Annotated in this window: 204 protein-coding genes and 1 tRNA gene; 107 read left to right on the top strand and 98 right to left on the bottom strand. The window is 35.7% G+C overall.

All coding sequences use genetic code 11. The annotated features are described in order from the left end of the window. The 7 genes from J4050_RS08555 to J4050_RS08525 all read left to right on the top strand — a co-directional run. Positions 1 to 1,221: CLIPPER-2 domain-containing protein (locus tag J4050_RS08555; protein ID WP_208154155.1), on the top strand; the 1,221-nt coding region annotated here is incomplete at its 5' end. A 12-nt stretch (positions 1,222 to 1,233) separates the two neighbouring features. Continuing rightward, complete coding sequence (locus J4050_RS08550; protein WP_243878590.1) at positions 1,234 to 2,175, top strand: PorP/SprF family type IX secretion system membrane protein; 942 nt, start codon at positions 1,234 to 1,236, stop codon at positions 2,173 to 2,175. Positions 2,176 to 2,185: 10 nt separating this feature from the next. Then, positions 2,186 to 4,159 carry an OmpA family protein gene (locus tag J4050_RS08545; protein ID WP_208154154.1) on the top strand — a complete coding sequence of 658 codons (1,974 nt, stop codon included), beginning with the start codon at positions 2,186 to 2,188 and terminating at the stop codon, positions 4,157 to 4,159. Positions 4,160 to 4,246: 87 nt separating this feature from the next. Continuing rightward, positions 4,247 to 4,771 (top strand): isopentenyl-diphosphate Delta-isomerase, encoded by a 525-nt coding sequence (gene idi / locus J4050_RS08540; protein ID WP_208154153.1) that lies wholly within the window; start codon positions 4,247 to 4,249, stop codon positions 4,769 to 4,771. Further along, positions 4,771 to 5,181 carry a 6-pyruvoyl trahydropterin synthase family protein gene (locus J4050_RS08535; RefSeq protein WP_208154152.1) on the top strand — a complete coding sequence of 137 codons (411 nt, stop codon included), beginning with the start codon at positions 4,771 to 4,773 and terminating at the stop codon, positions 5,179 to 5,181. Before idi ends, J4050_RS08535 begins: the two co-directional genes overlap by 1 nt. A gap of 30 nt (positions 5,182 to 5,211) precedes the next feature. Next, a complete protein-coding gene (locus J4050_RS08530) occupies positions 5,212 to 6,180 on the top strand; it encodes a type I phosphomannose isomerase catalytic subunit (protein ID WP_208154151.1) in 969 nt (322 codons plus the stop codon). A gap of 67 nt (positions 6,181 to 6,247) precedes the next feature. Further along, positions 6,248 to 6,514, top strand: a complete 267-nt coding sequence (locus J4050_RS08525; RefSeq protein WP_208154150.1) for a hypothetical protein — start codon at positions 6,248 to 6,250, stop codon at positions 6,512 to 6,514. Between the two features lie 62 nt (positions 6,515 to 6,576). Here the strand turns inward: J4050_RS08525 and J4050_RS08520 are convergent, their stop codons facing one another. From J4050_RS08520 to J4050_RS08480, 9 genes are all read right to left on the bottom strand, one after another. Further along, positions 6,577 to 7,278 (bottom strand): DUF4369 domain-containing protein, encoded by a 702-nt coding sequence (locus J4050_RS08520; protein WP_208154149.1) that lies wholly within the window; start codon positions 7,276 to 7,278, stop codon positions 6,577 to 6,579. 58 nt (positions 7,279 to 7,336) lie between these two features. Beyond that, positions 7,337 to 8,647, bottom strand: coding sequence for a DUF819 family protein (locus J4050_RS08515; protein WP_208154148.1), 1,311 nt, complete (start codon positions 8,645 to 8,647; stop codon positions 7,337 to 7,339). Between the two features lie 67 nt (positions 8,648 to 8,714). Then, positions 8,715 to 8,882, bottom strand: a complete 168-nt coding sequence (locus J4050_RS08510) for a type II toxin-antitoxin system antitoxin (RefSeq protein ID WP_208154147.1) — start codon at positions 8,880 to 8,882, stop codon at positions 8,715 to 8,717. Positions 8,883 to 8,894: 12 nt separating this feature from the next. Further along, positions 8,895 to 9,401 (bottom strand): DUF1648 domain-containing protein, encoded by a 507-nt coding sequence (locus J4050_RS08505; RefSeq protein WP_208154146.1) that lies wholly within the window; start codon positions 9,399 to 9,401, stop codon positions 8,895 to 8,897. A gap of 2 nt (positions 9,402 to 9,403) precedes the next feature. Beyond that, positions 9,404 to 9,562, bottom strand: a complete 159-nt coding sequence (locus tag J4050_RS08500) for a DUF4177 domain-containing protein (protein ID WP_208154145.1) — start codon at positions 9,560 to 9,562, stop codon at positions 9,404 to 9,406. 3 nt (positions 9,563 to 9,565) lie between these two features. Beyond that, positions 9,566 to 9,745 (bottom strand): hypothetical protein, encoded by a 180-nt coding sequence (locus tag J4050_RS08495; protein ID WP_208154144.1) that lies wholly within the window; start codon positions 9,743 to 9,745, stop codon positions 9,566 to 9,568. Between the two features lies 1 nt (position 9,746). Then, complete coding sequence (locus J4050_RS08490) at positions 9,747 to 10,607, bottom strand: SPFH domain-containing protein (protein WP_208154143.1); 861 nt, start codon at positions 10,605 to 10,607, stop codon at positions 9,747 to 9,749. A 298-nt stretch (positions 10,608 to 10,905) separates the two neighbouring features. Further along, positions 10,906 to 11,838, bottom strand: a complete 933-nt coding sequence (locus J4050_RS08485) for an alpha/beta hydrolase (protein WP_208154142.1) — start codon at positions 11,836 to 11,838, stop codon at positions 10,906 to 10,908. Between the two features lie 375 nt (positions 11,839 to 12,213). After that, positions 12,214 to 12,819, bottom strand: coding sequence for an alpha-ketoglutarate-dependent dioxygenase AlkB family protein (locus J4050_RS08480; RefSeq protein WP_208154141.1), 606 nt, complete (start codon positions 12,817 to 12,819; stop codon positions 12,214 to 12,216). A gap of 30 nt (positions 12,820 to 12,849) precedes the next feature. Between J4050_RS08480 and J4050_RS08475 the strand changes: the two genes are divergently transcribed. Beyond that, positions 12,850 to 13,530, top strand: coding sequence for a M15 family metallopeptidase (locus J4050_RS08475; RefSeq protein ID WP_438874714.1), 681 nt, complete (start codon positions 12,850 to 12,852; stop codon positions 13,528 to 13,530). A 10-nt stretch (positions 13,531 to 13,540) separates the two neighbouring features. Here J4050_RS08475 and J4050_RS08470 read toward each other — a convergent pair whose 3' ends face one another. Next, the gene (locus tag J4050_RS08470; RefSeq protein ID WP_208154140.1) at positions 13,541 to 14,536 is read right to left on the bottom strand and encodes a peptidase associated/transthyretin-like domain-containing protein; all 996 of its coding nucleotides are present in this window, start codon (positions 14,534 to 14,536) and stop codon (positions 13,541 to 13,543) included. Positions 14,537 to 14,544: 8 nt separating this feature from the next. Next, positions 14,545 to 15,864: a hypothetical protein gene (locus J4050_RS08465; protein WP_208154139.1), complete on the bottom strand. Its 1,320-nt coding sequence runs from the start codon at positions 15,862 to 15,864 to the stop codon at positions 14,545 to 14,547. A 234-nt stretch (positions 15,865 to 16,098) separates the two neighbouring features. Between J4050_RS08465 and J4050_RS08460 the strand changes: the two genes are divergently transcribed. After that, a complete protein-coding gene (locus J4050_RS08460; protein WP_208154138.1) occupies positions 16,099 to 17,079 on the top strand; it encodes a hypothetical protein in 981 nt (326 codons plus the stop codon). 1 nt (position 17,080) lies between these two features. Here the strand turns inward: J4050_RS08460 and J4050_RS08455 are convergent, their stop codons facing one another. The 5 genes from J4050_RS08455 to J4050_RS08435 form a co-directional block, all read right to left on the bottom strand. Further along, positions 17,081 to 18,142, bottom strand: coding sequence for a hypothetical protein (locus tag J4050_RS08455; RefSeq protein ID WP_208154137.1), 1,062 nt, complete (start codon positions 18,140 to 18,142; stop codon positions 17,081 to 17,083). Positions 18,143 to 18,371: 229 nt separating this feature from the next. Beyond that, complete coding sequence (locus J4050_RS08450; protein WP_208154136.1) at positions 18,372 to 20,486, bottom strand: PKD domain-containing protein; 2,115 nt, start codon at positions 20,484 to 20,486, stop codon at positions 18,372 to 18,374. Between the two features lie 2 nt (positions 20,487 to 20,488). Further along, complete coding sequence (locus tag J4050_RS08445; protein ID WP_208154135.1) at positions 20,489 to 21,526, bottom strand: right-handed parallel beta-helix repeat-containing protein; 1,038 nt, start codon at positions 21,524 to 21,526, stop codon at positions 20,489 to 20,491. Between the two features lie 151 nt (positions 21,527 to 21,677). Then, on the bottom strand, positions 21,678 to 23,588 hold the full coding sequence (gene htpG, locus J4050_RS08440; RefSeq protein WP_208154134.1) for a molecular chaperone HtpG: 1,911 nt from the start codon (positions 23,586 to 23,588) through the stop codon (positions 21,678 to 21,680). A 164-nt stretch (positions 23,589 to 23,752) separates the two neighbouring features. Beyond that, the gene (locus tag J4050_RS08435) at positions 23,753 to 26,203 is read right to left on the bottom strand and encodes an alpha/beta hydrolase family protein (RefSeq protein ID WP_208154133.1); all 2,451 of its coding nucleotides are present in this window, start codon (positions 26,201 to 26,203) and stop codon (positions 23,753 to 23,755) included. Between the two features lie 175 nt (positions 26,204 to 26,378). Between J4050_RS08435 and J4050_RS08430 the strand changes: the two genes are divergently transcribed. Continuing rightward, on the top strand, positions 26,379 to 27,389 hold the full coding sequence (locus J4050_RS08430; RefSeq protein ID WP_208154132.1) for a 3-oxoacyl-ACP synthase III family protein: 1,011 nt from the start codon (positions 26,379 to 26,381) through the stop codon (positions 27,387 to 27,389). A gap of 565 nt (positions 27,390 to 27,954) precedes the next feature. Here the strand turns inward: J4050_RS08430 and J4050_RS08425 are convergent. Beyond that, positions 27,955 to 30,429: a TonB-dependent receptor gene (locus J4050_RS08425; RefSeq protein ID WP_208154131.1), complete on the bottom strand. Its 2,475-nt coding sequence runs from the start codon at positions 30,427 to 30,429 to the stop codon at positions 27,955 to 27,957. A gap of 102 nt (positions 30,430 to 30,531) precedes the next feature. Between J4050_RS08425 and J4050_RS08420 the strand changes: the two genes are divergently transcribed. Beyond that, positions 30,532 to 30,891, top strand: a complete 360-nt coding sequence (locus J4050_RS08420) for a CoA-binding protein (protein WP_208154130.1) — start codon at positions 30,532 to 30,534, stop codon at positions 30,889 to 30,891. Here the strand turns inward: J4050_RS08420 and J4050_RS08415 are convergent. Next, positions 30,888 to 32,348: a sodium:solute symporter gene (locus J4050_RS08415; RefSeq protein WP_208154129.1), complete on the bottom strand. Its 1,461-nt coding sequence runs from the start codon at positions 32,346 to 32,348 to the stop codon at positions 30,888 to 30,890. The genes J4050_RS08420 and J4050_RS08415 overlap by 4 nt on opposite strands. Before the next feature lie 67 nt (positions 32,349 to 32,415). Here J4050_RS08415 and J4050_RS08410 point away from each other — a divergent pair, with 67 nt between their 5' ends. The 4 genes from J4050_RS08410 to J4050_RS08395 all read left to right on the top strand — a co-directional run bounded on the left by J4050_RS08410 (position 32,416) and on the right by J4050_RS08395 (position 38,671). Beyond that, positions 32,416 to 35,421 carry a T9SS type A sorting domain-containing protein gene (locus tag J4050_RS08410; RefSeq protein ID WP_208154128.1) on the top strand — a complete coding sequence of 1,002 codons (3,006 nt, stop codon included), beginning with the start codon at positions 32,416 to 32,418 and terminating at the stop codon, positions 35,419 to 35,421. Between the two features lie 83 nt (positions 35,422 to 35,504). Further along, positions 35,505 to 36,122 (top strand): recombination mediator RecR, encoded by a 618-nt coding sequence (recR, locus tag J4050_RS08405; RefSeq protein WP_208154127.1) that lies wholly within the window; start codon positions 35,505 to 35,507, stop codon positions 36,120 to 36,122. Positions 36,123 to 36,129: 7 nt separating this feature from the next. Next, a complete protein-coding gene (locus J4050_RS08400; RefSeq protein WP_208154126.1) occupies positions 36,130 to 37,230 on the top strand; it encodes a glycosyltransferase family 2 protein in 1,101 nt (366 codons plus the stop codon). Between the two features lie 91 nt (positions 37,231 to 37,321). Next, positions 37,322 to 38,671: a dihydrolipoamide acetyltransferase family protein gene (locus J4050_RS08395; protein WP_208154125.1), complete on the top strand. Its 1,350-nt coding sequence runs from the start codon at positions 37,322 to 37,324 to the stop codon at positions 38,669 to 38,671. 83 nt (positions 38,672 to 38,754) lie between these two features. Here J4050_RS08395 and J4050_RS08390 read toward each other — a convergent pair whose 3' ends face one another. Then, complete coding sequence (locus J4050_RS08390) at positions 38,755 to 39,810, bottom strand: acyltransferase family protein (RefSeq protein ID WP_208154124.1); 1,056 nt, start codon at positions 39,808 to 39,810, stop codon at positions 38,755 to 38,757. A 295-nt stretch (positions 39,811 to 40,105) separates the two neighbouring features. Next, positions 40,106 to 41,185 carry an NADH:flavin oxidoreductase gene (locus J4050_RS08385; protein ID WP_208154123.1) on the bottom strand — a complete coding sequence of 360 codons (1,080 nt, stop codon included), beginning with the start codon at positions 41,183 to 41,185 and terminating at the stop codon, positions 40,106 to 40,108. A 121-nt stretch (positions 41,186 to 41,306) separates the two neighbouring features. Between J4050_RS08385 and J4050_RS08380 the strand changes: the two genes are divergently transcribed. The 3 genes from J4050_RS08380 to J4050_RS08370 are packed head-to-tail and all read left to right on the top strand — an operon-like array spanning position 41,307 to position 43,077. Next, positions 41,307 to 42,083 (top strand): 3'-5' exonuclease, encoded by a 777-nt coding sequence (locus J4050_RS08380; RefSeq protein ID WP_208154122.1) that lies wholly within the window; start codon positions 41,307 to 41,309, stop codon positions 42,081 to 42,083. 40 nt (positions 42,084 to 42,123) lie between these two features. Beyond that, positions 42,124 to 42,735, top strand: a complete 612-nt coding sequence (locus tag J4050_RS08375) for a fumarylacetoacetate hydrolase family protein (RefSeq protein WP_208154121.1) — start codon at positions 42,124 to 42,126, stop codon at positions 42,733 to 42,735. Then, complete coding sequence (locus tag J4050_RS08370) at positions 42,736 to 43,077, top strand: Hpt domain-containing protein (protein ID WP_208154120.1); 342 nt, start codon at positions 42,736 to 42,738, stop codon at positions 43,075 to 43,077. It abuts the gene before it with no gap. Here J4050_RS08370 and J4050_RS08365 read toward each other — a convergent pair whose 3' ends face one another. Further along, on the bottom strand, positions 43,078 to 44,109 hold the full coding sequence (locus J4050_RS08365) for an acetamidase/formamidase family protein (RefSeq protein WP_208154119.1): 1,032 nt from the start codon (positions 44,107 to 44,109) through the stop codon (positions 43,078 to 43,080). Positions 44,110 to 44,202: 93 nt separating this feature from the next. Here J4050_RS08365 and J4050_RS08360 point away from each other — a divergent pair, with 93 nt between their 5' ends. The 6 genes from J4050_RS08360 (at position 44,203) to J4050_RS08335 (ending at position 49,068) form a co-directional block, all read left to right on the top strand. After that, on the top strand, positions 44,203 to 45,450 hold the full coding sequence (locus J4050_RS08360; RefSeq protein WP_208154118.1) for a competence/damage-inducible protein A: 1,248 nt from the start codon (positions 44,203 to 44,205) through the stop codon (positions 45,448 to 45,450). Between the two features lie 79 nt (positions 45,451 to 45,529). Continuing rightward, the gene (gene rpmB, locus J4050_RS08355) at positions 45,530 to 45,766 is read left to right on the top strand and encodes a 50S ribosomal protein L28 (protein ID WP_208154117.1); all 237 of its coding nucleotides are present in this window, start codon (positions 45,530 to 45,532) and stop codon (positions 45,764 to 45,766) included. A gap of 23 nt (positions 45,767 to 45,789) precedes the next feature. Next, on the top strand, positions 45,790 to 45,972 hold the full coding sequence (gene rpmG / locus J4050_RS08350; protein ID WP_076616981.1) for a 50S ribosomal protein L33: 183 nt from the start codon (positions 45,790 to 45,792) through the stop codon (positions 45,970 to 45,972). A gap of 50 nt (positions 45,973 to 46,022) precedes the next feature. Beyond that, a complete protein-coding gene (locus J4050_RS08345; RefSeq protein WP_208154116.1) occupies positions 46,023 to 46,175 on the top strand; it encodes a DUF4295 domain-containing protein in 153 nt (50 codons plus the stop codon). A 139-nt stretch (positions 46,176 to 46,314) separates the two neighbouring features. Next, positions 46,315 to 47,268 (top strand): signal recognition particle-docking protein FtsY, encoded by a 954-nt coding sequence (ftsY, locus tag J4050_RS08340; RefSeq protein WP_208154115.1) that lies wholly within the window; start codon positions 46,315 to 46,317, stop codon positions 47,266 to 47,268. A gap of 93 nt (positions 47,269 to 47,361) precedes the next feature. Continuing rightward, positions 47,362 to 49,068, top strand: coding sequence for an amidase family protein (locus J4050_RS08335; protein ID WP_208154114.1), 1,707 nt, complete (start codon positions 47,362 to 47,364; stop codon positions 49,066 to 49,068). On the opposite strand, the gene J4050_RS08330 is transcribed toward J4050_RS08335, so the two are convergent. Beyond that, positions 49,065 to 50,153: a serine hydrolase domain-containing protein gene (locus tag J4050_RS08330; RefSeq protein ID WP_208154113.1), complete on the bottom strand. Its 1,089-nt coding sequence runs from the start codon at positions 50,151 to 50,153 to the stop codon at positions 49,065 to 49,067. The two genes, J4050_RS08335 and J4050_RS08330, sit on opposite strands and share 4 nt — an antisense overlap. 123 nt (positions 50,154 to 50,276) lie before the next feature. On the opposite strand from J4050_RS08330, the gene rimO reads away from it, so the two are divergent. Then, positions 50,277 to 51,581 (top strand): 30S ribosomal protein S12 methylthiotransferase RimO, encoded by a 1,305-nt coding sequence (gene rimO, locus J4050_RS08325; RefSeq protein ID WP_208154112.1) that lies wholly within the window; start codon positions 50,277 to 50,279, stop codon positions 51,579 to 51,581. A 58-nt stretch (positions 51,582 to 51,639) separates the two neighbouring features. Here the strand turns inward: rimO and J4050_RS08320 are convergent, their stop codons facing one another. Together J4050_RS08320 and J4050_RS08315 are read right to left on the bottom strand one after the other, a co-directional pair. After that, positions 51,640 to 52,575: a cadherin repeat domain-containing protein gene (locus tag J4050_RS08320; protein WP_208154111.1), complete on the bottom strand. Its 936-nt coding sequence runs from the start codon at positions 52,573 to 52,575 to the stop codon at positions 51,640 to 51,642. Between the two features lie 226 nt (positions 52,576 to 52,801). Then, positions 52,802 to 54,610: a tetratricopeptide repeat protein gene (locus J4050_RS08315; protein ID WP_208154110.1), complete on the bottom strand. Its 1,809-nt coding sequence runs from the start codon at positions 54,608 to 54,610 to the stop codon at positions 52,802 to 52,804. A 230-nt stretch (positions 54,611 to 54,840) separates the two neighbouring features. Between J4050_RS08315 and J4050_RS08310 the strand changes: the two genes are divergently transcribed. The 5 genes from J4050_RS08310 to J4050_RS08290 all read left to right on the top strand — a co-directional run bounded on the left by J4050_RS08310 (position 54,841) and on the right by J4050_RS08290 (position 64,691). Beyond that, a complete protein-coding gene (locus J4050_RS08310; RefSeq protein ID WP_208154109.1) occupies positions 54,841 to 55,488 on the top strand; it encodes a hypothetical protein in 648 nt (215 codons plus the stop codon). 104 nt (positions 55,489 to 55,592) lie between these two features. Next, positions 55,593 to 56,117, top strand: coding sequence for a T9SS type A sorting domain-containing protein (locus J4050_RS08305; RefSeq protein WP_208154108.1), 525 nt, complete (start codon positions 55,593 to 55,595; stop codon positions 56,115 to 56,117). A gap of 28 nt (positions 56,118 to 56,145) precedes the next feature. Next, a complete protein-coding gene (locus J4050_RS08300; RefSeq protein ID WP_208154107.1) occupies positions 56,146 to 58,317 on the top strand; it encodes a hypothetical protein in 2,172 nt (723 codons plus the stop codon). 24 nt (positions 58,318 to 58,341) lie between these two features. Then, positions 58,342 to 63,990: a leucine-rich repeat domain-containing protein gene (locus tag J4050_RS08295; RefSeq protein ID WP_208154106.1), complete on the top strand. Its 5,649-nt coding sequence runs from the start codon at positions 58,342 to 58,344 to the stop codon at positions 63,988 to 63,990. Continuing rightward, positions 63,987 to 64,691 (top strand): hypothetical protein, encoded by a 705-nt coding sequence (locus tag J4050_RS08290; protein WP_208154105.1) that lies wholly within the window; start codon positions 63,987 to 63,989, stop codon positions 64,689 to 64,691. The genes J4050_RS08295 and J4050_RS08290 overlap by 4 nt, the downstream gene beginning before the upstream one ends. Before the next feature lie 11 nt (positions 64,692 to 64,702). On the opposite strand, the gene J4050_RS08285 is transcribed toward J4050_RS08290, so the two are convergent. The 4 genes from J4050_RS08285 to J4050_RS08270 all read right to left on the bottom strand — a co-directional run bounded on the left by J4050_RS08285 (position 64,703) and on the right by J4050_RS08270 (position 71,235). Then, a complete protein-coding gene (locus tag J4050_RS08285; protein ID WP_208154104.1) occupies positions 64,703 to 65,392 on the bottom strand; it encodes a hypothetical protein in 690 nt (229 codons plus the stop codon). Positions 65,393 to 65,472: 80 nt separating this feature from the next. Then, complete coding sequence (locus J4050_RS08280) at positions 65,473 to 65,844, bottom strand: VOC family protein (RefSeq protein ID WP_208154103.1); 372 nt, start codon at positions 65,842 to 65,844, stop codon at positions 65,473 to 65,475. Positions 65,845 to 65,915: 71 nt separating this feature from the next. Further along, complete coding sequence (locus tag J4050_RS08275) at positions 65,916 to 68,741, bottom strand: M16 family metallopeptidase (RefSeq protein WP_208154102.1); 2,826 nt, start codon at positions 68,739 to 68,741, stop codon at positions 65,916 to 65,918. A gap of 13 nt (positions 68,742 to 68,754) precedes the next feature. After that, positions 68,755 to 71,235 (bottom strand): M14 family metallopeptidase, encoded by a 2,481-nt coding sequence (locus J4050_RS08270; protein ID WP_208154101.1) that lies wholly within the window; start codon positions 71,233 to 71,235, stop codon positions 68,755 to 68,757. Positions 71,236 to 71,380: 145 nt separating this feature from the next. Between J4050_RS08270 and bshC the strand changes: the two genes are divergently transcribed. The 8 genes from bshC to yidC all read left to right on the top strand — a co-directional run bounded on the left by bshC (position 71,381) and on the right by yidC (position 81,539). After that, positions 71,381 to 72,988, top strand: coding sequence for a bacillithiol biosynthesis cysteine-adding enzyme BshC (gene bshC, locus J4050_RS08265; protein WP_208154100.1), 1,608 nt, complete (start codon positions 71,381 to 71,383; stop codon positions 72,986 to 72,988). A gap of 118 nt (positions 72,989 to 73,106) precedes the next feature. Further along, positions 73,107 to 74,642 (top strand): glutamine-hydrolyzing GMP synthase, encoded by a 1,536-nt coding sequence (gene guaA, locus J4050_RS08260; RefSeq protein WP_208154099.1) that lies wholly within the window; start codon positions 73,107 to 73,109, stop codon positions 74,640 to 74,642. 52 nt (positions 74,643 to 74,694) lie between these two features. Continuing rightward, on the top strand, positions 74,695 to 76,599 hold the full coding sequence (locus tag J4050_RS08255; protein ID WP_208154098.1) for a LysM peptidoglycan-binding domain-containing protein: 1,905 nt from the start codon (positions 74,695 to 74,697) through the stop codon (positions 76,597 to 76,599). 1 nt (position 76,600) lies between these two features. After that, positions 76,601 to 77,002 carry an OsmC family protein gene (locus J4050_RS08250; protein WP_208154097.1) on the top strand — a complete coding sequence of 134 codons (402 nt, stop codon included), beginning with the start codon at positions 76,601 to 76,603 and terminating at the stop codon, positions 77,000 to 77,002. Beyond that, positions 77,003 to 77,554 carry a DUF922 domain-containing protein gene (locus J4050_RS08245; RefSeq protein ID WP_208154096.1) on the top strand — a complete coding sequence of 184 codons (552 nt, stop codon included), beginning with the start codon at positions 77,003 to 77,005 and terminating at the stop codon, positions 77,552 to 77,554. It begins immediately after the preceding gene. Further along, positions 77,551 to 77,778, top strand: a complete 228-nt coding sequence (locus J4050_RS08240; protein ID WP_208154095.1) for a DUF3820 family protein — start codon at positions 77,551 to 77,553, stop codon at positions 77,776 to 77,778. Before J4050_RS08245 ends, J4050_RS08240 begins: the two co-directional genes overlap by 4 nt. A gap of 136 nt (positions 77,779 to 77,914) precedes the next feature. Continuing rightward, complete coding sequence (pyrG, locus tag J4050_RS08235) at positions 77,915 to 79,531, top strand: CTP synthase (RefSeq protein WP_208154094.1); 1,617 nt, start codon at positions 77,915 to 77,917, stop codon at positions 79,529 to 79,531. Between the two features lie 91 nt (positions 79,532 to 79,622). Beyond that, positions 79,623 to 81,539 carry a membrane protein insertase YidC gene (gene yidC / locus J4050_RS08230; protein ID WP_208154093.1) on the top strand — a complete coding sequence of 639 codons (1,917 nt, stop codon included), beginning with the start codon at positions 79,623 to 79,625 and terminating at the stop codon, positions 81,537 to 81,539. Between the two features lie 105 nt (positions 81,540 to 81,644). On the opposite strand, the gene J4050_RS15285 is transcribed toward yidC, so the two are convergent. From J4050_RS15285 to J4050_RS08215, 3 genes are all read right to left on the bottom strand, one after another. After that, complete coding sequence (locus tag J4050_RS15285; RefSeq protein ID WP_243878589.1) at positions 81,645 to 81,872, bottom strand: hypothetical protein; 228 nt, start codon at positions 81,870 to 81,872, stop codon at positions 81,645 to 81,647. Positions 81,873 to 82,297: 425 nt separating this feature from the next. Beyond that, a complete protein-coding gene (locus J4050_RS08220) occupies positions 82,298 to 83,305 on the bottom strand; it encodes a fasciclin domain-containing protein (RefSeq protein WP_208154091.1) in 1,008 nt (335 codons plus the stop codon). Positions 83,306 to 83,541: 236 nt separating this feature from the next. Further along, positions 83,542 to 84,936, bottom strand: coding sequence for a fasciclin domain-containing protein (locus J4050_RS08215; RefSeq protein WP_208154090.1), 1,395 nt, complete (start codon positions 84,934 to 84,936; stop codon positions 83,542 to 83,544). A gap of 68 nt (positions 84,937 to 85,004) precedes the next feature. On the opposite strand from J4050_RS08215, the gene J4050_RS08210 reads away from it, so the two are divergent. From J4050_RS08210 to J4050_RS08180, 7 genes are all read left to right on the top strand, one after another. Beyond that, positions 85,005 to 85,715 (top strand): toxin-antitoxin system YwqK family antitoxin, encoded by a 711-nt coding sequence (locus J4050_RS08210; protein ID WP_208154089.1) that lies wholly within the window; start codon positions 85,005 to 85,007, stop codon positions 85,713 to 85,715. A 107-nt stretch (positions 85,716 to 85,822) separates the two neighbouring features. Then, positions 85,823 to 87,010, top strand: a complete 1,188-nt coding sequence (mnmA, locus tag J4050_RS08205; RefSeq protein WP_208154088.1) for a tRNA 2-thiouridine(34) synthase MnmA — start codon at positions 85,823 to 85,825, stop codon at positions 87,008 to 87,010. Positions 87,011 to 87,030: 20 nt separating this feature from the next. Continuing rightward, the gene (locus tag J4050_RS08200) at positions 87,031 to 88,647 is read left to right on the top strand and encodes a S8 family serine peptidase (protein WP_208154087.1); all 1,617 of its coding nucleotides are present in this window, start codon (positions 87,031 to 87,033) and stop codon (positions 88,645 to 88,647) included. Beyond that, positions 88,648 to 89,592, top strand: a complete 945-nt coding sequence (locus J4050_RS08195) for an NAD(P)H-dependent flavin oxidoreductase (protein ID WP_208154086.1) — start codon at positions 88,648 to 88,650, stop codon at positions 89,590 to 89,592. It abuts the gene before it with no gap. A 65-nt stretch (positions 89,593 to 89,657) separates the two neighbouring features. After that, entirely contained in the window at positions 89,658 to 91,040 is a 1,383-nt protein-coding gene (locus tag J4050_RS08190; RefSeq protein WP_208154161.1) for an MATE family efflux transporter, read from the top strand. Between the two features lie 2 nt (positions 91,041 to 91,042). Beyond that, positions 91,043 to 91,270 carry a DUF8828 family protein gene (locus tag J4050_RS08185; RefSeq protein WP_208154085.1) on the top strand — a complete coding sequence of 76 codons (228 nt, stop codon included), beginning with the start codon at positions 91,043 to 91,045 and terminating at the stop codon, positions 91,268 to 91,270. After that, a complete protein-coding gene (locus tag J4050_RS08180; RefSeq protein WP_208154084.1) occupies positions 91,270 to 91,845 on the top strand; it encodes a phosphatase PAP2 family protein in 576 nt (191 codons plus the stop codon). Before J4050_RS08185 ends, J4050_RS08180 begins: the two co-directional genes overlap by 1 nt. A gap of 2 nt (positions 91,846 to 91,847) precedes the next feature. On the opposite strand, the gene J4050_RS08175 is transcribed toward J4050_RS08180, so the two are convergent. Then, complete coding sequence (locus J4050_RS08175) at positions 91,848 to 92,588, bottom strand: glycosyltransferase family 2 protein (RefSeq protein ID WP_208154083.1); 741 nt, start codon at positions 92,586 to 92,588, stop codon at positions 91,848 to 91,850. A gap of 95 nt (positions 92,589 to 92,683) precedes the next feature. Between J4050_RS08175 and J4050_RS08170 the strand changes: the two genes are divergently transcribed. Then, positions 92,684 to 93,622, top strand: a complete 939-nt coding sequence (locus J4050_RS08170; RefSeq protein WP_208154082.1) for an NAD-dependent epimerase/dehydratase family protein — start codon at positions 92,684 to 92,686, stop codon at positions 93,620 to 93,622. Here J4050_RS08170 and meaB read toward each other — a convergent pair. Both meaB and J4050_RS08160 read right to left on the bottom strand, forming a co-directional pair. After that, positions 93,619 to 94,698: a methylmalonyl Co-A mutase-associated GTPase MeaB gene (gene meaB / locus J4050_RS08165; protein WP_208154081.1), complete on the bottom strand. Its 1,080-nt coding sequence runs from the start codon at positions 94,696 to 94,698 to the stop codon at positions 93,619 to 93,621. The two genes, J4050_RS08170 and meaB, sit on opposite strands and share 4 nt — an antisense overlap. Before the next feature lie 8 nt (positions 94,699 to 94,706). Then, complete coding sequence (locus J4050_RS08160; RefSeq protein ID WP_243878588.1) at positions 94,707 to 95,258, bottom strand: DUF2911 domain-containing protein; 552 nt, start codon at positions 95,256 to 95,258, stop codon at positions 94,707 to 94,709. A gap of 222 nt (positions 95,259 to 95,480) precedes the next feature. On the opposite strand from J4050_RS08160, the gene J4050_RS08155 reads away from it, so the two are divergent. From J4050_RS08155 to J4050_RS08140, 4 genes are all read left to right on the top strand, one after another. After that, positions 95,481 to 96,038: a sigma-70 family RNA polymerase sigma factor gene (locus J4050_RS08155; RefSeq protein ID WP_208154160.1), complete on the top strand. Its 558-nt coding sequence runs from the start codon at positions 95,481 to 95,483 to the stop codon at positions 96,036 to 96,038. Then, complete coding sequence (locus tag J4050_RS08150) at positions 96,022 to 96,585, top strand: hypothetical protein (protein WP_208154079.1); 564 nt, start codon at positions 96,022 to 96,024, stop codon at positions 96,583 to 96,585. Before J4050_RS08155 ends, J4050_RS08150 begins: the two co-directional genes overlap by 17 nt. 49 nt (positions 96,586 to 96,634) lie before the next feature. Beyond that, positions 96,635 to 98,230: a hypothetical protein gene (locus tag J4050_RS08145; protein ID WP_208154078.1), complete on the top strand. Its 1,596-nt coding sequence runs from the start codon at positions 96,635 to 96,637 to the stop codon at positions 98,228 to 98,230. 83 nt (positions 98,231 to 98,313) lie between these two features. Continuing rightward, entirely contained in the window at positions 98,314 to 99,000 is a 687-nt protein-coding gene (locus tag J4050_RS08140) for a peptidoglycan DD-metalloendopeptidase family protein (protein ID WP_208154077.1), read from the top strand. Between the two features lie 374 nt (positions 99,001 to 99,374). On the opposite strand, the gene J4050_RS08135 is transcribed toward J4050_RS08140, so the two are convergent. From J4050_RS08135 to J4050_RS08095, 9 genes are all read right to left on the bottom strand, one after another. Further along, positions 99,375 to 100,331, bottom strand: coding sequence for a glycosyltransferase family 2 protein (locus tag J4050_RS08135; RefSeq protein ID WP_208154076.1), 957 nt, complete (start codon positions 100,329 to 100,331; stop codon positions 99,375 to 99,377). 5 nt (positions 100,332 to 100,336) lie between these two features. Further along, complete coding sequence (locus J4050_RS08130; protein WP_208154075.1) at positions 100,337 to 101,398, bottom strand: hypothetical protein; 1,062 nt, start codon at positions 101,396 to 101,398, stop codon at positions 100,337 to 100,339. Positions 101,399 to 101,855: 457 nt separating this feature from the next. Continuing rightward, a complete protein-coding gene (locus J4050_RS08125; protein WP_208154074.1) occupies positions 101,856 to 102,269 on the bottom strand; it encodes a hypothetical protein in 414 nt (137 codons plus the stop codon). Between the two features lie 291 nt (positions 102,270 to 102,560). After that, complete coding sequence (gene secA, locus J4050_RS08120) at positions 102,561 to 105,920, bottom strand: preprotein translocase subunit SecA (RefSeq protein ID WP_208154073.1); 3,360 nt, start codon at positions 105,918 to 105,920, stop codon at positions 102,561 to 102,563. Between the two features lie 152 nt (positions 105,921 to 106,072). After that, positions 106,073 to 106,294 carry a DUF2795 domain-containing protein gene (locus J4050_RS08115; protein WP_008272287.1) on the bottom strand — a complete coding sequence of 74 codons (222 nt, stop codon included), beginning with the start codon at positions 106,292 to 106,294 and terminating at the stop codon, positions 106,073 to 106,075. Positions 106,295 to 106,448: 154 nt separating this feature from the next. Next, entirely contained in the window at positions 106,449 to 107,024 is a 576-nt protein-coding gene (locus J4050_RS08110; protein ID WP_208154072.1) for a cob(I)yrinic acid a,c-diamide adenosyltransferase, read from the bottom strand. A gap of 125 nt (positions 107,025 to 107,149) precedes the next feature. Further along, complete coding sequence (locus J4050_RS08105) at positions 107,150 to 107,839, bottom strand: ABC transporter ATP-binding protein (protein ID WP_208154071.1); 690 nt, start codon at positions 107,837 to 107,839, stop codon at positions 107,150 to 107,152. Positions 107,840 to 107,918: 79 nt separating this feature from the next. After that, positions 107,919 to 108,692, bottom strand: a complete 774-nt coding sequence (locus J4050_RS08100) for an O-methyltransferase (protein ID WP_208154070.1) — start codon at positions 108,690 to 108,692, stop codon at positions 107,919 to 107,921. Next, positions 108,689 to 110,560, bottom strand: coding sequence for an ABC-F family ATP-binding cassette domain-containing protein (locus J4050_RS08095; RefSeq protein WP_208154069.1), 1,872 nt, complete (start codon positions 110,558 to 110,560; stop codon positions 108,689 to 108,691). The genes J4050_RS08100 and J4050_RS08095 overlap by 4 nt, the downstream gene beginning before the upstream one ends. 102 nt (positions 110,561 to 110,662) lie before the next feature. On the opposite strand from J4050_RS08095, the gene J4050_RS08090 reads away from it, so the two are divergent. From J4050_RS08090 to J4050_RS07965, 26 genes are all read left to right on the top strand, one after another. Then, positions 110,663 to 111,463 (top strand): polysaccharide biosynthesis/export family protein, encoded by an 801-nt coding sequence (locus tag J4050_RS08090; RefSeq protein ID WP_208154068.1) that lies wholly within the window; start codon positions 110,663 to 110,665, stop codon positions 111,461 to 111,463. Position 111,464: 1 nt separating this feature from the next. After that, positions 111,465 to 113,942, top strand: coding sequence for a polysaccharide biosynthesis tyrosine autokinase (locus J4050_RS08085; protein WP_208154067.1), 2,478 nt, complete (start codon positions 111,465 to 111,467; stop codon positions 113,940 to 113,942). Between the two features lie 11 nt (positions 113,943 to 113,953). Further along, complete coding sequence (locus J4050_RS08080) at positions 113,954 to 114,544, top strand: sugar transferase (RefSeq protein ID WP_243878586.1); 591 nt, start codon at positions 113,954 to 113,956, stop codon at positions 114,542 to 114,544. After that, positions 114,541 to 115,836, top strand: coding sequence for a nucleotide sugar dehydrogenase (locus J4050_RS08075; protein WP_208154066.1), 1,296 nt, complete (start codon positions 114,541 to 114,543; stop codon positions 115,834 to 115,836). Before J4050_RS08080 ends, J4050_RS08075 begins: the two co-directional genes overlap by 4 nt. A 26-nt stretch (positions 115,837 to 115,862) precedes the next feature. Then, positions 115,863 to 116,843, top strand: coding sequence for an SDR family oxidoreductase (locus J4050_RS08070; RefSeq protein ID WP_208154065.1), 981 nt, complete (start codon positions 115,863 to 115,865; stop codon positions 116,841 to 116,843). Positions 116,844 to 117,040: 197 nt separating this feature from the next. Beyond that, a complete protein-coding gene (locus tag J4050_RS08065) occupies positions 117,041 to 117,904 on the top strand; it encodes an ABC transporter permease (protein WP_208154064.1) in 864 nt (287 codons plus the stop codon). Positions 117,905 to 117,906: 2 nt separating this feature from the next. Then, positions 117,907 to 119,196 (top strand): ABC transporter ATP-binding protein, encoded by a 1,290-nt coding sequence (locus J4050_RS08060; protein WP_208154063.1) that lies wholly within the window; start codon positions 117,907 to 117,909, stop codon positions 119,194 to 119,196. Next, positions 119,193 to 119,987, top strand: a complete 795-nt coding sequence (locus J4050_RS08055) for a hypothetical protein (protein ID WP_208154062.1) — start codon at positions 119,193 to 119,195, stop codon at positions 119,985 to 119,987. Before J4050_RS08060 ends, J4050_RS08055 begins: the two co-directional genes overlap by 4 nt. An 89-nt stretch (positions 119,988 to 120,076) precedes the next feature. After that, positions 120,077 to 122,230, top strand: a complete 2,154-nt coding sequence (locus J4050_RS08050; RefSeq protein WP_208154061.1) for a polysaccharide pyruvyl transferase family protein — start codon at positions 120,077 to 120,079, stop codon at positions 122,228 to 122,230. 55 nt (positions 122,231 to 122,285) lie between these two features. Next, positions 122,286 to 123,206: a class I SAM-dependent methyltransferase gene (locus J4050_RS08045; RefSeq protein WP_208154060.1), complete on the top strand. Its 921-nt coding sequence runs from the start codon at positions 122,286 to 122,288 to the stop codon at positions 123,204 to 123,206. A 3-nt stretch (positions 123,207 to 123,209) separates the two neighbouring features. Then, positions 123,210 to 124,478 (top strand): glycosyltransferase, encoded by a 1,269-nt coding sequence (locus J4050_RS08040; RefSeq protein ID WP_208154059.1) that lies wholly within the window; start codon positions 123,210 to 123,212, stop codon positions 124,476 to 124,478. Between the two features lie 65 nt (positions 124,479 to 124,543). Continuing rightward, positions 124,544 to 125,380 carry a glycosyltransferase family 2 protein gene (locus J4050_RS08035; RefSeq protein WP_208154058.1) on the top strand — a complete coding sequence of 279 codons (837 nt, stop codon included), beginning with the start codon at positions 124,544 to 124,546 and terminating at the stop codon, positions 125,378 to 125,380. Beyond that, positions 125,377 to 126,543, top strand: a complete 1,167-nt coding sequence (locus J4050_RS08030) for a glycosyltransferase family 4 protein (RefSeq protein ID WP_208154057.1) — start codon at positions 125,377 to 125,379, stop codon at positions 126,541 to 126,543. The genes J4050_RS08035 and J4050_RS08030 overlap by 4 nt, the downstream gene beginning before the upstream one ends. Before the next feature lie 10 nt (positions 126,544 to 126,553). Beyond that, on the top strand, positions 126,554 to 127,549 hold the full coding sequence (locus J4050_RS08025; RefSeq protein WP_208154056.1) for a glycosyltransferase: 996 nt from the start codon (positions 126,554 to 126,556) through the stop codon (positions 127,547 to 127,549). Further along, positions 127,550 to 128,218 carry a cytidylyltransferase domain-containing protein gene (locus J4050_RS08020; RefSeq protein ID WP_208154055.1) on the top strand — a complete coding sequence of 223 codons (669 nt, stop codon included), beginning with the start codon at positions 127,550 to 127,552 and terminating at the stop codon, positions 128,216 to 128,218. It abuts the gene before it with no gap. Then, positions 128,208 to 129,266: an N-acetylneuraminate synthase family protein gene (locus J4050_RS08015; protein ID WP_208154054.1), complete on the top strand. Its 1,059-nt coding sequence runs from the start codon at positions 128,208 to 128,210 to the stop codon at positions 129,264 to 129,266. The genes J4050_RS08020 and J4050_RS08015 overlap by 11 nt, the downstream gene beginning before the upstream one ends. Positions 129,267 to 129,273: 7 nt before the next feature. Then, positions 129,274 to 130,026 (top strand): class I SAM-dependent methyltransferase, encoded by a 753-nt coding sequence (locus tag J4050_RS08010; protein ID WP_208154053.1) that lies wholly within the window; start codon positions 129,274 to 129,276, stop codon positions 130,024 to 130,026. 11 nt (positions 130,027 to 130,037) lie between these two features. Next, complete coding sequence (locus tag J4050_RS08005) at positions 130,038 to 130,826, top strand: glycosyltransferase family 2 protein (RefSeq protein WP_208154052.1); 789 nt, start codon at positions 130,038 to 130,040, stop codon at positions 130,824 to 130,826. Next, positions 130,820 to 131,953: a UDP-N-acetylglucosamine 2-epimerase gene (neuC, locus tag J4050_RS08000; protein ID WP_208154158.1), complete on the top strand. Its 1,134-nt coding sequence runs from the start codon at positions 130,820 to 130,822 to the stop codon at positions 131,951 to 131,953. The genes J4050_RS08005 and neuC overlap by 7 nt, the downstream gene beginning before the upstream one ends. Continuing rightward, positions 131,943 to 133,331, top strand: a complete 1,389-nt coding sequence (locus J4050_RS07995; RefSeq protein WP_208154051.1) for a CDP-glycerol glycerophosphotransferase family protein — start codon at positions 131,943 to 131,945, stop codon at positions 133,329 to 133,331. Before neuC ends, J4050_RS07995 begins: the two co-directional genes overlap by 11 nt. Next, positions 133,331 to 134,479, top strand: coding sequence for a glycosyltransferase family 4 protein (locus J4050_RS07990; protein ID WP_208154050.1), 1,149 nt, complete (start codon positions 133,331 to 133,333; stop codon positions 134,477 to 134,479). The genes J4050_RS07995 and J4050_RS07990 overlap by 1 nt, the downstream gene beginning before the upstream one ends. Positions 134,480 to 134,488: 9 nt before the next feature. Continuing rightward, positions 134,489 to 135,631, top strand: coding sequence for a glycosyltransferase family 4 protein (locus J4050_RS07985; protein WP_243878584.1), 1,143 nt, complete (start codon positions 134,489 to 134,491; stop codon positions 135,629 to 135,631). Continuing rightward, complete coding sequence (locus J4050_RS07980) at positions 135,624 to 136,700, top strand: glycosyltransferase (RefSeq protein ID WP_208154049.1); 1,077 nt, start codon at positions 135,624 to 135,626, stop codon at positions 136,698 to 136,700. Before J4050_RS07985 ends, J4050_RS07980 begins: the two co-directional genes overlap by 8 nt. An 11-nt stretch (positions 136,701 to 136,711) precedes the next feature. Then, positions 136,712 to 138,070, top strand: a complete 1,359-nt coding sequence (locus J4050_RS07975) for an O-antigen ligase family protein (protein WP_208154048.1) — start codon at positions 136,712 to 136,714, stop codon at positions 138,068 to 138,070. Then, positions 138,024 to 139,031: a glycosyltransferase family 4 protein gene (locus tag J4050_RS07970; RefSeq protein ID WP_208154047.1), complete on the top strand. Its 1,008-nt coding sequence runs from the start codon at positions 138,024 to 138,026 to the stop codon at positions 139,029 to 139,031. The genes J4050_RS07975 and J4050_RS07970 overlap by 47 nt, the downstream gene beginning before the upstream one ends. 55 nt (positions 139,032 to 139,086) lie before the next feature. Continuing rightward, a complete protein-coding gene (locus J4050_RS07965) occupies positions 139,087 to 140,481 on the top strand; it encodes a sugar transferase (RefSeq protein ID WP_208154046.1) in 1,395 nt (464 codons plus the stop codon). A 9-nt stretch (positions 140,482 to 140,490) separates the two neighbouring features. Here J4050_RS07965 and J4050_RS07960 read toward each other — a convergent pair whose 3' ends face one another. Together J4050_RS07960 and J4050_RS07955 are read right to left on the bottom strand one after the other, a co-directional pair. Beyond that, positions 140,491 to 141,651 carry a lipoprotein N-acyltransferase Lnb domain-containing protein gene (locus J4050_RS07960; protein ID WP_208154045.1) on the bottom strand — a complete coding sequence of 387 codons (1,161 nt, stop codon included), beginning with the start codon at positions 141,649 to 141,651 and terminating at the stop codon, positions 140,491 to 140,493. Positions 141,652 to 141,661: 10 nt separating this feature from the next. Continuing rightward, positions 141,662 to 142,732, bottom strand: coding sequence for a putative type IX sorting system protein PorV2 (locus J4050_RS07955; protein ID WP_208154044.1), 1,071 nt, complete (start codon positions 142,730 to 142,732; stop codon positions 141,662 to 141,664). Positions 142,733 to 142,845: 113 nt separating this feature from the next. On the opposite strand from J4050_RS07955, the gene J4050_RS07950 reads away from it, so the two are divergent. Beyond that, positions 142,846 to 143,607 carry a CDP-alcohol phosphatidyltransferase family protein gene (locus tag J4050_RS07950; RefSeq protein WP_208154043.1) on the top strand — a complete coding sequence of 254 codons (762 nt, stop codon included), beginning with the start codon at positions 142,846 to 142,848 and terminating at the stop codon, positions 143,605 to 143,607. Positions 143,608 to 143,634: 27 nt separating this feature from the next. Continuing rightward, entirely contained in the window at positions 143,635 to 144,519 is an 885-nt protein-coding gene (locus tag J4050_RS07945) for a DUF808 domain-containing protein (RefSeq protein WP_208154042.1), read from the top strand. A 79-nt stretch (positions 144,520 to 144,598) separates the two neighbouring features. Here J4050_RS07945 and J4050_RS07940 read toward each other — a convergent pair whose 3' ends face one another. The 5 genes from J4050_RS07940 to J4050_RS07920 all read right to left on the bottom strand — a co-directional run bounded on the left by J4050_RS07940 (position 144,599) and on the right by J4050_RS07920 (position 148,575). Next, positions 144,599 to 145,555, bottom strand: a complete 957-nt coding sequence (locus J4050_RS07940) for a carboxypeptidase-like regulatory domain-containing protein (RefSeq protein ID WP_208154041.1) — start codon at positions 145,553 to 145,555, stop codon at positions 144,599 to 144,601. A 60-nt stretch (positions 145,556 to 145,615) separates the two neighbouring features. Then, positions 145,616 to 146,356 (bottom strand): LPS export ABC transporter ATP-binding protein, encoded by a 741-nt coding sequence (lptB, locus tag J4050_RS07935; RefSeq protein WP_208154040.1) that lies wholly within the window; start codon positions 146,354 to 146,356, stop codon positions 145,616 to 145,618. A gap of 71 nt (positions 146,357 to 146,427) precedes the next feature. Continuing rightward, positions 146,428 to 146,775 carry a carboxymuconolactone decarboxylase family protein gene (locus tag J4050_RS07930; protein ID WP_208154039.1) on the bottom strand — a complete coding sequence of 116 codons (348 nt, stop codon included), beginning with the start codon at positions 146,773 to 146,775 and terminating at the stop codon, positions 146,428 to 146,430. Between the two features lie 10 nt (positions 146,776 to 146,785). Further along, the gene (gene tatC / locus J4050_RS07925; protein WP_208154038.1) at positions 146,786 to 147,610 is read right to left on the bottom strand and encodes a twin-arginine translocase subunit TatC; all 825 of its coding nucleotides are present in this window, start codon (positions 147,608 to 147,610) and stop codon (positions 146,786 to 146,788) included. Continuing rightward, the gene (locus tag J4050_RS07920; RefSeq protein WP_208154037.1) at positions 147,610 to 148,575 is read right to left on the bottom strand and encodes a KpsF/GutQ family sugar-phosphate isomerase; all 966 of its coding nucleotides are present in this window, start codon (positions 148,573 to 148,575) and stop codon (positions 147,610 to 147,612) included. The genes tatC and J4050_RS07920 overlap by 1 nt, the downstream gene beginning before the upstream one ends. 89 nt (positions 148,576 to 148,664) lie before the next feature. On the opposite strand from J4050_RS07920, the gene recQ reads away from it, so the two are divergent. The 3 genes from recQ to J4050_RS07905 all read left to right on the top strand — a co-directional run bounded on the left by recQ (position 148,665) and on the right by J4050_RS07905 (position 152,774). After that, on the top strand, positions 148,665 to 150,866 hold the full coding sequence (gene recQ, locus J4050_RS07915) for a DNA helicase RecQ (protein ID WP_208154036.1): 2,202 nt from the start codon (positions 148,665 to 148,667) through the stop codon (positions 150,864 to 150,866). 138 nt (positions 150,867 to 151,004) lie between these two features. Next, positions 151,005 to 151,937 carry a peptidylprolyl isomerase gene (locus J4050_RS07910; protein ID WP_208154035.1) on the top strand — a complete coding sequence of 311 codons (933 nt, stop codon included), beginning with the start codon at positions 151,005 to 151,007 and terminating at the stop codon, positions 151,935 to 151,937. 126 nt (positions 151,938 to 152,063) lie between these two features. Beyond that, a complete protein-coding gene (locus tag J4050_RS07905; RefSeq protein WP_208154034.1) occupies positions 152,064 to 152,774 on the top strand; it encodes a tetratricopeptide repeat protein in 711 nt (236 codons plus the stop codon). Here the strand turns inward: J4050_RS07905 and J4050_RS07900 are convergent. The 6 genes from J4050_RS07900 to recF form a co-directional block, all read right to left on the bottom strand. Next, a complete protein-coding gene (locus J4050_RS07900; protein ID WP_208154033.1) occupies positions 152,761 to 153,123 on the bottom strand; it encodes a hypothetical protein in 363 nt (120 codons plus the stop codon). The genes J4050_RS07905 and J4050_RS07900 overlap by 14 nt on opposite strands. After that, positions 153,120 to 155,537, bottom strand: a complete 2,418-nt coding sequence (locus tag J4050_RS07895; RefSeq protein ID WP_208154032.1) for a penicillin acylase family protein — start codon at positions 155,535 to 155,537, stop codon at positions 153,120 to 153,122. The genes J4050_RS07900 and J4050_RS07895 overlap by 4 nt, the downstream gene beginning before the upstream one ends. 81 nt (positions 155,538 to 155,618) lie before the next feature. After that, on the bottom strand, positions 155,619 to 156,110 hold the full coding sequence (locus J4050_RS07890; protein ID WP_208154031.1) for a CIA30 family protein: 492 nt from the start codon (positions 156,108 to 156,110) through the stop codon (positions 155,619 to 155,621). Positions 156,111 to 156,215: 105 nt separating this feature from the next. Continuing rightward, positions 156,216 to 156,512 carry a DciA family protein gene (locus J4050_RS07885; protein WP_208154030.1) on the bottom strand — a complete coding sequence of 99 codons (297 nt, stop codon included), beginning with the start codon at positions 156,510 to 156,512 and terminating at the stop codon, positions 156,216 to 156,218. Positions 156,513 to 156,553: 41 nt separating this feature from the next. After that, positions 156,554 to 156,973 carry a hypothetical protein gene (locus J4050_RS07880; RefSeq protein WP_208154029.1) on the bottom strand — a complete coding sequence of 140 codons (420 nt, stop codon included), beginning with the start codon at positions 156,971 to 156,973 and terminating at the stop codon, positions 156,554 to 156,556. Further along, positions 156,970 to 158,049 carry a DNA replication/repair protein RecF gene (gene recF, locus J4050_RS07875; protein WP_208154028.1) on the bottom strand — a complete coding sequence of 360 codons (1,080 nt, stop codon included), beginning with the start codon at positions 158,047 to 158,049 and terminating at the stop codon, positions 156,970 to 156,972. Before recF ends, J4050_RS07880 begins: the two co-directional genes overlap by 4 nt. Before the next feature lie 138 nt (positions 158,050 to 158,187). On the opposite strand from recF, the gene J4050_RS07870 reads away from it, so the two are divergent. From J4050_RS07870 to J4050_RS07835, 8 genes are all read left to right on the top strand, one after another. Next, positions 158,188 to 158,952: a tetratricopeptide repeat protein gene (locus tag J4050_RS07870; protein ID WP_208154027.1), complete on the top strand. Its 765-nt coding sequence runs from the start codon at positions 158,188 to 158,190 to the stop codon at positions 158,950 to 158,952. A gap of 1 nt (position 158,953) precedes the next feature. Continuing rightward, positions 158,954 to 159,460, top strand: a complete 507-nt coding sequence (gene ribH, locus J4050_RS07865; protein ID WP_208154026.1) for a 6,7-dimethyl-8-ribityllumazine synthase — start codon at positions 158,954 to 158,956, stop codon at positions 159,458 to 159,460. Positions 159,461 to 159,672: 212 nt separating this feature from the next. Continuing rightward, complete coding sequence (locus J4050_RS07860) at positions 159,673 to 159,900, top strand: hypothetical protein (protein ID WP_208154025.1); 228 nt, start codon at positions 159,673 to 159,675, stop codon at positions 159,898 to 159,900. A 7-nt stretch (positions 159,901 to 159,907) separates the two neighbouring features. Then, positions 159,908 to 160,192: a riboflavin synthase subunit beta gene (locus J4050_RS07855; protein ID WP_208154023.1), complete on the top strand. Its 285-nt coding sequence runs from the start codon at positions 159,908 to 159,910 to the stop codon at positions 160,190 to 160,192. Beyond that, positions 160,192 to 162,051, top strand: a complete 1,860-nt coding sequence (mutL, locus tag J4050_RS07850) for a DNA mismatch repair endonuclease MutL (protein WP_208154021.1) — start codon at positions 160,192 to 160,194, stop codon at positions 162,049 to 162,051. The genes J4050_RS07855 and mutL overlap by 1 nt, the downstream gene beginning before the upstream one ends. A 4-nt stretch (positions 162,052 to 162,055) precedes the next feature. Beyond that, positions 162,056 to 162,808 carry a rhomboid family intramembrane serine protease gene (locus tag J4050_RS07845; protein WP_208154019.1) on the top strand — a complete coding sequence of 251 codons (753 nt, stop codon included), beginning with the start codon at positions 162,056 to 162,058 and terminating at the stop codon, positions 162,806 to 162,808. A gap of 2 nt (positions 162,809 to 162,810) precedes the next feature. Then, a complete protein-coding gene (locus tag J4050_RS07840) occupies positions 162,811 to 163,683 on the top strand; it encodes a rhomboid family intramembrane serine protease (RefSeq protein WP_208154017.1) in 873 nt (290 codons plus the stop codon). A gap of 5 nt (positions 163,684 to 163,688) precedes the next feature. Continuing rightward, on the top strand, positions 163,689 to 164,711 hold the full coding sequence (locus tag J4050_RS07835; protein ID WP_208154016.1) for an endonuclease/exonuclease/phosphatase family protein: 1,023 nt from the start codon (positions 163,689 to 163,691) through the stop codon (positions 164,709 to 164,711). Here the strand turns inward: J4050_RS07835 and J4050_RS07830 are convergent. From J4050_RS07830 to J4050_RS07755, 16 genes are all read right to left on the bottom strand, one after another. Further along, on the bottom strand, positions 164,700 to 165,008 hold the full coding sequence (locus J4050_RS07830) for a DUF6122 family protein (protein WP_208154014.1): 309 nt from the start codon (positions 165,006 to 165,008) through the stop codon (positions 164,700 to 164,702). The genes J4050_RS07835 and J4050_RS07830 overlap by 12 nt on opposite strands. Then, a complete protein-coding gene (locus tag J4050_RS07825) occupies positions 165,005 to 165,622 on the bottom strand; it encodes a WbqC family protein (RefSeq protein ID WP_208154012.1) in 618 nt (205 codons plus the stop codon). The genes J4050_RS07830 and J4050_RS07825 overlap by 4 nt, the downstream gene beginning before the upstream one ends. A 16-nt stretch (positions 165,623 to 165,638) precedes the next feature. Beyond that, a complete protein-coding gene (lepB, locus tag J4050_RS07820) occupies positions 165,639 to 167,246 on the bottom strand; it encodes a signal peptidase I (RefSeq protein ID WP_208154010.1) in 1,608 nt (535 codons plus the stop codon). Positions 167,247 to 167,308: 62 nt separating this feature from the next. After that, positions 167,309 to 168,010, bottom strand: coding sequence for a 4-hydroxy-tetrahydrodipicolinate reductase (gene dapB / locus J4050_RS07815; RefSeq protein ID WP_208154008.1), 702 nt, complete (start codon positions 168,008 to 168,010; stop codon positions 167,309 to 167,311). Further along, the gene (locus J4050_RS07810) at positions 168,011 to 168,613 is read right to left on the bottom strand and encodes a DUF5683 domain-containing protein (protein WP_208154006.1); all 603 of its coding nucleotides are present in this window, start codon (positions 168,611 to 168,613) and stop codon (positions 168,011 to 168,013) included. Next, a complete protein-coding gene (locus J4050_RS07805) occupies positions 168,603 to 169,505 on the bottom strand; it encodes a ParB/RepB/Spo0J family partition protein (protein WP_208154004.1) in 903 nt (300 codons plus the stop codon). Before J4050_RS07805 ends, J4050_RS07810 begins: the two co-directional genes overlap by 11 nt. After that, positions 169,505 to 170,272: a ParA family protein gene (locus J4050_RS07800; RefSeq protein ID WP_208154002.1), complete on the bottom strand. Its 768-nt coding sequence runs from the start codon at positions 170,270 to 170,272 to the stop codon at positions 169,505 to 169,507. The genes J4050_RS07805 and J4050_RS07800 overlap by 1 nt, the downstream gene beginning before the upstream one ends. A 126-nt stretch (positions 170,273 to 170,398) precedes the next feature. Next, positions 170,399 to 173,251 (bottom strand): M16 family metallopeptidase, encoded by a 2,853-nt coding sequence (locus tag J4050_RS07795; RefSeq protein WP_208154000.1) that lies wholly within the window; start codon positions 173,249 to 173,251, stop codon positions 170,399 to 170,401. 124 nt (positions 173,252 to 173,375) lie between these two features. Next, positions 173,376 to 174,257 (bottom strand): SDR family oxidoreductase, encoded by an 882-nt coding sequence (locus tag J4050_RS07790; RefSeq protein ID WP_208153998.1) that lies wholly within the window; start codon positions 174,255 to 174,257, stop codon positions 173,376 to 173,378. A gap of 87 nt (positions 174,258 to 174,344) precedes the next feature. Next, entirely contained in the window at positions 174,345 to 174,656 is a 312-nt protein-coding gene (locus tag J4050_RS07785; RefSeq protein WP_208153996.1) for a hypothetical protein, read from the bottom strand. A gap of 116 nt (positions 174,657 to 174,772) precedes the next feature. Continuing rightward, entirely contained in the window at positions 174,773 to 176,899 is a 2,127-nt protein-coding gene (scpA, locus tag J4050_RS07780; protein ID WP_208153994.1) for a methylmalonyl-CoA mutase, read from the bottom strand. Positions 176,900 to 176,951: 52 nt separating this feature from the next. After that, positions 176,952 to 178,328, bottom strand: coding sequence for a methylmalonyl-CoA mutase subunit beta (locus J4050_RS07775; RefSeq protein ID WP_208153992.1), 1,377 nt, complete (start codon positions 178,326 to 178,328; stop codon positions 176,952 to 176,954). Then, positions 178,321 to 178,647 (bottom strand): FtsB family cell division protein, encoded by a 327-nt coding sequence (locus J4050_RS07770; protein ID WP_208153990.1) that lies wholly within the window; start codon positions 178,645 to 178,647, stop codon positions 178,321 to 178,323. Before J4050_RS07770 ends, J4050_RS07775 begins: the two co-directional genes overlap by 8 nt. Beyond that, entirely contained in the window at positions 178,647 to 179,252 is a 606-nt protein-coding gene (udk, locus tag J4050_RS07765; RefSeq protein WP_208153988.1) for a uridine kinase, read from the bottom strand. The genes J4050_RS07770 and udk overlap by 1 nt, the downstream gene beginning before the upstream one ends. A gap of 3 nt (positions 179,253 to 179,255) precedes the next feature. Further along, positions 179,256 to 179,663 (bottom strand): c-type cytochrome, encoded by a 408-nt coding sequence (locus J4050_RS07760; protein WP_208153986.1) that lies wholly within the window; start codon positions 179,661 to 179,663, stop codon positions 179,256 to 179,258. A gap of 45 nt (positions 179,664 to 179,708) precedes the next feature. Next, complete coding sequence (locus tag J4050_RS07755; RefSeq protein ID WP_208153984.1) at positions 179,709 to 180,809, bottom strand: PQQ-dependent sugar dehydrogenase; 1,101 nt, start codon at positions 180,807 to 180,809, stop codon at positions 179,709 to 179,711. A 103-nt stretch (positions 180,810 to 180,912) separates the two neighbouring features. Here J4050_RS07755 and J4050_RS07750 point away from each other — a divergent pair. Beyond that, a tRNA-Pro gene (locus J4050_RS07750) sits at positions 180,913 to 180,987 on the top strand. A gap of 37 nt (positions 180,988 to 181,024) precedes the next feature. Here the strand turns inward: J4050_RS07750 and J4050_RS07745 are convergent. Beyond that, positions 181,025 to 181,504 carry a hypothetical protein gene (locus tag J4050_RS07745; RefSeq protein WP_208153982.1) on the bottom strand — a complete coding sequence of 160 codons (480 nt, stop codon included), beginning with the start codon at positions 181,502 to 181,504 and terminating at the stop codon, positions 181,025 to 181,027. A gap of 161 nt (positions 181,505 to 181,665) precedes the next feature. Here J4050_RS07745 and trxB point away from each other — a divergent pair, with 161 nt between their 5' ends. Continuing rightward, complete coding sequence (trxB, locus tag J4050_RS07740) at positions 181,666 to 182,649, top strand: thioredoxin-disulfide reductase (protein ID WP_208153980.1); 984 nt, start codon at positions 181,666 to 181,668, stop codon at positions 182,647 to 182,649. Positions 182,650 to 182,714: 65 nt separating this feature from the next. On the opposite strand, the gene J4050_RS07735 is transcribed toward trxB, so the two are convergent. From J4050_RS07735 to J4050_RS07710, 6 genes are all read right to left on the bottom strand, one after another. Beyond that, positions 182,715 to 183,551 carry a GIN domain-containing protein gene (locus J4050_RS07735; RefSeq protein WP_243878583.1) on the bottom strand — a complete coding sequence of 279 codons (837 nt, stop codon included), beginning with the start codon at positions 183,549 to 183,551 and terminating at the stop codon, positions 182,715 to 182,717. A 173-nt stretch (positions 183,552 to 183,724) separates the two neighbouring features. Continuing rightward, complete coding sequence (locus J4050_RS07730; protein WP_208153978.1) at positions 183,725 to 184,447, bottom strand: head GIN domain-containing protein; 723 nt, start codon at positions 184,445 to 184,447, stop codon at positions 183,725 to 183,727. 28 nt (positions 184,448 to 184,475) lie between these two features. Beyond that, positions 184,476 to 185,000, bottom strand: a complete 525-nt coding sequence (locus J4050_RS07725; RefSeq protein ID WP_208153976.1) for a nuclear transport factor 2 family protein — start codon at positions 184,998 to 185,000, stop codon at positions 184,476 to 184,478. A gap of 86 nt (positions 185,001 to 185,086) precedes the next feature. After that, the gene (locus J4050_RS07720) at positions 185,087 to 186,859 is read right to left on the bottom strand and encodes a PspC domain-containing protein (RefSeq protein WP_208153975.1); all 1,773 of its coding nucleotides are present in this window, start codon (positions 186,857 to 186,859) and stop codon (positions 185,087 to 185,089) included. After that, positions 186,856 to 187,197 (bottom strand): PadR family transcriptional regulator, encoded by a 342-nt coding sequence (locus J4050_RS07715; RefSeq protein ID WP_208153973.1) that lies wholly within the window; start codon positions 187,195 to 187,197, stop codon positions 186,856 to 186,858. The genes J4050_RS07720 and J4050_RS07715 overlap by 4 nt, the downstream gene beginning before the upstream one ends. 104 nt (positions 187,198 to 187,301) lie before the next feature. After that, entirely contained in the window at positions 187,302 to 187,748 is a 447-nt protein-coding gene (locus tag J4050_RS07710) for a DUF4870 domain-containing protein (RefSeq protein WP_208153971.1), read from the bottom strand. Between the two features lie 146 nt (positions 187,749 to 187,894). Between J4050_RS07710 and J4050_RS07705 the strand changes: the two genes are divergently transcribed. The 3 genes from J4050_RS07705 to J4050_RS07695 all read left to right on the top strand — a co-directional run bounded on the left by J4050_RS07705 (position 187,895) and on the right by J4050_RS07695 (position 189,691). Beyond that, positions 187,895 to 188,350, top strand: a complete 456-nt coding sequence (locus J4050_RS07705; protein ID WP_208153969.1) for a DUF4442 domain-containing protein — start codon at positions 187,895 to 187,897, stop codon at positions 188,348 to 188,350. 108 nt (positions 188,351 to 188,458) lie between these two features. Then, positions 188,459 to 189,286 carry a TIGR00266 family protein gene (locus J4050_RS07700; RefSeq protein ID WP_208153967.1) on the top strand — a complete coding sequence of 276 codons (828 nt, stop codon included), beginning with the start codon at positions 188,459 to 188,461 and terminating at the stop codon, positions 189,284 to 189,286. 207 nt (positions 189,287 to 189,493) lie between these two features. Continuing rightward, on the top strand, positions 189,494 to 189,691 hold the full coding sequence (locus tag J4050_RS07695) for a hypothetical protein (RefSeq protein ID WP_208153966.1): 198 nt from the start codon (positions 189,494 to 189,496) through the stop codon (positions 189,689 to 189,691). 27 nt (positions 189,692 to 189,718) lie between these two features. Here J4050_RS07695 and J4050_RS07690 read toward each other — a convergent pair whose 3' ends face one another. Beyond that, on the bottom strand, positions 189,719 to 190,657 hold the full coding sequence (locus tag J4050_RS07690) for a LysR substrate-binding domain-containing protein (RefSeq protein WP_208153964.1): 939 nt from the start codon (positions 190,655 to 190,657) through the stop codon (positions 189,719 to 189,721). Positions 190,658 to 190,756: 99 nt separating this feature from the next. Between J4050_RS07690 and J4050_RS07685 the strand changes: the two genes are divergently transcribed. Beyond that, the gene (locus tag J4050_RS07685) at positions 190,757 to 191,236 is read left to right on the top strand and encodes a Dps family protein (protein WP_208153962.1); all 480 of its coding nucleotides are present in this window, start codon (positions 190,757 to 190,759) and stop codon (positions 191,234 to 191,236) included. Between the two features lie 59 nt (positions 191,237 to 191,295). On the opposite strand, the gene J4050_RS07680 is transcribed toward J4050_RS07685, so the two are convergent. The 7 genes from J4050_RS07680 to J4050_RS07650 form a co-directional block, all read right to left on the bottom strand. Further along, on the bottom strand, positions 191,296 to 191,712 hold the full coding sequence (locus J4050_RS07680; RefSeq protein WP_208153960.1) for a DUF2141 domain-containing protein: 417 nt from the start codon (positions 191,710 to 191,712) through the stop codon (positions 191,296 to 191,298). Positions 191,713 to 191,898: 186 nt separating this feature from the next. Beyond that, entirely contained in the window at positions 191,899 to 193,230 is a 1,332-nt protein-coding gene (locus J4050_RS07675; protein ID WP_208153957.1) for a DUF58 domain-containing protein, read from the bottom strand. Beyond that, positions 193,230 to 194,300: an AAA family ATPase gene (locus tag J4050_RS07670; protein ID WP_208153955.1), complete on the bottom strand. Its 1,071-nt coding sequence runs from the start codon at positions 194,298 to 194,300 to the stop codon at positions 193,230 to 193,232. The genes J4050_RS07675 and J4050_RS07670 overlap by 1 nt, the downstream gene beginning before the upstream one ends. Further along, on the bottom strand, positions 194,300 to 195,505 hold the full coding sequence (locus tag J4050_RS07665) for a DUF4350 domain-containing protein (protein WP_208153953.1): 1,206 nt from the start codon (positions 195,503 to 195,505) through the stop codon (positions 194,300 to 194,302). The genes J4050_RS07670 and J4050_RS07665 overlap by 1 nt, the downstream gene beginning before the upstream one ends. Continuing rightward, the gene (locus J4050_RS07660) at positions 195,498 to 196,229 is read right to left on the bottom strand and encodes a hypothetical protein (protein ID WP_208153951.1); all 732 of its coding nucleotides are present in this window, start codon (positions 196,227 to 196,229) and stop codon (positions 195,498 to 195,500) included. Before J4050_RS07660 ends, J4050_RS07665 begins: the two co-directional genes overlap by 8 nt. Further along, complete coding sequence (locus J4050_RS07655; RefSeq protein ID WP_208153949.1) at positions 196,219 to 197,142, bottom strand: choline transporter-like family protein; 924 nt, start codon at positions 197,140 to 197,142, stop codon at positions 196,219 to 196,221. The genes J4050_RS07660 and J4050_RS07655 overlap by 11 nt, the downstream gene beginning before the upstream one ends. Then, positions 197,139 to 198,122 carry a stage II sporulation protein M gene (locus J4050_RS07650; RefSeq protein ID WP_208153947.1) on the bottom strand — a complete coding sequence of 328 codons (984 nt, stop codon included), beginning with the start codon at positions 198,120 to 198,122 and terminating at the stop codon, positions 197,139 to 197,141. The genes J4050_RS07655 and J4050_RS07650 overlap by 4 nt, the downstream gene beginning before the upstream one ends. A gap of 34 nt (positions 198,123 to 198,156) precedes the next feature. Here J4050_RS07650 and J4050_RS07645 point away from each other — a divergent pair, with 34 nt between their 5' ends. Beyond that, positions 198,157 to 198,882, top strand: a complete 726-nt coding sequence (locus tag J4050_RS07645; protein WP_208153946.1) for an RDD family protein — start codon at positions 198,157 to 198,159, stop codon at positions 198,880 to 198,882. After that, the gene (locus J4050_RS07640) at positions 198,882 to 199,490 is read left to right on the top strand and encodes a trimeric intracellular cation channel family protein (protein WP_208153944.1); all 609 of its coding nucleotides are present in this window, start codon (positions 198,882 to 198,884) and stop codon (positions 199,488 to 199,490) included. Before J4050_RS07645 ends, J4050_RS07640 begins: the two co-directional genes overlap by 1 nt. A 4-nt stretch (positions 199,491 to 199,494) precedes the next feature. On the opposite strand, the gene J4050_RS07635 is transcribed toward J4050_RS07640, so the two are convergent. Together J4050_RS07635 and J4050_RS07630 are read right to left on the bottom strand one after the other, a co-directional pair. Beyond that, the gene (locus J4050_RS07635; RefSeq protein WP_208153942.1) at positions 199,495 to 200,640 is read right to left on the bottom strand and encodes an alpha/beta hydrolase-fold protein; all 1,146 of its coding nucleotides are present in this window, start codon (positions 200,638 to 200,640) and stop codon (positions 199,495 to 199,497) included. A gap of 59 nt (positions 200,641 to 200,699) precedes the next feature. Continuing rightward, entirely contained in the window at positions 200,700 to 201,407 is a 708-nt protein-coding gene (locus tag J4050_RS07630; RefSeq protein WP_208153940.1) for a peptidylprolyl isomerase, read from the bottom strand. A gap of 2 nt (positions 201,408 to 201,409) precedes the next feature. Between J4050_RS07630 and J4050_RS07625 the strand changes: the two genes are divergently transcribed. Both J4050_RS07625 and J4050_RS07620 read left to right on the top strand, forming a co-directional pair. Further along, positions 201,410 to 202,051: an NUDIX hydrolase gene (locus J4050_RS07625; RefSeq protein ID WP_208153938.1), complete on the top strand. Its 642-nt coding sequence runs from the start codon at positions 201,410 to 201,412 to the stop codon at positions 202,049 to 202,051. 46 nt (positions 202,052 to 202,097) lie between these two features. Then, positions 202,098 to 202,898, top strand: coding sequence for a lysophospholipid acyltransferase family protein (locus tag J4050_RS07620; protein ID WP_208153935.1), 801 nt, complete (start codon positions 202,098 to 202,100; stop codon positions 202,896 to 202,898). Between the two features lie 2 nt (positions 202,899 to 202,900). Here the strand turns inward: J4050_RS07620 and J4050_RS07615 are convergent, their stop codons facing one another. The 3 genes from J4050_RS07615 to J4050_RS07605 are packed head-to-tail and all read right to left on the bottom strand — an operon-like array spanning position 202,901 to position 204,765. Next, the gene (locus J4050_RS07615; protein ID WP_208153934.1) at positions 202,901 to 203,533 is read right to left on the bottom strand and encodes a DUF8845 family protein; all 633 of its coding nucleotides are present in this window, start codon (positions 203,531 to 203,533) and stop codon (positions 202,901 to 202,903) included. 4 nt (positions 203,534 to 203,537) lie between these two features. Continuing rightward, positions 203,538 to 204,032, bottom strand: coding sequence for an RNA polymerase sigma factor (locus J4050_RS07610; RefSeq protein ID WP_208153932.1), 495 nt, complete (start codon positions 204,030 to 204,032; stop codon positions 203,538 to 203,540). A 49-nt stretch (positions 204,033 to 204,081) separates the two neighbouring features. Beyond that, entirely contained in the window at positions 204,082 to 204,765 is a 684-nt protein-coding gene (locus J4050_RS07605; RefSeq protein WP_208153930.1) for a lysoplasmalogenase, read from the bottom strand. A 137-nt stretch (positions 204,766 to 204,902) separates the two neighbouring features. Here J4050_RS07605 and J4050_RS07600 point away from each other — a divergent pair, with 137 nt between their 5' ends. Together J4050_RS07600 and J4050_RS07595 are read left to right on the top strand one after the other, a co-directional pair. Further along, positions 204,903 to 207,053, top strand: coding sequence for a TonB-dependent receptor (locus J4050_RS07600; protein ID WP_208153928.1), 2,151 nt, complete (start codon positions 204,903 to 204,905; stop codon positions 207,051 to 207,053). Between the two features lie 93 nt (positions 207,054 to 207,146). Continuing rightward, positions 207,147 to 207,872 (top strand): energy transducer TonB, encoded by a 726-nt coding sequence (locus J4050_RS07595; protein WP_208153926.1) that lies wholly within the window; start codon positions 207,147 to 207,149, stop codon positions 207,870 to 207,872. A 71-nt stretch (positions 207,873 to 207,943) separates the two neighbouring features. On the opposite strand, the gene J4050_RS07590 is transcribed toward J4050_RS07595, so the two are convergent. Together J4050_RS07590 and J4050_RS07585 are read right to left on the bottom strand one after the other, a co-directional pair. Continuing rightward, entirely contained in the window at positions 207,944 to 208,468 is a 525-nt protein-coding gene (locus J4050_RS07590) for a GNAT family N-acetyltransferase (RefSeq protein ID WP_208153924.1), read from the bottom strand. A gap of 10 nt (positions 208,469 to 208,478) precedes the next feature. Beyond that, on the bottom strand, positions 208,479 to 209,033 hold the full coding sequence (locus J4050_RS07585) for a thioredoxin family protein (protein WP_208153921.1): 555 nt from the start codon (positions 209,031 to 209,033) through the stop codon (positions 208,479 to 208,481). A 70-nt stretch (positions 209,034 to 209,103) separates the two neighbouring features. Here J4050_RS07585 and J4050_RS07580 point away from each other — a divergent pair, with 70 nt between their 5' ends. Continuing rightward, on the top strand, positions 209,104 to 209,439 hold the full coding sequence (locus tag J4050_RS07580) for a tRNA-binding protein (RefSeq protein WP_208153919.1): 336 nt from the start codon (positions 209,104 to 209,106) through the stop codon (positions 209,437 to 209,439). 29 nt (positions 209,440 to 209,468) lie between these two features. On the opposite strand, the gene J4050_RS07575 is transcribed toward J4050_RS07580, so the two are convergent. The 3 genes from J4050_RS07575 to J4050_RS07565 form a co-directional block, all read right to left on the bottom strand. Next, the gene (locus J4050_RS07575) at positions 209,469 to 211,973 is read right to left on the bottom strand and encodes a M14 family metallopeptidase (RefSeq protein WP_208153917.1); all 2,505 of its coding nucleotides are present in this window, start codon (positions 211,971 to 211,973) and stop codon (positions 209,469 to 209,471) included. Positions 211,974 to 212,059: 86 nt separating this feature from the next. Further along, entirely contained in the window at positions 212,060 to 212,452 is a 393-nt protein-coding gene (locus J4050_RS07570) for a PUR family DNA/RNA-binding protein (RefSeq protein WP_208153915.1), read from the bottom strand. 66 nt (positions 212,453 to 212,518) lie between these two features. Next, positions 212,519 to 214,276, bottom strand: a complete 1,758-nt coding sequence (locus J4050_RS07565) for an ABC transporter ATP-binding protein (protein WP_208153913.1) — start codon at positions 214,274 to 214,276, stop codon at positions 212,519 to 212,521. 134 nt (positions 214,277 to 214,410) lie between these two features. On the opposite strand from J4050_RS07565, the gene J4050_RS07560 reads away from it, so the two are divergent. From J4050_RS07560 to yajC, 4 genes are all read left to right on the top strand, one after another. Then, entirely contained in the window at positions 214,411 to 215,514 is a 1,104-nt protein-coding gene (locus J4050_RS07560; RefSeq protein WP_208153911.1) for a Glu/Leu/Phe/Val dehydrogenase dimerization domain-containing protein, read from the top strand. Between the two features lie 128 nt (positions 215,515 to 215,642). Beyond that, a complete protein-coding gene (gene nusB, locus J4050_RS07555) occupies positions 215,643 to 216,554 on the top strand; it encodes a transcription antitermination factor NusB (RefSeq protein WP_243878582.1) in 912 nt (303 codons plus the stop codon). A gap of 134 nt (positions 216,555 to 216,688) precedes the next feature. Continuing rightward, complete coding sequence (locus tag J4050_RS07550; RefSeq protein WP_208153907.1) at positions 216,689 to 217,246, top strand: DUF1573 domain-containing protein; 558 nt, start codon at positions 216,689 to 216,691, stop codon at positions 217,244 to 217,246. A 5-nt stretch (positions 217,247 to 217,251) separates the two neighbouring features. Further along, a complete protein-coding gene (gene yajC, locus J4050_RS07545) occupies positions 217,252 to 217,542 on the top strand; it encodes a preprotein translocase subunit YajC (RefSeq protein WP_208153905.1) in 291 nt (96 codons plus the stop codon). Positions 217,543 to 217,596: 54 nt separating this feature from the next. Here yajC and J4050_RS07540 read toward each other — a convergent pair whose 3' ends face one another. After that, positions 217,597 to 218,196, bottom strand: coding sequence for a YdeI/OmpD-associated family protein (locus tag J4050_RS07540; protein WP_208153903.1), 600 nt, complete (start codon positions 218,194 to 218,196; stop codon positions 217,597 to 217,599). Positions 218,197 to 218,582: 386 nt separating this feature from the next. Between J4050_RS07540 and J4050_RS07535 the strand changes: the two genes are divergently transcribed. Continuing rightward, positions 218,583 to 222,514: choice-of-anchor tandem repeat GloVer-containing protein (locus tag J4050_RS07535; protein WP_208153901.1), on the top strand; the 3,932-nt coding region annotated here is incomplete at its 3' end.

The raw sequence follows: 222,514 nt of genomic DNA, 5'->3' as shown, positions 1-222,514 counted from the left end.
AATGGCAGTTTTGCCAACACGGCTACGGTAAGCGGCGATGATCCAAGTAGTACTACTGTAACGAGCTTATCGGACGATCCGGACGATGCTACAGACAACGACAGTGATTCTGATGGTAATCCTGATGATGTTACAGTTACAACTATCCCACAAGTGCCTAGTATAAGTTTAATAAAGACAACTCTACAATTGCAAGACACTAATAGTGATGGTGTTGAAGGTAGTCTTGGTGATATTATAACTTACGTATTTGAAGTTGAGAATACGGGTAATGTAACGTTAACGGATGTTGTTGTACAAGATATATTACCTGGTCTGAATTTAATTGGAGGTCCCATCTCTCAGTTATTACCAGGAGATGTTGACAATACCACATATACTGCAACATATCAGATAACACAAATAGACTTAGATATTGGGTTCGTAACTAATCAAGCCAGTGTTGAAGCATTAGATCCAATCGGAGGTTTAGTAGCTGATGATAGTGATGACCCGAATGATTCTAATGATACGGATAATAATGGCAATGGGAATCCAGATGATCCAACAGTTACTCCGGTAAATTCAATATTTGATTTAGAAGTGAGTAAAGTGGTGAATGAATTGGAGCCTGTAGTAGGAGACCAAGTAGTCTTTACGATTGAGGTTGCTAATATTGGTAATGTCACAGCAACGGATGTGGTAATCAGTGAGCAAATTCCAGACGGATATAGTTTTATTTCGTTCATTTCTACTACTGGATCATACTCAGAAGTAAGTGGCGAATGGCTTGTTGGTCAATTAAATCCTGATCAGGTAGAAATTCTAGAAGTAACTGTTGAAGTTCTAGGAATAGGAGATTATCAAAACACGGCATTTGTGGCCGATGCATTAGGAGGGGTTGATGTTAATCCTGGGAATGATGAGTCTACAGCAGCAGTTGATCCTATTTGTTTAACGATATATAATGAGTTTTCTCCTGACGGTGATGGTGTAAATGAAACTTTCATAATTGATTGTTTAGAACGTTTCCCAAATAATACATTAGAAGTTTACAATAGATGGGGTAATCTCGTTTATTCGAAACAAGGTTATCAAAACGATTGGGCTGGTACTTCCAATGGAAGAGTTGTTATAAACCAATCTAATGAGTTACCTGTTGGAACTTATTATTACGTGCTTGATTTAGGAGATGGTTCTGAACCGAGAGTTGGATGGTTATACATAAATAGAAGAAATTAAGAGTACTAATTAATGAAATACAATAAAATGATACATAAATCACAACTTCAAAAAGGATTAGTAGCCATAGTATTTACACTTGTTAGTACTATTGGTTTTTCCCAACAAGATCCTCAATTTACACATTATATGTATAATACTTTAAGTGTAAATCCTGCTTATGCTGGACAACGAGAAACTTTGAGTGTTGTAGGTCTTCATCGCTCTCAGTGGGTTGGTATTGATGGTGCACCTCAAACACAAACTTTAGGAATTCATTCACCTTTACGAAATGAAAGAATAGGATTGGGTTTAAATATTGTAAATGATGCACTTGGTCCAGCGAGGGAAACCTTCGTTGATGCCAATTTTTCATACACAATTCCTTTAAATGAAAATGATTTGAAACTTTCTTTTGGAGTAAAAGGAGGGTTCCATATGCTTGATACAGATTGGAGCAAAGGAATTTTTAGAGATCCAGATGTTGCTTTCAATGATAATTTAAATTTAATTTCACCTATGATTGGTGCAGGATTGTATATGCACACAAGAAAATGGTACTTAGGTTTTGCAATACCTAATTTCTTGGAAACTGATCATTATGATGATTTTCAAGAATCTGTGGCAACTGAACGAATGCATTTCTATTTAATTGGAGGTTATGTCTTTAACTTAAGTGAAACTACTGAATTTAAACCTGCATTTTTGGTTAAAGGAGTTTCTGGTGCTCCTCTAATAGCAGATGTCTCGGCTAATTTCTGGTTTCAAAAGAAATTAACGGCAGGTGTAGCTTGGCGCTGGGATGATTCCGTAAGTGCACTTGTTGGATTTCAAGTCACACCAGGAATGTTTATTGGCTATGGTTACGATTTAACTACAACTGGATTAAATAATTACAACGGCGGTTCGCACGAAATCACATTGAGATTTGAGGTCAAGAAAATAGGCCGAATTTTATCACCACGTTTCTTCTAAAATTATGAACATGAGAACACTTTCAAAATATATCGTTATAATACTTGTCAGTTGCTTTACAGCGAGTTTTTCTCAAACAGGGAAGATTCAAAGTGTAAAAGATGATTACAGGGATTTTGCCTATGTTAAAACGAGCGAGGTTTTGCTCGAAGTTGCTAATAAGGGTTATCGCTCGGTAGAACTATTACAACAGCTTGCAAATTCATTTTATTTTAGGAATGAAATGGACGAAGCTGCCAGATGGTACGGTGAGTTAATTGCTTTAGAGGAAGTAGTTGATCCAGAATATTATTTTAGATATGCCTTGGCCTTAAAAGGAATACAAGACTACGAGAATTCAGATAAATGGATGGCTAAGTTCAATGAGCTAAAGCCTGACGACTTAAGAGGTAAGGCTTTTAAGTCGAAGGAGGATTATAAAGCTACCATCGAAGATTTAAGTAGAGACGACATTGAGTTAGAAAATGTAGATTTTAATACTGAGTATTCCGATTTTGGTATAACAGAATATGAGAATAGTCTTGTTTTTGCCTCTGCTAGAGGAGGTGGACGAAAGTATCGCTGGAATGAACAACCCTATTTAGATTTGTATAGTGTTGAGAAAACATCTCAGGGGTATGGTGAAGTCAAAGCCTTGGAGGGTAAAATAAATACTAAATATCATGAATCTAGCGCTGTTTTCTCACCAAATGGCAAGTATATATTTTTTACAAGAAATAATTACTATAAACTGAAGTATAACGAAGATGATGATGGTATTAATAGGCTTCAATTGTACAGAGCTACATTGAGTGAAGACGGCACATGGGACGAGATTCACAAAGTACATTTTAATAGTGAAGCTTATAGTGTAGCACATCCTGTATTAAACTTAACAGGTAGTAGATTATACTTTGCTTCAGATATGCCAGGTACATTTGGACAATCAGATATCTTCGTGGTAGACGTAAATGATGATGGTACTTTAGGAACTCCCGAAAATTTAGGACCGTCCATAAATACTGAAGGGCAAGAGTCTTTCCCTTTTATTAACACAAATGGAGACCTATATTACTCATCAAATGGCTATCCTGGACTAGGAGGTTTTGACGTTTTTATTTCTGAAGAATTAGACAAGAAAGTAAGTGAAGGTTCCAGTAGAAATTTCCCAATAGAAAACGTTGGAAAACCTGTGAATAGTGAGGCTGATGATTTTGCCTACTATGAGAATTTAGTAACTAAAAGAGTCTATTTTAGTTCTAATAGAGAAGGAGGTAAAGGCAGCGACGATATTTACACATTTGAAATTCCAGAGTGCGAACAGTATGTTTTTGGAACTGTCTCTGATAAAGATTCAGGAGAATTAATCCCTGGAGCTACGGTAAGACTTTATGATGCTGAAGGTACTGAAATTGAGCAATTAATTGTTGGAGACGATGCAGCCTATAAATTTTCTTTAGACTGCGAAAGGGAATATTTGATTCGAGGAGAAAAAGGAGACTATATCGCTTATGAAACAAGGTTTTCTACTCCTAAGAAAAACCAAGAATTACTTCTGAAGTTATTTTTGGCCAAGGATATGCAAGCTATTGGTCCTTGCGATGATTTAGCAAAGATTTTGGACATACCTATAATATATTTTGATTTTGATAAAAGTAATATACGTTATGACGCAGAAATAGAACTGCAGAAAGTAATTGCGGTGCTCAATAAATATCCAACCATGACTATTGACATTAAGAGTCATACAGACTGTCGTGGATTGGCATCTTACAATGAAAGACTATCTGAGCGGAGAGCTCAGTCAACAAAGCAGTATCTCATTGATAACGGCATAGATTCAGGACGATTAGTAGCCGAAGGCTATGGAGAATCTCAATTGGTCAATGATTGCGGTTGCGAGGGAGAATCTTCCTCCGCATGTAGCGAAGAAGAACATCAGTTGAACCGACGATCAGAGTTTATTATTACGAGCATCAAAGGAGAACGGTGCAACGAAAACTAAAAAATAGCTTTAGAGCCGCTTTTTATAAGCGGCTTTTTTTATGAATTCCTTTACTTTATTTAAAAACTAAGGTGTTAATTTTGCTTTATGAAAGAAGAACAAGTAATTCTTGTGGATGAGCACGATAACGCTATAGGGTTAATGCCGAAAATGGAAGCTCACGAAAAAGCGCTTTTGCATCGCGCATTTTCTGTTTTCATTTTCAATTCTAGAAATGAATTGATGCTTCAGCAACGTGCTTTGCACAAATACCATTCTCCAGGTTTGTGGACCAATACCTGTTGTAGCCATCAACGTGATGGTGAAAGTAATGTTGAGGCCGGTAAACGCAGATTAATGGAGGAAATGGGTTTTGTTACGGAGTTGGAAGAAACAACATCGTTTATTTATAAAGCCCCTTTTGACAATGGACTTACCGAGCATGAATTAGACCATATTTTAATTGGGTATTATGAGGATACTCCTAACTTAAATAAAGATGAAGTTGCCGATTGGAAATGGATGACCCTTGAGGATATTAAAGCTGATATGTCTGTTAATTCTAAGATCTACACAGCATGGTTTAAGATTATTTTTGACGAGTTCTATGAATTTATAAATGTAAATCAATAATGAAAGTTACAGTACATAGAAAAGCCCATTTTAATGCTGCCCACAGGTTGTATAGAAAAGATTGGGATTTTAAGAAAAACGATGAGATTTTTGGCAAGTGCAATAATCCTAATTTTCATGGTCATAACTATGAATTAATTGCTAGTGTAACTGGAGAAATTGACCCAGAAACAGGTTATGTGATTGACGTTAAAATCTTGAAGGATATCATTAAAGCTGAAGTAGAAGATGCTTTTGACCATAAGAACTTAAATGTTGAAGTGCCAGAGTTTAAGGATTTAAACCCTACGGCAGAAAATATAGCCGTAGTAATCTATAACAAGGTAAAAGCAAAACTTGACTCAAAGTTTCATCTAGAGATAACGCTTTACGAGACCCCTCGTAATTTTGTAACTTACTCTGGCCAATAGGACAAATATTCCTTTTTAACTCCTTTCTTTATGAAGCGTTTTTATCCCTTAAAGTTTGAGCCAATTCTTAAGGAGAAAATATGGGGAGGTGAAAAACTAAAAACATTTTTAAAGAAAAATTCTCATAAGGACCAAATTGGTGAAAGTTGGGAGATAAGTGGCGTTAAAGGCAATGTCTCTGTTATAGCCAATGGAGAACTAAGAGGCATGTCGCTGAAAGATGTTTTAAATAACTACCCTGAAGAGATACTTGGTACAAAAATCAATAAGATGTTCGGAACTGATTTTCCGTTGCTCATTAAGTTTATTGATGCCAAAAAGGACTTGAGTATTCAGTTGCATCCAGATGATGCTCTTGCTAAAGAACGCCACAATTCATTTGGAAAAACTGAAATGTGGTATGTTATGCAAGCAGACAAAGATTCAAATCTTATAGTTGGCTTCAATGAAGACATGAATAAGGAAACTTATTTAAAACATTTAGAAAATAATACCCTTACCCAAATTTTAAATTTTGATAAGGTTAGTTCTGGTGATACCTATTTTATAGAATCGGGCAGAGTGCATGCTATTGGTGGAGGAGTGTTATTAGCAGAAATACAACAAACAAGTGATATTACCTACAGAGTTTACGATTGGGATAGAGTAGACGAAAATGGAAATGAGCGCGAGCTTCACAATGATATTGCCATAGACGCTTTTAATTTTGATTTGAAAGATGATTTTAGGATTAACTACTCGAAAAATATTAATCTATCAAATGAAATGGTGAGCTGTCCATTTTTTACAACAAATTTCATTAACCTTATTGGCCAAGTAGAGAAGCAGAACAAGCATGGCTCCTTTGTAATTTATATATGTGTGGATGGTAAATGTGTTGTTTCTAACAATGGGTTTAATGAAGTTTTGGAGAAAGGAGAGACTTTACTTATGCCGGCAGCAATAGATAATTATACCATTGAGGGTGAAGGCGCTAAACTTCTTGAGGTATATATTTAACTATTTACAGATGGTTAAAATCAAACTTGGAATGATTACATTTGTACCATAAATAAATTGAAATACTATGGCTAACAAAAGAGATTTAAAAAAAGATATTAATTATGTTCTAGGTGACATTATAGAGGCAGTATATATTTGGGAGTTGACCAATACCGAAAAGCCGACGAAGGCAACTGATGCGATAATAGATGATGCCATCGCAACTTTTGACGAATTAATAGCAAGAGTAAATGCACGTGATGTTGAAGATGCAAAAGCACATTTTAAGTCTATAAGTGAAGATTTAGAAACTAAGGGTAGGGCTCTCATAGATAGAATTAACAAACTATAAATAGCTAATAATCCATAATTAAAAAGCCAATCTTATCGATTGGATTTTTTTTTCAAAAAACTTTACTCTTCTACGTTTTTGTTTTTTAAAAGCTCTTCTAATTTAACACCGTAATACGATTGTTTTATAGGTTCTGTTAAGCCATTATAAATAGAATCTACATAGATAGGATTGGCACTTGGTATTTCATACAGTGCGAGATACGCTGCAACTTCATTGTCATTGTTGTTTAAAGCGTATTGTATGGTATAGGTGTACTTTCGTTTAAACAAAGCCTCAGACACTGTATTCAATGAATCTAGGGCAACCTTGTCTTTATTTTTTTGGGCCAAATAAGTGGCTTCAATTAGTTCTAGATTCTGATTATTGAATTTGTTCATTACTTTTAAATATTCATCAAGTAATTCTTGTTGCTTAGACCCTTTGATTTTGGCATCAAAATTAAAGTTCTTCAGTGTTGTGTTGATAACAGTTTCTCCTTTATCAGCAAAGAAGGGGATAAAATGTTCTTCACCATCATTTTTAAAGAGTTTAAGATATAGAAGTATGGGCTCTTCAATAGTAGTATTAAGAACAAATTCTGACTGACCATTAATGGCCATTGAATCTAGACTTATAATTGTAGAATCACCTTCTTTCTGCAGATAGACCATTCCTTTTTTAAGTCCTTTAATTGAGCCTTTTAATGTGAAGTTTGATTCGGTCTCGCTATTACAAGAGGTTATTAATAGACACAGTAAAAATATGCTTAATAGGTGTTTCATTTTTAAATTTGAATTGAAAATAAGTCGTAACAAATATCTATATATTGTACTAGATATACTAACCGCCTGCCGCTAATTGCATTAAAATTGTACAGCCAATGGCTGCAATTGTACCTACAGCATATCCCAGTACTGCCAAGAGCACACCTACTGTAGCTAAAGATGGATGAAACGCAGATGCTACAATTGGCGCAGAAGCCGCACCACCGACATTTGCTTGGCTTCCGACAGCTAAAAAGAAATATGGTGCTTTTATTAATTTGGCAACACCAATAAGCATAAGTGCATGTATAGTCATCCATATTAATCCTACAACGATGAGGCCTGGAGATTCAAAAACCGAACGAATATCAATTTTCATTCCAATGGTGGCCACTAAAATATAAATGAAGACACTACCGAATTTACTAGCACCAGCACCTTCATAGTTCTTAATTTTGGTATAGGACAATAGTATTGCGATTATGGTTGCTATACTAATCATCCAGAAAAATTTAGAGCTAAGAAAGGTGAGCATATTCCGTGTTTGAATAGATTCAATATCAGTAACAACATCGCTAAATAAAGGTCCTAAAAATGAAGCGCCTATATGAGCAAAGCTAACTGCACCAAATGCAATAGCTCCAATAACCATTATATCCGTTAATGATGGATTACGCTTTACGCTATCAGCAAATGATGACACCTTTTCTTTTAACTCTTCTATAGACGAAGTGTCTGCCTTTAGCCATTTGTTTAAAATCTTTCTGCGTCCAATTCCAATTAAAATAATGGCCATCCAAACGTTAGCAACAAAAATATCTACGAAAACCATTTTACCATATTCAGATTGGTTATATCCATAAATTTCTAACATAGCTGTTTGATTGGCACCACCACCAATCCAACTTCCAGCTAAGGTAGATAGCCCTCGCCAAACAGCATCTGGACCCGCACCTCCTACAACCTCAGGAGCTACCGCTGCAACAAGCAAAATGGCAATGGGTCCTCCAATGACAATGCCAATAGTTCCGGTAAAAAACATTATTAGTGCTTTCCATCCAAGATTAAAAACTGCTTTTAAGTCTATACTAAGTGTCATTAAGACAAGAGCTGCAGGTAAAAGGTATCTGCTGGCAACGTAATATAGATTTGAGCTGTGTTCAATAGTCTCACCGGTTTCTGAAGTTGTAGTCCATTCTGAGGCTATTAAACCAGATGTGGTCAACAATGCTGGTACCATATAGGCCATAAAAAGTCCTGGAACAATTTTATAGAATTTTTCCCATAGTCCTCCTTTAATAGATTCTGTATAGAATACAAAACCTAGGGCCAGCATTAAAATTCCGAAAATTATGGTGTCGTCTGTAAAAACGGGTTGATTGGTCATATGAAAGTTTTATGACGCAAAATACAAAATTTAGAATCTAAAAAAATAGTAAGATAAAGACTGCCTTTTATTTGTCTTCGTTCTTTTTAGGTTGTCTTTTATTCTCTTTTAGACTCTTCATGAGCATCCATTCTATTTGTCCGTTGGTACTTCTAAATTCGTCTGAAGCCCATTTTTCTATAGCTTTAAGCATATTTTCATTAATCCGTAATGCAAAGGCTTTCTTTTTAGACATAATTACTGCTTGTTATTTTTTATTGAGTTGCCTTTGATAGATTACTATAAAAATTGGTAGGATTATGCTTCCTGCTATTACAGTAATTAGAAAGCCCATTCCTAAATCAGAGCTACCATTTTGAGCGCCTTCAATAATTTTAAAATTTATGTAACCGAACATAAGTACTGTTAAAAAATTGACTACTCTCAACACTTTTGTACTGAAACTATATTGTTTTAAGGCATTTTCTTCTGTAATGTTTACCATATAATTATGTAAATGAGGGTGTTTATTAAGAAAAAATAGACCTGCATACATACCAATTGACAAACAAGGAATGAACCACAAGAATACTTTATCGCTGTAACCATCTGCTTCACCCTTAGCATTGAAGTGGGAAGCGATAGTATCTGGTAGATTTGGGTATTCTATTATAGTATGTATCAACATTAAAATTAGGATGGCTACTGAAGCCAATTCAACAACTATATCCGGAGGGGTTAAAGGAATACTAATTCTCGGTCTCTCATTAGGCATAACTAACGGTTTTTGTCACGTTCTAATATTACCATTGCAGAGTTTGGTACAATGTGTTTTACTACCCATCCTTCTCTAGCATACTGATTTAAAACATCTTCATACTTCTGTATTCTGTTTCTCAACCCTAGTTTAGGCATGATAACTTTATATTCTTTCATGATTTATAATTTAGTTTCTTCATTAAAAAATACCAAGGCAATTACAACTCCAATGAAAATTCCTATTATCGAACCTGTAACAACTCCCATAGCTACGTTTCCAATGACGGCACCAACGGTCGTTCCTATGCTTGTGCCAAGAGCACTACCAATAGCTATACTATAAATTTGTTCCTTCTTCATTTTAATGATTTAAAGTTCCTGTATTTACAACTGGTGAGGCATCTTTGTCGCCACAAAGTACTACCATTAAGTTGCTTACCATAGCTGCTTTACGTTCCTCATCCAAATCCACAACTTCCTTCTTATTAAGTTCTTCAATAGCCATTTCTACCATACTAACTGCACCTTCAACAATTTTGTGTCTTGCCGCGACAATGGCTGTTGCTTGCTGTCGTTTGAGCATAGCATTCGCGATTTCTTGTGCGTAAGCTAAGTAGCCAATACGGGCTTCCAATACTTCTATTCCAGCGATAGATAGACGCTCGTCAATTTCTTTTTCTAAAGCGTTGCTCACTTCGTTAACGCTAGAACGTAAGGTGATGTCTTCATCATGGCCTTCGTCAGCAAAATTGTCATAAGGATACATGGAGGCCAACTTTCGCACTGCAGCATCAGTTTGTACTCGCACAAAATTTTCATAGTTATCTACATCAAAAGCTGCTTTATAGGTGTTTTGTACGCGCCACACCAAAATGGTACTAATCATTACCGGGTTACCGAGCTTATCATTTACCTTAAGACGTTCACTATCAAAATTACTGGCTCTTAGCGAAATCTTCTTTTTAGTGTAGAAAGGATTCACCCAATAAAATCCGTTTTTCTTAACAGTACCAATATATTTTCCAAAGAGTAATAATACTCGAGATCCATTAGGTTGAACCATTATAAACCCGAAGGCAAGGACAAGACTTAACACAATACCAATTATAAACCAAGGTGATTTTGTTATTGGAATGCCAGCAATACTGCCAAAAAATAAAACTAAAAAAATAAAAAGCATTAGATAGCCATTAGCAGGGATAATAATTTTCTCTTCTTTCATGATGTGAAATTTAAGTGGTTAATCATTCATTAATTCAATGTGATATTAAAATGATATCATAAAGATATAATTTATACCATTAGTATGCAAATTATTTTTTTTTGTTACACTTTAATAAAACTTAATTTACAATGTGAGTTTGGCATAAGACTTGCTAATTGTTATTTGTAATGCAATCTTGCGACGTTGTACAAACAACATTACTCTAAATCGCAGCATTACAAATTGGTTGGTTAGTTAGTGAAAAAGCATCTCTTATGGAGATGCTTTTTTAATTAGCGTATAGAGTTAACCTAGATTAATTAAGTTTCTGAACGAAGTTAGTAATAGACTCTATGAGTTTTGTAGATATAGGTCTCTGGGATTCATTATAGGATTTAGCGTTCTCCAATTCGTCACCTTTAATTTCAAAAAGAACATGGTTCATGTTCTCAATGATTCTTAATTCGCTAGATGGCTGTGCTTGTTGTAGCATCTCTGCTTCTTCAACTGGAACTTGTAAGTCTTTTGTCCCATTAACAAGTAGAGCAGGGATTTTTAGCTTTTTAATTTCCTCAGTTGGATCATATTGCATCCAATTGATCATGAAGGGCTGTAATTCTAAATTAAAAACTGAGCTTAGTGCCTGTGGATAATCTGTCGTTGTTTCGCCTTTTTTAAGGCTACTAATAATACGGTCAGTATCGCTTTTGAACATTGGTGCTGTTTTAGAAATCTGGTCAGCGATAACATTGCCTATGTTTTGCCCGGCACCTGCCAAGGAAACGAATCCATCAGCCCGGTCTTTTGCGGCTAAAATGCCAACTAAACTCCCTTGACTGTGGCCAATAACTATCAATTTATTAAAGTTTTCATCGGCCTGAAAAAAGGAAATAACGTCTGTAGCATCCGTCACAAAATCATCAAACATTGTGTTTTTATCAATATTACCTTGTCTAATTTGTTTGACCACGCGTTTGTCGTAACGAAAGGAGGCAATACGATTTTGTCCTAGTGCAATAGCCAACTTTTTCAAGGTATTGTTTTTCATAAAATTTTGATTGCCATTTCGATTTGTGGGCCCTGAACCGGCAATAATTATTGCCAAATCGGGCTTTGATATGTCTTTAGGGATAAGTAGTGTACCGTCTATCCATTTAGAAATCGAAATCTCTTTTTCTAGGTATGTTGAATCTTGACTCGAAACAGAAATTGAAAAAACAATCAAGAGACTAATGCAAAATGATTTCATCAGTTTTAATTTTTTGTGCTATAAAATTATCCTTTTTTAAAAGGATTTATTAGAATTGGGAACAAAAAATTCTAAAATTTAGTATAATAAATCAGAGAAAGTTTTCTTTAAATTCCGCGCATTTAATCGTTGAAATACATCTTTTAATCTTTAAATGTTAAAATATTACGTATTTTATCGATTAAATATGTTTTTAAGCGGTATATTTCAAAGTGAATTATATATTTGAAGTGTACTAAAATTTAGTTTTTAGTTCAATGGATTAATTAATTAATATTTGCATTATGTTGTGTTGACTTAGAGACCCTAAATCTACTTACATAATAAAAAAAGCAAATTAGAAAAACCGGGTTTGAGGGAACCCGGTTTTTTGATTTAAGAACGTACCAAAAATCGAAAGGTCAAATTAATTCGCTCCTTAATTGGTTTTTTAGTTTTGGCAATTTGATGTAACCAGAAATGCTGCATTTCTCCTTTCATTACCAATAAACTCCCATGATTTAAGAACAACTTATAACGTTGCTTTTTTAATTGTCTGTGCTTAAAATGAAAAGGGCGTATCTCTCCTAAACTTAAAGACGCTATCACTGGATTTTGCCCTAATTCCTTTTCATTATCTGCATGCCATCCATTACTGTCGTTGCCATCCCGATATAAATTTAAAAGTACCGTATTAAATTGCTGTTTTGTTTCTCTCTCAATTTTTGATTGAATTGATTTAATGAGAGGTATAAAGGGTTTTGGATGCATAGTAATATTTGAATAGGAGTAGGGTTGCCCAAATTCTCCATACAAAGCTGTTAGCCTTGGTTGTTTATAGGTTTTTCCAAATACGGTGATGTCATCTTGTATCCAAGAAGTTTCATTTAAAAGTGACTTAAAAAGTTGATTAGCCTCAGTTGTTTGATAGAAATTTGGATAGTATTCAATTTCTGCATTAGGCAGATTCAACTGCTGTTGCTCAGAAGAAAGTAATATCATAGAATTTTTTATCTAATTTAGTACATAGCTATGACATACAAAACCTATTATTTTTTCACGGTCTTTGTCCTTATGCTCTTTAGAGGGGTAGGCCAAACTGATTTGCCAGATGGATTTGTTAGGGTAAAATCTATTATTCCGGATTTGGATGTTGAACTGCGTTACTATGGAGCCAACAATTTTGTTGGAGATACAATTACCGGTTATACATCAAATACTTTGATTTTAACCAAAGCTGCCGCATATCAACTTAAATTAGTACAAGACGAATTACAAAAACAGAATTTATGCTTAAAGGTATACGATGGTTACAGACCGCAACGTGCAGTGAACCATTTTATAAGCTGGGCAAAAAAACTAAATGATACCATTAATAAAGGTAAATTTTATCCAGATGTTGAAAAGAAAAATCTGTTTAGGGAGGAGTACATTGCCTCAAAATCTGGACACAGTAGAGGTAGTACTTTAGATTTAACTATTATAGATGGTGCCACAGGCGAGCCATTAGATATGGGGAGTCCCTATGATTTTTTTGGTAAACAATCCTGGGTAGATTATAAAGGAATTTCTGAAAAGCAAATGGCTAATAGGCAGTTACTGCAAGGTGTAATGATTAAATACAATTTTAGGAATTATCCTAAGGAATGGTGGCATTTTACACTACGTTGGGAACCGTTTCCAAATACCTATTTTGATTTTCCTGTTGAATAATCCCAAGAAGTTACTTGTTTTTGTAAGTCTTTAAGGTGATTCCGACACCATAGTTGAACAGGTTTCTGTCTAAAAGGCTTGACTTAATACCATTTCCCTTATTAAATTCTACCCAACTATTTTCACCTATAAAAACCCTTTTGATAAAGGTATTTTTTTCCTTGATAGCTTCGGTAAATGGGAGTAGTGGTCTAAAATTTGTTGGTATTTTAACCACCCCTTGTACAGTTTTTATTTCTTTATACTTTTTGTTGGGCAATAATTTACCATTTTTATCAGTGTATCCAAGGACCTGTAAAGACACAAAGAGTCCATTTAAAGGCATACATATACCATAGTCTTCAACATCTAAAGAATACATGTCACCATCTTTTTCAGTGGCTCTAAATACAATTGTTTCATAAGTTAATGGCAGACCAGGTTGCCCGTTATTATTTTTGTAAAAATTGACCTTAAACAGCGTGGAAAATGCTTTTTTATCTGAATTACTTCGCTTTCTTTTTTTCCAATCTTGAGACTCTAGGGCAATAGGGAAATGAATGGTCTTTAACTGTTGGTCTTGTTCGCTTGTTTTTGCAAAATAGATTGCAATTTCAGACTCTATGGTCGGGAGCCAGCAGTTGTAGTAGTCGTCATCTAAATAAGGTTTTAGCTTTTCTTCCTTATACTTTCTTTTTGTATTTAATTTTAATACCACTTCATCTAATACATCCGCTTGAGGAGATAAGAGCAGAGTTCGCGATAGATTTTTGGTAGATAGATTAAGTTGTTTATATCCAAGTGCTGAAATGAATAATGAGTCTATATCTGGATAGATTTTTTTTGAAAACACAAATTGACCTTCATCATCAGCAAAAATGCCATTGCCATTACCAAAGGAAATGGTTGCATAGCTTACAGGGTATTTTGTAATCCTATCTAAAACTTTAAGTTGAGCTTCAGCGCTCAGTCCCAATATTAGTAATAAAGGAACAAGAATTTTGGTTAAGTTGATTTTTGAGGCCATTGCAAGGGTTATTTATTTGGGAAATACCAAAACGGGATTTGTTTTACAAAAAATGTAGAGGTGTCTTTTTTTATAATTTCTCTTCTAGTAAGGCTAAAAAGATGTTTGCCAGGCGCTACTTCTTTTAAGTTTAAATAAGTTTCAAAGCCCTTCTGTTTTTTCTTGGTTTCTGTTAAAATAAATTCACAATCATATTCTGTGCTATCTATACGCACTTTATAAACGTTGTTAAGAGTTTTCATATAGGCATGTCTAATGCTATCTCTATCTTTTCTAGAAAGGTCGTTCAAGAAAACAATGTCGGAACTGAAGCCTCTTATATCTTTCTCAGGTTGAAGTTTAGGATTAAACGCAAAAACATTGTTTTCAATATCCTCGTTAATGAGCATAAACATCTTTAAAAAATCATCTGTAATTACTTTTGAAGGAATAACTACATCTTCAATAAAATCTTTTTCGTCATCTAACATATCTTCATAGTTAGAGGAAATACCAATGATGTCGCTAGAGTATAAATTTCTATTAAAATAATTAGAGGTTTTATTGGTGTAAGATGTTAACACAAATAAAAGGATGTAGATGGGCAGTAACAATAGACTTAATCTTTTACCAAATTTATTATCTAAAAAATTATAGACTAATGGACGGTATAAAAAGGATAGTGTTATATAGCTGAATACCCAATAGAACGGAAAATAAATTTTGCTAATCCATTTTTTCTTTTTCAACCAGCCTTGGGTGGCAAAATCAATAAAGACCATTAACATTCCTACTGAAAAAAATACAATTAAAGGAATTCCTATTAGTCTTCCCCAGCTGCCTAAATCATCATTAGAAAGTAAAAGTTTAATTATTATGCCAATTGAGGCTATAGTGAAAATAAATGCTAAGACATAAAATATGAGCAAAAAAGAAATGGCGAATATAACGCTACAATAGTTCTCTAATCTTGATATGTAACGATCAAATGAGCCAACTTTTTTTCTGAGGTAATTGGAAAATTTGGGACTGTAGTTTAGGTAATCGTAGTCTATGTCCCCAGAAACATAACGCAGTCCCAATGCACCAATCCACAGCCCTCGCAGCACTACATGCAGTAAAAGGTTAAATAGTAAGATTACACATGATATTAAGGTTACAGTAATTGGCAATATGGCAAGGGAATTCTCGTCTGTTTGAGCTTCTTTCAGCAATACTTCCAAAGGAGTAATTGCAGAAAACAAGCCAAAAATGGCAAAACCAGAGATTAAGAGTTCTAATTGCCAACTCTCCTCTTGAAGGCGCTGAAGCCATTTTTTAAATGCTGGGTTATTATAATCGTTAGACATGTTTCAAAAAGATTAAGCTAATCGCCTTAAAATTAACGATATTAACCCAAATGATACTAATTAATTAAAGTTGAAAATGATTATATTTGAGAATAGCTATTAATCCTAACTTCACTTTAAAATTTGAATTTCTATAGGTATCAATATTCTCGCAAGAATTTAACAAGTCCACACAAATTAATTACTTTATTTTGGTTCACTTGGTTCTGTCTAATAGGCTTTGGTCAAGATTCAGTGTCTGAAGCCACAAGCCAAGGACTCTTTGAAAATGAAACCGCCCTCCCAGTGGCACTAGAATATTCAAAAAAAGAGTTGCGACGTAAGACTGATGACACCACTTACATGGCCTCTCAACTGCGGTATAAAACAAACTCTGGTAGTTGGGACACGTTGAATGTTAAGTTACGGTCTAGAGGAAATTTCAGAAAGAAAACCTGTTACTTCACCCCTCTTAAGTTAAAGATTAAAAAGGCGAATTCTAAGTCTACTATGTTTGAAGGGCAAAAGCTATTAAAAGTTGTAATGCCTTGTTTAAACGAATCTGGGATGAATGACAATATTCTAAAGGAGTATCTTATTTACAAGATGTACGAGATTATTTCTCCGTATAATTTCAAGACACGATTAATAGAACTAGACTATAGTGATTTGCGGAATAGAAAAACAAAGACTTATCATTTTACAGGTTTTTTAGTAGAGGACGATTCTAAAATGGCAAAACGATTGGACGCTAAAGTTGCAAAGCGAAAGGTGTATCCTCAAGGTTACGATAACCTTTCAGCAGTGCGAAATGCCATGTTCAATTATATGGTGGGTAATACAGATTTCTCTACGACGAGCAGCCATAACTGTAAACCAATTTATAAAGAGCAGAAATTTATCCCTGTTGCCTATGATTTTGATTTAGCCGGTTTTGTTAATACCAGTTATGCCATCGTATCTGAAACCAGAAATGAACCTTTACCCATTGAAAAAGTGACTCAGCGCTATTATATGGGTTATAAACGCGACTATAATTACTTTAGGCAAATACGACAAGAGTACTTAGAAAAAGAGTCAGAAATTCTTAACATGTTGGAGGCACACAAGACTCTTTTTGAAAGCCAGCGCTGTTATGGAATTGCTAAGGATTACATAGAAGACTTTTTTGAGTTTGTTAAAGACGAAAAAAAGTTTAAACAATATACATACGATAAGGCATTGCCCCTGCAGTAGCCTATTTAATAAGATAAGGATTTTCGTTGACGTAATTGCGGCCGATAAAGTCTAAGGCATTTCTTAAAATCTCCCCCATGTTTTTTGACTTCTTAAAGTTTACATCCTTGGTTAATTGAAAGAGTCCCATTTTCAACTCCTTAACTTTTTCGGGTTTAGACAAGGTGTCTTCAACCATACAACCCAACAATTCTTCTAGTCTTGATTTTTCATTCTTTGCACGCTTTGCCAATAGTGAGCGCTCTTCCTTTTTGTATTGTTCTATGGAAGCATCAGTTAAAACCTTGAGAGTCATATCTACAAGCTGGTTGTTTTCTTTTAAAAACTGAGGTAAATACACTTTTGGATTGCCTTCGTAGTTCTGTTGATCAAAATCAATGGCGCGTATACGATATTGTACCCGATCAAAATCTTGGGTTATTACAACGACGTAATTGTAAGACCTCATATCTGCTAAAAGTCTTACAAAGCAGCGCTCATTGAATTTTACAAATTCTTTAGCTAGTGCTCGTTTATCTTGCATGCTTAAATTTTCAAGATTCTCAGCGATAAAAACATCTCCTGGGATACCCAAAATATGATCTTCGATAAGGGTATCCTTGTGCACCATAAAATTGATGTGATTTGGAGATAAAAGATGTTCTAATTCTAGGCCATAAATCCTAGAGGCATCTGCTTTTTTAATGTAAAGAAAAATGTAATTGTCGTTAATTATGTTACGCACCTTTACTCGAAACGGTTTGGTGTTGCCAAAGGTGCAAAAGTCAATGCTGTCTATTGATAGATAAGGTAAGATATCTTCCGTTCCATCAGCATGAAGAATGGAATACATGCGTTTTAAGCTGCTTTCTATTTCATCACGTTCATGCTCAGCGTAATATGTTCTAACCCATAGCGTATCATTGTCGTTTTCGTCTAAAATTTCAATAGCACCTTGAAACCTTAGTAGGTCATCATAATATATGGGAATCTTTATATTACGTCCGTGAGATGTAAGGTAGTTAGAAAGCCTTTGGCTAACAGGATATGACGGTTTCTTTTTTGATATGAGTCTCTCGTCCATTTTTTTAATCTAAAAAATCAAAATACAATTAATTTTAGGATGTTTAATAATTTAGGGCAAACACACCAATATTTATGGGTATTATTAATAGGGTTAATTAAGCTGTGCCTGATTTTGTTCAAAAGTATTTTAACTATTCTAAGGTACTCCTTTTTCCTTAAAAAAAACCGCTATAGTTTTACTTATAGCGGTTTTTTAACTAACTCAAACGTTTAACTAAATGAGACTATTACCTCTTAACAATCCTAAATAGTTTGCTATTGTTGCTACTGTCACCAGTTCTATAAACCTTAACTAGATATAAGCCGTTTTCATAGTTCGACATATCTAATTGTACCTCACCCGAATGTAAATCTATTCGGTTGAGTTCATTGCCCAGAACATTGAAGATGACAACCGTTATATCTAGGTCCGTTTTTACACTTAGCATATCTCTAACAGGGTTTGGGTAGAGTTTAACAGCAGTTGATAGATTATAATCTTCAACAGATAGATTGCTCATTACAATACAGTCTGAAACCACTGTACAACCATTAACTGTAATTTCAACAGCATATTCTCCGTCTATAGTAGGTGCAAACATTTGATTAATCTCACCTGCTACAGGGGTGTTACCATTTGTACAATCAATCCATTGGTAGCTTGCACCTCCTAAATTTGCGGTTATGGTGGTTGCATCTGCAGTAATGGTATTATCAATTTCAGACTCAAAGGATACTGTAATGTTATCTGATGTTGCTGAGCATAGCATACTATTAGAATTACTGATATCAACAAAGTAAGTTCCTTCTTGTGTGACCGAAATACTTCTCGTAGTTGCACCATTAGACCAAAGGTAATCGCCATTAGTATAATCTGCAGTTAGTACAACGGTTTCGCCAAAACAAGTAGGTAAACTTGTAGAGACCGTAACTGTATTCGAGGGCATTTCGTAAACCTCAATGGTTTGCGTTGTTGTATCGGTTAATCCCGTTGCGGTATCTTCGATGAGCAAACTCACTTCATAGGTTCCAGGCGTGTTGAAGGTGTGCGAGACATCTATCAAATCACTTGTGGTACCATCATCAAAATCCCAAAGCTGGTCATCATAGTCTACACTGGTATTTAAGAAGTTAATGGTTTCACCAGTACAAATCTCAATAGCATCTTGGTTAAACTGTGCCAATGGTAGTATGGCCTTATTAATGGTATCTGTCATGATTACACTATAATTGCCATAGGTATCCTTAAATTGGGTATTTAGTCTGTATTCACCTGCCCATAACTGGCTCACATCAATTTCGGCAAGAAGATAATCTGCCACTGGTGTATCTATGGTAATAGAGACTTTTTCTGCCGCGTCATTCTCAAACCAATAATCATAAGAGACTATGGTGTTGTTTGGGAAATTTACGGGTTCAGGTGGCTTTACAAAAATTTTACTGATAAAACTGCTCCATTGTCCAATATCATCTTGAAATCGAATATGGAAAATATTGACATCGTTAGACAAACTACTTACATCAATATCCGTTACCAAATTAAAATCTGCATTTGGATTAATTGGTGTGTACTGAATATTTTCACCATCGTTAAAGCCATATTCATAACCTATAATAGTACTTGCTGTTGCAAATGTTTCAGGTGGCTTTACAAAAATTTTACTGATAAAACTGCTCCATTGTCCAATATCATCTTGAAATCGAATATGGAAAATATTGACATCGTTAGGCAAACTACTCACATCAATAGCCGTTACCAAATTAAAATCTGCATTTGGATTAATTGGAGTGTACTGAATATTTTCACCATCGTTAAAGCCATATTCGTAACCTACAATAGCGCTTGCGGTTGCAAACGTTTCGGGAGGTTTTACAAATATTTTGCTAATAAAAGAACTCCATTGTCCAATATCATCTTTAAATCTAATATGCAATATGTTCACATCATTCTGTAAACTACTCACATCAATATCCGTTACCAAATTAAAATCTGCTGTTGGTGTAATTGGAACGTACGTTGGCGGATTATCGTCATCAAAACCATATTCATACCCAACTATAGTGCTCGCAGTTATAAACGCTTCAGGAGGTTTTACAAATATTTTACTTGCAATAGAACTCCATTGTCCTAATTCATCTTTAAACCTAATATAAAATACATTCACATCATTGTTTAGGGTGCTCACATCAATATCGGTTACCAAATTAAAAGCTTGAGCTGGCATTACCGCTACATATGTTGGAGGATTGCCATCATCAAAAGCATACTCATAGCCAACAATGTTATTTTGCGCTGTTATGTGGATAGTAAGAAGCAAGCTTATTAATATCCACAATTGTGGAATTAATTTAAGTGCTTTCATATCTAATTCCCTTGAGCATGAACATTTATATCTACTTGTATATTGCCACTACTATCTGAAGCGCCAGAGATTGTTTTGCTGCTGATATGCGGATTTGTTGGAATGGAATAGTCTTTCCAAGGATACACACCACCATAAATACCAGTTTCTGTACCATCTGTACCTAAATTTGTAGCTGCTCCAGCTTGTAAGTGATAGTCATGTGCATAATCAAATGCCCCACCAGTTTGGTCAACTAACACTTCAGCACGAGTCAAGTTATAATTGTTTACTAGTGTAGGGTCTGTTCCTAAACTTGGGGCACTGTGGCAAAAGATGTTGTTTTCAAAAGTGGAATCTGCACCGTAGCTTAGTGCTGGTCCTTGATTTACAAAAATGTTATTTTGTAGAACGCAATTATAAAATGTAAAACCACCATAAATTGTGCCATTTATATCTTCATAAAGAAACACGTTATTTGAAAAATATAAATCTGTTAAGCTAGTATTTCTATTGCCGCTTACAATGATGTTGTTGAAGAACGATGAGCTTCTTAAATTATTTCCATCGTAGATAGAATTAATAATGTTTTCAACAAAAAGATTATTATTACTTGTATTGGTCTCAGTTATACCTGATGAATATATATTCCCAAAACGGCACCGTTTCACTACAATATCATTTACTGAAACATCATTTGTGTTGCCAACAACTAAATTAGAGGTAATATAGAGTCCTTCTAAATGAATTCCGTCTGCATTTTCACCAAGAGTAATTTGACCAGAAATTTTTGTTTCAAATGTTGCTGTAGTCGCATCTGGATGGTGTCCTGCACCAAAAATGGTCAGTTGTTTATCAAATACCGATGGTGGTGTATGTGTACCACCAGGTAAATAAATGGTGTCGCCAGCAATTGAAGCATCGTATGCTTCCTGAAAAGCAGCACTATCGCTAAAATATTGAACACCATTTGTAGGGCTGTGCACTGCTACCACTTTTTGAGCATTAATCGTAAGGGTACTACATAGTACAACCAAAAAAAAAGTATAGATTGTTTTCATTGTAAAATAGATTTAGTTAAACATAGTGCTAAAGCTATTATTAAAGGGTTTTTCCTACAATGACGCCAGTCAGTTTTAAACAGAAAAAACCACTCCAAAAAATGGAGTGGTTTGAATATATGTAGGATGCTGAAACCAATCAGCGTGTCAACTATTTTATCATATCATAGCTGCGTTTGATAAAGTTTGTCAATTCTTCACCTTTTAACAGTCCTTGGGACAAGCGTGCTAGGTCTAAACTCTGATTGATTAAACGCTCTTGTTTTTTTCTAGTCTTTGTATTTAGAATGTCACCAACAAGCTCATGGTTGGTATTTACAATTAAATTGTACATCTCTGGCATATTGCCCATACCAAACATGCCACCACCACCTGTCTGCTGCATCTCCTTCATACGACGCATAAACTCAGGCTGGGTAATAATAAATGGAGAAGCGCCGCTATCCATAGCTTCTAGTTGCACCATAAATTTTTCAGAAGGGACGACCTCCTTTAATAACTCATCGAGTTTGGTCTTTTCATCTTCCGAAAGTTTAGAAATCGTAGTGTCATCTTTTTTGATGAGGTTGTCGATATGGTCTGCATCTACCCTTGCAAAAGCAATCTTCTCTTTAGATGTTTCTAGTTTCTGCATTAAGTGCGAAACAATAGGGGAATCTAATAACAATACTTCATAATCTTTAGCTTTTGCCGCTTCAATATAGGCATGTTGCTCGTCTTTATTTGAAGCGTAAAGGATTACCATTTTGTCATCCTTATCGGTTTGCTTGGCCTTTATGGCATTGGTCAATTCTTCAAAAGTGTAATATTTACCTTCTACTGTAGGGTATAAGGCAAAGGCATCTGCTTTTTCGAAGAATTTCTCTTCAGACAACATACCGTATTCGATAACGATTTTAATATCGTCCCATTTCTTTTCGTACTCCTCACGATTGCTATTAAAAATTGACTTTAATTTATCAGCAACCTTACGTGTGATGTAAGATGAAATTTTCTTCACGGCACCGTCGGCTTGCAGATAACTCCTTGAAACGTTCAACGGAATATCTGGTGAATCAATCACCCCTCTTAACATGGTCAAGAATTCTGGTACAATGCCTTCTACGTTGTCTGTAATAAAAACTTGATTTTGGTACAGTTGAATTTTATCTTTCTGAATGTTTAAATCATTCGTCATCTTAGGGAAATATAAAATTCCCGTTAGATTGAACGGATAATCTACATTGAGATGAATATTAAATAAGGGCTCCTCAAATTGCATAGGATAGAGTTCGCGATAAAAGTCTTTATAGTTTTGCTCATCTAAATCTGCAGGTTGTTTTGTCCATGCTGGACTTGGATTATTGATAATATCATCAACGGTTATTTGTTTATGCGGCTCTGTAGTTTCTTTACCGTCTTTATCTGTAATGGTCTTTGGCTCAAAATCTGGGTCGTTAATTTCTTTAGTCCCAAACTTAATTGGCACCGGCATAAACTTGTTGTATTTGAGCAATAACTCTCGTATTCTTGATTCTTCTAAAAACTCAGTGGAGTCCTCCGCGATATGAAGGATAATTTCTGTACCTCTTTCAGTTTTGTCTGCTTCCTCTAATGTAAATTCTGGTGAGCCATCACAGGTCCAATGTGCAGCAGATTCGTCTTTAAATGATTTAGTAATAATTTCAACTTTTTCTGCGACCATAAATGCAGAATAGAAACCAAGACCAAAATGACCTATAATTCCAGAATCTTTTGCAGAATCTTTGTACTTGTCTAGAAATTCTTCTGCTCCAGAAAAGGCAACTTCGTTGATATATTTCTGTACCTCATCTGCAGTCATACCCAATCCTTGGTCAATGACGTGCAGCTTTTTACCCTCTTTATCAATTTTAACTTCAATTTTTGGGTCGCCATATTCTACCTTAGCTTCTCCAATACTGGTGAGGTGTTTTAGTTTTAGCGTTGCATCTGTGGCATTACTAATCAACTCACGAAGAAAAATCTCGTGGTCGCTATACAAGAACTTCTTAATTAGTGGAAAAATATTTTCTACTGATACATTAATGTTTCCTTTTGTCATGATATTTTAGTTTATGTCATCCTATTACTAGTAGGATTTAAATGTTGTGATTGTTTTATTGTTGTTTTCTACAATTCAAATAAAATACCAATACCGTTATTGTGACAAGATGACATAAAAAAAGCCATTCACTTTGGAATGGCCTTTTATAATTTAGAAGAATCTTAGTTTTTAATGGATTCTTTATTTTCGATTTTCTCTGCTGTCTGCTTTCTGTTTTTTACGTGTGTATCTAACCATTGGTCTTGTTCCCATAGCATATGCATAATGGATTCCTTGGCGCGGTAACCGTGACTTTCTTTTGGGAGCATTACCAACCTCACAGGTGCGCCCAAACCTTTCAAAGCATTAAAGTAGCGTTCTGATTGTAAAGGGTAGGTGCCAGAGTTATTATCAGCTACACCATGGATTAATAATAATGGTGTTTTCATTTTATCGGCATGCATAAATGGTGACATATTATAATAGATGTCTGGAGCTTCCCAATAGCTGCGCTCTTCGCTTTGGAATCCGAAGGGTGTCAATGTTCTGTTGTATGCACCACTTCGAGCGATTCCGGCAGCAAATAAATTAGAATGTGATAAAAGATTGGCTGTCATAAAAGCACCGTAACTGTGACCACCAACAGCAACTTTATTGCGATCGATATAGCCTAGTTCATCTACCGCATCAATAGCTGCTTTTCCGTTAGCAACCAATTGGGTTCTGAACGAATCGTTAGGCTCTTCTGAACCTTCACCAACAATCGGGAAGGCTGCATCGTCTAAAACCACGTATCCTTTAGTTACCCAATAAATGGGTGATCCCCAATAGGGATATACAAATTCATTAGGATTCGTTGTGCTTTGTGACGCACTAGACTTGTCCTTGTATTCTCTAGGGTAGGCCCATAAAATCATGGGGTATTTTTCACCTGCTTTATAATCTAAGGGTAGGTATAAGGTGCCTTCTAAGTCTAATCCGTCGTCTCTTTTGTAACTGATAACGCGCTTACTGACATTTTCTAAACTTTTAAAAGGATTAGCAAATGCAGTTATTGCGGTTAAATCATTTTTCTTTTTAATGTTTCTGATATAGTAATTCGGGTATTCTGTTGGCGATTCAATTCTAACCAGAATTTCACCTTTTTTCATGTCGATAGCAGAATTTAAGTTTTCTAGCTTATCTGTGTAGGGCGATTGGTAGAGTCGTTTGGTTGTATTGGTTTTGATGTTGTACTCATCAACAAATGGAAACTGACCATCCTTAGTGTAACCATCTCCCATGAGGTAGAGTTTGTCGCCATTGATATTTAAGGTATATCTGCCATACTTATTCTTAGAACTTACAAAATTTCCAGGGTCACTATATACATCTTGGTAGCTGCGATCTGAAATTACTTTCGGGTTTTGGTTTGGGTCAGACGGATTGAAGGTATAGGTTTTAGTATTTCTTGTATTCCACCAGTAATCGTAAGCGACGGCAAAAGTTTCATTTCCCCAATCGATACCAGCAAAACGCTGCTTTGTTTTTAAAATAAGGCTTGGCTTACCTTTAAAGGGCGCTTCTAATTGGTATACCGCATCTCTGAGGTCAACCTCCACGGCTGGATCTCCCTTGTCTAAGGCCTCGGCCCATACTAAGGTTGCCGGCTGATCACCGCGCCAAGACATGTTGCGTTTTCCCATTCGGGTGGCCATAAATCCTTTAGGCCTAACCTCGTCTAATGGAACATCATTAACAACACTTATCATTTTTCCGGTTGTGTCATATACAACACTTTCATAAGGAAATCTAGAATAGGTGACCAAATAGGAAAACGGCCTTTTGGTTTTTGTGATCATAACATAGTTGCCATCTGGTGAAAAACTAATGCCGCGATACATGGCAGATTCTAAATAGGGCTCAATCGTACCATTGATGGATACCTTAACAATTTCCGAGTGCGCCAATTGTTCAAAATTAAACTCGTCATTAGGCGTCTTCAATAAATCTTGGTACGTTCTATTCTGAGCTTTGGAACCATCACTGACAGAAACTGTAGGTCCTGTTGGGACAGCTTCGGAAGCATTAATTAATGGTTGTCTATCCTTAGGTAACATTTTAACCAAAAGGTGCTTGTTGTCCTTAAACCAATTTAAGGTACTTCCCATATTGGCATTAACTGTAGCGTCAGTAAGTTTAGTGACCTTAGCTTTTTCAATATCTAAAACCCAAACTTCTACGCCTGTTGTTGTTGTATTTAAACAGGCAATCATAGATTCATCTGGAGACCAGCTAAAACCTGACAATCTTGGGCTCTCAGGTAAACCCATAACTTGTTTAGCCTCTTTATCCGATGTTTTTTTAACCTTTAAGTTAGTAATGTAGTTGGTACGACTTCCAATATTGGTAACCGGATTTATTCGCAGGCCAGCTAGACGCAATTCCGTTTCAGACAGTTCTGAAATAGATTTGTACTGGTCTCTGTAAAGTAATACCATTTGTTCGCCTTTGCTATCGATTTGCACTCCAGGAGCAAGCTCTACGTCGGCAAGGTCTAATATTTCTTTAGAGGGTTTTTGGTAGGTGAGACTTTGTTGGGCATAACTGTTTATGATGAAAAAACAGAATAAAAGTTTTAGAATGGCTTTCATATGACTATTGGTTTTTAAGAGGTTTGAAGATACTGAAAATAGATGTTTTGACACGTTGGAATGTTGTTAAAATTAATGTCAAGACTACCCAATGTTGTTTATTATGCACGCATAACGATTTGAAATTAGAATAGGTCTAAATGGCTTAAATTTGTAATTCTAACGAAATAAACTGATGTATAACTCAAGAATAACAGGAGTAGGTAAATACCTTCCGGAGAATGTTGTTACCAACAACGACTTAAAAGAATGGATGGAAACCAGTGATGAATGGATTCAAGAACGCACTGGCATAAAGGAAAGACGATGGATTGATCCAAAAACAAGCGATGACACAACTTCAATAATGGGCGCCAAAGCTGCTAAAATTGCTATTGAGCGCGCTGGATTGACTAAAGATGATATAGACTTTATTGTTTTTGCAACCTTAAGTCCTGATATGTATTTTCCAGGCGGTGGAGTTAAGATTCAAGAACTTTTAGAAATGGATACCATTGGTGCCTTAGATGTACGCAATCAATGTTCTGGTTTTATTTATGGCCTTTCGGTAGCAGATCAGTTTATTAAAACTGGCATGTATAAGAATATTTTGGTTATAGGAAGTGAAAATCATTCGGGCGGATTAGAGCGTTCTACTCGAGGGAGAAATGTTACTGTAATTTTTGGCGATGGGGCAGGAGCCGTGGTGTTAAGTCGGGAAGAAGATACTACTAAAGGTATTTTATCTACACATTTACACTCCGAAGGAAAATATGCTAAGGAGTTGGCCTTAGAAGGTCCTAGCACAGGACGTTGGGTTGATGCCATTATGGAAGAAAATGACCCAAACGACGTGTCGTATTATCCGTATATGAATGGGCAGTTTGTGTTTAAGCACGCTGTTGTGCGTTTTAGTGAGGCTATAGTTGAAGGTTTGAAAACAAATAATCTCGAAAAAGAAGATATTGATATGCTCATTCCGCACCAAGCAAATCTAAGAATAGCTCAGTTTATTCAGAAGAAATTTAGACTTGGTGATGACAAAGTGTATAATAACATTATGCGTTATGGAAATACCACGGCGGCATCTATCCCAATTGCATTAACTGAAGCTTGGGAAGAAGGTAAAATCAAAGAAGGCGATAACGTGGTCTTGGCAGCATTTGGTAGTGGTTTTACTTGGGGAAGTGCTATTATTAAATGGTAAAGAGACTACATTCCTAAACTTATGTGGTGTTTTTGGAAATTTAATTTGTTGAATTGTTTTTGTTTATAGAAGACAATGTTATTCTACTATTAAAAGTGTTATATACTTAGTAATTAACAATGAGATATCATAAATTAATTCTAAGTATGTCAAAATCAAAGAAACCGAAAAAAAGAGGAATCAACTTTCCTTAAACATCAATAGTAAATATAGCGAAGATGGTTTAAATCTAAATCAACCACAATCATTTGGCTCCAAAAAAAAGCCCAGACTATGACATCTGGGCTTTTTCAGCTATTAACCAACTTTAACTAACACTTAATTATAAAAAAGAAATTTTATAATTACCATTACTTAAAACTTATCTTAATTGTATAGACGTAAAGGATGTCTATTTATTTCATTCTTTAACATTATTTCATAAACTTTAACAAAAACCCAGAACAGTAAGTTCTGGGTTTTCTGGATTAATAGTTAAACATTAACACTAACCATCAACTATTTATGCCAACTATTAATTCCGTTTACTTTAAGGACTTAGTATATGATCTATTGTTACATTAAATTACATAAAACCACTACCCGAAGTTTCGTCGTTGTCTCTTTGCTTGCGTGATTTGGCCCTATATTTTCCACCTCCAAATCTATAAGAGAGGCCCACAAAGATGGTGCTGAATTCTGGGTTAAAACTTACCTCTTGATTAAATGGACGTTCACTAGTTATATTTAATTCTTGGGTATCTAGGACATTGTTAAAGTTTACACTAAACGTTGCTCTATTGTCCTCTAGAAAGTTGTAGCGCAAACCAAGATTGACCAAAAACATAGGTTCAACTTCAAAGTTTAAACCTGTATCTTTTCCTCTGTACATCGTAAAAGCAGAAAGCGATAATTTAGAGTTCACCTTAAAATTATTGAATAATCTAAAGTTGGTGATTAAGTTATTTACCTCAACGCTATTCAATTCAATATCATCTTCTGTAGGGTTGCTTATATTTGGGTCTAGGGTTTCTGCGAAACCGCGTTGCTTTCTTCCGTATACATCAAAACTTGCATTAAAGCTCCACCATTTAGTCGGGCGATAGTTGCCCGAAACCTCTAAGCCATAGGCTGAGGTGTTATCAAAATTGTCAATTCTTAATATAATCCTCCCTGAGCCTAGTGATGAGCGATCCACAAATACCCCTTGGTTGATCTCATTCTCTATGAGCCTATAAAATACACCTGTCGTAATACTTCCTTTTTCTAGATTACGTGTATAATTAACTTCAAGGGAATTGGTGAACTGAGGCTCAAGTTCTGGATTACCAAATTGGGCAATTAAAGGCGTGTTAAACTCGGGTATCGGGTTAACCTGACCAACGCTTGGCCTGTCTACACGCCTAGAAAAGCTAAACTGGTAAGAGTTCTTTTCTGAAGCTTCATAGGTTACAAAAGCAGAAGGATATACCTGAGTATAATCGTTTTTAAAATTAAATTCTGTTGTTGTTCCTGTACTTAAGTCCGTTTCAAACGCGGTATTGTCAACAGTTACAGTTTCAGCTCTAAGACCAAACTGATAAGACCATTTGTCTAGTTTTTTATTAAAACTGACGTAAGCAGAATAAATCTGGCGCTCATAATCGAAATTTGTTGAGGTTGGAATATAGTTTCCATTGCTATCCTCAACACGTCTATCCGAAAAATAGTCTGATGTGTTTTCAAAAAGCCGTGCTTGTAATCCAGTTTCTAATTTTGAGTTTTCTGATAGCGGATTGACGTAATCTAGATTAATTTCGGTTCTGACTCGGTCAATTTCAGTAAATTCTTGAAAATTTGGTCTGCTACCCATACCACTAAAACTGTTAGAGGTATTAATGGAATTGTCAAATATGTTGTGGTCGGTTTCAAGTTCTAAGTTATGACCTTCTTTATCAAAATCTAATTTATAATTAAAATTATATTGTTGGCTATTATTTTCATTGCTATTATCCAATACCTGAAGCTGGTTTTCAATAGTTCCATCACCAAAAACGAGCTCCGTTGTCCCGAGAGCACCGCCTTCAAAGATATTTTGATTGGTAAATACGGAGAGCGTGTGTTTGTCTGCTAAATAATAATCAACTCCAACCTTAAATAAATGAGAATTACTCTCATCAGTAATATCAATGAGTTGTGTTAAATCAGAATCAACTTGATTTAAAAACCCTCGATTGACATTGTCTGCAATATTATTACCATAGCTCCCAAAGAAATTTAGTTTGCCATTTCTATAATTCATATCAATAGAACTATTAAATTTTGGTGCAATCTCATAGGCTAAACCAAAGTTGACGTTACCATTAAAACCAACATTGGCATTTTTATGCAAAATGATATTAATAATACCGCTCATACCATCTGGATTGTATTTGGCTGATGGATTAGTGATAAGTTCAATTTGTTTAATGGAATTAGATGGGATTTGCCTTAGTAATTGAGCAGTTGGGATATTTGATAGTTTTCCATCAATCATCACTTGAACATTTTGATTACCTCTTAGTGCAATATTTCCTGTCTGTTGGTCAACATTCACAGATGGAAGATTGTTCATTATATCCGACGCCGTTGGTCCGGAGGTTGTAAGATCTTTTCCAACGTTAATAACTTTTCGGTCAATTTTCTGTTGAATAGTAGAAGTTTCAGCAACAACGGTCACCTCTTCTAAATTCTCAACATCTTCCTCTATATAAATATCGCCCAAGTTGATATTATAATTGTCCTTTCCTATAGTTTCTTCTCTGGTTACTTTTTTATATCCAATAAATGTAATTTCAATAATAATCGTACCTACTGGGATTTTATTGATTTTAAAATTACCATTGCTGTCGGTGATACCTCCTGTTATAACCTTACCATCCTTATCCTTAATAATTATGTTGACGTAGGGCAGTGGTTCTTGTAAATTGGCGTCCATAACTCTGCCTGAAATAGAACCTGTTTTAATATCGTTAATTGCGTTGGGTTGAGAAGTTATAATGCCGCCATAAAGCATTACAAATATAATGAAGAGGTGCTTCATTGTGTGATTGATTTTTTTTGATTGATGAAATTAGTTTAAAGCATAGACGACTATATTTGAAGGATGTTACTCTTATATTTTTTCTTAACATTACTTTAACAAATGAAAAATACACTTGTTTTTGGGGCCTCTTTAAAACCAAACCGTTATGCTAATATGGCAATGATTAGATTGCAACAGACCGGTCACAACGTAAAAGCTTTTGGTTTGAGGGAAGGTGAAGTTAGTGGTATTAATATTGACACCGAATTAAAGGCCTACAAGGATATTCATACCGTAACCTTGTATTTAAACCCCAAACGCCAAGATTCTTATTACGACTATATAATAAGTTTACGGCCAAAGCGCGTTATTTTTAATCCAGGAACGGAAAATCCGGAGTTCTATACCTTGTTAAAAGCACATGACATTAATTTTGAAGTAGCCTGTACCTTAGTGCTTTTAGGTACTAACCAGTACTAATCGTTTTGAAAGGAGATTAAGAGTAATCCTAAGAACGTAATTGTTCCATTTATTGGTAATATTTCCCAGTGAAATTGATAACCGCCAATAATACTTTCTGGTAAAATGGTTATGCCATAGGTTATTGCAATGGACATAATACCAATAAGCCAGGCGTATTTATCTTTGATTCGTCGCTTAGTTAGAATACCAAAACTAAAAAGACCTAATAGCGGACCGTAGGTAAACGTCGCAAACTTAAATAAGTTACTCACCACATTTCCATCAAGATAGTTAAAGACAATAACCACGATGGCTAAAACCAAAGACATGTAAATATGAACCTTTTTTCGTAGTGGCTTTTGCTCTTCTTCGGGTCTATTTTTTAAATCAAGAAAATCTACAGAAAATGAGGTGGTTAGTGAGGTCAATGCGCTATCAGCGCTTGAGTAGGCCGCAGCAATCAATCCAATAATGAAAATAACAGCCAAAGCATTCCCTAGATTTTGATTCATTGCAATTTCTGGGAAGAGTAAATCTGTCCGTATTTTGCCGTCAACTACAGGTGTAGATATGCCAAATTTTTCTGCATAAATAAATAGTAATGCACCAAGAGATAAGAAGGCAAAATTTACAATTACAAGTAAAATCGACATGCTAATCATATTCTTTTGGGCTTCTCTATTATTTTTACAAGTCAGATTTTTTTGCATCATATCTTGGTCTAAACCAGTCATGGCTATGGTTATAAAAATTCCGCCTATAAAATATTTCCAAAAGTAAACTTGAGAATTAGGATCATCAAAAAAGAAGATTTTTCCCTTATCCTTAAATGTCGGAGAATTTATAAACTCTAGATAAGTCCATTCTAATTGTTGGTTGATAAGAAAAATAGCTAACCCAACCGCAGTTAGCATTGTTAAGGTTTGTAAGGTATCTGTGAAGATTATAGTTTTTATACCGCCTTTAAACGTGTAAACCCAAATCAAAAGAATAGAAAATACAACGGTAATCCAAAATGGGACACCCATGCTTTCAAAAACAATGTATTGCATAGCAAGAGCTACCAAAAATAATCTGAACGAAGCACCAGTAACACGCGACAATAAGAAAAAGAAAGCACCTGTCTTGTAACTGACTTTACCGAATCTAACTTCTAGATATTCGTAAATGGAGGTGACATTCATCCTGTAATAAATAGGTAATAGAATAAAAGCAATGAAAAAATAACCTACAAAAAAACCAAGAACGCCTTGCATATACGCAAACTGTTGTCCTCCAATTAGTCCAGGAACTGAAATAAACGTAACTCCAGATAAAGAAGCACCTATCATTCCAAAAGCCACGAGATACCAAGGCGCAGATTTATTTGCTTTAAAAAATGCGGCATTAGAATCCTCTTTGCCTGTGAAGTAAGATATGGATATTAGAACTATAAAATAGCTAGCAATTAGCATTAAAATCACGGAGGAAGACATGGACAAAAAGGATATTTTTCGGAAAAATAGTACTTTTGAAAAAAATGCCCTAAATAAATTAAGTAATATGAAAAGAATTGCAACTCTAATATTGACATTATTTGTCGTATTAGTTACCTACGCACAGCATTACAAGCAACTCATAAGCGAAGGAACTCACACAGTTGAAGACATAAAACATGAAGCAAAGCAGTATTTTGACTCTGTTGGTAGAGAACGTGGTACTGGCTATACGCCTTATAGAAGATGGTTATACTTCGCGGAACGTTCAATGGATGAAACAGGCAGGTTGAAATCCCCTGAGTTTTATTACAACGAACTTATAGACTATAATTCTAGAATTAACAATGAAGGTTTTGCCAACCGTACAACCGTTGGAGCATGGGAAGATATGGGGCCTACATATTGGAATGCAACATCGGGTTATAATCCTGGTGTTGGAAGAATTACTTCAATTGCGATTGAGGAAGGTAATCTTAATCATATTATAGTAGGTAGTGAAACAGGTGGGGTTTGGAAAAGCTTAGACGGTGGAGTTTCTTGGCAAGTTTTAACGGATAATTTGGCCAATATAGATGTATATGCTTTGGCTATTGACCCAATAAACAACACGCACTATTATTGGGGCTCAACTGGAGGGACTATTTTTAAGTCAACCGACGCAGGAGCAACTTGGTCTTTACACAGTGATGTTGGTAATGGAGTTGTAAATAAGATATTAATCGACCCAACTGACACGTCAAAAATTTACGCAAGTGCGCAGGGAGGCGGTTTATTTAAGTCAATCGATGGTGGGTTAAGTTGGGCTCGTATCCATAGCAGTGCTAGTACAGGATACGATATAGAATTTAAGCCGGGTGATCCTTCCGTGGTCTATGCTTCCGGTACTGTATTTTACAAATCAAGCGATGGTGGAGCAACGTTTTCTTCTGGTGGCGAAATTGCTAGCTGGAGCCAAGAATTTGTTTCTGGTAGTTTGTCTTGGACAATCACCGGAGCAAATCAAAACAGTAGTGTTACACCAAAAACAGGTAGTGGTTTGGGGTTGTTTTATATCAATAATTTCACTTCGCCTTCAACCCGTCTAGTATCGCCTGCATTAGATTTGTCTGGAGCAACTAATCCTATTTTAAAATTCTCTTATTCTCAAGTAGAATGGCTGGGTGATCAGGATGAACTCAAGGTATTGTATAGAACTTCAGCATCGTCAAATTGGGAAGAAATAGCGCATTATACCACCGATGTAACAGCTTGGAATGATATTACATTAAATTTACCAAATCCAACAAGTGATTATTATATTGCATTTGAAGGCCAAGCCAATTATGGCCGTGGAATAACCCTTGATGATATTTCGATTGAGGCGGACAATTTAGGTGTGGTTTTTTCGGAAGGATTTGAAGGTGCAAGTAATGAATTTTCAAATGGCGTAAAAATGATAGGTGTTTCTGCAGACGACCCATCTATTGTATATGTTTTAGAGGCTGATGGAGGAGTGTTTGGCGGGTTTCACAAATCAACTGATGAGGGTTCCTCTTTTGTAAAACTCAATCATGATAATAAAAATTATTTTGGTTACGACACCTTAGGTCAAGATAATCTAGGTCAGGCGCCAAGGGATATGGACATAGTTGTACACCCGGAAGATGCTAATGATGTACATATTGCAGGAATTAATTCTTGGCGTTCTATTGATGGTGGTGCCACTTTCAGTATTACCTCTCAGTGGACACCAGGAAACGCTGCAAGTTTAAACATTGGTTATTGCCATGCAGATGTTGATATAATGCTCTTCGCTCAAGAAGGGAGTTCAACGAATCCTATAACTAAACTATTTCTAGGTACTGACGGTGGAATTTTTAGAGCAGATAATCCAAGATTAGTTAGCTCTAATTATTATACAGATATTACCACTGGTATGGGAATACGCCAATTCTATAAAATAGGGATTAGTCAAACCAATCCAGTTATTGTAACTGGAGGCTCTCAAGATAACGGTTCTTCAACATTGGGTGCTAATGGTCTTTGGACAGATTGGTGGGGCGCAGATGGCATGGAAGGATTTATAGATAAGAACGACACGCAAATAATGTACGGTACATCTCAATTTGGCTCTTTTGTCAAGACCTTTAACGGTGGCTTATCCATTAACGGCGTAGCCCAACCAGATGGGAAGGGAGGAAATTTTAACTGGAATTGGATTGTACCTTATGGACAAGACCCTTTAGTGAATAACCGAATTTATTCCGCTTTTGATGAGGTTTATCAATCCAATAATGGCGGAAACTCTTGGACGTCCATTTCACAAAATTTTGGTAGTAATATAGATCATTTTAAAGTTGCTCCCTCAGATAATACTGTAAAATATTTAGCGATTAACGGCAGTTTCTATATAAGTATAGGGAACAATACAAATTGGACAGCGGCCTCTCTAAATTTAAATGGTGGACGAATAAATGAAATTGCTATTCATCCAACGAATCCTGCAAAAGTAGCCATTGCTACCACAGATAGTGGTAAGGTTTATGTTAGTAATAACAATGGTGTAACGTGGAATTCTATAGCTTGGGACTTGCCTAACTTTGTGCCTCAGGCCTTGGCATGGCAGGATAATGGAGAGGATGGTTTATATGTTGGGATGAACTATGGTGTTTATTATACCGACAACAGCCTAGGTAATACCTGGATACCCTTCAATAATGGCTTGCCCAACGTTAGAATAAACGAATTGGAAATAAATACGGCAGAAAATAAATTGTATGCTGCAACATATGGACGTGGTCTTTGGCGAACGGACCTATATGATGAAGCTTTAAGTATTTCGGATTTTAATATTGATAATTTGTCAGTATATCCAAATCCAGCTAAAGATTTTATCAATTTAAAATGGAATCGTTCGGAAGGCGTGAACGTAAGGCTCTATAATGTCTTAGGTGACTTGGTATACTATGCCAAGAATAAAGACCTTAGTAAAACGCTCCGTATGGACACAAGTGCCTTTGCTGAAGGCCTATACTTTGTAAAACTGAATACCTCAATAGGTGAAATCACAAAAAAAGTAATAATAGAATAGGGCATCCATGAAATCATTTTGAGCCTAACTTAATTTAAACTGAGTTAGGCTTTTTTACTTCTAAAAATAGTACCTTCGCAATTATGCAATTTTCGTCAAAATTATTAGAAGACGCGGTTAATGAAATGGCTCAGTTACCAGGTATTGGTAAAAGGACAGCATTGCGTTTAGTTCTACATTTGTTAAGGCAACCAGAGCAGCAAACAATAGGATTAGCTCAATCTTTGAGCAAGGTTAGGGCCGAAATTAATTTTTGCCAATCGTGCTATAATATTAGTGATAAGAAGGTGTGCGAAATCTGCAGTAACCCAAATAGAATTGGAGAACTTATTTGTGTAGTAGAAGACATAAGAGATGTTATGGCTATTGAAAACACAAGTACTTTTAAAGGATTGTATCATGTTTTAGGTGGCAAAATTTCTCCAATTGACGGTATTGGGCCTCAAGACTTAAAAATCCAGTCGTTGGTCAATAAAGTTAAATCTGGGGAAGTAAAGGAACTCATATTTGCAATGAGTCCAACTATGGAAGGCGACACTACCAATTTTTATATATTCAGGCAAATACAAGATTACGATGTTGCGGTTTCAACAATTGCGCGTGGTGTTGCAGCCGGAAATGAATTGGAATATACAGATGAAATTACATTGGGTAGAAGCATACAAGACCGTATTCCATTTGAGACCTCATTAAAGTCCTAAAAGTCCATTGAAGCTATCGGTTGTCATACTTAATTATAATGTTCGCTATTTTTTAGAACTATGTCTTGAAAGCGTAGTTAGAGCTATTAATAGTATCGACGCAGAGGTTATTGTAGTTGACAACAATTCCAATGACGATAGCTGTGCTATGGTAAAATCTTTGTTTCCTAAGGTTATACTTATAGAAAACCAAAATAATGATGGCTTTAGTAAAGGTAATAATATAGGTGTAAAGATTGCTAAAGGCGAGTATGTCTGTATTCTTAATCCAGATACTATCGTGCCTGAAGATTGTTTTTCAACACTATTGCAATTTGCTGATGAACAAAAGGAGTTAGGATTGGTTGGTTGCCAGCTAATAGACGGTCGAGGTGATTTTTTACCAGAAAGCAAACGGAATATTCCATTTCCGTCAATAGCCCTTAAAAAGCTTTTTGGTTTTGATTCTGATTATTACGCGAAACATCTTAAGCCTAATGAGGTTGGAAAAGTAGATGTTTTGGTGGGGGCTTTTATGGTTCTTAGAAGAGCGGTTTATAATAAGGTTGGCGGTTTTGATGAGGATTACTTTATGTATGGCGAGGATATTGACTTGTCTTATAAGGTGTTTAAAGCAGGCTATAAAAACTACTATTTTGGTAAGGCCAAGGTTGTTCACTTCAAAGGTGAAAGCACTTTAAAAGACTTAAAATATGCCAAACGGTTTTATGGCGCCATGCAGATTTTTTATAAAAAGCATTTTAAGCGAAATATACTTTTTGACATTTTGGTGTCGGTAGGGACTCAATTAGCACTAAGGGTGAGGCATGTATCAAAAACAGAGTTGCCTAGATACAAGAGAGTAATTGTTTACTCTAGGTCTCAAGATTTAGATTTAAAGTCTATTTATGGCAATAATATAATCTACACATCTCAATTAAGCCCTTTGGCAGATAGTGACACCCTCATAGTTTACGACGTCAATAGCCTAAATATTAAAGCTATTATCAGCCACATGAAAAAGAATTCAATTAATTCTAATGTGTATTACAGATTTTTATCTAAAACTAGTACCTTTATTTTAGGTAGCGATAGCGCTACGGACCGTGGTGAAATTAAAATGTTATAACTGTGTTTAAATTGAATTTAAATCAATAAAAAATCGGTTTTTTTATTAATTTTGCAGTCAATTAGCTAAGAAAGACCTTCAAATTATATATATGGCAAAGTTTGAACTTAAATTACCTAAGATGGGAGAGAGTGTTGCCGAGGCAACTATAACATCTTGGTTAAAGGATATTGGTGAAACTATCGAAGCAGATGAGGCAGTTTTAGAAATCGCAACAGACAAAGTTGATAGTGAAGTACCGAGTGAAGTGGATGGTGTTCTTGTAGAGAAGTTGTTTGATGTAGACGATGTTGTGCAAGTTGGTCAAACCATAGCTGTTATAGAAACAGAGTCTGATGTCTCGTCAGAATCAGTGGCTCCAAAGGTTGAAGAAGTGCCTATTAAAGAAGAGCCAAAGGTCGTTTCAGAAGTTGCTCAAACCGTCACTGCGGCAAAAGCGACAGTAGAACCTGTAATTTCCAATAGTGATAGGTTCTATTCTCCGTTAGTAAGAAATATTGCAAAAAAAGAAGGGATAACTCAAGCTGAGTTAGATACTGTTCCTGGAACTGGGGCAGATGGAAGAGTGACCAAGAATGATATTAAGTCTTATTTAGAAAATAGAAGTTCAACTCCAACAAAAGAACCTGAGAATAAACCGCAAGTTGATGAAGCTCCAAAACAAAAACAGTCAGAGGATAAGTCAGTTGCCAAAGACATAAAGAAAGCCCCAGCTCCTGTAATTTCCAATAGTGATGATGACATCATCGAAATGACAAGAATGGGTAAGCTTATTGCGAAGCATATGGTTGATTCCGTGCAAACATCTGCTCATGTGCAATCATTTATAGAAGCTGATGTCACCAACATATGGAATTGGCGCAAGAAACATAAAGATTCTTTTAAAAATAGAGAAGGTGAAAACCTCACCTTCACTCCAATCTTTATGGAGGCTGTGGCAAAAGCATTACGCGATTTTCCAATGATGAATATCTCCGTTCAGGGTGATAATATCATTAAGAAAAAGCACATTAACCTCGGTATGGCTGCTGCTTTACCAGACGGTAATTTAATTGTACCTGTAATTAGAGATGCAGACCAGCTCAATTTACTTGGCATGGCTAAAAAGGTTAATGACTTGGCGGGAAGAGCTCGTATTGGTCAGTTAAAACCAGATGAAATCCAAGACGGAACCTATACAGTAACCAATGTAGGTACCTTTGGAAGTATAATGGGCACGCCAATAATTAGTCAACCTCAAGTAGGAATTTTAGCTTTAGGTGCTATTAGAAAAGTGCCTGCTGTTATAGAAACTCCAGATGGTGATTTTATAGGGATACGCTATAAGATGTTCCTATCGCATTCTTACGACCACAGGGTAGTTAATGGCGCATTAGGCGGCCAATTCGTTAAAGCTGTTAAAGATTACCTCGAAGCCTGGGATATGGATAGAGAGGTATAGCCAATAGAATACCTTTTATTAACGACTTACCTGAAAGGCTTAAAATAGCCTTTCTTTAAATGAGGTAAACTCTTTAAAAGATTTTATAGAGTCTTGTAAGCAACAGTAGTCGCCTCTTTCACTTTTATGGTTTCAATTGTCTTAACTGGTGCATTGTATAGACTTGGCGTTCTAAAAATTTTGGACAAAGCCTTGGGTTTGCCAAGAAAGATTCCTCGCGTAAATTGGGATTTCAGTAATAAAGCGTAAGTAAAGTAAGATAAAACTACCGAAGCCATAAAGATGAACAGTTTGTGGATAGTAGGGAATTGAGTCTCTAATATTACAATTATTGGAAGGTGCAAATACATTATAGTCAAGGACGCTTTTCCCAATTCAGAAAAAATTGTGTTTAAATAACGGTTGGCGGACATTCTTACAGCAATAAACTTTAAGCTAAGTACGAGTATTATGGCAGATGCCATGGTAATTAAAGGGATGCCATAGCTTGCACTTTTCATGTCGTAAGTATTACTAGGAAATACAAATGACAACAACACAACAAAAAGGCCCAGTATAATTACTATGCTCATATTAAATTTTGGTGCCCTTTTTTTATAAATATACCCTAGGTAAAAAATTGGTGCTGCGGCTAAAACAACATTGGCATTCCATGGTAGCCAAAATGAAGGAAAAAATATAGAATTGAGAAAAGCCAATACTAACATTATGCACATGGTAATGGCGATAGCAGAAGATTTTAATTTAAGGAATAAAAAGTTCATCACCTGTTGTGTAAGAAACAAACAAGTTATAAACCAAAATACACCAAAGGGGCCTTGCAGCATTCGCCCTCCAACAATGAGAGGTATAAAATTAGAAGCTAAGTCTTTTAATTCAAAATTGCTGAAATCCGTAAAAACAAAATACAATGGAATTAGAAATGCAATGTAGGGAACAAGAAAACTAACGGCTTTTCTGGTGAAGTACTTTTTAGATTTATGAGTTGGTTTAAATAGAAAACCAGAAATAAAGAAGAACAATGGCATATGGAATATATAGATAGTTCTGCTTGTTTCACCAATAAAAATATGGCCCAAAACAACACATAAAATACCAATTCCTTTCCAACTATTAATCCAAGTGATTTTACCTTTCATGTTTTTAAATTGGAGATACGTAAATACTGAGGAAAATCCTTTTTACAGGCAACAGTATTGTTATTTTATTCAATTAGCTGTTTTTAACCAACGAATTGATTAAGAGCTATTTTTTTTAAACCACAGCGTATCCAAATTCCAGTTGAACAAGATAAAGAAGTAGGAAAGTTCTGTTGAATTTTACCGTTGTAAAGTGTTTTAAATGGGTTGTATCGTTGGGTTTATCGAATTGTATATCAAATAATTATGAAATTTATAAACCTGCTTGTAGAATTTTTAATGGGATGGACTTATATTATTCTTCCACAAACCCAGGCCATCTGCGCATATAGTTAACAAATTTAGGACTGAGACCTTGAGAGAATAAATAAGCTTCTGAGACAGGATTATCGATGGGTCTAAAATTTGGGTCTTTTATTACTTTATTAGGGAAATCATAATGGATTATAGCAGAACGTCCAATGGTTACAAAATCAACACCAAAATCTAGAACTTTACTAACATCTTTTCCTGTTCTAATGTTTCCAGCAATAGTAAGTTTTACGGATTTATAATCGAGTTCTAAAACATGTTCTAAAAGTGTTTTGTCGCTATTGGGATAGTCTTCAGGAGTTTTTTGGTAATCCCATAAAGATAGGTCCAAAAAATCTATTTGTCTAGAATCAATTAATGTTTGACTCACAGTTTTTATCTCAGACAATTTCATACCAAATCGTTCTGGAGATAATCGCACACCTAATAAAAAATCACTACCGCACTTAGACCTAATACCGTAAATGATTTCAATTAACAAACGAACTCTATTTTCAAGTGACCCACCATAATCGTCTTGACGTTTATTTATATCCGAGCTCAGAAATTGAGATAAAATGTAACCATGGGCACCATGTACTTCAACACCATCGTAGCCACTTTTTTTTGCTCTTAAGGCCGCATTTACAAAATCTTCCCGCAATTGGTAGATTTCTGTTAAGGTTAGTGCTCTAGCATTATGTTTTTCACTAGCCGATGGACACACGGCCATTGTACCAATAACCTCCTTAGGGGAACGCATACCAGCATGATGCAATTGCACAACTGCCAAACTGTTATTGGATTTAATGGTTTCTGCAAGTCGTTTATGACCTTCAATGTGGTTGTCTGAAAAAATGCCTAATTGCCCAGAGAATCCTTTACCAATTTTTTGCACGTGGGAAGCACAGGTCATGGTTAAGCCAAAACCACCTTTAGCACGCATGGTTAACCAATTGAACTCGTCTTCGGACAAAACACCGTCTTCATGACTTTGCTGATTGGTCAACGGTGCTAGCATAAATCTATTTTTCATGGTAGAACCGTTTTGAAAGGATAAAGGTGAGTTTAGAATAGTTGACATTAAAACTTAGATTAAGGATTAGTGGCGAATTTCGAATAATTTAATGGAATCGTCAAATGATATGCGGCATCCTCTAATCAATTACTCATTTCTAATTACATTTGCATCAAATTAATAGCGCATGCAACTCAACTTACATAAACCCATTTGCTTTTTTGATTTAGAAACAACCGGAATAAATATTTCTAAGGACAGAATAGTAGAGATTTCTGTTCTAAAAGTATATCCAGATGGTAAGGAAGAAACTTACACAAAGCTAGTGAATCCTACAATACCTATTCCCGCTGAGGTAACAAAAGTCCATGGGATATCTGATACTGATGTTGTGGATGCACCAACTTTTAAGGATATTGCTAAAGAAGTGCACACCTTAATTAAGGATGCCGATTTAGGCGGATTCAATTCCAATAGATTCGATATTCCACTACTTGCTGAAGAAATGCTTCGCGCTGATATAGATTTTGATATGAAAAATAGGGTTGCTGTCGACGTACAGACTATTTACCACAAAATGGAGCAGCGAACACTTAGTGCAGCATATAAATTCTATTGCAATAAAAATTTGGACGATGCTCATAGCGCAGAAGCCGATACAAAGGCAACCTATGAAGTGCTCAAATCACAGTTGGAAAAATATGATGTCTTAGAAAATGACACCAAATTTTTGGCAGAGTTCAGTTCGCGACGAAAATTTGCCGATTTTGCTGGATTTTTAGCTTTTAACAAAGAAGGAGAAGAATGCTTTTCTTTTGGTAAGCATAAAGGCAAACGCGTTATAGATGTATTAGAAAAAGAACCAGGTTATTTTGGTTGGTTGCTCAATGCCGATTTTCCATTATATACTAAAAAAGTGTTGACAGCAGTCAAGCTAAGGCAGTTCAATAACAAACTCGATTAAAGTTTTTTATAAATTTTTCACTAAAAAAATTATTACTTAAATGAAACTTATCTGTATCGGACGTAATTATGTTGATCATATAAAGGAATTAGAAAACGAACGTCCTTCAGACCCAGTAGTTTTTTTAAAACCAGATACTGCCATCTTGCTTAAGAAACAACCGTTTTTTATTCCGGATTTTTCAAATGATGTGCATCATGAGGTAGAACTATTGATAAAAATTAAAAAGGTAGGTAAATACATCGACCGCAAATTTGCCCATAAGTATTATGATGAAATTGGACTAGGTATAGACTTTACAGCCAGGGACCTGCAGGCACAATTAAAGGCTAAAGGTCTACCTTGGGAGAAAGCCAAAGCCTTTGACGGTGCAGCTGTTGTTGGCAATTGGTTGCCAAAAACCCAATTTAAAGACGTCAACAATATTAACTTTAGTTTAAAACGAAATGATAAGTTTGTACAGTCCGGAAACACAGAATTGATGCTTTGGAAAATAGATGAATTAATAGAATATGTCTCTAAATATTTTACATTAAAAATAGGAGACATTATCTTTACCGGCACACCAGCAGGCGTTGGCAAGGTTGTTGCAGACGATCAGCTCAAAGGTTACATTGAAAACGAGGAAGTATTTTCCATTAAAATAAAATAAATGCCACAGTATTATAAACTTGGACGCGTTCGTGAAATGGCGGACGGTGACGAAGACTTTGTTGCAGCTCTCGCAGCAGCTTTTATAGAAGAAGTACCTGAAGACGCTGAGCGTCTAAAAAAGGCAGTGCCTGAAGAAGACTATTACGAAACGTACCAAGCCGCTCATAAAATGAAGCCAACGATTGATTTATTTGAGTTAGGGATTTTAGAAACTTTGATAGAAGTACAGGATTGGGGCAAGTTTGAGCAAGGAGATAAGAATATAGATAAACAACTTCAGACGGTTCTTACTGCTGTTGAAAATGCAACCAACGAAATTAAAGCCGATTTTAATTTGTAACTAATTAATTCCCAGTACCTCTTTTGACATGTGCATTGTTACTAGCATGTGCGGTAAATCTACTGTTTCTGCTATTTTTAAATTACCTGCAAGAGAGCATAATGCATATGCCTCCATTTCACTGAGTTGATGCTCTTTCATTAAGTAATCTACCATGTAAAGTGTCGCTTTTTTTGCTGCAATATCCAGGGTTGTCCCAAAACCTGTTGTAGCATAATAATCTTTAGTTTCATATTGAGGTTCTTTAATGGATTTATCTTTTATGAGTTCAATTTCGTAGACAACTCTTAGCGGTACTTCAATCGCAGTGCCACAGACTTCACCTAAACCTTGCACGGCATGTCCGTCACCAATTGAGAATAAGCCTCCTTCAATAAAAATAGGGAAATAAACTGATGTACCAACAGTCATATTGGGATCATCCATATTTCCGCCATTTGCCCTTGGGGGAATGGTATTCAAAAGGTCAGAGGTTGCAGGAGCAACACCCATAACCCCTGGAAAAGGATTCAATTTCAATTGAATTGAATCATTGAAGTTAACGGTAGATTTATTACTTTTTAAATTGTAAATTCTTAAGTACTCACCTTTAATAGAGTCTGACACAAAACTAAATCCGGGATATATGGCATTCCAACCCCAATCTCCGATTTCTATTTCATGAAGCGTTACCTTGAGTACATCTCCAGGCTTTGCATCTTTTACAAAAACTGGTCCTGTTAACGGATGTATAGGCTCAAAATCTAGTGTCTTAAGATCTTCTATGCCGGAATCCAAATTAAACTGTTCGTCACTAGCATCTTCAGTGTAAGCCTCAATTATGGTTCCAGAATCAACAGTGAGTATTGGTGTAATAGAATTACTAAACTTATTGTGTGTTTGATCTTTTGTAAGGGTATACTGGGGTACAATTTTAGCCGTTACTGCTTGTTTTGATAGGGTTTGCACGTCTTTTTTTTCTTTACATTGGTAGGATAATCCAAGGCACAACGCACCAATTAATAATGACTCTAAAACTCTATTCTGTTTCATAGATGATTTAATTCTTTTAAAGGTTTTTTAAAATTAATCAATTTACCCCCAAATAGCTTTACTTTTGTTCTGAAAACTTAATCAATTTATATTTTGACAGCAGAAATCATAACCATTGGCGATGAGATTCTTATTGGCCAAATTGTAGATACAAATTCGGCGTTTTTAAGTAAGCAATTCAATAAAATTGGGATTTCGGTTTATCAAATCACCTCTGTTCAAGATGATAAAGAACACATCCTTAAAGCCCTTAAAGAGGCTGAGGACAATGCAGATATTATTGTTCTTACAGGTGGTTTAGGGCCGACTAAAGACGATATCACAAAAAATACACTTTGCGAATATTTTGATGATGAATTGGTAGAGGACAAAAATGTTTTGGCCCATGTAGAATTTTTGTTCGATAAATACATAAAAACACCAATTTCAGATATTAACAGGCATCAAGCCTTAGTGCCTTCTAAATCTACTGTTTTAAAGAATAAATATGGTACTGCACCTGGAATGTGGATGGAGAAGAATGGAAAGACATTTATATCCCTTCCTGGTGTCCCATACGAGATGAAGGCCCTAATTAAGGACGAGGTGTTTCCTAGACTTCGAGAAAAGTATCGTTTCCCATATATAAAGCATAAAACACTTTTGACCTATGGTTTGGGAGAAAGTGCAATTGCTGGCCGTATAGAAGAATTTGAAGATAACCTCCCTTCATTTGTTAAGCTTGCATACTTGCCCAGTTTAGGTCGAGTTCGTTTAAGACTATCGGCTAAGCACCAAGATAAAACCTTGGTGGAAAGCACGATAATTGAGAAAGTGAATAGTTTGCTACCATTTGTCGAAGATATTTTTGTTGGTTTTGAAGAGGATAATCCAATTGAGGGTATAATAGGGTTGTTGTTAACAGAAAAGGGGAAGACTTTATCTATTGCAGAGAGTTGTACGGGAGGACGAATAGCACAGGCATTTACGTCTATACCTGGAGCTTCTAAGTATTTTAAAGGTAGTATAGTGTCTTATGCCACGGAGGCCAAAATAAATGTGCTTTCCATTTCAAAATCTTTAATCCAAGAGCATTCTGTAGTCAGTAAAGCTGTCGCTGAGGCTATGGCTTCAAATGCCAGAAGCCTTTTTAAAACAGATTATGCTATAAGTACAACTGGGAATGCTGGTCCGGATAAGGGAGATTCAGATGCAGAAGTAGGAACGGTATGGATAGCAATTGCTTCTGAACAAGGAGTATATTCTGAAGTATTTAATTTTAGTAATCATAGGGAGAAGGTCATTATGAAAGCGACAAACAAGGCCTTTGAAATGCTGCTTAAAGAAATTTCAAAAAAGTAAGACTTTAAGTTTGTTGAAAGATAAAGATTTACTAAATTTGCACCCGGTTTTTGAATAACGTACCTAAAGATTAAGAAGAATGTCTAGAGTTTGTGAACTTACAGGGAAAAAAGCAATGGTAGGGAACAACGTATCTCACGCCATGAATAAAACAAAACGCAAGTTTAATGCGAATTTGATTAAAAAGCGTTTCTACATCCCTGAGGAAGATAAGTGGGTAACATTGAAGGTTTCTGCGGCTGCATTAAAAACAATTAACAAAATTGGTATCGCTGCTGCATTGAAAACGGCAAGGGCTAAAGGATTTTACAAATAAAAATACGCTAAAGTCAAATAACAATGGCAAAGAAAGGAAATAGAATTCAAGTAATCTTAGAGTGTACCGAGCACAAGGCGTCAGGTATGCCAGGAACATCAAGATATATTACAACCAAAAACAAAAAGAACACGCCAGACCGTATGGAGATTAAGAAATTTAATCCCATTCTTAAGCGTATGACGGTTCATAAAGAAATCAAATAATAATAAGAGATTTTCACAGAAGTGAAAATGTCAAATAACTCTAAAGAGGTATGGCAAAGAAATCAGTAGCATCATTACAGACAGGCTCTAAGCGTTTGACTAAAGCCATTAAGATGGTGAAATCTCCTAAGACAGGAGCGTATATGTTCGTTGAATCAGTTATGGCACCTGAATTTGTGAATGATTGGTTAAGTAAGAAATAAACTCGGAACAGAGGTAAAAGTGATATCAACTGCTTTCGTTTGAAAGCAGTTTTTTTATGCTTATTTTTGACTTCAACCTGACAACGTAGCAGGTTCTCTGTTGGGCAAGGTTATTGCTCACTTAAAGAAAAAGAAATACATGAGTTTTTTTAAGAAAATATTCACCTCAGAAAAGAAAGAGACCTTAGATAAAGGCTTAGAGAAATCAAAAACCTCCTTTTTTACAAAACTTAACAAAGCGGTTGCTGGGAAGTCTAAAGTAGATGATGATGTCTTAGATAATCTAGAAGAGGTTTTAGTTACAAGTGATGTTGGCGTCAATACAACTTTAAAAGTAATTGAGCGCATTGAAGAACGGGTGTCAAGAGATAAGTATTTGGGCACATCCGAGTTAAATCAAATTTTAAGGGAAGAGATAGCGGCATTGCTCTCAGAGACTAATTCTGGCGAAGCTACAGAGTTTAATATTCCAGATGGCAATAAACCTTATGTAATGATGGTTGTAGGTGTAAATGGTGTTGGGAAAACAACTACTATTGGGAAACTGGCCTATCAATTTAAAAAACGAGGACTCAAAGTTGTACTTGGTGCAGCTGATACGTTTAGGGCTGCTGCAATAGACCAGTTACAGGTATGGGCAGACCGCGTTGATGTGCCAATTGTAAAGCAAAGTATGGGTAGCGATCCAGCTTCCGTAGCTTATGACACCTTGCAGAGTGCAGTTACCCAAAATGCTGATGTTGTTATCATCGATACTGCAGGGAGGTTACATAATAAGGTCAACTTAATGAATGAGTTAACCAAGGTTAAACGAGTGATGCAAAAAGTAGTTGAAGATGCGCCGCACGACGTACTTTTAGTCTTAGATGGTTCAACTGGTCAAAATGCATTTGAGCAGGCCAAGCAATTTACTGCTGCCACAGAGGTTTCATCTTTAGCGGTAACAAAGCTCGATGGTACTGCCAAAGGAGGTGTTGTCATTGGTATTAGTGATCAGTTTCAAATTCCTGTTAAATATATCGGGGTAGGTGAAGGTATTGAAGATTTACAAGTCTTTAATAAATACGAGTTTGTAGATTCCTTTTTTAAGTAATTACAAGCCTTTCTCTCAGAATTATATTAATTTCTTCAAGGTCTATTTTTAATTAACTAGTCGCATTTTGTATTTTTATGCAAAATACTAACCATGCGCTATACTTTCTTTTTTCTAGTCTTCCTTTTAATCTTTTCATGTAAAAACGACAAACAAACTACAACAGAAACTCCTACTGAAACCCAAAAAATTGAAATTGACAATACAGAAGTTGAAGTTTCTTCGGACGACGATGACCTTGAAGCTATCTCTGCAAAAGATTTTAGAGAATTCTTAGTATTAGATTCAAAGGTTATCACTAAGGCAGAACTTTGGGCCGATGTAAGTCCTCAAATGGAAGATTTCTCAGATGCGGATTATAGTCGAATAGCACCGATGGTTCTTGAACAAGATATTCCAACAATACAGAGTAACATTACAGATGGTAAATTTTCTTATGAAGAATTGACCAAGTTTTATCTCTATCGCATACGTAAGTATGATAGAGAAAACGACCTATCACTTAATTCTGTGATATCAGTTAATCCGAACGTAATTAAAGAAGCTCGGGCAAGGGATAAAGCTTTAGCGTTCAATGAAGGTGCTGATGTGGATAGCTTAGCTTATACGGTTTATGGGATGCCAATTTTATTAAAGGATAATATTAACACGGAAGATTTACCCACAACGGCAGGAGCTTTAGCTTTAAAAGACAATAAAACTGAAGACGCCTTTATTGTTAATCAATTAAGATCAAAGGGAGCCTTAATCTTAGGTAAGGCTAATTTAAGCGAATGGGCTTATTTCTTTTGCGGTGAGTGTCCAAGTGGCTATTCTGCTATTGGAGGGCAAACTTTGAATCCGTATGGTCGCAGAACTATAGATACAGGTGGCTCTAGTTCTGGTAGTGGCGTTTCTGCTGCAGCTAATTTTGCTGCAGCTACCATTGGAAGTGAAACATCTGGTTCTATTCTATCGCCTGCAAGCCAAAATTCGGTAGTGGGACTTAAACCAACCATTGGTTTAGTGAGTCGGAGCGGTATTGTTCCTATTTCATCAACACTCGATACAGCTGGTCCTATTACTCGTACCGTCATAGATAATGCTATAGTGCTAGATGCTATTTTTGGCGAGGATACAACAGATAGTAAGGCCTTTATGGTTATTTGGGAATCTGGCTTTTACACAAAAAAAATAAAAATGGCTAGTTTGGAAGGTAAACGCTTCGGTGCTCCTAAACGTTTCTTGGAGGATAGCTTGTTTGTAAATGCACTCGAAGTCTTAAAACAACAAGGTGCTGAAATTGTAGAAATTGAAGATGAGCGCGTTAGCCTGCCGAATTTTATAAATCTTTTGAATTTAGATATGCGTAAAGATTTGCCATTATATATGGAAAACTATGCTGATAAAACAATTGAACTAAGGACAGTTGCCGATGTAATGGCCTTTAATGAAGCAGACTCTGCTTTAGCAATGCCATATGGGCAGGCCCTTTTTAAAGGTATTGTTGACGATAAAGGAGATGATACTTTTTTAGAGCGTATTAAAGATACACTTAAGACTAATGGAAAGCTCTATTTCGATACACCATTTGATGCTCAAAAAATAGATGGCTTTTTATCTATTAATAATTATCATGCGGGCCAAGCTGCCGTAGCGGAATATCCAGCACTTACTGTTCCAATGGGATACACCAAGGAGGGCATACCGAAAGGTTTAACTTTTATAGGTAGGCGTCTCCAAGAAAAACAACTTTTAGAATGGGCTTATGTTTATGAACAAGCTTCAAAAATGCGAGTTCCTCCGAAGGGCTATAATTAATTGATTAGGGAGTTTATTTTTTCCCAAAGTAAATTATCGTAACCAGACGGTCCTAATTCACCGGATCCACCATCATTTCCCATGCGTATGACCACCAACTTTTTGCTTGGTATAACATATAATTTTTGATCAATCGCACCTAAGCCAGCGATTAAATCATCAGGAGCATTAGGTATTAGTTTTCCTGTAAATACATCTTCTGATGATGGTAATTTGTATGAAGATTTTCCGTTTAACCACCATAAATAGCCATAGGCAAGATTTAAGTTCTGCGAGGTTTTTGTCATGTCTTCAAAATAGTTGGTGTCGCCAAGAACGATGTCTTCATTCCAAATTCCTCTATTAAGACAAAGCAATCCAAAACGAGCCATGCTACGAGCGTTACTGAAATAGAATTTATTATACCCAACAGAAACCCATGACCCTTGCATGCCTATTTTGTCTTTAAGCTTTAAATTGAAATAAGAATTGAAATCAGAATTTAATGCACCAGAAATAATGGATTGTGTTAGTGTATAAGGTGCGTTATGATAGTACCAATATGTGCTAGGTTCGTTTAAGTAGCTAAGGCAGTTAGCATCTGTGCATGTAAAGTCAACATTATAGTCTAATCCTGTAGTCATAGTTATGTGATTTCTCACTGTAATAGCATTTTCTTGCTCAGAGGTTAAATTCGTCCAGCCATTTCCTAAATAATTTGAAGACGAATCATTAATATCTAATAAACCATCTTCTTGAGCCACCCCAACCATAAATGCCGTCAACGTTTTTCCAGCTGAAAACCATGGATTATTAGAAGATGCAGTTGTGCCATTAAAGTAGGATTCATTTATAATTCTACCATTATGTAAAATGATGAAGGATTTAGTATTGCTATCCTCAAGAAAATCTAAAAGAGGTTGTAAAGCAGCTGCATTCCAATTGAGATCAGAAATCGCTTTGGTTTCCCACATATCAGAATTTAAAGGCGGAAAGTATAGCTCTTCATTTTGAGGGTTTTCACCATCTGAAGAATCGTCGGAATTTGAACATGCAATTATAAAACCCACAAATAAAATGATGAATGTATATCTAATAAACTTCATAAACAGTATTTAACTTTAGACACATAAATATATGAAAGGTTTAAAACCTGAATATAGCAATTGTAAAACTACAATCGTAAATCATTATTCATTGTGTATCTTTGCCAACTGACCGAAAGAAGCATGAGAACAAAAACACTTAAGAAGAACAGGATTAACGTCGTAACCCTAGGATGTAGTAAGAACGTTTACGATAGTGAAGTGTTAATGGGTCAACTCAAGGCCAGTGGAAAAGACGTCGTACATGAGCAAGAAGGTAATGTTGTGGTTATCAATACCTGTGGATTTATTAATAATGCCAAAGAAGAAAGTGTGAACACCATTTTGCATTACATGCAAAAAAAGGAAGATGGCGAGGTCGATAAAGTTTTTGTTACAGGGTGTCTTAGTGAAAGGTATAAACCAGATTTACAAAAAGAAATTCCGAACGTTGATCAGTACTTTGGTACTACTGAGCTCCCAAGTTTGTTAAAGGCACTAGGTGCTGATTATAAGCATGAGTTAATTGGAGAACGCTTAACGACAACACCAAAAAACTATGCCTATTTAAAGATAGCTGAAGGTTGTGATAGACCATGCAGTTTTTGTGCTATACCCTTAATGCGTGGCAAACATAAGAGTACACCTATAGAAGACATTGTCACTGAGGCTAAGAACTTAGCAGTTAATGGTGTTAAGGAATTGATTCTTATAGCCCAAGATTTGACCTATTATGGTTTAGATCTGTATAAAAAACGAAACCTTGCTGAACTTCTGGAGCATTTAGTGAAAGTTGATGGCATTGAATGGATTCGTTTGCATTATGCCTTCCCAACAGGTTTTCCAATGGATGTTTTGGATGTGATGAAACGCGAGCCAAAGGTTTGCAATTATTTAGATATACCATTGCAACATATCTCTGACGCTATTTTAAAAAGTATGCGTCGTGGAACCACAAAAGAAAAAACCACAAAATTACTTAAAGATTTTAGAGCAAAAGTCCCGGAAATGACTATCAGGACAACACTTATTGTTGGGTATCCTGGCGAGACGGAAGAAGATTTCCAAATTCTTAAAAATTGGGTAAAGGACATGCGCTTCGAACGTTTGGGTTGCTTTACATATTCACATGAGGAAAACACACATGCCTACAACCTAGAAGACGATGTTCCTGAAGATGTAAAAATGCAGCGCGCGAATGAAATTATGGAAATTCAGTCACAGATTTCGTGGGAATTGAATCAACAAAAAATAGGGCAGACCTTTAAGGTAGTAATAGACCGAAAAGAGGGTAATTATTTTGTAGGGCGTACGGAGTTTGATTCCCCAGATGTGGATAATGAGGTTTTAATCGATGCTAGTCAAACCTATGTAAAAACTGGTGAGTTTACCACAGTTAAAATAATAGAGGCTGAGGATTTTGACCTTTATGGCGAGGTAGTATCTTAAAAAAAAGCAGGCTTTCGCCTGCTCTTAATTAACCAACTGCATAACTTAATAATTAAAATTAGTCCCATTGTTTTACTGTTGTGCTTAAGCCTTGATAAAGAATTACAAAGCCACCATCAGCATTGGTCAAAACATCCGAATTTCCATTGGCGTACCTATATATAGAGCTTGAGAGTGATTTAGCACCTATAGCAACTGATGCAAATACACTTATATACGATTCATTTGGAGTAGCTGAATTGGCACCTTTATACACGAAGTAGCGGTTGCCAGAATTGTATTCGGGTAAGACCGAACCCATAGCCATGTAAGGACCAGTAGATTCACTAGTAGAAATCTTTACTTGCGTACTCGCAGCGTTATTACTCCATGAATTTAGCTTAAACGCAATGAGATAACTGCTTGAGGGTATGGTTCTACCATTGTCGTTAAACCATGTGTAATTACCACTACCGTTAGAAAACGTAGAATTGGTGTTAAATTCGTCATCAGATGTCCCGTTCTTGGTGATTTGCATCAAATTTTCTGATAGTTGGTTGTACTCGTTTTCTGTAACTGTTATCCAGGTATCATTTTCTGCAGTCAAATAAGCATCTCGCGATGAACTAAGGAAATACCATATATCATCTATATCATTCAAAGTAACACTTACCGTTGATGTGGCATTTTGTTCTGAATTGGTAACTGATATAATAGCTTCTAATGTGACGGTCTCCTCGTAGTTAAATTTTGAGGAGTCATTAATAGTGATTTCACCTGTGCTACTATTAATGGCAAATGCATTTGCTGGATTTTGAGATGAAATGCTATAGACTAAGGTGCCGGTTAAATTAGTAGCTACCGTACCAATAGACTGACCATTATTGGGGTTTTCGTCAATGTTAACCATGATATCCGAAGCGCTCGGTGTAAAGCTATCACCGTCATCACTGCATGACATAGCAATGAGTAAGAATACCATAAAAAGGCTGTAAATTTTGAATTGTGTTTTCATAAGACTTGTGTTTTGTGGTTTTACTTTAGTTTTTGTAGCGACTTGCTACTGGTCGTCTGCAGCCTAAACCAGCGCAAGGCACCACAAAACTGTTTGCCATTATTTAATGACACTACAAACCTAGGTTGAGAGAGAGATGAATAAAAAAAATAAGGATAGACAATCGGTGGACAGTAACCTAATACATAGTGGACAAATCGTGGACGTTTTTTTGTAAATAGCTGATTTATAAATCAATAACCAATTCTTGTAAAGAGTCTTCAGTAGATAGTTTCAATTTTTTACGTAGACGATATCGGGCTTTTTTGACACCTTCGACAGAAATATTTAAGATATTGGCAATTTCTTTGCTTGATAAATTCATTTTTAGCAAAGCCATTAATCTTAAATCGTTATTGCTAACCTCAGGGTAAGTGTTCATCACTTTAGAATTAAAGTCTCTGTGAACGTCTTCAAAATAACTTCTAAACTGTTCCCAATTAGTATCATTATTAATGTCTAAATTAATGTTATTGATGATGCTCTGGTACTGACGTGCATTTTTAGAGTCTGCCTTTAATTCCTTGAGCTGTTCTTTTAAATCTAATAAAACTTCATTCTTGTGAGCCAAGTGCAAGGCGTGTGTGGTGAGTTCCTTTTCCTTAAATCTTAAATTATTGTTTAATTTTTCGCGTTCAATTGTATTGCGTTTTGCTCTTTGCCTAAATCCATAAAATATGGCAAATGCTAGAGCTATAGTTCCTAAGAGGGAGATTAATAAAAATAGTTTCTCGTTTTCGGCTTTCTGTTTACGCTCTTCAAGCAGTTTAATTCTGTTATTTTTAATGATCAGTTCTTTTTCTTTTTTTTCAGTTTGATATAGTACTTCTATTTCGTTCATACGATTAACACTTTCCTTGCCTAGAATTTCATCATGAAGTTTATGATAAGAGGTATGATACTCATAAGCTTTTTTGTAACGACCTAGTCCTGCATAAGCTTTGGATATTTCAAGAAGGTCGCCAATCTTCTTTTTATTAGTACTCGTTTCTTCACTAATTTCAAGGGCTTGTTTCATATAACGTAGTGCCTGTCGATATTCACCCTTTATATTATATAATTCACCAAGGTGTCTTAGGTTTAAACCAACCAAGGACTTTTCGCCATAATTTCTGCTTATCTCAAGTGCTTTATAATAATAGTTTTCAGCGATATCTAAACTATCCTGTTGAGCATATATCCAACCAATATTATCGAAGGCGCCAGCCAAATCGTTGTAGTAATTATTGATTTTATAGTAAGGTACAACATCAATGAGTAGGTGTTTAGCTTCTTCATATTGTTTTTGGCCTTTAAGATTTATGGCTATGTTGGTATTAACACTTGCTAAATCATCTTTATTGCCTAGGGTCTCATATATGGTTTTAGCCTTTAAATAGTATTCATTGGAAATGTCATAGTTTTCAATATCACCCTGAATATTCCCAATATTCCAATAACTTGCTGCAATACTTTCTTCTGTATCGTTAATAGCTTCCTTTAATTTTAAGGTTTGCATATGAACTTCGAGACACTCATATAGTCTCCCAAGGGACCGAAGGCTATTTGCCTTATTATTTAAGGCATAGGACATCATAACACTATCACCAAGTTTAGCGTAGAGCTCTATGACCTTATCATATACTGAATCAGATTTTTCATATTGGGAGGTCATATTGTAATATACACCAAGATAATTTTTTGTGCGAGCGATAAAGGATTTGTTGCCCAAGCGGTCTGCCAATACAAGAGTGCTGTCCAAATAGGGTTTTGAAGCTAAGGGATCTTTAAAAATATATTCAGCCCAGATTTCTGCATAGGACATAATTTGAGTAGTATCTGTTTGAGTTTTGGCAATTGACAAAATACTATCGATTTTTTTCTGATTTTGACCTTGTATGCCCTGAACTACTAAAGCACCGAGAATAAAGACGAACCAAATTTTGTCCACCTTTAGGGTGACATAGTTCCTTTTGGCTAAAAATTGGACATCTTTTAGAAACTTATACGTTTTCATACCGAATTTTGTTGTTTGAATTAAACCTCAATACACTTTAAAAATATTTATAAAATATTGAAAATCAACACTATAAATAATAAAGAGTTAGTGTTTGTCCACCTATATTAAAGGTCAAAAAAATTTTAAAACAGACGTATGTTTGGTGGTGGACAAAGTGTGGACATGGCTTTTTTTCCTTTTCTACCTCGGTTTTGACGTCTACATTAGCTGTAACAAAACTGAATGCCATGATGTCTTTTCGTCCATTTTTATGGATTGTTGTATTAGTAACATTAACATGCCAAGGACAACAACTTTATATTGAATTAGGAACCAATGTGTCTTCTTTTGCTTATGAAAATTCTCAAGGTCGACCATTGGATAATTTACTATCAACATCCAAGGCCTATTATGGTATGGGCTATAGGCAAAGTATCAATGACCGGAGAACATTGTTTTTGACCTTGGGTGCTAGTTTCAATAATTATGGTGCTATAGGCAGCGAGGTTAGCGTAGATAATTTCTTTGAATGGGATGTGAGTTATCTCGGTTTGGAAGGCGGAATTGGTATTCAGATGTTTAGACTTCGAGATTTAACATTTATGTTCAATGCTTCAGTGGCCTCTGAATTTTTAATACGTGGTACACAAACCATAAACAACGAAGTGTTTAACCTTGTTGGGGAGCCAGAGTTCAATAACACCATTTTGTTTTTTCGTGGTGGTGTGGAAATGCAGTATCCGATATCAAGAAGTACAGCCTTGTTTGTGGGTTATACCTATGGGCAGTCTGTTTTGGCAAATAGTGGTGATAGTAACGAGAAGCTTAATCTAAATGCACACCAATTTGGTATCGGATTTATCATAAATCTTCCCAAATGTTACTGCGATTTTTAAGCTGGTACAACCATGTGGACAAAAGGTGGACATACTGTAACTCCCTAGGATTTAACATTAATATAGTCTTAACTTAGAATTTAAAAGGGATAAAAAAAATTAAAATGAAACACGAATTTTTAAAAATTGTATTGGGTTTATTGGTTCTCAATGGTTTTATAAGCAACAGCTTCGGACAAGAAGAATCAAATTATCGGATTGTAAGCTCCAATTTGGCCAGCAGCGGTTCTTCTCAAACTATAACTACACCATCTGGTACGTATAAAATTAGTCATAGTATAGGTCAAGCAAGTGTTATAGGGACTTATTTTAATAACGGTTATTATCTAAGGCAAGGCTATCAACAGCCATTATCCAAAATAGAAATTATCAAAGAATTAGATGTTGAACTTGTGGCCAAAATACATCCAAATCCCTTTCGCCATAAAGTTACCATAGCATTTAATACAGTAATACGAGATGAAATTTCTATTCTATTAATAGATATCAATGGAAGGGTCATCCGCAAACAAAAGGCCTTGCCTTCCCAAGAAATTGAACTGCAACTCACAGATCTTGCCATAGGAACTTATGTGCTTAGGGTAATGTCTGGAACAAAACGACTAGACGAAAAACTTATAAAAATTTAAAAAAATAACCTCTCAAAAATCAGCTATTATGAAACGAATTTTAATATTAACACTATTTCTAGGCATGGCCCTGAAATCCTTTGGCCAAACAGACGGTATTACCTACCAAGCGGTTATAATTGGTCCTGATGATTTAGAATTACCAGGTGTAGACAGTGAGGGTAACTATCTGCCCAATGCCACAATTGCCGTGCGCTTTACTATTTTTGATAGCACAAACCAAATAGAATTTCAAGAAGTTCAAGTAACAGATACGGACGAATTTGGGCGCATCAATCTGTTAATTGGAGATGCTGATCACGATTATTTTAAAGAAATAAGCTGGGATGGTACACCAAAAGACCTTAGGGTTGAAATTGACTTTGATGCTGGTAGTAATTTTGAGGTAATGAGTAGGGAACGACTCACTTTTTTGCCTTATGCCTATCATAGAAATATAACGGCGACAGGAACATTGACCGTTGACGACCGTACCTTCTTAAACGGTGAATTACAAGTAGAAGGCCCAACCAATTTAAATAGTTCTTTAGACGTCAATAACGGTAATGCAACCAATCTTACGGGAACATTAACCGTAGATGGCGAAACAAACCTTAATGAAGCATTCACTGTAAATAATGGTAGTCCATCCGAATTAACAGGTGATTTAGGAGTGAATGGTAATACGGCTTTAGATGGCACTTTAGATGTAATTGGTTTAACCACTTTAAACGATTTAACAGTAAATGGTGAGGCTAGCTTTGGAGACTTAACCGCTGATAATTTGGTGGTTAATCAAAGTACGACTTTAAATGGTGTAACTCGTATTGATGGCATGGGAAATCAAATTAGATTGACTTCCAATTTACCGAATACAGGGACCGAAATGTCAAATCATCCAGTGCTTATAGACGGCGGTAATAATGGTCTGGCCATAAAGGTTAATGGAAGTCGTAACAATAGTACCAACTTTATCACTTTTTACGATGATGAAAATGATAGCTCAAATATTTCATGGGGAAGAATAGAAGGAGAAAAAGAAAATGAGTTTGAAAATAATGCAGACCATAATTTCAATGTAAGAGGTTTGGATTGGGCTATTTATGATGCAGGTTTAAGTGGTTTGTTTGCAGGAGCTGACGTATATGCAGCTGTAACCGGTACAGCCATGGCATTTTCCTCATCAACAGGCTGTGCAGGCATAGGCGCTTGCGTTACTGCGCCAATTCCATCGATGATATTTAAATATACTACGGAATCTGTAGTGGTAACTATTCAGGCAATTACAACAGGTGTTGCAATCTTTAATGCCATCGATAATAAAAACCTATTTCTAGACAATAGGGTAAGCTTACAAGGCGTAACCTATGCCTCTGGAGCTGGTGACTATGCGGAATATTTGTTGCGGGAAAATATAAATGAAGAAATGATTTTTGGAGATATTGTTGGAGTAAAAGGCGGAAAAATATCAAAGAATACAGAGAATGCTGAGCGTGCAATGGTAGTGTCTCGTAAACCTATAGTATTAGGTAATATGCCGCAAAAAAACCGAGAGAAGGAGTATGAAAAGGTTGCCTTTATGGGACAAGTGCCAGTTAAAGTGTATGGGAAGGTCAATAAGGGTGATTACATTATACCAAGTGGAAGAAATGATGGCATTGGACTTGCAGTGTCACCAGAAAAAATCACATTAAAAGACATAAATAATATCGTGGGTGTTGCTTGGGAAGAGAATAATGAAGCCTCAGCTTTTAATTTAATCAATGTTGTTGTTGGCACAAATACAAACGACAATAACCACATTGTTGAAAGGCTTGAAGCAAAAATCACTACGCAACAATTGGAGATTGATGCCCTCAAAAATAAAATGAATGAAATATTAGATGCATTGGCTAAAGGAGAAACTCAGAGATTGACACAGTTAGATCAATCCCAAACTACCGTTTCAGGTACTGCGCACAACCAAAGGAAATATGAAATTGTTGAGTTGGAGGAAACAGATGTTATTTATTTTGAAATAACAAAAACAGATATCGAAAAGGCCATAGTTGCGGCAGAGGAGTCTATGAAAGAGTCAGGATTATACGACGCTAATAAAGAGGTTTGGGAAAAATTACAAACTGACGGTGGTTTTAGACAAGATTTTATCACTGAACTACACGGTAAGCTCCAAAAACAGTTGCATTATCACAAAGAAATAGATCAAAGTTCTAAACACTAAAAAAAGAAACAAAACCAATCTATTGTGAAAACTAAAGTTCTTATTTCGTTACTAACAGCTATGTCCTTTGCTATTTTGGCAAAAGCACAAACCACTGCAATACCAGACGCCAATTTTGAGGATTATCTTGAAACCCACTCTGAAGATGGAAGCATTGTTAATGTAGGCGATGCCGAAAGTATGGGTGATGGTATTACCAACAATGGTTTGGTGTTGACCGAAAGGATTAATGCTGTGGTATTATTAGATGTTTCAAACTTGGGTATCGATGACCTCACCGGAATTGAGGATTTTACAGCTTTGGAAATATTGTTTTGTAGCGAGAATAATCTTACTGTGCTCAATATTTCAAACAATACCAACCTAATTTCATTAGTGTGTGGATCTAATAGCCTAACAGTATTAGATATTAGCAACAATTCAAATTTAGAGACCTTGGATTGTTCTAATAATCAAATTCAAAATTTGGATGTAATCAATAATACAGCTTTACGCAGTATATCGGCTTCAGACAATCAATTAGCACAAATTGATTTATCAAATAATACAGAATTAAGGCAATTGAATATTTCCGATAATAGAATTGTTGGAGAATTGGTAGTTGTAAATAATGCAAATTTAAAAGGTTTGTTTTGTTCTTCAAATCAGATTGATACATTAGACCTTAATGCCAATTCCTTAATCAATAATTTGGATGTCTCCAATAATATTTTAACTAATTTAGATTTAACTTCAATTAATTCCATAATATGTCCAGATCCGCAAACTGATCCAGAGACTGACTGTCAGAGTGCTTCTCAAATTAATGTTTCTCGTAATAATTTAGTGTCTTTAAATGTAAACAATGGATTTAATGATTTGGTATCACTATTCGATGCCTCCGATAATCCAGATTTATTTTGTATTCAAATCGATAACGGCTTTACACCCGAAGGTTGGGTCAAGGACGATTGGACATATTTTAGCGATGCCGCTTGCGTAGATATTTTCACCTATGTACCAGATGACAATTTTGAACAAGCGCTAATAGATGCTGGTTTGGATGATACATTGGATAACTTAGTTTTAACAGAGAATATTAATGTTATAACTGATTTAGATATTGCAAATTCCAATATTACAAGCCTTTTAGGAATTCAAGATTTTATACAATTACAGAACCTAAACTGTAGCACCAACAGTATAGAGAATGTCGATCTTTCTAATAATGTTCAATTAGTGCAGTTAGATATTACCAATAACGACCTTGAAAATTTAGACCTATCCTCAAATACACAATTACTCGAACTGTATTGTGGGAATAATTTTATTGAAAGTTTAAACCTTACTAATAATATAGCTTTAACTATTCTTAATTGTTCTAACAACATACTATCTAGTTTAGATGTAAGTGGCAATACACTGTTGGCTGATTTAGATGCATCATTCAATCAAATTGAACAATTAGATGTTTCTGCATTAACTAGCATGGTGAGTTTTTTAGCTAATGATAATAATTTGTTTGCCATAAACATGGCTAATGGAAATAATACAATTATTACCACCTTCGATGCTACAAATAATAATAGTCTGTTTTGTATAGAAGTAGATGATGCGGCTTATGCAAATGGCGCTGCGGGTTGGCAAAAAGATGCCATGGCTGACTATAATCTAAATTGTGGCACCTATATTCCAGATGATAATTTTGAGCAATATTTAATTGATCAAAATATAGATTCTGATGGCACACTCAATAATTTTGTGTCTACTGCAGATATCGTCGGAATAGACATCCTAAATATCCCAAATCTTGCAATAGCTGATTTAACAGGTATAGAAGATTTTACCGCCTTAGAAGATTTAAATGTCTCTAACAATGCGCTTACGAGTTTAAACCTTAGTTCTAACGTCTCGCTTCAAACCTTAAATTGCTCAAGTAATAATATTGAACAACTCGACCTTACTGCTAACGCTGCCTTAATTTCACTAACATGCAACACTAGTAATCTATCGCGTTTAAATATTGCCAGTGGTAACAACAATAATTTGGCCGATTTTAATGCTCAGAATAATCCAACACTGTTTTGTATTACAGTTGATAATGCTGTTTTGGGTAATATACCGGCAACATGGCAAATAGACGGAATTGCTGATTATAATGATGACTGCGAAAATAACAGGTTTACTGCCATACCAGACCCGTTTTTTGAGCAAGCACTCATTGACTTAGGGCATGATGATGTTATTGATGGACTTGTTTTAACTTCAGCTATTGAAACGCTCCAAATCCTTGAGGTTGGTAATAAAAGCATTCAGGATTTAACAGGTATCCAAGATTTTAGGCTTTTAGTAGAATTAGATTGCAGCAGTAATTTTTTAGAAGCTTTGGATATAAGTAATATGTTGTTTTTGGAGCGGCTTAATTGTAGCTCAAATTTTCTTCAAACTAACGATATCAATGGAGTTGATGGCGTTTTTAATTCAGTCGGAACTCCTAGTCTTAGAGAATTATTTTGCGCTGATAACAACTTGAATGACCTCGATACTTCTCAAAATCTTAATTTAGAAATACTAGATTGCGCTAACAATAATTTAGCACAACTCCAAATAGATAACAATGCACTTCTTCGACGTTTAAATTGCTCAAATAATGATTTAGACGCTCTAGATATCAGTAATAATTTGGTTTTAAAAGAACTCAATGCAGACAGCAATCGATTAACAGCCCTTACCACAGCTACTATACCAAATACCAGCTTAACTGAATTGAGTTGTGCCAATAATGAATTGTCTACTATTTTGGTTAATAATTATCAAGGTCTTGAGACACTTAATTGTAGCTCAAATGAATTAACTGCACTTAATGTATCAGCAAATCCTGGGTTAACCTTTTTATCTCTAACGAACAATCAAATTACTAATATTGATTTGTCTGCCAATTTAGATTTAGATACAGCCTTATTGTCACAGAATGAGCTATCCACTTTAGATGTGACTTCTAATACTGTTCTAAATCATCTCAATTGCAGTTTTAATGCTATATCTGCACTAGAACTTAATACAAATACGGTTTTAACGCGTTTATATGCGTCCTCCAATCAACTAAACGAAGCGGATTTAAGTGCCAACGCCAGTCTTATAGATTTGGATGTGAGTTCAAATCAAATAACGCAATTCACCTTATCAAACGATCTCAGTGTATTGAAGGTGTTAAATGTTAGTAATAATCAGATTGAAGGTCCGTTAGACCTTACAACCATGGCATTGTCTGCTTGTACTTTTCAGCCTGGCCAGAACGAATTTTGCCCAGAGACGATATCCATAAACTTGTCGAACAACCTATTTGATTTTGTAAATCTCCAAAATGGTATTAACCCTGATATTGCAAGTTTAAATACTACAGGTAATCCAAATTTAGAATGTATTCAGGTTGATGACGAAAATAGTATTGGAGCTGGTTGGTTAAAGGACGAGGATACATCTTACAGCGTAGATTGTAATTTTGGTGAAACCTTTGTGCCTGATGATAATTTTGAACAAGCCCTTATAGATTTAGGATTAGATACTGCGCCATTAAATGATTTTGTACTTACCTCAAATATTCAAGGCTTAACTAATCTAGATATTAGTGGTAATGGTATTGCTGACTTAGCAGGTATAGAGGATTTTGAGAATTTAGAAACTCTCAATGTTTCTAACAACAATCTTATCGACGTTGATTTAAGTAATAATATAGCTTTGCTCAACTTAAATATTTCAGGGAATCAGTTAACCGAATTACAGCTAGAAAATAATACACAAATTACTGCCTTAAACACCTCAGGAAACGCTCTCAGTGCTTTAGACTTGTCTCAAAACCAAAATCTTTTAGACCTAAATATTGCAGACAATGCATTTACTGCATTTATCCCTGCAGATGTTTTGTCTTTAGAAGTGTTTGCTTGTGAAAACAATGAGATTACAGAGTTAAATTTTCAAGAAAATCAAGCTATTATAAGTATTGATTGTAGCTTTAATATGTTAGAAATTTTGAATATCAGAAATGGGCAGAATGCTATTCTAGCAAATCTAAATGCTCAAAACAACCCCAATTTATTATGCATAGAATCGGATAATGGCACAGTACCAAATGGTTCAAATTGGCTTATCGATTCAACGGCACAATTGTCAACAGAATGTTTCTTTGGCCAAACGTTTGTGCCCGATGATAATTTTGAACAGGCCTTAATTGATTTGGGCTATGACTCTGGCCCTTTAGACGACTACGTATTTACGGGACAAATTGAAGATTTGGTATTTTTAGATGTCAGCGGACGTGAGATTTCAGACTTAACAGGTATTGAGGCGTTTTTGAACCTTACCACACTTAATATTCAAAACAATGCTTTATCAACCTTAGATTTAAGTAACAATTTGTTACTCAATAACCTTAACGCCTCGGAGAATATGCTTACGAATATTGATGTGTCTATTCTCACAGAATTAACAGACTTAGATTTAGGCAGTAATCAAATCTCTCAGATTAATCTTAATAATAATTTCAATCTTATCGATGTAGATATCTCAAATAATGCATTGACGCAATTAAATGTTGATGCTCTTATTAATTTAGAAGAGCTAATATGTGCTTCTAACCAATTATCAGCCTTAGATGTAACACAGAACACTAGTCTTAGATTATTGTTCTGTCAGTCTAATCAACTAATTGCCGATCAATTGAACCTTCAGAACGGAAACAATGAAAATTTACAACTTTTCAATGCCACTAATAATCCAAGCTTAAGTTGCATTTTAGTTGATGATCCTGTTGCTGTAATTAATAATGTTGATGGTTTTTACGATAATTGGTTTAAAGATGAAACATCAAGCTACCAGACCATATGTGCCGATGCAGATAATGATGGCATCCCTAATGAAGACGACCAATGTCCGAATACACCATTTGGTGCAGCAGTAGACTTATTTGGATGTGCAATTCCTGATTTACCTTCAGATAATTTTACGGTTTCGGTAACCAGTGAAACCTGTCTAAATAGCAATAACGGCCAAATTACTATAATTGGACAAGAGCTTTATGCCTACACGGCAACTTTAATAAGTGACGATTTCTATCAGGAATATAATTTCACAAATGACATTGATATATTCAATCTATTGGCTGGTACCTATAGTTTATGTATTACTATAGAGGAATGGCCAGACTATGAAATTTGCTATACCATTGTAATTACTCAACCAGAGCCATTGGAGGTTTTTTCGAATAGGATGGCTTCTGGAGATGAAATTTCCCTAGCCCTATCAGGTAGTTCTAAATATCATATAGAACTAAATGGCGAAACCTTTACCACATACAACCCTGCATTAGTTCTTCAACTACAAAACGGAATTAATGATTTAAAGGTAAAAACAGATTTGGATTGCCAAGGAATCTATGAAGAAAGAATTCTTGTGTCTCAAGACGCATTGTTTTATCCTAATCCGGTTAAGGACATACTTACTATTTATTACCCTGCTGAAGATGAAGATATACAACTCTATATCTATTCTCCATATGGTCAATTACTCCGGTCAAAAACAATAAAAAACATAGGCTCCGAAGTATATTTTGATATGAGCCCTTACGCATCAGGAATTTACGTAATATCCGTTCAATCTAAATCCATGATATCAACCCAAAAAATTATTAAGGAATGAGACGATTAGGTACTTTAATTATAATAATTTCTTTGCTTTTTGCTTGTAGTAAATCTTCTGATGGTGATGAGAATCAGAACGGTAATGGGAATGGACAAGACGCACCCAACGGTGTACAACTAGTGTTTCCATTTGAAAATTCATTGTGTAATGAGGGAATAAATTTAACACCAACAGAAAGTACTGTATTATTTGAATGGGAACCAAATACCAATGCAGATGTTTATACGCTCACGGTAGAAAATCTAGCAACTAACTCCATTTCGCAATTTGATACTGTAGATTTTATTTTTCCTGTCGTTATAAATCGTGCCGCACCATACCGATGGTCTGTAGAATATAACCACCAAGGAGAGACAAAACAAAGCGCCCTATGGAATTTTTATAATGCTGGTCTAGGTATTCAAAATTACACGCCTTTTCCGGCAGAAATTGTATCTCCCGCAATGGCACAAACAATTCCATCTACCAATAGTCTAACCTTAGAATGGAATGGGAGTGATCTTGATGACGATATTGTAAATTACGATGTGTATTTAGGGATAGAGAATCCACCTAGTGTTAATGCAACAGATGTTAATGTTAATCAACTCACGGTTTCTGTAACTCCAGGAACTATTTATTATTGGTACGTGGTAACGAAGGATGCTGCAGGAAATTCTTCAGAATCTGGTGTCTATCAGTTTAGCATATCGAATTAGGCGGAAAGGGATTACTTTAATTTAAAATCAATGAGATGGCCTCTAACTTCAAAAGGATGAAAGCGCGAAAACAACTCTTCGGAGTACCATCCTAGTTCTCGTGTTTTTTTTACCATTTCCGCATGCTTTTGATTTTTATAGGCATATGCCATCATATCCTCCCCAGTTTCCCAAAATGAAAATGTAGCTTGCATAAAAATAGGCCACTCGCCAATACCTTTGGAGAAAATCAACCCTTTGTGGCCATCCATAGATTTTGATACGGACGGCACATGCCACCAAAATTTATGTGCAAGTTTAGGTTTAATTGTAGCTCTTGTAATAACGGCAAGTGGTTTTGACGGGTCGTGGCCCACTGACGACACAAAAGGTTCTTGCTTACTCCATTGACCGTGGGCTTTTATAGAGTGCATTAAAACGTGAGAATGCTTTATGGAAGGCGCTTCATATTCCTTAAGTGATTTGTTTTTAAGAAATTTTTTGGCATTGTCCTCGGAGTCAAATACAGTAAGTAGCCCAAACGTTGAAAAGTCTGGCCAAATAGAAAAACCATTACCACTGCCAGTACCAAAGGGTTTCCAAAAGCTTAATCCTTGGAAGTTTTGATTGCGTAACGGTGGACGTCCCATACGGCCAAGCGCATGCCATTTTGGTTTAAATCCTTTATATTGGAATAATGAAAGAATAGTGGTTTGAGACACGTTTATCCAACAATTTTTAACGAAGATACGCGCAATATTCTGGATATTTCTTGATCTTATGTTAAGACAAATAGAATAGCCTAGACATGCTGATCCACCAAAATGGCATTACCATCGGGATCTAAAATAACAAAGCTGGCCGGACCCGTAGTAGTTTCATCCGCTTTTTGAACAAATGTTATCCCTTTAGAATTTAAATCCTTCTGGATATCTCGGACATCATCAAAATGCTCTAGAGTATGAGTATTTTCGTCCCAGCCTGGATTAAAAGTAAGAATATTGTTTTCAAACATACCCTGAAATAGGCCAATTAAAGTGGACTCATTTTTCATAATAATGTAGTTTTTGTCCATTGCTCCTCCAAAAACTTCGAATCCTAACTTCTCATAGAAGGCTTTAGATGTACTCAAATCCTTAACTGCTAGACTTATTGAAAATGCACCTAGTTTCATTTTGAATTGTTTTTTATTAGTACTCTAAAGATAATCAATTCTTGAGAAGCTGATACCAACGAAATTAGCGATTACTCATTGAGTAAAATTGGCTTGCCAAATCCAAGAGCTTCTAGTTTATCAAACTGGGTCTTAGCATCTCCTACGACTAAATATATCATTTGGTTCGGGGTGATATACTTATTTATAAGTGATTTAATTTCATCCAATGTCATATCATTCACCTTGTTTTGTCTTTTAATCGCATAATCATCAGAAAAACCATAATTACTAATATCACTAAGCATGTTGAGTTTTGCATTTAATGTCTCAAAGGATCTAGCTTGGCTTTTTATTGTAAATCCTTTTGTGACCTCTAGGTCGCTGGCACTAAAATTTTCGCCATAGTTCTCTAGAATGGAAATAATCAATTGCGTAGATTCTAGAGTTACATTTGATCTAACGCCACTACTTATAGAGAATGTCCCTGTATAATTATTACCGCTAAATCTAGAGCCTATGCCATAAGTATAACCTTTGGTTTCTCTCAACTCTTGAGTAAGTTGAGAGGCAAACCCGCCACCACCTAAGCGATAATTCATCACTGTAGAAACGTAGTAATCATCATCGGTTGCCTTAAGGGCTGAACGGCCAATTCTAAGTACGGATTGCTTAGCTCCTGGAACATCATAAAAGTATATTTTAGAAGCATCTATTGAATTGGCAATTGGCAGCTCCGGTATTTCAACAAACTTAGATTGCCAGTTGGTATTAATTTCTTGTAGGGCTTTTGCTACCTCCTCCGAAGAAATGTCACCAACAATATGGAGTTTAGCATTTTGCGGTGTAAGGTTAGAACTGTAGTACTCTTGTAAATCTGCTATAGAAATACTTTTTACGGAGATTTCTGTACCGTTGTTATTGTATGACAACACATTATTATCACCATAAAGAAGCTTTGCAAATTCATTAGAAGCAATACTGTTAGGGTTTGCCTTTTGTCGTTGTATACCATTTAAAGTACTTTGTTTTAAAAGTTCAAATTCTTCCATATCCCAGCGCGGATATAGCAAAATCTCAGTGAGCAGCTCCATTGTAGCATCGTAGTGCTTAGAAAGCGTAGTCCCAGAAATTGTAATATTAGTGTCTGTAGCATAAGCATTTATTGTAGCCCCTATACTTTCTATCGCTATTTCTAATTCTTCAGCGGTTTTATTGGCTGTACCTTTTGTCATTAAAGCGGCCAAAAGATTAGAAACACCGATTTTGTCTTTTTGTTCTAAAAGCAATCCACCTTCTAATTGCAGTTGAAATTGAACTAAGGGCACTTCAGAATATTCAATGCCATAAACCTTTAATCCAGATTCTAATTCTTCTTTCCAAACTTCAGGAATTTTTAATTCAGGTCGCTCTCCATACGGTGGCTCAATACTTCTGTCAAAGCTGCTAGGTGTTTTTTCGTAGTTAGCCATAAGTTTAGGGTCGAAGGATTCTTCAGCACCATCTACAATTTGTTCTTCAACAACATTGGCAAGTTGAGAGTTACGTAACACCAAATCACTTTGGTTTTTAGGCACAAAACTTGTTGCTACGAAAGGACGGTCTTTTAGATATGTATTATATACACGTTTAACATCTGCAGGAGTTATTGCCAAAATACGCTTAATATCTTCATTGATGTAGTTGGCATCGCCCGCAAATATTTGGTATTGGGCTAGTTGAAACCCTTTCCCCAGTACACTTGATAAACCTCTATAGAAATTGGTTTCTTGTTTAGCTTTAATGCGGTCTAAATCTTTTTCTGAAATACCATTATTCTCAAAATCCTTAAACCCATCTTGGATAGCTTTGGCTACAGTATTAAGGTCTATTTGGTTAAATGCTGTAACGGAAAGCATTATTTGTCCGGCTATTTCTGAGTTATTTTGTCTAAATCGCACATTGTCGGTAAGCTTTTCAGAATCGATTAATACTTTATGTAATGGTGCATTTTTTCCATTTGACAAATAATCCAATAATACACTAAGTGCATAGGAATCTTCATGGTATTGTGGCACTCCAGGCCATGCCATTGTAAGTCTAGGCAGTCTTGCGAAATTGTCTTCGTAGTATAAGCGCTTAGAGTCTTTTAGATTGACGGGTTGTTTCTTGATTTCTGGAATATCCTCACCTCGTGGAATTTCATCAAAGTATTTTTTTACCCAATCCTTTGTTTGCTCTACATCTATATCTCCAGCAATTGTAAGAATAACGTTATTAGGAACGTACCAACGCTTGTAGAATTCCTTAACATCGAGGAGCGTAGCATTTTGTAAATCTTCTAAGGAGCCTATAACTTCCCAACTATAGGGATGCCCTTTAGGATATAGATTACTGTTGATTACAGCCGAATTATGGCCATAAGGCTGGTTGTCTACACGCTGGCGTTTTTCATTTTTGACTACTTGTTTTTCTTTAGCTAATACTGGCTCAGTCACTGTATTAATAAAAAAACCTAGTTTATCGGCTTCTGCCCAAATCATTTTTTCTAAAGCATCCTTGGGAACGGTTTGGAAATAATTAGTGCGGTCTCTACTTGTAGAGCCATTTGCACCAGAGCCACCAATTCTCGCACTCATTTTATCTAAACCTCCCTTTCCTAAATTTTCAGATTCTAAAAACAACAAATGTTCAAAGAGATGTGCAAAGCCAGTTCTGCCTTCTTTTTCGCGCGCTGAACCTACGTGAGCTGTTAAAGCTACAGCTGCAACTGGGTCTGATCGGTCAACATGGAGAATAACGGTTAATCCATTATCTAAAGTGAATTTTTCAAAATCTACATTGAGTTCACTTTTGGATGTATTTATTTTCTCGCCTTCACAACCGAAAATAAAAACTAAACAAAATAGAATTAATATGGTACTTGTAATTTGTTTCATTATAAAATTTGTTTTAAAGCTCAAAGGCGTTATTATTTACGAAGAAAATAGAATTGACCAGAAATAACTTTCCATTCTCCCAGAAACTTCTAAAGAGAATATTGTCAACCATATAAATAAAACTTCCACTCCCCATACGTTCTTCACCAAAAATCATTGAATTTTCTAGTTTGCTTAAGGTAGCTTTACCCGCAAATCCAGAATATACGTTTGGTGCTGCGATATACCCAACATTGTATCCACTACTCAATAGGTCATAGCTAGTGGTTCCCAATTTTAAGGTGAAATAGTCCGACGGATAACCGTAAGCCATAGGGTGTGTATTGTCCACTTTGGTTTTAAATATAGCACCAGTTATCATATCGTTAGTTGAGGCACGTTCTCTATCTGCAAACGCCATTAGGTTAGTAGACCCTTCTTTTGTTTCTGATTTTTTTTCGGTTAAGCCAAAACCTTCTTTACCTGCAAAACTTCGTAAGGCATTACCGATTGCAATTATTTTTCCACCTTGCCTTACCCAATCTTTGATTTTACTGAGACCGTTTTTGTTAATTACAGAACCGTAATACCCATTTGGTATAATCAACACGTTGTAGTTATCTAGATTTGTACGGTTTAGGTTATCCGTATTAATCGAAGTCAATGGATACCGTAATTGCTTTTCAAAAAAGTGCCAAAGCTCACCATAACTCAAAGACGAAGTACCATTGCCTGAAAGGATAGCAACTTTCTGTCTATTGATTAACTTAATGTCTGGCGACCCTATATCTGGAGCTTTATCCGAAAAACCAGTCGCTATTGAAAATACTTCTTGCTCATGATTTTGAATAATAGTTTTTAAATCTGATAAGAAGTTGTCTAAATGCGTATTGTCTCCTTTAGTAATTATTAATGACCCACGGTCAAAACTAACACCATTTGAGGTAAATGGTTTTTCCGTGAAACGGACTCTAAAATCGTTTTGGAGTAATTCTGCTAAAAATTTACCATCATTAAGAGTATCCCAATGAAAAGCATAGCCATATGCCTCAGAAATGGTTGGTAGGGTTTTAATAGCTGATAATTCTGAACTTGAAACTTTAGATTTACTGGCTACAGCCTCCAATCCATAAGCATAAGGAATACTCCATGCGGTGATATCGTAGGTTAACGAATCTGAAAGTTTAGCATTAGGCTCAAATAGTGCTTTTACCATTTTACCCTTAGGTTGATTGGTATGTATAACAAGGTCTTTTTCTGTAACCTGTAAACTACCTTGTTTAGCATTGCCGTAGTCGTATCCTGAAACCTTACCTCTATTAGGATTCTCATACCCTATGTCGTGTTTGTCTAATAAGCGCTTTACGGCATTGATTTTATCACTATTTCCACTAAGTACAAAACTCTTATACTCTAAATCAGAATTATCAAAAAACTTAGAGAACTCAAAATTCAGTTTTTTCGCTTCTTTTGAGGCCATTTCAACTGTAGAAATTCCAGTTGTTGTATGGTGCAATAGTCGGTCCTTAAGCGTAAGAAGCGTTCCTTCGTCGTTAATAATTCCAAGACCAGCCCTGCCATGTCCAGCCTGTTCATAGGTCATACCAATAGCTCCCATAAAAGTAGGGTAGGTGTCACCGTAGCTTGGATACAGTAAGTCAAAGCGTTCTCTCGTAAAGAATAACCATCCATTTTCATCAAAATATTTGGCATGGTTTTTACCTAATTGAGTTTGAAAGTCACGTTGAAAATCTGAAATAATCTCGTGGAAAGGTTCTGCTGCAGGAGCAAAATAATACGGTTCATTAATTCCTTGCTCATGAAAATCTACATGGATATGAGGCATCCAAGTGTTATATACTTTTAGTCGTGATTGCGTTTCAATTTGGGTTGCCCAAGCCCAATCCCTATTGAGGTCAAACAAGTAGTGATTAGGTCTTCCACCTGGCCAAGGCTCGTTATGTTCGCTAGCTTGAGGGTCAATATCGTTTGGCTGACTAGAAGTTTCGTTATACCAATTGACATAGCGATCTCTACCATCTGGGTTAATACAAGGGTCTATAATTACAACCGTATTTTTTAAAAGGTCTTGTTGCTCGGTTAAAAGGTTATATAAGGTAAGCATAGAGGCTTCTGTGCTAGAGGCTTCATTTCCATGAACGTTGTAACTTAACCAAACCACGGCAATTTCCGGGTTAGAGGATTCACCTTTTAAAATTCCAGCATTTTTTAGATGATTACGCCTAATGTTATCTAGGTTGGCAATATTTTCTTCGCTAGAAATAAAAGCCAGATAAAGTGGTCGTCTTTCATTCGTTAGGCCGTACTGTTCTAGAACTACCTGTTTAGGTCTAATTTTTGAAACGGTCTTAAAATAGTCTACTACTTGATGATGCCTGCTGAAATGCTCACCTAATTCATAGCCTAAAACATCGGTAGGGGTTGGTATTATTTGAGCACAGATGATGCTTTGTAGTCCGAGACTTAAAACCAATAGAAGAAAAATTTGTCGCATTGAAAAAGAGTTAGTTGATTGTACCAAGACGTATAGTCCATGCGAATTAACTAAAAATTAGCAGTTAAAAAAATGATGTACCTTATATTTATGCCTTTGTTAACATCTATGAAAACCTTGTCAAAGGTTGATTCTGCAACAATTAATGAGTAAAAACCTAACCACCGATTTTATTCCCTATAAGGAAACGGGATATTTTTCTGATTTTATTTGCCGTTATGTTGCTGAAGATTCAGAATTAAAAAGGCTTTATAACAGGTTTCCATGTTTAGAAAATTTCGAGCATCAAATCCTTGAAAAGGAAAAGGCGTATAACCATAGTTCGAGAGCCATACTTTCAGAGATCATTTCTGATCAATATGAAGGACTTCAACTCTCAAAATTGACCTTAAATAATATCAGCGCCTTAAAAAATAGCAAAACCTTTACTATCACTACAGGGCACCAATTGAATCTTTTTACAGGGCCTTTATACTTTTTGTACAAAATAGTATCAACCATTAATCTTGCCAGGCAATTAAAACAAACTTATCCGAGTTATAATTTTGTTCCGATATATTGGATGGCCTCTGAAGATCACGATTTTGAGGAAATCAATTATTTTAACTTTAAAGGCAAAAAGATACAGTGGAATTCTAATCAGTCTGGAGCCGTTGGCCCTTTTAGTACAAGTGGTCTAGAAGATGTTTTAGAAATTGTTTCTGCCGAATTTGGTCCAGGTAAAAACGCAGAACAATTGAAGACTTGGTTTAAAGAAGCCTATCTCAAACATGAAACTCTAGCTGATGCCACACGATATCTTGCTAATGCTTTATTTGGAGAACACGGTTTGGTAGTCATTGATGCAAATGCCAAAGAACTAAAACAATTGTTACTACCGCAACTAGAAAAAGAACTGTTCGATCAAATTGCATTTAATAAAGTCTCAGAAACCAATAGCCATTTAGAGCAGTTGGGTTTAAAAATTCAGGTAAATCCTAGGGAGATTAATTTGTTTTATCTTACCGAAGGTTTACGTGGACGTATTATTTTTAATGATGGTCGGTTTTCTGTCGCAGATTCAGAAATATCTTGGAATAAAGTGGAGCTTAAACAAGAGCTTTACGAGCATCCAGAACGTTTCTCACCTAATGTTATTATAAGGCCATTATATCAAGAAGTACTATTGCCTAACCTTTGTTACATTGGTGGTGGTGGCGAAATGATTTATTGGCTGCAATTAAAGTCTAGCTTTGAAGCCCAAAAGGTGACGTTTCCTATCCTTTTACTCAGAAATTCAGCTTTAATAAAATCTAAAAAACAAGCTGTCAAGCTGGAAAAATTAGATATATCTAATGCCGACTTATTTTTAAAACGAAATACATTTATCAATAAGCACGTTAGAAAAATCTCCAATATTGATATTGATTTTTCTGAGCAAATAAGTCATCTAGAAAAACAATTCCAGAACTTACACCGATTGGCCGAACAAACGGATAAATCATTTCTTGGAGCTGTAAAAGCTCAAGAAGTTAAGCAAATTAAGGGGCTAAAGCATTTGGAGAAACGACTTTTAAAGGCTCAAAAAAGAAAATTAAAAGACCAAATAGAGCGCTCTACTGGCCTACAAGAGCAGTTGTTTCCTAATGAAAGTTTACAAGAGCGTAACTCTAACTTTTCTGAATTGTATTTAGAGTATGGCGAGGATCTCATTCCTAGTCTGTTAGACAATCTAGAGCCTTTAAAACCAGAATTCTCAATTTTACAATTTTAAAAAATAGCTATTTGTAGTTTTTTCAATAGCTAAGTTTAATTGTTGTTTTCTGTTAAAAACTATTTAAAAAATCGCCATTGGTAAATCAACAATCTGAAATCAATTATTATTTTTGCACATGCAACACAATAAGGTACTTATTTTAGATTTTGGTTCGCAATATACCCAGTTAATTGCGCGCCGTGTAAGAGAGTTAAATATCTACTCAGAAATTTATCCTTACAACAAAATTCCAGATCAATTAGAGAGCTATAATGCCGTCATTTTATCAGGTAGTCCGGTTTCTGTCCGGTCAGATGAAGCGCTTCATCCAGATTTGAGCAACATTAGAGGTAAGAAACCAATTTTGGCCGTCTGTTATGGCGCCCAGTATTTGGCACATTTCTCTGGTGGAGAAGTATCGGAATCTAACACGCGAGAATATGGTAGAGCCAATTTGGCTTATATTAAAGAGGAAGAGGATTTCTTTGAGAATATTCACAAGGGCAGCCAAGTTTGGATGAGTCATAGCGATACCATAAAGCAACTTCCAGAAGGTGGTGTGTTATTAGCAAGTACCGAAGATGTTGAAAATGCAGCATTTAAAATAGAAAACGAGCAAACCTATGCTATTCAATTTCATCCAGAGGTATACCACTCAACGGATGGACATCAATTGCTTCATAATTTTTTAATAAAAATTGCACGAGTCAATCAAGATTGGACACCACAGTCTTTTGTAGAGGAAACTGTAGATGACCTTAAAGCAAAATTAGGAAATGATAAAGTTGTCTTAGGCTTATCTGGAGGTGTGGACTCATCTGTAGCGGCAATGCTTTTGCACAAAGCTATAGGTAAAAACCTGTATTGCATTTTTGTCAACAACGGACTCCTTAGAAAAAATGAGTTTGAAGACGTATTGCACCAATACGAAGGAATGGGGCTCAATGTAAAAGGCGTTGATGCTTCGGCACGTTTTTTGGACGCCTTAGCAGGTAAGAGCGAACCAGAAGAAAAACGAAAAATTATTGGTCGAGTTTTTATTGAGGTTTTTGATGATGAAGCCCATAGCATACAAGATGTAAAATGGTTGGCCCAAGGCACTATTTATCCAGATGTAATAGAAAGTGTCTCAGCAACAGGTGGACCGAGTGCAACTATAAAAAGTCATCACAATGTTGGTGGGTTGCCAGACTTTATGAAGTTAAAAGTGGTTGAGCCTTTAAAATCCTTATTTAAAGATGAGGTAAGACGTGTAGGCGCATCTATGAATATGGATAGTCAATTGCTGGGACGACATCCTTTTCCTGGGCCAGGCCTAGCAATTCGTATCCTTGGAGATCTAACTCGTGAGAAAGTACGTATATTACAAGAGGTCGATGCCATTTTTATCAATAATTTGAAATCTTGGAATCTCTATGATAAAGTTTGGCAGGCTGGTGCGATGTTACTACCTGTTAATAGTGTGGGCGTAATGGGTGATGAGCGAACTTACGAAAAATGTGTGGCGCTTAGAGCTGTAGAAAGTACAGACGGTATGACGGCAGATTGGGTAAATCTGCCCTACGAATTTTTACAGAAAACCTCAAATGAAATAATAAATAGGGTAAAAGGCGTTAATAGAGTGGTATATGACATCAGTTCTAAACCACCTGCCACGATTGAATGGGAATAAAAGTGACAATAATGTCTAGTTTGTTTCCAACTAAAAAGAATTAATGACATATATGAGAACGATTTTAGGCATTTTATTCATTGTATTGACCTTTCATCTCAATGCGCAAAACTATAAAACGCATACCGTTAAGGAAGGAGAGACTATCGAAGCAATTGCCAAGCAATATTTAGTAACACCTTTCGATATATTTGCTCTAAATCCAGATGCGAAATCTAAATTGCAACCTGGCTCTACTTTAATCATACCTAACTCTAAAGTAAAAAATGAGCCTATTCCAGATGAATTTAGGGATCTTATTGGCTATAAGAATCATAAAGTTAAGCGTAAGGAAACGCTCTACAGTCTCTCAAAAAAATATGGCGTTACTGAAGATGAAATCAAAAAGGCCAATCGCTTTTTATATTCAGAGAACCTTAAAAAGGGAAATCGCTTAAGAATTCCAAAGTATAGAACCATAATCAATAAGCAAACCTTATCCAATACGGTAAGAAAATATACCGTTTTACCTAAAGAAGGGAAATGGCGTATCGCTTATAAGTTTGGTATTACCGCAGAAGAGCTCGAAAGTTTAAATCCTGGTATGAATGATGTCATTCAGCCAGGTGACCAATTGAACGTTCCTAATATTAAGGTAACGGAAGAAAAGGCAATTGATACTACCTATCAATACTATGAGGTGTTACCTAAGGAAGGCTTTTATAGATTGAAAGTAAAATTAGGGTTGACTCAAGAAGAGTTAGAGACTTTAAATCCTCAGCTAAAAGAAAGTGGTTTAAAAGCAGGTATGGTTTTAAAGTTACCAGCTGATGCCGAATCCGAGGCACTTGGAGAAGCCATTGAAAGTGCATCTTTGGTCGGTAAACTCAATAATTTTAGCACTAAGAAAATTGCGATAATGCTGCCCTTTCAGTTAAATAGAATAGACACGGACTCTGTGCAAGAAACAAAAGAGATGATTAGAGATAAACGCCTGCTCTCTGTAGTTTTGGATTTTCATGCTGGAGCATTGATGGCTATAGATTCGGCTAAGCGTCTTGGAATTTCAACTGATCTAAAGGTTATGGATACACGTTATCAAACCGCAAGAACAAGAGAATTGCTAGAAGAAAATGATTTTTCGGAATATGATGCTGTAATTGGCCCAATGAATAACGATGCTTTTGATAGAGTTGCCAAAGGATTAAAAGAAGATAGAATACCTGTCATAGCAGCATTGACAAAGCCAAAGGAAGTCTATTCTAACGTGTTTCAAACCATACCAGAGAATAAGTTATTAGAAAAGGCCATGTTAGATTTTGTCAAAGCCGATAGTACCAAAAATAAAGTGGTGATTATTTCTGATTTAAAGCACAGGCCAATTAGTAATCAACTAAAAGCTGAATTTCCAGCGGCCAAACAAATATTCTCACGTAAAGCTAAAAAGTCAGACAAAGATGGCTTCTTTATATATCCCGTAGATTTAGAAAATGTCTTTGCTCCAGGCAAAACAATTGTATTTCTAGAAACTGACAGTAACGCTCTAGCGTCTAGTGTTATTAGTATGCTAAATGGTCTTGTAATAGAAGATATAGAGATTGTATTGGTGACCTTGGATAAGAACAAAGCCTTTGAAGGTAAAAATATTGATAACAACCATTTGTCTAACTTAAAATTTCATTACGCATCGGTTAACAGGGATTTTGAAGAATCGACTTCAAAATCATTCGAGAAGGCCTATCGCAAAATGTATAGAGTATCTCCAAGTAAATATGCCTGTAGAGGTTTTGATGTGACGCTAGATGTCCTCATGAGATTGGCAGCAGGCGAAGATTTGTATGAGGCATCAACTTCAGATATTGCTACAGAGCACATAGAGAATAAATTTAGATATAACAAGTCCTTATTTGGTGGTTATACGAATGAAGCACTTTATATTGTAAAGTATGACGACTTAAAAATTGTAAAAGCCAACTAACATGACCTCAAAAGTCACCTATTTAGGTAATCTAAGAACAGAAAGTGTTCATTTAAAGTCTGGCAATTCATTTATTACAGATGCCCCTTTAGACAATAATGGTAAAGGTGAAGCGTTTTCTCCTACAGATACTGTAGCCACAGGTTTAGCAAGTTGTATGCTCACAGTAATGGGTATAAAGGCGAGGGATTTAGATGTGGACTTATCTGGCAGTACCGCAGAAGTGACTAAGATTATGGCAAGTTCGCCAAGACGGATTTCAAAAATAATCGTTGTGCTAAATTTTTCGTGCAGTCCAGATGATAAAGCAAAAAAAATCTTAGAGCGTACTGCAAATACCTGTCCTGTGCATTACAGTTTACATCCAGAAATAGAAAAGGATGTAACCTTTAATTGGAAATAAATGCACTTAAATTTTTTTGGGATTATTCTATTCTTACTGTTAGTATTCAGTCAGCCAAAAGCCAATGATGAGGCTTTAAGTTGGAAGGATAATAGACCATTAACTTGGGCGGATTTTAAAGCAAGACCACAATCTAATTCGTCTGCTTTAGCGCAAACCTCATCTGGCATATCGTTTGGGTATTCTCTTAAAACTAGGGATGGCAGAATTGTAGATTATAATACTAATGTGCAAGCCCATTTTTATCCTAATAAATCCTGGTACCTAAAAGATAAAGCCGATGGTTATATCCTCAAACACGAGCAGTTGCATTTTGACATTACCGAACTCTATGCGCGACATTTTAGGAAGCGATTAAAAAGTATTCGGGTTAACCAAAATTTAAGACAGCAATTGGCCAATCTCCAAAACGATATTAATAAAGCCGTAAATAAAACCCAAAAACGTTATGATGCAGAAACCAATCACTCTATAAACAGGGAGGCTCAAAAGATTTGGCAAAGCACAATTGCAAAGGAATTAGAACGTTTACAAGAATTTAGCTCAAAATGAGTTTTAGTGATAACAAAAAGGCCTTAGTAGAATTGGCCAATTACAAAATGCCTTTTGGAAAATACAAGGGCGAATATCTTATTGATATCCCAGAGTACTACTACACTTGGTTTAACCAAAAAGGATTTCCCGAAGGTAAATTAGGTTTTATGATGCAGCAAATGCACGAAATTAAAATCAATGGTTTGGAATCTATAATCCACACCATTAGAAAAAAATTTTAAATCTAGTTAATCGCATCACTATATTGAAGGGTTTTAATTAAAAAGGTATTGATTTTATTAACATATCAACAAACCTTAAACAATACCCATTTAACTCGTTTTATTTTGTAAATTTGCCTGCGTTTAATAACGCAACATGACCACAACTCCTAAGTATATTTTTGTAACTGGCGGTGTGTCTTCCTCACTAGGGAAAGGTATCATCGCAGCATCTTTGGCTAAATTATTACAGGCCCAAGGTTACAGAACAACCATACAAAAGTTAGACCCTTACATTAATATAGATCCAGGTACGCTAAATCCTTATGAGCATGGCGAATGCTACGTTACCGATGATGGAGCAGAAACCGATTTAGATTTAGGGCATTACGAGCGCTTTTTAAACGTGGCGACCTCGCAGGCCAATAATGTAACTACAGGCCGTATCTACCAGAGTGTTATAGATAAAGAGCGTCGTGGCGAATTCTTAGGGAAAACAGTACAGGTTATTCCGCATATTACAAATGAGATTAAACACAGAATACAAATTCTTGGTAATTCTGGAGATTACGATATCATTATTACAGAAATTGGTGGTACCGTTGGTGATATAGAATCCTTACCTTATATAGAAGCCGTAAGACAATTGCAATGGGATTTGGGTGAGCATAATGCACTAGTGATTCATTTAACCTTAATTCCTTTTTTATCAGCTGCGGGTGAATTAAAGACTAAGCCTACTCAGCACAGTGTTAAAACTTTAATGGAGAGTGGTGTGCATGCCGATATTTTAGTGTGTAGAACCGAACATCAATTAAGTGATAGTATTAAAACAAAGTTGGCACGCTTCTGTAATGTAAAAAAAGAAGCGGTTATCCAGTCTATAGATGCATCAACTATTTACGATGTGCCTAATTTAATGTTAGATGAAGGTCTGGATAAAGTGGTCTTGGAGAAACTCAATTTAAAAAGTGATACGCCAGATTTAAGCCGTTGGAACGAATTTTTAAAGCGCCACAAAAATCCAAAAAGTGAAATAACCATTGGTCTTATTGGCAAGTATGTAGAGCTTCAGGATTCGTACAAGTCAATTTTAGAATCCTTTATTCATGCAGGGGCAGAAAATGAGGTAAAGGTTAATGTAGAGTCAATACATTCGGCCTACCTTAATGAAGAAAACGTAGAATTTAAGTTACAACATTTAGATGGTGTACTGGTTGCTCCAGGTTTTGGTGAGCGCGGTATAGAAGGCAAAATTGAGGCTGTGCGTTATGTGCGTGAAAACAATATCCCATTTTTAGGAATTTGTTTAGGTATGCAAATGGCAGTAATAGAATTTGCTAGAAATGTTTTAGGACTTTCGGATGCTAATTCTAGTGAAATGGATGCAGATACCCAACATCCTGTGATTGATTTAATGGAGTCTCAAAAAAACATAATAAATAAGGGAGGTACCATGCGTCTTGGTGCTTGGGACTGTACCTTAGAAGATGATAGTTTGGTCGGCAGTATATATGGAGAAACAACAATAAAAGAGCGTCACAGGCACCGCTACGAATTTAATGATGACTATAAAGGACAAATTGAAGATGCTGGTATGAAAGCAACAGGGTTTAATCCAGAAACCGGTCTTGTGGAGATTGTTGAAATTCCTTCGCATCCTTGGTTTGTTGGTGTGCAGTATCATCCAGAATATAAGAGTACTGTAGCAAATCCACATCCGCTATTCGTAGCTTTTATAAAGGCGGCTTTAGATTATAAAAACAAAAAATAATATGCCACTTTGGCGTAGTTATAACTTTGGATAGCTTTTTGGGATATCCATTTGCAACAAATACAAGCATCAAAAGTGGTGCATAGAATATATGGAAGAAAAGAAATTAGACATTAATTCAATCATTGGCTTTGTGCTCATTTTTGGTATTCTGTTGTACATTATGTACCAAAATCAGCCAACTCCCGAAGAAATTGAAGCTCAAAAACAAGCAGAGCAAGAGCAAGTCCAGCAAGAGGAGCCATCTAGTGAACAAACTCAAACTTTAGTAACCGACTCAGAGGATTACGGAAATACCAAGGTTTTAGACTCTGCCGGACAAGTAGCCCTTAAAGATAAAGTAGGTTCATTTGCTTATGCCTTAACTTTAAATGCCAATCAAAAAGAGTACACCACAGTAAATACGGATGTATTTGAATTAAAATTTAGTACTAAAGGTGGCCACCTTAAAGAGGTGAAACTTAAAGACTTTGTTGACTATAATGCGGAGCCTATTTATCTAGTTAAGGATGACAACAATGCCTTTAATATCAACTTTGGGACTTCGGATAATAGGATTTTAAATACGAGGGATTTCCCTTTTGAACCTTCCGTATCCAAAAGCGGTGACAATACCGTTGTTTCTATGAAACTTAAGGTCTCACCTTCGGAGTTTTTAGAGTATCGCTACGAGCTTAAGCCTAAGGATTATATGATTGATTTTTCAATCCGCTCACAGGGATTGACAGGTGTATTTAATACATCACAGCCTATTACCATGGATTGGCAAATGAAGGGCTTGAGTCATGCTAAAAGTATCAGTTACGAAAATAGATATACGCGGCTAACCTATATGTACGACGAGGACAAGGTAGATAAGTTGGCACAAATGAGCGACGATGATGATGTTGCGGAAGATGTGGAATGGTTGTCTTACAGGCAGCACTTTTTCAGTTCTATTCTCGTAACCAATGACCAACCCTTTAAGAAGGTAGAGATGACGTCTTTAGATTTGGTAGAAGATGAAGAAGTAGATACCTTATTTACTAAACTTTATACATCTAAAATTCCATTAGCATTTAACGGTGGGGAATTTTCCAAAAAACTTGGACTTTATTATGGTCCCACAGATAGTAAGATATTAAAGACCTACGATAAAAAATTAGAAGAGAGTATCCCATTTGGTTGGGGCATTTTTGGCTGGATTAACAAAGCCATTTTCATTCCCTTATTCGCTTGGTTAAGTGGTATTTTCCCTTATGGTATTGCAATTATTGTAATGACAATTCTAGTTAAGATATTATTGTCTTTTGTGCAGTACAAGCAGTTTTTGTCTCAAGCTAAAATGAAAATTCTTAAACCAGAATTAGATGCTTTAAGAGAGAAGTACAAAGACAACAAATTAAAGGCGCAGCAAGAAACAATGGCCTTGCAAAGTAAGGCAGGAGCAAGCCCTCTCAGTGGTTGTTTGCCAGGATTGATGCAGATTCCCGTATTTTATGCCTTGTTTATGTTCTTCCCAACAGCCTTTGATCTAAGGCAGAAAAGTTTCCTTTGGGCAGATGACTTAAGTTCATTTGATTCCATTTATGATTTTCCTTCTGGGTTCAGCATTCCATTCTATGGTGATCATGTGAGTTTGTTTCCAATTTTGGCGGCAATAGCTATTTTCTTCTACATGAAAATGACTACTGGTCAACAAATGGCGGCACAGCAACCAACACAAGAAGGTATGCCAGACATGAGTAAAATGATGAAGTACATGATTTACTTCTCACCATTATTAATGTTGGTATTCTTTAACAATTATGCTTCTGGATTGAGTCTGTATTATTTTATCTCTAACCTTATTAGTATTGGTATAATGCTAGTTATTAAAAACTATATTATTGACGAAGATAAGGTCTTAGCCAAAATAGAGGTGAGCAAGAGTAAGCCTAAAAAAGAGAATAGGTTTCAGCGAAAAATGAAGGAGATGATGGAGCAAGCAGAACAACAAAAGCAAGCACAGAACAAACGAAAGAAATAATAACAGTAGATAGAATAGAATTAAAAACCCTTGGCATTACCGAGGGTTTTCTGTTTTTGTGGTTTGTTTTTTTAAAGGAAAAGAGAGTTATTTATTCTTAGCAGTTTAGTTGGATAAAGACAGATAATAAAGGCTTGTAATAAGAAGAATCCAAAAGAGGATACCTCCATAATATAATTTAATTATAAGTACTTTATCAGTTTCCGCTTTTCCGTGATAATTGAAAAGAGTATGATATCCAGCAAACAACACTATAAAAACACCACCGAAGAAAATGATTATTTTGTCACCAGGTTTAAGAGTATCATTGTTGGAATTATTGTTTTTTGCCATAACAGTAACATACTCAATAAATAAAAAAAACCCAGACGAGCGTCTGGGTTTCTTACTAACTAAATCAATCAATATAAAAATGAGGTAATCAGCCTCGACTTTCCTAATTTATTCTGCTTGCAGTATACTTTTATCAAAAGTGCAAACCATAATTTTTGATTATACTGTGACGATTGCTGTGTTTCACAATTCATCCACAGTGGTGCTCTCACAACTACTGCAAGCTTTGTAATAACAAGAGCTTAAATCTTAAATTACCAACTTTAATAAAAGTTGTGATGTTATACTCTTAATTATTGTTTAACAAATATATATAAAAGGTTAAACAAAATATACGTAGTATTAACATTTATCGAATTTTTAACATCTAATGAATAAAAAACCCAGACGAAAAGTCTGGGTTTTCACTAACGAAATCAATTTTTTTATTCCACAGGAGCTCTAACGACCTTGTCAATAACGTGTACTACTCCATTTACTGCTTGGATATCTATTAATCCATTTGCAGCTAAAATATTACTATCTCTGTCAAGACCATCTGTAATGACAGTACCATTCAGTGTTAAATTACCTCCAAGAGTAGGAATAACACCGTCTAAAGATTCTAACTGATCCGATTGGACATTCTGATCAACAACGTGCAAGGTTAATACAGTATCTACTAACTGTGGGTCTAAGTCACCTAGCTCCGTGTTTCCTTCTGGATCTAATTCTAATAGCAAACTATCAAAAGCTTCATTGGTAGGTGCAAATACGGTAAATGGACCTGCTTCTGGGTTAAGTACTGTGTTAATCCATTCTGCTGAAGGGTTAGGTGCGGTATCAGCTAAACCTAAAGCAGCAACTAAGTCTTCAAGTGCTGGATTGGTCGTTGCGAATGTTCCTATAGTAGGAAGTTCCACTACAAGATCAATTTTATGTACAATTCCATTAGTAGCAAATATGTCTGCATTTTCTACTAAAACATCTCCATTGAAAAATACGTTAGTATCATCCAATTCAAAGAAAATACTCAAATTCTCATCGTTTGGTCCCGTTGCTAATGTATTTCTGTAGCCTGCCCCTTCAGACGAAATCGTTACTGATGGCAACCGTGTTGTAATAACGTGGTTTAAGAGAATAGGTGTTAGCGCATTGACATCAACGTTATCCACGGTTGTATTTCCTGTAGGATCTAATGCCAAGAAAAAATCATCAAAAGCCTCGTTCGTTGGAGCTAAAACAGTTATATCATTACTGTTTCTAACAGCATCTACTAAATTTGCTCTAGAAAGTGCTGTAACTAAATCAGACAAATCGTCATCGCCCAAAGCTATATCAATAATATTTTCTAATGGAATAACAGTTAAGTCATCATCATCACTACAACCAGTAAGGCCTAAAACCAAAAAGGCTACCGTCAATAATTTAAAAGTTTTTGCAATAATTTTCATTTTTTTTTGAGTTTTTCAATTGTTCAACATTCTATTTTACTTTTTCAAGTGTAACAAACACAAATTTAAACAGATGTTAAGTCATCACATTTTTACTGCTCAGTATTTACCATTTTTTTAACTAAGTGCAACTGGTTTTACCTCCGCATTATAAAAAAACCCAGACGAGCGTCTGGGTTTTTACTAACTAAATCAATCAATATAAAAATGAGGTAATCAGCCTCGACTTTTCACTTTTAGTTGGCTGCACGGATTACAAAGTCAACAGCATGTGCAACACCATTTACAGCCTGGATATCAACTAAATCTGGAGCTAATATGTTGATAACATTTCCATCACCATCAGTAATTTCTAACCCATTTAAGCTTAAGTTTCCACCTATTGTTGGAATAGTTCCTCCAAGTGATCCAAGATTTGTAGATCTTACGTTTTCACCATTTACAACATGTAACTCTAATAAACCATTAACAGCATCAGTCGGTGCCTCTGAAATATCACCTAACATTAAGTCGTCTAATAGAACATCGAAAGCTGGGTCAGCTGGAGCAAATACAGTTAAGGTTAAACTTGTATCGGCTAGAGCAGCTCCCCAATTAATCGTATTATTTCCTTCATCTGCTCTACCTACAGCTGAAACTAATCCGCTAAGCGCATTGTTAGATCCAGCGAAAGTCAATAGAGTAGGTAAGTCTATCACAGTGTCTACACCATGTATTACACCATTTGTGCCAACAACATCTGCCGCGGCAACAGTTGAGATCCCGTTGAAAACAACATTGTCTCCTACTTCAAAATATATATTTAAAACAGTGTCTTCTCCGTCAAAATCGGTTGGTCCTGAAGCTAAGGTCTCACTGTAACCAGCTCCCATATCCGCCAACATCGTTGAAGTTATTGAACCTTCTAACACGTGGTTTAAAAGCACCTGAGTTACTCCAGGGATATCATTTAAATCTGGATTGAATTCAGTGAATGCTGCGTTGTCTGGCGCTAAAATTGTGAAATTTTCTGTGTCAACTGCACCAGCTAATCCAGTTGCAGTTAAAGCAACATTTAACGTATCAAAATCATTATTATTTTCAACATGGTTCAGTAAAGAAGGCAAGTCTAAAACACCATCAATTTTGTGTAAAGTACCGTTAGATGCACCTATGTCAGCACCACCATCGATAACAGCTCCTGCATTGTTAAATCGTACACCGTTGGATGTATTGAAATATACACTAATGTTAAGTCCTTGGTCGTTTGGTGAAGAACCTTCAGCATAACCTGAACCAAGTTGTAGTAAATCAGCAGCTCTGAATTCTCCAACTAGAACGTGATTTAATAAAATAGCAGCTAAATCGTCTACATCTACCGAACCTAAATCAGCACCGTTTAAAAATGTAGCAAAAGCTGCATTTGTAGGTGCAAGTACGGTAATATCATCTAATGTTTCAATAGCTCCAGTTAGACCAGTAGCTTCTAAAGCTGCTGCTAACGAAGTCAATTGAGGATCGCTTTGAATTGTTTCCAACATGTTTGGTTGCGGTACAGCGGTGACACCATCATCATCATCACTACACCCAGTAAAACCAAGTACGAATACGAAAACTGTAAGTACTTTAAGTGTTTTTGAAATAATTTTCATTTTTTTGAGTTTTTTAATTGTTCAACATTGCACAAACTAATCTATGTTTGTTTAAGCAAATTTAACTAATGATCAAACAAAATATCTTTCTTCTATTAATATTTACAATAAGTTTAACACTAGTAGATGCCCAAAACTTGGTTAATAGGTTCGATAAAGACGGTAAACGTCAGGGTTTCTGGACTAAAAACTACTACCAGACCGACCAAAAGCGATATGAAGGTGTTTTTAAACACGGTAAGGAAATAGATACCTTTAAATATTACAGATTAAACAAAGGGCTAAGTGTATTAAGTGCTATTAAGGTATTCAATGAAAAAGATAGTATCTCAGATGTTGTATTCTATGCTTCAAACAAAAAAGTGATAAGTAAGGGGCAAATGAATGGGAAGCGCTTTATTGGTAAATGGTTGTTTTATCACAAAAACTCAAACCAAGTTATGACTATTGAAAATTATAATTCAGAAGGTGAATTAGAGGGTGAAAAAACAGTTTTCTTTAAAAACGGAGATCTTGCGGAAGAGTCCTTTTATGCCAATGGTAAGCTTGAAGGTCTGTATAAATGGTTTGCCGAAGATGGCGTTTTGCTTAAGCAGTCCATGTATAAGAATGGTCAATTAAATGGTCTTACCATAAATTACGATGGTGAGGGCAAAAAACTATCTGAAGGTCCATATACTAATGATACCAAATCTGGTATTTGGAAATACTATGAAAACGGTGAACTCAAAAAGGAAATTGATCACACCAATCAAAAAATCTTAAAACGTTACGACTAAAAGAATAATCTTTTCCCATCTTGAATAAAGAAGGTTGCGCTTTAGCCTTTTTTATTTTGTAAATTTGCACAAATTTTTTCGACCTATTTGATTGATAAAACAAACTCATGAAACGCGTTGTTGTAGGACTTTCTGGAGGTGTGGATTCTAGTGTTGCTGCTTTTTTACTTAAGAAGCAAGGCTATGAAGTTATAGGTCTGTTTATGAAGAATTGGCATGATGACTCAGTGACTATTTCAGATGAGTGTCCTTGGCTAGACGATAGTAATGATGCCATGCTTGTAGCTGAGAAGTTGGGAATTCCTTTTCAAACGGTAGATTTGAGTGCCCAATACAAAGAGCGCATTGTAGATTATATGTTCAATGAATATGAAAAGGGAAGGACGCCTAATCCAGATGTGCTTTGTAATAGAGAAATTAAGTTCGATGTGTTTATGGATATTGCTCTAGAGCTTGGCGCAGATTTTGTTGCAACAGGGCATTATTGCAGAAAAGGAACAATTGAAAAAAACGGAAAGCAGATTCATCAATTGTTAGCTGGTGTTGACGCTAATAAAGATCAATCCTATTTTCTATGCCAACTATCCCAAGCACAGCTAGCCAAAGCCTTATTTCCTATCGGAGAATTGACCAAACCAGAAGTTAGGGAAATCGCAAAATCACAGAACTTAGTTACCGCAGAAAAAAAGGATTCACAAGGTCTTTGTTTTATTGGTAAGGTAAGGTTGCCAGAGTTTTTACAGCAACAATTAAAACCAAAAGAGGGAGTAATTGTTGAGGTTGATAGTGCCTTTTCAAAATACAATACTGAGCATCCTGTATTTCAGGTAAAACAAGCGGAACTCGAGTATTTATCAAATAAAATTCAATATTCCCTCAATGATGGTAAAGTTGTCGGACAACATCAAGGGGCTCATTATTTTACAAAGGGTCAACGCAAAGGACTCGCCGTAGGTGGAACTAAAGAACCTCTTTTTGTTATTGAAACAGATGTAGAGGAGAATGTTATTTATACAGGGCAGGGAAAAAATCATCCAGGGTTATACCGCAAAGCACTTTTTGTTACCAATAGTGAATTGCATTGGTTACGTGAAGATTTGGCCTTGGCCAATGGTCAAACAATGAATGTTGTAGCTCGAATTCGTTACAGGCAGCCGCTTGAAAAAGCAGTACTTCACAAAGTAGATTCTGGTCTTTATGTAGAATTTGAAAACAAACAATCTGCCATTACTGAAGGTCAATTTGTTGCATGGTATACCGGTGATGAATTATTAGGTTCTGGTGTAATTTCTTAACTTGCAAGAAACTGCATTAAATGCTACGATATCTATTCGTCATCATTATTTACTGTTTGTCTTGGCAAGGTCAAACACAAGAAGATGCCTGGGTTTTTCTAACAGATAAAGCCAACGTGGCAGATGCACTTGCCAATCCAACGTCTATTCTTACTCAAAAGGCCATTGATCGTAAAGAAGCTCATGGTATTTCTATTGACTACCGTGATGTTCCAGTAAATGAGATTTACGTTTCAGATTTAAAATTGCAATCTGGAATTACCGTTTTAGCTAAATCAAAGTGGTTTAATGCGGTCCATGTAAGAGGTTTACAAACAGATATCGAGTCTCTTGAAAATCTAGTATATGTAGATTACGTAGATTTTGCCAATACTAATTTGGGTTCTAATTCTAGATTAAGTCAACTCGAAGATAAGATGGCGATAGAAAATCAAGCCGTTAGCTTTAATTATGGTAATACCCAAAATCAGGTGGAGATGATTAATGTTGACCAACTACATGTAAGCGGATTTACAGGTGAAGGCATTACAATTGCCGTGATGGATTCAGGGTTTCCAAATGTAAATACTATGGATGCATTTCAGCGGTTACGTGATAACGGCAACCTTTTAGGAGGATATGACTTTGTGAATAGAACTCAAAACGTTTACGCCAATACTGCCAGCTCACATGGTACACGTGTATTAAGTTGTATGGCAGCGTTTATTCCTGATGATTATGTAGGTACAGCACCAGATGCCTCGTATTATTTATTTCTAACAGAAGATGTCGGAAGTGAGAATCCTGTTGAGGAGTCGTATTGGGTTGAAGCCGCAGAACGCGCGGATAGTTTGGGTGTAGATATGATAAATACCTCTTTGGGCTACAGGTTTTTTGATAACCCTAATTACAATTACACACCGTCAGACATGAATGGGCAGGTCGCATTTATCTCCAAAGGAGCTTCTATTGCGGCTGAAAAAGGTATTCTAGTTGTTGTCAGTGCAGGAAATGCAGGAGCTACAGCTTGGCAAACTGTTGGCGCGCCAGCCGATTCTCCAAATGTCCTTTCTGTTGGTGGTGTAGACGAAAATGGAGATTATGTTGCTTTTAGTTCAAGAGGAGGTGCTGCACAAATCGGATATCAAAAGCCAGATGTAGTGGCTCGTGCAGGATTATCGTTTGTTATAGAATCTGACAATAGTATTGTTCAAAACAATGGTACCTCATTTAGCGCGCCAATTTTATGTGGTGGGATAGCCTCCCTTTGGCAAGACGTTACACATTTAACACCAATAGAAATAAGAGAAGCGGTTGTACAATCTGGATCTCAGTTTAGCACGCCAGATGATTTTCTAGGCCACGGCATACCAAATTTATGGTCGGCAAGAAACGAAGCGTTAAACCTGTCTGAATTTGATAAAGTAGAAGTCAGTATTTATCCGAATCCCGTAGAAGATGAGCTCCAACTAAAAGTTAATAATGTATCCGAACCTTATGATGTAAGTGTAATGAATTATTTAGGTAAAACCCTTTATTCTAAATCTTTAACTGGTGTTTCAAACCAAATAGATGTATCTAGGTACGCTCCAGGATTATACTTGCTTACTCTTAAGAATTCTCAATTTAATTCGACCTTTAAATTTATAATTCAATAAATGGCTAATAGAATCACAGAACTATTTGAAATAAAATATCCCATCATTCAAGCTGGTATGATATGGAATAGCGGCTGGAGACTTGCTTCTGCAGCGAGTAACTCGGGTATTTTAGGATTAATAGGTGCAGGCTCCATGTATCCTGAAGTGCTGCGCGAGCATATCCAAAAGTGCAAAGCTGCAACGGATAAGCCATTTGGTGTTAATGTTCCTATGTTGTATCCTAATATTCAGGAAATCATGGATATTATTGTTCAAGAAGATGTAAAGATTGTTTTCACTTCTGCAGGAAATCCAAAGACCTGGACAAGTTGGCTCCAAGGTAAAGGAGTTACTGTAGTTCATGTTGTAAGTAGTGTAAAGTTTGCTTTAAAAGCTCAAGAAGCTGGAGTTGATGCGGTCGTAGCTGAAGGTTTTGAAGCTGGTGGTCATAACGGACGGGATGAGACTACCACACTAACACTAATTCCCATGGTTAAGCAGCAGCTGCAGATTCCATTAATAGCCGCTGGTGGTATTGCAACAGGTAAAGCCATGCTAGCCTGTATGGTCTTAGGAGCAGATGGTGTGCAAGTTGGGAGTAGGTTTGTAGCGAGTGTAGAATCTTCAGCTCATGCTGACTTTAAACACGCTGTGGTAGATGCTAAGGAAGGCGATACACAACTTACCTTAAAAGAATTGGCACCAGTGAGATTGATAAAAAATAAGTTTTATGAAGACGTTCAAAACTTATATAAAAAAGGCCCAACCTTAGATGAACTTAAATCCTTGCTAGGTAGGGCAAGAGCTAAGCGAGGTATGTTTGAAGGTGACATGGACGAAGGCGAATTAGAAATTGGCCAAATATCAGGACTTATACACGATATCAAACCTGTTTCTGAAATTATTGCTGATATGGTAGCTGAGTACGAAAAGGCCAAAGAACAAGTGAAGGATTACTTCTAGTAAACTGTTATAAGGTATTCTAAAATCTTACTACAACGTTAGTGTATTGTTATTACTTTTACGGCATGTTAATGCAGCAGTACACTAAAGAGTTTAAATACAACCTTAGGTTAGCCTCACCAGTTATTTTAGGGATGCTTGGGCATACCTTCGTTAGTTTTATAGATAACGTAATGGTAGGGCAACTCGGTGCGGCAGAACTCGCAGCCGTGTCTTTGGGTAACAGTTTTATTTTTATTGCCATGTCCTTGGGTATTGGCTTTTCTACAGCCATAACACCATTAGTTGCAGAAGCAGACTCTGAAAAGAATTTCAGTAAGGGCAAGTCCGTTTTTAAACATGGGTTTTTTCTATGTACGGTTATGGGGCTTATTTTATTTCTTTTGCTTTTATTGGCTAAACCTTTAATGACCAGTATGGAACAACCTGAGGAGGTAGTAGCTCTTGCTGTTCCATATTTAGATCTTGTGGCCTTTTCGTTGGTACCTTTAATTGTGTTTCAGGCATTCAAACAGTTTAGTGATGGGTTGTCCCTAACCAAATATCCAATGTATGCCACATTGTTGGCTAATGTTCTTAATGTGGTGATTAACTATGTCCTCATCTTTGGTAAGTTTGGTTTTCCGCAACTCGGTATTGTGGGTGCGGCAGTGGGTACTTTAGTGTCTAGGGTAGTAATGCTCTTCTTTTTATGGTGGTTACTTGCTAAACGCGATAAGTCTAGTGCCTATGTAACCAACATTAAATTCTTTCAACTCAATGCACAGCCGATGAAGAAATTAGTCAATTTGGGATTACCATCTGCCATGCAGATGTTCTTCGAAGTAGCTGTTTTTACTGTGGCAATTTGGCTTTCTGGTATTTTGGGTAAAAACGCACAAGCGGCCAATCAAATTGCGCTCAATTTAGCGTCCATGACCTTTATGGTAGCCATGGGCTTAAGTGTGGCTTCTATGATTCGTGTGGGAAATCAAAAAGGACTTAGGGATTTTGTAAACCTCAGGCGTGTTGCAGAGTCCATCTTTTTTGTTGGGACCATCTTTGCAGTCATTTTTGCTTTGTTCTTTGTGCTTTTTCATAAATATCTACCACATCTTTATGTCAACTTAGATGATATTACAGAACTAGGTGATATTAAAGAAGTAATTGAGATTGCTTCTACCTTGTTGTTAGCCGCAGCCGTATTTCAGATTAGTGATAGTTTACAGGTTATTGTGTTGGGTGCCTTAAGAGGTTTACAAGATGTAAAGATGCCGACCCTTATCACCTTTATTGCCTATTGGCTCATAGGTTTCCCTATAAGTTATTTCTTAGGTAAGGAACAGGCTTATGGTAGTCTTGGGATTTGGATAGGCTTAGTAGCAGGTTTAACCTCCGCAGCAATTTTATTATACATTAGGTTTCATTATCTCACAAAGCGTTTAATTTTGCAGGAACAAAAGATGTAAAGATGGAAATACCAAAGTTTATCCTAGGTGACAATTCAGACTATCCTGAAGCTATTTATATTATACATACCGAGTTTCCAAGGTTTATTATTAATCTTGAAAATGATGAGGTAGAGTGGCTAGAGGAGTTCGACGACCAAGACCAAAAGGAGCTCGAAGGAGAAACTGAGAATTGCATCCGAATGGCAACCGAGTTTTATGATAGGGAAATAGAACGATACGAAGACTGATGTTAGACCAACTGTTAACGTATGACAAAGAACTGTTTCTATTCCTTAATAATCTAGGAACAGAGCAGTGGGACGGGTTTTGGATGTTCTATACCCACAAATTTAATTGGATTCCATTTTATGCCCTGCTTTTGTTTTTACTCTACAAGCATCTTGGTAAGCAACGCATATTAATGCTTATATTGGTTGTTGTGGCCTTGATAACGTTTACAGACCAAATAACTAACCTTTTTAAATACGGATTTGAGCGTTATAGACCTTGCCATCAGGAAGATTTACAAAGCATTATGCGAATTGTCAAAGAAGGCTGTGGCGGACGATTTGGTTTTTTCTCAGGCCATGCTTCCAATTCAATGGCAGTGGCTGTTTTTGTGGGTTTAATTTTACGCAATACATATAAAAATTTAATTTTTCTTCTTTTGGTGTGGGCCGCAGCAATGGCTTATAGTAGAATTTATATTGGTGTGCATTACCCTCTAGATGTCGTCTGTGGTATGGCATTCGGTGCCCTCTCCGGATTTGTATTTTTTAAACTCAATAATTATTTGTCTCAGCGTTTTATAAAGACATCATGATGTTACTCAGGTTTTGTGTTTGAATTTGAGATGTCATATGTAATGAAGCGTTTCTTTATCCAAAGAAAAATGAAACAATCTATAAACGTGCCCAATACTCTATTAGGTAAATTGAAGTGCGATTTGCCAAAGACTCTAGGATAATGCTCTATAGGTACTTGCATAACCCTACCTTTTTGCAGTTGGATTAGCGCAGGTAAAAACCGATGCATTCCTTTAAATAGAGGAAGTTGTTTAGCGAAGTCTGTTTTTATAATTTTTAAAGGGCAGCCTGTATCATTAATACCGTCTCTAGTAAAAATACGCCTAAACTTATTGGCAAGTATTGAAGAAAGATATTTTAAAAAGGCATCCTTTCTTTTTTGCCGAAAACCCATGACTAAATCATTAGAATCAATGTGCTTTAATAAGATATTGAAATCTCTGGGTAAGGTTTGTAAATCGGCATCAATATAACCTGTAAGTTCGGTTTCTATAATGTCAAAACCAGCTTTTAGTGCGGTGCTTAATCCTCCGTTGGTTCTTAAGGAGATATAATTAAAACTGTTATTATTCTTGCATATTGAGGCAATCAAGGCTTCGCTATTATCCGTTGAGCCATCATTTACAAAAAGAACCTGCGTTGGGACAACTGCTATTTTTAAATAATTAAACAGTTCTGTTGCTAGTCGAGGTAAATTTTCTTCCTCATTGTTAACAGGAACTATGATAGTTAAACGATATTTTCTGCCGTTAAAATCCATGTAAGCATAAAAATATCCTTTTTTTGCATTACACCGAAAGCCTTTTGATTTAAAGCTAAAAAAGGGTTTAATTTGTGTCTAACAAATAGGATATTATGAAGATTTTAGTTACTGGAATTGCAGGGTTTATTGGTTCTCACACCGCAGAGCGCTTACTTAGTTTAGGACATGAAGTTGTTGGTGTAGATAACTTTTGCGACTATTACAGCTTAAAATTAAAACAGTTGAACGCTAAGGCTGTTGAAAGTAAAGGGGCTAAAATCATTAAAATGGATTTGAGAGTACCTGAGGCATATAGCGCATTACCGAAAGATTTCGATTATATCTTTCATTTTGCAGCCCAGCCAGGAATATCTCAAACTTCAACTTTTGAAGATTACTTTACCAATAATGTCTTGGCGACCAAATTGCTCATTGATTTTGCTTTGGATTGCTCTAATCTCAAACTATTTGTGAATATAGGTACGTCTTCAATTTATGGTTTAGAAGCAACCTACCCAGAAGACATTGCCCCCAAGCCAGCATCACATTATGGTGTTACGAAGTTAGCGGCTGAGCAATTAGTACTACAAAAAAGCCGCGAGAAACAAATGAATTCTTGTAGTTTGAGATTGTATTCTGTAATAGGTCCAAGGGAAAGACCTGAAAAAATGTATACCAAGCTCATTGATTTAGGATTAAAAGGTGAAGCATTTCCTCTATTTGAAGGTAGCGATAAACACCTAAGGAGTTTTACCTACGTTGGCGATATTGTAGATGGTATTGTTAGTGTCATTGGTAATGAGGGTAAGGTTGATGGTGAAATCTTTAATTTAGGAACTGAGGTTGAGCATACAACCCAAGACGGTATTGATGCCGTTGCAGAAGTTATAGGTGAAGAGATTAAAATAGAAATTAAACCTAAAAGGGCTGGCGACCAGCTGCGAACTAAAGCTAATATAGATAAAGCAAGGCGATTGCTAAATTACAATCCACAAACAACACTTTTGGATAGTGTTCGTGCTCAAGTAGAATGGTTTAAAGCGAATTTTTAAAGGTTTAAAAGATATTCCGCGGCTGCAAATGGAGTAGTTTTACCTTCTTCAATTAATTGCATTTGATTTTTTAATTCGATTTTTATTTTTGGAGAATTGTAAAAATTAGACTTAAGGCGCTCGTCAATAGTTTGAAGTAGCCAAAATAAATTTTGATTACTTCTATTTTTTTCAAGATAGCCATTATTTTTAGTGTGATCAATATAGTCTGTAATCATATCCCAGACCTCTGCGATACCTTCCTTTTCTAGCGCACTACATAAGCTCACTTTTGGTGTCCAGCCAGAATCTTTAATAGGATACAGGTGCAAGGCTCTGTTAAACTCTAATTTAGCCGATTTGGCAGCCTTTAAATTTTCACCGTCTGCTTTATTGATAACTATGGCATCAGCCATTTCTATAATACCTCTTTTTATACCCTGAAGCTCATCGCCAGCACCAGCTAATTTCAACAAAAGAAAGAAATCTACCATACTATGTACAGCGGTCTCGCTTTGGCCAACGCCAACGGTTTCAATGATAATTGTATCGAAACCAGCGGCCTCACATAAGATAATGGTTTCCCTAGTTTTTCTTGCAACACCTCCTAGAGAGTTTCCAGAAGGAGAAGGTCTTATAAAAGCCGCTTTATCCTTAACTAAATCTTCCATTCTTGTTTTATCACCAAGAATACTGCCTTTACTTAATGTACTGCTTGGGTCAACAGCAAGTACGGCTACTTTATGTTCTTTTTTGGTAAGGTAAACTCCTAGGGCTTCAATAAAAGTACTTTTGCCAACTCCTGGAACTCCTGTAATTCCAATACGTTTAGAGGTGTTAGAATGAGGTAGACAAGCTGTTATAATAGCATTAGCTTTTTCAGTGTGTCGCTGGTTTGTACTTTCTACTAGTGTTATGGCTCTGCTTAAAGCTGTTATGTCTCCATTAATAATACCCTTAACTAACTCTTGGACTGAAGGTTGTCTTTTGCGATTAGTTTTAATGCGGTTAGCCGAAGCAGAACTCGTTGTTTCTGGAGATGTAATCCCTTCTTTTTCTTCAAGTGCAGATTTTCGAGATATGTTGTCTTTTGCCATTATTACACTTAAGGCTTTTCGCTGGCAACCTCTTTAAGAGGTATTTCTATGAGCGTATTATCCCAAGCCATTGTTAATTTAAGATCTCCCGTTTTATTATCAAAGGCAATGGTGAATTTTTCAACTACGGTTTCAAGTTTTTCAATAGGAACTTCGGTTTCTATCACATCAAAATTAGGATCCCACATGGGCTCCATTTTCTCGTTTACGCCCCAAGCATATTGCCTCGAGTTAAACATCACCTTCCAAGTATTTTCCATTGGTACGGTCCATATTGTATATTTTCCCTTGTTTAACAATAGGTCGTTTACCAAAAGGTCTTTATTAGTCTCGAAAGTTGTCGCTTCATTAGCTCCAGTACGCCATACCTTATTAAAAGGGACCAAGGCTCCAAATATCTGTCGTTCGCGCTTCGACGGTCTGTTGTATTCTACCTTTAGCTTTAAATCGTTAAGCTCTATTTTGGCACTATCCTTAGGGCTTAATCTAGACGAAAAAATATTTTCAACAAATACAGAATAGAGGAATAAACAAACTGCAACTATAAATAAAAAAATCAATAAGCGTTTTAACATAGGTATAATAAAGACAATTAAATACAAAACACCTTATTGGCAGTCGCCAAAAAAGGAATTTAAAGATAGTTGAATTCCCTAAATTTAGGGAATTCAAATACCTAATTTTATCTTAATTGTAAAAAATGAAATTTTTTTGTGATTTTTTGCAACATCATAAATTATCTGTCGTCTTTATAGTAGAATCAACCAAAAACCGTTAATAACATCAATACGCTTCGAGTTCATATCATAGAGAAATGTAAACGAAATGATAGAAAAGCGCAAATGCAGCTCTATAAACAATATTGCGATGGTATGTATGTGGTCGCTCTTAGATTTGTCAATGACACAATGGAGGCTGAGGATATTGTTCAAGAGGCCTTTATTAAAGCCTTTATGAAGCTCGATCAATATAGGGCTGAAGTGAGTTTTGGAGCATGGTTAAAACGTATTGTTGTTAATAGATGTATAGATGTTTTAAAATCAAAACACCAAAGGATGATTGAGCTAGAGGAGCATCACCTCAATGTTGTAGATGCAGTCTATGAGGATTCTTGGCAAGTTGATGATACAGTAACTATCGAAGATGTAAAAATGGCGATAGAGCAGTTACCGGAGAAATATAAATATGTGGTAATGCTGTATTTAATTGAGGGCTACGATCATAACGAAATTTCTGAAATTTTAAATATTACAGAAATCGCTTCTAGAACTCAGCTTTCTAGAGCAAAACAAAAATTACAAACCCTTTTAAAAGTAAATAGAAATGGCACAAGATCTTAGAGACCTTTTTGATAACAAGGATATGGTTAAACCTATGCCACCTATGTCACAGGGTCATGAAGACCGATTTTTAAAGCGGTTAGAGAGTGAATTACCCAATGATATGCGAAGACCAAGTTTTAATTTATTTAGTATTGCTGCAAGTGTTATAGTATTACTTGGTTTAGCTTACGGTGCGTTTACTATGTTTCCAGGCACCAACCCTGATACTAAGATGGGTAATGGTACCACATTAAAATCTCTTGGTGATGTATCACCAGATTTAAAAAAAGTGGAGGATTATTATTTAGCTAGTATTAACCTAGAACTTTCAAAATTGGAGCTTACGCCTGAAAATAAAGACCTAATAGATGGATACATGGTGAGATTGAAAGAGTTAAATGATGAGTATGACCGACTCACTTTAGAATGGAATGATAACGGACTCAATGAGAAAACCTTAGATGCACTCATTGACAACTTAAAATTTAGACTTAATCTCATTATGAGGTTAAAGAATCAACTGCAAGAATTTAATGAAGATGCCTTCAGAGAAGAATCTATATAAATACATCACAATCATCAATCAAAAAACGAACAGTTAAATGAAAACAACAATGAAAACGATTAGAATTTTAGTATTATGCTTTTGCACCACATTAGGTTATGCACAGCAGAAGTTAAGTAAAACCTCGCAGTCTATAAAGGTGAACAAAGAGGTTAAAATAGATTTAAACACTAGTTATGTAGAAATCGAAATTGGAACATGGAATAGAGATGTCATTGAGGTAGAGGCTTACATAGAAAGTGACGAATTATCCAAGGAAGAATTACAACGTGCACTAGAAGCTTGGCAATTAGATGTGGATGCCTCTAATGATAAAGTAATAATTTCAACTCGAGGAGGAAGTAGCATAGGACGTTTTTCTGATTCCGATTATGATGACCTTTTAAGGGACTTAGAATTTAAATTGGCAGATATTCCTGAGGTACCAAATATGGCAAGCATCCCAAATATTCCAGAAATGCCTGAATTCCCAACACTACCAGAAGTTCCCGAGATGCCAGAATTTCCAAAGCTACCAGAACTACCAAGTGGTATTACTACAATTACTTTTGACTATGATAAATATCAAAAAGAGGGGGAAAAGTATCTGGCTGAATGGAGTAAACGCTATGAGAAGGAAGGTGGAGAAAAACTTCAAAAACAAATGGAGGCTTGGGCGCGACGATTTGGAGAGTCAGATTATCAAAAGAAAATGGAAAAGTGGGGAGATGAATATGCCAAGCGCTTTGAAGGAGAATGGGCTAAAGAGATGGAAGTATGGGGTGAAAAATTTGGAGAAGATTACGCCAAGAAAATGGAAGCTTGGGGTGAGAAGTTTGGAGAAGAATGGGCCGAAAAAATGGAAGTTTGGGGTGAGGATTTAGCTAAACGGATGGAAAAACAATCCGCACAATGGGAGCAGTCAGCAGCCCAGATGGCTCAACAACAAGCAAAGATGGCAGAACGCGAAGCAATGAGGGCTGCACGTGAAGCTGAGCGCGCAGAAGGATATGAAAAACGAAATAAAAACCTCAGAGAACGACGTGATGCGGTTAGGGTAAGGGGATATAGATCTGGGAATTCTGAAAAAGTGAAAAAGGTCATTAAATTAAAGATTCCAAAAAAAGCTAAACTAAATATGAATGTTAGGCATGGTGAGCTAAAGATTTCATCTGTGCTATATAATGCCACAGGAGACATCTCACATTCATTTTTAGTAGCAGAACACATTGATGGAGGCGATACCTCCATCAATGTATCCTACTCACCCCTAGTTATAGATACATGGAGCTTGGGTACTTTAAATTTGAACTTTGTTGAAAAGGCTCAAATAAAGAATGCATCGAATTTAGTTCTAAATTCAAAATCATCTAATATACTCGTAGAAACTCTAAAAAATACTGGGATAATAGATGGTAGTTTTGGAGATTTAACAATATCTAATCTTGCTCAAACCTTCAAAACGCTAAATCTAGTATTAGAAAATAGTGATGCCTTAATTAACTTGCCAAAAAATTCAGATTATAACGTTTATTTTAAGGGGACGCGCTCAAAGTTGAACAATAAGCCAACATCTCAAAAAACAATAAGAAATTACCCTGAAGATAAATACTCAGAACGTACTATTATGGTCAATGCTAAATTCAGCAGTGTTATTATGAATTAATTGTAATTTTAATATATCACTGTCTTAGTGACATTCTATTGTAGTTTCCATTAAATAGATTCCTATTTTTGTGGAAATTTTTTATGTCCAATAATCAGTTTTATAAGGTGCTTTCTGGCTTTGAGGTCTTTCCTATATTAGGTCCTCAATCAAAAACTTTTAAATTTATAGAATTGGACTTGTCCTTAGATAGTCCAAAATTGCAAGATGTTGATATTTCCTCTTCTGAAGACTTAGGACGTCATATCTGGAATCTTTTACAAAAAAATAGGGCCCAAGCGGCTTATGGCGGATATTTAGAACGACGTGGCATTTATCAACGGAGTGATTATTTTAATGAGTTAGACGCATTAAAAGAGCGTAATATACACCTTGGTCTAGATATTTGGATAGAAGCTCATACCCCAATCTATGCACCATTAGAAGGAACTATCCATAGTTTCAAGAACAACACCAACTATGGCGATTATGGTCCAACTCTTATTCTAAGGCATCAAATTGAAGGTTATAAATTTTATACGCTTTATGGTCATCTAAGTTTAGAATCTCTTACAGAAAAAGAAATAGGGCAGAGGATTGAGAGAGGACAACAAATTGCGACCTTGGGTACTGACGAGGTAAATGGAGATTATCCACCGCACTTGCATTTTCAGATTATTCGGGATATTCAAGATTGTAAAGGGGATTACCCAGGAGTAAGCAATCAGCTTAATTTAGAGTTTTATAAAAGCAATTGTCCGGACCCTATGTTACTTCTAGATTTGGTATAAGCGTCTAATTATAAACTAAATATTTGTAGACCAAAAACCTTGCTGGAGCAAGTATCCCAATAGTTATCACAGTGGCGACTAAATAATCAATATTTAAATAAATACAAATATTATAGAAGAGGTTGGCTAAGAAATAAAAGCTGAGTATTGTTAGAATGAATCGTGCTAACTTTTTTTTGCTATGCGTCGTATTGAATAAGTATTTCATTTGAATAAAATAAAGTAATAGATACAGTACTCCATATACTATTAAAAAAGAAAAGGATTCGTTTACATTAAAATAATCAACAAGGATAAAAAGACTTATAAATACATACGTATAGCTTATTAAACTTATTTTCACATACTTAATAAGTTGAATAATTGTATTCTTTTTAATTATTTTCAAAATATTGCTTCTTTTGGAAGTATAGAATTTTTTCTTGATTATTTCTAATTCGCCCTAACATATCGGCCATGAGTGCATATACTGCTAGGATGAGAGACATGCCAACTAGTGCCAATCCAAATATACCTACGCTCTTATAGGGTGTTATGCTACCAGTAGAAATCCAATAGGTAAGAACAAATCCACAAAGTATTATCCCTATTAATGAAATCACTAAGGCAATTGAACCAAAAAAATGCAGTGGTTTATAGTCTTTAAGACATTTAAAAATTATTGAAGACGTTTTAAGTGCATACCGTGTTAAACTACTAGCAACACGCGAAACCCTATCCTCAAAATACAAAACATTTACGGGGATTTGAGCAACTCTATAGCCTTTGTTGGCCAAATCTAAAATTGCCTCGTGGGTATAGGTAAAACTCCCGTCTAGGTTTAAATTGAAAAGACAATCTTTAGAATAAGCTCTGAACCCACAGGAAGCATCTTTAATTTCAATTTTACTCACAAAACTAACAATCTTACTAATTCTATTATTGCCCCAATATTTAAGTTTTGGCATGCCTTGTGGCCTTCCGCTGTTAAATCTGTTTCCAATTGAAAAGTCTGCCTTATTGTTTAATAGAGGTGAAATCATCTTATTAATTTGGTCTACGTCAAATTGTCCATCGGCATCGATACTAACCAATATATCTGCACCTTGTTTTAAAGCATAATTTAATGCAGTATGGAATGCACTACCAACTCCTTTGTTAGAGTTGTGGCTGATAACTGTAGCTCCGGCCTCTTTAGCCTCAGAAACTGTATTGTCCGTGCTTCCATCATCAATGACTAAAAGTTCAATATCAGAAATTATATCTATTCTTTTAGGAACGGATAATAGTATTTTCTTTATGGTAGGGCCTTCATTTAATGCCGGCATATAGATTATAACCTTCGTACTCATAGGCCTTAAAGATATCTGTTTAGTATTAGATAATCTAGTCTCAATTCATTGATAATATAGATAAAACACAAAATAAAAGCAGCATAAGCAATCCATTTATCGGAGTGGTTTAAATTAGATATTAAATAGTAAAAACCTAAAATAAATCCTGGAAGTAAAACTAACCAGTATCTGCTAAATCCAGTTCCAGCAAAAATAAGACCTATCATTACAAGAAGTAAAGCAAGGATGAGCATTTTTGAACCATACGGCAACTTACTTTTTATATAACCCGCAATAAAAGCAACAATGAGTGCGATACTTAAAAAATAACTTCTGTAGCCGTCAATTGGCACAAATAATGACGCAAAGGCAGGAATTCCATTTACTTTATTAACTTCTTCATGCTTTATAAGGCCAAGTCCTGCTTTAAGATTATATATAATCGGATTCTCACTTTTAAACCTTTTAAAGTAACTTACTTCTTCTGAAGTTACAATCTGCTCAATATTATAAATGTATTTAGCCCAGAATAGAATTGGTAAACTAAAAATTATACAATATACTACTATCTTTAATAGAGATCTTCTTGGTAGGCTTTTGTAGTAATTAAAAAAGTTTATTACAATAAGCACTCCTAGCACGGCGTAAACGTATCTAGTCATTACTAAAATCATAAAGAAAAACAGCATTTTTATAAAATGACTTGTTCTAACTGCTGCAGTTGAATAATACATAAAACCCCAAAAGCTGAACATCAAAATCCCTTCGGGATATAATCTACCAAAGAAGGTGATTCCAATGGGGTTAACTGCTGTTAAAGCTACAATAGCTAATATCACATTTTTACTGAGGTTTTGACCAGACAGAAACAGGTACAAATATCTAAAGCCTAAACCTGCAAGGAGAATATGGAAAAGCTTATGAATTGTATATCCAATGATTGGATTAACGGTAGTCTTAAAAAAGGCAATTAAAAAAGGGATGACAGGTGTAACGGTAGATGGGTAGTCTTTAAGAAAGTACTTCCCAATTAAAATATTTGATCCTATTTTAACATAGGTATTCTCATCGGCAATCAATGGCATAAAGATGGACCTCAATGAGGATACAATACATAATAAAATTATTAATGAAAATAGTTTATGCTCTTTTATAATGGAAAAAGTTTTCACTATTGAAATATATTAATAAATCAAGGTATAAATTTTAAAGGTTAGAAAGATAGCAAATAAACAATTGCTTCTTAGGGCTTTGATATGAACTTATTAATATACTCAATAGGAAATGTGTTTAGCTAATTTTCTTACGCATTAGAATTGCTTTCACTCTACCTTTACTGGTTGTGTTGTCATAGTTAATTCTTTCAAAGCACCTCAAGCATATATTATTCGCATTATCAGAAGTTTTGTTTTGCTAAAATCTATTGTTGTAGTTTTATTTGTAAGTTGTATAATCAATAAAACTCATGGCCCAGATACTCTTGTACAATTTTCAGAAAAAGCAACAACCGATAAGAATTCTAAATGAGCAAGTCCTATTATTTTAGTTAGAGTCTTTTTTTATCTTTTTACTACTTAGTTGTTTACCAATAAAAAAACCAATAATTACAAAAAGTCCGTCAGATAGTGTAAACCATAATTCTTTAGGCAACATCACAATATTAAAGAAAGTTGCAGCCAACATTAACCCTCCTACAATATAACTTGGGACAAGCGATTTTTTAGAAATCAGTGCAGCTACCAACATACCAAATACAATTCCTGTGAAATGAGCAATGACAACACATATTTTAGAACCTATAGGTATTTGGTCCATATTGTTTTTTATCCACTCCATATCCATAGGATTGGCGCCCTCTGGTAAAGGAAATAGGTTGTGACCAACTAAAGATTCCAGAATATAAACAGTTATTGAAGCCACAATGAAGCCAACAAGGGTTGCTAATACATTTTTCATAATTATAAAGATTAGTTAGTGCAGTTAAGATAATAAAAATTGACTATTTGAATCTCAATTCCTCTGTAGTTGTGACTTTTATGAAATATATGTGTCTTATTAGTAAAGGAAGTAAATAATTATCCTTGATTAATGAAACATAAAGTAAATCCTTAAATGTGGATCTCTAAAAAGAAACATTAGTCCCATTTACAAGATATTAAAGATGGCGTTGTCTTTACCAAAAAATCCTGATGTTAGTCATCAGGATTTTTTCGCTTTTAAAAAAGATTGTATTGCGTACGAAAAGTACTAATCGTTCACCAGCACCCATTCACCTTTTTCAATAAGTGGAATGGCTTGCTTATATTTTACGGTCTTATTTTCACCACTCATCACATGTTTTATGGTAACGCGTTCATTTCTACCAATTTTAGGTTGTTCCCTAACAATAGTTTCTACTACTTGCTGCTGTCCTCTAGAAGCACCAGCGCCAGCAGCTCTACTTTGAGCTGCACGTTCGTCCATATTTGGAATCTCTTCTTTCTGGGTTTGTAAATTTTCTTCTCTGCGTTTCTTGGCTTCCTGTATTGTATCAGCTGTTTCTTGAGGAATTTCTCCCTTAAATAAGAACGAAATAACATCCTTATTCACCTGGTCGATCATACTTTTGAACAGCTCAAAAGCTTCGAATTTATAAATTAATAGAGGGTCTTTTTGTTCATGAACAGCCAATTGTACCGATTGCTTTAATTCATCCATTTTTCTAAGATGGGTCTTCCAAGCATCATCAACTATGGCAAGGGTAATATTCTTTTCAAAATCATTGATAAGCTGCGTTCCCTTAGATTCATAAGCTTTTTCTAAATCGGTAACAACTTGAAGGTTTTTAACGCCATCCGTAAATGGCACAACGATACGTTTAAATCTGTCACGCTGCGTATTGTAAACGTTTTCAATGACTGGATATGCCAAATCTGCAGCACGTTGCATTTTTTCGCGATAATTCTTGAATGCTTCTTTATATATAACACCCGCAATGTCTTGGTCACTCATTTTAGCAAATTGCTCTTCACTTATTGGCGACGCCATTGAAAAATAACGAATCAACTCAAACTCAAAATTCTTGAAGTCATTGGCATTTTTATTGGTTATTGCGATACCTTCAGAAGTATCATAAATCATGTTGGCCAAATCCACATGCAGACGTTCGCCATGAAGGGCATGTCTGCGACGTTTGTAAACAACTTCACGTTGTGCGTTCATTACATCATCATATTCTAACAAACGTTTTCGAACACCAAAATTGTTTTCTTCAACTTTTTTCTGGGCACGCTCAATAGACTTGGAAATCATGGAATGCTGAATAACCTCTCCTTCTTTTAATCCCATGCGGTCCATCATTTTCGCAATACGATCACTACCAAATAAACGCATTAAATTATCTTCTAAGGACACATAGAATTGAGAACTTCCTGGGTCTCCTTGACGTCCGGCTCTACCACGCAACTGTCTATCTACACGCCTAGAATCGTGACGTTCTGTACCTACAATGGCTAAACCTCCTGCGGCTTTAACGTCGTCATTTAGTTTAATGTCTGTACCACGACCAGCCATGTTTGTGGCAATAGTCACCTGCCCTGAATTACCGGCTTGAGCTACAATTTCCGCTTCTTTTTTATGTTGCTTTGCATTTAAGACATTATGTGGAATCTTACGAATACTCAACATTTTTCCTAAAAGCTCTGAGATTTCAACATTAGTGGTACCTATTAATACTGGTCTACCAGCGTTAGATAAGCTCACAACCTCATCAATTACCGCATTGTATTTTTCGCGTTTGGTTTTATAGACTAAATCGTCTTTATCATCTCTGGCAATTGGTCTATTGGTTGGTATTTCTACAACATCCAATTTGTAGATTTCCCAAAATTCACCTGCTTCCGTTACAGCAGTACCTGTCATACCGGCTAATTTGCGGTACATTCTAAAATAATTCTGTAGGGTTACAGTAGCAAAAGTTTGGGTTGCTGCTTCAATTTTTACATTTTCTTTAGCTTCAATGGCTTGGTGCAATCCGTCAGAATAACGACGACCGTCCATTATACGTCCCGTTTGCTCATCGACAATCATTACCTTATTATCCATGACCACGTACTGTACGTCTTTTTCAAATAGGGCATAGGCTTTTAACAATTGGTTTAAGGTATGAATACGCTCAGATTTTATACCAAAATCCCTAAATAAATCTTCTTTAAGGTTGGCTTCTTCTTCTGGAGGTAGCCCTTGACTTTCAATTTTGGCGATTTCCGTACCCATTTCTGGCATTACAAAGAAATTGGGGTCGTCTTCACCAGATAAAAACTCCACACCTTTGTCAGATAATTCTACCTGATTGTTTTTCTCATCAATCACATAGTAAAGCTCGGCATCAACTTTAGGCATTTCCCTATTGTTGTCTTGCATGTAGAAGTTTTCAGTTTTCTGAAGTAACTGCTTAATACCTTCTTCACTTAAATATTTTATAAGTGCTTTGTTCTTTGGGATTCCACGATAAACGCGTAATAATTGAAACCCGCCTTCTTTGGTATCACCAGCTGCAATTAATTTTTTAGCTTCAGCCAAAACACCGACCAGGTATTTACGCTGCACCTCTTCAATGCTTTGTACCTTAGGTTTTAATTGGTCAAATTCATGTTCATCACCTTTAGGAACAGGACCAGAAATTATCAATGGTGTCCTGGCATCGTCTACCAAAACAGAATCCACCTCATCTACGATAGCATAGTGGTGAGGTCGTTGCACTAAATCTTCAGGCGCATGAGCCATGTTATCACGTAGGTAATCAAAACCAAATTCGTTATTTGTACCGTAAGTAATGTCTGCATTATAGGCTTTACGGCGAGCATCGGAATTTGGTCTGTGATAATCTATACAATCTACGCTTAAACCATGAAACTCAAATAACGGAGCCATCCAAGCACTATCACGCTTTGCTAAATAGTCATTAACAGTTACGAGGTGAACGCCTTTACCTGCAAGAGCATTTAGATATACCGGTAATGTAGCAACTAAAGTTTTACCTTCACCAGTTTGCATTTCAGCAATTTTTCCTTGGTGCATGGCAATACCACCAATAAGCTGAACATCGTAGTGGACCATATCCCAAGTAATGGGCTTACCTGCGGCATCCCAAGAGTTGGCCCAAACCGCCTTATCGTTTTCAAGACTTACATAGTCTTTTGATCCAGACACCTCGCGGTCAAAAGCGTTTGCTGTAACCTCTAAAGAGGTATTGTTCACAAACCTCTTTGCCGTTTCTTTCATTACTGCAAAGGCTTCTGGTAAAATATCATTGAGTACCTTTTCTGTAACTTCGTAAATATCATCTTCAATTTTATCCGCTTCTTGGTAAAGATCTTCGCGTTCATCTATATCTTCGGTAGCTTCAGCTTTAGTCAAAAGTTCTTCCTTACTCGCTTGGAAAGGAGCTCTTGCTTCTGCGATTTTAGCTTTAAAGGCTTCGGTTTTTGCTCTTAACTCATCGTGCGATAAGCGCTCTAAATCTTTTTCAAAAGTCTTAATTTGTTCTACAATTGGCTTTAAGGCGCTGACATCTTGTTTGGATTTATCTCCAACAAATACCTTTATTACCTTATCTAATATTCCCATGGGTCTTGTATTGTGTTATTATTGAACGATTTGGTTCAATACTTATATATTCGTTTTTGTGATTATTGCGATGAACGATTAAAACATCCGAAAATAAAAAAAGTCTCTCAGTTAGATAAACGCAAGAGACTTTATTTTGATATTACAGTATTTTAATATTCGTCCTCATTCCAGAGGTAATCTTCGTCAGTTGGATAGTCCGGCCAAATTTCTTCGATTGAGTCGTAAGAATCACCCTCGTCTTCAATGGCTTGCAGATTTTCTACAACCTCTAAAGGTGCTCCTGTTCTAATCGCATAATCTATAAGTTCGTCCTTGGTTGCTGGCCAAGGGGCATCACTTAAATAAGAGGCTAGTTCTAATGTCCAGTACATTCGCGTATAATTTTAATTTTTGCAAAAATAATTTTTTAGTTGAATAATTCAAGAAAAAATCAAATTAATTATTCATTAATAAAAAGAACGTAGTGTGGTATGATTTTTCTGTCGATTTTATTCTTGAGGCATCAACATTAAGGCTTTAGATATATTAGGACTCCTTTTTCGGTATCCATTTTATTTCTTTAGCCTTTAAATCTTTAGACAACTTCCGTGCCAAGACAAATAAATAATCCGATAGTCGGTTAATATAAGTTAGTGTCTCTGGCTGAAAGGGTTCTAATTCATTAAGATGTACTGCTAATCGCTCAGCTCTGCGGCAAACCGTTCTGGCTATATGACAGAATGACACGGTTTGATGGCCGCCAGGAAGCACAAAATGAGTCATAGGAGGAAGGCTTTCTTCCATAAGGTCCATTTCTTTTTCTAGTTTCTCAATATCCTCACTTGAAATTTTCGGAATATTTAAACGTGCCTTACCACTTTTTAAAGTCGCTTTTTCTGGGTCGGTAGCTAGAATTGCACCGACTGTGAAAAGTCGGTCTTGTATGTCCATTATAACCGATTTGTAGTGGTTATCGATATCTTGATCACGGATAAGCCCAAGATGTGAATTGAGTTCATCTATAGTGCCGTAACTTTCAATTCTGATATGGTATTTAGGAACCCGAGTCCCTCCAAATAAGGCTGTGGTTCCCTTGTCTCCTGTCTTTGTATATACTTTCAAGTCATATGGTTTAATATTGAGATAACAAAGGTAAGGATTAAACCATAGAGCATAAAGCTTGGTTTTAATTGGGTAGTGCCAATTATATGTTAAAGGGCAAGGCTTGGAGAAGGAGTTAGAACTTTTTATTCTTTAACAATGTCACTGGACACCATGCCATCAGTAAGTCTTATAATACGTTTAGCGTGTTCGGCGATATCTTCTTCGTGGGTAACCATTATTACGGTATTGCCATTAGCATGGATAGCATCAAAAAGTTGCATGATTTCTAAAGACGTCTTTGAGTCTAAATTCCCTGTAGGTTCATCTGCAAGTATAATTGAAGGTTTGTTAACTAAAGCTCGACCAACAGCAACGCGTTGACGTTGACCACCAGAGAGCTGATTGGGTTTGTGGTCCATACGGTCGGCCAAGCCTACATCTGTTAAAACCTCAGACGCTCGCTCAATACGCTCACTTTTAGAGGCGCCAGCGTAAATCATAGGAAGTGCCACATTGTCTAATGCTGTAGTTCTCGGCAATAAATTAAACGTTTGGAAAACGAAACCTATCTCGGTGTTTCTAATATCCGCGAGTTCATCATCTGACATTTGGCTCACGTCTTTTCCATTGAGTATATAATTTCCTGCAGTCGCCGTATCTAAACAACCAAGTATATTCATTAAAGTTGATTTTCCAGACCCAGATGAACCCATAATGGCCACATATTCACCCTTTTTAATATCTAAATCGATACCCTTTAAGACATGAACGGTTTCTTGCCCAAGTTTAAAATCTCTGATTATTCCTCTAATTTCAATAACGTTATTACTCATATTTTACAACATTGTATTTAGCTCATGCTCGCAAGATACACGATTTTACAGTTAATAAGACGTTAAAGTTAAAACCTTGTTACACTCTAATTTTAAAATGTTCTTTGGCCTGTTCTCTTCTAAAAAACACAAGGCCTAAATGAAAACAATCAATAGAAACCGTAACGCTTTGATGCGATTTAATTTCTTCCCAAGCTTCGGTCATTTCTTTAGACCAATAGATGTCGTCAAAAATAAAAATAGTGTCATTATCAACATATGAGAGTAAGGTTTCAAAATTTTTTAGAGTCGCTACCTTAGAATGGTGTCCGTCCACGAAAACAAGATTAAAAGTTTGTTGTTTGAGTTGTTGAATACTATGGTCGAATGTACCAGTTTGTAAGGTAATGTTCTTCACTTTGTAGTCCGATATACACTTACTGGCGAAGTTCGATAGATTAGCACAGCCTTCGATGCTCATAATGTGGCTGCCCTCATTTCCTTTTGACAGCGCATAGGTTGCTATGCCTAAAGACGTGCCAAGTTCTAAAATGGATTTTGGTTTAAAATATTTGGTAATCCTGAAAAGTATTTTTGCTTTTTTGAGAGACGATCCTGAGTGTTTGGCAATGTCTGAAACGGTTCTTTTATTCGAGGTAAATACTCGCGAACCTGCTCCAAAATCAGAAATGGCAATAGTGGTTTTATCTGAAATTAGTTCTTTTCTGTAGGATTGAATAGCGCTATATGCCTCATAGTTGCTTTTGTCATAGAGGCATTCAGTAACAAACTTAAAAACAAAAGGCGAGTGCACACCGTGATGATTGGTTGCAGACCAAATAAATCTTAAATATGAAAAAACTTGATAAATCAAGACGATTCAAATTTTTCAGCAAGCTCAAACCAACGAAGTTCTTTCGTCTCAATAGCAGTGATTATTTCTTGTAGCTCTTGGGACAAGGTATTGATAGCATCTTGTGAAAGCTCTGGATTAGTAAATTTTTGTTCTAGATGTTTTTTATCTAATTCTAGAGATCTAATTTTAGACTCTAAATTTTTAAACTCCTTTTGTTCGTTATAAGATAATTTGTTGGCCTTGTTGATATTTTCAGATTTGGTAATAGTGCTAGTAACTGGTGCTAGTTTTTCTGAAATTTCAGATTTGCTACTATCATAAGTCCTAAAATCAGAATAATTACCAGGAAAATCTTCAATAATACCATGACCTCTAAACACAAACAAATGATCTACAATTTTATCCATAAAATAGCGGTCATGTGACACAACGACAAGGACACCCGGATAATCCAGTAAGAAGCTTTCTAGTACATTTAAGGTAACAATATCTAAATCGTTTGTTGGCTCGTCAAGGATTAATACATTTGGGTTTTGAATAAGTACCGTACAGAGGTATAATCGCTTCTGTTCACCTCCACTAAGTTTCTCGACGAAGTCGTACTGCTTCTTACGGTCAAATAGAAAACGCTCTAATAACTGTTGCGCACTAATTTGGCGCCCTTTGGCCAAGGGTAGGTAGTCACCAAATGCTTTAATGACCTCTATGACCTTTTGTCCGGGTTTAACTTTAATGCCTTTTTGGGTATAATACCCTATTTTAACTGTGTCGCCGATAACAATTTTTCCGCCGTCTGGTTGAAGACTATTGGTTAAAAGATTCAAAAAGGTAGATTTTCCTGTACCATTTTTGCCAATGATACCTATGCGTTCCCCTTTTCTAAAAGTGTAATCAAATCCATCAAGTATGTTTGTATTGCCAAAGGCTTTAGATACATTATGGAATTCTATGATTTTACTTCCTAGGCGCTCCATATTGATTTCTAATTGTACCTCATGCTCTTTTCTTCGTTGATGGACTTTGGCTTTAATTTCAGAAAAGTCGTCTATCCTACTCTTGGATTTTGTAGTTCTCGCTTTAGGTTGGCGGCGCATCCAGTCCAGTTCTTTTTTATATAATTGTTTGGATTTACCCAGTTCTGATGCCTCAACCAAAAGACGTGCTTCCTTTTTTTCAAGATAGTAGGAGTAGTTCCCTTTGTAAGCATATAATTTTCCGTGGTCTAGTTCTAAAATTTCATTACAAACACGTTCTAGGAAATAGCGATCGTGAGTCACCATAAATAGGGTAATATCGGTTTTGGAAAAATAGTCCTCAAGCCATTCTATCATTTCTAAGTCGAGATGATTAGTGGGCTCATCTAGAACGAGAATGTCAGGTTGTGTAAGTAAGGTCTGCGCAAGTGCTAATCTTTTTTTTTGTCCGCCAGAAAGGGTAGATACCTTAACACTTAAATTATGGAGTTGTAGTTGTGAAAGTATTTGTTGGTATTGGTTCTCAAACTCCCATGCATTATCCCTTTCCATGGCTTCAAAAGCTTTTTGATAGGCTTCAGTATTATCTGGGTCTTTTAAGGCCTTTTCGTAGTGTTCGATGGTACGAAGTATTGGAATATCCATGGCATTAATTGTTTCTTCTACTGTTAAGCTGCTATTGAGTTTTGGTTCTTGATCTAAGAAAGCAAGCCGAAGTCCTTTTCTAATAACAATTTGTCCATGGTCTGGTTGCTCCTTTCCAGAAAGAATGTTGAGAATAGATGTTTTTCCACTACCATTTTTTGCGATTAGAGCAATTTTTTGGTCCTTATGAATACTGAAAGATAAATCTTCGAAGAGAATGAGGTCACCAAAAGATTTAGAAATATGTTCTGCGTTGAGGTAATTCAAGACACTTTTTTTGCAAAGATGGCAAATAACCAAAAAGAATACCAATTATTTTGTTATTGTTGTTGATACATTATATTTGTCTGTAATCATCTATCGTCCTTAATGAAGCGCTTTTTAATAGCAATAGTTTTAATCTCTGTAGTGGTAGTTTCTTCTTGTATTCCATATAAGGATACGATCTATTTGCAAAATAAGGAAGACGGACTGAATGACACGATTCCTTACAATTTATCCGAAGTGCAAAAACCGTATAGAATTCAAATTGATGATATTTTGAATATTACTCTTAAAGTACTCGATCAAGATAATGTTCAGATTTTCAATCCTATCAGTGACGAGGGTATACTAAATGCCAGTAGTGAAGAGCGTGCCTATTTTGATGGGTTTACTGTAGATATGCGCGGTGAAATACGAATTCCGGAGCTAGGACGTTTTAAGGTTATTGGTTTAACCACTGAAGAAATAGAAGCACTGTTAAAAGAACGGCTCTTAGAAGAACAATTTAAAGAAACGGCTAATATATTTATAACCGTAAAATTGGCTGGTTTACGATTTACCGTGAATGGCGAAGTAGGATCGCCAGGCACAATAACCGTATTTAAAAATAGAGTGAATATTTTTGAGGCCATAGCTAACGTAGGTGAAATTCCATTGACAGGAAATAGAAAAAATGTTGCCGTTATCAGGCAGTATCCGCAAGGGCAGAAAATTCATCGTTTAGATTTAACAGATATTGAAATTATGAAATCACCTTATTATTATATTCAGCCTAATGATATAATTTATGTAGAACCGCTTAGGCAAAAGGTTTTGGGTACAGGTGAGACTTTAGTATCTACTATTTCAACGATAGCCAGTTTATTAGCTATAACAACATCAATAATTCTTCTGTCTTCAAGATAAAATGGATTTCAAGGACTACAATGAATATGACAATATAGAACAGCAACATGTTGGTTTCGACTTTAAAGGCTTTTTATTTAAAGTCTTAAACCTATGGAAGTTGTTATTATTTTGTGTTGGAATCGCTTTAATTGTGGCCTACTTTATTAATGTGAGGAAACAGAATATATACCGTTTAGAATCATTGATAACGGTTAATAACGACCAAAATCCGTTTTTTACAGCTAACACAAGTATTTCCTTTAATTGGGGCGGTGTCTCAGGAAAAGTAGGAAGCATAATTACCGAGGTAAAAACTCGTTCACATAATGAACTGGTTGTGGATTCTTTGGAATATTATAAACAATATCTCAAACAAGGTAAATACCATTTATTAGATATTTATAAGGCGGCACCCTTTAGCATGCATACGGATAAGACTAAACCGCAACTCCTAAATCAACCTATTGGAATACGAATTCTCGATAATCAAAAATTTGAGATATTTTATGATTTAGAGATTAATTCTGGTGTAGGCCAAAACTATGATTCCAAAGATAAAATCCAATTGAGCATATCACCAAAATCTTTAAATAAAACGTTTAATTTTGGGGATTCTATAAACCTGCCTTTTTTTAGTGGTGTTATAGTATTGAAGCCTGGGGTAAGCATTAACCCAAATGAAGAGTATTTTATTCGTTATCTTAATTTCGATTCGGTTGTCAACCAATATAAAAATGCCATTACCATTGCTCCGGCTTCTAGAGATGCGTCTTCAGTCTTAAAACTATCCTTAATTGGATTAAACAAGTCAAAAATCGTTGACTTTTTAAATGCAACCTCAGCCATACTTAGCAGAACGGAATTGGAAAGAAAGAACTTGTATGCTACTAATACCATTAAATTTATTGATAGTAGTTTAGGTGCTGTTAATGCGGACCTAAAAGCCATAACCAGTGAAATGAATGACTTTAGGCAGATCAATAAAGTCGTTGATGTAAAGGAGGAGATAACTCAGTTATCTGAGCGTTTAAAGGGACTCGATAAAGACAAATTAATTGAGCAATCTAAGCTAAATTATTTAAATAATTTAGAAAACTACTTAAGTACTAAAACAGATTACTCCCAGATTGTATCACCTACATCTGTTGGGATTGAAGAAATCAATATTTTATCAAGTGTTAGAAATATTATTGGGTTATCAGTGGAGCGTAAAAATCTGGAGTATTCAACAAAGGAAGGATCAACTTTGTTTAATGAACTCGATAGACGCATTGATACAGAAAAAAAGGTTTTGTTAGAAACCGTTGGAGTCACCAAACAGACAATTGGAACACAACTAGGAATAATTAATCAAAAAATAGCTCAGCTTGAATCAGAATTAATCGAGCTGCCCATAGAACAACAAGAGTATTTAAAGATTCAACGTAAATTAGATATAAGTCGTGAGGCTTATGATATTTATCAAGCTAAACGTGGTGAAGCGGCTATTGTAAAGGCAGCTAATGTATCTGATATTACAGTTATAGATGAAGCTAAAGACATAGGTAATGGGCCTATTGGTCCTAAAAAGTCGTTAAACTATATGTTGGCTTTAATGATTGGCTTCTTTTCGCCTGTTTTGCTCATTTTTGTCATCCATCTGCTAGATAATACGATACATGGCTCGGATGAAGTTGTTAAATTATCCAAAATTCCGATTTTAGGTCTTATTGGAAAATACCGCTACAAGAATAATTTGGTAGCTTATGAAAAACCAAAATCCGCAGTTGCTGAATCTTTTAGGGCGCTTCGTTCTAGTTTACAATTTATTTTTAAGCAAAATCCTTCTCAAGATCGTGCAAAAACGCTAATGATTACGTCATCCGTAAGTGGAGAAGGAAAAACTTTTGCCTCTATAAATATAGCTACAGTGTATGCTTTGTCTGGTAAAAAGACCATACTCTTAGGTCTGGATTTACGTAAACCCAAAATTTTTGATGATTTTGGGATAACCAATGAGAAAGGAATTGTTAATTATTTAATTGAAGACGCATCTTTAGCTGAAATCAAAACTCAGACACATATCGAAAATTTGGATTTGGTGACTTCTGGACCCATACCACCCAATCCTTCAGAATTGTTGATGAGTGAAGAATTAAAGGAACTGATTACTAAGCTCAAAAAAGAATATGATATAATCATTTTAGATACACCACCTTTAGGTTTGGTTACAGATGCCTTAGAAATAGTTCAATATGCTGATGCTACGGTGTTTATGGTTCGATTAGATTATACTAAAAAGGGCATGTTACAGTTAGTAAACGCCAAATACCATAAAGGAGAATTAAAGAACATTCATTTTGTTCTTAACTTTTATAGGCACAAAAACAGTAATAATTACGGCTATGGTTATGGCTACGGTTATGGCTACGGTTATGGTGTCTATGGTAATGCCTATCACGAACGTGACAAGAAATCCATGCTTAAAAGGATTGGTGATTTTTTTCAGAGTTTATAGAATAGTATACTTTGATAACATCTACTCAACTTAAAACTAAGCGTCTTTTCGATTTACTCCTCGCCGTGTTGCTATTACCCGTGCTCTTTTTTCCAATTGTCGTTTTGGTTATACTTGCATCTTTAGATATAAAGGCTTTCGGCATTTTTAGTCAACAACGTATTGGGCAACATGGCAAACCATTTTTCATCTATAAATTAAGGACATTGCGCGAGGAACCACATTTATTAGGGCATCTAGATAAGAGTGCTACAACACTTGGGCGGTTTTTACGGCAGTCTAAATTAGATGAATGGCCCCAGCTTTTTAATGTGTTAAAAGGTGATATGAGTTTTGTTGGGCCTAGACCCGATGTGCGAGGCTTCGCAGATGAATTAGAAGGTGATGATCGGATTATTTTAAATGTGAAGCCAGGAATAACAGGGCCTGCGACGTTAAAATATAAGGATGAGGAGCGTGTATTAGAACGGCAAAAAGACCCAGACCACTACAATAGAACGATTATTTGGGTAGATAAAGTGAAAATCAATAAAAACTACGTCTCAAATTATAGTTTTTATTTAGATTTGATCTACATTCTAAAATCTACTTTAAACAAATGACACATTCACAAGACAGAATCGCTATTATTGGTCTAGGTTATGTTGGTTTGCCCCTTGCTGTTGAATTTGCAAAAAAATTCTATGTTGTTGGTTTCGATATCAATAAGCAGCGAATAGATGAATTAAACTCTGGTACAGATAAGACATTAGAGGTTGAAGATGACGCTTTAAAATCTGTTTTAATAACGGATGAAACCGCAGAAAGAGGTTTATTGGTAACTAATAATACAGAAGCCTTGAAATCCTGTAATATCTATATTGTCACTGTCCCCACACCAACGGATGCCCTTAATAAACCAGTGTTTACACCATTAATTAAGGCGAGTGAAACTGTTGGAAGGGTTATGGATAAAGGCGATATTGTTATTTATGAGTCTACTGTTTACCCTGGAGCTACTGAAGAAATCTGTATTCCGGTTTTAGAAACGCATTCTGGCTTAGAATATAATTCCGATTTTTATGCAGGCTATTCTCCAGAGCGCATTAATCCAGGAGATAAAAAGCATACGGTTACAAAAATTTTAAAAGTAACTTCTGGATCTACCCCAGAAGTGGCTAAGCGCATTGATAATCTATATAAAGCTGTAATAACAGCAGGTACCCATTTAGCACCTTCTATTAAGGTTGCGGAGGCTGCCAAAGTTATTGAGAATTCTCAACGCGATATTAATATTGCATTTGTCAATGAACTATCTAAAATATTTAGACTTTTAGATATAGATACCAAGGCGGTTTTAGAGGCCGCAGGAACCAAATGGAATTTCTTAAAGTTTTCACCAGGTTTAGTGGGAGGTCACTGTATAGGAGTAGATCCTTACTATTTGGCCCAAAAAGCTATAGAGTCTGGATATAATCCTGAAATAATCCTAGCTGGACGGAAAATGAACGATAGTATGGGAAGTTATGTGGCTACAGAAACGGTGAAAATGATGATTAATAATGGAGCTACCATTAAAGGTTCCAATGCGTTGGTTTTAGGCATCACGTTTAAAGAAAATTGTCCGGACATAAGAAATTCTAGAGTTATAGACATTATTAAAGAATTACAATCATATCATGTCAATGTAGATGTACACGATCCTTGGGCTTCTAAAGAAGAAGTAAGACATGAATATCGTTTAGATCTTAAAACCGAATTGTCTGAATTGAAACCTCAGTACGATGCTATTATTTTAGCGGTATCGCATAACGAATTTTTAAATATGTCATTGGATAACTTAAAAGCTCAAAGCTGTGTTGTTTTTGACGTGAAGTCCTTATTGCCTTCAAATAGTGTAGATGCACGCTTATAATTTCTATTTTCAATAATCATAAATTTATGTTCTCAAATCAATACCATAACCAAGACCTGTCTCAACTTAGTTTTTTGGTAACAGGAGGCGGAGGCTTTATAGGCTCTAACATTGTTGAATATCTTTTAAAATACAGTGCTAAAAAAGTACGTGTCCTTGATAATTTTTCAAATGGTTATCGTGAAAATTTGACGGAGTTTATGGATAACCCAGCTTTTGAATTAGTAGAGGGCGATATCCGTAATCTAGAAACCTGCAAACAGGCCATGGAAGGTATTGATTATGTTTCTCATCAAGCGGCCTTAGGTTCTGTACCAAGATCTATAAATGATCCAGCAACAACCAATGCTGTCAATATTTCAGGATTTTTAAATATGATGATTGCATTAAAGGATAGTCCAACTGTTAAGCGTATGGTCTATGCAGCGTCTAGTTCTACCTATGGAGATAGTAAAACCCTGCCAAAAGTAGAAAATAACATTGGTAAACCTTTATCACCTTATGCGGTTACAAAGTATGTTAATGAGTTATATGCGGATGTATTTGGCAAAACTTATGACACTGACGTTATCGGCTTACGTTATTTTAATGTCTTTGGGCCGAAACAAAGTCCTAATGGGGCTTATGCTGCAGTAATCCCTTTGTTTATGCAGGCCTTAAAGGATAATATTCCATCTAAAATTAATGGTGATGGTGAGCAGACTCGAGACTTTACGTTTGTGGACAATGCAGTGCAAGCCAATATTAAAGGGTTTTTTGCCTCCAAGGATGCCAAAAATGAAGTGTTTAACGTAGCCTGTGGTGAGCGTATTTCTGTTAATTATTTATGGGATTCTTTGAGGGTTGCTGCTAATTCTCAATTGCAAGCAGTGTATGGTCCACCAAGACAAGGTGACGTGCGTGATTCACTGGCAGATATTTCCAAAGCTAATAAGCTATTGGGCTATGAACCGCAGTTTACAGTACGTGAGGGGCTCAAAATTACTTGGGATTATTTTACTTCCTAACTAAATCATGAAAATACTAATTTCGTGGTTTAGTATCTAGGTTTTAATACTCAAAAAAATAATATCAATTTTTATTTGATAAAATTTAGTCTTATCAGACTATTCTCTGGTTTGTTACGTTTTATATAAATCTAAAATCCTTGATTTTTATTTAAGACATGACTTCATTTCTTATATTAGCTTAAAATTAGTCTGTATTGAAAACTACTAATGATGACTTGCTCTATTCAATTTCTGCAGAGCAAAAGCTAATAGATTTTAATTTTAAGGAAATATGGCGGTATAAAGATCTCTTATTCCTTTTTGTTAAAAGGGATATTGTTACTCTTTATAAGCAAACTATTCTAGGGCCGCTGTGGTACCTAATTCAACCGTTATTTACTTCGCTTATATTCACTCTTATATTTAATAATCTTGGCCAAATACAGACAGGTTCAATCCCGCCTTTTTTATTTAATTTGGCTGGAATTACCGCTTGGAACTATTTTAAAGAATGTCTAACGGGAACTTCCAATACCTTTACCAAAAATCAGGCTATTTTTGGGAAGGTGTATTTTCCGCGTGTGATTATGCCTATGTCCGTAACGATTTCCAACCTGCTTAAGTTCAGTATACAGTTGGCTATATTTTTTGGTTTTTTTCTGTTTTACTGGTGGCAGGGGAGTACCGTGGCTCTTAGCGGTTTGGTGTTTTTATTTCCCCTTTATGTTTTATTGATGGCCTTATTAGGTCTAGGCTTAGGAATGTTAATTTCTGCTATGACCACTAAATATAGAGATTTAACAATTTTAGTGGGCTTTGGTGTACAGTTGTTAATGTACGTTTCAGCAGTGCCTTATCCCTTATCAGAAGCACGATTAAAATTTCCGCCATTAGTAGCACGATTGGTGGAGCTCAACCCTTTAACCCAGATTACAGAAGGGTTTCGAAAAATGCTTTTAGATACGGGAAGTTTTACATGGACAAATTTTGGGTATACAGCGATGATAAGCGTTATAATTTTTTTACTTGGTCTAGTGGTGTTTAACAGAACCGAGAAACAATTTATTGATACGGTTTAAAAATGGCAGATATTATCTTAAAGTGTGAAAATCTCAGTAAGCAATATCGCTTAGGTACTGTAGGAACGGGTACGCTGAGTCATGATATCAATCGCTGGTGGTACAAAGTGCGTGGAAAGAAAGATCCTTATTTAAAGATTGGCGATACTAATGACCAGCGCAAAGCTTCAGAGAGTAATTATGTTTGGGCATTGAAGGATATCAATTTCGAAGTGCAAAACGGTGAGGTTTTGGGAGTTATAGGGAAGAATGGTGCTGGAAAATCCACCCTACTAAAGATTTTATCTCGGGTAACCAGCCCAACCACAGGGGTAATTAGGACAAAGGGTAGAATCGCCTCTTTATTAGAGGTTGGTACAGGATTTCATCCGGAGATGACAGGCCGTGAGAATATCTTTCTAAACGGTGCTATTTTGGGGATGACAAAAACAGAGATTAAATCGAAACTTGAAGAGATTATAGAATTTTCTGGATGCCAGAAATATATTGATACACCAGTAAAACGCTATAGTTCGGGGATGCGAGTTCGTTTAGCTTTCGCAGTTGCGGCATTTTTGGAGCCAGATATTTTAGTAGTGGATGAGGTCTTAGCCGTAGGCGATGTAGAGTTTCAAAAAAAGGCTATAGGCAAGATGCAGGATATATCAAGCTCAGATGGAAGAACCGTTTTATTTGTAAGTCATAATATGGCAGCAGTTAAGAACTTATGCACAAGAGGTATCGTTTTAGAGAGTGGTGAATCTATTTTTGAAGGTAGTTCTGAAGAAGCTGTTAACTTTTATATCAATCGCCAAAGTAGTCTCAATACCGATAATTTATTAGAACGAACTGACCGTAAAGGCACTGGCGAAATCAGATTCTCTAAAGTAGAATTACTAAATAGGCAAGGAAATGCCGTATCCGAGCTTATTTCTGGGGACTACGCCAAGTTTAGATTGCACATGGTATTTAATGAAAAAGTAAATCATAAGGATTTAGTTTTTGGTTTAGTGATCTACGATAATAATGAAAATAAAATTGCCGATTTTTATTCAGATGAAATGGGAATCACCTTCCATTCGATAGATTCTTATGTTGATTTGGAACTACCCAAGCTCATGTTAAGAGGTGGCAGTTACTATGTTGTGGTAGTGGTTCAAACGGCAATACGGGTTGTAAAGCAAATAGATCTTTTGCACCATGTATTAAATTTTAATGTGTTTTCAGGGGACTATTGGAACGTCAATAGAGCAAACAGAGCGACCAATGTAGCACTAATCGATGCAAAGTACCTAAACCAAAATACACTATGACCAAGGTATTCAAGTTGATAAGAGCTAAGGTGAAAAAGTTGCTGAAAAAGGATGTCTTATTTCCTGAAAATACGGAGCTAAAAAATATATTTAGCTCTCATTCAAAGGGCTTCATCCTTGGGTCCGCTCCTTCTATAAATAAGTTAGATTTGAAAAAGTTAGATAAAGATGCTTTGATGATCTCAATGGGAAATTTCCATGAACACCCAGATATTAAAACCATAAATCCTCAGGTTCACATCTTTGCATCATCGCATCCGCCAATAACAGAAAATGTATTTAAAAATTGGTTTGCAAGGGCTGAGGAAATGCTTCCAAAAGACACTATTGTTTTTGTAGAGCAAAAGGATTTTGAATTGGCAAAATCTGTTTTTAAATCACGCCAACTATATCAATATGCTTATGGAGGTAACTTTCCCATAGATTTTTCAAAAAGGATTGTTTCGCCTACAACGGTTGCTATGGTTGCCATTCAGTTGGGTTATTATATGGGATTGGAGGAATTGAATTTATTGGGTATTGACCACGATTGGCAGAATAAAGAAGGCTATTTTCATTTTTATGACCATAGCAAACCGTCTTTGGAGTTTTACCTTAAACAAGATGGAATAATAACAGAAAAACCAGCATTTACAGGAAGACAACCAAAGGAACGGCTTTATAGCTATTGTAGAACATATAAACTGTACGAGTCCTTCAAGATGAAAGCAAATAGTCGTAATTTCGAAATTTATAATGCAGATCCAAATTCAGATTTTGATGCATTTGAGAAAAAAGAAATTACCATATAGGCAATCAGGATATAAATGAAAGAAATAACGGTTTTGCAAAGGTCGATTCAAGTATAAATGGTATTTAAAAAAATCAATTTAAGAGGCATATGCGTTCAGTTTCACATGGTTTAAAGACGATATACCGACAGGGAAGGCACCTCTATCGTCTAAATAAAGCAAAGTCTTTAGATGTTAACGCAAAACCAAGTATCCTAAATTTAAACATTATAGATAGTTGCAATTCCAAATGTACCATGTGCAACATTTGGAAACAGGAGGAAGAGCTCGAAATCACTCCAGAAGAATTAGAGACTGTCCTTTGCGACCCTTTGTTTTCAGAATTAAAATATGTTGGTGTTACCGGAGGAGAACCCACTTTGCGTGAAGACTTACCAGATATATATAGCTCTATTATAAAGGCAGTTCCAGGCATCAAGGGATTGAGTATTATTACCAATGCCATCGAGAACGAAGAAGTAATCAATAGAATTAAGAAAATAAAAAACATCTGCGACGAAAATGGAGTTCATTTTTCAGCAATGGTATCTATTGACGGAGTAGGCAAGGCACACGACCAGGTAAGAGGTGTAAAGGGTAATTTTGATAAAGCGATAAAGGTCTTCAATTATTTGGAACAGGAATTAAAAATACCAACCTCCTTCGGTTGTACAATTTCTAAAATAAACGCTTGGGATGCTGATGATTTGTTGTATTACGCCAAAAAATACAATATGTATGGGCGTTTTAGAATCGCGGAAACCATAAACAGGTTATATAATCAAGATCGTGGCAAGGTCATTAGAAATTTTAATGCAGATGAAACCTTCAATTTGCTTCTGTTTTTTGAAAAGCTAAAACTCACCTATGAGAAAAACGGAACTTTCCAAAGAACGTACTCAAGTATTCAAAATATATTAAAAGGAGGAGATAGGCTTATAGGCTGTCCTTATCATAATGATGGAATTGTTTTGGGTTCTAAAGGTCAAATCAGTTACTGCGCTCCTAAATCCAAGATCATTGGCAATGCCTTGGAATTATCTAGCCTAGATATTTATAAGAACAATTTTGAAGAGAAAGAACGCATCCTTAAAGAACACTGCAATAGCTGCATACACGATTACCATGCTCCAATAACATACAAAGAACGAAAGATTGAGTTGGAAGCGATATTCAACTCTAAAATTTTGAATATAAAATCGGTTGGCAGAGCATTGAAACTCGCTAAAGTATTAAAAGGAGGTAAGACCGATTCGAGCTTGTTTACGGTTTTTGTCCTTGGATGGTATGGAACCGAAACCGTTGGCGATAAGGCTATTTTGGGCGGAATCGTAAACTACTACAAAGAGGAGTACAACAGTAAAGTCGAATTTGTTATTGGCAGTTTATACCCATTTGTAACCGAAAGAACTTGTGAAGAATTAGAATTGAAAGCAAAAGTAGTATCCACTAAAACATTGGATTTATTACGATATGCAAAAAGTTCGGATGAGATTGTTATGGGAGGTGGTCCGTTGATGGATTTAGAGGTATTGTACGTGCCTTACTTAGGATTTAAAATTGCCAAAGCCTATGGTAAAAAGACAACCGTTTTTGGATGTGGTATCGGACCATTAAAACACGAAAAATACCTAATAACCGTCAAGGAAATTTTTTCTTTAACGGACTATGTTAAGTTAAGAGACAAGGATAGTATTGCGGCTTACAATGCATTTGGATACAAAAACGAAGCAGAATTGTTTGGTGATCCTGCCAAGGGATTTGTCTTAGGCCAAAGTGAACAGATTGATGTAAAAAATGAGAACGTGCTTTCTTGTTTTTTGAGAGATTGGACCTTTGAGTATTTTCCAGGAGAGAAATCGGTTTTTGAACAAAAAAAAACAACCTTGGAGCAAGGCATTGCAAAATTGATAAAGCGAGAGGCAGAGCGGCTTAATGTCGATAGAATAGAATTGCACCATATGCATAATTTTGTTGTGGGTAATGATGACAGGGATTTTTCAAGACGATTTATCGACACCTATTTTCAAGGCGATGTGCGTGTGGTGATGAATAAAAAATTATCTACTGTAGATTCTATTATTGAGGCCATGAAAAAATCGAAGTTAAATATCTGTATGCGATTCCATTCCGTACTTTTTGCACATACATTAAAGACCGATTTCATTGCCATAGATTATACAATGGGAGGTAAAATACATGCGTATTTAAAAGACAACGAGATGCTCGAAAATTTAAAAACAATCGAAAGTTTAACAATCTAATTGTATTGGTGTGATTTGTAAGGTGTGCGAAAATAATATAACTCCAAAGCTTCTTTTGGAACATAAAAAAACGGATAACTCCATATACAGATGCCCAAAATGCAAAGTGGCTTTTGTACACCCACAACCTTCGGTAGATGAACTGAACACCTATTACACAGGCATGTACCAAGAAAAAGCAATTTCATTTAATGAAGTGCAAATGAGTCGTGCATCAAAATCAATAAAGGGTTATTTAAAAAGATTGAAATGGAATGGTGAAAAAAGTAAAGGCAAAACCTTTCTCGATTTAGGTGGAGGATTGGGTTATTACTCCAAAGCAGCTTCAGAATATGGAATGTCACCAATTTTGGTCGAAAAAGATTCCGTATCAGTGGATTTTGCAAAAAACAAACTGAATCTCAAATCTATAATTAAGAAGGATTTAAACGAATTTTTTTCAAGCAATACCGAAAAGTACGATGTCGTATTTTTTAGGCATGTTATTGAGCATGTTACCGAACCAAATGAAGTTATTGAAAGTATTTCCTCAATCTTAAAGGACGACGGTATTTTTATAATCGAAACCGATAACAATGCTGGAATCGAAATATTATTCAAAAAAGGAGTCAAGGATTTTTATTTGAAATTATATACCGAAAACTTTAAAAATGTGTCATTCAGCAAGTTGCTTTCAGTAAGACCATTTGCATTGGATCCACCTAGACATTTGTTTGCTTTTAGGATGGGTAATCTTTCTAATTTATTAGAGAAGAACGGCATTAAACTATTTATAAAAGACCACTATAGATTGGGACATCCTGTGTATTGGCCTAATATACATTCGCCAAAAATAATGTATGCCATAAAGGCGTTTTCAAAATTTAAGTTGAGAACAGGTATAAAGCTAATTTTGGAATATTTCAATCTTCTTTATAGAATTTTATTGCAGTTCTTAGGACTGTCCTCTGGAATATGCATTTATGGAAAAAAATAATGTATGAACATACTAATCGTCAATACGTTCGACAAAGGTGGTGCGGCAAATGCATGTTTGCGCTTGCACCAAGGTCTTTTGCAAGAAGGTGTTGATGCTAAGGTTCTTCTAAAGCATAAAGAGAAATCATTAACGGAAACGTATCAGTTTCAACCAACCAAAAAGAAAAAAAGCATACTTCAACGATTAAAGCAAAAATGCTTTAGCGCATTACGCTTTTTAGGGATTTATAAAACACAAAAATTCAGAGATCAAGAGTTTTTAAATAGTAGGGAAGCAGGTTTAGAGTTGTTTAGTTTTCCGCAATCCGATTTCGATATAACCACATCACCATTGTACAAAGAGGCAGATATTATTAATCTGCATTGGGTAGCAGGATTTTTAGATTATGCTTCGTTTTTTAAGAAGAATACGAAGCCAGTGGTGTGGACATTGCACGATATGAATCCTTTTACAGGCGGAGAACATTATAAAGAAACCATTTTGGGTATGGATGCTTCAGGACACCCAATACAACGATGTATTCCTGAAAATGAAATGTGTATCGCAGAAAAAAACCTTTCCTTAAAAATGGCTGCCTTATCAAACGTTAATAATTTACATTTGGTAAGCCTGTGCCAATGGATGACCAACGAAATAAGTAAAAGTCCTTTGTTTAGGGATTATCCTGTAAGTTTAATTCCGAATGGCATCGATTCAGACATCTTTCAACCTAGGAATAAAGTCCATTTCCGAGAAGTTTTAAACATTCCTCAGGATAAGACCTTTATTCTTTTTGTTGCAGACTCCATCCATAACCACAGAAAAGGCTATGCTTTTTTAGAACATGCTTTATCCAAGTTGCAGAGCGATGATGTGGTTTTGTGTGCGGTAGGTAATAAAGCAGATGATATAGAACCAATGGTCAATACCATAGAATTGGGAGCAATAAAAGATGAGCAAAGAATGAGTATGGTGTATGCTTCGGCAGATGTGTTTGTCATTCCTTCATTAATGGATAATTTACCAAACACGGTTATAGAATCCCTACTTTGCGGAACACCTGTAATTGGGTTTCCTGTTGGAGGTATTACCGATATGGTAATAGATGGTGAAAACGGCTTACTTACTAAAGCTATAAGTAGCGAGTCATTATTAGCAACCATTAAGCAGTTTTTGGAAACTAAGCACACATTTAACAGAGCGCGCATAAGGGAAGAGGCCTACCGAAAATATGGATTGCAAGTTCAGACCAAAGCATATATGAAACTATTTAAAGATATTTTGAAATAGATTTAACTAAATAAGTTTGGGCAAAACCTAGCATATTGAAAATCTAAAAACGCAACCAAAACAGAATGAAGCTTTCAATTATAACCATCAATTACAACAATGCCATTGGCCTCAAAAAGACCATGGAAAGTATAGCTTCTCAATCCTGGAGGGATTTTGAGCATATTGTTATCGATGGGAACTCTTCAGATCATAGTTCGGACATTGTAAAATCTTTCAATTATCCTCAATTATCCTATCTTTCTGAGGCAGATAGCGGCATCTATAATGCCATGAACAAAGGTATTGATAAGGCTTCAGGCAAATACCTATTGTTTTTAAATAGTGGTGATACATTGGAAAACCCTGAAGTTCTTGATAAAGTAAATCCCTATTTTGCAGAAGATTATTCGGTTCTGTCTGGTCATATCATTTTTGATGAACCCAATGGTAAAAGGTTGAGGGAGCATCCGGAAAAAATGACGTTTTCGTATTTGGTAGGTAATGCGGTTTCGCACCCTTCTACGTTTATAAAAAGAGACCTTTTTCAAAAGTATGGTAAATATAATGAGCGCTTTAAGATTGTTTCAGATTGGGCTTTCTTCCTTAAGGTTTTGGGTCTAAATGATGAATCTTATTTAAAACTACCGGAAACCATTACTGTTTTTGATGTTGATGGTGTTTCAACCCAAAAGGACAATTTAGAAAAGATTTACAAAGAAAGAAATGAGGTTCTAAAAGCGTATTTTCCAAGAGTCTATAACAATGAAGATGACCGTTATATATTCAATCACTTTATTAGTACCAATAATCGATTTAGATATCTTAAGGTTATAGAAAAATTTCCTCTATTTAGGAAAATCACAACCGTAATTTTGGGTATTATTGCTTTCATTCTAAAACCCTTCAAATCTTCGAAATGAAGAGTAAAGTTCACATCATTGGTCCAATTGGAGATGTAGGAGGTAGAGAGTTGGAAACTGGATTTATTGCCAAGACCCTGATAAGCGATGGTTATGACGTGCATATCACATCCACAATAAATTACACAGATGATTCGCAATTGTTTGGTTTTGTTGATAAGAAACAGGTCTCCCAGTTAAACCAATTAATCCTTCAGAAGAATTTATGGTTTAGGTTTTGGGCATACCTAAGTTATTTAAGAGGCAACAAAAATAAGTTGTTAAGTGATTATTGTTCTAATGCAGTATCACGAAAAACTGGATACAGATTCAGTGCAGTAAAAATATTAAAAGCAATGGTTGATAGTGCTGATCTTGTGGTGCTCTGTGCTCAGATCAGTAGTACGTTTATAAAAGAGATTGTAGAATATGGCTTTGTTACCGATAAACCTGTAGTTATAAGAACATCCAGTATGATTTTAGAGTCGGATAGGATTCATAAATCATGGTTGGAGAAGGTAACATACTTTATACATCACTCAGAGTCCAATGCTAAGCGATTGTCTTTTTTGCAGCACCATAAATATAAAATCATAGATCAGTGTACCTTCAGAGAAAATGAAATGCTGGCCATAGAACCTGCCTGTAAATTTCAATCACTACTGTTTATAGGAAGACTTGCACCTGAAAAAGGCGTTTTGGAGTTGGTGGAATATTTTAAACGCTATGGATCAGGATTGAGTCTAAGCCTAATAGGCAATGGCCCTTTGCACGAAGAATTAGTGGTGTTATGTAAAGCGGCAAATAATATCAGCTTAAAGGGATTTGTTTCTCAAAATGACATTGTAGAACAGATCAGAGCATCCGATGCCATTATCATAGCATCCATTGGCGAATCTGGTCCTTTGGTTGGGTTGGAAGCCATGGCATCTGCAAGGTTGGTGATTTCGACCTCCGTTGGTGCCATGCCAGAAAGGTTAGCAGGCCTTCAAAATCAGTTTTGGTTTAATATTTATGATGAAGAAAGTTTTAAACAAATGTTGAATATGTTGAGGTCATTGACATTAGACCAAATTGAGACTATAGCCTTAGAAAACAGAAAACGCTATCTGGCCAGATATAAACGAGAAGCTATAGAAAATCTTTATAAAAAGGTTATTTTTAGGCTTCAAAACCCAGATTAGATAATGGATTATGAGAGTAGGTATGAATCCTCAGAAAAAGTCTAAAAAGCTTAAATTAAAATCTAGTCACAGACTCATTATTGTAGTTTTTATTCCATCGCTTGAAGGTTATTATAAAAATGTTTTGGAAGTCTTTAAACTATGTTTGGAATCAGCAATTGTCACAACCAATTCTAATTGTGCAATTACGGTAGTAAATAATGCTTCTTGTGCGGAGGTTACAGATTATTTGAAGCTTAAATTAGATGAAAACAAAATAGATACCGTTGTATATCATAAGAATAATATAGGAAAAATAGACGCTTTAATTGGAGCAGCACGAGCCAGTAGAGAGCCTTTAATAACCATTTCAGATGTTGATATACTCTACAAACTTGGATGGCAGAATGATGTTGAAGACATTTTTGAAAAGGTTAAGGATGTAGCCTCTGTATCCCCTATACCGTGCCGACAGTTTTATAATTACGAGACCTCTTCTACGATGTCAAAAATCCTAATGGGGAAGGTTAAGTTTAAAGCGCAGGTAATTCCTGAAAATCACGAGGACCAGAATAGATATTTAGATAGTTTTAATTGGGAACGTGAAGAGGAGAATGTAAAATGGCCTACTATAAAATCAAATGGTATTAAGGCGATAATGGGTAGTGGACATCAGGTCTTAAGTATGAGAAGGGCACTGTTTTTTGAATCTGTGCCTCTAGAGCCCTCATTCACTCTCGTTGGAAATTATTCTGAAGGAACCTACTGTGATAAACCAATAAATAATTCAGGAGGTATGCGTTTAGCAACTTATTTTAACAGAGCATATCACATGGGCAATCAAATTGAACCTTGGATGGAAAAGGTGCAAAATTATAATTTGGCAAACTCAAATCAGACAAGTAAGGATGATGTGTTCAAAAAATATTTACCATTTCATCCCAAACGGAGAAATAGGTTTTGGTACCCTTATACCTCAAAACTATCCAAAATTTTGTTCAATATTTTTTATAGATATAAACTCTAGGTGAAACAAACAATAGCCATAATACCAGCAAGAGCAGGGTCCAAACGAATACCTAACAAGAACATCATTAATTTTGGCGGTAAGCCTTTAATTGCTCATTCTATCGAGTATGCAAATCAAAGCACAATTTTTGATGATATATATGTCTCAACGGATAGTAAGGTTATTAAGGATGTTGCGGTGAAATTTGGCGCAAAAACTATAGACCGTCCTAAGGCCCTTAGCGATGATTTTGCTTCAACGGTTTCTGTTTTAAAGCATGCTTTAAGTGATTTGGATGATACGGTTGAAACTGTAGTTTTGCTTCAGCCAACCAATCCATTGCGCCCTAAATTTCTACTACAAGAAGCCTTTAAAATATTAAGTAAAAAATCACATAAAAGTCTTTTTACTGTGAGTGAAAATTGTAGAAAGTTAGGTAAAATTAGCAATGATAAATTTATGCCTTTCAATTATGAAATTGGTCAACGCAGTCAAGATTTAGAACCATTATATTATGAGAATGGCCTGTTGTACATAACAACGCCACACTTAATAAAGAAAAATATAATTTTTAATGAAGCATCATATCCCTTAATAGTAAATCATAAATTTGCAGAAGTTGATATTGATACTTACGATGATTTAAAGTTTGCGCAATTTGTACTAAATAATTATAATGAAGAATAATTCTTACATAGAGATAGCGGGACGGAAAATAGGTAGTGACTTTCCACCACTTGTTATAGCTGAAATAGGTATAAATCATGAGGGCTCATTAAACATTGCTAAGGAAATGGTTGATGCGGCGGCACGAGCAGGGGCTGAAGTGGTGAAGCATCAAACACATATCGTAGCCGATGAAATGAGTAAGGCTGCCAAATCAGTGATTCCAGGAAATGCTAAGATGTCTATTTATGAAATAATGGAGCGATGTGCATTAAACGAAGATGAAGAATATCAATTGAAAGCTTATTCAGAAGCCAAAGGCATGACCTTTATTTCTACACCCTTTTCCAGAGCAGCAGCCAACCGTCTAAAAGATTTCAATATTCCAGCCTATAAGATTGGTTCAGGAGAATGCAATAATTATCCTCTATTAGAGCATATTGCCAAATTTGGAAAGCCGGTTATTTTGAGTACAGGTATGAATACAATAGAGAGTGTAAGGAAGGCTGTTGGGATATTTAATTCATATCATGTCCCCTTGGCCTTACTTCATACCACTAACCTTTATCCAACACCTACCCACTTGGTACGATATGGAGCAATGATGGAATTACATAAGGCCTTTCCAGAACATGTCTTTGGATTAAGTGATCATACCCTTAATAATAATGCCTGTTTGGGAGCTGTAGCCTTAGGAGCTTCCATTTTGGAGCGTCATTTTACAGATCATATGAATCGACAAGGTCCTGATATTATCTGTAGCATGGACGAGCAAGCTTGCAGAGAACTTATAATCGGTAGCCAAGAAATTTGGTCAATGCGCGGAGGTACTAAACAACCCGCTAAAGAAGAACAAGTGACTATTGATTTTGCCTTTGCCACCATATGCAGTATTAAAAACATTAAAAAAGGCGAAGCATTTACAAAAGAAAATATTTGGGTTAAGCGTCCTGGTACAGGAGAAATTCTGGCGGAAAGGTTTAACTCAATTATCGGAAAAAGTGCTGCTAGAGATATTGAAAATGACGAACAACTCACTTGGGAAGATATAAATAATAGTGAGCGCTAAAAAGAGCATGATTAATAAGATAAGACAAATTATAGGGACCGGTAGAACCATTTTAAAGGATCCGTATTTTGATGAAGGTAAATTAAAATCCAGTGAGGAGTTGGGCAAAAGTCCTTCAAGAACTACCATCATAAACGCCTTATTGGAGCTTACGGCGTCTAAAAATTATCTTGAGATTGGAGTTAGAAATCCTGATGCCAATTACAAAAAAGTAAATTGTGTTAATAAATTCTCTGTAGATCCTGGATTGGAATTTAAATCCAATCCCGTTGATTTTAAACTAACATCTGATGATTTTTTTGCAAGATTAGATGCAAATAAACTAAGTGGAATAGACAATTCAATTCGTTTCGATGTTGTTTTTATTGATGGACTCCATACCTCTTATCAAGTGGATAGAGATATTGAAAACAGTCTCAAATATATTCATAAAACTGGCTTTATAGTGCTTCATGATTGCAATCCACCAACCGAATACCATCAGCGAGAAAATTATGATTTTAAGAATTCGCCGGCTGGAATCTTTTGGAATGGAACCACTTGGAAAGCCTTTTATAAATATAGACATCGACAAGATTTGTATTCCATATGCTTTGATACTGATTGGGGAGTTGGGGTGATTTCAAAATCAAACTTTCCACTTTTTAATAATATCTCATCAATTATGTCAAACCCTTATTTTGAATATGATGTGTTTAATGAGCATAGATTGCAGCATTTAAATTTGGTGGAATTTAAGGAGTGGGCATCAAAATTGTAGAAAGAGCTGCTATGGAGACTAAAGTATCTGTTGTCATTAGGAATAAAAATCAGGCTGATGCTCTGGAATTTCTGTTAAGAAATCTTAGAGAGCGTTATGACCAATGTATTTCAGAAATTATAGTTATTGATAATTTATCAACTGATAAGAGTAAAGCTATTTCTTTAAAGTATGATGCTAAATTTGTTACAATAAATGATTTTGGATATGGAAGTAGTGCCAATACGGCGGCCGAAAATGCGACTAATAAAATAGTAGTTATTTTTAGTGCACACGCTTATCCTGTTAGCCATGATTTTTTTGATGAAATTGTTAGGCGCTTTAATGCCAACGAGAATCTTGCAGGACTACGCTGCTTGCACACAAGCAACGATTACAAAAATTACATCAATGAAATTTCTGTCCTACAAGATCCCAATAAGTCAGGTCTCATTTTTTGTGGTTCAGCATTTAATAGAGAAATTTGGAAGAAACATAGATTTAAAGATGATATAACAACATTTGAAGACAAAGAATGGACCCTAAGAGTTTTAAAACATGGCTATGATATTGAGTTTTCACCATCTATTTTTAACTATGATATAAAAAGGACAAAAAAACAGCAGTTTTTCAGATTTAAAAAAGAGCTACTTGGGTCTTATCAACTGTGGCACAAAGATTTGGTCTTTGGCCAAGTAATTAAAACAGGTGTCTTGGAGTGTTTAGGTATAATTAGGGCATGTATAATAGACCTATTTTATGCCTTAAATCGACTGTTTTTTAAAATAAAGTTTTTACTAAATAAGCCAGATAAATATTGAATCTAAAACGTAAAATAGTATTTCTGTCTGGGACAAGGGCAGACTTTGGCAAAATTAAGGCCTTAATACAGGGTGTTGAAAATCATACCAATTTTGAACCCTTTATTTTTGTAACGGGAATGCACCTCATGCCTGAATACGGTTATACCCTTATTGAGGTAGAACGCTGTGGTTTTGAACATGTAACTACCTTCGAGAACCATACAGATGAAGCCACTATGGATTTAACTTTAGCTAAAACTATTAATGGTTTTTCAAAGTATATTAAAGACATAAATCCAGATTTAATAGTGGTTCATGGAGATAGAGTAGAGGCCCTTGCAGGTGCAATAGTTGGTAGCTTAAATAATGTACTGGTCGCTCATATAGAAGGCGGAGAAATTTCAGGAACAATAGACGAATTAATACGACATTCCGTATCAAAATTGAGCCATATTCACTACACCTCCAATGATAAGGCCAAAAAGCGATTGATTCAAATGGGTGAATTAGAAAACTCCATATTTACCATTGGTTCACCAGACGTTGATATTATGTTTTCAGATTATTTACCCAAATTGGAGGAGGTCCTAAACTACTATGAAATTCCATTTAAGTCTTATGGTTTGGCTATGTTCCATCCTGTGACAACTGAAATAGATACTTTAGAAGCAGAAGCAAGTCAATTTGTTAAAGGGTTATTAGATAGTGGTTTAAATTATGTTGTGATTTATCCAAATAATGATTTGGGTAGTAAGTTAATTTTAAAGGCGTATCTAAAGCTGAATAAAAATCAGCGATTTCGCATTTTTCCCTCAGTGAGATTTGAATATTTTTTAACCCTTCTTAAGAACTCACAATTTATTATTGGCAATAGTAGTGCGGGAGTTAGAGAGGCTCCTTATTATGGTATCCCTACAATAAATATTGGATCGAGACAGCGCAATCGGGTTAGTGCAGATAGTATTTTGAATTGTAATCCAAGCCATAAGGATATTTTAAAGACTATAAAAAAAGTTAAGGCTTTAGATCCAAAAAAGGTAGAATCCTTTGGCGCAGGAAACTCAAGAGAAATGTTTATAAAAAGTCTTGAAACTGACGCAATCTGGTCCTTAAATCATCAAAAACAGTTTAAGGATGTTTTCTAAAAAACATGTTCTTATAGTTGTACCAGATGGAGTAGGAATTAAGAATTACTTATACTCTAAAATACCAACTTTATTAAAAGAATCTGCTCATGTTACAATCTGGTCTACCTTGCCCATTGAGGCCTTCGATGAGATAAGGCATATCCATAAGCTACAATTTAATTTTAAGCAGATTACACTTAAGGCAGAGCATTGGTTGGTGCGTCTACATCGAGAATCGAGTACCTACGCAAGATTGAAGTTTTATAGTCGTATTAAAAAGAATCCAACCATATTAACCTATTGGAGGCCACAAGACTATAACCTAAAGGTTAGAATTTTATACGCATTGTCTCAGTTTATTGGTACTGTATTATCAAAAAACTATAACAGAATTATTGCCATTGAAAGGCATGGAAATTCGAGAATTTCCAAATCTTATATTGAGTCTTTTGCTAAAGAACTCAGTGCAATGAATCTAGATTCAATATTAATAACGCACCAGCGTGTACCAGGACTATTACCGCTTTGCATTGCAGCTGACCAGCTTAAAATAAAAACCGTCACAGCCATATTTTCATGGGATAATCTACCCAAAGCACGGTTAGCCGTTAGAACAACTAAATATTTGGTTTGGTCGGCATGGATGAAAAATGAAATGAGAGCATATTATCCAGAAATTCCTCAATCTGACATAATTATTTCTGGGACACCACAGTTTGAATTCTATACCGAACATAATAGAATTAAATCACGACAGGAATTTGCAGATGAGTATAGCTTAGATAGCAGTAAGGCATGGATTTGTTATAGTGGTGATGATGTAACCACTTCTCCTTATGACCCGCAATATCTGTTAGATATCGCCAGAGCTCTAGAGCCTGTTGCATCTAAGATTCAAATTATCTTTAGACGCTGTCCCGTTGATTTTTCCGAACGATATGATGGTGTAATTAACGAATTTAAGGACCTTATTCGGGTTATTGATCCCTTATGGAATATAGACTCCCAATTAGGGTGGACCGGCTATTTCCCTAAGTACCAAGATATAAATATACAAGTTAATCTAGCCTATCATTGTGACCTTGTATTAAACCTAGGTTCCACAATGGCCCTAGATTTTGCAACATTCAATAAACCTTGTATTTATTTAAATTATAATCCATCTAATGATAGTGCTTGGAGCACAAAAGTTATTTATGAGTATGAGCATTTTCAAAGTATGAAAGGATTAGACACAGTTGCTTGGATAAATAACAAGAATACGATTTTGAAGACTGTATTAGCTGTGATTGAAGGACCTGATGACGTCGCCTTAGATCGAAAAAAATGGATGGAAAGGATAGTTTTAACCCCTTTAAATCAGAGTTCTGCTAACATTACTAAAGCACTTTTGTAATGCATATCTGCTTTGTTACATCTGAATATCCAAAAGAAGGTTTTCCTCACGGAGGGATAGGGTCTTTTATTCAAACCATTGGACAAAAACTGCATAGTTCTGGCCATAAAGTGACTGTAGTTGGTATCAATAATTATACGAAGACCAATCTCCAAGAGAATGATAATGGAGTTAACATCTTTAGACTAAAACCAAAGGTTTTTAAAGGATTAACTTGGTTTTTAAATAATGCTTCTATTAATAGAAAACTTAAGGAAATTCATAATGAAGATGCTATATCTGTAGTAGAAACTGCTGAATTGGGTTTGGCTTTTATTAAGAAACTGAAATCTGTAAAATATATTATTCGGTTACATGGTGGTCATCACTTTTTTTCTGAGGCAGAACAACGAGGTATTTCAAAATGGAAAGGATATCAAGAAAAGCGATCATTTAAGAAATCTGATGCTTTCATTGCTGTGTCCAACTATGTGAAGATCCACACTAACAAATATCTTAGCTATCATAATAAGCCCATTGTTACGATTAGAAATCCGGTGAATTTAGATGTATTTGCTCCGAGAATTGATGTTGGTATGAAGAAACATGCAATTGTATTTGCCGGTACTGTTTGTGAAAAAAAGGGAGTTCAAAAATTAATTGAAGCCATGCCATTAGTTATGCAAAAGTTCCCGAAAGTTAGGTTGTTCATTTATGGTAGGGATTGGTTTTTTCCTGATGGAAAATCCTATATTAGTTTTCTTAAAGAAGAAGTCTTGTCACAATTAGGTAAATATGCTGATCGGATTCATTTTGAAGGTGCTGTTTCTTTAAGTGATCTATCAGAAAAATTTGCTAAGGCAGAAGTTTGTGTTTTTCCATCGCTCATGGAGACTCAGGGCTTAGTTGTTACAGAAGCAATGGCCATGCAAAAACTTGTGATTAATTCTGAACTTGGACCCGGTAAAGAACTTGTAGAACACAAGGTTACAGGGTTGTTGTGTAACCCTTATGAAAGCAAAGACATTGCTAAAAAACTAATTTGGGCACTCAATAATGCTGAGACTTGCGATACCATTAGGCTTAGTGCCCGGAAATATGTTTTATCCGAGTTTGATACAAATAAATTAATAAATCAGAATTTGAATTTCTATAAATCCGTCACTTAATCAAAAGTTTTGAATCATAAAGAGCATACACTTGCCATTTTTACCCTTGTTGAACACAAAAAAGTGAATGGAAAATTATATGGCTATGCTCCTTATATTTCAGAAATGAATATTTGGACCAGCCATTTTAAAAAAGTTCTTGTAGTTGGGAATTACTCGGATTCTGAACAGTTGGCAAAAATAGATATAAGCTATGACCATCCTGACATAGATTTAGTAATGCTTCCTAAGTTCAATATTAAAACACCACTTTCAATTTTGAGATTGTGTTTTAATTTACCGACCATTATTTATAGAATTTCAAGAGCAATGATGCAATCAGATTATTTGCATTTACGCTGTCCTAGTAATGTATCTGCTATAGCAGCGGTAATTCAAATATTTTTCCCAAAAAAGCCGAAAAGTACTAAATATGCTGGAAATTGGAATCCAACTAGTAAACAGCCTCTGGGTTATAGGTTTCAGAAATGGATTTTATCTAATACAGTGCTCACAAAGCGAATGAAGCTCTTGGTTTATGGCGAGTGGCCCAACCAGTCACCTAATGTTTCTCCTTTCCTTTCTGCAACATATTATGATTGTGAGAAGGTGCCATTTAAAACAAGAGATTTTAATAACAAAATTAAATTTGTATTTATTGGAGCCATGGTGATTGGTAAAAGACCAATGCTTGCAATAGAAATAATTCTAAAATTAAGAGAACGAGGATACCAAGCGGAGCTTCATATGTTCGGAGATGGTGATTTAATGACAAAAGTCTTAAACAAGGTCAAGGATCATAACATGGATTCTTTTGTGTTTATACATGGAAATCAAAATAAAGCCAAAGTAAAGGAGTGCTTGGTTGATGCCCACTTTACAATTTTGCCATCAAAAAGTGAAGGCTGGCCAAAAGCCATTGCTGAAGGAATGTTCTTTGGAGCCATTCCTATTTCTACCAGAATTTCTTGTCTGCCATGGATATTAGATAATGGAAAACGTGGCATTTTAATTGATTCAGATGCCGAGTCTGCAATTACTAAAATAGATAATGAAATAGCTAAAGGAACGGATTATTTAAACAATATGGCAGAAAAGGCACTTTTATGGTCTCAGAACTATACCATTGATCGCTTAGAGAATGAAATTCAAAAAATATTAGAAGATGCTTAGTGTTTTGCAAATAATAGATACATTACAGGCTGGTGGTGCAGAACGTATGGCCATAAACTATGCTAATGGAATAACTCAATTCAATGTGACAAGTCATCTCTGCACAACACGAAAAGAAGGTCCTTTGCTTGGAGATTTAAAAAAGGATGTCGGTTATGTCTTTTTAGGACGAAGGCGACTTATAGATATTAAAGCCTTTTTTAAGCTAAGGCGTTACATTTTAAAGCACAAAATTAAGATTGTTCATGCTCATGCCTCATCGTTCTTTATTGCAACAATTTTAAAAATCTTATTGCCTCAATTAAAGTTGATATGGCATGATCATTACGGAAATAGTGAAATTTTGGATAAGCGCCCTAAGCGCATTCTTCAATTTTGCTCGCTTTTTTTTTCTTATATTTTTTGTGTTAATTACAGGCTTAAATCTTGGTCTAGTAAGCATCTGTATTGTAAGAATGTTCAACAAATCAGGAATTTCTCCGTTCTCAATCCTAAAACAACTTCTGTAACCAAATTAGAAGGGAAAAGTGGAAAACGCATTTTATGCATGGCAAATTTAAGAGAACAAAAAAACCAAATGAGTTTACTTAAGGCTTTTCAGGAAATTATAGATTTAAATCCAGAATGGACATTACATTTAGTGGGTAAAGATTTTGAAGATAAATATTCAAAAAATGTTTTTATAATGATCGAAGAACTTCGACTAGGGAAGTATGTATATTTTTATGGAAGTAGACCCGATGTTCTTAATATTATGAGCCAGTGCCAAATTGGAATTCTGGTATCAAAATCAGAAGGATTGCCATTGGCTCTCTTAGAATATGGTATTGCAGGCTTATCTGTTATCAGTACCAATGTAGGCGAATGTGCTAAATTGATTCCTAATAGTTCTCATGGTATTTTACTTAATAATGATAGTCCAAAGGTCATTGCTAAAGCCATACAAAAACTTATAGAAAACAGATTATTTCGTGAAGAAACTGCAAGGAATTTTCAAAACCATGTAAAAAATCAATATTCAGAACATGCGGTTTTAACCAAAGTGGTTGAAACCTATAATAGAGTTTAATCCTCTACTTGATGACGGAAACAAAATATATATCTCAAATTATATTTCATATCATTCTAGGTTTGATGATGTATTATTTGAGCATTTTTCCAAGTCTATATTTCTATGCTGTTATTGGGTATTTCTTCTTTCAAGTTATCGCAGCACCCAAAAATGAAAAAGTACTTAAGGTTCTTATGGCTTGTTGTTATATAGTTGGTGCTGAGGTGATATTCAGGATGACAGGTGCTGGTTTGTTTTATGAGTCCTCAAAGTATTTTATTATTCTATTCTTACTAATCGGTATGTTTTATAGTGGTTTATCTAACAAAGCCTATCCTTATTTCTTAGTATTGATATTCTTAATACCTTCAATCGTTATAGCATCAATTGATCTTCGGTTTGATGGTAACCTGCGTAAAAATGTAGCGTTTGTTTTAAGTGGACCTGTATGCCTCGGAATTTCAGCCTTGTATTGCTATAATAAAAAGTTAACCCTGAAACAAGTCCAAACTATTTTGCTATATGTTGGATTGCCAATCGTTACTTTAACCACATATTTGTTTTTATATACGCCTAGCATAAAAGATATTGTTACTGGTACGGAGTCAAATTTTGCAACCTCAGGAGGGTTTGGTCCTAATCAGGTTTCAACTGTGCTGGGCCTAGGTATGTTTGTATTTTGTAGTCAGTTTTTCTTAAATTCAAAGAATATCGGCTTAAAGATTCTCAATGTAGCTATATTCAGTTTAATCGCTTTTAGGGGAATTGTTACATTTAGCAGAGGAGGTGTACTCACTGCAATTTTAATGATAGCGGCTTTTCTAATAATGGTCTACATAAAATCTAAGACTAAACAAAAAAGCAATATTATTGTCTATTTTATTTCGTTAATAGTAATTGGGACTGTAATATGGACTATAAGTTCAAGCCAAACTAGTGGGCTCATTGATAAACGTTATTCGGGAAAGGATAAATTAGGACGAGAAAAAGAAGATATAAGTGCTGGGCGATTGGACATTTTTCTTTCTGAATTAGAGGGGTTTATTGATAACCCATTCCTTGGTGTTGGTGCCAATGGCATGAAAGAAATTAGATTAATTACCCAAGGCGATGTTGTTGCCTCTCATAATGAGATGAGTAGATTACTTTCTGAGCACGGAATTTTGGGTATTATAATCTTGCTTATTTTAATTTTTAAGCCTCTAGATATGTATGCGAAAAACTCGTATAATATATTCTTTTATGCCTTTCTTGTATTTTGGTTTGCTACAATTAATCATTCAGCGATGCGTATTGCCGCTCCAGGATTTATATATGGCTTGGCCTTATTAAATGTTACCTATGACAAACGTCCTATACATCGGAAACGCCTTGCAAGCCCAAGGTAGAACGGTTTCCTCAATAGATACTCTAGGGCATTACTTGCAAGAGTTTTGTGAGGTGCATATTGCATCGCGGCAATCAAACAAGGTTCTGCGTCTTCTAGATATGATGGCAACGGTCTGGCGAAGACGCAAGAAAGCTGATGTTGTGCTTATTGATACTTATAGTACTACTAATTTTTACTATGCGCTTTTGGTTAGCCAGTTGTGTAGGGTTTTAAATTTACCTTATATTCCTATTCTTCATGGTGGTCAACTAGAATATAGACTAAAACATCATCCAAAAAAGAGTGCCTTAATTTTTAGATACGCTAAGAAATTGGTGGCTCCATCTCCATTCTTAAAAAATGTATTTCAGTCTTATGATTACAAGGAGGTATTATATATTCCAAATTCAATTGAACTTGAAATCTACCCTTTTAAGGATAGGGAAATAGAGTGTGTCAAGCTCTTTTGGGTGCGCTCATTTTCAAAAATATACAATCCCACTTTGGCGATAAAGGTATTAGAAGTATTGGAGACTAAGGGCTATTCGGCCGAATTGACAATGGTTGGTCCCGAAAACGATGGGTCACTTCAAACCTGTAAGGAGTTGGCCAAAAAAAAGAACCTAGAAGTTAACTTTACTGGGCTAATGACCAAAACACAATGGATAGCCCTTTCAAAGAACCACAACATATTTATAAACACAACTACAATTGATAATACACCTGTAAGTGTTATAGAAGCTATGGCTCTAGGCCTGCCAGTGGTTTCTACCAACGTTGGAGGTTTGCCTTATCTGATTAAGGACAAGTTTGAGGGGCTTTTGGTAACATCCAATGATGTTCAGGCCATGGCCAACGCCATTATTCAACTGACAAAAGATACTGATTTACGAAGACGACTTATAACAAACGCAAGAACTAAAGTGGAACAATTTGACTGGGACGCCGTTAAACCAAAATGGCAAGACTTTTTATTATAAACATATGTTAATTTGAATAGGACTTGTTATATTTACCTGAGCGTTAACCCTTAAAATGACTAATAAAAAAGGAATTCATTTCGAAGTATCGGAACGTAAGGTGCTATTGCGCCTTATGGATATGGCCATGGTGCTCCTCGGGGTTTATATTCTAGGTCTTTTCTTTGATTATGAATACCTTTTTATTAATCAAAATAACCTTACCGAAATTATAGTTTTACTACTGTACATAATTGTATTCGGGACGGTATTTGAATTGTATCACTTAAAACGGGCTAGTCGCTTCGATACCACCTTTAGAAACACTGTAATTACTTGTTCTACAGTGGTACTATTTTATATGTTAACTCCCGTAGTTACGCCTTTTTTACCAGAAGAACGTATTCAAATTCTTTATTTTTATTTAACCTTAATAGCCTCCATTTTAGTTTGGCGCTTGGGCTACATCTATTTAATTGAGTCCCCACGATTTTACAAACGTGTTTTGTTAGTTGCTGAGATTTCTAACTTAGAAGGTTTGGTAAAAGCATTAGATACAAAAGACCCTAACTATAAAATTGTGGGATTTATCAATAGCGAACCAAGTCATGAGGATGCTATAAAATATACAGGGTTGCCAGAGTTTAAGGCTAAAAACTTTTTAGAGGTCATAGAAAAAGAACAAGTATCTGAAGTGCTTGTAGCTAGTTTTAACGCCGAAGCCATTATTGCTGAAGTTTATCACGATTTGATGTTACTGCTGGAACGCGGCTTTAAAATTAGAGAATACACTCAGGTATATGAGCAGATGCTGCAACGTGTTCCGATACAGTTTGTGGGAAAGGATTTCTACAAGTATTTTCCCTTTAGTCGAAGTAATGAAAATAAACTCTATATTTTCTTTCACCGACTATTTGATATTATTATTTCATTGCTCGGATTGGCTTTTGGATTATTTATATTACCCTTTATTTATTTGGGGAATCTTTTAGGTAATAAAGGGCCATTATTTTATAAGCAAGAGCGTATTGGGCGTAACAGTAAACCTTTTCAAATTTTAAAGCTCCGTACTATGATTGCTGATGCTGAAAAAGATGGTGTAAAATGGGCGCAGAAAAACGATAAGCGCATAACACCTTTTGGCAAGTTTTTAAGACGTTCGCGGCTCGATGAAATACCGCAATTTTTTAATGTTCTTAAGGGCGAGATGAGCATCATAGGTCCGCGACCAGAACGACCATTCTTTGTTAATGAGCTCTCTCGGATTATTCCTTTTTATGAAACCAGACATATCATTAAACCTGGTCTGACAGGTTGGGCGCAGGTTAATGAACGTTATGGTGCTTCGGTAGAGGATAGCCTAACCAAACTACAATATGATTTGTATTATATTAAGCATCGCAGTGTTTTTTTAGATATTAATATCTTTCTAAAGACAATGAGTACTATTTTATACTATCGTGGACAGTAGCTCTTAGACTTAAAGAGTTCTTAAAAAATAAATATATCGAATTGCTAGGGCGACAATAAGGGGAATGAGTGTTATGGCAAAAACCTGTACACCGATTAACCAATGCAGTGTTAAAAGGCAAAGCATTACCAGCAGAAATTTAAAATAACCCTTTACCCAAGGTTTGGGTTGAGACTTTTTTAATTGCCTCAACAAAATAAAATTAAAAGGAAAAGCCCAAAGCAAGTTATAGTTATAACCAGTGGTTGTGTGATCTGTAGCAAACCATAATAAGGTTAAAATAATTCCGATAAAACCGGTAAAGCTTGCTATACTCACATCGAGCCATTGACTTCGTAATCTATTTTTGTAATCTTTATAAGTTGTATAGAGAATTAAAAAGGCGAGGAGGCTTAAAATTACTAGCGGGCTAAATAGAAAAACCCTATGGTCCTTTATTTCTTTTGCCTGAAATAATTTAGATTCTGATTTGACTAATGTTTTTTCAGAATCTAAAGTTGCATTTGCAAATGAGCGGTGAATATACTTTGGTAAAAACATGTGCTCTCGTGCTGTTGCTTCTTGATCAATTATAGACCCTAAGGCTAAATCAATACCTAAGCCACCCCAGGAATTTTTATCAACGTGCTCATAAATTAATGTTCTAAAGGTTTTAGGAACAAATGTGTCTGAAACGTTATAAATAATATCCTTTGAAATTGAACCTTCTGCAACATCTCGAATACGCGTGGCACAGTTATCATAAAAGAAATCGTATTTATAGCGTCTATTTTCTGGTTTGTAGTTGTTTTCTAAATAGTTAAAGAGCTTTTGCTGGTCATTAGTGCTTAGATTTAAAATCTGCTCTTTAATCGTTCTATTATTTTGGGAATAATAGCGGTAAATATCATTAAATCGATGGCGGCTGAGCAAATAGTTTAATTTGCCTTGTGCAAACTTTAAATAAAAAAAAGGTGCTTCAAAATCGTATTCGCCATAACCATATACCAAATCTATACCACGAGTTGTATCCGTTATTCGAAAGGCATTATGCCCAAAAGCATCATTTAAGGATTGTCCTGGGCCAAAAGTTAATACAGATATGGTAGCATCTTGTGATAATTGGATAGACTGTGAAAAGCTATATTGAAATAAAACAACAAGAACTGAACTGAGTATCTTTAGTTTCATAAGCGTTACATTATCTAAAAATACTAAAGTCTAACTTTAATGAAAATACATTGGAGTAAAGAGCGGCACTCTGATCGCCAATATCGGTAAAGGCATAATCAATTTGAATACCCTTATATTTAAAACCAACACCAAAATTGGGTTGAAAGGTTAAATCTTGTGTATTATCAATTTGTAATTCGTTCTGAAAATTTCCTAAACCACCTCTTAGAAACACCAAATCCGTATAACCAAATTCGAATCCTAAAGCAGGATTGATGCTAGCAAAGGATGTAGATATAATATCGTTACTTTCGATAAACCTTACGTTCATATTAGTGGCTGCTAGGAGCGAGTAATCATAATTGAAAATCCATTTCTTTGAAATCCCAAATTGCATCTTGGGAATGGTAATTTCTGTAGTTTCTGGCAGTTCTTGATTTTGACCAGCAACAGCACCACTGATTTGTTCAAACTTAGACTCGTCTATGGACCACGCATTGTAAGTCGTTGTGATATCTCTAACCATTAGTCCGAATTTCCAGTCATTTTTAGTTTCAAATTGAATTCCTGCATCTAGCCCAAATCCCCAGGCAGAGGCAAAGTCTCCAATTATACGCCGAATCACCTTTGCGTTAAAGCCAATATTGAGACCGTCTAATGGTAATTTACGAGCATATGAAAAGGTTAGGCCGTAATCTGCTGTTGAGAAGGTGTTAATTCTATCATAATTGATATTGCCTTGTTCATCAATGAGCTGAGTAGTATCTAAAATATCATCAACACCAAACCGAATTAATGAGATACCAACGGCACTGCGATCATCAATTGGCATAGCGTATGCGATATAATTAAAGTTGGCTATGTTGGCAAAATAACTAGAGTGCATCAAAGCTAATTGGTTGTCCTCTATATGTACCAATCCGGCAGGATTCCAGTACCCAGAGTTAACATCGGCAGTTTGACTCACAACAGCATTGCTCATACCCAAAGCAGCTGCATCTACACCGATATTCATGAATTCATTTGAATATTTTCTGGTCGTTTGTGCTTGGGTAGTAAATGCAGTAAGTGCTACGAGAATTACTATGTAATTTTTCAACAGCAAAATTTTTTACAAAGATGCGCAATATTTTTCTATCTATTAAACTTGAAAAGTAGGTTCTTATTGTTTTTTGACCCAAATACTTTTTTATTTTTACATAAACGAAATCTATGGGTATAAAACACCATATTCCTAACGCGGTTACTTTACTTAATTTATTCTCTGGTTGCATTGCCCTATTATTTGCTGTTGAAGGTAATTTTGTCTTAGCTGCATTTTTTGTAGTGTTGGGTATATTTTTTGATTTTTTTGATGGCTTATTAGCCCGGAAATTAAAGGTTCAAAGTCCATTGGGCATTCAGCTTGATTCTTTGGCGGATTTAGTAACAAGTGGTGTCGTGCCTGGTATAATAATGTATAAACTCATCGCCTTATCCGTTGATGATAGCAACCTAATAAAATCTCAATCTTGGAATGACTCATTAGGCTGGGACCAGATTGTATCGAATTTAAATAGTGTTGCTTTAATAGGATTACTTATTCCTCTTGCTTCGGCCTATAGATTAGCACGTTTTAATTTAGATGAAGACCAACAAACCTACTTCAAAGGATTACCAGTACCAGCAAATACGCTATTGATATTATCCCTACCTCTAATTTTAGAATACCAGAATAATGATATTATGAATGGGTTAATAATTAATACATGGTTTTTAATTGTGGTGACGCTACTTAGTTGTTATTTATTAAATTCTAATATCAAACTTTTTGCCTTGAAGTTCAAGGACTGGAGTTTTAAGGCAAATGCCACACGTTATGTGTTCTTAATTTTAAGTATAGTATTACTTATTGTATTACAATTTGCTGCAATCCCTCCAATTATATTGCTCTATGTTTTATTATCATTACTGGATTCTAAAAATATAGTGTAACTTCAACTTTAAATAAAGATATTTTCTATGGCTTCAGGCTTTTTTGCATTATTAGATGACATCGCTGCTATAATGGACGATGTTGCTTCTATGACAAAAGTCGCTACTAAGAAAACAGCAGGCATTCTTGGTGATGATTTGGCGGTTAATGCGGAAAAAGCCTCGGGATTCAAGGCTTCTAGAGAATTACCGGTATTATGGGCTATTTCTAAGGGTTCTATGATCAATAAAATTATCATACTTCCATTGGCATTTTTATTGAGTGCTTTTTTGCCTTGGATGGTCACTGTAATTCTGGTTATAGGTGCATTCTATTTGGCTTATGAAGGCGTTGAGAAGATTTACGAGTTTATTGTGCCGCACCAAAAGCAAAAGGTCATTGCTGTTAAAAAAGCTAAATCGGAAGAGGAACTATTGAACCTTGAGAAAGAGAAAATTAAATCAGCAATTTTTACGGATTTTATACTATCTGTAGAAATTGTTATAATCGCCTTGGGAACTGTTGTTAACGAATCCTTGACTTTTCAGATTATAGTGGTTTCTTTTATAGCTTTAATAGCCACTGTTGGAGTCTATGGTATTGTTGGTTTTATTGTAAGGATGGATGATATTGGTTATAAATTGGTTAGGAGGTCTAATGGAAGCAATGGAATAAGCTATTATTTAGGATTGGGTCTTATAAAAGCTTTGCCTTGGATTATTAAAAGCCTTGCGGTTGTTGGTACTTTAGCTTTACTACTGGTTGCTGGAGGTATTTTTAGTCATTATCTCGATTTTTTGCATGATTTTTTGAGAAGTTTACCAGATATTTTAAGAGATTTTATTTTTGGAATTTTTGGTGGGATACCCTTTTTGCTCCTTGTGAAAGGTGTCAAGACTATTCGGTCTAAAATGAAATCAAAAACTAATTAGAATTCTAATTTTTTCTTACGTATTTCAAAGTTTTTGCCAAGACAAAAGGCGACTTTAAGCTAGCTTTATCATAATAGAATTAATTAAATACTTTTAATTCATAACCCAAGCTAATATTATTAAACTTGTCTTGATTAGAATTATTTAGATTGAAAACTTTCCATGCTAGATCATTATCAAAAGCAATTCGCATGTATGTGAAATTTTCATTTTTATAATAGTTCACAGGAAAGTACGGTTTAATGTGTTTTACAAATTTCAACTTGCCCTTTTTTGTCTCTTGTTCATAATACGGAGAAGTCGGAATTAATTTTCCTTCAGCATTGGCAGGTCCTAGATTTAATAATGATATAAATAATCCATTTTTAGGCAAATAGATTTGATGAGACTCTAAATTTATTTTCAACTTATCCGTTTTCTCGTTAAACTGAATTGTTAAAGTGTCAGATGTTATTCTTTCTCCAGGCTTTCCGTCAAGATTGAAGTAAAAGTTAACTTTGTATAATGTAGAAAATGCGTGACGCTTTAGAACCTGCTTATTCGCTCCATTAAAATCCATGGTTTTGTTGTAAGATGGAATTGTTATTGATTTTAATTGAACATCATTTTTCGAAAAATCATTTTTTATAAGACACGCTATTTCACATCCAATGGGGTTTCTATACGAGTTTAAAAAATCTCTATCATTAATAGATTTAATCTTTTTTGTTTTAAATTTTTGTTTCTTATTAGAAACTAATACTTCGTTCAGTTGAATATCAGTAGGGTTTAAAAAAATAGTATCTCTTTGTATTGTATTTATTGCAATGATTTTTGATTGATATCCTAGACTGGATAATCTTATAGAGTCAGATGTTATTAAGCTTAAATCAAATCTTCCATTTTGGTCAGTATAAATACCATCATTATTTCCGAAAGAAATGGTTACGTAAGGGATGCTTTTTGAAGCTTTTTTATCTACAACTGTGATTAGATTTTTGTTAATTTTGATTAGGAATAAACATAGAATAGCTATAAATAAAAGTCTAATACTCATTTGTTATAATTTGGTAGATTTATTAGGAAGTACTGTGAGAAATTAAAAAATTCTTTGTGATTAGAATTCTAACTTTTTCTTACGTAGTTCAAAGTTTTGGCCTAAATATACTTTACGCACCATTTCATCACTGGCCAATTCTTCTGGCACACCTGCTTTAAGAATGCCACCTTCAAACATAAGATAGGTTCTATCTGTTATAGCCAAGGTTTCTTGAACGTTATGATCCGTAATTAAAATACCGATATTCTTTTTAGTAAGTTTAGCAACAATACGCTGAATATCCTCCACAGCAACAGGGTCTACACCAGCAAAGGGTTCATCGAGTAAAATGAAATTTGGGTCGGTTGCTAAAGCCCGTGCAATTTCGGTTCTACGTCTTTCGCCACCAGAAAGTAAATCACCACGATTTTTTCTAATATGCCCTAGACCAAACTCCTCTATAAGAGATTCCATTTTGTCTTGTTGTTCTTTTTTGCTCAATTTCGTAAGCTGTAGTACACTAAGAATATTATCTTCAATACTAAGTTTTCTAAATACTGAAGCTTCTTGTGCCAAATAACCTATGCCATTTTGGGCTCTTTTGTACATTGGGAATTTTGTAATATCGGTATTGTCAAGATAGATATTTCCACCATTAGGTTTGATAATTCCAACAATCATGTAAAAGGATGTGGTCTTGCCAGCACCATTAGGTCCTAAAAGACCAACAATTTCTCCCTGATTTACTTCAAGGGAAACGTCCTTAACCACCTTACGGCCGCTGTAGGATTTCATTAAATGCTCTGCGCGTAACTTCATGCCTTTTCTTATAACGTTAAAAATAGCAAAATCATATGAAATGCTCTTCTCTAGACGATTGTTCGTTGAATTTAACCCTGGTTTTCTAAAGCCTCCCAATACTCATGAGCACGCCTTAAGTGCGGAATCACAATAGTACCACCAACTAACGTTGAAATGGCTAAAGCCTCACTTATTTCAGCTTTGGCAAGTCCTTCCTTATAACAGGTTTCAAGGTGATATTTAACACAATCATCACAACGTAACACTGTTGAGGCAACTAGACCGAGTAGCTCTTTAGTTTTTTTGTCTAAGACACCTTCTTGGAACGCATTGGTGTCTAAATTAAATATGCGTTTTACAATTTTATTATTGTCGGCTAAAATCTTATCGTTCATCTTGGAACGATAAGCATTAAACTCTTCTACACTATTTGACATATTTTAAGTCTTATTTTTTTGATTGCCTTTTGGCTTCTCGTTTAACAACAATTGCTGAAATATAAATACTCACTTGATATAACAATAAGATTGGTATAGCTACAATAATCTGACTTGTTATATCTGGTGGTGTAATAATGGCAGCTAAAATCAGTACAATGACTAAAGCGTATTTTCGGTACTTTTTCAAAATTAGTGGTGTAACCAAACCAACCTTGGTCAGAAAATAAATTATTATGGGCAACTCAAACACAAAACCAGAAGCAATAGCAGATGACCTTACAATGGCGATGACAGAGCTTACATCAAATTCGTTCAAGATTTTTTCACTAATGGTGTAATTGGCCAAAAAATTTATTGATAATGGCGTTACAACGTAATAGCCAAATAGTACACCTATAAAAAATAATAAGGATGCCACTACAATAAAGCCTCTAGAGTTTTTACGTTCTGATTCTTTTAAGCCAGGACTAATAAAACCCCACAGCTGATACAATACCCAGGGAAAACCTATAATAAAACCTGCATAAATAGAGGTCCAAATGTGAGCAGAAAACTGTCCGGCTACGGTTCTGTTCTGAATAACGAATGGGAACTTGTCGGCACAAAACGTAGTGTCTTCTATACCAAACAACTTAGAAATTTGACAAAGACCATTATAGGTGGCAAAATCCATTTCGGTAGGACCAAAAATTATAGTATCGAAAATAAATTTCTTGAAGATGAAGGCTAGAGTTGCAGCTATGAGAACACCTAGGGTAGCTCTTATCAAGTGCCATCTTAAATCTTCAAGATGGTCCAAGAATGACATCTCATCAATATTCTTTGTAGCCATTATAAGATACCTTCTTTTATTAAATCATGCAGATGAACAACTCCAGCATATGCACCATTGCTTTCTACAAGCAGCTGTGAAATTCCATACTCTTCCATGAGTTCTTTAGCATCCACAGCCATGGCATCTTCGTCAATGCGCCTCGGATTAGAGCTCATAATGTCTTTGGCGGTTAGAGAAGTAATATCATTACTTGTGCTTAGCATACGTCTTAGGTCGCCGTCTGTAATTATTCCAACGATTTTGCTATTGTCAACAACAGCTGTTACGCCTAACATTTTTTCTGTGATTTCTACAATAACCTCCTTAATGCTATTATTCAGTTGCACTTGTGGTTTCATATTTTGGGAGGATAAATCACTAACTCTTAAATAAAGCTTTTTCCCTAATGAGCCACCAGGATGGTACTTTGCAAAATCTTTACTACTAAATCCTCTTAAATCCAACAAACAAACTGCCAAAGCGTCTCCAATGACTAATTGTGCGGTTGTACTTGTTGTGGGTGCTAAATTATTAGGGCAGGCCTCTTGTTCTACATAGGCATCTAAAACATAATCTGCTTGTTGTCCTAAAAATGATTCTTTATTCCCAGTTATGGCTATCATTTTATTTTTAGCGTTCTTTATTAATGGTACCAAAACTTTAATTTCGGGAGTATTTCCGCTTTTAGAGATACAGATTACAACATCGTCATCTAAGATTAATCCCAAATCACCGTGTATGGCATCTGCAGCGTGCATAAATACAGCTGGTGTACCTGTAGAATTTAAAGTTGCGACAATTTTTGTAGCAATAATAGCACTTTTTCCAATGCCAGTGATAATAACGCGACCCTTAGAATTATATATTAATTCAACGGCCTCAGCAAAATCATCTGTCAATAATTCTGCTAAATTCTGTATAGCTTTACTTTCGGATTCTATAGTGTTCTTAGCGATTGCTAAAATGGATTGTTTTGTGTTCAAAACTTGTGGGTTAAGACGTTTTTTTGAATTAAAGAAATTAGTTATCTTTAAACTTGTTGCAAATGTATATAAAATACTAATAGGGATTAATGGGTATTGCAGAAATTGACTTACACTCCGCACTAAAAAAATACTTTGGTTTTACGGGATTTAAAGGACTTCAAGAGGAAGTTATAAAAAATGTAATTGAGGGAAATAACACTTTTGTTATTATGCCAACTGGTGGTGGTAAATCGCTGTGTTACCAGCTACCTGCCTTAATAAAGGATGGTACAGCTATTGTGGTTTCACCATTAATTGCCTTAATGAAAAACCAGGTTGATGCCATAAGAGCAGTTTCGGATCACGAAGGGGTGGCGCACGTTTTAAATTCTTCTCTCAACAAAACTGAAGTGAGACGAGTGAAGGATGATATTGTAAACGGTATTACTAAACTTCTATATGTTGCACCAGAATCGTTAACAAAAGAGGAATATGTAGAATTCCTAAGATCGGTCACTATTTCCTTTATGGCTGTTGATGAGGCGCATTGTATTAGTGAATGGGGACACGATTTTAGGCCTGAGTATCGTAATCTGAGACATATAATCAAGCGTATTGGAGATAATATACCAATCGTAGGTTTAACTGCTACGGCCACACCTAAGGTGCAAGAGGATATCCTTAAAAGTTTAGGGATGACTGATGCTGTAACTTTTAAGGCGTCTTTTAACCGTCCTAATTTATTTTATGAAGTACGTCCAAAAACAAAAAATGTTGATGCAGATATCATTAGATTTATTAAGCAGAATGAAGGTAAATCCGGTATCGTTTATTGCTTGAGTCGCAAGCGAGTGGAAGAGTTGGCACAAGTGCTTCAGGTCAACGGTATTAAAGCTGTTCCGTATCATGCGGGTTTAGATTCAAAAACTCGGGTAAAACATCAAGATATGTTTCTAATGGAAGATGTAGATGTTGTGGTCGCGACCATTGCCTTTGGAATGGGTATTGATAAACCCGATGTTCGTTTTGTAATTCATCATGATATTCCTAAAAGTATAGAAAGTTATTATCAAGAAACAGGTCGTGCTGGGCGAGATGGCGGAGAAGGACATTGTTTGGCATATTACGCTTATAAGGACATTGAAAAATTAGAGAAGTTTATGTCTGGTAAACCTGTTGCTGAACAGGAAATTGGTCATGCGTTGTTACAAGAAGTGGTTGCGTTTGCCGAGACCTCTGTGTCAAGACGAAAGTTTATCCTTCATTATTTCGGTGAAGAATTCGACAATGAAACTGGTGAGGGTGGCGATATGGATGATAACGTGAGAAACCCCAAAAAACAAGTTGAAGCTCAGGCTGATGTAAAAGTGCTCTTAGATACAGTAAAAAGTACAAACGAGAAATATAAATCTAAAGATTTAGTCCAGGTCATCGTTGGAAATTCCAATGCTTTAATTGCTTCTCACAAAACAGACACACAGCCTTTTTTCGGTATTGGAAAAGATAAAGACGCTCGTCATTGGATGGCTTTAATTCGTCAGGTTTTAGTCGCTGGACTACTTAAAAAAGATATTGAAACTTATGGGGTTTTAAGACTCACAGAAGAAGGGCATGAGTTTATTAAACATCCAAGGTCCTTTATGATGGCTGAAGATCACGTCTATGATGAAACTGCTGATGATGGTATCATAACAAACGCAAAAGGGGGCGGCGCGGTTGCTGATGAAAAGTTGATGACCATGCTAAAAGATTTAAGAAAACGAAATGCTAAGAAATTGGGTGTCCCACCATTTGTAATATTTCAAGATCCCTCGCTTGAAGACATGGCCCTTAAATATCCAATAAATTTAGAGGAGTTGTCTAATGTACACGGTGTTGGGGAGAGTAAGGCTAAAAAATACGGTAAAGATTTCGTGAATCTCATTTCAGATTATGTCGAGGAAAACGATATTGTTAGGCCAGATGATATGGTGGTTAAATCGACAGGTTCTAATTCGGCCTTAAAACTTTATATCATTCAAAATGTTGATCGAAAATTACGACTTGATGATATAGCCTCAGCAAAAGGTATGGACATGCCAGATTTTATTAAGGAAATGGAAACCATTGTTTATTCCGGTACAAAACTTAATATAGATTATTGGATTGATGAGATTTTAGATGAAGACCAACAAGAAGAAATTCATGACTATTTTATGGACTCAGAAACGGATAAAATTTCAGATGCTATTGAAGAGTTTGATGGAGATTACGAAGATGAGGAGCTACGCCTATACCGTATCAAATTTATTAGCGAAGTGGCGAATTAGGTTTAAGATAGCCTTGTTTTGATCCAAAATTTTAAATCTTAATTTTAAGATTGATAACGCTAGCATTAACAGCCGTCTTTGCCTTCCTTCTTTCAAGGTACTTTCCTATCTTTGCAGCCTTAAATAAAAAACAAAACAATGCAAGACGGTTTATACGCAAAATTTAAAACCACAAAGGGAGATATTCTAATTAATTTAGAATATGAAAAAACACCAGGGACAGTAGGTAATTTCGTGGCTTTAGCTGAAGGGAATTTAGAAAATTCAGCTAAGCCTCAAGGCACACCTTACTATGATGGTCTTAAATTCCATCGGGTCATACCAGATTTTATGATTCAAGGAGGTTGTCCTCAAGGCACAGGAACAGGAAATCCAGGATATAAATTTGATGACGAATTTCATCCAGATTTAAAACATGATGCTCCTGGAAAGTTATCTATGGCCAATGCTGGTCCCGGAACCAATGGAAGCCAATTCTTTATAACACATGTAGAAACCCCTTGGTTAGATGGAAAACACACGGTTTTTGGTCATGTAGTTGAGGGTCAGGATGTGGTTGATGCTGTTGCACAAGGTGATACTATTGGAGCAGTTGAAATCATTAGGAAAGGTGCTTCAGCAGAGTCATTTAACGCTATAGAAGCTTTTAGAACATTTGAAGGTGCTCGAGAAAAGCGCGTCGCTGCGGAGCGCGAGGCTGTAAAGGCTGAGTTAGATAAATTAGCAGCTGGGTTTGATGAAACCGCATCAGGCTTGAGATACAAAATTATCCAAAAAGGAGATGGACAAAAAGCAGAAAAGGGGAATACGGTCTCAGTACATTATAAGGGCCAATTGGCTGATGGGACTGTTTTCGACTCTTCCTATAAAAGAAATAAACCACTTGATTTTCAAGTAGGTGTTGGTCAGGTTATTCCAGGTTGGGATGAAGGTATTTGTTTGCTCAATGTTGGAGATAAAGCCAGATTGGTTATACCAAGTGATTTGGCATATGGTTCAGCTGGAGCAGGAGGAGTAATCCCACCGAATGCTACTTTGGTTTTTGATGTTGAGCTTATGGGTGTAAAATAAACATCCCTATTGGCCTTTATTGGACAAGTCAAATATGTTACTCAACGTTTACATAAGTAACAAATTTTAAAAAGAATCGTCTCACTGTTAGTGAGACTTTTTTTTAACCCATCAATTCCTTTTATTATGAAGTTGAAATTTTCATTGATTTTCATTCTAATGCTAATTAGTATTAACTGTTCTAAGTCTATAGAGTATTCTGAAGAATTTATGGGAAAAACTTCAGGGAAATATCTTTATAATGATGATAATCTAATGGAGGTCTATTATAAGGATAATGTACTGTTTTTAAATTGGAAAGGTGGAGAGGTGAAGCCCGTAGTATTGAGTGAAAATGAGTTTTTTGTCCCGGACATGTATCAAAAACTACGCTTTGTAGAACACCCCAAAACAGGTAAACGGTATATCTCTATAATTCCAGAAACTGAAGAATCCGAAATTACATACGACTACTTAAAGGTGGCTACTGATTTTAAAACACCTACTATGCATTTAAAAGGTGGTAATTATGAAGATGCTTTAGAAGGCTACTTGGCAATTAAGGAAAAAGATTCAACAAGTCCGTTTATTGATGAATGGGATATAAATAATTTAGGTTATAAATATCTTAGAGATGAAAAGTTCTCCGACGCTATTGCAGTGTTTGAGTTAAATATTAAACTTCATCCCAATAGTTATAACGTATTTGATAGTTTGGCCAATGCTTACTTAAAAAGTGGGGATAGTATTATGGCTTTTGAAAATTATAAAAAGGCCTATAAGTCCAATCAGCGCAATAAAAGGGCTTTACGGTATATTGAGACTTATGAGTCTAAAAACACTCCTACTGCTCAGTAGTATTTGAAAAGCTTTTTAACTGCTTACCAAAAACACCAGCTATTCCAGCAGCTAGACCTCCGATAACTCCTGTAACGAGCAGCAATAAATAATGATTTCCACCAAGAGACAAAAGATTAGCGACTTTTTTTGCTAGTATAAAATCATTGTCCTTACCAAGTAAAAAACTATACCCAATCCAAAATATCGCGATAGTAAAAAATGGTACAAAGAAAACGGCAGATTTTTTAAGTGGAACTACAATTGCCGTTAGTATTGCAGCAACCATTACTGACCACCATGGTAAAAAGAAAGAAAACGAAATAGCTAATAGTAAAGTGGTGAGGAAATTAATTAGATTTCTATTCATTGGTTAGAAGGTTTTATAGTTTTAGTCCCTATGATGCCCTCATTGGCTTCATTCGTTTGCAAAAAGTTTAGTTTGTGGTATTTTCCTACAGCCCAGTCATCAATGAGGTTATCGTAATATATACTTCCTGGATTTCCTGATTGACCTCCTGGATAAATACCGTAAGCTTGAGGAGGTGAGCTTAGTTCTATGACCATTCGCCAGGACGGCCCATGGTTTTTGGACATGGCATTAACAGTATTTCCGTCACCACCGATAGGTAGTTCAAATCTAGAGAAAGCAGGTAATCCTTGGAGCAAATGGCCAACAAAAGTACCTTTATACTTTTGGTAAGTATAGGCGCCATTTTCGACTTTCCATTGTATGAGTTCTTTTGCTGTTTCTTTAAAAGTCATTAAAAATAAATCTTGGGCACTTTCAGTTTCTGGTGTCTCTTTTATGTCCATGAACTCATCATTGGGCATATGGGTTAACATATAAATAGTTTGATACGCAAAGGGTCTATCCAAGGCAACATCTTCAATTTCATATTCGTCCCAGACTTTCATATATAATTTTGGCCACCATGTACTCCAAATACTTGGAGCTCGTTTTTCAATATTGCTGTAAAAATTCCAATCTTTAATCTCATTATAAATCTTAAGTTCATCTTCGGTTAAGGATGAGGTATCCATAGTTTCCAAAATATAGGGAAGCATCTCAGAAGCTTTTAAATTAAACGTGCTATTCTGAAGGCCTTTTAAATCTTCAACAGAGAATTTATCCTTTGACCTAAAGAAATTATTTATTATACGACTGCGATACGTGTCATAGCCATCGTTAAAGACATAGAAGGGATATTGCTCATCTACAGGATGCTGATTAGCTGAACTCACAAATCCACGTTTTGGGTTTTTGGTGTGTGCGTTAAATTCTTGGGGAATAAATTCTGGCCAATCATGGTCTGGATTGCTCCCATCCATTAAGAACTTGCCTTGCCCTTCCCACTTATTAGGAAATTTTCCTTGAACCCATAGAGCGATATCACCTTCTGTAGAAGCAAATACAAAATTTTGTGCTGGAGCGACATAAGGTTTAATAGCATTGAGGTAATCATTGTAATTTTTTGCTTGATTTAAATCTAAAAAGGTGCTTTGATTATTGCCGCCCTCAAGACCAATCCATTTCATGGCGTAACCAGAAAGTGCATTGTCTCCTTTAAAATTATGGTCGTAAACCACAGGGCCATGATGTGTGTATAGGACTGTATCCTTTATGGTCTTTCCATTCTTTATCTGAATATCCTCAATACGCATAGTTGTATTTTTCCAACCATCTCCATATTTATATTGCGTTCTTTTGTTGTCTTTAAATTCAATTTTATACCAGTCTAAAAGGTCTCTCGTTGCATTGGTTACTCCCCAAGCAATATGGGTGTTAAATCCTGAAATAATTCCTAAGGCTCCTGGCAGTGTAGCACCCATAGAAGAATGTTCTGGTGTGCTGAGTTGCATGACATACCAGATAGAAGGGAGGTTAAGAGTTAAATGAGGGTCGTTTGCTAGCATAGGGTTTCCTGTCGCAGATTTATCCCCAGATATCGCCCAATTATTACTACCGTTATTAGGGTTAGGTTTCGGCAGTGTTTCGGGTATTGTATCTAATGGTATTTCGCTTAAGGGTCTTGCAGTTTGCTCAGCTGTTACAAAACTCCAATCGGTATCTTTTGGTATTACTGGGTCAACGATATCGAAAAAATCTGGGTAGAGTTTATTGAATGTGTCTTCACCGAAAATTCGCAAAGCATTGGTGTATTCTAAATCGTGTTCTCTACTAGCAAGTGTTTTGGTCATGTACATGAGCAGTAGCGCTGTTTTTTTGATATTCCAAGGCTCAGGCCTATAGTCTAGTAGTTTATATTCAACCGGAAGATTTTCATCTTCTAAGGAATTAATATGGGCATTGATACCGTCGCTATACGCTTGGAGGTAAGACATAGTTTCTGAATCGCCTTTCATTTTTGCCAACGCTTGTTCTGCACCGTAAACCATACCTAATCTACGCTGTTGGCGATCGTAATTAATTGCCCCTTCACCCACAATTTCTGAGAGTCGACCAGCTGCGGCATAAGTCTGAAATTCTAATTGCCATAACCTGTGTTTTGCTGTAACATATCCTTGAGCTCGGTACAAATCTGTATTATTTTGGGCAAATATGTGTGGAATTAATAAATCATCATAATGAATGGTCACAGGTTCCACAAATCCAGAAATAGTCATTTCGCCCGAAACATTTTCTGGAGTTTCGTTTTGCCATATGCCTGTGTAAGGATTTAAAAATTTAGCAATTGGAGGGACAGAACCTAGTTTAGTATTTAAAACATAGAAAACTACAATCGTCAATACGAGAGAGAGGATAAGTTTAAGGTATTTCATTAAGGAATTATTTATGTTCTAAAAATACCAAATAAATCAAAAAGCAGAAGACGCTTTTCTAATTTTATATGAGACGAATTTTTAATCTAGTAAAATGGTGTCAATTAATAGTTCAAAGGATTCTTCCTTTTTATTTCCGATAAGAAATGCGATTTCCTCCATTTGAGCTCCATCAAAATTTGAAATATTTAAACGATAGCCTCTAAATGAGGCGTACATTTTGTCAAATGGAATTTCAACAGTTTCCCAATCGCCTGAGGTTTGAAATTCGTAGATGTAAGAATGCCTTTGATTACTCTTGTCTTTTACCCTAAATTGATATCGCTTTCCATCTCCTTTTATTTTAAGAATAAACTTTGAAAACGGTTTCGTTTTCTTAGTTTCAAAATAGTAGCGCACTGATGAAAACCCTCCGTTATTATCTAACGAGATGTCGCCATAAAATTTTCCGAATCCTTCTTTTGAGACGGTAAATTCACCGTTGGAACGTCCACCCATCACCACATCATCTAAAATTCGCCAGTTTTGGAGGTTACTGTTTTTATTGAATTTAAAAAGGGTGGCGTCTTGCATATAGAAAAGGCATGTTAAAAAGAAAAAAAGGGTTTTCATAAGTCTTATAAAGATAAGACAACCCTAGTTTGACGCCAATGATTTTACAAAACTTTAGGAAGGCGATTAGCGTAATACTAGTTTTTTAACCAATTCTTTACCAAGGGATTCATTGAGCATAGCAATGATTTTTTCTGTACCGTAACTAAGTTCTTCCCGTAATACACTAGAACTCAATTTAACATATAATGTCTCGTTCTTTAACTCAATGGCTGTAGTATAGTTGTTAACGCCGTTTCCCATAAGATTAATCCATGCATCTCGCACATCGACTTTGTCTAGGCCAGACTGTAAATTGTTGGTTTGGACAAATTCTTTAAGGATATCCTCTATTGATTGATTGTCGTTACTTCGTTTTGCCATTAATCAAGATTTAAGCCGTTTTAAGACTTTTAAGGTTTGTGTTAATCAATACTTAACTCAATGGAATTGTATCTGTTGTATAAATATAGTGCCTTATTTTCATTTAAAATCTCTAATTCTGTTTCATTAGCTCTAATAACAGTTTCTTTCCACGTATTAAAAGGGGTAGAGTAAAGGATTCTAAGACTGTCGTTCTCAACTCTAAGCTCAATAGCCTCTGCATTATCGGAAGTATAATAAGTATTGTTTATACCCGGTTTGAGCTTTTTTCTAAATCCCTTGAGACTATCATTTACACTGATGAAATCTATAGTTTCGTTAATGGTGTATTCTTTTTTAAAACCATTGGGAAATGTTACCATTTTTATTTCCCAATATCCTTCTATATGCGGAATGTAATTCTCTGGACTCTCCGAGCATGAAAAAATGATGAGAACCATTAAAAGGACTATTTTTTTCATAACCTAAAGATTTTATACGACTGGTGGATTTGTTTTATTATGGCCTCAGTGCGATCTGGGTGCGTATCACTTATAAAAATTTGACCAAAATGGTCGTTATCAACAAGACTTACAATCTGAGCGACCCTGTTTTCATCAAGTTTGTCAAAAATATCATCGAGCAACATTATAGGTGACACACCGCTTTGTTGCTTTATAAAATCGAACTGTGCCAATTTTAAGGCAATTAAAAATGATTTTTGCTGGCCTTGACTACCAAACTTTTTAATTGGATAATCCTCTATTAAAAATGATAAATCATCTTTATGGGTACCAACGCTGGTATATTGAAGAGCCTTGTCTTTGTTAATATTAGATTGTAATAAAGTATTCAATTCGCCTTCAAATAAATCGCTTTTATACGTTAGGTCAATGACTTCATTACTCTGACTTATGGCATAGTATCTCATTTTAAAAATGGGAATAAATGTAGTGAGAAAGGCATTCCGTTTTTCAAAAATTACTTTCCCATAAGTATGTAACTGTTCATTGTAAATCGCTAGAGTATCTGCATTAAATGTATTGTTTAAAGCAAAAAACTTTAAAAGTGCATTTCGCTGGCTTAATACTTTATTATAGGCTATAAGGGTATTGAGGTAGGCTTTGTCACTCTGCGAAATAACGCTGTCAATAAATTTTCGTCTTACATCACTGCCTTCAAGAATTAAGTCCCTATCGGCAGGAGAAATAATCACCAAAGGTATAAAGCCTATATGTTCGCTGAATTTCTCATAGGCTTTGCCATTGCGCTTTATAACTTTTTTTTGACCACGCTTCAGGGACACAACAATTTTCTCTTGCTTATCATGTTTTATAAAATGGCCATCAATCACAAAAAATTCCTCTCCATGCTTAATGTTTTGAAGCGCAACAGGGTTAAAATAACTTTTACCGAAGGCGAGATGATAAATAGCATCTAACGCATTTGTTTTTCCGATTCCATTAGCTCCAACAAAACAGTTGATTTTAGAATCGAAATCAAAATCCTGACTTTCAAAATTTTTATAATTGACTAAGGATAGCGTTTTTATTTGCATCTAATTAGTGCTATTTGCCCAATTTTAGTGAATTTCAAGAGGAAATATCGACTTTAAAATTCTTCAAAAATAACAAATAAATAGGCTTTTAAATCCCAATAAATATTTTATTTTTGCGCACGCACAAAAGGAGAACATATGGCAACGTATAAGAAAAGAGGCTATAAACCGAAAACCAAAAAGGAGAAGGAAGAAATAGTTGAGGAAAACTCAACTACGGCTGAGGTATTTAATACTTTAGACGAAAGCGCTTCTAAAACCGAAGAATGGGTTGTTAAAAATCAGAATTATATTTTAGGTGTTATTGGAGCCATTGCCTTGGTAGTTTTATCTTATTTAGGATACAATCGTTTTGTGGTAGAGCCACAGGCCAAAGATGCGATGAATGAGATGTATCAAGCTAAGTCTTATTTTGAAGATGCCGTTAATGGTATTTCTTCTGATTCATTGTTTACAATGGCCTTGAACGGTGGTGAGGGTAAGTACGGTATGCTAGATATTATAAGTGAGTACAGCGGCACTCCAGCGGCTAATTTGGCTAATTATTATGCAGGGATGTCTTATCTTAATTTAAAGGATTATTCTAACGCCATCACTTACTTAAGCGATTTTTCTAGTGATGATAAAATGTTAGGTCCAATTGCACTAGGTGGTATAGGAGATGCCTTTGCGCAATTAGAGCAACCTAATGACGCTCTAGACTATTACGAAAAGGCTTTTAACAAATCCAATAATAACTATACGACACCAATGTACCTTATGAAGGCAGCACAAATCGCAATTGATTTAGGTGAAAATCAAAAAGCATTGGACTATCTTAAACGTATAGAATCCGAATTTTCTAGCTCAACAGAGGCGAGCACTGTGAAAATATTAATAGGTAAAGTGGAGGCAAGTATGTAATATGGCTACTGAAAACAAAAACCTATCTAACTACGATAAAGCAACAATCCCAAATGCGAAATATTTTCGGTTTGGGATTGTTGTTTCTGAGTGGAATTCACAAATTACAGAAGGCTTATGGCAAGGCGCATTTGATGCCCTAATTGACTGTGGAGCATTAAAGGAAAATATAGTGCGCTGGAATGTTCCTGGTACTTTTGAGCTTACCTATGGCGCTGCAAGAATGAGTAAAAGCATTTATGCAGAATCTGGTATGTTAGACGCAATAATAGTTATTGGCTGTGTCATTCAAGGCGAAACCAAGCATTTTGACTTTGTTTGTGAAGGCGTTACTCATGGAGTAAAAGATTTAAACCTCAAAGGTGATATACCAGTTATTTTTTGTGTTCTTACAGATAACAACTTGCAACAATCCATAGACCGCTCTGGTGGTAAACATGGTAATAAGGGTACTGAAGCTGCTATTACTGCGATTAAAATGGCTGACCTTAGAAAGAAGACCAAATAATTTTATTGGGTATTGTGTATTGAATTGTAGTTTTTCAGTACTCGGTAGTTTTAAAGAGTAACTGTAAATAATACCATACAATTTGAAAATGTTATTTAGGCCAAACACCTAAGCTTGGCATCTTTTTTGTTGATAATTTTAAGGTATCCTTAGGTATATTTTGCTTGTATTTTAAGTACTTTTGAGGAGGTTAGAGTAGAAAAATCGATTAATTGTTTAAGCAAAGGAAGCCAAAGCGTTTTAAATATAAACCGCGTTATCAAAATGAAGGCGGCGTGCCACCTGAAGATGATTTGGAGAGCAGATGGGATGCAATTAGGGATGAGGTTAGAGGTAAGACTACCAAAAATGTTGCAAAACCTTTACCGTTAAAAACACTAATCATCTTATTAATTGCAATTATTGTTGCAATGTATATTCTAGAGGGATATATAAATTAATAGACTTATGGGATTGTTAAAACAAAGAAAGAATAAAAAGTATAACTATAAGCCGCGTTATTATAAGGGAGAAGGAAGCCCTTATGAAGTTAAACACAAGTTTGACGATTATAGAACAACTGTCAATCCTGCCAAAGGACTTAAAGGAAAATTTAACGCAGCGTTAGACGATTATAAAAGTAACCGAGATAACAATGTAAATCGTCGTGTAATTATTATTGTTAGTGTGTTAATTTTTCTCTTTCTGCTTATAATAGATTTTGATTTGTCAATTTTCTTCCCTCAAAGCTAATGGCAGATATTATTCAACTATTACCAGACCATGTTGCTAATCAAATCGCTGCAGGAGAAGTGGTGCAACGTCCATCTTCTGTGGTGAAGGAATTGTTAGAAAATGCCATTGATGCTGAAGCTACAGAGATTAAGCTAATTGTTAAGGATGCTGGTAAAACTCTAATCCAAGTCATTGATAACGGCAAAGGTATGAGCGGTACAGATGCGCGCTTGAGTTTTGAGCGCCATGCTACTTCAAAAATAAGGGAAGCTCAAGATTTATTTCAATTACACACAAAAGGATTTAGAGGAGAGGCATTAGCAAGTATTGCTGCTATTGCACATGTAGAACTTAAAACAAAGCTCCCAAGCGATGAGTTGGGTAATCAAATTGAAATTGAAGGCAGCGAAATTAAACGACAAGAAGTAGTGGTTGCTGCCTCGGGTACTTCAATTGCTGTAAAGAATTTATTTTTTAATATACCGGCGCGACGGAATTTCTTAAAATCAGATACTGTAGAATTAAGGCACGTTACTGATGAGTTTCATCGAGTGGCATTAGCACACCCAACTATAGCTTTTAAGTTTTATCACAATGGGAGTGAGTTGTTCAACCTCCCATCTGAAAACTACCGACAGCGTATTGTGCATATTTTTGGTCCCAAAACTAATGAGAAGTTGGTCCCGGTTGAAGAGCTTACAGAGGTACTAGAGATAACAGGCTTTGTAGGTAAACCAGAATTTGCTAAAAAATCTAAATCAGAACAGTTTTTTTTCGTTAATAATAGATTTATAAAAAGTGCGTATTTAAACCATGCCGTTGGTGCCGCATTTGAAGGCTTAATTAAGGAAGGCTATCATCCAAGCTATTACTTGCAACTCCAAGTAGACCCCAAAACCATAGATATTAATATTCATCCCACAAAAACAGAGATTAAATTTGACGATGAGCACACTTTATATGCTATACTACGTTCGGCTATAAAACATAGTTTGGGTCAGTTTAACATTGCGCCAGTTTTAGATTTTGAGCAACAAAATCAATTTAACACGCCATATAGTTATAAAAATAAGCAGGCTTCTGCACCTGCGGTTGAGGTTGATAGAGATTTCAATCCATTTAAAGAAGAGAGGCCTCATCAAAGAACTCATAAATCAACCGGACATAATAAGCCATCAGCTGGCAATTGGGAGAGTTTGTACATTGGACTAGAGTCATCTTCAAAAATCAATCAATCAGAGATTGAGGTCAATACCTTTACTGTTGAAGGAGATATCAAAACAGGTTCTATGTTTTCAACAAATACGATTGAAACAAGGAAAACAACGTTTCAATTGCAACAAAAATATATTATCAGCACTATTAAATCTGGTCTTGTAATGATTGATCAAAATAGAGCGCATCAGCGCATCTTATACGAGGGTTACTTAAGACAACTTACGCTAAAAGAGGCCACGAGTCAGCAATTATTGTTTCCGCTTCAGTTACAGTTTTCTAATGCCGAAATTGAGCTCATTAAACAGGTTCAAATTGATTTAGAACACACTGGCTTTGTATTCTCAGAAGTTAAACAAGATAGTTTTGTTATCACTGGAGTTCCTGTAGGTGTGTCTGAAAGCGAAGTGTCTATAATTTTAGACCAGTTGCTAAATGATATTGAAAACGATGTGCCAGATGCTAATTTTAGTGCTGCAGACCTTTTGGCTAAGTCCATGGCAAAAAGTCTGTCTATAAGAAATGGACAATCTTTATCTACAGAAGAACAAGAACACCTAGTAAATCAGTTGTTCGCCTGTAAGGATCCTAATATTTCACCTACAAACAGACCAACATTTATAACCATGTCTGTTGACGATTTAGAAAAACGATTTATGTAAGTTTATGAGAAGAGGAATAACTGATGCTGTAAAGCACTTACTGATTATTAACGTTATAATGTTTGCCGGGACGTTTCTCATTGGCAATAAGGAACTGTTTTTTCAATGGTTTGCCCTATTCTTTCCCAAGAATGACCTTTTTCAGCCCTGGCAAGTTGTAACACATATGTTTATGCATGGCAATTTTATGCATATTCTATTTAACATGTTTGCTCTTTGGATGTTTGGTACTGCTGTTGAGCAGATATTCGGTACTAAAAAATTCATTGTGTTTTATTTGCTTTCAGGGCTAGGTGCTGCTGTTATTCAGATTGCATTTTTGTATTTTCAGTTCAATACAGGACTTTCTGACTTAATAGCAGCAGGCATTTCAGAGTCCAAAGTATATGCCATACTGGCGGAAGGTCAGTATGATACGCGCTGGTTAACAATTCTTGGAGATAATTTTGAAGCTTTTATAAGTGCTTATAATTCGACCATGGTTGGTGCTTCAGGTGCTATTTTTGGCGTTTTAGTGGCTTTTGGGATGTTGTTCCCAGAATCTAAGCTTATGCTCATTTTTTTACCTATACCCATTAAAGCAAAATATTTTATACCTGCCATTATCGCTTTAGATTTGTTTTCAGCCTTGTCTGGAGAATCTATATTTAGTCCAAGTAATACAGCTTATATGGCGCATGTTGGTGGTGCGTTAACAGGGTTTTTACTTATGTATTTTTGGAAGAAGAATGAAAATGATAAATACCGCTGGAACTAGTTATGAGTACATTTCAAAATTTAAAATATAAATTCAATACCCTAGATATTTTTGGTAAGCTCATTGTTGTAAATGTTATTGTTTTTATTGTAGACTTTATATTGAGTAGGGTTATAGGTCTGTATATCGTCAACTATTTTAAGTTGCCTTCGGACTTTATGGATTTCATAGTGCAGCCCTGGTCTATCCTAACCTATGGATTTCTACATAATGGCTTTTTTCATTTGCTTTTTAATATGCTGTTGCTCTTCTATTTGGCTAGAGCAACAACCAACTTATTTAGGACAAAAATGATGCTCAATGTGTATTTAATGGGCATTTTGTTTGGCGGAATGGCCTATTTACTAGTGTCAAATCTTTTTTTTGCTGAATTTTTTGGTGCTAGAGGTATATTAGTAGGCTCATCAGCAGGAGTTTCTGCTCTATTATTGTTTATTGCTGTATATATGCCTCATACACAAATTAGGTTATTTAACGCTTTTAACGTTAAATGGATGCATATTGCTATTTTCTTTGTGGTGATTGATGCTGGAAGATTGTTGTTAGGCCTAAATCGTGGTGGCTACGTAGCACATTTTGGTGGATATCTTCTTGGTTATATCTATGCTGTTCAGTTACAAAAAGGAAATGATTTTGGAGCTGGTTTTGAGCGCTTAATGGATAGTATTGCAAGTTACTTTAAGCCAAAGTCTAAGTTAAAGACCGTTCATAGAAAAAAAGGAAAATCTGGATTCGCAGGAAAAACTAAAAAGGAGTTTGAAGCGTTTAATAAGCAGAAAAAAATAGATATGATTCTCGATAAAATTAGTAAAAGTGGTTATGAGAGTCTTACGGCAGAAGAGAAGGAATTTCTCTTTAAGGCTGGGCAGGATTAAATACTATGAAAGGTCTAGGTATTTTTGATAAGATAATGTTTGTGGTCAATAGTCTGGTTGCATTTTTGTTATTACTGTCTTATGTCCTTCCATTCATTCCGCCAAAGACCTTTGCTACGCTTTCTGTTTTAAGCTTGGTGGTGCCTTTGCTGCTAATACTCAATATTCTATTCGCTGTGTTTTGGTTGCTAAAGGTAAAGAAACAGCTCCTTTTATCTCTCGTGGTTTTGTTATTAGGTTATGGTTATATAGGTTCGCTTTATAAATTTTCGTCTACCAAAGATGTTAGTGATAAGGATAATTTTACCGTAATGTCATTTAATGTGAGGCTATTTAATTTTTATGAATGGCTCCCAAGTAAAACAATAAAAGAAGACATCATTGCACTCTTTGAATCTGAGCAACCGGATATTTTAAGCATACAAGAATATAGGCAGGGAGGGCGAATAGAACTTAAAGGTTACTATGATTATAACTCTAAGTACAGTGGTGTTATTAGAGGTGGACAAACCATTTTTTCAAAGTTCCCAATAATCAATAGTGGCTCTTTGGAATTTCCAAACACTAATAATAACGGAATTTTTATAGATGTAAAGATTAAACAGGATACCGTAAGAGTGTACAATATCCATTTACAATCTTCGGGTATAAACACAGAGGTCGATGCTCTTAGAAAAGAAACATCTGAAAATTTACTTAAACGCTTAGGCACAACATTTAAAGCTCAGCAAGAGCAGGTAGAGCTTATTAATGCTCACAGGGCAAAATGTCCGTATAAAGTTATAGTTACGGGAGATTTTAACAACACGGCTTACAGCTACGTCTACAACAGTCTTAAAGACGATTTAGTTGATACATTTGAAGAAGCAGGTAATGGTTTTGGTAAGACGTTTGGTTTTAAATTTTTCCCTTTAAGAATTGATTTTATTTTAGCAGATAAGTCTTTTGAAATTAACAATTATAAGTCTTATGATAAAAAGTTGTCTGACCATTTCCCAATTAAAACGACTTTAAAATTAAATCATTAAACAGTCAATAGCATCTGAGAAAATATGCGCTAGTAGACCTAATGCAAAAAGTCTAGAGAGTTTGGGCAGTAACAATAAAACATAAATAATAATCGCATAAGTGCTGTGTAAAGGGTGGAAGTTAATGCTGCAACGCGATGAGTCAAAAATTGGCGTAGCAAAGAGATGATCTAAATCTATTATAAATGCACATAGCATTATGACATAAGCTTTAAGCCAATTCTTTTTAAAGCCTATAATCGCTATAGCCAATGGAAGGCCAAAATGCAAGCCATAGTGAATTAAAGGCTTCATCATTTATATAGTTGTTGTTTACTTAAATATAACTCCGTAGCTGGGCCCTCATTAAATAATACGTCCAAAATACTAAGATTGGATATAAAACCGTGTTTGTTCGAAAAAACTTGGGTATAAGGCGTCAAGAATATAGTGGCTTCTTTTGGGTTCACAAGGTGTCTTCTATCCCGTAATTCTTTGGTTGTCTTTTCAAACGTCTTGGTGTGCTTTAGAGATACATCTAATTGTAAGGCATTCTGTAAAAATTCTATACTTAGAAGGTTTAGGTCTAAAATGTAGGTAAATGACCTCGTAAATAAAGGCATTAAATCATCAATATAATACTCAAAAAAAGGTGAAGTGCTATAAGCTGCAGTCAATGATTTTAAATGCTGCTGCTGCCATTTTTCAGAATTAAAGATTTGTACATCTTTGTATTGTTTTCTATTTGTTTGAGAGTATATAACAGGTACGGTAAGGCTAAGCTTACCATTGGCACCATAAATTTCTGTTCTGTTTCTGTACGTTTGTTTTTGGTAATTGTCGCATACTTCTAAATGGACCGTATTTGCTTTGTACATTGCCAAAAAATGAGCAATATTAGGAAAATAGCACGGATGGATAAGACAATCCATTAATTAGAATAATAATTTAAGAGACCTTCGCTTTCTTTTTCTTACGCCACCTGTTGTAAATGGTAAATCCAAGAATAACAACAAGAAAAGGGATTAAATAAGAGGTACGTTTTCCAGATCCACTTACGGTAGTGAAAATTCTATCCCAACGGAATTTCCAATTTTTAATACCTTCAGTAAATCCATCAATGCTCATCCATATAAACACAGGTTTCCCAAAAATATGATTGTAGGGCACAAAACCCCAAAATCTGCTATCAATGGAGTTATGTCTGTTATCTCCCATCATCCAATAATAGTCTTGGTTGAAGGTGTAAGATGTTACTGGCTTATCATCTATAAAGATTTGGTTTCCTCTTGTCACCACTTCATGTCCTTCGTATTCTGATATAGCACGCTTGTATATAGCGATATTGTCTGCCGTTAGGTTAACCGTAGCCCCAGCTTTTGGTATCCATAGCGGACCGAAGTTATCTACATTCCATTTGTAATTTGGATCCCTAGGGAATGTTTCTTCAGGTTCTCCAGCTGCACGTTTTATGGGTTTTATCGAAGCGACTTCTGGGTGTGCCTTTAACCGTGCAATAGCTTCATCAGTCGCAGCAGGAATGCGGAAGGCACCTTCTGTAGATCCATAACCTAATCCGTCGGTAATATCATATTTTTTCAATATACCTAGCATTCGCGATGGCTGAAGGTTTCTTTTAAACTTAATATCATACGAAAATTGAAGATGCGTTCTTGGCGGTAACTTATTTTGTTTACCGTTTATAAACACATAACCATTTCTTATCTCTAGGGTGTCGCCAGCAACCCCAACACATCGTTTTACCAAATTGGTTTTTTTATCTATAGGTTTATAGTAATTACGGTCCGGTTTAAACTTGTTCATATCCAACAAGGTGTCGGCAGGTTGATTGAAAACGACAATATCATTACGCTCTACATTCTCAAACCCTGGTAACCTAAAATAGGGGAGTTGTAGTTTATTTAACCATGAAGAGTTGCGCTCTTCAAATTGGTCACTGAATAAGTATGATTTCGATTTTAATACAGGTATGGTATCATGTACCATTGGAGCTGCTACCGTGGTCATTGGACCTCTTGGGCCGTAATGAATTTTACTCACTATGAGAAAATCGCCAACCAACAACGACTTTTCTAGAGATGATGACGGAATTACAAAAGGCTGGAAAAAATAAGTGTGCACTATAGTCGCAGCAACTATGGCAAATAAAATCGATGTTATCCATTCGCCTGATGAGGTTTTTGGCTTTAGTTGTCTATTCTCAATAAATTTCACATCTGTTGCATAATTGAGATAGTAAAGGTAAAATCCGAGTGTAACAATACATAATAGAGCATCAAGTTTACTGTCCTTGCCAAAAGCGCGCGCCGTCTCAACCCATACCGAGGGAATCATAATAAGATTTACAATGGGCAGAAACAATAATATAACCCACCACCAAGGGCGCGTTATAATTTTCATAAGTATAGCGGCGTTGTATACAGGTACAAATGCCTCCCATGCTTGGCGCCCAGCTTTTATATAAAGTTTCCATGTGCCTAAGCCATGAATAGCTTGAATTATAAGTAAAAAAATAAACCATCCTGTCCAGTTCATAACGTCTTATTTAGCCTTAATAGGTTGTAAAATATTTTAATTTGTTTCAATTTAAAATGTGATTAACCAATGTTTAACACATCTTTCATGGTGTAAATTCCCTTTTTGTCCTTTATCCATTCTGCGGCAATTACAGCACCAAGGGCAAATCCTTTTCTGTTGTGCGCAACATGTTTAATACTTATTGCATCAATTTGAGAATTATAGCTCACTTCATGAGTGCCAGGAACATCTTCTATACGTTTAGCATTTATTGGAATAGAATCAGGCTGTGCTTCACCTAGGGTCCAATTAGAATATTCAGTAGATTTTATAATGTCTTGAGCAAGGCTTATGGCGGTACCACTAGGGGCATCTAATTTTTTCATATGATGAATTTCTTCAATTGTTACATTATAATCCTTAAAATCTCTCATTAGCTCACATAATTTTCTATTGAGTTCAAAAAAGAGATTAACTCCTAAACTAAAATTAGAAGCATAGATAAAACTACCATTTTGTGCTTTACAGAAAGCCTTAATGTCGTCATAGTTATCTAACCAGCCTGTTGTTCCTGATATTACCGGCACATGTGCACTTAGAGCAGCTTTAATGTTTTTGACTGCAGTATTAGGGAGACTAAAATCTATTGCAACATCAGTGTTGCTAAAGTCCAACGGGTCCTTATCGGTATTTACTTTTAAAACAATAGAGTGACCGCGTTTTAAGGCTATAGCCTCAATACTTTTTCCCATTCTTCCATATCCCAGCAATGCAATATTCATTTAAAATTTAAAATTAAAGGTTAGTCCTAAATCTGAAGAGTGTTCCATAGGATTGTATTGGTAATGTGGTCTAAACGAGAGGTTCTCGTCAACATTAAATTGTAATAAATGTGCATCAACGTTGGCGTCAATAATATTAAGCGCATATAGTCCAATGGTAACTAAAAGTGCAACTTCCTTATTACGTCTAAATTGTTGTTGTGCCCTTATAAGAGCATCATCTGAAATAAAAGGGGTTTCTCCAGGACCATAAAACTCATCATCTTTAAAGCCCGCCAAACGTCTTTTATAGGCATCTCTATATCTGCTAAACTGATTGTCATTTCTGACATAGAAGTAAACGCCAGTTCCAATGGCTGCCCAGACTATAGGGACTTTCCAATACTTCTTGTTGTAAGCTTGGCCTAAGCCTGGAAGTATTGCTGAGTAAAAAGCTGCTTTTGAGGGTCTTAAAGGGTCTATTTCTCGTTTTACGAGGCTCTCATTGGCGATAATAGCGGTATCTTTTAAATCAACTGAAGTGCTATCATTTTCTTTTTGGGAAAAAGCGTTGATAACGGAAAAGAGACACAAAAGGCCAATAAAAACCCTTCTATTTAGCACGTTGAACTAATTTTTTTATACGATTGAAGTCTTCTTCGGAATGAAATGGAATAGTTATTTTACCACTTCCACCTTTACCCATTTTTACAGCGATTTTATGACCAAAATACTCAGAAAAGTCTTTGATTCCTTTTTTGATATACTTAGGGATTTCCTGTTTATTACTAACCTCGCTATTACTATCCTTACCGTTTAAGTTTTTAACGAGTTGCTCGGTTGCCCTAACAGATAATTTATTGCTTATTACTTTTTCGTAAACCTCTAATTGATCTATAGACTTTTCGATATTGACCATTGCTCTTCCGTGACCCATTGTAATGAAACCATCTCGCATTCCGGTTTGGATGATAGGATCTAACTTTAAAAGTCTTAAATAATTTGCGATAGTAGAGCGTTTTTTACCGACGCGTTCGCTCAATTGTTCTTGAGTAAGCTGTATTTCTTCAATTAGGCGCTGGTAGGAAAGAGCAATCTCAATAGGGTCAAGGTCTTGGCGTTGAATATTTTCAACCAATGCCATTTCTAAAGATTCTTGATCATTAGCGATTCTAATATAAGCTGGGATAGTCTCTAGTCCAATTAATTTAGAAGCTCTATAGCGACGCTCACCAGAGACCAACTGGTATTTATTAAAGGCAAGTTTTCGAACTGTAATTGGTTGTATAACGCCTAATTCCCTAATAGACGATGCCAATTCCTTTAAAGTATCTTCGTTGAAGTTAGTCCTTGGTTGAAAGGGGTTAACCTCAATACTCGTAATATCCAATTCTACAATATTACCAACAACCTTATCTGCATTCTTATCTTCTGCTGAAGATATATCATTATTTGGGTCTTTTAACAAGGCAGATAGCCCTCGTCCCAACGCTTGTTTTTTAGTTGCCTTTGCCATTACAATTCATTTTTCTTAATAAGCTCTTTAGCTAAGCTAAGGTAATTGGCCGCACCTTTGCTGCTTACATCATAATTTATGATACTTTCGCCATAACTTGGCGCTTCTCCGAGTCTTACATTTCTCTGAATGATGGTTTCAAAAACCATATCAGTAAAATGCTTTTGTACCTCTTCAACAACTTGGTTAGACAAGCGTAAACGGCTATCAAACATTGTAAGAAGTAAACCTTCTATATCTAACGCTTCATTATGTACTTTCTGTACGCTTTTAATAGTATTTAACAATTTCCCTAACCCTTCTAATGCGAAGTACTCGCATTGAATAGGAATAATAACAGAATCTGAAGCTGTTAAAGCATTTAAAGTTAGGAGCCCTAACGAGGGCGCACAATCAATAAGGATATAATCATACTCGGATTTTATCTCTTCCAATGCTTTTTTTAGCATGTATTCGCGATCATCCTTGTCAACGAGTTCAATTTCAATGGCAACAAGGTCTATATGAGCTGGAATTACATCGACATTAGGTGCGTTTGACGCTACAATAGCCTCTTTAGCTGTTTTAGTAAGCTCCAGCACTTGATAGGAGCCAATTTCTACAGTGTCTACATCTATCCCTAACCCAGAACTTGCGTTGGCTTGTGGATCGGCATCTATAAGTAGGACTTTTTTTTCGAGTACGCCCAAAGAAGCGGCTAAATTAACGGAGGTTGTAGTCTTACCTACACCTCCCTTTTGATTAGCAATTGCAATAATTTTACCCATTAAAAGATTTGGTTTTATAAGGGTTTAAAAATACAATTAATTATGGGTTTAGAAAACGGAAGTTGTTAACATTGGTTAAACAAAAAAGGCGGTTGAATACCGCCTTTTCATCTATTTTTTAAGCTTTTATTGGTCTTCTGGAAGAAGAATAGCTTTTATGAATCCATCGTTTAAATATTTCTTACCTACAGCTTGCACATCTGCAGCTGTAATGGCGTTGATGTTCTCTTCATAGTTTACCACATTGTTAAAGTCAGATTTATTATAATCTGCATTTCTAATAAAAGACATCCAGAATCTATTTTGTTCTAGTTCATCTTTTCTCGAAAGTAATTGGGCTTTTTTAACCTTATCTAAGTCTTCTGCTGTTGGACCATCTTTAATAATCTTCTGTAATTCCGCAATAGAAGCATCTGCCAATTTCTCCGCATTTTCTGGTGCACATGGGAAAGAGATACTAAAGTTAAATCTGCCATAAGGGGTTTTGCTAATAGAACCTCTTGCTCCAGCACCATATACACCACCTTCTTCTTCTCTAAGTTTTTCAATAAGTTTAATGCTTAGAATTTCTCCCAAAGCTGTCATAGCTCTTGCTTCTTCAACATCATATTTGGTATCACCACTGAAAATTAGATTAACCTGACTTTTCGGTTCCGTTCCTTTTTTAAAGGTAAACTCATGCGCGCCAGACTTTGGTCTAAAGTCAAACGTTTTATACATTTCTTTAGTTGCACTCCCTGGCAGTGACGCAATATATGTCTCAGCCAAATCTTTTAGTTGGGCTTCATCGATGTTACCTACAAAATAGAAGTTAAAATCACCAGCATTGGCAAAGCGTTCCTTAAATTTTTCGTAAGCCAAATCGTAGTTGGCATTATCAAAATCTTCAGGTTTAGGGAAACCAAAATATCTCGGGTTACCTTCATTTAAAAATTCACCTAATGCTATGGAAAAGGATATGTTAGGATTAGACAAGATGTTACCTAAAAATGCCTTTTGCTTACTAATATAGGAAGCAAAAGCCTCTTCATCCTTATCTAGCTTAGTAAAATAAAGATGCACCATTTGAAATAGGGTCTCTAAATCTTTTGGTGTAGAATTTCCGCGCATACCTTCGTCATTTCCTCTTATGTAAGGTCTCACGCTTGCAATTTTTCCAGACATCATTTTAGTCATGTCGTTCTTGGTAAGGCCATCTACACCTGCTTCAAAAAGACCACCATTTGCACTTGACGTTTGCTTTAATTCTTCGGTTGAGTACAACGATGTACCACCATAACTAAAAGCTTCAAAGAGTACTTCGTCATTTTTAAAGTCTGTCTTTTTGTAAGTAACGGTAGCACCGTTGCTTAGGGTCATACGTGTAATTTCGTTTATCTGACCTTCATATAATGTTTCTTTAGAAACTACGTTACCCTTAGTTGGTTTCACCGCCATCATTTCAGAACGTACGGCTTCGTCTTCGTAGTCTTTGATATCAGAAGATTTTACGCTTTCTAGAAGTGAAATAACTTCTTCCTCGGTAACTTTTGTCAATCCTTCTTTTTTAGGACCTGTTAATACAACCAAGCGATTATCATCGTGCAAAAACGGTACGATTAATGCATTAACTTCTTCTAATGTTATATTAGGTAATTCTGATTTTGAATAGTTGTAAGACCACTCTATTCCTGGGACAGGGCTTTGTCTTAAAAAATGTTGAATGTAAGCGCCAACAATTCTATTAGACTCACGCTTATCCTTATCCTTAAACTGGCGTTCTAGCCTGGCTAAATAATCTTTCTTGGCACGTTCTAATTCTGTGGCTTTAAAGCCATAACGTTTAACGCGTTCGTTTTCTTCTAAGAGAACTTTTAATGCTTCTAATTGCCCGGTCTCATTGGTTTGCGCAAAAGACTGATAAGCCTCTTTGTTCCCTATGATACCACCATGATAGGAAAATCCAAAAAGAAATGGTGGGTTGGGCTTGTTGGTGTATTCATTGAGCCGATTATTTATCATTTGTGAAAATAAGCCCTCTACCATATTGTCTCTGTAGTCTTTTACAGTTTTGGTTTTCTTAACGTCTCCTTTATCTTTATAATAAATTTGTACTTGGCTATTTGTAGCTTCCTCATCCCATTCAATAGCCACAAAGGTTTCTTCGTGGTTTTCTGAGCCATATTCGGTTCTCGGTTTTGGATTATCCGGATTGGTAAGATTACCAAAGTTTTCCTTTATTTTTTTCTCTAAGGTTTCAACATCTAAATCGCCAACAGCAATAACGGCCATTAAATTTGGGCGGTACCAATCTTCTTGAAAACGACGTAAGCTTTCATATTTAAATGTTTCTAAATTTTCTTTCGTTCCGATTGGTAAACGGTCCGCATAGCGCGATTTATAGGCTACTTTATCCAAATATTTAGATTGCATACGGGTTGCTGCCCCTAGTCTTGTGCGGTATTCTTCAATAACTACGCCACGCTCATCATCAATATCTTCGGCAGTTAGTAGGGCATTTCCTGCCCAATCGTTAAGAATTTGAAAGCCTTTATCTAACTTTTCTGGGTCATCACTAGGAATAGGTAGAATGTAAACCGTCTCGTCAAAACTGGTATAAGCGTTTAAATCAGCACCAAACTCAATACCAATACCTTGAAGGTAATCTACGAGTTCATTTTTTTTGAAGTTGGTCGTTCCGTTAAAATTCATGTGCTCCATAAAATGGGCAAGACCAACTTGGTCATCTGTCTCTAGGATAGACCCAGCCTTTATGGCTAAGCGCAGTTCTACCTTATCTTCTGGTTTACCATTGTTTTGAATGTAATACGTAAGGCCATTTTCTAGTTGACCTATTTTAACTTCGGGAGTAATTGGTAGTTGTTCAGATGGTATAGAGCCCGTTTTCTGATTTACCGGGTTTTGGGATGTTACAGTCGATGTTCCCAAAAAACAGAACAGTAGTAGTGCGTGAAGTGCACCTTTCCATAATTTTATCATGATTGATGGTTTAAGTTTATAAGAAAATTCCTTAAATATAAGTAGAAAGCACAGTTAATTAGGACATTCCTAAAAAGTTTAACTATTTTTTAATGCGCTCCTTAATTTAAAACCAATGTGGACTTTACTTATTTTTCTTTGCCCTAATCATTTTCTCCAGCTCGTCCCAAAGTGATTCAGGGATTTCAGAAAGCATATTAAACTCTCCGGCTCCCATAAGCCATTCGCCACCATCGATAGTAACAACTTCACCGTTAATGTATGCTGAGAAATCGGACACCAAATATGCTGCAAGATTGGCGAGTTCTTGATGATCTCCAACACGTTGAAGCGGCACTTTTTTAGCCATATCAAATTTTTCTTGAAGGTTGCCTGGCATTAAACGGTCCCAAGCGCCTTTAGTGGGGAAAGGACCAGGTGCAATCGCATTAAAGCGCATGCCGTATTTTGCCCATTCTACAGCTAAGCTGCGTGTCATAGCTAAAACACCAGCTTTGGCTGCCGCACTTGGTACCACATACCCAGAGCCCGTCCAAGAGTAGGTGGTAACAATATTGAGTACATTAGTATTGGTTTGCTTGCTGTCTATCCAGTGTTTACCAAAAGCGAGAATACAGTTTTTAGTGCCTTTAAGCACAATATCAATAATAACATCAAAGGCTCTATGAGATAAACGTTCCGTAGGGGAAATGAAATTTCCGGCAGCATTATTAAGTAAAACATCTACTTTACCAAAATGGGCAATTACGGCATCTCGCATGGCCTCAACTTGGTGGTACTCGCGCACGTCACATTGCACTGGCAAACATTTACCACCAGATTCTTCTTCTAGTTCCTTAGCAGTGTTTTGTAGTTTCTCGAAATTTCTGGAAGTAATGGCCACATTAGCGCCCAATTCTAAAAAGTATTTGGTCATAGCTTTACCGAGACCACTACCACCACCAGTAACTACTATGGTTTTTCCTTTGAGAGCTTCGTCGCGGAGCATTTTTTGAGTGTTTTGCATAGAATTTGATTCTTCTAATTAGTATATTAAATAATGATAAAAAAGTTCTGATACCTTCAATTTGAATACTATTAATAAAGTATTTTCTTAATTTAAAGGTCTGTAATATTTAATCCTTTCTTTCGGTTCTTTATCGCCCCAAAGTATAGCAATTTCCTTTTTGTTTAGGGTTGTTAATCTCCCTTTTGTAACGGACTTGTCGAAATAAATAAATATGCCATCTTTTTTTAATTCATCAAGAACATATCTGTTATCAATAAATAGGGTATATGAGATTTCTTGAAAAATCGCATACTTATTTTTGTCATATTTTGAGTTGGTTAGCCATTCTCCTTTAAACGGGTTCTTATAAAACCCTTGACCGGTAATCCACTTTAGTCCTTGCTTTCCGATTTTCAAAAGGTTTATTGCTGCTGCAGTTGTTAATACTTATAGCTGCAATTAGTGTATAGAAAGCAAGTGCTTTTTTCATTTTAGATTGAATTGTTCTAGTGACTAAAAAATAATTGAGCTATTTATTCATCAATCAAAATCTCTAAAATCTTAATGGCTGCCTCGCTAATTTTAGTGCCTGGTCCAAATACGGCTACGGCACCAGCATCAAATAAATATTGATAGTCTTGTTTTGGGATTACGCCACCAACAATCACCATTATATCTTCTCGTCCGTAGTTTTTAAGTTCTTCAATAACTTGTGGCACTAAGGTTTTGTGACCTGCTGCTAATGAGGATACACCTAAAATATGCACATCATTTTCTACAGCTTGTTTAGCTGCTTCCGCTGGTGTTTGGAATAAAGGGCCAATGTCAACATCAAAGCCAACATCAGCATAACCGGTAGCCACAACCTTTGCGCCTCGATCGTGACCATCTTGCCCCATTTTGGCTATCATAATACGTGGTCTGCGACCGTCTTGCTCTGCAAATTGGTCGGCTAAGGTCCTAGCTTTCTCAAAGCTTTTATCGTCTTTAATCTCTTTACTGTACACTCCTGAAAATGATTTAATTTGTGCTTTGTAGCGTCCGAATTCAGCTTCCAAGGCATCACTAATTTCGCCCAAGGTGGCTCTTTTCCTTGCTGCATCTACAGCTAAAGCTAATAAATTTTCCTCACCTGTTTGTGCTGCAGCCGTTAGTTTTACCAGGGCCTTTTTTACTTTGTCGGTATCACGTTTGGCTTTTAAGCGATTTAATGAATCTATTTGTTGAGTGCGAACGGTCTGGTTGTCCACTTCCAAGATGTGAAGTGGATCTTCTTGTTCTAACTGATATTTATTTACACCAACGATAATATCTTGCCCAGAATCAATCCGCGCTTGTTTTCGGGCTGCTGCCTCCTCAATTCTAAGTTTAGGAATTCCTGCTTCAATAGCTTTGGTCATACCTCCTAACTCTTCAACCTCTTCAATAAGTTGCCATGCTCTTTGTGCGATGTCATGCGTTAGTTTCTCCACATAGTAGCTTCCTGCCCACGGATCTACCGTTTTTGTGATATGTGTTTCTTCCTGAAGGTATATTTGAGTATTTCTCGCAATACGTGCCGAAAAATCGGTTGGTAAGGCAATAGCCTCATCTAAGGCGTTAGTATGTAAACTTTGAGTACCGCCGAAAGCGGCAGCAGCTGCTTCGATACACGTACGTGCTACATTGTTAAAGGGGTCTTGCTCTGTTAAACTCCAACCAGATGTTTGGCTATGAGTTCTTAGGGCTAAGGACTTTGGGTTTTTTGGATTGAATTGCTTTACCAATTTGGCCCATAATAGGCGTGCAGCACGCATTTTGGCAATTTCCATAAAATGATTCATGCCTATAGCCCAAAAGAAAGAGAGGCGAGGGGCAAAGGTGTCAATATCCATACCTGCTTCCAAACCTTTTCTAATATACTCTAATCCATCAGCCAAGGTATAAGCCAATTCAATATCACAGGTCGCTCCGGCCTCTTGCATATGGTATCCAGAAATGCTTATGCTATTAAACCGCGGCATATTTTTACTAGTATATTCAAAAATGTCTGAGATAATCTTCATTGATGGTGTAGGAGGATAGATATAGGTGTTACGCACCATAAACTCCTTAAGGATATCGTTCTGTATGGTGCCTGCAAGTTGTTCGGGTTTAACACCTTGTTCCTCTGCGGCGACAATGTAAAAAGCCATAATAGGCAATACAGCACCGTTCATAGTCATAGAAACCGACATTTGATCTAAAGGGATTTGGTCGAAGAGTACTTTCATGTCTTCGACTGAATCTATGGCCACACCAGCTTTTCCGACATCACCCACAACTCGCTCGTGATCGGAATCATAACCACGATGTGTCGCCAAGTCAAACGCTACGGAGAGCCCTTTTTGACCGGCCGCCAAATTACGTCTGTAAAAGGCATTACTTTCTTCTGCCGTGGAGAAGCCTGCATATTGTCTTATGGTCCATGGGCGTCTTACGTACATGGTGGAATACGGACCTCTTAAATTTGGTGCAATCCCTGCAACAAAATTTATATGTTCTAAGTTTAAAATATCCGATTTTGAATAGGTTGATTTTACAAAAATATCTTCGGCTGTTTTAAAGTCAGTAGCACTTGATTGGGTTTTCTTTGATGGTATATTTTTAATGCGGATATGTTGGATGTCTTTTCGGTTCATTGTTGTGAATTTTAACGTAAAAATCTACTATAGTTTTTTTCAATAGTGAGTTTCACTCTTTATTTAAACGACTCATTTCCAATTTTTCAGATAGTCTTTTTTCAATTATTGGTTCAATAAGTGTTTTTCTTTTAACTCGTTTCAAAAATGGAGAGATTTCTAAATCATTTTTCATCTTATCGTCTAGATTTGGATGCTTATTGCTACCTAATAGCACTAACTTTCCACTTTCAAAATCAGCCTGTTCAACCGCAGCACTTTCCTTTATTTTTCGTTGAATAGTACCTTCTTTTAATTGAGCTAAAAAGCCGCCATTGGATTCGATATCCTTAAATAATTCTAAAGCTTTCTCCGCAAGTTGTTGTGTTAAGGATTCAATATAATAGCTGCCATCTGCAGGGTTGTTGACCTTATCGAAATAGCTTTCGTGCTTTAGTATTAATAATTGGTTTCTAGAAATGCGACTACCAAATTCATTGTCCTCATGGTAAAGAGCATCATAAGCCAAATTAGATACAATATCTGAACCGCCTAAAATGGCGCTCATACATTCGGTGGTTGTACGTAATAGATTAACGTTATAATCGTAAATCGTTTTGTTGCGCTTGCTAGGTATGGTATTTATTCTGCAGTTGGTATTTATGCCATATTCAGAAGCTAAACTACTCCAAAGTTGTCTTAAAGCCCTTAGTTTTGCGATTTCAAAGAAATAATTGGAGCCTACTGCAACATTAAATGAAATAGCTAGATTTTCCTTTTCTTGAGAACTGAGAATGCCATCTAGATGGTTGAGGTATTCATTAGCGTGAGCAAGCGCATAGGCTAATTGTTGCACATTGGTAGCACCTGCATTTTGATAATGTTCTAAGTTAATACTTAATTGGCCTGCAAGTTTTACTAGGCGCTCTAAATGTAAATGGTCTTCTTTTAAGTTGGAGAACCAGTTACCTGTTTTACCTAATTGGCCAATACAATCAAAATGAATGGTAAGGTTGGAAAATGCTGTTTTATCAATACCCAGTATATTGTTTAAATCGTCCTGCGAGAAACTATTATAGCTTATTGAGACAGGTGTTGTTGAAATATCTATATTCTCTAGAAGCTCATTCACAACCGTTCCTGAAGCCTTGAGCACAAAGTGCAGGCTTTCAGCACCGCGATTAAGTGCATCTAGCGCCTTCTCATTGGCCGTTTCCGTGTCTTTTACAGGTATAGTTTCGCAAGCCTTCCAATTGGTGATTAGAGTGTTTGAAATATCTGGGAAGCCCTCAAATTCATCGGAATGATAAAAGGGTTTTACATCTATACCATCATTGGTGTTCCAAATAAGCGTGTCGTTGTAATCCGCACCTTTTAAGTCCACTTGTATTTTTTGTTTCCAAGCTTTGGAGGTTACGGATTCAAATTCGTTAAATAATGATTTACTCATTTTTATTTTGTTTAGGAAGACTGTCTTCGTATTCTATAATGTAAATATCTTCGTTTGGTTTTTTCATGTAATAGGTCTCTCTAGCTGTTCGCTCAACACCATCTTCTGTGCTAAGATCTCTAATAGCTTTGTTGTCTTTTTGCATTTCTTGCTTGTAATGTTCTTTTTGATATTCTAGTTCTTTAATGTCTGCATTTAATTCTCTGTGAAAGAGATAGGAGTGCGCATCAAAAAAAATCATCCATACGGCAAAGACGACCAAAACAAGGACGTAGATGTTTTTGAAAGGTTTGAGATATTTAGAATTGAATTTAGCCATTATAGTTTTTCATTGATGATAGTTCTTACAATGTCAACAGCAACAGTATTGTATTTATTGTTGGGAATAATAATGTCTGCATATTCTTTCATAGGTTCAATAAATTGCTGGTGCATGGGTTTTAACGTGGTTTGGTAACGGTTTAAGACTTCATCAATATTTCGGCCGCGTTCGTTAATATCTCTTTTAAGCCGCCTTATGAGACGCTCGTCTGAGTCTGCATGTACAAAAATTTTAATATCAAATAAATCCCTTATCTCTGGATGGGACAAAATAAGAATGCCCTCAACAATCATAACCTTTCTTGGGTACGTTTTTATAGTATCTCCCGTTCTATTGTGTTTTACGAAGGAATAGACGGGCTGGTCAATAGGTTTACCTGTTTTAAGAATTGTGAGGTGTTCCATTAAAAGTTCAAAATCTATGGACCTCGGGTGATCAAAATTAATTTGGACACGTTCATCAAAGTTAAGGTGGGAGGTATCCTTGTAATAAGAATCTTGTGAAATAATGCCCACCTCACCTTCTGGTAACTCATTAAGTATGGTATTCACAACAGTTGTTTTGCCGCAACCTGTACCTCCCGCAATTCCTATGATTAGCATATATTACTTTTTAGTGTTAGCCACAATTTCTGCTGTGACCTTATTATCGATCTTGTTTCCCCAGGCATTATTAATGTAAGTCATAACATCAACTACCTCTTCATCGGATAATCCTAAAGGCGCCATTAAACTGTTATAAGTAATACCATTAACAACAATTTCTCCAGACATGCCATATTTTATAGCTCTTATACTTCCTTCTTGGTTTTCTCTTAAATAATCCGAATTTGCCAAAGGCGGAAATACCTTTTCAACGCCTTTACCATCTGCCATATGGCAAGTAATACAAAGGGTATTGTAAATAAGTTTTCCATTATTAAAACTGGTTTTATTTACAATGCTTTTTTGTGCATAAGGATCGCTCTTTTTCGTGTCGGATTTGCAAGACAAAAGTAGGTTGATTAAGAGCATTAAATTTATGATTTTTGTCACTTTAGTAATATTCATTTACACTATTTATTTACGTAATAATTTAACTATCCCAAGATTTTCTACGCTAACATATATAAAACCATCGGGCCCTTGTTCTACGGAGCGTACGCGACCTATGGCGTTAAGTAACCGTTCTTCCTTAATGATTTTATTATCTTTAATTGTACACATATCTAAATACTGAAATTTAAGGGAGCCTACCAACAGGTTTCCCTTCCAGTCACCATATTTATCGCTTGATATAAAAGCCATACCACTAGGAGCAATTGAAGGGTCCCAATAATGAAATGGCTGCTCCATTCCTTCTTTTTTTGTGATCTCTGTAAATTTAGTGCCGCTATAATTGACGCCATAACTTATTACTGGCCACCCATAATTCTTTCCTTTTGAAATAATGTTAATTTCATCGCCTCCCTTTGGCCCATGTTCATGCGTCCAGATTTCACCTGTTTCAGGATGGATAGTCATCCCTTGTGGATTGCGATGGCCATAAGAGAAAATCGCTTTTTTGGCATTTACGCTATCTACAAACGGATTACTTGGAGGAATACTACCATCTGGATTTATACGATAGATCTTACCGCAGTCTCTTGTAATGTCTTGTGGATTGACATCTCTATTGCCTCTATCGCCAATAGTAAAATAAAGAAATCCTTCATTATCAAACTGAAGTCTAGAACCGAAATGTTGGCCTCTTTTGGAATTTGGCTTGGCTTTGTATAATACTTTAAATTCTGTCAATTTTTCACCGCTGAGTTTAGCACGGGCAATTGTGGTATTTCCGCCGCCATCTTCATAACCCGTAGAAGCGTAAGACATATAAAGCCAGCCATTCTCTGAGTATTTAGGGTCAATAATTATATCCATAAACCCACCTTGACCGCGCACATATATCTCAGGAACGCCTTGTATTAAGATTTTTTCGCCTTCTTTATAATGAATAAGTTCTCCCGATTTCTCGGTAATGAGCATAGTGCCATCTGGTAAAAAGCAAAAGCCCCATGGAATGGTCATATCCGCAACTATCACCTCGTACGCATTGGCATTATTAACAGGGTTTTTGTCTTGTGCGCAACCTAAAAAATAAAGCGCTATTGCGCAGAATAATGAAAGATTAATTTTCATAACAACCGTGATGTTGAAATTAGAGTTTAAAGTTAGAAAAATGTCCTTGTAAAATAAAGAATTAACTCTATATTTGCAGTCCTTAAAAGATAACCTTTGTCTTCGGGGTGTAGCGTAGCCCGGTTATCGCGCCGCGTTTGGGACGCGGAGGTCGCAGGTTCGAATCCTGCCACCCCGACTTTGAGAAAGACTCAGTGTTTAACTGGGTCTTTTTATTATTCTACGCGTTTATAATTTTCTGAATAGATACGATTGCCATCTTCATCTATTTCAATTTGTTCAAACCGGTTTTCGGTGAGACTGAGTTCAAACGTAAATTCTTTCTTCTCGGCAATAACTTCGTCCATGACTACAGACCCAAAATCGAGTATTTCAGTAAGTCGTTCGCCATCGTATTTGTAAGTACCGTATCCAAACCAATCTGAAGAATCTGCTGGTTTGTGCTTGCACCACATTACTTTGTCATCGGTATAAATTTTAATTTGTCTAAAATCTGGATTCATATCAAAGGAATCAACGACAACATTATCTTTGTAATTATAAAATCCGGTGAGTTCCCAAGTACCTTTTAGTCCATTCTGTTTGACAACGTCCTCAACGATAGCTTCTTCGTTATTTTTATCATTTTCCGAATTAGATTTACAGGCTAGAGTACTTAACAATACAAAAGTAATGATGAGTGATTTGGTCTTCATGATACGTTAGATTTTACTATTAAACACTTAAAAATTACGAATTTATGCTGAAGAAAAAAAATCATAGACAAGTTTTATGACCTGATAGAATGTGTTGATAACTTCATTGTAAGGATTTGAGCAAAAAACCTACTTTTGTGACGTAACAAATGAACAATTTTATGGCTGATTCAATAGAAAAAGTAAAGTGTTTAATCATAGGGTCTGGACCTGCAGGATATACAGCTGCGATATATGCCTCAAGAGCTAATATGGCACCGGTACTTTATCAGGGAGAGCAACCAGGAGGTCAGTTAACTACGACGAACGATGTTGAAAATTTCCCTGGTTATCCAGAAGGTATTACCGGACCAGAGATGATGATTCAATTACAAAAACAGGCGGAGCGATTTGGGACTGATGTTCGCCATGGTTGGATTACTAGAGTAGATTTCTCTGGCGATATCCATAAAGTTTGGGTAAATGACGACATAGAGATTCATGCATCAACAATAATAATTTCAACAGGGGCTTCTGCAAAATATTTAGGATTGCCTTCAGAACAAAAATATCTGCAACTAGGCGGTGGGGTATCTGCCTGTGCCGTTTGTGATGGGTTCTTTTATAGAAATCAGGAAGTCGTTATCGTTGGAGCAGGCGATTCTGCTTGTGAAGAGGCGCACTATCTTTCTAAATTATGTAAAAAGGTAACGATGTTAGTGAGACGCGATGAGTTTAGAGCGTCAAAAATAATGGCCAATCGTGTAAAGAATACTGAAAATATTGAGATTCTTTATAACACCGAAACGGAAGAAGTTTTAGGCGATGGGCAAGTTGTAACAGGTGTTAGAGTATTCAATAATCAGACTGGTGATAAAATGGATATACCTGCAACTGGATTTTTTGTAGCTATAGGTCATAAACCAAATACAGATATTTTCAAAGACTATCTAAATTTAGATGAAACGGGATATATTATCAATGCTCAACCAGGGACGAGTAAAACCAATGTAGAAGGTGTTTTTGTAAGTGGTGATGCGGCAGATCATGTTTACAGACAAGCAATCACAGCAGCTGGAACAGGTTGTATGGCGGCATTAGATGCTGAACGTTACTTGGCGGCTAAAGAGGCAGATTTCGAAGTGTCTACCCCAACTTATAACTAAATCCGGGATTGTAGTAACTAGAAAAAAAAGCTGAAGGGAAACTTCAGCTTTTTTTCATTTGTTTTCTATCGTATTTTCTTTTGAAGTTTCGCAGAATCCTCGAACTTGGTAATTGTTATTAACGGACTGCCGTAAAGATAGACTTCGCTATCTCCCGAAACTCCTAGCGAAATCGTTTCCATTGCTGAAATAATTAAATCGCTGTTACCCTCTACTAAGGCATCTACCTTTTTAACATCAAATTTTTCGCCTGTAAAGTTTGTTGAATTGTCTAATCTTATCGTCGATGTCTCCGCATTTCCTTCAATTACGGCATCCGAACGTTGATATAAGTCAAAATCAGCAGATTTACTATTTATTAGTGCATCTAGCTTAGTATTGTCGTTAAGTTCTATTTTAACAGAACCAGCACTAAGGTTTAACCGTGTTTTGGATTTTCCGTAACTCTTATAATTAAAACTTGTTGCATTAATATTGAGGTATGCCCTTGCATTATCATAAGTTTCTAGACTTGTCTCACTTAATTCCATAGAGGTAAGAGAGCGTATTTCACCATCATCTTTAACTTTAATTTCCTTTAGTGCATCGCCATAGTTGACTACTATGTGCATTTTTTTCTTCGATGTAATTCGCATTGTTTGCGAAAAAATCAAAGTTCCATCTACAACTTCAAATTGAATGATATCGTGGAGATTGTCATCAGTTTCGATTTCTACTGATGGTTTACTGTTGTATACAATTTCGATTGAAAAATCATTACCAACGACAAGCTTTTCAAAATCGTCAACGTAGGTCTGTCTGCTGGTGACATTTCGGTCGCCTTTAATTTTTTCGGTGGATTGTCCGGCAATTGACATGGGAACCAAAGACATTAATCCCAATAGGAGTACAAGTTTTTTCATGCACATATTGTTTTTATTAAGCTTAGACCCAAAACTGATTTCTGGTCACCTTAAGCTGTTAAACAAATATATACAAAAACCATCCCAAACTCTAAACTGAACTTAGGGATGGTATGATTGATTGGGTAATTTTTTTGATTGATTCTATAGTAGGTCGGCAGTTTGAGAGAATACTATTGTTGTCTAATACTACCAGAAGAACTGTCTGATTTGTTTACAACAGAGGGACTGCCAGAATACCTGATACCTGCGCCACTAGTTGCTCTGGCAGTTAATTCTTTTGTTGTGTTTACTGAAATATTTGCACCACTAGTGGCTTTAACTTTAGAGGTTTCTGCTTTAAGGTCAGCTGCCTTTATCCCGCTACCGCTTGTGGCTTCAGCTATGAGTAAATTTGTAGACCCACTTAGTTTTATATTGCTCCCGCTTGTTGAATGACAATTGAGCGAGTTGGTTTTAACATCGAGCTTTACAATTGATCCGCTGGTCGTATTGAGTTCTAAAGCTTCCGTTTTAATCGTATTGGTTGAAAAGACTTCACTTCCGCTTGTTGCTTTTATGGCCGATATATCCTCAATGTTCAATATTATTTTACGTGATGCTGCGCGTCTTATATTTTCTGTGGTATAAATCTTTAAAACATTGTTTTCAACCTCGGTCATAATTACGTCGTGTAAGTTTTCATCCGCCTCTGCGGTTAGGGTAACAGAATTAGTTTGGGTAAGGTAAAGATCTAATCCTTGACTTATTTTAATGGTTTCAAAATCACTTGAAATATTGCGCTCCATGGTAACAACATTTCTGTTGCCATCTATGCTTGGACCAAAATTCATGTTACAGGATAGCATAAGGGATGCAATGATGCCTGAAATAATTAATTTTACTAGAGTACTCATGATTGTTTATTTTTTATTGATGAAATAATTAATTTGAATCACCGCCTTTAGAGGCGTGATTGTAACTGATAACTCGTTTTAACTTCCATTGACCTTTTTCAATTATCCATAAATGAGAGAAAAGCGCATAGTTATCACTTTTTTCATAACTTAAATATTTATCGGGTGAAAAGAAATGTTTGCCGTTTTGAAGTGCACCATAGAGTTCTCCATTATCATATAATGGGAAAACCTCTAGACTATTACTAACAAGATGACGATATATTTGGGTTGGATTGTTTTTACTGCAAAGTCCGTTTTGCATGACTTCCACAAATTCTGCTTTTGAATTTGAAACACCAGATTTGTCATGGTAGAATTCAAGGTCGTCTGTCATTAACGCAGCGCTTTTTAATACTTTACACTTATTGAACCCTATTTTGAATATAACACTATCTTTTTCTTTCAAGGTTTTAAAAAGCTTTGAGTTCTTTTTTACTTGGGCCATGGCAATACCGGAAACCATTAGGATTCCGATACTGCCAATTAAAAGAGATTTGATTGATGGGTTCATTTTATTGATTGATAATTGTGATACAAAGATGTATTAGAAGAATTCTAATAAAAATTTAAAGTTGACGAACTGTTATTTCTTACGGACTAGTTGTCATTAACTTCAATATTTACGCCATCTTCCTCATTTATTTGAATGCGTACTTCGGGTTCGCCTTCACTTTTTATTTTAATTTCGGGTACTTCATCATTAGAAATGTTTGAAAAATCACTGCAATCTATGCACTCTACGTCGTCTTCAATGACTCTTAAATAATGTTCTTCCATTCCGGTATCTAGGATATCATTATAGTAGCTGCTGTTTTGATGAAAGCTATGTGTATTTTCATCTGCATACAAAATGGAGTTTTTTGGTAGATATAAAATAACCATGACTTCTTGTTCGCTAAACTTGTTATCTACGCTTGTGGTTAAGAAAGCATCGAGTTTTAGTTTGTTGTTTTTTAGTGTGTAACCATAATTTATATTTCGAGCGCGTTGTCGTGCGATCTCATAATTGCTTCCAGAAGCTTCTTTCTCAATTTGTATTGAGGCTAGGGAGTCTGCTGTAGAGCGCACAATTAGCCTTACATTTCTTGATAATATGGTTTTACCGTCATCCTTTTCGAGGAACTGATAATCATTTCTGCTTCTATAAAAGTAATTGTTGAAACCATCATGGCTCACCATACTAAGTTTTAAGGTATCCGTGGCTTTAATATTTAATTCTGCCGTTTCAGTAACGTTGGCATCAAACGCGTGTTCTGTTGCTTGTTTTATGCCTGTAATTATTAAACCAATTATGGCGATAAACCACAAACCTACTAATGTAAACTTAGCTACATTACCAATGGACTTGAGGTTGTTTACTAAAATCTTTAGTCCTAAATAAAACACAAAGAAAAATGGGATTCCAATAGCAAAGAACAATAATAAGGACATTAACCACATGGGTATGTTTGCTGCATTTGAAGCATCTATGAAATTCATTGGTGGAAAATGAATAGCATCTGTTATACCTACTGTAAAAAAGGCCACTATTAAGGCCAATAGTGTACTGACGCCAACCATAATTAAAATAATACCTATGAATTTAGCTGCAACTTTTAAGAAAAACATAAGGATGTTTCCTATGGTGTCAAAGAACGTCTGCGAGCTTGATTTTAGCTTATTGCCTTGCTTTTGAAAATCGACATTTTTAACGGAATCCGAAATATTATCAGAAACATTGTCAAATCCCTCCTTTAATTTGTCCCCCTGTTTTTTTAGGTCGACATGTCTTACTTTTTCTGATACTGTATCAATTCCATCTTTAATTTTTTTTTCAATGTTACTAATATTGACCGGATCACCAGTCATGGTCAGTTTTTCGGCAGTTGTGAGTGCCTCTGGCACGAGGGCCCAAAAAATTAAATAGATAAAGATGAAGGTTCCGCCAGAGCCAATAGCAAGTAATATCCAAAGTAGTCTTACCCAAAGTACATCCAGCCCTAGGTAATGTCCTAATCCTGCAGAAACCCCACCGATATAGGAATTATCGGTATCTCTAAAAAGTTTTTTAGTAGATTTAGATCTATAGGTTTGTCTTTGTTGAGGTTCATCTTCAAAAATTTCGTCATCGACAAGATAATCTTCGGGTTGTCCCATTATGGTAATGACTTCGTCAACCAGTTTTATACCAACAACTTGCTTTTCGTTTTGTATGCGTTCCGCAAACAATTCTGCAATTCGTGCCTCGATGTCGGCAATAATTTCTGATCGGCCTTGAGAATCTGTAAATGAACGTTTTATAGCCTCAAGATAGCGCTGTAATTTAAGATATGCATCTTCGTCTATGTGGAAGAATATACCTGCTAAATTTATATTGACTGTTTTATTCATTTTTTTGTTGTTTTTGTACTGGTTACTAGGTTAACTGCATTTTGTAATTCACTCCAGGTGGTATTTAGTTCATTGAGAAACAGTTTTCCTGTTTCGGTGAGCCCATAATACTTACGCGGTGGGCCCGAGGTGGATTCTTCCCAGCGATAACTGAGTAATCCGGCATTTTTAAGTCTTGTCAATAAAGGATATATTGTTCCTTCAACAACAAGCATTTTTGCGTCTTTTAGCGTGCCTAGAATCTCTGCGACATAAGCATCTTCGTCCTTTAATATGGATAAGATGCAATATTCTAGAACACCTTTGCGCATTTGTGCTTTTGTGTTTTCTATCTTCATGTTTTTGACTTTAATTCGATTAAACTGTTCATTTTTTGATTGATTATAGTTGATTTGAAATCAACTTTGATTGATAAATGTTATATGTTTAAGGACAAGATTATTTATTTTAAAAAATTGATGGTTAAAGGATAGTTGTACATTTTACCGTCTCTTGCCATTAAGCTCGCTTTGACTATCAGGGCTAATTCAATAATAAAAGCGATTACTGCTAAAGCCCCTAGACCTCCGCCTATATATAAAAGAGGAGAAGGTTCGCCTACATTAATGTGAAAATTATGGAACCCATGAAAATCAATAACGTCTAGTCCGTCAAAAAGTTTGAAAATAAAGAATGGGACACTAATTGTTCCTATTATTATGGCATATAGTAAAATACTTATTTGAAAGTTTATAGCTTGTTTACCGTGCTTGTCTACAAATTCCGATTTATCCTTATTAACACTCCAAAGTATAATGGGACCTATAAAGTTTCCAAAAGGGATTATAAATCTTGAAAAGGTGGAAAGATGTATAAAAGTCGCTAAATTTTTATGATGATTATCGGTCATTTTAAAAAGTATATAATAGTTTCTTATGCAAATATATATCTAAAAGAAGGTATTATGCAAAACATAGTACTAAAAATTAACAGTTTATTAACATTAGTATGCGCCGTTAAAATGCCTTATTTTAGTGTGGTATAATTGATTTACATATGGATATTACACCTTCAAAACTCAACAAATATTTAATGTTTAAGCTTCCTGCGGCTTATTTTACCGGAGTAAGAACAACCTGTTTGGATGACAAAAAATGCGTTGTTAAGGTAAAACATCGATGGATAAATCAGAATCCATTTAATTCCATGTTTTGGGCTGTACAAGGCATGGCGGCCGAGTTAAGTACTGGAGCTTTAGTGATGCAAAAAATTAGACAAAGTGGAAAAAAGATATCTATGCTTGTAGCAAATAACAACGCTACTTTTACAAAAAAAGCAACGGGAAAAATAACCTTTACCTGCAATGATGGTGAAAAAGTTAATGAGGCCATTGCAAAGGCAATAGCATCTGATGAAGGTCAAACAGTTTGGTTAAAGGCCAACGGTATTAATGAACAGGGCATAGAAGTATCTTCTTTTAATTTTGAATGGACCCTAAAAGTGAAATCTTAGTCTTATCGTCTGAAAACATGAATTATTTTATTACTTAAAATATACTTCTGTAACAAAAAGCAGTAAAGTTCAACATATTAATTAAATCAATTATAAAAACGGATAACAATGGAACGATTACCTGATTACAGCGATAGAAATGCACACGAAATAGATTACCGAATCTATGGAGAGGAAATGCAATTTGTAGAAATAGAATTAGACCCACAAGAGGCCGTAATTGCGGAGTCGGGTAGTTTTATGATGATGGACGATGGTGTAAAGATGGAGACCATATTTGGTGATGGATCTAAAAAGGACAAAGGGTTTTTAGGCAAAATCTTAGGTGCAGGCAAACGAATCCTTACTGGTGAAAGCCTATTTATGACAGCTTTCTATAATGATTTAGTCGGAAAACGAAATGTCTCTTTTGCGTCGCCATATCCTGGAAAAATAATACCTATTGATTTAACTGATTTTGGCGGTAAGTTTATATGCCAAAAAGATGCTTTCTTGTGCGCAGCCAAAGGTGTTAGTGTGGGCATAGAGTTTTCTAAGCGACTGGGTAGAGGCCTATTTGGAGGAGAAGGTTTTATAATGCAAAAGCTAGAAGGTGACGGCATGGCTTTTGTCCATGCTGGTGGCACCATGGCCGAGAAAACCTTGAATGCTGGTGAGATATTGCGTGTTGATACAGGATGTATCGTTGGATTTACGCAAAGTGTTGACTACGACATCGAATTTGTAGGTGGTATTAAGAATTCTATATTTGGAGGTGAAGGATTATTTTTTGCCAAACTCCAAGGTCCTGGAAAAGTTTATATACAATCCCTGCCATTTAGTAGGCTTGCAAATCGTATCATCGCATCAGCACCTAGAGCAGGCGGAAAAGATAGAGGAGAAGGAAGTATTTTGGGAGGTTTGGGTGATTTATTAGATGGCGACAATCGTTTTTAATATCACAATCTGTGCATCAATTTATTATTTGTGGGAATTATCTTGTTGTAAAAAGGAAGCTCGTCGTTAAATATTGACATTTAACATAAAAACCTGTTAAACAAATTGAACCTATTTAACTTTTTTTTCTACCTTAGGAATGTAATAAAAGATAATAGCCTATAAAAAAATCTACGTTTTGTTAATTTAAAACCTATCAAAGAAACTATGGCGAGAGCAATGTACGAGTACACGTTGACGGTACTTAAAAAAGTGAGTTTTGATGCGAGTTTATTTTGCAAGGAAGTGGAAAAAGCAGTTAAACGATTGCTGCCTCACGAACTTGAAGACCTCAGGATTTTTATCCAGTCCCTAATCCATCAAAACCCTGAACTCAATCAATGTTTAATCTATTTAAAAGCATAAAGAAAAGCGACTTACGAGTCGCTTTTTTTATTTTGGGAGAGGACTTATAATTTCAACGTTGCTAAAAGCAATTGCACCTCTTATAACACCAGAAATAACCTCATGCAAAGCATCAATTATTTGCATTTTCAGCTCACTTTTATGATATATTATACTTACTTCTCTTGCCGGTGAAGGCTCTTTAAAGTGCTTTAAATTAGAATTTAAGTTTTCTTTGATATCAAGGGTGTGCAGATAGGGTAAAAGAGTCATTCCGAGGCCTTCGTTAGACAATTTAATTAAAGTTTCAATACTTCCGCTTTCAAGTTGAAAATTCTCATCCATTTGGTCTTTAAATGTCTTACATAAGTTTATAACACCGTCCCTAAAACAGTGGCCGTCCTCTAATAATAGCATATCTTCAATATCTAAATCACTAACTTCAATGATTTTATGATTTCTTAATCTGTGGTTTTGAGGAATGTAGGCCACAAATGGTTCGTAAAATAACACGCGCTCCTTTATGTTGTCGCTCTCTAAAGGTGTGGCCGCAATTGCTGCATCTAAGTGGCCGTCATTTATTCTTATTAAGATTTCTTCAGTAGTTAACTCTTCTATTTTGAGCTTGACTTTTGGATATTTCTTAATGAAGTTATTTAAGAACATTGGCAGTAAAGTAGGCATAACCGTCGGTATAATCCCTAATCTAAATTCGCCACCGATAAATCCTTTTTGCTGATCAACTATGTCCTGAATGCGTTCTGCCTCATTTACGATATTTCGGGCTTGATAAACAATTTTCCGTCCAACCTCGGTTAATTCAATAGGTTTTTTACCTCTATCGAACATAATGACGTCCAATTCGTCTTCAAGTTTCTGGATTTGAGTGCTCAAAGTTGGTTGCGTCACAAAGCACTTTTCTGCAGCTTTGGTGAAATTTTTGTGCTCAGCTATAGCCAGAGCGTATTTAAGTTGAGTAATTGTCATAAGTATTCATTTAAGTTATAAAAGTATTAAAACTATTCATAAAATCTATAGCGCCTGTACTTTATTTCTGCCTTATCTTTATATCTAAAATGTAAGTATATGACTTTAAATAGTATAGGTTTAGACACCTTAAAAACCCAGCAATTAGCAACAGATTTAAATACACTTTTAGCTAATTTTCAATTGTATTATCAAAATTTAAGAGGTATTCATTGGAATATTAAAGGGAAGGCTTTTTTTGATCTTCACGCAAAATTCGAAGAATTATATACGGATGCCAATCTTAAGGTAGATGAAGTGGCTGAACGTATATTAACTTTAGGAGCGACACCTTTACATACTTTTGATGATTATATTAAGGCGGCAAAAGTACCCGTTGGTAAAAATGTATCTAAGGATGAAGATGCGGTTAGATTAATTATAGATTCTTTGACCGAGCTATTAAAGATAGAGCGTCAGATTTTAGATTCATCAGATGACGCTAATGATGAAGGTACCAATTCTATGATGAGTGATTTTATCACGGAACAGGAAAAAACTGTTTGGATGATGAAGGCTTGGTTAGGAGAGACCGTCTAATTAAACTATTAAAAAAAGCCAGCAATTTGCTGGCTTTTATTGTTTTAAAGTATGTAAGGTTAAAACCGAATCTTTAGGTTTAAATCTTTATCTTCAACTTTAAATTTGGCTTCATCATATTGTGGTGGACCAAAGGCCATAACATTGTTAGATGTACCAAAACTTTCTAGTGGCATTCCATTTTCTCTAAAATCCATTTTACCATTCTCATTAGCGTCGTGCATTCCCAAAATAGCATATTCTCCAGGCTTCACGTTTGTAAAGGTTACTATGGCTTTTCCGTTCTTAATTTCAGAAGAAGCATTCTTAATTCCCGCACCCTTCATAAAGGTGTTGGCTGTATGTAAGGAGAAAGAAGCATTACCCTTATCACTGGTTAAATTATCTACGGTAACTGTAATTGTTATTCCATTGTCTTGAGCAAATCCAAAAGCAATGGAAAATAGAAAGGCGATTGTTAAGATTACATTTTTCATGGTATCAAAATTTTAATGGTTATTTGTTTTATTGATTCAAATATCCAACAACACTCCTGCTAACAGTAATTATTTTTACTCAATTGTAAGTTTGAATGGATGAATTGTACTTTCGTTAGAAATTGAAGTTAAAACTGAGAAATTGGAAATTGAATGTAGGTACCTGAAACAGGAAATAAATATTTCTTAAATGAGCCCTCTTGCCTTTATCTCCAAATATTTATTTATAGTATTTATTGTTAGATTCTCAGGAGCGGTTAAAATGGATTGAATACCATGTTTTTGGAGTTCATTTACAATAAGCTTCTTTTCGTACACAAACTTTTCTGCAATCGTTTTTTGAAAAATATCGAAGGTACTCTCTGCTGTAATATTTGTAAGTTTATATAATTCGGTATTTTCAAAAAATATAACAACCAAAAGATGATTCTTCGCAATGGCCTGCAGATAGGGTAATTGCCTATGCAGCGCATCAAGGGTTTCAAAATTAGTATATAAGAGTAATAGACTTCGCTGCGTAATATTGCGCTTTATATCAATATAAAGTCTAGAAAAATCAGATTCAACAAAATCAGTAGAGACGTTGTATAAAGTTTCCAGAATTTTATTCATTTGAGAAGGACGTCTTTCTGCCACAACCTTATTGTCTACCTTACGCGAAAATGTGAACATCCCGGCCTTATCTTGTTTTTTAAGGGCTACATTGCTTATTACAAGTGTAGCATTTATAGCATAGTCCAATAAGCTCAAACCATCAAAAGGCATTTTCATAGCACGGCCTTTATCAATAACACTGTAAATAGGTTGTGAGCGTTCATCCTGAAATTGATTAACCATTAATTGATTTCGCTTGGCGGTCGCTTTCCAATTAATATTTCTGATATCATCACCAGGAACATAATCCTTAATTTGCTCAAATTCCATAGTATGACCTATGCGTCGGATTTTCTTTAAGCCATATTCTAATAACTTGTTTGAAAATGCCATGAGCATATATTTACGTAACTGAAGAAATGATGGGTAGTTGGGTACCATCGCATCCTTAGCAAATTGAAATCGCCTGGTAACTAAACCGATTGGTGAATTTACATATAGGTTTAAATTTCCAAAGTAATATTCACCACGTTCTAGTGGTCTTAAGGTATAGGTGATTTTCTTTTGCTCTGCAGGATTTAAATTTGTCTTTATCTCAAAATCACGTTTTTGGTACTGAAAGGGCAACTCGTCTATTAAAAGTAAATCAACCTTGTAATTATAGAGATTTGTTATTTTAATATCAATTGGGTTGTCATCGCCATTACTCAGTTTTTCTGGTAGTAGCCGTGAAGCTTTAATTCCCTTTTGTTTAAATAGCAAAATCAAATCTACAGCAACCAAGCCTAAAGCGACAAAGAATAAAATAGTAACTATACTTAGTAACCCAGGGAAAATATAAGCCAATATGAATAGGGCTACAAATGTTATGGCTACAAGAAAAAACCTGAAGTTTAAATAGGTATGTTTAAAGAATTCTTTCACTAACGCGGAATCTCAATGGTTTCTAGAATTTGATCAACAACCTTATCTACCGTAAAGGCCTCCATTTCGCGCTCTGGTGTGAGAACCAAGCGATGTTTTAAAACAGCTTTGGTACAGCGTTTTATGTCATCTGGTGTAACAAAATCCCTGCCATTAATTGCTGCATTAGCCTTTGCGGCATTTAATATAGCTATAGACGCTCTTGGTGAAGCTCCAAGATATAAATTAGCATTATTACGTGTGTTGTGAATAATTGAAGCGATATAGTTTAGAAGATTATCTTCTACAATAATCTGTTTGATTAGATTTTGGTACTTCTGGATGGCTTCTGCTGATAATACAGATGTTATAGTATCAAAATCCATAACATCTAAACGCTTATGGTTGTCTATTAAAATTTGAATTTCATCTTCAAGTGAAGGGTAATCTACATCTATTTTAAATAAAAAACGATCTAATTGTGCTTCAGGTAAACGATATGTACCCTCTTGTTCAATAGGGTTTTGTGTCGCAAAGACCAGAAAAGGTGGCGACATATCATAGCGCATACCATCCATAGTAATCTGCCGTTCTGCCATAACCTCAAAAAGTGCAGCTTGTGTTTTGGCTGGTGCCCTATTAATCTCGTCAATTAAAACAATATTTGAAAAAATTGGCCCTTTTTTATATTCAAAATCGTTAGTTTTTACATTAAAGATTGAGGTCCCTAGAATATCACTAGGCATTAAATCTGGCGTAAATTGAATTCTATTAAAATCTACATCTAAAGTTTTAGCAAGTAATTTGGCTGTTATGGTTTTAGCCACCCCAGGAACGCCTTCAATTAACGAATGGCCATTGGTTAAAATAGAAATAATCAATAGCTCTATCATTTCATTTTGCCCTACAATAAATTTGGCAATCTGTTTTTTTATTTGCTCAACACTTTCTTGAAGCGGCTTTAAATCTATTCTACTCTCAAATTCTGAAGGATTAGTTGTCTCTTTAGGCGTAGCTTCATTCGTTTCTGGTATAAACTGCTCCTGATTTTCTTCTGAATTCTCAGGTAAATTTTCGTCATGTTCTTGCATTATAATCTGTGTTTTGTAAACTGTTCAATTTTTTTATTTAGCTCTATGAGCTCTTCTTCTGTATGCGTGTTTTTTGATTTTAAATACACCAAATAATCCACTAATATCCTAGAGTCTTCCTTAGTATTACCAGACTTAATAGCTAATTTTTCTATAAAAGCCAGATTAAGATTTGCAGTATTTAAATAGTAATTGGTTCTGGTAAACTCGAGGAAGTATTCAATTTTTTTCTCTATTATATTACTAAAGTCCCCATGTTGATAATATAGCTCACCTATAGTTCTAGTAAAGTCTACAGTTGCGTTTTCTAGCTTATCAATAACTGGTATTATGCGTTGTGTTCGTTTACCTCTAAAAAGCACAAATAGAACTAACCCTAACATACTAATATAGAACGCCCATTTCAATGCTGTATTCTGAAGGATGTAGCGCAAAGGGCTTGTAATAATTTTTCTTCCACTTTTATAGTTGTTATCCCAAATAATTTGCTGCTTTGGTAAAAACGACAAAATTGCTGCAGCATAGTCTTCGTTGCCTTTAAGCAAATGGTAATTTGTAAAGGCAAAAGGATTTGAGTGAAGAAGGAACTGTCCATTAGAATCACCATAGTTAACACTTACAAAATTTGGGTTTGTAATCTCGGTATCATCTTCATCAACGGTTGTAACTCTGCCTAAAATGGTTGTGTTTAGGGTGTCTACGGAAACAAAGTGACTGTTTTCTATAACGTCTTCAAAGTTTCGATTAAATTCTTGAAGATGTGGACTTGTAAAATGATGAGAGGAGGTTGCTTTAAATAAATTAGAATATTGGCGTTGTATAGCAATATTTAAAGTGTCCATTACATTACCATAAAAGTAAGTACTGCTTAAAAAAACTGTATTTCCCTTGTTTACGAAATTTAATAAAGCTTCGGACTCCTCGGCGTCAAAATAGATGCGATTATTTATAAAAACCAAAGTCTTTTTCGTTGTAGTATCAACTTGCTTTAGATATTGGTAAATACTTTCTTCCGATGTTAAAATAGGCTGGTCTGAAAAAGTTTCTAATTCATTAAACATCACATAACAACCAAGAGGTATTTTGTCTGATGCTGAGTACGAATCTCTCCAGTTGATGGCTTTGGGCTTGGTGACTTCTGCAATCATCATTAATAGAATCACCGCACCAATGACATAAAGCGCTATTTTAGAACGTTTATCCATGTTGTGATGACTTAATGAGTTGATTAAAATCTGATTTGTTTTTATTGAAAGTTGCTTCGTCAATAGGAAACTCACCATACCAGATATAGTCATAGATATAAGACACGCGCTTAAAAAGTGACTTTAATTTAGAATCTTTTATCTCGTTGTAATAATCTGAATTGGTTTTCTCAAAATGCCATTCTATAATTTCTTTATTGGCCAGTATCTTCAACGCTTTAAGATATAGATAACGTGTTGCAAGTCTGTAGTTGGTATTGTGGAGAGCCTGTTTAATAAGCTTATCAAAATCTATCTGTTTAATATCCTCTTCTACATAACTAAAACCTTCAATTGTTTTATTTTCGGTTTTAAATACAGAGCTGACGGGATTCTCCATTAAGAATTTGATGAGGAGATATAACACGATAATTCCTAGCGAACCGTAGATTATATATTCTAGGGTTTGGTAATCTAAAAAGTCAATATCAAAACCAAAAACATCAGACAACCACCCAAAGAATTTTCTGAGGATGCGCTGCATCAGATTTACACCACCTGTATCATTGATGTCATAGTTAAAATCATTTCCAGTATAGCGCTCAGCTATATTTTCATTGAAAGGCCTAACCTCTAGATTAGAGGAATCCTTTTTAATGGTGTTGTTGTTTTGTGGCCAAAACTGCCATGGGCTTAAGGCCATAGTAAGTAAAGCATAATAATATTTGAGGGGTTTATTGCTCATTTATACCGATTTGCTCAATTTTTTTCTGCAAAAACACGTTATACTTCACCTCGTAGAGATTGTAATATAATATCCCGTATGAAAGCTGTGATAAGGCCTGGGTGTAAATAAAGGATAGAATAAAGGCAGCAAATCCAAATGTAAAGACTAACGTAGAAAAAGTATTGGTGAGTAAATCCACATTACTCTCAACAGAAAAATAGACATAAACACCAATGATAACGCTAGGTATAGCTACAATTAAGGCAGATATTAAAAAATTTAGTATCCCAATAACCAATCCAAATAAAATGACGCGCCAAAAATTTGAGAAAGTTAAATCAAAACCTTCTGAGATAGCCTCTCCAAAGGACTTGTTAGACGAGAATATAGACATAAATGTAAGTCCGAAAACAGCAGCTAAAGTGAAACTAAGCCCATACTGAATAATCATGCCTAATAATGGAATAAAAGATACCATCACGGTAATGATAAGGTATAGACCATAAAGTAAGGCGCCAATAAGTATAAATACAATAATAGTCCCAAGGTTGTTAAGGATACTCCGCCAAATAGTTTTTGGGTTTATATGCCCTTGATTATTTACATATTGGGCAATGAAGGCACTAGAAAAGCTGTAATTTATTAATGAGGTCACAAAAATTATGAGTAAGAATACTATCAACCCTGCAATAAAATAGCTGTCGCTTTCGATATTATTGCTCATACCAAACCTAAAATCGCGACTCGCCAATCCCAAAAAACCTGTCACTAGTAAATAAGAGGCTATCAAAGTAAGGGCAATGCTGGCGGCATTATATCTTAGATATAGATTGGTATATGATTTGAAATTATACTTTAAAAACAAGAAGTATGTATTGACAATATCACCGAAGGTACTCCTGGTTCTGAGCTCTATATAGTTGTCGTTCACTTGTTGTTAAGATTTGAAATTTGAATAGATTGGGCTTTATGTAATAAAATAGGGTAAAGGATATAGTAATAAACAATTAAAAATAATGAAACGCCTATGATTCCATAGGCAATAAACCAAGGCATCTGCTCACCATATCGGGTTATAAAGCCTTCTATAAAACCAGCAATAATAAAAAACGGTATCGTACTTACTACTATTTTTAAACCATCTTTAGCACCTTTCATAAAAGCCACTCGCCTTGAGTAAGTTTTTGGAAATAAGAAACTATTACCCATCACTAATCCGGCACAACCAGCAATTACGATTACAGATATTTCAATGGTACCGTGAAGCCAAACTGTAGACGTCTTCTCTAGAATACCATAATTATAAAAGAAAGTAATAAATGCACCCAGCATAATTCCGTTACTGAATAAGACATAAATAGTACCAATACTAAAAATGACTCCAAGGGCAAATGCAATTATGGCCACCCTAATATTGTTTATGGTAATACCTAAAAATGAGCCGATACTGCTTCCGCTTTTATAAACGGCCATAGGTTCGCCGTTTTCAATATTCTCAATGGTCATGTTCACATAATAATCCCCTAAAATCAGCCTTATGAAAGAGTCGTCATTTATTGTAGAGACCGCACCAATTAAAACGGCAGACATAAAGATTAAAAAAGAATAAAGTAGGGTTTTATGGTATTGTCTAAAAAATAATGGAAACTCGTCGCGCCAAAACGAAATAATTTTATTTTTTGATTCGCGCTTTGTAACGTAAATCTTCTGGTGCGCTTGTGAGGCCAGCGAATTTAAATACAACAAGGTCTTACTATCTGGGTAGTAGGTTTGCGCATAAGACAGGTCATTAGTAAGCTGTATGTAGTAGGAGGCAAGGTTATCGGGATTTATTTTTACATTATTGTTCAATGCCTTTTCAAAACCAATCCATTTTTCCTTATTTTGCTTGACGAAAGCAGCTTCGCGCATAGACTATTTTAATTTAAAACGAAGATACATTGCAATGGGCAATTTAGCAATTAACACCGCACAAAATGTCAACTTAGATTATAAGCTAATTGGGCTAGGTGAGCGCTCTGTTGCTTTTTTAATTGATGGCATTGTTATTTTAACCTATATGACCATCATGGAAAACTTAGTAGCTATTTCCGAAATCTTTGATACAGATGCTTGGACACAGCGTGGTTTTTTAGGTCTATTCTTACTGCCTGCCTTTTTCTACTCGCTCATTTTTCACATCATTTTTGGTGGACAAACCATTGGAAAAATGATTATGAGGATAAAAGTAGTGCGATTAGACGGAGCACCTACTGAATGGTATAACTTATTTGTGAGATGGATGCTACGTATTGTAGATTTATGGATATTCTCTCCTTCAATAGGTATATTAAGTATTTTACTGTCGGACAAAAAACAACGTGTTGGTGATGCCGCAGCAGGAACAGTGGTTATAAGTGTAAAGAAAAAACATAAAATTACTAGTACCATATTGGAAGAAATTGAAGACAATTATCAGCCGGTTTTTAACACTGTAACTCAATTAACGGATAAGGATGTGAGAATTATTAAAGAAGCCTATACCATATCTCGAAAAAATAGTGATTTTAAAACCTTAACTATCCTTAGAAATAAAATCTGTGATTTACTGAAGATAGAATCAGATATGTATGATTTACAGTTTATTGATACTATTTTGAAGGATTATAACTACTACACCCAGAACATGTAATGTTTATTCAGACTTTAGATATCTTAGGGACTATTGCCTTTGCTATTTCTGGTGTTCTTGTCGCAATGAATAAGCGCATGGATGCATTTGGCGTTTTTATTATTGCTTTTGTTACTGCGGTAGGAGGAGGAACTTTAAGAGATACTTTAATTGGGGCAACTCCAGTGTTCTGGATGAGAGACATGACCTTTATGTCTGTAATCGCCGTAGCAGCCATTTTGGCCATGCTTTTCAGGGATAAGTTAAAGCATTTACGTCGATCTTTATTTCTTTTTGATACCATAGGTATTGGCTTGTATACCGTCATTGGCATTGAAAAAGGCTTAAATGCCGATTTACATCCTGTGATTTGCATAACACTAGGGACTATTTCTGCTTGTTTTGGTGGTGTAATTAGAGATATTTTATGTAATGAAATTCCTGTAATATTCCATAAAGAAGTTTATGCAACCGCATGTATAGTTGGTGGTATCGTCTATTTTGTTTTACGAGAGTTTACAGGTGATGTGAACCTTATTTTTTTAATAGCTGGAGCAGTGGTAATTGCCATTAGACTTCTTGCTGTTGTTTTTAAAATTAGTTTACCAAGTCTTTACAAAAAGACCTAACATATTAATAAGATTTAAGCCTGTTGTTTTTCTCAGGGTCGCTTAAAGAGGCGTCTGCAGCAATTTTCTTTTTGTAGATTTCAATATATTTATTTCTATTTTTTTCATCATTACTCTGCTGAAAAAGCTCAATTATTAGAGGATAGAAGTCTAAATAATCTGGGTAGTAATCAAGGCCTAGGCTCACAAAATCAATGGCTGTAGAATAGTCCTTAGTGTTGAGGTAGTGGCTAGCGAAAGAAAAAATATGTGTAATACTTGGGTTGGCATTAAGACTTAATTTTTCATTCAACTTAGTTAAGTCGGATTTAAATTCCTCTATGGGTTGCTCATTAGTTGCATCTTCCAATTTGTTAAACAACCAATTGTTGATGATTAACCCATATTCCTCATAACTATTAAGTAAAATCTGGGGAATAGACATCCAAAAATTTACCATGTGAGTGGCATGCGCATTAGTACTGTAGTTAAGGTCTAGGTTTTTTGCTATCGATGCATTTGAGAAATAGGTACTTAAGGCATCGTTTTCTGTTTTATAGGATGTTTCTTCAGCTGAAGTGCCTGCGGTAATAAAATATTGCGTTGGCCTTGGGAAATTCTCATTGTTGCCTAAGTAATCTTCAAAAAAGCCCTCATTAAGAGGGTGTTCCTTATAAAATCCACTCAAGGCCACTGCCACATTTATGTTGGAACTCTGCTTAGTCAATAAATAGTTAACTAAAAAAGCTGTCCTAGAATGACCAATAATCATTAAAAAGTCATTGGCCTTGAATTCAGATTTAAGTTTCGGTATAAGTTCTTTAAACAAGAAACGCTCCATTCGTTCAATACCCATTAATGAGTCCCCTTCCTTACGTTGGTCTGATGTTAAATAAGTACGATTATTAAAATTAAATGGAACTCCAACTATTATGGTCTCTGGGATTAAGGCATCTATTGATAGGAAGTCAAAAGTATTGATTATTCTAGGATATGTCATTTTATGTTGACTGTCAAAAATAATAGTTACTGGAAACTTTATATTTGGGCCGGATTTACCCAATGATTCTGGTTTGTGCAGATTTAAATTTATGCTATCCCTTAATTGTTCAGAGTATAGTTTTAAAACATCATTGGAATAAACCTGGTAAGATTGTGATGATAAAAGCATGCAAACTAGAAGGCTTATAGCAACCAGAGACGTTTTTAAAATTGGTTTAAGGCGCATCTTTAATCTATTAATTCTACTTTTCTAATATAAACATTTTTAAGAGGCCATTCACCTTCATCAGTCTCTACATCAGCTATTTTATCGACCACATCCATACCTTCAACAACTTCACCAAATACAGTATAATCACCATCTAAATACTGAGCGCCACCTTGTCTTTGAACAATAAAGAATTGAAAAGGTGAGGCGAGTTTATAGGCATTCTCTATTTCACTGCTAGGCATAGAAATAGCTCCACGCTTATGCGTATAGCCTCGTTTGGTGTCTGGAGGCAGTAAATATTTCCCTATTTTTTTGCGTCGTTTTGCAATATTGTAGTCGTCACTACTGCCTCCTTGAATAACAAAGTTTTTTACAACGCGATAGAATTGTGTACCGTCAAAGTACTTGCGCTTAGTGAGATATACAAAATTTGCCCTATGAAATCTAGTTTTATCATAAAGAAGGATGTCAATAGTGCCAAAGTCTGTAGATATTCTCACTTTATTTTCTTCATGGGTTTTACTGTAATCTAAAAAAAACTCCATGGCATTATCATCTGATAAAACAGGATATTCTGGTTTGGCCTTTTTTTTGTTTTCCACTTGCGGTATTGATTCAGGAACAAAAGATTCTTTAGTCTCGGTAGTAGTGGATTGTTTTGAAGTTTTTTTATCTTCACAGCTCGATAAAAACAAGATAAAACTTAGAACGAATAGAAATCTCATAAATGCAATTTGATCGGTTTCAAGAATCTGTAGTAAAAATAAAACATCTCGAACTTTTTGGCGAATCTTCTCATGCTAAAATGTCGCCCCCATACCGATTGGAACTAGCAAAAAAGATGAAGAAGAAGGCTAAGTCTGCAAAGAAAGCTGGAGTTATGGCTTTGTTTTACCCGAATCTAAAAGACTCTACCAATTTGGTTCTAATTCTTAGAAAAACCTATAAAGGGGTGCATTCTGCTCAGGTTGGATTTCCTGGCGGAAAGTACGAAGAAGGGGATAAAAGTCTTCAAGTTACAGCACTTAGGGAGACGGAGGAGGAAATTGGTGTTCCTTTTCAACGTATAGAGGTATTGAGGAAAATTTCTCCATTGTATATTCCTCCAAGTAATTTTATGGTACATCCCTACATGGGGCTTTTAAACCAGTATCCTAGTTTTAGAAAACAAGATGAGGAAGTAGAGGATATTATAGAAATTGCGCTGCAAGAGTTTTTGTTAGAGTCTAATACTATTACTACAACAGTACCTACCTCTTACAACGTAAAAGTTGAGGTGCCAGCGTTTAAGCTTAATGGACATATAGTTTGGGGAGCAACTGCCATGATGCTTGGTGAAATAAAAGACTTGTTAAAACAAGTTTTGTAGGTACCTTAAATTGTTACATTTGTAGCTATAATTTCAAAAACAATGTATGGGATTATTTAAAACCAATCCTTTTGGTCATATTCTTTTTGTGAAAAAGTGGTTAATTAGAATCCTTGGGTTGCTTACTCATAGGCGCTTTAGAGGATTCAATGAATTGCAAATAGAAGGGTCTGAGATTATTAAAAACTTACCCGATACTAATGTGCTTTTTATATCTAATCACCAAACCTATTTTGCAGATGTTATTTCCATGTTCCATGTGTTTAATGCAAGTTTGAGTGGTAGATGGGACAATATTAAAAATGTAGGTTATTTATGGAATCCAAAACTAAATATCTACTACGTAGCAGCCAAAGAAACCATGAAGTCAGGCTTGTTACCTAAGATATTTGCTTATACAGGATCTATTAGTATAGAACGTACATGGCGTGCAAAAGGTCAAGAGGTGAACAGACAAGTAAAGATGAGCGATATTACTAATATTAAAAAAGCTCTAGATGATGGTTGGGTAATTACTTTCCCTCAAGGAACCACTACGCCTTTTAAGCCCATAAGAAAAGGTACGGCTCATATCATAAAAACCTATAAGCCAATCGTTGTTCCAATAGTTATTGATGGATTTAGACGCTCTTTTGATAAGAAAGGTCTAAGGGTGAAAAAGAAAAACATCTATCAATCTATGGAGATTAAACAACCTTTAGATATTGATTACGACAACGAATCCATTGCTGACATTGTAGAAAAAATCGAATACGCAATCGAGCAACATCCATCATTTTTAAAAGTGATTCCAGAAGAAGAATTACTAGAAAAAGAACGGTTAAATAGAGAACTTAGAAACTGGTAGAATTAGACCTCTAACCGTTTAAGTTCTTCGTAGTTTCTGTTAAGTCGTTTTAAAAGAATACCATAAAGTAGTCTGTAAAACAACCATATTAGTCCTACCAATACTCCTGTTACCACAACAGTTATACCAATAAGAATTGACATTTGAGTATTGTTCATTTGAGCTACTTCCTCATGAAATAATGGGTTTTGTTGAAATTCAAAATATAAGGACAGTGGAACAGAAATAAATATCATTATTAGATTATAGAGCACGTAATATTTTATGACTTTACGTGTCCTTAAAATACTTTTCATTAAACGCCTAACGTTATCGGTAGTTGATATTGATTTATGGGAATGGTACAATAGATAAACAAAAACTGCTGTTACCACAAAGCCTAAAATCGTTAAACCCACGAACAAAGGATTTTCATAACTCTCATCTAAGCGTTGACGCATGCTGTCTGAGAATAGGTAAGGTACGTAGCTAATTAATACCCAAAACACAAGTTCTGCAACACTAATATAAAACAAGGTCTTAACTATATTAGACGATTTTTTATGGAGCATAGGGTAAATATCAGACTCCTCATAACTCTTAAAGTCGGCCTGTCCTTTGTTCCAATCTTTTTTTAATAAATCTAATTCATCCATATGATTACGGATTTAATATCGTTTTCAATTTCTTTTTAACTCTATTCATTTTTACACGCGCATTTACTTCCGTAATACCAAGGGTTGCACTTATTTCTCTATAGTCCTTATCTTCTAAATATAAAAACACGAGTGCTTTTTCTATATCGTTAAGTTGGCGAATGGCATTATACAATAGTTTTAGTTGCTGCTCTTCTGTATCATCATAGGCCTCGGCTTTTATCTTAAACTGTACTGTGTCAAATTCTTGCGTTTTTATACGCCTTTTTGATTTACGGTAAAGTGTAATCGCCGTATTCAATCCAACACGGTACATCCATGTGCTAAACTTGGAGTCGCCTCTAAACTTAGGGTATGCACGCCATAACTGAATTGTTATTTCTTGGAATAAATCATTATGCGCATCAACATTGTTGGTGTACAAACGGCACACCTTATGTACAATGTTTTGATGTTTTTTCAACTGCTCAACAAAACTATGTTCGAGTTCTTTATTCAATTGATGAGATTGGTTAGATAATACATTAGTAGTAATTGCATAAGTATTGTTACACTTTAGATTTTAAAATTCCAAAAACAATACCATACTGTGCAAAAGCGTAAGTAATCATAATACTTATATGAGAAAACGACAAAGGCTTAGAGAATTTGTCTATGGCTAACAAACTATCAGAGATAACAAATAAAAGTGCACCGCCAAAGACTAACCAATGCGTGAAAGCAGTTGTTGATTTCTTTCGTAAATATGCTAGTGTAGCCATAGTGATTATAACTAGCATATATACAATTACCGGAATCATCATCTCACCCAAATCGTCCTTTAAAAAGAAAAATATAGCAAAACCATAGGTAAGAAATGAAACTATAATAGGTAATGCGGATTTAGCTTTATCCCTTTGCAGCCAGAATGCCCTGCAATAAAATAGATGCGCTGTAAGAAATGCAATTAGGCCAGAGGTAAATGCATGTGCCCAATCATTCACAATCATTAATATGACATCTCCAAGGATTGAAAAAATTAACCCTGCTAAAATTAAGTTTTTAGTGACTCTTTTAAGGTCCGTAGAAAATGTCACAAACGCAACAATCAAACTTCCAACAATTGCCGGCTTAGCTATAAAATGGAAATAAGTCAAATGGCTTAAACTTCCTGAAATTAATTCAATAAGTACAATTATTACATATAGTATACTGAATTGCTTTTCTGAAGAAGTGAAGCTAAGCTTGTCCATTGAACAAATATATTCAATTCGTCATTTAAAAGTTACAGTTCGGTAAAATGGAATTTTTATTTGAGCAATTCTGAAGGAAGTTTGTGATGTTCATAAGAAAGGGTATTAGATTTTAAGTTAAAATCATCAATCAAATCATGAAACAGATAATAATCATAGTCTTAATTAGTCTTTTTCGATACGGAAACTCCCAGGTTACAATTTCAGGAAAAGTAGTAGACTTTAAAAACCAACCAATTTTTGGTGCTAATGTTTACTTAGATGGTACTTACGACGGTGCAACATCTAACGAAAATGGAGAGTTCTTTTTTTCAACCGAAGAAAAAGGTATGCATAACTTAACAGTATCCTTTATATCCTTTGAGACCAAAACGATTTATAAAGATGTTTCTAAGATGTCCAACCTTCAAATTAAGTTAAGGGAAGATGTTGAGTCTTTAGATACCGTTGTTTTGAGCGCAGGCACTTTTGAAGCAAATGACAACAGCAAAGTCTCTGTTTTAAAACCATTGGATGTTGTAACCACAGCAAGTGCTTTAGGCGACTTTGTCGGTGCTTTGCAAACGTTGCCAGGAACTTCTAATGTTGCGGAGGATGGTAGGTTATTTGTTAGAGGTGGAAATGCAGATGAAACTCAAATATTTATAGATGGAATAAGGGTTTTTACTCCTTATTCACCAACCACAAATAATATACCCACTAGAGGTCGTTACTCTCCATTTTTGTTCGATGGAATAACATTTTCTACAGGCGGATATTCATCAGAGTTCGGCCAGGCCCTATCTAGTGTACTGCTATTAAATACAATAAATGAACCCATTCAAGAAAAAACAGATATTGGTCTAATGACGGTTGGCGCAAGTTTGGGTAATACCCAAAAAGGGGAAAAGTCTTCTCTAAGTTTTAATGCCAATTATATCAACTTAGGGCCATACCTGGCTGTTTTTGAAGATAGGAATGATTGGGAAAAACCTTTTAGTGCAGCTCAAGGGGAAATGGTTTTTAGACGACGTTTCAACTCGGGCATTTTTAAATTTTATGCAGCTTTTGATACTACTAATTTTGAACTAACCCAAGAGGATATCAATTTTGAAGACGGTTTGCAGTATGCCCTCAGTAACAATAACTTTTATCTCAACTCCTCTTACAAAGGAGCTTTGGGCAATGGCTGGGCATTGACTTCTGGACTCAGTTATACTTTTGCAAAAAACAGAGTGGACATAGAGGAGAGTAATATTGAGAATCAAGAAAATTCAGCCCATTTAAAGGTGAAATTAAAGAAGCGCTTTAATAGTCGGTTTAAAATTAGCTTTGGGTTAGAGCAGTTTTTGACCAAATTTCAAGAAAACTTTAAAGGGCAAACCTTAGACGAAGACTATGGTTTTGATAATAATATTACCGCTGGTTTTGCTGAGGCCGATTTAATTTTCTCAAAGAATTTGGCTTTAAAAATAGGAGTTCGAGCAGATTACAGCGAAATTTTTAAAACCACAGATATTGCTCCACGTGCTGCATTGGCTTATAAGGTTTCTCAAAATGGCCAGTTCTCCCTTGCTTATGGTAACTTTTATCAAAACCCGAACTCAAATGCCTTAAAATTCAACCAAAATTTAAGCTCGCAGAAAACGTCTCATTATATTCTAAACTATCAATATGTAGATAAAGGAAAAATATTTAGGGCTGAGGCTTATAGAAAGGATTACGATAATTTGGTAAAGTTTGATACTGAATTTGAAACCTTCAATAGCAACATTAATTCTAATGGTAATGGTTATGCTCAAGGTCTTGACTTATTTTGGAGAGACAATACCAGTTTAAAAAACTTAGATTATTGGATAAGCTACTCTTTTTTAGACACCCAAAGAGACCATAGAAACTTCCCAATGGCAGTACAACCAGAATTCGCTACCAAGCATAACTTTTCAATCGTTGGAAAATATTGGATCGAAAGTTTAAAAAGTCAAGCAGGTATAGCTTATGGTTTTTCATCTGGCAGGCCATATACTGATCCAAATACCGATAAGTTTTTAGAAGAGCGTACTAAACCTTTTAATAGTCTTAGTGTAAACTGGGCTTACTTAATTGATCAGCAGAAGATTTTATATCTATCTGTAAACAATGTATTAGGATTTAAAAATATCAACGGTTATCAATATAGTAACACACCAGATGTAAACGGTCAGTTTAATAGGCGAGCCTTACGTCCAGCCGCAGATCAATTCTTTTTTATTGGCTTTTTTTGGACCATTAGTGAGGATGGAAATGACAATCAATTGAACAATCTATAATTTGTTAAAAAATTTAACAATTTCTTAAACATGACTTTTATCATGCTTTTTCCGGCTAATGCTTGTTAGCTTTATACTATAAAATTAAACGTCATGGAACTCAAGAAGAACCCAAAAGCCAATGTAGGTCGAAACAGCAGTTTATATTTTGCTGTTGGCTTAAACGTAATGTTACTCCTGACATATTTAGGACTAGAACATAAGACTTACGAACAATCAGCTACCAAGATAGATGTCTTAATGCTGCAAGATCAATTAGAGGAAGATATTCCTATCACAAATATCAATATACCACCTCCACCACCTCCTAAAACTATAGTAACGGAAGCTATACAAGTTGTAGAAGACGTTGAGGAAATAGAAGAAACTGTAGTTGAAAGTACAGAATTGGGACAAGATGATATAATCGAAGAACGTGAGGTGTCAATTGAAGAGGTAGAGGTAGTTGAAGTAGAGGAAGATATAGAAGTACCATTTGCGGTTATAGAGCAAGTTCCAAGATTCCCTGGTTGTACAGGTTCTAATGCCGAACTAAAGGCTTGTTTCCAAAAGAAAATGCAAGAGCATTTACAGAAACACTTCAGATATCCAGAGGTAGCTAAAGAGCTTAATATACACGGAAAAGTATTTGTATTTTTCTTAATAGATAAAGAAGGTAAGGTATCTAAAATTAAAAGTAGAGGACCAGACAAACTGTTAGAAAAAGAAGCAGAGCGTATTATGAGTCTATTGCCAAAAATGGAACCTGGTAAACAACGTAACAAAGCAGTGGGTGTTCCATATAGTATCCCAATAAACTTTAAATTACAAGTTCAATAAGAACTTACTATCATAACATTTGGTTAGAGTAATTTGATTGATTGCAAAACCCCTTGAAAAGAGGGGTTTTGTTATTTTAAGGGGTTTTTCATAACGTACCAATTACAAAGTGTATTATCGAAAATAAAAGTTCCTGCTTCAGTCATTCCTATTTTCTTCAGTATATGATTACTGGCTCCATGCTTTGCCTCTGCGGCAGCACAAATTTCCTTTAATTTTAATTTTTTAAATCCAAAATCTATTGAAGCTAATGCTGCTTCTGTTGCATAACCGTTTCCCCAAAACTGTTCCTTCAACCTGTAACCAACATCGCAGTAATTAAATTCTTTACGTACCACACGCTCAAATTTTAAACCAGACCAACCTATAAATTCTTTAGTGTCTTTTTTAGTAATTGCTAAACGCCCGATACCAAAAGTTTTGTACTGCTCAATGATATCTTTAATCATTATTTTAGATTCTTCAATAGATGTTATAGGATTATTTCCTAGAAATTTAAGAACATTAGGATTTGAGTCGAGTTCAAAAAAATCATTAACATCGTCAATTGTAACTGGTCTCATTACCAAACGCTCAGTTTCAATTACAGTTTTCATATGAGTATGACTACTTCCATTTAATATTACATCCCATACTCGGTTTTTGATGAGGCACAGCGCTACCATCTTTAAGCAATACATCCATAGCGTATCTTAAATCATTTGCTGTGACTGGTATACCATTTCCTGGTCTAGAATCGTCCAATTGGCCAGCATATACTAATTTAAGGTTAGCGTCAAATAAGAAGAAATCTGGCGTACAAGCTGCATCATATGCTCTAGCAATTTGTTGGGTTTCATCATAAAGATAGGGGAATGGATAGTCTAGCTCTAAGGCGTTTTGCTTCATTAAGTCTGGGCTATCCTGAGGATAGTTGGCTACATCATTACTCGAAATAGCAATGCAATTAATTCCTTTGGCCTTATAATCTAAGGCAAGTTTTACCAGTTCTTTATTTACATGAATCACAAAAGGGCAATGATTACAAATAAACATAACCAAAGTACCATTAGCGCCTTTTAAAGCGCCTAACGATTTGATTCTGTCATCCACAGTGTCCACGAGGTTGAAATCTGGAGCTTTGGTGCCTAAAGGCAACATGTTTGAAGGGGTTAATGCCATTATTTTGTTATATTAAATTTTTAATTAACGTTATTTCAGTTATAAGATATTGAAACAAGTTCAACATTGCATGGAAAATATAATAACATTTGAAGACTTTACAAAAGTAGATCTTAGAGTAGGTACCATAATTGAAGTCAATGATTTTCCTGAGGCTAAAAAACCAGCATACCAATTAACCATAGATTTTGGTGAATTAGGACTAAAAAAATCCTCAGCTCAAATAACAACTATATATTCTAAAAATGATTTAAAACATAGGCAAATAGTGGCAGTGGTAAATTTCCCGAACAAACAAATAGCCAATTTTATGAGCGAATGCTTGGTTATAGGAGCCGTTAGTGAGAATAAGGTGTTTTTATTAAGTCCGGAATCTAAAATTAAAAATGGAACCCAAGTATCTTAACACTATCAGTTTAGAATGAGATAAGTCTGCTACAATTCCTCCCTAAAAAAGATAGCATTCATTAATAATTTATTCGTACCATACCAAAACGCTCTAAAATTAGTATTGTCTGTAAATCCAACAACGGTTCCTCTGCCAAGGCCTCCAATTTTAAGTGGCACGGTTTGCGATAGGCTGTCTAAATTTCGTTTTGATATATAGCCACTTAATAGAGGGTTTTCCGTGTATTGTATTGGATTATTGTAACTGTTCTTGTCTGGTTTCATAAAAAGCGAGGTGTTTCTAAACAACGCTAATTTGTCATTTTTATATCCAAAGTTAATAGGATGAGAGCGATCTAGTTCCGCTTCAAAAATTGCGCCTCCAATGACTTGTGCTCCCCTAAAGTTGCGTTGTTGCTCAAAACTTATGTTTTTAGCTGTAAGCTTATTAGTTTTAAAATCAATTTTAATGAATTTTTTGCTATTTAACCATTTAAGTGCATTTCTATAGGCTATAAGTGTTCCGCCGTTTTCAATCCACGATTTCAGTTTTTTAGTACCATTTTCATCTAAGGCAGAGGAGGAGTTAACCATAATAATAGCGTTGTACCTTGATAAATCTGCACGTCTAAAGTTTTTAGTATCTAATTTTGTAACTGTTATATCGTAACGTGTATCTAAAGCATGCCATATTTCTCCTGCGTCGTATGAGCTCATACCACTTCCCACTAAAAGCGCAATATGAGGCCTTTCTAATGACCTAAAGTTATTACTGCCTAAATCTATTCCATCATTAAGTCCTGTAGCCACAGCATCTATTGTAATATGACTTTCTTGGGCCGCTTCATTTAAGACTGTATAAATCTCATCTGGGGATAATTTCTGATTTTGAGCAGGAATCATGATTGTTCCGTAGTCATAAGCTTTTCCATTGGCTTTAAACTGTTTCATGCTAACCTTTGCTCGGATGCCTTGGTCTAAAATTGTATTTAGGAGCTTTGGAGAATAGTACTCATGCCACTCAAAAAGATAGGCGTAGTTGCTTTTATTGCTTACACTTCCAGCTTTGTGCTCAAGTATTTTAACTTCATTTCCCGCATGTTTTATTGTTGTGTCGTCATAATCTAAGTTAAACGCTAAAGGAAACGTCCAAGCAGAAATGTCATAGAAAAGACTGTCTTGAAATGTTGTTCGTTTTTCAAACATGGCATTTATGAGCCTAGTGTTTTTTTGATTTTTTGGTACAACATAGCTGTAGCCTTTTTTGAAACGTTTCCCATTAATCTCTACATCAGATTCTAAATCGTGAAATGTAATATGATGACGTTTTAAAATCTCTGCAAGATGATAGGTTTTTGCAGCGTCTTTTTCGTCTCCGAAGATGATTGCTTTTTTATTCTCTTTTTTTCCTTCTGCTCTAGCATTTTTGAAGAAGTTGTATTGGTACTCAAGCAATTCTTTGCGCATGCTTTTAGCGGCTTCAAGCGTAGACAAAGCTGCCGTAAATTGATTTCTAATAGTGAAAGGAAAGGTTAGAACTCCATTATCACTTTCTTGCATATGCCCGCGAGAACTAGCTTGTTCAAACAGAATTCCTATACCGCCATTAATATCTGGAAACGTAGAGCCCTTTCCGTAATAATAGTCATCAAAACTCTCTTCAGAATAATATAAAGAGCCAATTTCATCTAGTGCTTTGGCATGGTAAGTCGCTATTCCCTTTGTCAACTCTTGATTTAATTTTGGAGTTAACGGGTGGGTTCTAGACGGTATGCCTGGTTGAAAGAAGAAGCTGGAGTTTGTTCCCATCTCATGATGGTCGGTTAAGATATTGGGCAGCCATTTATGAAATGTGGCAATTCGCGCTCTAGACTCGGGCAGCTGGGCCGGTAACCAATCTCTATTTAAATCAAACCAATAATGATTGGTTCTTCCACCAGGCCAAACTTCACTATATTCCCTGTCATTTGGGTCTGGGTTCAAATTCATAGACCGATTGCTATTGGCCCAATACGCAAAGCGTTGTAATCCATCTGGATTGTAGGAAGGGTCAAAAAGAATTACCGTGTTACTAAGTAAATCTTCAATGGCAGGACCTTGAGCTGCGGCTAGATAATATGCGACGAGTAAGGATGCATTTGCGCCACTAGGTTCATTACCATGGATTGAGAATCCTTGATAAACCACAATTGGCCTATCTGCATTAAAGTTGTCTATAGAAGTTCCTTCTATATGGTCGTTTCTAATTTTGTCAATTGAATTGTGATTTGCAGGAGACGTTATTGTTAACAATAGTAAAGGTCTGTCTTCGAAAGTTTCACCAGTTTCTATTATAGTAATCCTATCTGAAGCATTGGCCAAGGCATACATATACTCAACCAACTTATCGTGAGTAATATGCCATTCTCCAACGTTGTGCCTTACAACACTTTTTGGCGTAGGAATAGTTGGATTATAAGAAATGTCGGATGGTAAATAATATGATAAATCCGTGGAGTTTTGAGACGAAAGGGTAACCGTAAATACTAATAGTACCAGAATTATATTGCGCATAAAGTCTATAAATGTTTGTTGGTGCCTAAAAATAAAAAAACCGTTACTAGAGGTAACGGCTTTTTATTTTAATTTAACAGAAGATTTTAAATATCGTCAAAACTTATGTCTGTGAAACTTTCTGGTCCTTTGCTAGTGTCTTCTGGAGTTTTTCCTTCTTGACTTGCAAAATCATTTTCTCTCTTGTAATCTTTTTGGTGACGCTCGCTTATCACTTCTTCTCCTTTTTCTTCGATGATATAGTCTGTCATCTCAGCAAGAATGTCTCTAAACTCTGTAAAATCTTCTTTATATAAGTAGATTTTATGCTTTTTATAGTGGTAAGATCCGTCGTCGTTAGTAAACTTTTTACTTTCTGTAATGGTGAGGTAGTAGTCACCTGCTTTAGTTGCTCTTACATCAAAAAAGTAGGTGCGTCTTCCTGCTCGTAAAACTTTAGAATAAATTTCTTCTTTATCCATCATTTCATAATCACTCATAACTCAATCATTAGATTTTAAAAATTCAATCCAAAAATCTAAAAAAAAAGTAAAGTAACCAACAATTTATTGTATTTCTTTTTCGGACAGTTGTTTAGTGTAGAGTTCCTTGTAATAGCCCTCTTCGGTAATTAAATCTTCATGGGTGCCAGATTGAGAAATTTTCCCATCTTCGAGAACAATAATTTGATCCGCATTTTTTGCTGAAGATACGCGATGACTCACAATAATGGTTGTTTTACCTTTGGTAAGTTTTACGAGGTTTTTCAATATTTTTTCTTCGGTCTCCGTATCAACTGCAGACAAACAATCATCGAAAAGAAGTATTTCCGGTTTTTTAATTATAGCTCTTGCGATTGAGACTCTTTGTTTTTGTCCACCCGAAAGTGTTATGCCGCGTTCTCCTAAAACGGTATCGTAGCCTTTATTAAATCCTATGATATTTTTATGCACTCTGGCATTTTTAGCTGCTTCTATAACCTCCTCTTCAGAAGCTTCTTCTTTTCCAAATTTAATATTGTTCCTAATACTGTCTGAAAACAAAAAGGCATCCTGTGGCACGTAACCAATGCTTTCCCTTAAGCTAGTGAGATTTAATTCATCAATTCTAGTATTGTCAACTAATAATGAACCTTTGTTTATATCGTATAACCTACCAATAAGATCTAGAATTGTAGATTTTCCTGAACCTGTCTTTCCAAGTATAGCTAAGGTTTCTCCAGATTTTAATGAAAAGCTGACATCTTTCAAAGCTTCAATATTTGTGTCTGGATATACAAAAGACACGTTCTTAAATTCAATATCGCCTTTTATTGGTGTTGGCTGGGCCGTTTTATTCTGTATTTCAGGTTCTGTTTTAAGAAATTGATTAATACGCTTTTGGGAAGCTTCGGCTTGCTGAACTAAAGAGGTCACCCACCCAACGGTTGCCACTGGCCACGTTAACATGTTTACGTATATAATAAACTCTGCAATAGTACCAATTTGTTGAATTTCACCATTCATGTATTGCAACCCTCCAATATAAATCACTAATAGATTACTAATACCAATAAGTAGTATCATCAAGGGAAAGAACAATGCTTGTACTTTGGTTAAATCAATTTGCTTTTGTCTATTCTCAATAGATAGTCTTTCAAAATCATGGTTAGTACTTGGCTCAATACCGTAGGATTTAATAACTGAAATACCACTAAATGCCTCCTGTGAATAAGTTGATAGGGCCGATAAAGACTCTTGTACAATAGTACTCCTTTGATTTATTAAGCGACTTAATTTGTATATGGCTACCGATAATATGGGTAATGGAAGAAGCGTATATAGCGTTAATTTAGGTGCAGTACTTATCATGTAAATTAATGCCACGGCAAAAAGCGTAATGGTATTCATAGTATACATTATGGCTGGGCCTACATACATTCTTACCTTACCTACATCCTCGCTTATCCTATTCATGAGGTCGCCTGTTCTATTGGACTTGTAAAAATTTAAGGATAACACTTGGTAGTGCGCGTATATCTCATTTTTTAAATCATATTCTATATATCTCGATACATTGATTATAGTCTGACGCATTAAAAAAGTAAAGAGTCCTGCAATAACTGCAGCTCCTAATAAATACAGAATATTGGTCATTAACTCTGCTCTAAATATCTCTTCAGAGATTTTTCCATCTAATCGGTCTGAGACGACATTAATCGATGCTCCAATTAAACGTGGTGTAAAAAGCGCAAATATCTTGGCGATGATGGTTATAAAAATCCCAATTATTAAGCGGTATCTATATTTATAAAAGTATTTATTGAGATGTTGAAGTGCTTTCATAATGCATTTGGTCGGGCAAAAGTATTACGATAATCCCATTTACACGTTAATATTTTGCTAATCCTCTAATATTAATTTAATTTTGCAAGCCGTTTTTAAACAATTTTTAAACGGCCTAAATCTATACATTCGATATGACTTCAGACGTAGTCTCTTCAAAAGAATTAACACAACTCGATCCGGTATTCGGTCAAGCTTCTTTTGATAATCACGAACAAATCGTTTTCTGCCATGATAAAGATACTGGTTTAAAAGCGATCATAGGAATACATAATACTGTATTAGGTCCAGCTTTGGGCGGAACAAGGATGTGGCAATACAATAATGAATGGGAAGCACTTAACGATGTGCTCCGTCTTTCTCGCGGTATGACTTTTAAGTCGGCAATAACGGGCTTAAATTTGGGAGGAGGTAAAGCTGTGATTATCGGAGATGCCAAAACTCAAAAAACACCCGAATTAATGAAAAAATTCGGTGAGTTTGTACATTCTTTAAGCGGTAAATACATTACGGCCGAAGATGTTGGTATGGAGACAGAGGATATGGATTTAGTTCGTGAAGTGACACCTTACGTTACCGGAATTTCAGAAAGTAAAGGTGGCGCTGGGAATCCATCGCCAATTACGGCTTATGGCGTTTTTATGGGTATGAAAGCGGCAGCCAAATTTAAATTTGGGTCGGATATATTAGAGGACAAAAACGTCTATGTGCAAGGCATTGGTAATGTTGGTGAGGCCTTAGTAGAGCACCTTGTTAATGAGGGTGCTAATGTTACCATAGCAGATATAAGTCAAGAGCGCTTAGAGGAGGTCCGCTCCAAATATGATGTTACTATTTACGGTGGACTAGATATTTACAGTGAAGAAATGGATATTTATGCACCATGTGCACTTGGTGCAACTATTAATGATAAAACCATATATAAGTTGCAGGCTAAAATAATTGCAGGTGCAGCTAATAATCAGCTTGCTGTTGAAGAAAAACACGGTCGTATCCTCCAAGAGCGCGGTATTGTATATGCACCAGATTTCTTAATTAATGCTGGAGGTATCATTAACGTGTATGCCGAATTAGAGAATTACGATCGCCAAGAAATAATGCGCAAGACAGAAAATATCTATAATACTACCCTAGAAATTCTGGATAATGCAAAGGTGAATAAACTAACAACGCATAATGCAGCATTAAATATAGCAAGGGAACGCATAGAGACAAGAAAGCGAGAAAATTCTAAATAATTTTTTTCGAGATTAAATAATAGTATTTTTGCAAGGTGAATCAAAAAAAAGGTTCACCTTTTTTAATCAGTATTAAATAAGAAAGTTCTTTAAACATGCTTACTCGAAGACATATAAGAATAAAAGTTATGCAGTCTCTCTATGCTTACAGAGGCACTGAAAGTGACAATTTCTCTAAGGATGAAAAATTCTTACTCCATAGCTTAGATAGCATGTACGATTTATACCTCTCTATTTTTGCGCTCTTAACTGAACTCCACAAAAAGAGTGTAGACTATAATAAAAAGATACAGCAAACACTTTCAAACATTGAAGAAGGCAGAAATATGCCTTCAATGATCGAAAGCAACAAAGTGCTTAAGATTATAGTTTCAAATGCAAAACTTCAAGAAATTATAAAAAAGCGCAAACTCAACTTTTGGGACCTAGATTTTGAGTATGTAGATATTCTATTCAAATTAATAAATAATAGTAGTATTACCCAAGCCTATGCGAAAACCGGTAAGACTAGTTTTGAAGCGGACAAAAATCTCATTATTAATATCTATTCAGAAGTCATTGCGCCAAATGACAAATTATACGAGTATTTTGAGGATAAAAAATTAACATGGGTAGATGATTTGCCAATTGTTAACACTGCCATTGTAAAGCTCTTTAGGAAATTAAAAGAATCCAACCCAGATACGTTTCTTCTTCCTGAGTTGTACAAGGACGAAGAAGACAGAACCTTTGCAACAACCTTACTGAAAAAGACGCTTTTAAATGCCTCTAAATTTGGAGGCGAAATAGCCCTTAAAACTAAAAACTGGGATGCAGACCGTTTGGCTAGCGTAGACGGAGTACTATTAAAAATGGCTCTCTGTGAATTTCAGAAGTTCCCATCGATTCCTTATAAAGTAACCATTAACGAGTATTTAGAGATAGCCAAGGAATATTCAACACCAAAGAGCAGTATTTTTATCAATGGTATCTTAGACCGTATTATAAAAGAATACAAGGAAGAAGGGCTTCATCCTAAGGCTGGTCGTGGATTATTGTAAAATAGAAACCTAGTAGTGATAGTTATTTCCTACAATAGAGTGTTAACTCAACGATAAATCTTTCAATTGATTTAAATAATTCTTATCTTCGACGGCTGAATAAATCAAGTAGATATTAATTTAAATATACAGCAATGAAAAAAGTTATTTTAGGTTTAGGTGCACTTTGCATGATTGCATTTACATCTTGTAAAGACAATGCAGCCGACAAAATTAAATCAGAAAATGTTGCAGTAGCAGCTGAGAGAGATGCTAATGCAGGAAACTTCCCTGTGATTTCTTTCGATAAAACGGAGCACGACTTTGGTTCTATTGAGAATGGGACTCCTGTTGAAACCACATTTAAGTACACAAATTCTGGTAATTCAATGCTTGTTGTAAGCAATATTAAGAGTACTTGTGGTTGTACCGTACCTTCTAATTGGACAAAAGAAGTAGCTCCAGGAGAAACAGGTGAATTTACCGTAAAATTCAACGGTAAAGGAAATGGTAACAAGGTGACTAAATCAGTAACAATGACCACAAATACTGAAAAAGGAACTGAAGCTGTAAAGATCATGGCATTTGTAGAAAAAGATCCAAACGCTCCAGCATCAAAAGCAACAGTGCAGCAAACTACGAGTAATCCTTTAGCTACACCAGCCAGAAAGTCCTCAACACAACCAGGTCACGAAGGCCATAATCACGACTAATTTTAATGGAAGGATTAGGTTCGTTTTTACCGTTTATAGCCATTTTTGCAGTGATGTATTTCTTTATGATTGCACCACAAATGAAGCGTGCGAAAAAAGAAAAGAAATTTGCTAGCGAAATGAAACGTGGCGACCGCATTATTACTAAAAGCGGTTTACATGGAAAAGTAGTAGAGCTCAACGATAAGGATAATAGCTGTGTTATAGAAACTATGGCAGGCAAACTAAAGTTCGACCGTTCTGCTATATCCATGGAAATGAGCCAGAAATTAAGTGCACCTGTTGTGAAGAAGTAATTCTAACAGCCCATTTATAAAATTTAAATCCGCCTATTTAGGCGGATTTTTTTGTTAGCAGTTTTTATACTTCTCGTAGAGACCCATGCCAGCAAGTATCATGGGCCTTATTTTTTCTAAACGTGCCAGTTTGGTTGTTTCTCTTTTGGCCGAACTAATGTGCTCACAATATTCCCTCTGTTTTCCTGGGGTCAATGTCTTAAAAGCCTGTTTTAATGCCTGGTCAGCGTTCAAAGCAGAACTGAGCTCATTAGGTATAACTAGGGGTTTTGCTTTGCGTTCTGGCTTTAGTTCGCGTCCTTGGCGTTGATTGTCAATAGCTTCCTTAACATAAGCCAACACAATAGGTGCATTAATCTCATCCTTATGGGTAAACCGCATTTGTCGTAGGGCCTTGGTTTTGTTCTCTTGGGCATTAACCATTAGATTCTCAGTGTCTTTTAAAAAGACACCATTAAAAAACCACAAGCCAAAGTGATTTTTAAAGGCACCTAGCCCAACAATATTTTTACCATTGAGGGTATACACAGGAGCACCCCATTTAATGGCTTCTTGTAATTCGGTAGATAAAATCAGCTTTCTTAGCAAATGAAGGGCTTCAGAATAACTTGGGTGCAAGGCTATATAGTGGTCAACGGAACGGATGGTTTTCATGTTCTATGGGTTAAGCTGTAATGTTATTTCTAAAAAACAATATTTAAAGGTATAGATTTTAAATTTTAAGATGCTTTAACACTTTAAGGAATTTATTTACTGTTTGGCGAATTTTAAAAAGACTCAACGGGTCGTAATATTTTTTTTACTAGTTTTAAACTGCTATTAATCAACATTCTGAACAACCTTGATTCTGAAAATTATTCGTCCCCCTTTTAAATGAGTATTTAAAATAGAGAGCCTCTATGGGCTATACTTGTAGTTTTCTCAGGTTCATTTGTATTTGGTTAAGGTAATAATTACGTTTTACCCGATCTGCCTTTTTTATCTATTGCAACATATTTAATTGCGAGGTTATGGTATGTTATTAAAAAACCAACATGACCATGAAAACCTTTACCCTTTCATTTTTTAGACCAGAGAATTATCAAACGTATATATGTAAAAATAAGCGCAGAAGCATTAGCATAGGGTTGTCAGTAATACTGTGCCTGCTTGCGGCTATATCACTTAACGCGCAAAGCCCTGAACTTTGGGGAATGACTTTTCAAGGAGGAGAAGATAATAAAGGTAATATATTTAAAACGGATGCCAATGGTAATAACGCGCAATTGGTATACGGTTTTCCGGTAGATTTTGCGGGAGCCGATCCTTCTGGTTCAGTCATACAAGTTAACAATGGTAAGATATACGGGATGACTAACGAAGGTGGAAGCAATAATCTCGGTGTACTGTTTGAGTTCGACCCAGCCACTAACACCTATACCAAAAAGCTTGATTTTGATGGTGCATCCAATGGGGCAAATCCCATTGGCAGCTTGATGGAGGCGACCAATGGCAAGCTTTACGGGATGACAGTTTTTGGTGGAACCTTTAATCGCGGCGTACTTTTTGAGTACGACCCAGCGACAAGCACCTTTGCCAAAAAGCTCGATTTTGATGGAACCATCAAAGGCCGAAATCCTAATGGTAGCCTGGTGCAAGCAGCCAATGGAAAGCTCTACGGTATGACTGGTGGAGGCGGAAGCAGTGATTATGGCGTGCTCTTCGAGTACGATCTAGTAAATGCTACCTATACTAAAAAGCTCGATTTTGACGGCACGTTCAATGGCCGGAATCCTTTAGGTAGCCTAATTCAGGCGTCCAATGGCAAGCTCTACGGGATGACATCTGGGGGAGGTATCTTTTCCGGTGGCGTTCTTTTTGAGTACGATCCTGCAACGGATACCTTCACGAAAAAGTTAGATTTTAATACCTCTAATGGTAACGGTTGGCAACCTTTTGGCAGTCTGATTGAGGCGACCAACGGCAAGCTCTATGGAATGACAGCACGTGGCAATATTGGTAATGATTTTGGCGTACTGTTTGAGTACGACCCAGCGACAAGCACCTACACGAAAAAGTTTGATTTTGATGGCATTAATGGCTGGAGTCCATGGGGCAGCCTGGTGCAGGCAGTAAACGGGAAGCTCTATGGGATGACACAAGGTGGTGGCAGCAATAATTCTGGCGTTCTGTTTGAGTACGACCTTGCAACGAGCATCTATACCAAAAGGCTAGATTTTGACGGCACATCCAACGGCGCATCCCCCCGTGGCAGCCTACTGCAGGCGACCGACGGAAAGCTCTATGGGATGACGCGACGTGGCGGTAGTAATGATAGTGGTGTCCTTTTCGCGTACGACCCGTCCACTAGTACCTATACCAAAAAGCTAGATTTTGATAGTTCTTTCGAAGGCCTACAGCCGGCTGGCAGATTGGTACAGACTTCCAACGGCATGCTCTACGGGATGACACAAATCGGTGGTAGCAATAATTTTGGCGTTCTGTTTGAGTATGACCCAATAACTAGTACCTATACCAAAAGGCTCGATTTTGATGGCACGTCCAATGGCCGGAATCCTTTAGGTAGCTTAATTCAGGTGTCCAATGGCAAGCTTTATGGGATGACTTTACAAGGTGGTAGCAATAATTTTGGCGTTCTGTTTGAGTATGACCCAATAACTAGTACCTATACCAAAAGGCTCGATTTTAATGGCACCTCCAACGGCCAGAATCCCTATGGTAGCCTCGTGCAGGCGTCCAACGGCAAACTCTATGGCATGACACAGGGTGGAGGCACCTTTGACTCTGGCGTACTTTTCGAGTATGACCCAGCAACGGGCATCTATACCAAAAGGCTTGATTTTAATGGCACTACTGGTAGACAGCCCTTTGGCAGCCTAGTCGAGGCGGCAAACGGCAAGCTCTACGGGATGACACGACTTGGCGGTAGTAATAATGACGGCGTACTCTTTGAGTACGACCCGTCCATCAGTACCTATATTAACAAATTTGATTTTGACCGCACTAACGGTGAGAATCCTTACGGTAGCCTGATACAGGCATCCAATGGCAAGCTCTATGGGATGACACAAGGTGGCGGAAGCAATTTTGTCGGCGTACTTTTCGAGTACGACCCAGCGACGAGCACCTACACGAAAAAGTTTGATTTTGATGGCATTAACGGCCGAAATCCATGGGGCAGCCTGGTGCAGGCGTCCAACGGTAAGCTCTACGGGATGACAGAACGTGGCGGAAGCAATAATAGAGGCGTACTGTTTGAGTACGACCCAGCGACCAACACCTACGCCAAAAAGCTGGACAGTGATGGCAGTTTTGCTAATAATGGACGCTTTGATAATGGTTTAATTGAGGTTAATGTGTCGCCACCCCAAGCCCCCTTCATCACCACCTGGCAAACCACAACGGCCAATGAAAGTATAACCATACCAACTACAGGCAGTGGTTATAACTATACCGTAGACTGGGGCGACGGAATGGTGGATACCAACCAAACAGGCAATGCCACACACACTTATGCAACGGCAGGTACACATACGGTATCTATAACAGGGGATTTTCCTAGGATTTATTTTGGCAATGGTACATCTGGAAATAGACTTCAAATAGTAGAGGTAAATCAATGGGGTGATATTGAATGGACAAGTATGGAACAGGCTTTTCTTAGTTGTGTAAACTTAAATATTACAGCAAATGATACACCTAATTTGTCTAATGTTACGTCTTTCAGCAGTACGTTTAGCAACTGTCAAAATTTAATAGGCACTTCTTCTTTTAATAATTGGGATGTTTCTGGTATTATTACTATGAACAATATGTTTGATGGAGCAGCCTCATTTAATCAAAATATAGGATCTTGGGACGTTTCTGGATGTGAGAATATGAATTCAATGTTCGATAGTGCGGCTTCATTTAACCAAGATCTTAATTCTTGGGATGTTTCAAGTGTAAAAGCCATGAACAACATGTTTAATGGAGCAACTTCATTTAATGGTAATATTGGTAGTTGGAATGTTGGCCAAGTTGAGTCTATGTCGTTTATGTTTCTCAACGCCATTAACTTCGATCAAGATATATCCAGTTGGAATGTCTCCGCAGTTACAACGATGGTGAATATGTTTGCTGGCGCAACTTCATTTAATCAAGATTTAGTTGCTTGGAATGTTAGCGCAGTTCGAGAAATGTCAGGTATGTTTAGAAATGCTACTTCCTTTGATCAAAACATTGGTGACTGGGATATTTCGTCACTTTTTTCTGCATCTGCAATGTTTGATGGGGTAACACTTTCCCAAATTAATTATGATAACTTATTAAATGGTTGGGCAACTTTAGATACAGGTGAAACTACAGTACCTTTTGCTGTTCAATTTTCTGGTGGTAATAGTCAATATTGTGATGGTGAGCCTGGCAAAACTACCTTAGAAGGTTTGTTCTGGACCATTACAGATGGTGGGATTAACTGTCCTTGCGAAGTAGCCATAGACACCCAACCACAAGATGCAACGATTTGTGATGGTGACGCGCTGAGTTTTGATGTTAGTGCATCAGGAGACGGCACACTAAGCTATCAGTGGCAAGTAGATGATGGTAATGGCGGTGGCTTTGTAGACCTTGGTGCACTAAGTGCAACATCTGCCTTAGACTTTGCGATGATGGCTACTGGTGGCGATGGGAATCAATATCAGGTTATCGTTACCGCAGACAACAATACTCCAGGTGATACCAGTGATGATTGTTCAGTAACCAGTTCTATCGCAACATTAACGGTGAATGCATTACCAACAGTAACTGCTAACGCCACATCTTTAGAAATTTGTGAAGGCGAGGAAGTTACGCTAACAGGTGGAGGTGCAGATACATATCTATGGGATAATGGTGTAACGGATAATCAGGCCTTTGTGCCAACTGAAACAACAACCTATACCGTTACAGGTACAGATGCAAACGGTTGTGAGAATACTGCTGAGGTAACCGT

It is taken from the genome of Winogradskyella pelagia (assembly GCF_017581965.1).
In the GTDB taxonomy this organism is placed as follows: Bacteria; Bacteroidota; Bacteroidia; order Flavobacteriales; family Flavobacteriaceae; genus Winogradskyella; species Winogradskyella pelagia.
Note: the sequence above shows the minus strand (reverse complement) of the source record. Positions and strands in the feature narration are given on the sequence as shown.

Excerpts from the sequence above, each read along its gene's own strand:
- J4050_RS07685 (WP_208153962.1), top strand. The coding sequence starts at position 190,757 with ATGACTTTAAATAGTATAGGTTTAGACACCTTAAAAACCCAGCAATTA.
- J4050_RS08330 (WP_208154113.1), bottom strand. The coding sequence starts at position 50,153 with ATGAAGTTTATTAGATATACATTCATCATTTTATTTGTGGGTTTTATA.
- J4050_RS08215 (WP_208154090.1), bottom strand. The coding sequence starts at position 84,936 with ATGAAAATTATTTCAAAAACACTTAAAGTACTTACAGTTTTCGTATTC.
- recQ (WP_208154036.1), top strand. The coding sequence starts at position 148,665 with ATGGGTATTGCAGAAATTGACTTACACTCCGCACTAAAAAAATACTTT.
- htpG (WP_208154134.1), bottom strand. The coding sequence starts at position 23,588 with ATGACAAAAGGAAACATTAATGTATCAGTAGAAAATATTTTTCCACTA.
- J4050_RS08380 (WP_208154122.1), top strand. The coding sequence starts at position 41,307 with ATGCAACTCAACTTACATAAACCCATTTGCTTTTTTGATTTAGAAACA.
- J4050_RS07630 (WP_208153940.1), bottom strand. The coding sequence starts at position 201,407 with ATGAGATTTCTATTCGTTCTAAGTTTTATCTTGTTTTTATCGAGCTGT.
- J4050_RS07800 (WP_208154002.1), bottom strand. The coding sequence starts at position 170,272 with ATGGGTAAAATTATTGCAATTGCTAATCAAAAGGGAGGTGTAGGTAAG.
- J4050_RS08520 (WP_208154149.1), bottom strand. The coding sequence starts at position 7,278 with ATGAAACACCTATTAAGCATATTTTTACTGTGTCTATTAATAACCTCT.
- trxB (WP_208153980.1), top strand. The coding sequence starts at position 181,666 with ATGGCTGATTCAATAGAAAAAGTAAAGTGTTTAATCATAGGGTCTGGA.
- J4050_RS07720 (WP_208153975.1), bottom strand. The coding sequence starts at position 186,859 with ATGAATAAAACAGTCAATATAAATTTAGCAGGTATATTCTTCCACATA.
- J4050_RS08485 (WP_208154142.1), bottom strand. The coding sequence starts at position 11,838 with ATGAAATCATTTTGCATTAGTCTCTTGATTGTTTTTTCAATTTCTGTT.
- J4050_RS08480 (WP_208154141.1), bottom strand. The coding sequence starts at position 12,819 with ATGATATTACTTTCTTCTGAGCAACAGCAGTTGAATCTGCCTAATGCA.
- J4050_RS08245 (WP_208154096.1), top strand. The coding sequence starts at position 77,003 with ATGCACTTAAATTTTTTTGGGATTATTCTATTCTTACTGTTAGTATTC.
- J4050_RS08490 (WP_208154143.1), bottom strand. The coding sequence starts at position 10,607 with ATGAAAGAAGAGAAAATTATTATCCCTGCTAATGGCTATCTAATGCTT.
- J4050_RS07730 (WP_208153978.1), bottom strand. The coding sequence starts at position 184,447 with ATGAGTACTCTAGTAAAATTAATTATTTCAGGCATCATTGCATCCCTT.
- J4050_RS07905 (WP_208154034.1), top strand. The coding sequence starts at position 152,064 with ATGAAGTTGAAATTTTCATTGATTTTCATTCTAATGCTAATTAGTATT.
- J4050_RS08395 (WP_208154125.1), top strand. The coding sequence starts at position 37,322 with ATGGCAAAGTTTGAACTTAAATTACCTAAGATGGGAGAGAGTGTTGCC.
- J4050_RS07775 (WP_208153992.1), bottom strand. The coding sequence starts at position 178,328 with ATGAGTAAATCATTATTTAACGAATTTGAATCCGTAACCTCCAAAGCT.
- J4050_RS08185 (WP_208154085.1), top strand. The coding sequence starts at position 91,043 with ATGGAAATACCAAAGTTTATCCTAGGTGACAATTCAGACTATCCTGAA.
- J4050_RS07835 (WP_208154016.1), top strand. The coding sequence starts at position 163,689 with ATGAAAGGTCTAGGTATTTTTGATAAGATAATGTTTGTGGTCAATAGT.
- idi (WP_208154153.1), top strand. The coding sequence starts at position 4,247 with ATGAAAGAAGAACAAGTAATTCTTGTGGATGAGCACGATAACGCTATA.
- J4050_RS07620 (WP_208153935.1), top strand. The coding sequence starts at position 202,098 with ATGGGATTATTTAAAACCAATCCTTTTGGTCATATTCTTTTTGTGAAA.
- J4050_RS08530 (WP_208154151.1), top strand. The coding sequence starts at position 5,212 with ATGAAGCGTTTTTATCCCTTAAAGTTTGAGCCAATTCTTAAGGAGAAA.
- J4050_RS07640 (WP_208153944.1), top strand. The coding sequence starts at position 198,882 with ATGTTTATTCAGACTTTAGATATCTTAGGGACTATTGCCTTTGCTATT.
- J4050_RS08195 (WP_208154086.1), top strand. The coding sequence starts at position 88,648 with ATGGCTAATAGAATCACAGAACTATTTGAAATAAAATATCCCATCATT.
- J4050_RS07625 (WP_208153938.1), top strand. The coding sequence starts at position 201,410 with ATGCAATTTGATCGGTTTCAAGAATCTGTAGTAAAAATAAAACATCTC.
- J4050_RS07950 (WP_208154043.1), top strand. The coding sequence starts at position 142,846 with ATGGGTATAAAACACCATATTCCTAACGCGGTTACTTTACTTAATTTA.
- J4050_RS08385 (WP_208154123.1), bottom strand. The coding sequence starts at position 41,185 with ATGTCAACTATTCTAAACTCACCTTTATCCTTTCAAAACGGTTCTACC.
- scpA (WP_208153994.1), bottom strand. The coding sequence starts at position 176,899 with ATGAACCGAAAAGACATCCAACATATCCGCATTAAAAATATACCATCA.
- J4050_RS08455 (WP_208154137.1), bottom strand. The coding sequence starts at position 18,142 with ATGGACGAGAGACTCATATCAAAAAAGAAACCGTCATATCCTGTTAGC.
- J4050_RS07880 (WP_208154029.1), bottom strand. The coding sequence starts at position 156,973 with ATGAAAAAAATAGTCCTTTTAATGGTTCTCATCATTTTTTCATGCTCG.
- J4050_RS08435 (WP_208154133.1), bottom strand. The coding sequence starts at position 26,203 with ATGAAAGCCATTCTAAAACTTTTATTCTGTTTTTTCATCATAAACAGT.
- J4050_RS07845 (WP_208154019.1), top strand. The coding sequence starts at position 162,056 with ATGAGAAGAGGAATAACTGATGCTGTAAAGCACTTACTGATTATTAAC.
- J4050_RS07590 (WP_208153924.1), bottom strand. The coding sequence starts at position 208,468 with ATGAAAACTGTAATTGAAACTGAGCGTTTGGTAATGAGACCAGTTACA.
- J4050_RS08525 (WP_208154150.1), top strand. The coding sequence starts at position 6,248 with ATGGCTAACAAAAGAGATTTAAAAAAAGATATTAATTATGTTCTAGGT.
- J4050_RS07975 (WP_208154048.1), top strand. The coding sequence starts at position 136,712 with ATGACGGAAACAAAATATATATCTCAAATTATATTTCATATCATTCTA.
- J4050_RS08135 (WP_208154076.1), bottom strand. The coding sequence starts at position 100,331 with ATGAGTACGAAGGTTATAATCTATATGCCGGCATTAAATGAAGGCCCT.
- J4050_RS07745 (WP_208153982.1), bottom strand. The coding sequence starts at position 181,504 with ATGAAGACCAAATCACTCATCATTACTTTTGTATTGTTAAGTACTCTA.
- J4050_RS08270 (WP_208154101.1), bottom strand. The coding sequence starts at position 71,235 with ATGCGACAAATTTTTCTTCTATTGGTTTTAAGTCTCGGACTACAAAGC.
- rimO (WP_208154112.1), top strand. The coding sequence starts at position 50,277 with ATGAGAACAAAAACACTTAAGAAGAACAGGATTAACGTCGTAACCCTA.
- secA (WP_208154073.1), bottom strand. The coding sequence starts at position 105,920 with ATGGGAATATTAGATAAGGTAATAAAGGTATTTGTTGGAGATAAATCC.
- J4050_RS08335 (WP_208154114.1), top strand. The coding sequence starts at position 47,362 with ATGCGCTATACTTTCTTTTTTCTAGTCTTCCTTTTAATCTTTTCATGT.
- J4050_RS07665 (WP_208153953.1), bottom strand. The coding sequence starts at position 195,505 with ATGGATAAACGTTCTAAAATAGCGCTTTATGTCATTGGTGCGGTGATT.
- J4050_RS08290 (WP_208154105.1), top strand. The coding sequence starts at position 63,987 with ATGAGACGATTAGGTACTTTAATTATAATAATTTCTTTGCTTTTTGCT.
- J4050_RS07890 (WP_208154031.1), bottom strand. The coding sequence starts at position 156,110 with ATGCAAGACGCCACCCTTTTTAAATTCAATAAAAACAGTAACCTCCAA.
- J4050_RS08275 (WP_208154102.1), bottom strand. The coding sequence starts at position 68,741 with ATGAAACAAATTACAAGTACCATATTAATTCTATTTTGTTTAGTTTTT.
- meaB (WP_208154081.1), bottom strand. The coding sequence starts at position 94,698 with ATGGCAAAAGACAACATATCTCGAAAATCTGCACTTGAAGAAAAAGAA.
- J4050_RS07575 (WP_208153917.1), bottom strand. The coding sequence starts at position 211,973 with ATGCGCAATATAATTCTGGTACTATTAGTATTTACGGTTACCCTTTCG.
- J4050_RS08040 (WP_208154059.1), top strand. The coding sequence starts at position 123,210 with ATGAACATACTAATCGTCAATACGTTCGACAAAGGTGGTGCGGCAAAT.
- J4050_RS08410 (WP_208154128.1), top strand. The coding sequence starts at position 32,416 with ATGAAAAGAATTGCAACTCTAATATTGACATTATTTGTCGTATTAGTT.
- J4050_RS08470 (WP_208154140.1), bottom strand. The coding sequence starts at position 14,536 with ATGGCCTCAAAAATCAACTTAACCAAAATTCTTGTTCCTTTATTACTA.
- J4050_RS08475 (WP_438874714.1), top strand. The coding sequence starts at position 12,850 with ATGACATACAAAACCTATTATTTTTTCACGGTCTTTGTCCTTATGCTC.
- J4050_RS08075 (WP_208154066.1), top strand. The coding sequence starts at position 114,541 with ATGACACATTCACAAGACAGAATCGCTATTATTGGTCTAGGTTATGTT.
- J4050_RS08450 (WP_208154136.1), bottom strand. The coding sequence starts at position 20,486 with ATGAAAGCACTTAAATTAATTCCACAATTGTGGATATTAATAAGCTTG.
- J4050_RS08115 (WP_008272287.1), bottom strand. The coding sequence starts at position 106,294 with ATGTACTGGACATTAGAACTAGCCTCTTATTTAAGTGATGCCCCTTGG.
- J4050_RS08055 (WP_208154062.1), top strand. The coding sequence starts at position 119,193 with ATGACCAAGGTATTCAAGTTGATAAGAGCTAAGGTGAAAAAGTTGCTG.
- J4050_RS07635 (WP_208153942.1), bottom strand. The coding sequence starts at position 200,640 with ATGCTTTTATCATCACAATCTTACCAGGTTTATTCCAATGATGTTTTA.
- J4050_RS07570 (WP_208153915.1), bottom strand. The coding sequence starts at position 212,452 with ATGAGTGATTATGAAATGATGGATAAAGAAGAAATTTATTCTAAAGTT.
- J4050_RS07895 (WP_208154032.1), bottom strand. The coding sequence starts at position 155,537 with ATGAAATACCTTAAACTTATCCTCTCTCTCGTATTGACGATTGTAGTT.
- J4050_RS08015 (WP_208154054.1), top strand. The coding sequence starts at position 128,208 with ATGAAGAATAATTCTTACATAGAGATAGCGGGACGGAAAATAGGTAGT.
- J4050_RS07600 (WP_208153928.1), top strand. The coding sequence starts at position 204,903 with ATGAAACAGATAATAATCATAGTCTTAATTAGTCTTTTTCGATACGGA.
- J4050_RS08365 (WP_208154119.1), bottom strand. The coding sequence starts at position 44,109 with ATGAAACAGAATAGAGTTTTAGAGTCATTATTAATTGGTGCGTTGTGC.
- J4050_RS07805 (WP_208154004.1), bottom strand. The coding sequence starts at position 169,505 with ATGGCAAAGGCAACTAAAAAACAAGCGTTGGGACGAGGGCTATCTGCC.
- J4050_RS07725 (WP_208153976.1), bottom strand. The coding sequence starts at position 185,000 with ATGAACCCATCAATCAAATCTCTTTTAATTGGCAGTATCGGAATCCTA.
- J4050_RS08280 (WP_208154103.1), bottom strand. The coding sequence starts at position 65,844 with ATGAAACTAGGTGCATTTTCAATAAGTCTAGCAGTTAAGGATTTGAGT.
- J4050_RS07995 (WP_208154051.1), top strand. The coding sequence starts at position 131,943 with ATGTTTTCTAAAAAACATGTTCTTATAGTTGTACCAGATGGAGTAGGA.
- J4050_RS08105 (WP_208154071.1), bottom strand. The coding sequence starts at position 107,839 with ATGAGTAATAACGTTATTGAAATTAGAGGAATAATCAGAGATTTTAAA.
- udk (WP_208153988.1), bottom strand. The coding sequence starts at position 179,252 with ATGCTAATCATAGGAATTGCGGGAGGTACAGGTTGCGGCAAAACAACT.
- J4050_RS07605 (WP_208153930.1), bottom strand. The coding sequence starts at position 204,765 with ATGGACAAGCTTAGCTTCACTTCTTCAGAAAAGCAATTCAGTATACTA.
- J4050_RS07930 (WP_208154039.1), bottom strand. The coding sequence starts at position 146,775 with ATGTCAAATAGTGTAGAAGAGTTTAATGCTTATCGTTCCAAGATGAAC.
- J4050_RS08125 (WP_208154074.1), bottom strand. The coding sequence starts at position 102,269 with ATGAAAAATGTATTAGCAACCCTTGTTGGCTTCATTGTGGCTTCAATA.
- J4050_RS08005 (WP_208154052.1), top strand. The coding sequence starts at position 130,038 with ATGGAGACTAAAGTATCTGTTGTCATTAGGAATAAAAATCAGGCTGAT.
- J4050_RS07790 (WP_208153998.1), bottom strand. The coding sequence starts at position 174,257 with ATGCAAAACACTCAAAAAATGCTCCGCGACGAAGCTCTCAAAGGAAAA.
- mutL (WP_208154021.1), top strand. The coding sequence starts at position 160,192 with ATGGCAGATATTATTCAACTATTACCAGACCATGTTGCTAATCAAATC.
- ftsY (WP_208154115.1), top strand. The coding sequence starts at position 46,315 with ATGAGTTTTTTTAAGAAAATATTCACCTCAGAAAAGAAAGAGACCTTA.
- J4050_RS07760 (WP_208153986.1), bottom strand. The coding sequence starts at position 179,663 with ATGCTCTTAATCAACCTACTTTTGTCTTGCAAATCCGACACGAAAAAG.
- J4050_RS07710 (WP_208153971.1), bottom strand. The coding sequence starts at position 187,748 with ATGACCGATAATCATCATAAAAATTTAGCGACTTTTATACATCTTTCC.
- J4050_RS08425 (WP_208154131.1), bottom strand. The coding sequence starts at position 30,429 with ATGAAGCACCTCTTCATTATATTTGTAATGCTTTATGGCGGCATTATA.
- J4050_RS08465 (WP_208154139.1), bottom strand. The coding sequence starts at position 15,864 with ATGTCTAACGATTATAATAACCCAGCATTTAAAAAATGGCTTCAGCGC.
- recF (WP_208154028.1), bottom strand. The coding sequence starts at position 158,049 with ATGCAAATAAAAACGCTATCCTTAGTCAATTATAAAAATTTTGAAAGT.
- J4050_RS07540 (WP_208153903.1), bottom strand. The coding sequence starts at position 218,196 with ATGAAAACCATCCGTTCCGTTGACCACTATATAGCCTTGCACCCAAGT.
- J4050_RS08070 (WP_208154065.1), top strand. The coding sequence starts at position 115,863 with ATGTTCTCAAATCAATACCATAACCAAGACCTGTCTCAACTTAGTTTT.
- J4050_RS07550 (WP_208153907.1), top strand. The coding sequence starts at position 216,689 with ATGAAAAAAGTTATTTTAGGTTTAGGTGCACTTTGCATGATTGCATTT.
- J4050_RS07615 (WP_208153934.1), bottom strand. The coding sequence starts at position 203,533 with ATGGATGAATTAGATTTATTAAAAAAAGATTGGAACAAAGGACAGGCC.
- J4050_RS08315 (WP_208154110.1), bottom strand. The coding sequence starts at position 54,610 with ATGAAAACGTATAAGTTTCTAAAAGATGTCCAATTTTTAGCCAAAAGG.
- J4050_RS07695 (WP_208153966.1), top strand. The coding sequence starts at position 189,494 with ATGGCGAGAGCAATGTACGAGTACACGTTGACGGTACTTAAAAAAGTG.
- J4050_RS07650 (WP_208153947.1), bottom strand. The coding sequence starts at position 198,122 with ATGCGCGAAGCTGCTTTCGTCAAGCAAAATAAGGAAAAATGGATTGGT.
- J4050_RS07645 (WP_208153946.1), top strand. The coding sequence starts at position 198,157 with ATGGGCAATTTAGCAATTAACACCGCACAAAATGTCAACTTAGATTAT.
- J4050_RS08375 (WP_208154121.1), top strand. The coding sequence starts at position 42,124 with ATGAAACTTATCTGTATCGGACGTAATTATGTTGATCATATAAAGGAA.
- guaA (WP_208154099.1), top strand. The coding sequence starts at position 73,107 with ATGCAACACAATAAGGTACTTATTTTAGATTTTGGTTCGCAATATACC.
- J4050_RS08535 (WP_208154152.1), top strand. The coding sequence starts at position 4,771 with ATGAAAGTTACAGTACATAGAAAAGCCCATTTTAATGCTGCCCACAGG.
- J4050_RS07700 (WP_208153967.1), top strand. The coding sequence starts at position 188,459 with ATGGAACGATTACCTGATTACAGCGATAGAAATGCACACGAAATAGAT.
- J4050_RS07940 (WP_208154041.1), bottom strand. The coding sequence starts at position 145,555 with ATGAGTATTAGACTTTTATTTATAGCTATTCTATGTTTATTCCTAATC.
- bshC (WP_208154100.1), top strand. The coding sequence starts at position 71,381 with ATGAGTAAAAACCTAACCACCGATTTTATTCCCTATAAGGAAACGGGA.
- J4050_RS08370 (WP_208154120.1), top strand. The coding sequence starts at position 42,736 with ATGCCACAGTATTATAAACTTGGACGCGTTCGTGAAATGGCGGACGGT.
- J4050_RS08310 (WP_208154109.1), top strand. The coding sequence starts at position 54,841 with ATGATGTCTTTTCGTCCATTTTTATGGATTGTTGTATTAGTAACATTA.
- J4050_RS08150 (WP_208154079.1), top strand. The coding sequence starts at position 96,022 with ATGGCACAAGATCTTAGAGACCTTTTTGATAACAAGGATATGGTTAAA.
- J4050_RS08305 (WP_208154108.1), top strand. The coding sequence starts at position 55,593 with ATGAAACACGAATTTTTAAAAATTGTATTGGGTTTATTGGTTCTCAAT.
- J4050_RS08255 (WP_208154098.1), top strand. The coding sequence starts at position 74,695 with ATGAGAACGATTTTAGGCATTTTATTCATTGTATTGACCTTTCATCTC.
- J4050_RS08510 (WP_208154147.1), bottom strand. The coding sequence starts at position 8,882 with ATGTCTAAAAAGAAAGCCTTTGCATTACGGATTAATGAAAATATGCTT.
- J4050_RS08515 (WP_208154148.1), bottom strand. The coding sequence starts at position 8,647 with ATGACCAATCAACCCGTTTTTACAGACGACACCATAATTTTCGGAATT.
- J4050_RS07970 (WP_208154047.1), top strand. The coding sequence starts at position 138,024 with ATGACAAACGTCCTATACATCGGAAACGCCTTGCAAGCCCAAGGTAGA.
- J4050_RS08030 (WP_208154057.1), top strand. The coding sequence starts at position 125,377 with ATGAAGAGTAAAGTTCACATCATTGGTCCAATTGGAGATGTAGGAGGT.
- J4050_RS08140 (WP_208154077.1), top strand. The coding sequence starts at position 98,314 with ATGTCCAATAATCAGTTTTATAAGGTGCTTTCTGGCTTTGAGGTCTTT.
- J4050_RS07585 (WP_208153921.1), bottom strand. The coding sequence starts at position 209,033 with ATGGCATTAACCCCTTCAAACATGTTGCCTTTAGGCACCAAAGCTCCA.
- J4050_RS07870 (WP_208154027.1), top strand. The coding sequence starts at position 158,188 with ATGGCAACGTATAAGAAAAGAGGCTATAAACCGAAAACCAAAAAGGAG.
- J4050_RS08050 (WP_208154061.1), top strand. The coding sequence starts at position 120,077 with ATGCGTTCAGTTTCACATGGTTTAAAGACGATATACCGACAGGGAAGG.
- J4050_RS08240 (WP_208154095.1), top strand. The coding sequence starts at position 77,551 with ATGAGTTTTAGTGATAACAAAAAGGCCTTAGTAGAATTGGCCAATTAC.
- J4050_RS07840 (WP_208154017.1), top strand. The coding sequence starts at position 162,811 with ATGAGTACATTTCAAAATTTAAAATATAAATTCAATACCCTAGATATT.
- J4050_RS08130 (WP_208154075.1), bottom strand. The coding sequence starts at position 101,398 with ATGCCATTGATTGCCGATGAGAATACCTATGTTAAAATAGGATCAAAT.
- J4050_RS07990 (WP_208154050.1), top strand. The coding sequence starts at position 133,331 with ATGCATATCTGCTTTGTTACATCTGAATATCCAAAAGAAGGTTTTCCT.
- J4050_RS07945 (WP_208154042.1), top strand. The coding sequence starts at position 143,635 with ATGGCTTCAGGCTTTTTTGCATTATTAGATGACATCGCTGCTATAATG.
- J4050_RS08500 (WP_208154145.1), bottom strand. The coding sequence starts at position 9,562 with ATGAAAGAATATAAAGTTATCATGCCTAAACTAGGGTTGAGAAACAGA.
- J4050_RS08175 (WP_208154083.1), bottom strand. The coding sequence starts at position 92,588 with ATGGATTTTAACGGCAGAAAATATCGTTTAACTATCATAGTTCCTGTT.
- J4050_RS07855 (WP_208154023.1), top strand. The coding sequence starts at position 159,908 with ATGGGATTGTTAAAACAAAGAAAGAATAAAAAGTATAACTATAAGCCG.
- J4050_RS07660 (WP_208153951.1), bottom strand. The coding sequence starts at position 196,229 with ATGAGCAATAAACCCCTCAAATATTATTATGCTTTACTTACTATGGCC.
- J4050_RS08320 (WP_208154111.1), bottom strand. The coding sequence starts at position 52,575 with ATGAAAACACAATTCAAAATTTACAGCCTTTTTATGGTATTCTTACTC.
- J4050_RS08345 (WP_208154116.1), top strand. The coding sequence starts at position 46,023 with ATGGCAAAGAAATCAGTAGCATCATTACAGACAGGCTCTAAGCGTTTG.
- J4050_RS07885 (WP_208154030.1), bottom strand. The coding sequence starts at position 156,512 with ATGGCAAAACGAAGTAACGACAATCAATCAATAGAGGATATCCTTAAA.
- J4050_RS07770 (WP_208153990.1), bottom strand. The coding sequence starts at position 178,647 with ATGGCTAAATTCAATTCTAAATATCTCAAACCTTTCAAAAACATCTAC.
- J4050_RS08420 (WP_208154130.1), top strand. The coding sequence starts at position 30,532 with ATGAAAAATACACTTGTTTTTGGGGCCTCTTTAAAACCAAACCGTTAT.
- J4050_RS07755 (WP_208153984.1), bottom strand. The coding sequence starts at position 180,809 with ATGAAAATTAATCTTTCATTATTCTGCGCAATAGCGCTTTATTTTTTA.
- J4050_RS07965 (WP_208154046.1), top strand. The coding sequence starts at position 139,087 with ATGACTAATAAAAAAGGAATTCATTTCGAAGTATCGGAACGTAAGGTG.
- J4050_RS08415 (WP_208154129.1), bottom strand. The coding sequence starts at position 32,348 with ATGTCTTCCTCCGTGATTTTAATGCTAATTGCTAGCTATTTTATAGTT.
- J4050_RS07705 (WP_208153969.1), top strand. The coding sequence starts at position 187,895 with ATGGATATTACACCTTCAAAACTCAACAAATATTTAATGTTTAAGCTT.
- J4050_RS08430 (WP_208154132.1), top strand. The coding sequence starts at position 26,379 with ATGTATAACTCAAGAATAACAGGAGTAGGTAAATACCTTCCGGAGAAT.
- J4050_RS07715 (WP_208153973.1), bottom strand. The coding sequence starts at position 187,197 with ATGAAGATAGAAAACACAAAAGCACAAATGCGCAAAGGTGTTCTAGAA.
- mnmA (WP_208154088.1), top strand. The coding sequence starts at position 85,823 with ATGAAACGCGTTGTTGTAGGACTTTCTGGAGGTGTGGATTCTAGTGTT.
- J4050_RS08190 (WP_208154161.1), top strand. The coding sequence starts at position 89,658 with ATGTTAATGCAGCAGTACACTAAAGAGTTTAAATACAACCTTAGGTTA.
- J4050_RS08545 (WP_208154154.1), top strand. The coding sequence starts at position 2,186 with ATGAGAACACTTTCAAAATATATCGTTATAATACTTGTCAGTTGCTTT.
- J4050_RS08300 (WP_208154107.1), top strand. The coding sequence starts at position 56,146 with ATGAAACGAATTTTAATATTAACACTATTTCTAGGCATGGCCCTGAAA.
- yajC (WP_208153905.1), top strand. The coding sequence starts at position 217,252 with ATGGAAGGATTAGGTTCGTTTTTACCGTTTATAGCCATTTTTGCAGTG.
- J4050_RS07690 (WP_208153964.1), bottom strand. The coding sequence starts at position 190,657 with ATGACAATTACTCAACTTAAATACGCTCTGGCTATAGCTGAGCACAAA.
- J4050_RS07670 (WP_208153955.1), bottom strand. The coding sequence starts at position 194,300 with ATGCAAGAACATGACGAAAATTTACCTGAGAATTCAGAAGAAAATCAG.
- J4050_RS07825 (WP_208154012.1), bottom strand. The coding sequence starts at position 165,622 with ATGGATTGTCTTATCCATCCGTGCTATTTTCCTAATATTGCTCATTTT.
- J4050_RS07580 (WP_208153919.1), top strand. The coding sequence starts at position 209,104 with ATGGAAAATATAATAACATTTGAAGACTTTACAAAAGTAGATCTTAGA.
- J4050_RS07595 (WP_208153926.1), top strand. The coding sequence starts at position 207,147 with ATGGAACTCAAGAAGAACCCAAAAGCCAATGTAGGTCGAAACAGCAGT.
- J4050_RS08550 (WP_243878590.1), top strand. The coding sequence starts at position 1,234 with ATGAAATACAATAAAATGATACATAAATCACAACTTCAAAAAGGATTA.
- J4050_RS08250 (WP_208154097.1), top strand. The coding sequence starts at position 76,601 with ATGACCTCAAAAGTCACCTATTTAGGTAATCTAAGAACAGAAAGTGTT.
- dapB (WP_208154008.1), bottom strand. The coding sequence starts at position 168,010 with ATGAATATTGCATTGCTGGGATATGGAAGAATGGGAAAAAGTATTGAG.
- J4050_RS07795 (WP_208154000.1), bottom strand. The coding sequence starts at position 173,251 with ATGATAAAATTATGGAAAGGTGCACTTCACGCACTACTACTGTTCTGT.
- J4050_RS08085 (WP_208154067.1), top strand. The coding sequence starts at position 111,465 with ATGGATTTCAAGGACTACAATGAATATGACAATATAGAACAGCAACAT.
- J4050_RS07830 (WP_208154014.1), bottom strand. The coding sequence starts at position 165,008 with ATGATGAAGCCTTTAATTCACTATGGCTTGCATTTTGGCCTTCCATTG.
- tatC (WP_208154038.1), bottom strand. The coding sequence starts at position 147,610 with ATGGCTACAAAGAATATTGATGAGATGTCATTCTTGGACCATCTTGAA.
- J4050_RS07680 (WP_208153960.1), bottom strand. The coding sequence starts at position 191,712 with ATGAAAAATGTAATCTTAACAATCGCCTTTCTATTTTCCATTGCTTTT.
- J4050_RS08035 (WP_208154058.1), top strand. The coding sequence starts at position 124,544 with ATGAAGCTTTCAATTATAACCATCAATTACAACAATGCCATTGGCCTC.
- lepB (WP_208154010.1), bottom strand. The coding sequence starts at position 167,246 with ATGAACTGGACAGGATGGTTTATTTTTTTACTTATAATTCAAGCTATT.
- J4050_RS08025 (WP_208154056.1), top strand. The coding sequence starts at position 126,554 with ATGAGAGTAGGTATGAATCCTCAGAAAAAGTCTAAAAAGCTTAAATTA.
- J4050_RS15285 (WP_243878589.1), bottom strand. The coding sequence starts at position 81,872 with ATGGCAAAAAACAATAATTCCAACAATGATACTCTTAAACCTGGTGAC.
- J4050_RS07735 (WP_243878583.1), bottom strand. The coding sequence starts at position 183,551 with ATGAAAAAACTTGTACTCCTATTGGGATTAATGTCTTTGGTTCCCATG.
- ribH (WP_208154026.1), top strand. The coding sequence starts at position 158,954 with ATGGCTACTGAAAACAAAAACCTATCTAACTACGATAAAGCAACAATC.
- J4050_RS08180 (WP_208154084.1), top strand. The coding sequence starts at position 91,270 with ATGTTAGACCAACTGTTAACGTATGACAAAGAACTGTTTCTATTCCTT.
- J4050_RS08090 (WP_208154068.1), top strand. The coding sequence starts at position 110,663 with ATGAAGCGCTTTTTAATAGCAATAGTTTTAATCTCTGTAGTGGTAGTT.
- rpmG (WP_076616981.1), top strand. The coding sequence starts at position 45,790 with ATGGCAAAGAAAGGAAATAGAATTCAAGTAATCTTAGAGTGTACCGAG.
- J4050_RS08220 (WP_208154091.1), bottom strand. The coding sequence starts at position 83,305 with ATGAAAATTATTGCAAAAACTTTTAAATTATTGACGGTAGCCTTTTTG.
- yidC (WP_208154093.1), top strand. The coding sequence starts at position 79,623 with ATGGAAGAAAAGAAATTAGACATTAATTCAATCATTGGCTTTGTGCTC.
- J4050_RS08145 (WP_208154078.1), top strand. The coding sequence starts at position 96,635 with ATGAAAACGATTAGAATTTTAGTATTATGCTTTTGCACCACATTAGGT.
- J4050_RS08170 (WP_208154082.1), top strand. The coding sequence starts at position 92,684 with ATGAAGATTTTAGTTACTGGAATTGCAGGGTTTATTGGTTCTCACACC.
- J4050_RS08390 (WP_208154124.1), bottom strand. The coding sequence starts at position 39,810 with ATGAAAGGTAAAATCACTTGGATTAATAGTTGGAAAGGAATTGGTATT.
- J4050_RS07960 (WP_208154045.1), bottom strand. The coding sequence starts at position 141,651 with ATGAAACTAAAGATACTCAGTTCAGTTCTTGTTGTTTTATTTCAATAT.
- rpmB (WP_208154117.1), top strand. The coding sequence starts at position 45,530 with ATGTCTAGAGTTTGTGAACTTACAGGGAAAAAAGCAATGGTAGGGAAC.
- J4050_RS08505 (WP_208154146.1), bottom strand. The coding sequence starts at position 9,401 with ATGCCTAATGAGAGACCGAGAATTAGTATTCCTTTAACCCCTCCGGAT.
- J4050_RS07900 (WP_208154033.1), bottom strand. The coding sequence starts at position 153,123 with ATGAATAGAAATCTAATTAATTTCCTCACCACTTTACTATTAGCTATT.
- J4050_RS08060 (WP_208154063.1), top strand. The coding sequence starts at position 117,907 with ATGGCAGATATTATCTTAAAGTGTGAAAATCTCAGTAAGCAATATCGC.
- lptB (WP_208154040.1), bottom strand. The coding sequence starts at position 146,356 with ATGAAGTTACGCGCAGAGCATTTAATGAAATCCTACAGCGGCCGTAAG.
- nusB (WP_243878582.1), top strand. The coding sequence starts at position 215,643 with ATGCAGTCTCTCTATGCTTACAGAGGCACTGAAAGTGACAATTTCTCT.
- J4050_RS08445 (WP_208154135.1), bottom strand. The coding sequence starts at position 21,526 with ATGAAAACAATCTATACTTTTTTTTTGGTTGTACTATGTAGTACCCTT.
- pyrG (WP_208154094.1), top strand. The coding sequence starts at position 77,915 with ATGACCACAACTCCTAAGTATATTTTTGTAACTGGCGGTGTGTCTTCC.
- J4050_RS07560 (WP_208153911.1), top strand. The coding sequence starts at position 214,411 with ATGACTTCAGACGTAGTCTCTTCAAAAGAATTAACACAACTCGATCCG.
- J4050_RS08495 (WP_208154144.1), bottom strand. The coding sequence starts at position 9,745 with ATGAAGAAGGAACAAATTTATAGTATAGCTATTGGTAGTGCTCTTGGC.
- J4050_RS07980 (WP_208154049.1), top strand. The coding sequence starts at position 135,624 with ATGCTTAGTGTTTTGCAAATAATAGATACATTACAGGCTGGTGGTGCA.
- J4050_RS08200 (WP_208154087.1), top strand. The coding sequence starts at position 87,031 with ATGCTACGATATCTATTCGTCATCATTATTTACTGTTTGTCTTGGCAA.
- J4050_RS08210 (WP_208154089.1), top strand. The coding sequence starts at position 85,005 with ATGATCAAACAAAATATCTTTCTTCTATTAATATTTACAATAAGTTTA.
- J4050_RS08010 (WP_208154053.1), top strand. The coding sequence starts at position 129,274 with ATGATTAATAAGATAAGACAAATTATAGGGACCGGTAGAACCATTTTA.
- J4050_RS07910 (WP_208154035.1), top strand. The coding sequence starts at position 151,005 with ATGCAAGACGGTTTATACGCAAAATTTAAAACCACAAAGGGAGATATT.
- recR (WP_208154127.1), top strand. The coding sequence starts at position 35,505 with ATGCAATTTTCGTCAAAATTATTAGAAGACGCGGTTAATGAAATGGCT.
- J4050_RS07565 (WP_208153913.1), bottom strand. The coding sequence starts at position 214,276 with ATGAAAGCACTTCAACATCTCAATAAATACTTTTATAAATATAGATAC.